This window comes from Halomonas sediminis (genome assembly GCF_044871105.1).
In the GTDB taxonomy this organism is placed as follows: Bacteria; Pseudomonadota; Gammaproteobacteria; order Pseudomonadales; family Halomonadaceae; genus Vreelandella; species Vreelandella zhuhanensis.
Window position 1 is genome coordinate 742,986 of the sequence record NZ_CP085246.1, and the last position, 226,103, is coordinate 969,088.

The following is a 226,103-nucleotide window of genomic DNA, read 5'->3' on the forward strand; positions in this document are numbered from 1 at the left end:
ACGGCATTCAAACCCTAGCGGTGACCGACTATGCCAGTTCCGCACTGGTCAAGTATTCCCAGGTATCCATTCTGGTGCCCCACGAAAGCAGCTTCATTTCCAATAGCATGGTGGCCTACTTTGCCGCCATGGAGTGTCTGATTAATGCATGCGCGACATTGGCCGGGGATGATGCAGGCAAAGCCATTTCACGGCGTGACCGCTTTATTACCGAGCTGGATATCGAAATACGCTGAGGATCACTTCGTCTGTTTAAAGCGCCGTTTTACTTCCACGTTTAGCCGGCCTTCGCCCAGCCGTAGCGAGAGCTTCTGGCCTGGCGCGGTGTCCTCTGCCCGGCGGATGACATGGCCCTTTTCATCCTGGGCAATGGCATAGCCGCGCCCCAATACCGCAAGCGGGCTGACTGCATTTAGCTCACGGGCGGCGCTACTTAAGCGTGTCTGACGTACTTCCAACGCCCGCTGCATAGCGCTGGCTAAACGGCGCTGAAGCTGGCTAACATGCTCTTGCTCTGCGCGGTGCAGGCGCGCCATGTCTTGGCTGGCTAAGCGCTTGCTTAACTGCGTGACCCGCGCTTGCTGTTGCTGAACGCTTTGCTGCATGGCGCGCTGCAGCCGTTGATAAAGGGCGGTAACGTGTTGGCGCTGGCGGTCAAGCTGCTCGCCTGGGTGGCGAAGGCGAGCGCGCAAGGTATCCAGCCGTTGGCTATCGCGTTCTAAGCGTGCCTGCATGGCACGACGTAAGCGGTTTTCTAGCTGTGACAATTGGTGCTTTAGCGCTTTTTGGTCAGGTACTAAACGCTCGGCTGCCGCTGATGGGGTAGGGGCGCGCATATCCGCGGCGAAATCTGCCAGAGTGACATCCACTTCGTGACCTACCGCCGACATCACCGGCAAACGGGAGTGAAAAATCGCCCGTGCCAGATGCTCGTTATTAAACGCCCACAAATCCTCTAAGCTACCACCGCCGCGGGTGATCAGCACCACATCCTGGTCAGGGTCCAAGCGTGTTTGACGGTTTAATAATCCCAGTGCAGAAATCATCGCAGGGGCGGCCTCGGCGCCTTGTACGGGCACCGGAATCAGCGTGACGTCCACCAGTGGCCAGCGCGCCGCCAGTACCGCCAGCACATCGCGAATCGCCGCCCCGCTGGCGGAACTCAATATCAGTAGCTTGCGTGGCGGAAAGGGCAGGGCGCGGGCGTTGGCGAACACCCCTTCGCCGTCGAGTTGAAGCTTCAAACGCTCATAGGCCGCCAGCAATTCCCCCAGGCCCGCCGCCTGCACCGCATCCACCAGCAACTGATAGTCGCCGCGTGGCTCGAACAATGACACCCGCCCGCGCAGTTTCACCTGGTCGCCGTCGCGCATGGGTGCCCCCACGAAGCGCGCCCGCTGGCGAAACAGCGCACAACGAATCTGGGCGCGGTCGTCCTTCAGGGTGAAGTAGATATGCCCGGACGCGGGGCGCGAGACATTGGAAAGCTCGCCTTCCACCCACAATTCACCGAAATCGCGTTCCAGGGTCTGGCGGGTGCGACGATTCAACTCGCTGACGGACAGGGCTTCAATAGCGGGAGACGACATAAAGGGTTTCATGATTAAAAAATGAGAGAAAAACCGCTACGCAGCTTATCACGCCCAAGACTTGCCATGCCTCACATTGCTGGGATGGGGCTCTAGCCGTTACAATGGGGGATTAACCCTTCGTATCTCCTCTTCCCATCTGCTCAACCATGGGTGTTGCCGCTATGCTACGTATGGCCCAAGAAGCGCTTACGTTCGATGATGTATTACTCGTTCCCGGCTTCTCCGATATCCTGCCCAAGGATGTCAGCCTCAAGACCCGCCTGACACGTCACCTTTCGCTGAATATCCCGCTGGTTTCCGCCGCCATGGATACGGTGACTGAAGCGCGCCTGGCGATTGCCATGGCCCAGGAAGGCGGCATCGGCATCATCCACAAGAACATGAACATCGCCCAGCAGGCCGCGGAAGTTCGCAAGGTCAAAAAGCACGAAAGCGTCATCGTCAAAGACCCCGTGACCGTCAGCCCCAAGGCTAAGCTTGAAGACCTGCTGGCCATGGCCCGTGAATACGGCTTCTCCGGTTTCCCGGTGGTCGAAGGCGAGACCCTGGTGGGCATCGTTACCGAACGCGACATGCGTTTTCAGCCCAACCACGGCGATAGCGTCGAGGCGATCATGACGCCCCGCGAGCGCCTGATCACCGTGGCCGAAGGCACCCAGCTCGAAGAAAGCAAGGCCAAGATGCGCGAGCACCGCATCGAAAAGATGCTGATCGTGGATGATGAATTTCATCTGCGTGGCCTGGTGACCTTCCAGGATATCGAAAAAGCCCGCACCTACCCCAACGCCGCCAAGGACAGCGACGGCCGCCTGCTGGTCGGCGCCGCCGTCGGCACCGGCCCGGAAACCGCCGAGCGTATTGCGGCACTGGCGGAAGCCGGCGTGGATGCGATCATCATCGACACCGCTCACGGCCATTCCCAGGGCGTGATTGACCGGGTGCGCTGGGCCAAGAAGCACTTCCCGCAGATCCAGGTGATCGGCGGCAACATCGCCACCGCCGCCGCCGCCAGAGCCTTGGCCGAAGCCGGTGCCGACGGCGTGAAAGTCGGCATCGGCCCCGGCTCGATCTGCACCACGCGTATCGTGGCGGGTGTCGGCGTGCCGCAAATCACCGCGGTTTCCAACGTTGCCGAAGCGCTCAAGCCATATGATATTCCGCTGATTGCCGATGGCGGTGTGCGTTTCTCCGGCGATCTGTCCAAGGCGATTGCCGCCGGTGCCAGCTGCGTGATGGTCGGCGGCTTGCTGGCGGGGACCGAAGAAGCCCCCGGCGAAGTCGAGCTTTACCAAGGCCGTACCTACAAGGCCTACCGCGGCATGGGCTCCATGGGCGCCATGTCCCAGAGCCAGGGCAGTGCCGACCGCTACTTCCAGGACAAAAGCGACGGCGCGGAAAAGCTGGTGCCGGAAGGCATCGAAGGCCGCGTGCCGTATAAAGGCTTGATGAGCGCCATCGTTCACCAAATGATGGGCGGCCTACGGGCCTCCATGGGCTACACCGGCTGCCGCGATATTGAAGAAATGCGCACCAAGCCGGAATTCGTCCAGATCACTGGCGCAGGCTTCAACGAGTCCCACGTGCACGATGTCCAGATCACCAAAGAAGCCCCGAACTACCGGGTAGGCTAAGAGACCGAAATGACTGATATTCATGCCCACAAGATTCTGATTCTGGATTTCGGCTCTCAGTACACCCAGCTGATCGCCCGCCGGGTACGCGAGATCGGCGTCTACTCCGAAGTGCGCGCCTTCGATATCACCGAAGACGAGATTCGCGACTATAACCCCAACGGCATCATCCTTGCCGGGGGGCCGGAGTCGGTCACGGAGCTGGACTCCCCCCGCGCGCCGCAGTGCGTGTTCGAAATGGGCCTGCCGGTGTTTGGCATCTGCTACGGCATGCAGACCATGGCCGAGCAGCTGGGCGGCGCCGTTGAAGGCTCCAAGGTGCAGGAATTCGGCTACGCCCAGATTCGCATCGACGCCGAGACCGCGCTGTTCAAGGACATCAAGGACCACCTCGACCACGAAACCGGCAAGGGCCTGTTGGATGTGTGGATGAGCCACGGCGACAAGGTCGCCAGGGTGCCCAGTGAATTCACCGTGACCGCGTCCACCCCCAGCTGCCCGATTGCCGCCATGGCCTGGGAAGAAAAGCAGTTCTATGGGGTGCAGTTCCATCCGGAAGTCACCCACACCCTGCAGGGCCAGCGGATTCTCGAGCATTTCGTACTGGGCATTTGCGGTGCCGAACGCCTCTGGACCCCGGCGCAGATCATCGAAGACCAGATCGGCCGCGTTCGCGAGCAGGTCGGCGACCGCCACGTCTTGCTGGGTCTCTCCGGCGGGGTGGATTCCTCGGTGGTCGCGGCGCTGCTGCACAAGGCCATCGGCGACCAGCTGACTTGCGTGTTCGTGGATAACGGCCTGCTGCGCAAGAACGAAGGCGACCAGGTGATGGAAACCTTCGCCAAGCACATGGGCGTGAAGGTGATTCGCGTCGATGCGGAAGACCAGTTCCTGTCGCGCCTGAAAGGCGAGAACGACCCAGAAGCCAAGCGCAAGATCATCGGCAACACCTTCATCGACATCTTCGATGAAGAGTCGAGCAAGATCGACGGCGTGGACTTTTTGGCCCAGGGCACCATCTACCCGGACGTGATCGAATCCGCCGCCGCCAAGACCGGCAAGGCGCACGTGATCAAGTCGCACCACAACGTGGGCGGCCTGCCGGAAACCATGAAGCTCAAGCTGGTCGAACCGCTGCGCGAGCTGTTCAAGGACGAAGTCCGCAAGCTGGGCGTGGAACTCGGCTTGCCTTACGACATGGTCTACCGCCACCCCTTCCCGGGGCCGGGCCTGGGCGTGCGGATTCTCGGCGAAGTGAAGAAAGACTACGCCGACATCCTGCGTGAAGCCGACGCCATCTTCATTGAAGAACTGCACAACTCGGGTTGGTATCACAAGACCAGCCAGGCGTTTGCGGTCTTCCTGCCGGTGAAATCGGTAGGCGTGGTCGGCGATGCCCGCCGCTACGAATGGGTCATCGCCCTGCGTGCAGTGGAAACCATCGACTTCATGACCGCCCGCTGGGCGCACCTGCCCTATGAGCTGCTGGAGAAAGTCTCCAACCGCATCATCAACGAGATTAACGGTGTCTCGCGGGTCACGTATGATGTGAGCAGCAAGCCACCAGCGACGATTGAGTGGGAGTAGCGATTAACGATTAACAAGTAAGCTACTGATTTTTAAGTGGATTAAAGGCACATAAATTGAACGCGCAAGGAATTCACTCGTTGATTTCCTTGCGTTTTTTTATAGTGTTGCACATGGTCTTACACGGAACTGTTAATCAGCAGTAATTTGTTTTGAGCGCCGGCGAGTGAGATACGCGCCTCTTCGCCTTGTTGCGAGAACAAAGGGCCTCGTTGCCGCTGTTGCAAGTGTTCCGCCACGGTCTCCCAGCGAATAGGCCGGTAGTGCGGCGGAGCCGGTGACTCGCTTGGCGAAAGCAGGGTGAAGCCGCTGGCCGTATCTCCACCAATGGCTTTCAGCAGCCCAAAAACAGTCGTGGTGTGATGGCGAAGTCCCAGGTGGTGGCGAAGATCACCTTCCGGCAGAAGGTTCTCAAAGTAAGCCAACACGTTATCGCCTGCGTGAACCTGCTGCGAGAGAGGCATTGAAGGGGACAAACTCACCGCTTCGGAGTACTCCAACCACTCAGGGGCATACTCGAAGCGTAGTGGCTGGGTATCGTACAATAACCCGACGTGCCTTTCGCCTCGGTACACCGCCAAGGCATCGTCATTTGCCATGGCGGTTGCAACCCTTGCGCCTCACGACCACCTCAAGCCCCATCAAGTCCCATCAAGTCCAGCACGTCCAGCACTTTCTGCAACTGTAGCGTCGGCTTGCCCCGTTCCAAATCGACGATAAAGCGATTGCCGGTACCGCCGAGACCGGCCAGATCGATCTGTAATAGGCCTTGCTCGACACGTAGCTGGCGTACCAGTTTGCCGAGATCTTCGCTTTGGCGAATGGTAGTGGTCATGGGGGAGGAGGCGTTGTTGGAAGTCATGGGAGCCTGGATGTGATTACCGATCGGTAATCAACTATGCCGCCTTGTGGCACTGGGGCAAGAGTCCGTCTGGTTGAGTCAAGCACATTGCTTCCACAACGCTGCCAGTGGCCCGCCTATCGGGGTTTTTTCCGGTATGTCCACGGCAGCCACCCGCGCCTGTGCGGCCGCAAGCTGTGCTGGGTCGCCGCGCTCTATTTCGGGGTATTGCCCCGGTGGGTAGGCACCTACCATGCAGAAATCATCGTCTGCTTCTAGGCTGGCATGCCCAACTCCCGCGGGCAGCACCAGCACATCGCCCGCGTAAAGCATCAATTCGCGACCGTCGGGGCCACCCAGCCGTGCCCGGGCCTGCCCACGGAAGATGCCCAATGCTTCGTGTGCGGTGGAGTGAAAGTGATCGAAGTCATACAGATAGTAACGCCACGCCGGCGGCCAGCCGTGGCGCTTGAACATGGTTTCGAACGTATCGGCTCGCTCCTCGGCATTACCGGTGTCGAGAACCTGACGGTAAATCAGCACCGGCAGCGGGGAGTTGGGGTAGCCGTTGGCTTCATCGCTGTCGAAATGAAGTAGTTCGGGCTGGGGGATGCTCACCATGGCCTCCTGGCACTGGGTTGAGTGGTTGGATTAAGTAACGCTATTCTTCAATAGTAGGTCGCTTCTATTTTTATTCATTCATTTTTTAGGATGATGATTCAAGGAGGCTACGTGGCCTACCTTTCGCCGCCACACTCGCGCGCGGCACCGCCGCGGGGATATCCCGCAGCAAGCCGTTCAACGCATTATCCGCTTTGCCTACAGGGGGTGATAGCCACACCCTGGATGGAGGAGAACAATGAGCGAGTTACCCGCACCCATGCAGGACCGCTTTGGCGCGGCCACGCACAGGGTAAAGAACCAGCCCGCCCCGCTTGAGGACTACAACCCTTACCTGGCCGACTTGGTACTGCAGGCGGCGGTGAAGCGCGAAGGGGCTGGCTGGGCGGAGGAGGAGATCCGCAGCTTTGCCGAGTGGGCGGGCCGCGCCGAGACCATCGAGCTGGGGTTCCAGGCCAATGCGCAAAAACCGCGGCTACGCACCCATGACCGTTACGGGCATCGTGTAGATGTCGTGGATTTTCATCCCAGCTATCACGCCTTGATGAAAGCATCCATTGAGCAAGGCTTACACAGCCGACCCTGGCGAGAGCCTGGCCCAGGCGCCCATGTGGCGCGGGCGGCGAAGTACTACCTGCAAGCCCAGGTGGAAGCAGCCCACGGCTGCCCTATTACCATGACCTTTGCCGCAGTACCGGCCTTGCAGCACGAGCCCGCGCTTGCCAGGTACTGGCAGGCGAAAGCCACGGCTGAGCATTACGAGCCTCGCAATTGCCCCGATGGCGAGAAACAGGGCGTAACGCTGGGCATGGCGATGACCGAAAAGCAGGGCGGCTCGGACGTGCGCCAGAACACCACGCGGGCTTATTTCATTGGCCACGACGGCCATGGCGAGGCGTATGAACTGGTGGGGCATAAATGGTTCGTCTCCGCGCCGATGTGCGACGCCTTTTTGGTACTGGCGCAACTCGATGCGGGCCTGACCTGCTTTCTGGTGCCGCGCTGGCGCCCGGATGCCAGCAAGAATGCACTGCAAATTCAGCAGCTCAAAGACAAGATGGGCAACGTGGCCAATGCCTCGAGCGAGGCGGAACTGCGCGGAGCGCTGGGCTGGCGGGTAGGCGAGCCGGGGCGCGGCGTGCGCACCATCATCGAAATGGTCGGCATGACCCGCTACGACTGCATGATCGGCTCGGCGGCGGGCATGCGCCAGGCCACCGCCCAGGCGGTGCATCACGCCAGCCAGCGCAAGGCGTTTGGCGCCACGCTGAGCGAGCAGCCACTGATGCAGAATCTTCTGGCGGATCTGGCACTGGAGAGCGAAGCCGCTGCCACCTACATGATGCGCATGGCAAGGGCCATGGATAACCAGCACGATGAGCACGAGCGGCTGCTTTCACGTATCGCCACGCCAGTGGGTAAATACTGGATCTGCAAGCGCACGCCCAACCACGCTTACGAAGCGATGGAGGTCATCGGTGGAACGGGCGTAATAGAGACCCACATCATGGCGCGGCTTTTCCGTGAATCGCCGGTGAACGCCATCTGGGAGGGCAGCGGCAACGTGCAGTGCCTGGATATTCTGCGCGCCATCGGCCGTGAACCAGCGGTGCTGGAAGCGTACTTTGCCGAGCTGAACCGAGCTTCCGGTAGCGAGCCTGCCTTTGACCGCTTTGTCGGCCAACTCAAGGCGCAGTTTGCCGACCGCGAAACCCTCGAGTACCGCGCCCGCCAAGTGGCCGACAGCATGGCCCTGGCACTTCAGGCTGCCCTGTTGATTCAGCACGCGCCGAGTGCGGTGGCGGACGCCTTCGTCGTCTCGCGCCTGCAGCCCCAGCCCGGCATGAACTACGGTTGCCTGCCAAGCGGGCTGGACTGCCGGGCGATTATCCAGCGAGCCCGGCCTCAGTAGCGCTGCGTTTAAACAATCTCAACCAGAACAAGGATGCAGCGAGAGTTATTGCAAAGGAAACACTGAACAATTCGTCTCGGGATCACCTACGAGGCCTCTTGCTGCCTAGCTCACCGTATTGGATGACGTAAGCGGTATGGCAGAGCCGGCAGCGCTATTTTTGCTCGGGTACGACCACGATCACGGATTCCAGCCTTTTCTTTTCCAGGGTTGCCAAAGCAATGGCGTAACAATCTTCGACATGGCTGTTTCCCATGTACTTCATGGCGGTGAAGCTGATGCCGCCTGCCACGGCGCTGCCGACGAAGGGAACGAACTTGGCGACACCTTTCGCCGCTACCTTGCCTGCCGCCTTGTTTAGCAGCAACACGATCAGCTTTTTGGTGATGTATTTCCCGGCCATCTTGCTGCCCGTGTTGGAAATGGCGGTCATCACAAATAGCTTGGATTCGGTATCGAGGCTTTCGATCTGTTCAAGCGATAAACCAAATTTTTGATTAATTTCGGGAATTAACCGCATCAATATGGCAATGTCTGACCCTATATCTACGCCAGGGATTGGAATGATCGCTGCGCCGGCAGAAAGCCTTGCGCTCTTCGCGACCAATGAATGACACGACTTTTTAACGGCGTCGAGATCTTCCAGTGACTCGATCATGATGTTGCCCTCTTTTCACGAACGACAGGGTATTTTCTGGCGGCGAGCTTATCCGAGAGAACCGTTATGATGACCCCTCAATAACTTAGCAGTTAGACAATCATCGGCAATAAAAGGATCACTCACAGCGGTTGAGGTAGCGGTCGGCGCATTGAAAAGCCGACCAAGGGCAGCAAGGCCCGCCTGGTAGTGGCGCTGGAGCAGGCGGTGAATCTGCTGAGTCGCACCTTGACCAATCAAGGCCTGGTTTCGTGGGGCTGTTCGGGAGGAATCGATGCAAGACGATGATAATGAAAAGGAAACATCTCAGACGCACAGGCTATTACACGATGAGTTGCCGAAGGAGCATGAAGATCCGCTGATCAGGCGGTTGCATATCATCATTCGCTTCGCCATCAAGCTACTGGCAATAATGATGGTGCTGGTAATCATCTGGGGCGTCCTGGATGTCATCTATGTGCTCTACACCAAGTTCATCTCACCGCCGGTAATGCTTTTTGAAGTCGCCGACATCTTCGTTATCTTCGGTGCCTTCATGGTGGTGCTGATCGCCGTGGAAATCTTCATCAACATTCGGCTTTACCTGGGCACCAATGTCTTGCCCATTCGGCTGGTCATCGCGACGGCCTTGATGGCTATCGCGCGTAAGGTGATCATCTTGGATATTGCCACCATCTCGGCCGAAGAGATGCTGGCCATCGCGGCTATCGTGCTGGCGCTCGGCGTGACCCATTGGCTGGTGGGCAAGTAGGAGTAGGGTGAGGCTCCTGAGTTGAGATCCATGCCGACACCATCCCGTCTCACCATACGTCCCGAAACGGTCCACGACGCCGAAGCCGTCACCGTGCAGCTTTCCGCGAGCCCCCAGCGTCAATGCACCGGGAGCTCGTGGTCGGGCATCAGGGTGTTGATAGCGGTCAGGAATCCTGATCGTCGAGCATCATCTGGATCATGGCCTCGAGCTCTTCGACCTTCTCCTCAAGTGCCTTGATCTTGCCTTCTTCCTCGGCAGTCTTGATGTAGTTGTCGTTGATCTTGGCCATATGCTTCTCGACGGCTTCGGAATCCATGGCCAGGGCAGAGCCGGCCATCATCAGGCTTGTGAGCAGGCCAGCGGTCAAAAGCTTCATTTTCATGTCACACCTCGTCGTGTCGGATTGTTGAGCACTTGAGACCTGCCGTCACCACCTCTCGTCAGGTCTAAGCTTTAGTGTGACGGAGCAAGAAAACCTTACATGCCAAACGCACAAGCCTGGCAACGCTTGGGTAAGGTGGGCGACAGGCACTAGATCGGCGCTACACTGTCCAGATCATCTCACGAAGCCAGATCCCGTCACCAAACCAGAGCAGCGACAGCCAAGAGGCCGATCATGAACGCAAGCAAGATTCTTCAGCAGTTGATGCAACAAGCCGGTGGCAGCAGCAATAACAAAAAAGGCAGCAGCGGCACAATGGATGTGAAAGGCATTCTGGAAGGGCTTTCCAAGCAGCTGGGCGGTAACGAGGGGCAAAAAGGGCAGTCCGGCAAGGCGTCAAGCGAGGGCGGTTTCGATATGAAAAGCCTGCTGGGCGGTAGCGCCATGGGGCTATTGGTGGGTTCCAGACGCGGCCGTAAACTGGGCGGCAAGGCATTGAAGTACGGCGCGATTGCCGGGGTGGGCATGTTGGCCTGGAAGGCTTGGCAGAATTCCCAGGCAAGTGCCGCTAATGAAGCGGCCGAGGGTAAACCGGTGGAGAGCCTGAGCGGTTCCACTCAGGAGCGGCGAAGCCTGGAATTGTTGCAAGCCATGATCATGGCGGCACGTGCCGATGGGCATATCGATGCGCGTGAGCAGGAACTGATTACTCAGCAAATCGACGCCCTGGGCGCTGACCAGGAGCTGCATGCCTGGGTAGAGCATCAACTCAAGGCACCGCTGGATGCCCAGGCGTTGGCGCGCGAGGCAGACTCCCCGCAAGCCGCCCGTGAGATCTACCTGATGAGCGTGGCCGTGATCGATGAGAAAAATCCCATGGAGCGTGCCTGGCTGGAGCAACTTGCCTCGGCATTGAAGCTGGAGCCGGGCATGGTCGATGAGCTGGAGCGCCAGGCCCTGGCCGCAGGGTAGAGAGCGATACGGTTTTTCAAAAAAACGTCTCGAAAGCGTCAGCCGCCAACGAGATCCCCACCGTTGGGATGCAGCGTCTGGCCGGTCATGAAGGAGCTATCCTCGCAGGCCAGAAATAGCATGCATGAGGCGACTTCATTGGGTTGGCCAGCCCTGCCTAACGGTGAACCCTTGCCGAATTTGGCTAACTTTTCCTCGGGGAAGGAGGCGGGAATCAATGGCGTCCAGATAGGGCCAGGGGCCACCGCATTGACCCGAATGCCGTCTTCCGCCAGCTTGCTGGACAGGGCACGTGTCAACGACAAAACGGCGCCCTTGGTGGCGGAATAATCCACCAACAGGTCCTGGCCGCGAAAGGCGGTGACCGAGGTGACATTGATAATCGAAGCCCCGGCTTTCAAATGCGGCAAGGCGGATTGCACCACAAAAAATGGGCCGAACAAATTGGTATCGAAGGTACGCCGAATCTGCTCTTCGGGAATATCGGTGACGTTGGATTGGGCGTACTGTTCACCGGCGTTGTTGACCACGATATCCAGGCCGCCGAACCGTTTGACGGTTTCCTCCACGGCCCGCTTTGCTTCCTGCTTGGTGCCGATATCGCCGTTTAGCGCGAGACCGTCACAGCCCTCGTCTCGCATGAGGGCCAGGGTGGTCTCGGCATCCTCGTGTTCATCCTTGTAATGAATAGCGACATTGGCGCCTTCGCGTGCGAACAACACAGCGGTGGCGCGTCCAATCCCGCTATCGCCCCCGGTAATCAGTGCGGTCTTGCCTTTGAGCCGATCAGAACCGGGATAACGCGGTTGGTAGTCGGGCTCCGGTGACATGAGATGTTCCATGCCGGGTTGGCGTGGTTGAGCCTGTTCTGATGTATCCATCGTTTATTTATCCTTTTCTATACATTACACATTGACGTTGAGCCTCTTCACCTGAGCTATCGCTAACGTGAAGATTGGCTTTTGTCGGCAGTATAGAAAAGAAGGTGCGGTTATTCTTGGCTATTCAGCGAGGCGGTATGTTCAATCGGCGCCGGTAAATGTCGGCCCGCCGGCTTCTTCACCCCAGACCTCCTCCAGGCGTTCGTCACGCCCACAGCGGTAACGGTAAAACTTGTAGCGCAGTGGATTGCGTTCCGCGTAGTCCTGATGGTATTCCTCGGCTTCCCAGAACGTATCGGCAGGCACGATCTGCGTGGCGATGTCACGGCCGAAATGCGCTTCCAGCTCGGTTTTTGAGGTTTCCGCCAGGAGTTTTTGCTCTTCATCATGATAGAAGATCGCCGAGCGGTATTGAGAGCCGACGTCACAGAACTGGCGGTTCTCGGCGAAGGGGTCGATGTTGCGCCAGAACACTTCCAGAAGCTGCGGGTAGCTTATCTGCTCCGGGTCATAGTGAAACTGAACTGCTTCAGCATGGCCGGTATCGCCCTGAGTAACGGCTTCATAGCTAGGGTCTTCCACGCTACCCCCGATATAGCCGGAGACAGCATCGTCAATGCCCGGCTGGCGTTCAAAGGGAGGTTCCATGCACCAGAAACAGCCACCGGCAAAGGTGGCAAGGCGGGTGTCGTCAGTCTCGGCAAGAAGACTGGAGGAAGCGCTCAGCCCTAGCGCAAGGACCAGAGGGCTGAGCAGGAAAGTGTGCATCGAGTGGCTCATAGGGGAAGCGCTCCAGTATGGGTGTACCTCTCCCATTGAGTGTCAGTCGCAGTAAGGGTTCCGTGAAGGGAGTTAAGACGCCGCATGGTTAACGCTTAATAGATTGTTTTAATGCTTTTGTATTGGCTTTTTTTTTCGGTTTAATTTGTTGATATTTATATTTTTTACATTCCGGGGTTAGTGACTGAAACGGATACTTCCGGCCGGCTTTTCCATACCTCTGCCAATATCTCCAGTGTGGCGCGAATGGCAGATTCCTCGTAACGGTCACGGCGCCAGATAACGCTGAGGGCACAGGCCAGGCGTATGTTGTCGACCACAAGCAGACCGTGCTCTTGGCGTTCGCTCATCGCCAAGGCATCCCGTGCCAGGCTAAGGCCGACCCCAGCGCGTACCAGATCCAGCATGCAGGCTTCCTGGTCGACCTGAGCCACTTGATTGGGAACGGCGCCAAGGGGTGCGAGCACTTGGTCGAGCAGGCGGTGATGCACGGAATCACTGGGAGTGACGATCCAGGGCAGCGCGGCAAGGTTTTTCCAGTCGCTCTTGGCCAGGCGGGTTTCCCAGCCGGCAGGGGCGATCACATGATAATGAAAGTGGGTCAGCTCCTGATGAGCCAGCACGGCGTCACCGGGGCCTTCAGCCGGGGGGGCGAGGTAAAACCCCACGTCGAGTTCGCCGCTATGCACCCGCGATAGGACACTGCCGCTCATGCCGTGATGAAGCTCGGTTTCCAGCTGTGGCGCACGTTCGACCAGGCGGCGCAGGAAAGCGCCCAGCCGAATGAACTCGGGGTCGATAATGGTGCCGATCTTGAGGCGTCCCCGCAGGGTGCTGTGCAAGGCAGCGGCGGCTTGTTCGAAGGTCTGGGCAGCCGCCAGAGCATTTTCGGCGGCGGGCAACAGCGCATGGCCGTCCGCGGTCAATGCCAGCCCTTGCGGACGCCGAATGAATAGCGTCAACCCCAAGATTTCTTGAAAGTGCTTCAGCTTGAGGCTGATGGCCGGTTGGGTCAGATGAAGGCGCTCGGCCGCGCGCGAAACGCTACCTTCCCGAGCGACGGTGACAAAGGCTCTCAACGCATGGAAGTCTTGCATGGGCTATCCACCTGGAGTGATATGAGTGCCTGATATTAGGAAAGCTTATAACCAGCTTTTGAATTTCTCAATTGATCCCTGGGATGAGGGCGATAAGCTGGGATCAACTGCAAGAATTCTTCTAGACCATTCTCCTAGACCAAGCTGACGGGACTTTCTGATATGTCTGACACAATAATTAATCATTATATCAATGGCCAAGTAGTAGAAACTGAACCCACCCAGCGCCAGGATGTTTTCAATCCCGCCAGCGGCAAGGTGTCCGGGCAAGTCGCCTTGGCTTCGCCGGCGGATGTCGAAAGCGCCGTGGCGGCGGCTCAAGCCGCTTTTCCAGCCTGGGCGGATACGCCGCCGCTGCGCCGGGCAAGGGTCATGTTTCGTTTTCTGGAATTGCTCAATGCCCATAAGGATGAGCTGGCCCGGGCGATCACCCTTGAACACGGCAAGGTGTTCACCGATGCCCAGGGTGAAGTCGCTCGGGGGATCGATATCGTCGAATTTGCCTGCGGCATTCCGCAATTGCTCAAGGGCGATTATACCGAGCAGGTCAGCACGGGGATCGACAACTGGACCATGCGCCAGCCGTTGGGCGTGGTGGCGGGTGTCACCCCGTTCAATTTCCCGGTCATGGTGCCGATGTGGATGTTCCCCGTGGCGATTGCCGCCGGTAATACGTTCATTCTCAAGCCCAGCCCGCTCGACCCCAGCGCTTCCTTGTTGATGGCCGATTTACTCAAGCAGGCCGGCTTGCCGGATGGGGTATTCAACGTGGTGCAGGGGGACAAGGATTCCGTTGAAGCGTTACTCGACCACCCGGACGTAAAAGCCTTGAGCTTCGTCGGCTCCACGCCGATCGCCAACCTGATCTACGAGCGTGGCGCCAGGAACGGCAAGCGCGTTCAAGCCTTGGGCGGGGCCAAGAACCATATGGTGGTGATGCCCGATGCCAATCTGGAAAAAGCCGTGGATGCACTTATCGGCGCCGCTTACGGCAGCGCCGGCGAGCGTTGCATGGCGATCAGTGTGGCGGTGTTGGTGGGCGATGTCGCCGACAAGATCATGCCGGCCCTGGCCGAACGCACCCAGGCCCTGAAAGTGAAGAACGGCTTGGAGCTGGACGCCGAGATGGGCCCCATCGTGACCGCTCAGGCGCACCAGCGCATTACCGGTTATATCGAAAAAGGCCTTCAGGAAGGCGCAGAATTGCTGGTGGACGGGCGGGATTTCGATTCCTCCGTGACCGGTGACGGCAATGCCGAAGGCTTCTGGATGGGCGGCACGCTGTTCGATAACGTGACCCCGGAAATGACCATCTATCGCGAAGAGATCTTCGGCCCGGTATTGGTCTGCGTGCGGGTGCCGGACGTGGCGACAGCGATACAGTTGATCAACGACCATGAGTTCGGCAACGGGGTGAGCTGTTTCACCGAAAGCGGCAGCGTGGCGCGTGAATTCGGCCGCCGCATTCAGGTGGGTATGGTAGGCATCAACGTGCCCATCCCGGTGCCCATGGCATGGCATGGTTTCGGTGGCTGGAAGCGTTCGCTGTTCGGTGATACGCATGCTTATGGTGAAGAAGGCGTGCGTTTCTACACCAAGCAGAAGTCGATCATGCAGCGTTGGTCGGATTCCATCGATGCCGGCGCCGAGTTCGTGATGCCGACTGCAAAATAACCACGCGCGGAGACAGTGGCCATGGCTGACACCCAACAACAAGCACATGACTACGATTACATCATCGTGGGCGCCGGTACCGCCGGCTGCCTGCTGGCCAACCGCCTGAGCGCCGACCCGAAAAACAAGGTGCTGCTGGTCGAGGCGGGGGGACGCGACAACTACCACTGGATTCATATTCCGGTGGGTTATCTGTATTGCATCGATAACCCGCGCACCGATTGGTGCTTTCGAACCGAGCCCGACAAAGGCTTGAACGGCCGCTCCTTGCTCTATCCCCGAGGCAAGACGTTGGGCGGCTGCTCGAGTATCAACGGCATGATCTACATGCGCGGTCAGGCCCGGGACTACGACGACTGGGCCGAGGCTACCGGTGATGATGCCTGGCGCTGGGAGCATTGCCTGCCGGATTTCATCAAGCACGAAAGCCATTATCGGTTGGACGACAATAGCGACAGCGATGCTGCGCATGGGGATTTTCATGGGCATGGCGGTGAGTGGCGGGTAGAAAAGCAGCGCTTGAAATGGCAGGTGCTGGACGATTTTTCCGAAGCCGCCCAACAGGCAGGGATTCCCAAGACCACCGACTTCAATCGCGGTTGCAACGAGGGGGTGGATTACTTCGAGGTCAACCAGCGTTCCGGCTGGCGCTGGAACACCGCCAAGGCCTTTCTGCGTCCAGTCTGCACCAAGCGCGCCAATTTCACCTTGTGGCATTCCTCGCAAGTGCTCAAGCTTGAATGTCAGCCTAATGCGGACGGCACTTCTCGTTGTACCGGCGTACGTCTTGAGCGGGAAGGCAAGGAAGTGGTCGCGCATGCCCGGCGTGAAGTGATTGTGTGTGCCGGGGCTATCGGCTCGCCCCAACTGTTGCAGCTTTCCGGCATCGGCCCGGTGGACCTGCTTGCTGAACATGCGATTCCTGTCGTGAAAAATCTGCCGGGGGTGGGAGAAAATCTCCAGGACCATTTGCAGATTCGCTCGGTATATAAGGTGAAGATCGGCTCCAAGACGCTCAATACCATGGCCAGCACTTGGTGGGGCAAGACGGGCATCGGCTTGGAATACATCTTGAAGCGTTCCGGCCCGATGAGCATGGCGCCTTCGCAGCTGGGGGCTTTTACACGTAGTTCCAGCGACTACCCGCATCCCAATATCGAGTATCACGTCCAGCCGTTGAGCCTGGAAGCGTTCGGTCAGCCACTGCATGCCTATCCGGCGATTACGGCCAGCGTGTGCAATCTCAACCCCACCAGCCGCGGCACGGTGCGCATCAAGAGCCGCGATCCACGAAAGGCGCCTGCGATTGCCCCCAATTACCTGAATACGGAGGAAGACCGGCGTGTGGCGGCAGATTCTTTACGGATTACCCGGCGTATCGCTGAGCAGCCAGCCTTCGCCAAGTATGAGCCGGAAGAAATCAAGCCCGGGGTGGAGTACCAGAGTGATGACGACCTGGCCCGGCTGGCCGGGGATATCGGGACCACCATCTTTCATCCGGTAGGAACGACGAAGATGGGCCGGGAGAACGATCCTATGGCGGTGGTGGACTCGCGTTTGCGTGTGCTCGGCGTGCAAGGCCTGCGCGTGGTGGATGCCGGCGTGATGCCCACCATCACCAGCGGCAACACCAACTCACCGACCCTGATGATTGCCGAAAAAGCGGCGGGATGGATCCTGCAAGAAACTAATGGGTAATGAATAATGAATGGTGAGTAAGTTTTTGGCGAACAGTAAGCCCTCGGTGAACAAATGCAAATAAGGTTTGACGGGGGCTGAAGAAAGGTGCAGAATGCACGCAGTTGGTTAGCAAGTCGCACGAAGTCAGCAGTATCGAAACGCTCTATAGCATCGAGTCTGGTGAAGGTTTCTTGTTCTACCCACTGTAATTCGGGTATTTCCCGGCTCTATATTTTAGCTATTTGAGGAATTCGATAATGGCAACTGGCACAGTTAAGTGGTTCAACGATACTAAAGGTTTTGGTTTCATTTCTCCGGACGACAATGGTGACGACCTGTTCGCTCACTTCTCCGAAATTCAAGCCGATGGCTTCAAAACTCTGCAAGACGGCCAGAAGGTTTCCTTCGACGTCACTCAGGGCAAGAAAGGCCTTCAGGCTTCCAACATCAAGGTTGTCGGTTAATTCCTTCAACATGATGTTCGCTAGTTAGGCTTTCGAGCCAGACAAGCAGAAAAGACCCGCTTCGGCGGGTCTTTTTGCGTGCCTATGATTCACGTTATTCAAGAATTAGCCCTTTTCTATATCGCTTAGCTTAACTCTTTTCTGCCTTGTTATTCTTTTATGGAATTTCAGAATTTCTAAAAATAACTTTTTAGAATATAGGATGGGCGTCACAATGCAGCATCACGTTATTAATGGATACTGTCATGTCGTTGGATGCCTGGGTTTCGGTAACGGTAGTGCTTACTATCTTTCCCCTGATGGCCTTTACCCGGCTCGGGCCCGATATTATTTTGCTCGGTGCCGTCATTTTACTGTTGACCCTCGGAGTGATCGACCCCAGCCAGGCGTTGGGTGGTTTTTCCAATAGCGGCTTGTTCACCGTTGCGTTCATGTACGTGCTGGTCGCCAGCATCCGGGAAACAGGCGGCATCGACCTGCTTATCCGTCATGTGCTGAAACGCCCCGATTCGGAACGCACAGCGCTGGGCCGCTTGCTGATCCCCGTCGCGGCCTTGAGCGGCTTTCTCAATAATACGCCGGTGGTGGCGACCTATATTCCTGCCGTGATGAGCTGGAGCCGCCGCCTGGCACTGTCTCCCCAGCGCTTTCTCATGCCATTGAGTTTTGCCTCCATCCTGGGGGGCACCATGACCCTGTTCGGCACCAGTACCAATCTGGTGGTCCACGGGCTGCTGCTTGAGCGCGACCCGGCATTAAACATGGGCTTGTTCGACTTGGCCTGGGTGGGGGTGCCGGTGGCGGTCATCGGATTGATTTATCTGATCGTACTGGGACCATGCTTGCTCCCACGCCGCCACAGTGCTTCCACTGCCTTCGAGAATCCGCGGGAATTCACCATTGAAATGGAAGTGGCGCCTGATGGGCCGCTCGTGGATCGCAGTGTCGAGGAGGCTGGATTGCGGCATTTGCAGGAGCTATTTTTGGTGGAAATCGAACGCGAGGGAAATATCGTCACGGTGGTAGGGCCGGGGGAAAGACTTAAAGCCAATGATCGACTGGTATTCGCCGGGACCTCTGATGCTGCGGTGGAATTGCAGCAGATTCGCGGCCTAGTTCCCTCGCGCCACGGAGATTTTAGTCTGGAAAAAGACTTCAAGGAGCGTCGGCTGGTGGAAGCGGTGGTCTCGGATCAGTGCCAGTTTATCGGTAAGCGTATTCGAGATGGCCATTTTCGCACCTTATACGGTGCCGCTGTATTGGCTATCTGCCGTGGAGGCGAGCGCGTGGCGGGTAACCTGGGCCAGGTACGGTTGCAGCCTTCCGATGTGTTGCTGCTGGAGGCACGGCCGCCTTTCATCGAACGCCATCGCCAGTCACGGGATTTTCTGTTGATCAGCCAGCTCAACGGAGCGGCTCGGCCGGTGCATGAAAAAGCCGGACTGGCCTGGGCAATTCTGGGCGGGGTGGTCATGCTCGCGGCTTTTGGTTTGATGAGTATGCTCAATGCCACCATGCTTGGCGCCGCCGCTGTACTGTTGACCGGCTGCTGTTCAGTGAGTGCGGCCAAGCGTGGCCTGGATACTCAGGTACTGCTGACCATTGCCGCCTCCTTTGGCGTGGGAGCAGCACTGGAAAGCAGTGGGGCTGCCGCCCAAGTGGCGCAATCGGCCTTGGCGTTGGCGGGAGGCAATCCTTTGTTGCTGCTGATAGGGGTATATTTTCTAGTGTCGCTGTTGACGGAACTTGTCACCAATAATGCTGCAGCCGTGATCGTTTTTCCTATCGTCATGGCCAGTGCCGAAAGTCTCGGCGTCAACCCCATGCCCTTTGTGGTCGCGGTGATGTTTGCCGCCTCTGCCAGCTTTTTGACACCCATCGGTTACCAGACCAACCTGATGGTCTATGGTCCCGGTGGTTATCATTTCGGTGATTTCCTGCGGCTGGGGGGTGGGCTTAACTTACTGACCGCTGCCGTAGCGCTGGTTTTAATTCCTGTGGTATGGCCGTTTTAAGAATGGCGCTCGCTGTGATTGATGCTTTACGCTAGGGTATCGCTTTTGATTGAAGTGGAAGCTACCCATGAGTAACCCCGGTGAACTGATCCTTGAACCGCGCAACGGCCAGCCTGCCAACGCCTGTGTGTTTATTCTGCACGGCCTGGGTGCCGACGGTAATGATTTCGAACCCCTGGTGCCGGCGCTGAAATTGCCGGAAGGGGCCAATGTACGCTTTATCATGCCGCATGCGCCACGCTTGCCGGTCACGATCAACGGTGGGATGGTAATGCCGGCCTGGTACGACCTGCAGTCCATGGACCTGGATCGGCGAGTGGATGAAAAGCAGTTGCAGGCTTCTGCTGAGCGGATCAAGGGCTTGGTGCAAGAGCAGATTGATCAGGGCATCGATAGCCGACGCATCATCATGGCGGGATTTTCTCAAGGAGGGGCGGTGGCTTACGAGGTGGCGCTCTCTTTTCCTCAGCCGCTGGGTGGGCTGTTGGCCTTGTCGACGTACTTTGCCACCGCCGACAGTATTCAATTGGCCGATGCCAACCGGCATATTCCCATAGAGATCCATCACGGCAACTTTGATCCGGTGGTGCAGGAAGCGTTGGGACGGGCTGCCTATGAGCGGCTCAAGGCCTGGGATTACACGGTGAACTATCACCGCTACCCCATGGCGCATGCCTTGTGCCCGCAACAGGTGCAAGATATCGGCACTTGGCTGAGTGAACGCCTTGCATGAGCCATGATGAGTGCCACTCCGCCTCTTTTTGACCTGCTTTTAGCGCTGGGGCTCACCGCCTTGGCGCTAGGCTGTCTGTTTGATCGCCACCTGGTACGTGCTTGCATTGTGTTTGTCGGTTTTGCGTTGAGCATGGCGCTTGCCTGGTGGCAGCTTGAGGCACCTTGGCTGGCGCTTGCTGAATTTTCGCTGGGCGCTGGATTGACCGGCTGCAGCCTATTTTACGCCTTGGGTATCCTCCCGCCCGGTTCTCCCTTGCCTCCACGGCGCGACTGGTTTCGCGAGCCCTTTCGACAAGCCGCCATTCGCGCGGTACTGGCGCTGGCCTGGATGGGCATGATTGGTGCGGCTCTCAGACACAGCGTACCGGTGATGGCTTACTCACCTATTCAACAACCTTTATTGCTGGCCGGGGTGGCGATGAGTGCTCTCGGGCTTGGAGCGTTCGCCTTGCACCGGCACTTGTTGCGCCGGTTGCTGGCGTTTAATGTGCTGGGTTCCGGGGTGTTCCTGTTGCTGGCGGGGTTGACGGGCACCGTGGCTCAGGCGCAGGCATTGATCATCACGGGGTTGGGAGTGGCCTGGTTAGGTACCTTGCTGGGTGCCATGCTGATACGACGCTTGTATCACTTGCAGGGAGTCAAGGCGCTTATCAGCGATAATGAAAGCCTCCGGAAAAAGCGATCAGGGCCATGATGAGCATGCGCTTCGGCCTGGTCGAAAGCTCACAGATGGTATTGCCTCTCACCTACCCGGCGCTTTGGGTGGCTCTGTGCCTGCCTTGTCTCTTGGGTGTGCTGGGTGCCTGGCTGCGCCCTCAACGTACCTGGCCTATCTTGCTGGCTGGGCTGCCTCTGGTGGCCAGCGGCATCGTGCTGTTGATGATAGTCGAGCAGTACGGCTTGCAGCGTTGGCAACTGGAATGGGGCAAGCTGACCGTACAGTTGCGCCTGAATGGCCTGAGTGTCTTGCTGTTGTTGCTCACCCAAGGGTTGGGGCTGGTAGCGGCACTCTATACACCGGGTGAATTGCGCCACGCTGACCCAGCGCAACGCAGCCTGGAGCGCTGGCTGTGGCCGCTGCTAGGGATACTGATCGGTTCGCTTTCGCTGATCTGGGTGGCAGCGGATCTGCTCACCCTCTATGTCGCTCTGGAACTGATGGGGTTGAGTGCCGTCGCCATGTTGTTGCTGCCAGGTAAGGTGGAGGCGCTGGTGGCCGGCATACGCTACTTGCTGTTGGCGTTGGTCGGCTCGCTGATGTATTTATTGGGAGTGGCGTTGATTCTAGGCCACTGGGACAGGCTGGACCTGGCCGGTCTGGTGCAAGTGGTGGAAGCGGGGCCGGTGGCCTGGACGGCTGCGGCGTTGTTGGGGGCGGGGCTGGCCCTCAAGGCGGCCTTGTTTCCGTTGCATGCCTGGCTGGCCCCGGTACATGGCAATGCCTGGGTGCCGGTCAGTGCCTTGCACGCCGCCCTGGTGATCAAGGCGTCACTGTTCATCTTGTTGCAGTTATGGAGCGTGTTGATCCCGGACAGCGTCTTTGCCGCTCAGCTAGTCGCCTGGCTCGGGGTGATTGCCATTTTCTGGGGAGGCGGGCTGGCCTGGCGTGCGGTGGAATTGAAGTCCTTGGTGGCGTATTCCACGGTCGCTCAGATGGGGTATTTGATGGTGGTGTTTCCCCTGTTGCTGGGCCCCGGCATCTCGGCATCGGTGCAGGTGTTGGCCTGGCAAGGGTTCTGGCTGTATCTGGTAGGCCATGCCCTGGCCAAGGCGGCGATGTTCCTGGCCGCCGGAAATTTGATACTCGCCACTGGGAAGACTTCACTGCAAGGCCTGGTCGGTGCCAGTCGTCAGTTACCCTTGTCATTGCTGGCCTTCGGCGTCGCCTCGGTCAGTTTGATCGGATTGCCCCCGAGCGCAGGCTTCACCGCCAAGTGGTTATTGTTGCGGGCAATGGTGATGCAGGCCCAGTGGGCCTGGGTGGCAGCGCTACTCTTGGGCACCTTGCTTTCCGCCGCCTATGTGTTTCGCGTGTTTCGCTACTCCTTTGTCGAAACTGCTCCTCATTATGCGTTTCGTGCCTTGCCCCCTTGGCTGGATGGCTTGGCGCTCGGCCTGGCGTTGGCTTCTTTGCTGCTAGGTCTGTTTGCCTATGGCCCCTTGAATCTACTGCAAGGGGACCGCTGATGAACGCGGCCTGGTTGCCGCCAATGGTGTTGTCCACTTCTCTGTTGGCAGCGGTGGTTATCTTTGCGCTGCCGGAAAACGCTTGGCGTTGGCGTACCGGCGTTAATCTGGGAGCGGCGCTGGTCAAGCTGACACTGGTGGTGCTGTTGGGGTACCGCGTAGTAGAGGGGCATCGCGATACGTTTCGTTTTCCGGTAGTGGAAGGCATCGACTTCGTCTTGCGCGCCGATGCCTTGGGCATGATGTTTGCAGGGCTTTCGTCATTGCTGTGGTTGTGCACCACTCTCTATGCCATCGGCTATTTGGAGGGCTCACCCAACCGGAAGCGTTTTTTTGGTTTTTTTAGCCTGTGTGTGGGCAGCACCTTAGGCATTGCGCTGGCGGGCAATCTCTTCACCTTCCTGATTTTTTACGAAATACTGACCTTATCTACCTACCCCTTGGTGGTGCATCGCGGTACGCCGAAGGCATTGGATGCCGGGCGCGTTTATCTGCGTTATACCTTGGCAGGAGGCACGGTATTGCTGCTTGGTGTGGTGCTGTTGTATAGCCTGGCCGGTGAGCACTCTTTCGCCTTGGAAGGCAGCGGCCTTGAAGCCTTTCTGCCCGACTACCGCGGCTTGTTGCTGCTGATCTTTGCGCTACTGGTCGGTGGGTTGGCGGTCAAGGCGGCCATGGTGCCGGTGCATGGCTGGTTGCCTCGTGCGATGGTTGCCCCGGCGCCGGTCAGTGCACTGCTGCATGCGGTGGCGGTGGTCAAGGCCGGCGCCTTTGGGATATTACGCGTTGTCTATGATGTTTTCGGCATCGAGCTCAGCGTGGAACTGGGTGTGACCACCGTATTGGCTGTGGCGGCCTCGATCACCATTGTCTACGGCTCGCTTCGGGCGCTGGCACAGGAGGAGCTCAAGTCGCGCCTGGCTTTCTCCACCATCAGCCAGGTTTCATACATTGTGCTGGGAATCAGCTTGTTCGGCCCCTTCGGCACCATTGCGGCACTGACTCATCTGCTTCACCAGGGCCTTATGAAAGTCACCTTGTTCTTCTGCGCCGGCAATTACGCCGAAGAGCTGGGGATTCATCGCATTGATGAGCTTAACGGTGCCGGGCGCCGCATGCCCTTGACCAGCCTGGCGTTTACCGTGGGTGCTCTGGGGATGATCGGCTTGCCACCGGTAGCCGGCTTTATCACTAAATGGTATCTGGGTATGGGGGCTGTGCAGGCGGGTATGCCCTGGGTAATCGTAGTGCTGGTGGCGGTTAGTATGCTCAATGCGATGTATTTTCTGCCTATTCTGTATCGTTTGTGGTTTCGCCTGGGCCCGGCTCATGGTCACGGAGCCTGGCCCGAAGAACGACGCCTGGGGCATATGGAAACCAGTGCCTGGCTGTTATGGCCGATGGTTGCCACCGCCTTGCTCAGCCTGGGTGCGGGGCTGTTTGCCGCCATGCCGTTCAGCCCCTTGGGCTGGGCTACTGCAGTCGCATTGGGAGACTAACTGCCATGATGCTGCCGGATACGCTTTCAGCCAATGCGCTCTGGTTCAACAGTCTGCTGGGCCTGGCTTTGCTCTGGCCGTTATTGCTGTCCATTAAGGTGATGTGGCGCCATGTTGCTGCAGGCGATCAGGGGGTGGTGCAGTACTTGAACGGTTGGTGGCTGAGTGCCGCCTGGCCGGCGTTGGGGTTGGTGCTAGTAGGTAACGGTCAATGGATACTGGATGGCTGGATACTCGGTGGGCAATGGGAACTTACAGCCCTGAGCCGAGCGTGGTTGATGTTCACTGCCTTGCTCTGGGCCTTGGCGGCCTTGCATGCCCGAGGCTATTTCGCCCATGAGCAGGCCGAGGCAAATGCTGGAGATACCGCCGCCAGACGGCGCCTGTTGCGCCTTGCCGTGTTATGGCCATTGACGTTGACGGGCAATATTCTTTTGATCGTCGCTCAGGATATTGCCAGTTTCTATCTTGGCTTTTCGCTGATGACTTTTGCCGCCTACGCCTTGGTGATACATGACGAGTCGCAGCGAGCGGTTTTGGGTGCCCATGTTTATTTGATCATGGCGGTGCTCGGCGAAGGCATGGTGCTCGGGGGCTTCCTATGGGTGGCGGGGGAGGCGCAGGTACTCACCCTGGAAGGGCTGCGCGAAGGGATTGCCCAAGCCCCGCATGGGGTGGCCATAGCGGCGCTGCTATGGGGTGGATTTGGCATCAAGGCCGGGGTGATCGGCCTGCACGTATGGTTGCCTTTGGCGCACCCGGTGGCACCGGCGCCTGCCAGTGCCGTCTTGAGCGGGGCCATGATCAAGGCGGGTTTGCTGGGCTGGCTCAACGTCTTGCCGTTAGGTAATTCTTTGCTCAGCGAAGGATTCTTGCGTCTTGGTCAGCTGATCATGGTCGCCGGGCTGCTGGCGGCTTTCGGGGCGGCGATATACGGCGTGATGCAGCGTCATCCTAAGGCGGTGCTGGCCTATTCGAGTATCAGTCAAATGGGCATGATGACCACTCTGGTGGCCACCGGCCTGACAGCACCCGAAAACTGGCACCTGGTTTGGCCGGCGCTGGTATTGTTCGTCGCTCATCATGCCCTCGCCAAGGGGGCGCTGTTCATGGGCACCAGCATCAGTGAGCATCTGCCGGCTTGGCCACTGACACTGATGTGGGCATTGCTGGCGCTTCCTGGGCTTTCGCTGGCAGGCACGCTGGGAGCAGGAATGGTATCCAAATGGGGGTTCAAGTCAGCATTGTACGACAATGAACAAACCACCTTGATATGGCTCTTGTCGCTGGCAGCGATAGGCACCGCCGCGCTAGTGAGCGTGGCGTTGTGGCGCCAATGGCAGCAGCGTCAGGTCGGCAAGGGAAATGGCTGGCAGCTTTATGCTTGGCTGGCAACCTTGGGACTGGCGCTGATTACGCCTGTCTGGTTACCGCTACCGGCGGAGTCCATGCCGTTTCCTTCCTTCGCTGAATGGCCGGGACTAGTCTGGCCGCTCCCCTTGGGAGTATTAGCCGCCGGGCTGATGTTGATGTTATGGACGCCAAGGCCTTTTATCGTACCGACCGGTGATCTCTGGTGGCTATACGCCGCACTCGGGCGTGCCGGCGCCAACGTCTATGGTGTCATGGTGCACCGCTTGTTCATTACCAAGGCCACCATAGTGACGCGCGCATTGGCGATGGAAACCCTGCTGATGAAGCGCCTGGAACAGCTCCTCGCCAGCGACGCCTGGATGCGCCGCCATGCCAGTGGCTTGATGATGGCGCTCGCGGTGGGATTGGTGGCACTGTTAGCATGGGAGAATATTCCGTCGTGAAAGTTGCTGTATCATCCAGACAATTTCATGGCATATTTTTCCCGACGCGAGAACTTTCATGAGCGAGCGGTTACGTGGCCGTGAGGCCGAAGTGCCCTGTGACATTCCGGTAAAAGGCTGGCTGGATATCGCCTGGCGGGTCAAGCAGCAGATGGAAGCTCATCGCATCACCATGCTGGCGGCCGGTGTGGCGTTTTACGCCTTGCTGGCGATATTTCCCGCGATTGCCGCAATGATTTCGCTATGGGGGTTGCTGTTCGATCCTTACGACATCATTCGCCAACTCAATGAGCTCAGCCGTCTGATGCCGCCGAATGCGGCCACCTTGATCGACGAACAAGCGCAGAAGCTTATCGAGGAAATCGATACAGGGCCGGGTATTACGGCAGCCTTGGGCACGGTATTAGCCATTTTTGTGGCTTCCAAGGGCGTCACCGGACTTGTCGTGGGGCTTAATGTCGTTTATGGGCAAGTAGAAAAACGCGGGTTAACCAAGCGCATCCTGGTAGTGGCCGCCCTGACATTCGGCTTGCTCGGCATTACCCTGCTCACCCTGGGGTTTATCGCTCTGTTCCCGCTGGTGGTCAATATACTGGGAATACATAGCCCCTATGATCGAATCGTGGGTTGGTTGCGCTGGCCGCCGCTGCTAGTGCTTATGAGTGTCCTGATTGCACTACTGTATCGCTTCGCTCCTTACCGGCGCGCGCCACGCTGGCAATGGCTGAGCGTGGGAACCTTGGTCGCCACGGGATTGTGGTTGCTTGGCTCCGGCGGGCTCTCCTTGTATGTGCGCTATTTTGCCAATTTCAGCGAGCTCTACGGCTCGTTAGGGGCGGTAGTGGTATTGATGTTGTGGTTCTGGCTTTCGGCCTTCGTCATATTGTTGGGCGCGGAAATCAACTGCCAGATGGAGCGCCAGACCCGGCTGGATACCACGGTCGGTGAGCCGCGTCCGATGGGGGAAAGAAAAGCCCATGCAGCGGATACGCTGGGACCCATGCATCCCTGGCAAAAGCCAACCCACCATTTACCCAGCGATGAAGATTAACCATCTGAACAGAGCGTGTCTGTTGAGTCGCGAAGGCCGGGGCGTAATGCCCCAGCGGTGGAGTGGTATGATTATCAAGTTATTGATATTAAAATTTTTATATCGACTTCTATAACAGCTCTTCAGCGGCCAGTGCCAGGCGCGAGCGTTCCACGCTGGTCAAGGTGATATGCCCGGCGTGGGGCCAGTCGCGAAAACGCTCGACCACGGCGGCCATGCCGCAGGTGTTGGCGGTGAGGTAGGGAGTGTCTATCTGCCCCACGTTGCCCAGGCAGACGATCTTGGTATTGCGACCGGCACGGGTTACCAGTGACTTAAGTTGCTTGGGAGTAAAGTTCTGTGCCTCATCGATAATCAGGAAGGTATCGTTCAGGGTGCGCCCACGCATGAAGCCCGGCGAGCGAATCTGGACGCGAGAGCCGATCAATGAACGGGTGGCGTCATTGTCCCAGCTGCTTTCTCCATCGTCATTGCGCAGCAGGTTGTCCATGTTGTCGTGAAAGGCCCCCATCCACGGCGACATCTTTTCTTCCTCGGTACCGGGCAGAAAGCCGATATCCTCGCCCATCGGCACGGGTATGCGCGTAAAGACGATTCGCTCGAATTGCTTGAAATCCAGTGTCTGCTGGAAGGCCGCCGCCAGGGTCATGAAGGTCTTTCCGGTTCCTGCATTGCCGGCGATGGTGACCAAGTCGATCTCCGGATCCATCAAGAGATTGAGGGTGAAGTTTTGGCGGCTATCGTGGGCATGCACGCCCCATACACCGGTGTGGTGACGATAATTGGTCAGCAGCTCCAGGCGTGCGCTGGAGGGACTCAGCTCGCGTACGATGGCCTCGAATTCAGCACCGTTTTCACCATCGGACACCAGCATGCCCACATGCCAGTCATGAGGCATTATTCCGCTGAGCTGATAAAACGTATGGTTTTCGAGGCGCTCGACCTTCACCTCGACATTAAGCGATCCCCATAGTCCCTTGGCATCCAGACCGACGGGTACATAGACCTTGGCTCCCTCGATCATGGTGTCGGTATCGGAAAATACCCGATCGTTTAGATAATCCTCTACCGGTACCTTGAGTGCGGCCGCCTTGACTCGCAGGTTGATGTCCTTGGTGACCAGCACCACCGAGGCATCGGGCCTTTCCTCACGTAGCCGGCAGGTCTCGGCCAGAATACGGTTGTCGGGACTGTCCTCCATATTATCCAGTGGCTTGAGATCCTGATAACAGAGGAAGCGCAGGCGGCCGGTTTCCCCGCTGAGCTTGGGGATGAGAATGCCTTGCTGAATCTCCTGGAAATCGACCTGGTTGGTCAGGTCCGAGAGGGTGCGGATGATCTGGCGTGCCGTGCGGGCAATCTCGCGAATGCCGTTCTTGTGCTTGTCGAGTTCTTCTAGAACCGTCATGGGAATGACCACGTCATGCTCATCAAAGTGATAGAGCGCGGTGGGGTCATGAATCAATACGTTGGTATCCAGCACGTAAAGCCGTGTGGCTTTCTTATCGAATCGTACCATCGGTCAAAGTTCTCCTTGGTTGACGGCAACATCGACACTGGCACTGAAACCTTACGGTCATGTGACAGGCTCTCAACTGCTTTAGCCAGTGTCGCTTCCCTGACACTTATCCGATCCGCCTCCTTTGATTTTGAGATGGGATTCAAGGCATATTTCTGACTCCATTCAAGCATGAGTGGCTTTTTCCGACTTTGCCACATGGCGTTTAAACGCAGCGTACCTTGGCTCATGGATTTAGCTGACAACTTTCAGGCTCGGGGAATCATCGCCTCCGATCAACGTTTCGTTTACGGATATGTTTCCTATACTTCCGTTATATCTTTAATGCAGCTGAGAGCCATTGAGTCGTTGGGCAAGAAATAGTGGAGACGCAAGTGGGTTATCAGACTGGAGAAAATGCTTTTCAAGGGAGCGTCATATGCAACAAATGGAACAGGAGGAAAAAAGCTTGGCCTCACGGGGTTCCATTCCGGTAGTGATGACATTGTTGATACTCAATGCCCTCAGTTTTCTGGCGCTGTTGAACGCCCCCTATCTGGGAATGCAGTATCTGGCGTTATGGCCCTTGGGGGCGGAAGTGAGCGCTCAATTACCGCCGGAGTTGGCAGCGGGTGAATTCCGTCCCTGGCAGCTGGTTACCTATGCCTTTCTGCACGGCGGCCTGTTCCACCTGTTTATCAACATGTTCGTGTTGTGGATGTTCGGTGGGCCGATAGAGCGAGTCTGGGGTTCGTTGAAATTCGCTGTCTTTTACGGTTTCTGTATTGTCGGGGCCGGGGTGGTACAGGTGCTGCTATCTTCCGTTGGTGCGATACCCCCGGCACCCTCCGTGGGGGCTTCGGGCGGGGTGTTCGCCATCTTGCTGGCGTTCGGCATGAAGTTTCCCAACCAGATAGTGGTGCTGCTTATCCCGCCGATTCCCATGAAGGCGAAATACTTCGTGGTGTTTTTGGGGATACTCGAGCTGATGGCCGGGGTGTTCGGCACTCAACAGGGGGTGGCCAATTTCGCTCACCTGGCCGGCATGCTGTTCGGGCTGATCTTTATCGTGTTGTTCGATCGCCAAAGGCGTGATTAGTTATCCAACCGACGAGGTGGCCACTTATTGATGTGCAGCCAAGTTTATTTATATTAAATACTTAGAGCAATTTATGCTTTTGCGTACGATTTTAATTTCCCTCCCCTTGATAACCCTTCGAATGTTTCCGACACTGATATAGCAGGTGCTTTACCCCATGGATATTGACAAAAAAGGAGGTGTTAAAAAATGGATACGCACAAGCTTTCCCCATGGAACTGGCTCAGGAACGAAGGAAGCGATACTGGGTCAGGTTCCACTCCTGCGAAATCCAGCGGTGGCGAGGTCTCGCCGTTGCTGGGTATTCATCAGGAGCTTGATCGCTGGATGGACAGGGTGATGGGCCAGTTCGGCATGCCATCGACCGTCGCCGGAGAAGCCCCAAGCCTGCTGCGTCCCAGCGTGGATATCGCTGAACGTGACAAGGAATACGTGATCAGCGTTGAAGTGCCGGGTGTCGAAGAAAAGGACATCAAGCTGAACCTTGAAGATGACCAGTTGATCATCGAAGGTGAAAAGCGTCAGGAGGAAAAGTCTGAGGAAAAACGGTATCAACGCATCGAGCGTTCCTACGGTAGTTTTCGCCGGATGCTGAATCTTCCCGCGGATGCCCGAAAGGAAGATATCCAGGCCTCTTTCAACAACGGTGTGCTCACCGTGACCGTTCCCCGCGATGCCGAGGCGGCACCGAAACGTCAGGAAATACCTATCAAGCACTGAACACATTTTTTAGGCACCTCGGTAGGAGGTGCCTATCTTGTTGCAGTCGACCGTTAGTGAAGAAGGAACTGAACATGAACGATGAGCGCGAAGTGCGTCAACAACTCGAAGACGAGGCGAAGGGTAAGAAGTATAAAGACGAAGTGATGCTGGGTACCCAGATGGAAGGCACTATCGATGATCACCTCGATCGGGGTGTCATCCTTACCCCGGCCCAGCACGCCGGTATGATCATACGAGATAATCTCAATTCCTCGGTTTCTGTGGATGCACAAACGAAAGCGGGAACCGCTGGCTTCGAAGCTGGGGAGGCAGGTCTGGACCCCGCCTATTTCGGTCCTTTCCTCGATGAACAGCAGCGACAACGTTTTGTCGAAAAGTACCTGGTCGGAGAAGAAAACCGTGCAGCCGATATCCAGGGAGAACGGGAAGAATAGTCGTGTCTGGGCCAGTGAGATGAGAAAGGCATTCACCAAGCGGTTAGCGAATTCTCCGATGTGGGTGAAATCAATCGCCCGATAGCGTCAGTACCTTGCGTATGTGGCTGCTCAGCAAACTGTTGAAGGTTCCAGCGCCTTGCTGACCCTCGGGCGAATCCATGTCGCGCCGCATGGGTGTCGCCAGACTGCCGGCATAGAAGATCACGGCGTCGGCATGCAGGCTCTGCTGCTCGATACTGGGTTGCCCAGCTTTCCAACCGAAGCGACCAATCACCGTCGAAAGGCGCAGCTCAAGGGCTGCGTTTTTTACGCTGCCCAGCTCAGCTATCCTGTTCCAGCCCGGCCTGGCCGGGCTGGGTCGTGAAGGCTATGATGCGCTGGGCGCAAGGCATGCCTGCGGTACACAATGTGGTAACTGCGTTCCTGAAATAAAATCCCTGATCGAAGAGGAGAGGGCCCCATGCGCACTCTGACCCAAAGTCTTAAACAGAAGTGGCTTGAAGCCTTCGCCCGTTTCAATCAGTCCCGCTTGAGCCAGGGAGCGTGGCGTTACCTGTCCTGCCTAACGTCCAACAAGGAACACCGTGCTACCCCCAGCCTTTCGTTGCGCGGCACCTGTCATCGAGGGTGCGTGTACTTGGTGGGATCAGGCAGCGGTGATGGGGAACTGTTGACGCTCAAGGCAGCGCGGTTGCTGATGCAGGCCGATGCGGTGGTCTACGACCGTTTGGTGGGGGATGATGTGCTGGCGCTGATTCCGATGGGAACCGAGCGCCATTACGTGGGCAAGACGCGCGGTCATCACAGTATGCCCCAGGCCGAAATCGGTGCGTTGCTGGTCAAATTGGCGGGGCAAGGCAAGTCGGTGGTACGCCTGAAAGGCGGTGACCCCGGCATCTTCGGTCGTATGGGTGAAGAGCTTGCTTTGCTGGGCGACGCTCAGGTGCCCATAGAAATCGTTCCCGGCATTACCGCCGCTTCGGCTGCCGCCGCCTGCATGGGTATTCCGCTTACCGACCGTGGCCATGCCCAGCAGCTGCGGTTTATCACTGCTCAACTATGTCGTGAAGACGGTACGCCAGACTGGGCGGCATTGGCCAGTCGTAATGAAACGCTGGTGTTCTATATGGGGCTTTCCAAGGTGGGGGCGATTTGCGCTGGGCTGCGTAGCGCCGGGTTGCCCGACGACTGGCCAATCATGCTGGTGGCCAACGCCAGCTTGCCGGAACAGCGCGCGCTTACCGGTACACTGGCGGATATGCCCGAAAAACTCGCCGCCGAGCCACTGCCTTCTCCTTGTCTGATCGTGGTTGGCAGTGTGGTGAAAATGGTGGAACAAAACCCGGCGATGCTATGTCATCAAGCAGCTGTAACGGTTTTAAATTAACTAAAATTAAATGTTTTGGAAATGGCAATTATTTGTATGGGGCTTTTTGTTGTTGTTTTAACTTGATTTTTAGATGTCGAATAAGTGGTCTAGATTGAAGCTTGCAACCTAATCAAGGAGGCATGCTATGAAAAGGACAGTGATTGTTATCGCACTCGGGGCACTTAGTGCCGGTATGGCCAGTGGTGTTCTGGCACAGAACGAAGAGCAGACTGACCAGCAGCAACAGACCGATCAGCAGCAAGCCGCCGAGCAAGCTGAAGGCACCACGGTGATGGTGGATGAATAAGCAGCGGATGTTCAGGTAGAGCAAGAGCCTCTCACGGTGACCGTTGAGCAGCAGAGCCCGGATGTAACCATCACCCAGCCCGAGCCGGAGGTGCAAGTAGAGCGTAGCGGAGAAGTCGACGTTGAAATGCAAAGGCAAGAACGCCAACAGCAAGACGACCAAGCGCAGCAACAGGAAGAAGATCAACTTCGGTCCGCCGCTGAAGAGTAACGTGATGAAGACTTCAGCAGATTAACTGAGTTTAAAATACATCCTTTTTATCCAAAACAATAATATTACAAGGCTAATTTAATTGAACACTCCAAGCCTCGCTACTACTCTTCTTGGTAATCGATCGGGGGAATTTCTTGGGGAAATTGATCATGTCTGATTATAAGCAGGAGCTTGGCGCGGATCATTGGGCTTCAGGGAAAGAAGGGGAGCAACACTCAAACCTCTCGCCGGCAAGCCAATTTCCACCGACCGAAAATGAGCCGAGGCAGGACGATCACCTCAAGGCGGCGCTTGCCGAAACGAAGGCAGCACTGTATGCCGAAAAGGCGTGGGCGCGAGTGGCGCTCAATTCGGTGGGTGACGCCGTATTGGCTGTCGATTTATATGGCACGGTGACCTACTTGAACCGAATGGCGGAAACCCTGACCGGTTGGGCAAGTGAGGACGCCATCGGCAAGCCGCTTGCTCAAGTCTTTCATATCATCGATGCCAAAACCCATGAAGCCGCCGCCAATTCGGCGCGACGTGCTATCGAGGAAAACCGAACCGTAGGATTGGCAATGAATTGCGTGTTGATTCGTTGTGATGGAAGTGAATATCACATCGAGGATTCAGCTGTACCGCTGCATGATGAAGAAGGAAATGTCACCGGTGCGGTAATCGTCTTCCACGATGCCTGTCAGTCTCAGACCATGTCGGAAAAGATGACTTACCTGGCACAACATGATGTGCTGACAGGCCTACCCAATCGGGTATTGCTCGTGGAGCGACTTAATCGAGCGATTGGTCTGGCACAACGCCATCACCATCAGGTGGGCTTGATTTATCTGGATCTTGACGACTTCAAGCCTGTCAACGATACGCTGGGTCATGCTTTAGGCGATATGCTGCTGCAAGCGGTAGCGGAGCGTCTAAGCAAGTGCGTACGGGATACGGATACCGTCTGTCGCCAGGGCGGTGATGAATTCGTGATTCTATTGACTGAAATTGAAAAACCCGAAGATGCAGCGAAGGTGGCTGAAAAAATACTTTCCACCATTATTGAGTCTTATTGCATCCACAAGCATGAGGTGCGCGTCAGTGCCAGTATGGGTATCAGCCTTTACCCGGTTGATGGCATCGATACGCATGAGTTGATGCACCATGCCGATCTTGCGATGTACCATTCGAAGAAGGATGGACGTAATACCTACCATTTCTTTCGTCCCAGCATGAATGCGATTACCGTCAAGCGTTTGTTTATCGAGAGCCACCTTCAGCAAGCGCTTAAAGAAAACGAAATTTTTCTCAATTTTCAACCCAAGGTCGATATAGAGACGGGTGAGGTGTGCGGTGCCGAAGCGCTGGTTCGTTGGCACGAACCCTCTCTGGGGCTGGTGCTTCCTTCAGAGTTCGTACCCGTCGCCCAGGCATGCGGTCTGATTGTCCCCATCGGCCAATGGGTGTTGCATGAAACCTGCCGGCAACTACAGGCATGGCGTAACGAAGGGATTGATATCGTGCCGGTCGCGGTGAATATCTCAACGGTGGAGCTATGCAACAAGAAGTTTCTAGAAAGCATTATCGAGATACTTGAAGATACCGGATTGGAAGCCCATTTTCTCGAGCTGGAATTTACCGAAAGCAGCTTGATGCATGATGCAAAAGCCTCTTTAACGATGCTCGAATCATTGCAACAGCTGGGCCTGGCATTAACCATTGACGACTTTGGGGTCGGTCCTTTATCGATCAGTTATTTGCAGCGCTTTCCCATTGATACCGTCAATGTCGATCAATCCTTTGTACATGGCATGCCGCATGACGCTGATGCTATCACTATTATGAAAGCGATTATCCAGTTGGCGAAAAATCTTGATCTTCGAGTTACGGCCAAAGGCATTGAAACCAGAGAGCAATATAACTTTTTGTGTAGCCAGCAATGCGAGGGTGGCCAGGGATTTCTTTTTAGCCCACCGTTAGCCGTGGAAGACTTCAGGAAGCTTCTCGTAAAGGATAAGACGCACAGAAGTATTGGTTTTATTGCGGGAAATAACCAGGAATTGATAGAAGAGGAAACGCGGCAAATAAATAGATAAAAAATAAGTGGTTGAGGGAGTGGTTGCCTCCACGAATGCCATTTTCATTTCTAATGAAATTACTTGAAGGCTGGAATTTTCAATAAAAGACAGAGTACAGCGTTTTTTTCTACACTGGCTGAAGCAAGGTTTAAATGCTGCTTTGAGTTAAGCAACACGACGATACAGTCAATCAAGGACAGGAGGTTTCATGGTTACTAAATTTGCTCTCATCTTCGGTATTATTTATGCCATCATTGGTGTACTGGGGTTCATTCCGGGTCTCGTTACTCCACCGGAAATGACGGGTGGCATGACGAATGAGATGGCAGTCGAAATGGGCCATGGCAGGTTATTCGGGCTCTTCGCCGTCAATTTCCTGCACAACCTGGTGCATCTTGGCGTGGGTGTCTGGGGGATTATGGCTTCCCGGCAAGGCTTGAGTGCCTCGGTCTTCTTTGCTCAAGTCAATGCGGTACTATTCGCCATATTGGCGTTGCTCGGCTTGATCCCTTTCACCAATACGCTGTTCGGCTTGGTCCCGCTCTACGGCCATGATGTTTGGTTGCATATCCTCACTGCCTTGGCAGCCGGCTATTTCGGCTTCGGTCCGCCTGCGCGTCCCGTGACAGAAACCAAGCGTGCTCCGCGGTAACTCACCTATCCAAGAAGGGCGCCGTGGTGCGCCCTTGTTTTTTAAGCGTTGCTCACCCTGGTGGGATGGCAAACGTCCCGCTTATGTACGGCTGAGAAGCTCGAGCACAGTCTCGGCACTGCTATCTTTCACGCCCTTGCTGTCCACGCCAATGTAATTCACTACCCCATCGTCAGCAATCAGTGCAAAGCGCTTGCACCGTGTGCCCATGCCCGCACCGGAGGCATCGAGCTCGAGCCCCAGCGCCTTGGTGAATTCGGCATTGCCGTCGGCCAGCATGGTGAAGGCCTGGGCATTCTGGTTCTTCTGCCAGGCGTCGAGCACGAAAGCATCGTTTACCGCCATGCAAGCGATGGTATCGACACCTTTCTCGAAAATCTTGTCGGCGTTGACCACGAAGCCGGGCATGTGGGTGTTGGAACACCCCGGCGTGAAAGCGCCGGGCACCGCAAACAGCACCACGCGTTTATCGGCAAACAGCTCCCCGGTGGAGATATCTTGAGGTCCTTCCGGGCCGTTGGTCTTGATGGTGATGTCGGGTATTTTTTCGCCTACGGAAATCGTCATCGGGCTTCCTTGTTAAATGATGGATAGCGCATCGAGGAATGCGCTGCCTCAGTGTGACGCCTTACCCACTCCTTCGCCAATGGATGCTGTGTCAGCTAATCGGCACTGGGGCAGGCGGCTCTAAAATAAACGCCATAACGCGGCGGTGGCGATGCCGGCGGTAATCGCAGCCAAGGGTTTGCGAGTGGCCAACATCACCCCGAGTGTGGCCACCAGCGCCATTCGTGCGGCCCAGTCGCCTTGTGCCGCCATGGGCACAATAACCGCGACCAACACCGAGCCCGCCATGGCGTTGATGAAACGCTCCACTTTAGGGCCGATGGGTACATGTGCCATCACCATCACACCGCCGATACGGGCAAGGTAGGTTACTCCCGCCATGATAATTATGGCCACCAAGGCACCTGCGGGTGTCAGGGCAAGACTCATGCTGTTTCCTTGGGCTTGGAGGTTTCCTTGGGCTTGGGAGTGTCAGGGAGGAAAAGCCCGGCGATGCCACCAGCCAGAGCGCCGACGATCACATGCGAGTTGGCAGGTAAGAAATATAGCGCCAAAAGTGCCGTCATGGCAGCGACACTCCAGGGAAACAACATCGAAAGTTTGGTCTTGCCGCCGACCAGCATGGCCAGCATGAAACAGCCCATGATCACATCCAGCCCCAAGCGCTCGGGTTCGCTGATCCCACTGCCGAATATCACCCCCAATGCCGTGCCCAACATCCAGGCCAACCACAGGGCAATACCACCGCCCACCAGAATGCCGATGTTGGTTTCGCCACGCTGGTAATCTGTCGCCGCCATAGCCCAGTTGGCATCGCTCATGACGCTGAGACTGGTATAGCGCTGCAGGGGAGGAAGGTGGCGCAGCCATGGGTAGAGAGCAGCACCCATCAACAAATGTCGGGCATTGATGGCGAAAGTGGTGGCAATCAAGGCAATCAAGGGAATCTCTGGACCCCATAGCTCCAGGGCAGCGAACTGCGCCACCCCGGCGAATACCAGCCCGCTCATCAACAGCGTTTCCAAGCCGGAAAGACCGCGCTGAATGGCGGCGACACCGAACGCCAGGCCGAACGCGACCACGAACAGCGAAAGCGGTGCCATGCGCTTGAAGCCCGAAAGAGAGCCTTTCAGCGTGAGTTCGGCGCTCACCGTGCGGCCTTAGCGACGATCTCGTAGCTACGCAAGCGGTCCTGATGACGATAGAAGTCGCTGTTGATCATCAGTTCATCCGCCCCGGTACGAGCGATAAAATCTTCGAGCCCGGTGCGCACTGTTTCTGGACCGCCGATGATCGCGGCCCCCAGGAACTGCTGAACCTGGGCGCGCTCATGCGGGTTCCAGTCGAGCGCTTCGGTGGGCGGCAAAGATTGGGTACGTTTGCCACGAATCAGGTTGAGGAATTTCTGCTGGGCGGTGGTGGCCAGGAAGTCCGCCTGTTCATCGCTGTCGGCGGCAATCACCGGCAGTCCCACCATGGCGTGGGGTTTTTCCAGGTGCTCGGAGGGCTGGAAATTGTCGCGGTACAGGCGTAACGCCTCGAATAGATAGCCGGGGGCGAACTGGGCGGCAAAGGCGAACGGTAAGCCCTGCCGGGCCGCCAGCTGGGCGCTGTAGCCGCTGGAGCCCAACAGCCAGATGGGCACATGGGTACCTTGGCCAGGCACGGCTTTGACTCGCTGACCGGGCTTTGGCTCACCCAGGTAACGCTGCAATTCGGCGAGCTGTTGGGGAAAATCATCCACACCGGAATGCGCCGAGCGCCGCATGGCGGCCATGGTAGCGGCATCGGAACCCGGGGCGCGGCCCAGACCCAGATCGATTCGTCCAGGATACAAGGTTTCCAGGGTGCCGAACTGTTCAGCCACTATCAACGGCGGATGGTTGGGTAACATGATGCCACCGCTGCCTACGCGAATACGTCTGGTCTGCCCGGCCACGTGGCCGATCAGTACCGAGGTCGCGGCGCTGGCGATACCCTCGATATTATGATGCTCGGCCAGCCAGTAACGGGTGAAGCCCAGGCGTTCGGTCGATTGCGCAAGCGAAACGGTATCGCGGAAGGTGTCGGCAGCGCTGCTCCCTTGACGAATCGGCGCGAGATCCAGAACGGAAAGCGGTGTGGTGGAAAGTTGGCTCATACAGCACCTGAAAGTGAAAACGTGTGGCGCAGTGGCTAAGCGCTTGATGCGCGGGCATCCGAAAGGTGGCATCGAATGTCAGACTCAATACTTAGCCTGCTTGCTAATAGCTGTTATGAGGGTCGCCACCGGGAATTGCAAACGATCTCGGAAAAAATAAACCAATCCTTGGCGCAGCCAGGAATTCTCGGCGTTGAGCAGCGGTCACTCTTCCGGTGGGGTAGGGCGTATCAGGATTTCGTTGACATCGACATGGCGCGGCTGCCCGAGTGCATAAATGACCGCATTGGCGATGTCGCGATCTTCCAATGCATGGGCGGGAGGTTCGTCGAAGAAGGGGGTGTCCACCATACCCGGTTCGATCAAGGTGACGCGTATTCCCGTGCCGCGCAGTTCCTCGCGCAGGTTATAGCCGATCCCGGTAACCGCCCATTTGGTGGCGCTGTACATCGAACCGGGAATGGTGGCTCGCCCGGCGGCGGAGCCGGTCAGCAATACATGGCCCTTGCTATGCCGCAGCGCCGGCAAGCAGGCCTGTAGAGTCAGGCCGACCCCGTAAATATTGGTCAGGATCATTTCCCGCCAGCTGTGATGGTCGGCCTCGCTAAAGCCGCCCGGGGAGCCGCCTCGACCCGCGTTGGCAAAGACCGCATCGAGACGTCCGAAACGCTCCATCGCCTGCTCGACCATGCTCTGAAGCTGCTCCATGTCGGTGACATCGACACTGCAGGTCATGACATTGTCCGTTCCTAGCTCCTGCCCCAGTGCCTCGAGCTTTTCATGGGAGCGGGCGGCCAGTACCAGTTTGTACCCTTCTCGTGAAGCCGCTCTAGCTGTGGCGGCACCTATGCCGCTGGAGGCACCGGTAATCAACACAACACCTTTATGCATGAGAACTCTCCATGATCGAAATAAGAGGAGACTTCAGCATGATAAATCTTGTGTCGCGGTGCAACCCGCTGCTTGAAAATCAGCTTGAAAAGAAAGGTATCATCGAGAAAGTTCGTAAGAGTATGCCGCATCATTGGGGCGTGTTTTCTTCATTTGCGACATTATGCCGTTTTGCAGCATCAGCGTTGGGCGAGGTGACCGGCAGGAGAGGAGCAGGCGAGAAACGCTGAGGTTTCCAGCCACTCCTGATCAGGGTAATAGGCAAAGACGTATTGCTCGTCTTTGAGGCTGTCGATCAAGGGATAAGTGATTTCTTCACGCACGGCAGGGCATCCCTGGCTGCGTCCCAGTCTACCGGTTTGCTGGATAAAATCATCGCTGACGTAGTCGGCGCCATGGATCACGATGGCGCGCTCGTAAGCCAGGTCATTGATATTGGGTTCCAGTCCTTCCAGGCGTAAAGAATAACCGTTACGTCCGTAGTAGCTGTTCATGGTGCGAAACAAACCGATGCTCGATTGGTAGCTTTCCGGGGTGTTGGAAAAGATTTCGGCCTTGGCGTCTCCCGAGCCGCTGCCATGCGATACCAGTTCTTCGAACAGCAGGGTCTGCTGTTGCAGGTCGAAAACCCAAAGGCGCTCTTCGGTGGAGGGCAACGAAAAATCAATCACTGCCAGACGCTGGGCACTGGGTGCGGCACATGACAAGGCTTTGGCGGCAAGTTGTAGTACATGTGGGTTGGCATGGGGAGCAAGTTGAGCCAGACGATGCTCAAGTGATCCTGAAATTGGCGGTGAACTGCCGTTAATCCGGGACATGAATGTATCGGCATGTGTGATGAGGGGTAATAGAGAAAACGGTAATGTAAACAACAATACTGTAGCGTTTGAGTGTGCCGCCATACTGAAAGATTCCGCAAGAATGGTAGATAAGGCTGATAGAATTGTAGCAGTCGTAACGCAAGGAGTGGACGATGAAAGGTATCAAGTCGAAGAGGCGATGGGTAGGGGGGCTAGCCTTATGTCTGGTCCTGTCACATGGCCTGCTTGCAGCGACCCACGACGATGTTGCGGAGCCACAAGCGCTATCAGAGGTTTTGATGCAGCGTTTGGCTGCATTGCCGGAAAACGATCTACCGGTGGATGCGTTTTACCGGTTACACGAAAATCAGCCGGTCTGGCAGGAAGAGGCCGCGGTCGAGGCCTTGGTCAAGGCATTGGAACAACTCGAAGACGATGGTCTCGAACCCGAAAATTATCAGGCGTCACAGTTACTGGCAGCTTACCGGCAGGCTCAACAAGCGAGTGCCGATACACAAGCGGCATTCGAGATTCGGGCCACGCGTCAGTTGCTGCTTGCCCTGGATCATCTGGAGCGCGGCAAGATCAATCCACGCGAAACAGTGGAAAACTGGGAAGCCGAGCTGGACTCAAGGCGCTACAACCTGGCCAAGGTGGTGCAGGGCGTCGATGCCCGGAACCTTGACGCTGTGTTTGCCCTGGCGCGCCCCGGCACTAGTGAATATCAATCTTTGCGTGATGCACTTCGCTATTACCGGGGGTTGGCCAACCAGCCTGCACAGGCCTCCTTGGGCTATTTGCCGAGCCGCGATGAAGCCCTGCGCCCTGGCATGGCCCATGAGGATGTGGCACTGCTGCGCAGGCGTCTGGTCCAGGTGGGTGAGCCTGAGGTGATGCGCGCGGACAGCAACGCTTATCCGGAAATTGCCGTAAGTTCACCTCAGCCGCTTTATTTTGACGAGACGCTCGAGGCTGCGGTCAAACGCTTTCAGCGGCGCCATTTGCTTGAGGCGGATGGGGTTATCGGCCGCCAAACCCTGGCGGCGCTCAATACCTCACTTTCTTCACGTATCGATCAGCTGCGCGTCAATCTGGAGCGCGCACGCTGGTTGACGTCGATTCCCCGGGACACACCCAGGGTCTGGGTGGACGTCGCCGGTTACCGGTTGCATTATTTCCGCCCGGATGGCGGGCTATGGCGTTCAAAGGTGGTGGTGGGCAGGACCGGGCGGGATACACCGATCATCCACTCGGCGATTACTCATCTGACCCTCAACCCATCTTGGACGTTGCCGCCGACGATTTTACGTGAAGACGTCTTGCCCGAAGTGCGGCGTGACCAGGAGTATCTTACTCGGAAGAATATTCGGGTGCTGAATGCAAACGGTGAACGTCTTTCGCCTAACTCGGTGGATTGGTCGGCACCGGGAAATATTATGCTGCGCCAGGTAGCAGGGCCAGGGAATCCCTTGGGTGACGTGGTGATCCGCTTTCCTAACGACCATATGATTTACCTGCACGATACGCCGGCGCAAGGTCTATTTAAGCATGAACAGCGTGCCCTGAGTTCCGGCTGTGTGCGTGTTGAAAATGCCGAGGAATTTGCCCAGCTGCTGCTGGAAGACAGTGGAAGCAAGCAGCGATTGAGCCGCTTGCTGAACGGCAGTAGTAGCGACCGTACGGTGCGATTGCCGCAACATATTCCTGTTGCGTTGGATTATTTGACTGCCTGGCCTGATGCTCAGGGCAATGTGGAATTTCGCCCGGATATCTATCAGCGTGATCAAAAAGTGCTCGCGGAGCTGCAGCGTCCCCTCAGGTAGTCGAGACAATCAGTCGATCAGTTTCAAGTCATGAAAGAGCGCCGCTACCTGCCTGATGAGCAGACTAGCGGCGCTTTTTCAATGTCATCGGCGTCTTACTTTCACCGAGAAGTGAAGGTTAGCCTTCGTCTTCCTCGTCGTTACCCGCCTGCGCCACGCTGATGGCGCCCGCTTCGCCGCTTTGCAACGCGACCATGATCGGCTGGGTCTGGCGCTTGAAGGCTTCCAGGCTCTCGCCGTTCAGACTACGGTTTTCCGGTAACTCGACGTTCATGGCGTTGACCGGAGAGTTGTTGACGATGACTTCATAATGCAAATGAGGGCCGGTGCTACGTCCGGTATTGCCTGACAGGGCGATACGCTCTCCCATCTCGACTCGGTCGCCACGGCCGACCAGAGGGCGCGACAGATGTAGATAGCGGGTACGGTAACCATTGTCATGACGAATGACGATATAACGCCCGGCTGCATGGTGGTTGCCGACGCGCTCTACGCGACCAGTCGCTGGTGAAGTGACGGGAGTGCCAATCGGCATGGCAAAGTCGGTGCCGTTATGGGGACTGGTGCGCCCTGTCACAGGATGCTTGCGCCGTGGGTTGAAATTTGAGCTCAGACGATAGCTGCCTTCAAAGGGGTAGCGAGAAAAAGCAGGATCAAGGCTGCTGCCGTCGGGGGTATAGAAGTTGTTGTCCGTCAGGTTGCGCACCAAGGTCAAATCCATGCGTGCGCCTTCATATTGAACGGCCAGGACACGAGAATCGAGGGTTTCACCTTCGATCATGTCGGACTCGAGCAATACCTGGAAACGGTCGCCGCGACGGCTGTCGCGGCGAAAATCAAGTTTTTGTTCGAGCAGGCGGGTCAATTCGGTAACGGCGCTGCTATTCAGGCCGGTGGCTTGGGCCGAGCGGGCAAAACTACCGCTGACACTGCCGGCGTATAGGCGTTGAACCGGTTCACCATGACGCTGTATATCGGTGACGGCGAACTGGCTTCCTTCACGCTCGATCAGTACACCTTCACGGGTATTTTTCATCATGCGCAGTGAGAGTAACTCACCCTGTGCATCGAGCTTGTAGTCGAAACTCTGCCCGGCTCGCCAATGAGTCAACAGTCGCTGGTCGGGGAGGTCGGCCAACAGTTCGAGGACTCGGCTATATCCCAGCCCCAGCTGGTTTTGCGCTAGAATGGCGAAGGTCTCTCCGGAAGCCACACTATGGGTGGCCCATTCTGGTACGAAGGTTTCTTCCGCGGCAAGCTCCAGGTCGAGAAAGGAAATGTCGTCAAAAACGTCGAGATCGGTGGCGTAGTCATCGTAGGAAGTGGCATCGCCTATTTCCGAGTCGTTTTCCATGGAAGTATCGGCAAGCGTGGCTAGAGTCGGTGAGCTGTCGAGCATACCGCTGGCCAGGGTGCCTACCACCATCGCCATGTGCAGCGAATCATCGTCAAGTGGGATGAAGGTGTCTTCGGGAGGCTGAGCGGCAATATTCGCTTCTGCGGCAACAATGACATCAAGGTCAACGATCTCGGTGGCGGTGAGCTCGTTTAAGGGAATATGTTCCCGAGTCGCATCCAGTGCGCGCGAGGCACGTCCGATGGCGTCGGCTACCGGCGTTTGTTCTTGGCGAAGAGAGGGCACCCCAGGACGGGAGTCGGCGGGAAGAGGTACCAGTACACTTTCCAGAGATGTAGTAGGAGTAGAAAAATCATTAAATGTCGTCAATAACTTTTGTGCGCCCAGCACTGTGACCATGGTCGCCACAGGTAAAAGTAACAATTTATGCGTGCGGGGCAGCGAATGAAGGATTCGCAACATGGGTAATAAGACCGCCAAAATCAGTGAAAGAGGTAACCAAACTATGAAAAAGCTGATAAACCTTACCCCATGCAAGCAGGAGTGCATAGACTGTATGCCCATACAAAAACCTGCTCTTTCAGGTAATAAAGGAAGCAATAATAGCACCCTTCCTACCTAGAACAGTGTTTGCTATTTATTGTTAATTTTTGTGTCAACCGGTTTCATTGGTGGTAGTTAAAGTCATAGAGGAGAAAAATGACTCAATCCTCTATAAAGAAGCCTCGAAGGAACCATTACGGTAATCCTGCAATGTCTGCTCGAGTTCATGTTGTTCGTTCATTACAAAAGGACCGTAGTGAGCGATAGGTTCATGATGTGGTTCGCCGCTCAGCAGTAATGCTTGAGCACCCCCGGAAGCCGTCAGGAATAGCTCATTGCCAGGCGCAAACCTTGCCAGCTCTCCGGCTCGTACACGCTTGTCGCCACATTCAAGTTGCCCTTCAAACACATAAGCCAGCAGGGTGGCGGCGGGTGTGGCGAGCGTTACATTGCCGTGAGGTGACAATGCAAGATGGGCGATACCCCCATTACCGGCCAACGCATTCAGAGGACCCTGGATCGATGTGCCTCGCTTGGTCTGCCATTTTCCGCCGAGAGCGATCAAGGTGCCGTTGTCTAACGCCAGCTGCGGCATTTCCTCACTGTGCACATCACGATAAGTGGCGGGGCTTAACTTGTCCTTGGCGGGAAGGTTGAGCCAAAGCTGAAAGGCTCTGAGGCCTTGATGATCGGTCAAAGGCATTTCCGAATGGATCATGCCTCGACCGGTATGCATCCACTGAGCATCTCCGGCACGGATGGTGCTGGTGTGGCCTAGATGATCTTCATGAGTCAGACCCCCATGAATCACATAGGTGAGTGTCTGAATGCCCCGATGAGGATGGGCGGGAAAGCCACCAATATAGTCGTTGGGTTCGTTCGAGCCTAACTCATCGAGCATTAGAAAAGGGTCGAGCGCACCGCCGAAGGCGGAAATACGTTTGATCTTGACGTCGTCACCATCCTGGCTGGGACGTGCCTGAATAAGATGATCGATAACGCGCTGAGTGGACAATGCCATCTAGGCCTCCGGTAAGTGTCTTTGAAGCAATTCGCGGTCGGTTACAGCGTTCAGCTGTGATTTAATGGCATTCTAGTGAGATTTTTTCGAATATTAAGCGGATTATTTCGCTGTTTTGCATCGAGGAAATCGAAATGTCTCGGGTAACGCTTGCGCAGTGGCAGATGTTGGCCGCTGTGGTTGACTATGGAGGCTTTGCACGTGCTGCCGAAGCCGTGCATAAAAGTCCCTCCACGCTGAATCACGCGGTTCATAAGCTTGAAGAGCAGTTGGGCGTGCAGGTATTGGAGCCCATCGGCCGTCAGGTGCGTTTGACGGAAGCTGGTGAGTTGCTTTTGCGCCGAGCACGCCAATTGATCGAAAGTGCCGCCTCGCTTGAAGATGTGGCAACGCGATTAGCGGCAGGGCTCGAAGCAGAAGTGGTCGTGGCCATTGATCAGATATTTCCCGCCGCCGCACAAGCCAAGGCGTTGGAGAGCTTTTCGGCAACTTACCCGCAGGTTCGTGTCCAGTTGCATGAAAGCGTGCTTAATGGCGGCATTGAAATGCTTTATGACGGCCGAGCCGATCTAGTGGTGACAGGCATCGAGGCGCAGGGATTTCTCGGCATACCCATGGTCACGGTTCGTTTTGTGGCCGTGGCGCATCCGGACCATCCCCTGCACCGTTTGGGACGAGCGCTGGACCTGCGTGATTTGACTCAGCATCGCCAGCTGGTGGTGCGCGATTCGGCGTTACGCCAGTCGGCCAGTGCCGGTTGGCTGAAAGCCGAGCAGCGCTGGACGGTGAGCCACCTGGATACCTCCATGGACATGCTCAAGCGTGGCCTGGGGTTTGCATGGATGCCGGAAACACGTATTGGTGAGGCCTTGGCTTCCGGCCTGTTAAAACCCTTGCCCCTGGCCGCCGGCGGTATCCGGGAAGTGCCTATGCAGTTGATCTTTCGCGATCGCGACAGAGCAGGCCCGGCAGCACATGCCATGGCCGAAGCACTGAGACGGGCGGTGGTCGAGTGCCAGCCACATGATTCGATGTGATCGAATGAATGGGCGCAAAACCTCCACTTGAGCCGGGCACACTTGGGCGTATGCTGAAAAGAGACGCAAACAAACCCTTTTCAGGAGACATTCAATGGGACGCTTGGTTAATGGGGTGTGGCACGATCAGTGGTACGACACCAAAAAGCATGGTGGCGAGTTTGTGCGTGAATCGGCGCAACTGCGCGATTGGGTCAGCGACGAAGCGCGCAGCGAAGAAGGCGAGCGCAAGGTGCTTCCGGCCGAGGCAAACCGCTATCACCTCTATGTTTCATTGGCCTGCCCTTGGGCACATCGCACCTTGATCATGCGTCGCCTCAAGGGGCTCGATTCGCTGATAGACACATCGCATGTCAGTCCTCTGATGCTGAAACATGGATGGACCTACAATACCCGGGAGGGGGCTAGTGGCGACCCGGTCAATCAGGTGGCGTATCACCACCAGCTGTATACCATGACAGACCCTCATTATACTGGGCGAGTGACCGTGCCGGTATTATGGGACAAGAAGCGCAATGCCATCGTCAATAATGAATCCGCCGACCTGCTGCGTATCTTCAACGATGCCTTTGACGATCTCAGCGGTAATGACCTGGATTTTTATCCGCTCGATCTGCGTGAGACGATCGATGAAGTGAACGCCGATGTCTACGACCATATCAACAACGGGGTCTATAAATCCGGCTTTGCCACCGAGCAAGATGTTTACGAAAAACACGTCAAGGCGTTGTTTGAAGCACTGGAGAGGATGGAAGCCCGCCTGAGCCGACAGCGTTACCTGGCCGGAGAGTGGTTTACCGAAGCGGACATCCGTCTTTTCACCACGTTAATTCGTTTCGATGCGGTATATTACGGTCATTTCAAATGTAATCTAAAGCGTATTGAAGATTTCCCGAACCTGTCGAATTACGTTCGCGAACTGTATCAGTGGCCGGGTGTGGCGGAAACCGTCAATATGAATCATATCAAGCGCCATTATTACTACAGCCATGACACTATCAATCCTACCCGTATCGTGCCGGTTGGTCCGATATTGGCCCTGGAACGCCCCCATGACCGCGAACGCTTACTCGGTCGCGGCGTGCGTAAAAAGAAGATCGGCTGAAAAGAGTGGTTGAGATGAAAATAGCGGCGAACCAAGGTTCGCCGCTATTTTCCTTTAGAAGGGATATTAACGTTTTTAACTTTAATTAGTTCGTTCAGTTATTTTCTATTGCCTCACGTGTGCGCTGCCAGGCACTTTCCACATCCTGGCGAGTGGTCTGCCAGGCTTCTCTAGTAGTCTGTTTGGCTTGTTCCCACCAGTCGCGATCATAGGTGGGGAAATTTTCCATTTCTTCGGAAGTCGCGTCGATAAGTATCCGGTGTTCGGTATCGCCGTCTCCCTCGGTGCTCGTTTCCAGCTTGAAATATTCGGGCTCGATAACGATTTCACGCCCACCGAGCCCGAGAATGTCGCCGCTTTCAATTACAAGCGCACTGATGCTCATGGCGTCATCGAACAGAATGTCTTCCACTTCACCGATTTCTTCATCAACATTGTGAGCAAAAAAGACATCGGCATCCAGAATGTCTTCTGCCGAATACAGGCCTTGGAGATTCTGAGAGCCGTGCGGCTGAGCGTCATCGGATGCATGCGTTCCCAATGCGTAACCGCTGGCAATTGCCGCAACTGCTAAAGTGAGTGTCGCCTTGCGCATTTCATGTTTCCTTATCAAGGTCTTTCGCCCATTCGTCGGCCTGCTTGTCAGCTTCCTCACGTGCTAAGCCGTATTTTTGCTGAAGCTTACCTACCAACTGTTCACGTTTACCATCAATCTGATCCAAGTCATCGTCCGTCAGCTCTCCCCAACTGGCACGGGCCTTACCTTTGAGTTCCGTCCATTTGCCTTCCACTTGATCCCAGTTCATTGTGTGCCTCCTTGGACTGATGAAACATCTTGCGACTGTTTTTGATAGATATTTTCAGACTAGTTGAAATTTCATCAGACGCAAGCGTGGTAGTTCTCATCTTTCTTCAGGAGAAACAAGGAAAAAATTGGCCAGGCGTCGATGATAATGATAGGATGCGCACTCCTCGCATGTGTTGACCCCTCCATCACGACGATACAAGCCTTTGCCTTCATGGCAAGCTTGCGCGAACATCAAGCCGTTTGCTGATGTTCATTGCTGTGAAGATGGCGCGCCTCCAGCATTTCACCACCCGGGTGAAATCGGCGCAGTAAGGTCGCCACAGTGCTCTGGTGAAATAGCCGGCTGGCTACCCAGAACAAATGCTAGGCGCGACCGGTGTCCCCGACTCAATTTGATGCCGCCCTCAAGAGGGCCTTCGTATTATGCCGATTGGAATCCAATCGTTGACAGAGTCAGGGACGCTTTAGATGTTCTTTGCCGGTAAAAAAACCGGTCTACCAAGGTGTGATTAATTAATGACCACGACTTCCGTTACCTCGCCGAGCTTCGGCGACCTGTCCTTGTTGCCTGCCGTCCTGTCCGCTGTTGAAGCACAGGGCTATGAAACGCCGTCGCCGATTCAGGCGCAAACCATCCCTGCGCTGCTCGAAGGCCGCGATATGCTGGGCCAGGCCCAGACCGGTACCGGCAAAACCGCTGCTTTTGCATTGCCGTTGCTGTCGCGTCTCGACATTCAGCGTCGTCAGCCCCAGGTGCTCGTACTGGCACCTACTCGCGAACTGGCCCAGCAAGTTGCCATGTCGTTCAGCAAGTACGGCCAGAACATGAAAGGCCTGGAAGTGGCGACACTATGTGGCGGCCAGGAATATCGCGAACAGCTGGGTGCGCTCAAGCGTGGTGCACAAGTCGTGGTCGGCACGCCGGGTCGAGTGATCGATCACCTGGATCGCGGTAGCCTCAAGCTCGACGGTCTCTCCGCTCTGGTGCTGGATGAAGCCGACGAAATGCTGCGCATGGGCTTTATCGACGACGTCAAACGTGTGGTTGCCGATACCCCCAAGGATGCCCAGCGTGTGTTCTTCTCGGCGACTCTGCCGACTGAGATCGAGCGCATTGTCAACCGTTATCTGGTCGACCCGGTCAAGGTTGCAATTGCTTCCGCCGTGGGTACCGCCGCAAGCATCGAGCAGCGTCTGGTGCGCGTCGATGGCGGCGCCAAGCTGGAAGCATTGGCCCGTATCCTCGAAGTCGAGCCCGTCGACGGTGCCATCGTCTTCGTGCGAACCCGGGCTGCCTGTACCACCCTGATGGAACAGTTGTCCGCTCGCGGTCTGAGCGTGGCCAGCCTTTCGGGTGACCTGGATCAAAGCCTGCGCGAGCGCACCATTACTCGCCTGAAGCGTGGCAAGGTCGATATTCTGATCGCCACCGACGTGGCGGCGCGTGGTCTGGATGTGTCGCGTCTTACCCACATCATCAACTATGACCTGCCCCAGGATAGCGAAGCCTATACACACCGTATCGGTCGCACCGGCCGCGCCGGTCGCACCGGGGTGGCGATTACCTTCGTCGGTTTCCGCGAAGGCCGCAAAGTGGGCTGGATCGAGCAAGCTACCGGCCAGAAACTGAGCGAAATGGCCGTCCCGGATGAAGCGGCTATCCGTGCTCACCGTGACGAGATTTTCCATCAGCGGGTTATCGCTTCCTTGACCAAAGGTGCCGATGAGCAACGTGCGTTGATTGAGCGCCTGGTGGAAGAAGGTCATGACCCGATCGAGCTGGCGTGCTCTTTCTCGGCCATGGCGCGTGCTGACGAAGCACCGATCGGTCGTCTGCAGGCGCCGCGTAAAGAGAAAGAGAAAGAGCGTGGTGCTACCACGCGTGATGCCAAGCCACGTCGTGACCGCAATGCCGGGCCTAGCGAAGGCATGACCCGCTATCGCGTGTCCGTCGGCCATCAGGACGGCGTGAAACCCGGCCAGTTGGTAGGGGCGCTGGCCAACGAAGGCGGTATTGAAGGTGCGCGTATCGGTCGTATCGATATTCGTAACGCCTTCTCCGTGGTCGAGCTGCCCAATGGCTTGCCGCCCAGTATTCTGGTCAAGATGGCACGTGCCCGTGTAGCCGGTCGTCAACTGGAAATCAGCGAAGATAGCGGTGCTCCCGAGCGTGCGCCGCGTCGTCGCCAAGAAGATGATGCGCCGATTCGTCGCCGCGAACGCGCCTGATTCAGGCCGGGCATAAGCCCGGCAATTAAACAAGCCTCCGCACCGAAAATTTCGGTTGCGGAGGCTTTTGCGTTAGGGGTGAGCTCAGCATGAATGGGTGTCGGCCTGCCTGTTCAGGGTGCTGGCGTTAACCCAATAGCGAAACAAACCGTGGGAGCAAGGCAGTGGCTTCCGGGGTGGGTCTGACGGCATCCATCAACACCTGCGGGTCTTCACCTTGTTCACGCAAGGCGCTACGTTGGCGTTCCAGGTAAGCATGCATCACCGGTACGGTGAACTCAGGATGAAATTGTACGCTCCACTGGTGCGGACCATAACGCAGCGCTTGGTAGGGGTCATGCTTGTTTCCAGCGAGTATTCGAGTATTTTCAGGCGGCCTCAATACCGATTGAGCGTGGGTCAGATGTGCGTGAAAGTGCTGGGGCAATTCACCCAACAAGGGGTCGCCTTGTGCGTATTCATTGAGCGTCACCTGGCGAGTGCCGGATTCGCGCCCGGCTGGATGATAATCACTGACCCCGCCGAATGCCGATGCCATCAGTTGATGGCCGTAACATACCCCGAGCATGGGGATATCACGTTCAAGTGCCTCGACAAGCCAAGGCTTGAGCGCTTCACTCCAGGGCTCGGCCGCACTTACCATGCTATGCGAGCCGGTAATCACGATCCCTGCGAGCGAAGAAAGTTCAGGTAGCGGGCTTTCGCGTGGGGCATCGAACACATGAAGTGTCAAGCCGGGTGGCAGGGCGGTTTTCAGCTGTCGCTGGAATAGCGCCTCGAAGTTGCCGTGAGCATCGATGATTTCGGGAAAGGCATTGCCGGTCTTGACGATGAGAAGTTGCGCCATGTAAGCGACTCCAGCAGACAGAAAGGGATTTTCGACTGGCTATTCGTGAAGCGGAAAAATAGCCTACCATGAGGATTCCCTAAACAGCAGGGCAATCAAATGAGTGTGTGTTGCGTGAAGCAGCCGAACGCGCTCAGGAGCTGGAAAATCCATGGGAATGGTGAAGCGTTGTGAAGTCGCTTCTTCAGGAGAACTGCGATGATTTCGCAACCGCTGCATGACTGGAATTTGGACCCGAAGGCGGCCATCGCCCTGCAGCGGCGCCTGGCCTCGTGCGTGGAGCTGGAGGATCGCCTGGCGCCGGTGCGCCATCTTGCCGGGGTGGATATCGGCTTCGAGGCTGGTGGCGAGGTCACCCGGGCAGCCGTGGTGGTGCTCGAGTGGCCATCTCTTGGTGTGGTGGAAGAGGTGGTGCATCGCGAGCCGACCCGCATGCCCTACATTCCGGGGCTGCTTTCCTTTCGCGAGTTGCCCGCGGCCCTTGCCGCCTTCGGCAAACTTAGTATCCGGCCGGAGCTTGTCATGGTCGACGGCCAGGGCATCGCCCATCCGCGGCGTCTGGGTGTGGCCAGCCATCTGGGCCTGTGGCTCGACCTGCCCAGCATCGGTGTGGCCAAGTCGCGGCTTTGCGGTCGCCACGGCGAGCCGGGACCCGAGCGCGGCGACTGGGTGCCGCTTCTCGACGGCCGGGGAGAGCAGCAGGAAACCATCGGCGTGGTACTGCGCTCACGCCAAGGCGTGAAACCGATCTTTGTCTCGCCGGGCCATCGCATCAGCCTTCCCACGGCGCTTGACTGGGTGATTCAGTGCCTGGGGCGCACCAAACTGCCCGAGCCCACGCGGCTTGCCGATCGCCTGGCATCGCGGCGCATCGCTTCACATCACAGCTAGTGACGTGCTAGTCGTGTTGCACCCGCCGGGCGGCCTTGACCAGGGCGCGAATCAGGCGCTGCTGGGGGCGGTTGAAAATCAGCCATTCGGGGTGCCACTGCACGCCGATCAGAAAGTCATGCTCGGTTGACTCGATTCCCTGGACCAGGCCGTTGCGGTCGCGGGCGACGATCCTGATGCCGGGACCAGTCTTCTGCACCGCCTGATGATGAAGGCTGTTGATGCGACACCAGCTGACTCGCAGAATGCGGTAAAGCTGACTGTCGCCGACGATGTCCACCGTCTTGCGCGGTAGCACGGTACGCCGTTGCTTGAGTCCTTCATGAGTGGTGTAGATATCCGGGTCCAGGGTGCCGCCCAGGTGGACGTTGATCAGCTGGGCACCGCGGCAGATGCCGAGCACCGGTGTGCCCTTGGGAATGAAGGTTTCGAGCAATTGCAGCTCGAGCTTGTCGCGCTGGGGATCGACCCGCACGTCCAATTGCACTTCGCCGCCGTAGAGGTGTGCTTCGATATCGTCGCCACCCCCGATGATCAGCCCATCCAGAGTATCCGGCAGGGCACGCGAAGGCGATAAGCGCAGAGGGCGACCGCCATGACGCCAGACGGCGAACCAGTCAAACCACCAGGCAAGGCGACTCTTGGCATCCGAGGTGGTGATGCCGATCAAGGGGCGTGACATAGGCGTATTATCCCTCTCTCAGCCAGTGACGGATTTTTTCCAGCCAGCGTGTCACTGGTGAGCGGGCATGGTCGGCCACGTATTCTTTGCAACGCGCCATGAGCACGTCGCGCCGTGCAGCGAGTTTCTCGATTTCCACCCAGCGATTCCATTCCACGACCGCACCCCAGCCAGGTTGTGAAAGTTGCGCATTGGGCAGGCGGTAATGAAAGGTGGGCCGTGGTTTGACCAATTTATTCTGCATCAACTCGTGAGGGTGCTCCGGGCGTAGGTAGGCAAACAGGGGGAACATGTCCAGTTCGCGGTTGCGTGTGGGGTTGTAGGCGATGTAATCCTCGATCAGGGTATCGAGATCCGGTGTATAAGAGCTATTCAATACTTTCAGCGCGTATTCCTTGGGAAAGGGGTTAGCGTGAGGCAGCACTTCTCGGGTGATATCGACCTTGATTTCTTCACGTAACCAGACCGCCATCAGTAAATAGGCGCGCAACTGAGCCAGAATATCATCCACCTCCAGACTGGCCACTTCCGGGTTCAAATGCAGGCCGAATCCATAGAGTAGGCTGGCATCCGTGCCCTTGGCGCCGTGTTCACGCAAGGCATCGAATAAGCTGTCGAGCTCCTCCAGTTCGTTCCAGGGAACAGGCGGGCAGACGATTTCCGTGGGTACCAGACCCGAGACCATGTCGCCGATAAGCTCACGGGTCTTTTGGTGAAACTCGATCCGCATCTGGTGACGCTGACGTTCCCACTCGCTATCTTGATGGGGGCTTTCTTCAAGCACCGCCGTGTCCGGGTGCGCGTACTGGGTATCCAGTTCGATACCGAACTTGCCCCAGCGCGTACCGTCCACGTTAAGGCGGTGAGGGCTGATGACGTTGAGCTCGCCACCAAAGAGATCGCGTATAATCAATGCGGTGTCCCGGGGCGGCAAACCGGCAAATTCAATTTCCACCCCGATATGTCGTGGCAGGCCTTCAAAATTATCCCGTTCGGGTGGTGCTTGCAACGTCATCTCGGCATCCTGTGAGGTGAACGAATATCACCTTAAGTCTATCATACCCCCGGTTGGTCTTAGCCACAGGCCGCCACCCTTGCCAGCCAGGAGAAGCAGGTGCGACAGCACAAGGTAATACAGCAGCCAAGAAAGACGATGTTATTCGAGGCGATGTTATTCAAGATCATGTTATTGAAAACAGAATTAATCAAGACGGGGCTCAAGGCAAACGTAGCCAAGATAATGCTAGGGCTGTTTATCTTCACGGCACTGATGGTGGCGCCGGTACAGGCGCAGACATTGAGCCTGCCGGGGATGAATGGAAACCAGGAAAACACACAAGCGGATAGCGAATCATTTCAACGCTCGTTGGATAACATCATCACCACCTTGGAAGATAGCGAGCGTCGCAATGAGCTGCTGGAGTCACTGCGTGACTTGCAGATGGCCCATGAAGCCGGCGAGGAACCCGGTGCGCGCCAGGGCCTACTGGGTGCGCTGGCGGACACCTTGACTGACTTGGGGGAGCAGGCGGAGGCCGACACATCACCCATTAACGAATGGTCGCGCCAGCTATCCCAAGGGGCGGAAGACCTGCGTAACCTGATGGAAAGTGCCGATGCCAGTGAAGCCATTCGTGTCAGCGCCAGCGGGGCAATTCTGGGGCTGGTCTGGGTTGGCTCGCTAGTGATGCTGATTGCTCTTGGGCGCTTGTTGGCCCGGCGTCGACAGTGGCCGCTGGATCTGCCGCGTGATCCCCCGGCCTGGCTGCTGGCGGTGCATTTTCTGCGACGCATGCTGCCTTGGGCACTCGCTTTCGTGTTGGTGCTGGGCGTATCCCAGCTGTTGGCTTATAGCCCAGGGCGCGTGCTGGTACTGGTGTTGGCCTATGTATGCCTATTCGGGCGGGCGTTGTCGGTGGTGTTTGAAACCGTCATTGCGGTGTTCAGTCGTGGGCACCGGTTTACCGCCGTGCAGCTTCTACAGCGACGCGCGCTGCGTTGGTTATTCGTCATCGGCGCCTTGATTGCGCTGGGCGATGCGGTCAATTCCAGCCGCCTTGTAGACATGCTGGGGGAAGAGCTTTCAAGCCTGGTATCGGTCTTGGCAAACATGCTGGCGGCACTGATCAGTGCGCGCTTCATCCTCAAGTTCAAGCGCCCGATTCGCCATTTGATCTGTAACCGTTCTTACCCTCAGCGGCGTGATGCGGGAACCGTGGTTGAATTGGTCCGGGTACTGGGCGCGCTCTGGCATGTGCCAGCATTGCTGGTGGTCGGCGGCTCGTTGTTGGCAATTTTCATTACCGTGGGAGGGGTAGGTACTGCACTGGCACGCTCGATCATATCGGCTGGCTTGCTGGTACTGACGCTGGTGGTCACAGGACTGCTGCGTCGCCATGCCGAGCGTATGGGCAAGCGTCGCCATCATCATCGGCGTAGCCAGTATCGTAAACGACTGGAGCGCTTCGGTTATGTATTGGGGCATATCTGCGCATGGGGGATCTTTGCCGAGCTCTCTGTCCAGGTATGGGGTGGTTCGTTGTGGGGATGGGGGCAGCAAGGCATGGCCAGTGCGCGTATCGGCCAGGCGATTGCGAGTCTCGGGCTTACGCTACTACTGGCTTGGTTGATCTGGATTTTTGCCGACACCGCGATTCAGCGTGCTCTGACCTCATCGGCGCGCTCGCGGGGGCGGCGTGTCAACCAGGCACGAGCCCAAACGATTACCCCAATGATCCGTAATGTGATCTTCGTCACCATTCTGATCATTACGGCCATTGTGGGGCTGGCGAACCTAGGGGTAAATGTGACCCCGCTGTTGGCAGGTGCCGGTGTCATCGGTCTGGCGCTGGGTTTTGGTGCCCAGACCTTGGTGCAGGATTTGATCACCGGTATTTTCATTCTGATCGAAGATTCACTGGCGGTGGATGATTTCGTGCAGATCAACAGCCACACGGGGACGGTGGAAGGACTGACTCTGCGTACCGTGCGCCTGCGTGACCTGGATGCGGTAGTGCATATCATCACCTTCAGCCGGATTGAGTCAATTCACAACATGTCGCGCCAGTTCGGCATCGCCCTGATGCGGATTCGTGTGCCGCATGCCATGCCGATCGACGATGCCATGCACTTGATGCAGGAAACCGCGATGGAACTGCGCAAGGATCCCATGATGCGTCACCACATCTGGTCACCGCTGGAACCCCAGGGGATTGATCGTTTTGATGAAGGTGGGGCTATCTTGCGGATGCGCTTTCGTACCGCGCCGGAAATGCAGTGGGACGTGGCGCGCGCCTTCAACCTGTTGCTCAAGCAACGTATGGAAGAGCAGGGGCTGGATATGGCGATGCCCCGCATGAGCATCAGTGTGGAAGGCAAAACCGGCGAACTGGAAGACAAAGCCGGCGACTCATTGGAACCCAAAACCGAGCATGATAGTCGACGGGTTCACCCCGCCGCTCCCCAGGAGGCGCCTCGGCCGACGGAGGCAGAGTACGCCAAAGGTGATGAATACAAGCAAGCAGGGTTACGGCGTTCCCAGGCTCATGCCCAGGGCGACCCCGGCAGCCAGGCCTATGCTTCCAGCGATGGCGAGCAAGGTGATAAGTAACTTAAATATTCATAGGCCTGTTTGATATGTTGAAAATGGACGAAGGCTTGGGCAGCTAGCTGTTTCTCGTCACGTTTTAATGAACATGGCGGGAAATGGTCGCTCTGGATCAGTATGACAACCTCGGTACCATATCCATATGGTATAACCTTAAGGCATCCAGTAGAGCAGGAGTTTGTTCGGGTGATCAGCGTAGAACGCAAAAACGGCTTTCAGTTGCGCCTGTCCCGTACGCTTCAGGAGGAAACTTCTCACCATCTGGACGTGTATTTGTTCGTTCCCAGCGAACTGGGGCTGAGTACGCAAGTCATCTCCGAAGACGTGCTCTACCACAGTGGCGTGCATGTCACGCGGACCTATTACAGCGATGAACATCACCTGCCGTTGGTATATAGCCGGCTGTCCAGCCGCAATCGTCTGGGCACGGAACATTACCGGCTTAACTTGAGCCTGTATGCCTATCAATACGTCGTGGCCATGGAACGCAGCACCCAGGCGATGCTGGAGAATGTTCGGATTCTGCGCAAGGCGTGGCGCGATGAAGAGCTGCAAAGGGACGACCCGACACAGCAGCGACTCGGCCCCGAACTGGAAGCTCAATTGACCGAAGTCAGCGAGCTGAGTGAAGGCATTCTCAAGCGCCTGAGACGTAACCGGCCCAAGGATGAAGCGCTGCACAAGTACTTTGCCAATGTCGACAACTACCTGTCCTGGTTTACCGAACAACAACTGCTGGCGTTGGTGGCGCATTTACCGCGAGGAAGTGAGTTTTCCGAGGTTCGTCGGCATTTCGTTGACCTGTGCCGATATGAAAGTGACTACCGCCAGCAGCGACAGTACAACGCCGAACGCGTCAACCGAGATCCGACGCGCATGTCCAACAAGATGCGCCTGTTGCGCCGTCTGATTGAATATCCGATCACCTTGAAACAGCGTACTCAGGAACTCGGGGGAGGAGAGCAAAGAGCGGTCAAGGGCTTGGCCACGGCCGTGGTGATGGTTTTTGTCTCGCTGGGTCTTTTATACCTGCGCAACTACATGGGCGACGTGACAGCCTTGCTGGTGCTGGCCATTGCGCTGCTGTATGCCATGCGGGAAGTCTTCAAGGATGATTTACGCAATACCTTGTGGCGCCTGTTGCGCAAGGGACGTCCCAAGTGGCGGCGTCACTATTTCGATGCCACCCATAATGTATTGGTCGGGCGCCAGTTGGAATGGTTCGATTACACGCGCTTTGCCTCGCTTGACGAGGATATTCGACGCGTGCGCAAACGCAAGGTGGCACAACGAGAAGAGGTCATCGTTCATTATCGCTCCAGCTCACGGATGTCGCCGACCCGTTTTCTCAGTGGTTATCAGCATACCCGTGAGATCCTGTCGCTGGATATTGGCATGCTGACGCGTTTGATGGGCAAGGAAAAGCATTACATCTATCGGCTCAAGGATGGACAGGCAATGCGCGAAAGCGTCGAACGTCGCCATCTGTTCAATCTGGTGGTGAAGGAAAGTGGCAGTGGTTCGTCACCGTTGTTAGCGCGTTGGAAGGTGGTGGTAAGCCGTTCGGGTATCGTGGTGGTGGAGAAGGTCCATGAAGAAGGCGGTGATGCTTACTGAGCTGTATCAAGTAAGTCATTGCCCCGAGGCATGGAAGATCGCGGCATGTCGCATTCCAAACTAGAATTACAAGAGAGTGTTCTCGCCACACCAGGGGTCCCAAGCCACTGCAAGTCATTGAAAGCCAATGCAAGCCAGGAACGAGGTAATATCATGCAAGCAAACGATGTCATGACCCAGAATGTGATCACGGTAGAACCGGATACTCAAGTACGCGAAATCGCCAGACTGTTGATGGAAAACCGAATCAGTGCAGTGCCGGTGGTCAATGCCGAAGGCAAGGTGCTGGGTATCGTCAGTGAAGGGGACTTGATGCGTCGGGTGGAAAACGGCACCGATCAACGCAAATCCTGGTGGCTGAAATCAATTTTTACCGGGGCCAACGACGCCGGATCCTACGTCAAGTCTCATGGGCGCAAGGCGAGTGAGATCATGACCCCGAAGCCATTGACCATCGAGGAGAGCATGCCGCTGGAAGATGTGGCCCGGTTGCTCGAAAAGCATCACATCAAGCGTGTACCGGTGGTGCGTAACGACAAACTGGTGGGAATCGTGAGTCGTGCCAATCTATTGCAGGGCCTGGCATCGACCAGTACCCAGCCTTCCGAGGCGCCGGCGGATGATCGCGCCATCCGTGACGCCATCATGAAGGAGATCGAAGACAATGCCGGGGTGCGCATCGGCGGCATCAACGTTCTGGTGGAAAACGGCAACGTGGAACTTTGGGGATTGGTCGATGCCCCGGAGCAGCGCACTGCGGCACAGGTAGCCGCTGAAAATACCAACGGAGTGAAGAAAGTAGAAAATAACCTGGGCTTGGCTCCCAGAGGAGTCGGCGGTTATTGAGCCACCACTTTTGAGCCGCCAAACCCAAGGCCGCTGGGCGAATGCCCAGCGGTGTATCCCATCGATTCGTGTCTTGTAGACCGTTTCCGGAATCAGGCCGTTGTGGCTTGAACGATGGCGGCTTCCAGAGACTTCACGCTGCGCTGGGTATGGTGAAGCTTTTCCAGGCCGAACAACCCGATACGAAAGGTCTGAAACCCCTCGCCTTCATCGCACATCAGCGGAACGCCGCCGGCCACCTGCACTCCTGCCTGCGCCAGCTTGGCTACCATGGCCGGGTCTTCGCTATAACAGACCACCACGCCAGGCGCTTCGAAGCCGGGTGCTGCGACACTCTTGAAACCGTGACGTTCGAGCATGGCGCGGGTGTCGCGGCCCAGGCGCTGTTGTTCGAGCTTGACCTTGTCAAAGCCGTAGTCGCGGGTCTCGAACATGATGTCGCGTAGCCGATTCAGGCTGTCGGTGGGCATGGTGGCGTGGTAAGCATGACCGCCGCTTTCATAGGCCTGCATGATGGTGTGCCACTTGCCCAGATCACAGGCGAAACTGCTGCTGATGGTTTCGCCCAGCCGGGCTGTGGCGCGCTCGGAAAGCATGACCATGGCGCAACAGGGCGGGCCGCTCCAGCCCTTCTGCGGTGCGCTGACCACCACATCGATACCCAATGCCTCCATGTCGACCCAAAGCGTGCCGGCGGCAATGGCATCCAGCACGAACAAGCCTCCGACCTCATGCGTCGCCTGAGTGAGCTGCTGAATGTAATCGTCCGGCAACAGCAGACCGGCCGAAGTTTCCACCTGGGGGGCAAAAACCACCGCGGGTTTTTCGGCACGAATCTGGGCCACGGCCTCTTCGATCGGTGCCGGCGCAAAAGGGGAGTGCGGGTCGTCAGCGTCCAGGCGCCGAGCCTTGAGAACTGTCTGCTGGTGCGTGATGTGTCCCATGTCGAGGATTTGCGTCCAGCGATAGCTGAACCAGCCGTTGCGAATCACCAGGGTTTTTTGGTCGGTAGCGAACTGGCGAGCCACCGCTTCCATGCCGAAGGTGCCACTGCCGGGAACGATCACTGCCGCATGGGCGTGGTAGACCTCTTTCAAGGTAGCGGATATATCCCGCATCACCCCTTGAAACCGCTGAGACATATGATTCAAGGAGCGGTCGGTGTAAACCACGGAATATTCCAGCAACCCATTCGGGTCGACATCGGGTAGCAGGCCAGTCATGCAGTTCTCCTGTGCGACAACCCTCGCCCGTCAGAGCGAGAAGTATGTTGAATACGAGTAACGAGAGCTCAGAGCATAAGTGGGTTTGGCCTGCCAAACCAGCTCTGTCGGGTTAGCTCATTCAGTGGTAGCTGCCTCTCTGTGCCGTGCCACTTCGCTATTCTGGGTGGCCTGAATGACGGTCAAGGCGATGGTATACACGATATCGTCCACCAGAGCCCCGCGTGAAAGATCGTTCACCGGCTTGTTCAAGCCTTGCAGCATGGGACCCACGCTCACCACTTGAGCGCTACGCTGTACGGCCTTGTAAGTGGTATTGCCGGTATTGAGATCGGGAAAGATGAAAACTGTGGCACGTCCGGCCACCGGCGAATCCGGCGCTTTTTGCCGGCCGACGCTTTCGATGGCGGCGGCATCGTACTGCAGCGGGCCGTCGATCAATAGGTCCGGGGCGCGCGCTCGGGCCAGTCGGGTGGCCTCGCGGACCTTCTCGACATCCACACCACTACCTGATGAGCCAGTGGAATAACTGATCATCGCCACTCTCGGCTCGATGCCGAAGGCCTGGGCGGAGCGCGCGCTTTGCAGGGCGATTTCCGCCAAGGTGTCGGCATCCGGGTCGGGAATCACCGCGCAGTCGCCATAGACCACTACCTGTTCCGGCAGCAGCATGAAAAAGATTGATGACACATTGCGGTATTCAGGGGCGGTCTTGATCAGCTGAAATGCTGGACGCACGGTATTGGCGGTGGTATGCACCGCACCGGAGACCAGACCGTCGACTTCATCGAGTTGCAGCATCATGGTGCCGAGCACCACATTGTCGTGAAGCTGGGCCTCTGCGGTAATCTCGTTGAGTTTGCCATGCCGTAATTTCACCATGGGCTTGATATAACGGGTACGGATGCTGTCAGGGTCGATGATTTCCAAATCTTCGGGAAGTGTGAGGCCGCGATTGCGCGCCACATTTTCGATCTCTTCGCGGTCGCCCAGCAGCACGCAGTCGGCGATGCCGCGACGCTGACAGAGGATCGCGGCTTCCACGGTGCGCGGTTCGTTACCTTCGGGCAGCACCACCCGTTTCTTGTTTTCCTGCGCCAGTTTGACCAACTGGTAGCGAAAGGCCGAGGGCGAGAGGCGGCGGGTATAGCCCCGGCTCAGGTTTTCCTTCAGCCATTCCAGGTCGATATGCGCGGCAACGAAACGGGCAATCTTCTCGGCACGCTCCAGGTCATCCATGGGAATTTCGTTGTTCATGCGGCTGAGGTTGGTCGCCGTGGTCAGGCTATCGGTATCCACGGTAAGCACCGGTAGGCCGGTATTGAGTGCCGGACGGCACATTTCGATCATGTTGTCGTTGGGCATGTAGCCGTTGGTCAGTAGTATCCCGGCAAGTCGCGTGCCGTTCATGGTGGCAAGTGCCGTGGCCAGTATCACGTCATCACGATCGCCGGAGGTCACCACTAAGCTTCCGGGCTTGAAGATATGCAAGGCGTTGGCGGCGCTACGCGCGCACAGACTGGTGGAGAGCACGCGTCGACTGACCGCCTCGCCTTCATTCAGCAGACGTGCTTCCAGCGCCCGGGCCACATCCAGCGTGCGGGGAGCGCTCAAAGCCTTGCTATAAGGCACCACGCCGATCAAATGAAAACGCTCGGTGGCCAAGGCCGGCGAGTAGCGTTGCAATTCATCCAGCACCGGTTTCTCCAGCCGGGCATTGGCCGTGCCTGGGGCGGGAGCCAGACTGTCCTCGTCATAAGGCAGATTCTTCATTCGCATCAGAATGCAGCCCAAGGTTCGGCTGGAACTGACGCCGCCAAAGCTTCTGGCGTGCATGTCGAGCTGTTCGGCCAGTGCCTGGGGTTCGTTCAGGTCACCGGTGCCCACCAGAATGATCCGCGCATTAAGTGCATGCGCCAGTTGGGCATTGGTCTGGGTGGCATAAGTGGTGTGCTGTGTGGGAACGACGCCTTCCACTACCACCAGATCCAGCGCACTGCCATCGCGATAGGCTTGGCGCATAACCTGGTCGTAAAGCTCGATCACGTTTTCCATTAGCTCGTCGAGATGGTTGTCGCGCAGCAGATGCTCCAGGCGAGCTTGGGAGATCGGCGGGGGAGGGCGTTGGTTCAAGGTACGTGACACCAACGCCGTGGAGTGATCCTGGCCCGAGCCGTTGAATTCATCTTGCATGAACGGCTTGAGAAAACCGGCTTTCAGACCGATGGTGTCCAGCGCCTGGATCAGCCCCAGGCAGGCCGACGTCAAGCCTGCGCCGATGCTAGTGGGTACCAATAGGATGCATTGTGGCTGATCGGATTGGGTAGGCATTATGGCATCTCCAGGAAGGGTGAAGGACAGCAGCGCATGCGGATCTAACTGCAGTGACTAGGCGGAAGACGCCTACTTTAGTTCAATATATTGCGCTGCGACAAATACGAGCTGCATAAACACCAACACAAGCAAAAAGACAAAAACAGGGTTGCGTGAATCCATGGTATGGACCACATTGAAAGAGAGGTAATAAAACGCCGTTCTTTAACGGAGGTACATAGCTATGAAACCGCTAATTCTCTCTGCAGTCTTGCTAAGCGCGGGGGCTTTCGCTGTATCGGCTCAGGCCCAGCAATGGTCGACATATCCCGAAAGTTACTTGGGTGGCGACGCTATGTGGTGGGAGCTTGACCCGGATGGTGGTGCTTCGTCCTCGGACGACTTCGGCTTGCGCCTACGGGGTGGTGCGCAATTCAATGAGCTCTTCGCTGTGGAAGGGCATTTAGGTACCGGTGGCTCCGATGGTGACGTTAGCCTTGAATACCTGGTAGGCGCCTATGCCAAGGGGATCGTGCCGATTGCCCCGGAACTGCGTGTCTACGGCTTGGTAGGCGTCACCGAGGTGGATTTCGACGTCGAGAGTGAAAGTGACTTTTCCTACGGTTTGGGCGGCGAATTCGACATGACGCCGAACCTCTCGCTGGGGGCGGATTACATGCGTTATCTGGATAAGTCCGATTACACTTTCGACGCCGCCAGCGTGGGGCTGCGCTTGCGTTTTTGATTGAGGCACATCCCCTCATGCTTGTGGCATATGGCGCTCCGTCTTGTATCTTGGCGGAGCGTTTTTGTTGGTTTCGTTATAAAAATGCTGACAAGCTTGCCGTGAATACTGGCGCCGCTATTGTCGTAATGCCTCGAACTCAAAGATCAGTTCGATTTCATCAGCGACCATCTCCTCTTCCAGTGCATAACGCATATCCCAGCGGCTACGTTCGATCGTGGTACGTGCGGAAATTCCCAGCGTGTATTCACCATGTCCGAAAGGATATTCCGTCGCCTTGTTGAGTGTGACGTCAAGTGTCACGGGATGCGTTTCGCCGAGCAGGGTGAGCTCCCCTTCAAGTAGGCCCTGATTGTCGCTTTGTGCGGTGAAACGCGTGGCTTCGAAGACAATCGCTGGGTGGCGCCTGCTATGCAGGAAATCATCGCTTCGCAGATGCTTGTCACGTTCTTCGTGATTGGTAAAAACGCTGTCGGCCGCGATTGTCACTTGCGCCGAATGAAGCGTCTGGCTTTGTTCGTCGTAAATGAATTCGCCTTCAGCCTTCAGAAACATGCCAAGTATCTTGGCGTAGCCGACATGCTCGGCCAGAAAACCGACCGAGAAGTGCTCCGGGTCGATAGCGAATGTTTCCGGTGCCGCCTGAGCTGATGGTGCGCTAAACGCAATGCTGGCAGCCAACAGGGTTGCCGGGGAGCGTTTCAGGACGCTATGGAACAATGTCATGGTCAGGTACCTGCAAGAGATGAAGACGTATGCCGATATAGCCAGCGTACATCGAGTGCAAACGAGACCGTCAAGGCTACCAATGCCGAACTTACAAGGCCCAAGGCAATACCGGATGGTATGAAAGGAAGTAGCGCCAGCAATAACGCCACTATCTGCCAGACACAGATGACCTTGCGTCGCACATTTTCGGGTAACGGGGCCTTCAGCCATGGCCATACATGGCCGCTTAACACAAAAACATAGCGCATGATGCCGATCAACAGCACCCAGGCACTGATGATATCGGCAATCATCAGCCCCAGACAGAGCATCAAGATGAAGAAGGCATCCAGTTCCATGTCGAAACGTGCGCCCAACTCGCTTTGGCAGTTCTGGCGTCTAGCCGCCCAGCCGTCCAGGCCATCTAGCAACAGCGCTAGGGTCGCCATGCCCAGCCAGGTGAGGCGGCGGGCCTCGAAGGAGTCGGGCGTGAACAGGGCGGCTGTGAGTAGCAGGATTAGGATGCCCCGCAACAACGTGATGCGATTGGCCCAGCCAAGCGCACCCTGTCGCCAATGGTGCAATAGCCAGCCTGCGAGTATGGCGTACAGCAGCGTAGCCCCGAGGGTTTGCGCCAGTGTCAGGGAAAGTGGATAAGGTAATGCCGCCAGCAACCAGAGGACAGCTACTCCCAAGACTAGCTCGCCCAACGTGCGCTCAATACGGCGGCTTGAAAATGGGCCTAATGGGTCTGCATCGGAGGAAAAAAGGGCCATGGCATTACCCGCTGGGGAAGATTACGTTCAACATAGCTCAAATAAATTGATGCATAAATATTTTTATGTACCATCCTTGTAGAAGTGTTAACGTCGACCGAACACTTGGCTAAAGCAATGCGATTGAGCCGACCATTGTGAATCAAGGCATGTTTTGTTAACTATCTTTTAAAGCATGTTTCATGAAACGAGTTTTATAAAGCGCATTTTTCTCTTTCGGTTAAGGATTGCATTATGGCTGCGGCGGCTGCTGAAGATTCCCTCATTAAGGCCAAGGCCTTCTGGATGAGCGCCAAGGAGAATGGTGAGCTACGTGAATCACGCCTGGAGTGGCCGCCTCACGCCTCGCAGCCACCTATGGCATTGGTCAAGGCGCTTTACAGTGGTATTAGCCGAGGTACTGAGTCCTTGGTATGGCACTGTCGGGTACCCCCGTCGGAATACCAGCGAATGCGTGCGCCCTTTCAGCAAGGCGAATTTCCGGCGCCGGTGAAGTACGGCTATGCAAGCGTCGGCCAGGTGGAGGAGGGCCCTGAAGAGCTTCTCGGTCAGACGGTTTTCTGTTTGTTTCCCCATCAGGAGCGTTACGTGGTGCCTGTGGATGCCTTGATGCCGCTTCCGGCAATGCTTCCCCCGGAACGTGCGGTGCTGGCCGCCAATATGGAAACCGCGATCAACGGTGTTTGGGATGCCGCTCCCAGCGTCGGCGACCGCATCGCTGTGGTCGGCGCAGGCGTGGTAGGGAGCTTGGTGGCTTGGTTGTGCCAGGCGATTCCCGGCACTCAGGTCAGCTTGATCGATATCAACCCTCAACGCGAAGCCTTGGCCCGCGAGCTGGGCGTTGCCTTTGCCATGCCTGGACAGGCTCCCAGCGAATGCGATTGCGTAATTCATGCCAGCGGCAACCCCGAGGGGTTGCGCCAGGCCCTGACACTTGCCGGGCCCGAGGCAAGCGTCATCGAAATGAGTTGGTACGGCGAACGTGAGGTCACGCTCTCCTTGGGGGAAGCCTTTCATTCACGGCGATTGACCTTGCGTTCCAGCCAGGTGGGAAGGCTACCCACCCAGTGTCAGCCCCGCTGGGGCTATCGGCGCCGCCTTGAGCTTGCCTTGTGCCTGTTGCAAGACCCCTGTCTGGACGCCCTGATCAGCGGCGAAAGCGATTTTTCCGAATTACCCCGTCGCATGGCGACAATTCTGGCGCCAGGCAGTACCGAGCTTTGCCATCGTGTGCGCTATCTCTAACCCCAAGGAGTCCGTTCCCTATGTATCGTCTCTGCGTTCGCGATCACCTCATGATCGCCCACAGCTTTACCGGCGAAGCCTTCGGCCCCGCCCAACGCCTGCATGGCGCCACCTATGTGGTGGATGTGTGCTTTCAGCGTGCTGAGCTGGATACCGATGGGCTGGTGGTGGATATCGGGCTGGCAAGCGAGCGGCTCAAACAGCTGTTGGCGCCCTACAACTACTGCAACCTGGATGAGGTGGAGTCGCTCAAGGGCCATAACACCACCACTGAATTCATGGCCAAGGTGATTTTCGATGCCTTGGCGGGCGCCATCGAGCAAGGTGAACTAGGAGAAGCAGCGCGGGGTATCCAACGTATCGAGGTGACCTTGCATGAATCGCACATCGCCTGGGCGAGCTATGAGGGCGAGCTGTGCAGCGCCTAACATTAGTCGTGGCAGGTGACCCTGGGCAACGCACCGGCGGCTACCTCTATGACGCCCGGGTAGTGAATGAACTGCGCGCCCAAGGCTGGCAGGTAAGCGTGCAGGGGCTTGAAGGCCGTTTTCCCGATGCCGATGCCATCGCCGAGCATGAGCTCGACCAGGCATTGGGTAGCCTGCCCGACCAGGCGCGGGTAGTGCTCGACGGCCTGGCCATGGGCGCCTTGCCCGAAGTGGTGGCGCGCCATGCCCGCCGCCTGGATATCACCGCCCTAGTGCACCACCCACTCTGCGATGAAAGCGGCCTGAACGAGACGCAGAGGCAGCGCTTCAAGGCGCGGGAGCTCAAGGGGCTCTCCTGGGTGAAGCGCATCATCGTTACCAGTGCCTTTACCGCCAGACGCCTGGAACAACTCGCCGCAACGCTGCCAGCCATCGAATTGGCGCGGCGGCATGTGGTGGAACCGGGGGTGGAGGGAGCGCCGCTGAATGCTTTTGATCCACAAAACCCCACTCCGAGGTTGCTGTGCGTGGCCACTCTGACCGAACGCAAAGGCCATGACATTCTGGTGGCTGCGCTGGCTTCGTTACGCGATCTCGATTGGCGATGTGACTGTATCGGTAGCCTGGATCGTGACCCGGCGCAGGTGGCGCGGGTACAGCAACTGATCCAGCAGCAGGGCCTGCAAGACCGGGTTCAGCTGCGCGGTGAGTGCAGCGCAAATGAACTGAATGCCGCCTACGCCGCCAGCGATCTGTTTGTGCTGCCTTCCTGGTATGAAGGTTACGGCATGGTGGTCACCGAGGCGCTATCCCGGGGCATCGCCGTGGTGACCACCCAGGGGGGCGCCCTGGCCGATACCCTGCCGCAGGGCGCGGGGTGGTGCCTGCCCCCCGGCGATATAGATGCATTCAGCCAAGCGCTGCGCCGTTGGTGCGAGTCGCCTGAGCTGCGTCGGACACTGCGCGATGGTGCGGTTCAGGCGCGGGAAACATTAAGCGATTGGCAGGCGGCGGGGCGGGGATTCGCTCAGGCGTTGACGGATTCCCTGCCCGAGGATGGCCGCTTCGAGGCCGACTGGCTGAGCCTGCGCGAAGCGCTAGACGGCAAATCACGCAGCCATCGGCTCACCGGCTTGGCGCATGACTGGCTCGAGCGCCGCCCGGGCACCAAGCGAATTCTGGACTTGGGCAGCGGCACGGGGAGTAATCCACGTTTTCTCGCCCCGCGCTTGCCCGGCCCCCAGCATTGGCGCCTGGTGGACCACGACCCTGGGTTGCTGCAGCAGGCAAGCGCCCCGCAAGCATCGATTCGGGATGCCGCTTCTCGACCCGTCATGCTGACGCCCCAGCGTCGCCACTTGGCCCCGGTGGATGCCGACTTGATGGATGGCGTGGATCTGGTCACCGCTTCGGCACTGTGCGATCTGGTTTCAATGCAGTGGGCGAAATCTTTGGTAGAGGCGTGCCGTCAGCGCCAACAGGCCCTGTTGCTTACCTTGAGTGTCAGCGGCGACTGGCACTTCTTGAACCATGGCGGGGAGGCTATTTCCGATGCGGAGGACGCCATGGTGCTAGGGTTATTCCAGGCGCATCAATCTCGCGACAAGGGGCTGGGAGCCGCCCTGGGAGGGCGCGCGCCCAAGCTTCTGGTTGAATGCCTGCAACAGGCCGGTTACCGCGTGGAACAGGCATCGTCACCCTGGTGCCTGGCCGCCGGAGACCGGCGCTTTCTGCCGTTGGCGCGGGCCTTGGTGAATGGCTGGCATGAGGCCGCCCTGGCTCAGGCGCCCCATCGAAAAGACATGTTGAAGGCTTGGCGTGACCAGCGCCTGGCGGCACTCGGCAACGGCGAGGTGGGCATCTACGTGGGTCATGTGGATATATTCGCCAGCCCCGAGGGTGAGCATTGAGCATGTCGGGATCATTCTGGCGGCCCGTTGCGAGCTTGATCGTGCTTGCAGGGCTTTTTCTGTGGGTATCTCCCCAGCAGGTATTTCAGGAAATACGCGGGCTGGCGCCGGCCTGGGTAATCCTGGCGTTAGTGCTCAGTGGTGGGCAAGTGGCGCTCAGTGCCTGGCGCTGGTGGCTGACCGCCCGCTGTCTGAAGGTGCCGCTGGGTTATGCCCATGCGCTAAAAGAGTATTACCTTGGCCTGTTGGTCAATCAATTGTTACCTGGCGGTGTGGTGGGCGATGCCGGCCGTGCCTGGCGCCATGCGCAACACAGCCGGGCGCGCGGCAGCGCCTGGCGAGCGGTGATCATCGAGCGCACCTCGGGGCAGATGGCGGTGGTTATCTTGACCTTGGCGGCCTTGCTAGCGTCTCCGGTATGGCATGCGGTGCTGGGGTCGGTGGGGCTTGTGCTCTTGCTCGCCCTGAGCGCTTTGCTGATAGTGGCGCTACGCTGGGGGTTACGTAAAAGCCGGCTCTCGCCGCATGGCGGGCCGCGCTGGTGGCAAGCATTGCGTCAAGATATACAGAATGGACTGTTACGTCCGGGTATATGGCCACAACAGCTGGGGGCTTCGTTGCTGGTGGTCTTCAGTTATGGCTTGGTGATGCTGTGTGCCGCCCGGGCGATCGGCGCGGATATTTCCAGCATCACTCTGTTGGCGTTGACGCCACCGCTTTTGCTGGCGATGTTGATTCCCTTTTCGATTGCCGGCTGGGGGCTGCGGGAAGGTGCCGCCGCCGGTGCCTGGGCGTTGGTGGGGCTGCCCCCGGCCCAGGGGGTGGCGATCTCGCTGGCCTATGGCGTGCTGGTATTGCTGGCCAGCTTGCCGGGTGTGTGTTTTATGCTCCGGCACCCATACCGCCCGGTGGGCTCACCCGGAGGCCAGAAGCGTCACATCGAACAAGGTGTCGTCACCGCAGGCGAAACAACGCACCGGGGGACGCAGGGCGGCGTGCAGCGTCTCGATGGGCGGCAGGGTAAGCCCCGGGCGCCCCGAGCCGATCAGCAGCGGTGCGACCAGCAAATGCAGGTGGTGAATCACGCCGGCCTGGATGAAGCGCGAAACGGTAACGCCGCCACCTTCGATCAACACGCGTTTCAGCCCGTGTGCGGCCAAGGCATCGAGCACGGCCTGCGGCTGGAAGTGGCCCTGGGAATCCAGCGCCAGACGCTGTCGGGTGACGTGCCCGGCGGCGTGGGTGTCCAGGCTGACGTTGTCACCGATCAGGTGCAGCGTAGCCGTGGGGCCGTTTTGCAATATTCCGAGTCGCTGCGGAGCGCGGCCACGGGGGTCGAGAATGACGCGAACGGGACTTTCGCCCTCGACGTGCCGCACGCTGAGTTGAGGGTTGTCGGCACTGGCGGTACCCACGCCGATGACCACGGCATCCACCAGTGCCCGCAAGCGGTGCAGGTGGACCAGGCTTTGTGGGCCGTTGATGTAGTGCGAATGGCCGCTTTGCGTGGCGATGCGCCCATCCAGACTTTGCCCCAGCTGCGCGAGTGCCAGCCGCTTTGTGGTTTCGACCAGCGGCGCCAGGCATTCAAGCAGAGAAATCGCTTCCTGGGAAAGGGGAACGGGTCCATGCCACTCGCCCGATACGGTGCGGGTCAATGCAAACGGCGGTGGCTGGCGACGATGCCGCGCGAGCAGCCAGTGCCAGGCTTGGGTCGGTGAAATTTCATCCATAGTCAATAGCGTATCTTCAGTGGGTGGCGTGTCTTGGTGAAGAACCATTGGCCGCATCATGCGGGGCAGTGGCAAGGAGCACAAGCCCCATCCATCGACGCCATCATCACCGCTTGGGAGGTGTTTATGCACCAGGTTGAACGTGCCATTTTCGATATTCGTCGAGGTTTGCCGGTGGTGTTGCAGTCCGGTGATGAACTGCTGCTGGTCCAGGCGCTGGAAGGCAATCATTCGGTACGTACATTGAGCGCCTTGGCAAAAGCATCTCCGGCGCTGGTGATGACTCGGCATCGCCTGGCCGCCTTGGACGTAACGCTAGACGCTGAGGCGGGTCGCTTGCCGCTGCACGATGAACTGAGCGAAGCGGAACTCTCGATGTTGTCGGTAGCGCCTCTCGCTGAACAGCCGCCCGCCAAGCCACGCCTGAACGGTCTGGAGGCCGCAAACGCTGCAGAACAGGCGGCGTTGACCTTGATGCGCCGCGCCTTGCTGGTACCGGCGGCCTTGTGCGCAAGAATTGACCGCCAGCAGCACGACGCTATCGTCGAACAGATACACCAAGGCAGCTTGCTAAGGGTGTCGCTGGAAGCGGCTCAGGCGTGCTTGCATGGAGCGCCGGGCATGCTCAAGCGTGTCAGTGAAGCGCGTATTCCGCTTGCCGAGGCCGCCGAGGCACGTTTCGTACTGTTTCGCGAGCCCGATGGCATGCGCGAGCATGTGGCGGTGATCATCGGTGAACTCGATATTGAACGTGCCGTTCCGCTGCGGCTGCATTCGGCGTGCCTGACCGGCGATCTGTTCGGCAGTTTGCGCTGCGACTGCGGCGAGCAGTTACGCAACGCCGTGGCGGACATTGATGCCATGGGCGGCGGCGTGCTGCTGTATCTCGCCCAGGAAGGCCGCGGGATCGGGCTGGCCAACAAGCTGCGTGCCTACACGCTTCAAGACAGCGGGCTGGATACCCTGGATGCCGACCAGGTGCTGGGGTTCGGCGAGGATGAGCGCCAGTACAGCGTGGCGGTGGACATGCTCGATGCCCTGGATATTTCCCGAGTGCAGCTTTTGACCAACAACCCCACGAAAATCTCGGCGCTGACCCAGGGCGGCATAGAGGTGGTGTCGCGTCAGGCGCTGTACGGTAGCCTGACCGACCATAACCACCGTTATCTGAGCGCCAAGGCTGAACGTGCCGGGCATTTGCTGGATGCCATCCTCGGTGACTTACCACGCTGAGAACCTTTTTGGATGCCGGCTGCTTCGATACCGGCTGTTTCGGTATCAACTACCGGCACGTGATCAACGTGCGGGTAGTCGCATGGAAGCAAGCTCCACCGCCACATCGGCAAGCCCTGCGGCGTAGTGTTCGACCAGACGGCGTCCAAGCTCGGCACTGGCCAGAGTGGCGTTGCCGGCCAAACCTTCCGGTGTCAGGTCTTCGGCCAGCCAGGCAAGCGATGCCTGACCTTCCAGGCCCAAGCGACCGTCTTGGGCTGTGCCGCTGCAAGTGAAGTTGCCCGCATGCTGCATGGTGACTTTTTCGGGCGCCAGATGCAGCATCATGGCGGTTTCCACGGCCCCGCCATGCAGGCCGTGGCGCCATTCGTTGGTGGGCAGCAGGTCCACCGGTGGCGACAGGCGCGTGTAAGTGGTCTTGGCTACCCACATGGCATGGCGCCGGCGTAAGGTGAGAGCGGCGATATCCATCACCGCCTTGTTGCCGCCATGGCTATTAAGCAGCACCAGTCGTTTGATACCGGCGCGCGCCAGGCTGTCGCCATAGGCTTCCAGAGTGGCAATGGCTAGAGGCGCGGGTAGGCTCAGGGTGCCACTGAAACTGATATGTTCGTCACTGGCGCCTACCGCCAAGGCGGGTAAACACAGAACGTCTGGGGTGGCGTGGCGAGATGCAAGGGCTTGCAACATGGCTTCCTGCAAACCCAGGCCGATATCCAGGTCCGTGGAAAGCGGTAGATGAGCGCCATGCTGTTCGATAGCACCGAGTACCAGCACCGCCACCGGGTCGCGTTCGGCGCAGGCGGCCAACTCCGGCCCGCTCAAATCATGCCAGTGAGCTTGCATGCCTTCTCCTTTTCTCATGGATTTTCCGAGTGACGTATCTATCGACTCGGAGACGCCGCCAGCCCCGCCTCGTCAGGTCACTTTCAATCACTGATTACTCTGCCCCTTCATAAAACTAACATCAACGGCTCATTCAACTGTCATTTGTAGAACTTACCGTTCCCGGTGACTAGCTTTTGTGCTAACAACCGATTCACAAGCGAGGCCACCATGAGTAAGCAGATCGAAGATCATCGCCTATTTAACCATAGCGGCAACCAGCCCTTTGCCGAGGTGCTTGCCAAGCATGTATCGCGCCGTGATGTGATGCGCGGAGGGCTGGGGTTAGCCGCCGCCTCCATGCTGGGCACGGGGGTGACCTCTAAAGCCTTGGCCTCAGTATCCGACAGGAAACCGCTGGCGCTCGCCTTCGAAGCGATTAGCGGGGCGCACAAGGACGCCGTGGTCGTGCCGGAAGGTTACACCGCTCAGGTTCTCGTGCCTTGGGGCACCCCGCTGAAGGCCGGCGGCCAGTGGCATCCTGCCCAGGCGATGACCGCCGAGCAACAGGCCGCCAGTGTCGGCATGCACCATGACGGCATGGCCGGCTTTGCACTCGACAGCCAGAGTGCGTCGCATCGCTTTGTGCTGGCGTTGAATAATGAGTACATCGATCAAGACGCTCTTTGGTCAACCCAGGGTGGCCCGACCAATGCCGAAGAAGGCAAACGCCCGGCCGAGGAGTCACGCACTGAAATCAATGCTCATGGGGTGACGCTGGTGGAAGTTCAGAAGGATGGCGAAGGCCGCTGGACGCATGTGCCTGGTTCGAGCTACAACCGCCGCCTTACCAGTGCCACGGTGATGGATCTGGGTGGCCCCGTAGCGGGCAGCGACTACGTCAAGACCCGCTTCTCGCCGAACGGTGCCCAGACACGCGGCACCAACAACAATTGCGGTAACGGTGTCACTCCGTGGGGCACCTACATTGCCTGTGAAGAGAACTGGCCGAATATTTTCGTCAACACTGGCGAACGTTTCATCGACGATGCGCGTATCGGCATACCGACCGAGCGCAGCCGCTACGGTTGGGAAACCGCCGCCGGTGATGCCAGTGAAAGTGGTGACGAATTCGCGCGTTTCGATATCACTCCGCGCGGAGAAGATGCCATCGATGACTACCGCAACGAAGCGCGTACCTTTGGCTATCAGGTCGAAGTCGACCCTTACACGAATCAGCATGCGGTCAAGCGTACGGCGCTTGGCCGCTTCCGCCACGAAGGGTGCTGGATAGGCAAGCTGGAAGCGGGTGAGCCGGTCGTTTTCTATTCCGGCCACGATGCGCGCAACGAGTATGTCTACAAATTTGTTTCCGAGGCGTCCTGGGATCCGGCGGATGGCAATCGCCCTGGCGAGCAGTATGACCGCCTGGCCATCGGTGCCAAATACATGGATGAGGGCACCCTCTACACCGCGCGCTTCAACGCCGATGGCAGTGGCGAATGGCTGCCTCTGACGCCCACCGCCACCAGCCGCGACGGGCGCCGGCTGGCTGACGCGCTCGGCCTGGCCGAGGATGACCTGGCGGGTATTATCGTGCATACCTGCGATGCGGCTGACCTGATGGGGGCCACACCGATGGATCGCCCCGAATGGGCCACCGTTGATCCGGCTTCCGGTGAGGTTTACCTGACGCTGACCAACAACAGCCAGCGCACCGAAAAAGCCAGCTCTCCCACCTATACCAACGAGGGTGAAGACATTGCCCAGCCGGGTATCGGCTTCAAGACAGCGCCGACCAACGCGGCCAACCCGCGCCCCGACAATGGAGCGGGGCATATCATCCGCTGGTGTGATGATAAGCACAGCAATGCCTTCGGCTGGGAAGTGTTTGTTTTCGGCGCCGGTGTCAACGACGCAGATAACCTGTCTGGTCTGACGGAGCAGAACCAGTTCGCCAGCCCCGATGGCTTGTGGTTCGACGAGCGCGAAGGCGGTGAGGGCATCCTCTGGATTCAGACCGACAACGGCTATGAAAGCATTACCCAATACACCAACGATCAGTTGCTTGCCGTGGTGCCCAGCGCGCTGAAGGCGGGTAAGAGTGGCGGCGACCCTGTGGTGAAGCAGAACAATCAGCACCATATCAAGCGGTTTGCCGTCGGCCCGAACGGCTGCGAGGTCACCGGTATCTTCACCACGCCTGACAAGACGGCGCTGTTCATCAACATTCAGCATCCGGGCAATTGGCCCGCGGACGACGCTTCGTTGGCACAAGATGCCACCCGTGAAGCATCGGGCAGCGTACGTCCTCGTGCAGCCACCGTGGTCATTCAGAAAAAAGATGGAGGCCCGGTGGCCGTCTGAAGCAGCATGAGCGCACTGAGCCCGGCTAATTGAACAACGAATGATCCGAACGACAGGCGTAGATATCGCCCGAGGCCATGGCGTCTGCGCCGTCTTTCAACCATTGCTCCATCCTGTGTGCCGGTTGCCAGTGTGGCCAAAGAAAATGGCGCTGCTCGCCACTCACGGCGTTATAGCGATAATCGCCCAACTGCTCCAGGCGGGAAATACAGGCATTGCCCACACTCAGGGCACCCGCCACGACTTCAAACGACAGCGCCGGTACGGCATGGCTGAGCCCTTTCAGCACCTCTGCTTCAAAGCCTTCGACGTCGATCTTGATAAAGGCCGGTTGGCCGTGCTCACCAATCAACGCATCCAGGGTGGTCACCGGCACCCTGAGTCGCTGCTCCCAACGAACCTGACGAAAATCGGGGTTGCGTTGGCCGATCTGCTCACGCCATTCGCTTGCCAGCGTCGCCAGTGTCGGGTGGGTGGTGCTGAGGGCGATGTCAGCATGGCCCGCCTGAGCGCCGGCCGCCATCTCCAGCAAGGTGATCGACCGGCTTCCCAGCAAGCGGGCAAGCCAGCGAGCCAGTTCCGGCTGTGGTTCCAGGGCGACCACTTGGGCGCCCAGGCTGCGAAAAGCGGCGCTGCGATCACCCAGGTGGGCGCCCACGTCGAAGGCGATATCGCCCGGCGCCATGAACGGTCGATACAACCGCTGCAAGCTTGTCTGACGACCGGGGCGCCAGTAGATGAATAATGACCGTCCCAGCCCGACGGCACCTTTTAGCCGCTGGGTAAGCGACGTCTCGACCCTTTCAGTCATCCAGTGAATTCCTTGGAGTGGCCCTGAGTGGCAGCTTGTCCCGGCTCGAAAAGCGGCGAAACGATTGAACCGGCATCTCTTTTGCCTGGTGTGGCGGCGGTTCTAGAAGCCGCTCGGCTACCGGCATGCCGCGATCCAGGCAGGCGGAAAAATGACCCAGGACATTGGCTTCGGCGTATTCGACAGGCACCCCGAGCAAGGGCCGGGAGAGCGACCGGCTGGACAGTTGCACGACCAGCGTGGCCAGACTCAACCCCAGCCAGACGGGCAGCAGCCAGACTGCCGCATTGAGTGTCAACAGATAAAGCGCCACTGCCCATAGCATACCTGCCAGGCTGATCCAGCGCGTATGGCGCCAAGCTTCTCTCCAGGTGACGGCGCGATCGGTACGTTGCTGAGGAAGCCAAGTGATGCTTTGACCACTCAGCATCGCCAGCAGGAAAAAACTATGGAGCACCATCATGAGCGGTGCGATCAATACCGCGAAAGCGCTTTCCAGAAGGGCATTCACTGCCAGGCGTATACGGCCGCCAAAGGCCTGCGGACGTTGTATCAATGCCAACGACACACCGAGCAGTTTGGGCATCAATAATAAACTCAGCGTGATGCCCAGCAGTGTCCAGGCGTGAGGCGGCACCTCTCGAACGCTTGCAGAACCGGACGTGGCAAAGACGATATCCACTTGATAGAACGCCACGATCAGCAGCCACAGGAAAGATGCCATATAACTGAAAGCCCCCAGCAGGAAATGCAGACGGTTCAATGGGTGCAGGCCTGAACCTCCCAGCAGGCGCAAATGTTGCAGATTGCCTTGTAACCAACGCCGGTCACGATTGGCGTAGTCGAGCAGATTGCCGGGCAGGCCTTCGAAGCTTTCGTCCCAGTGGGTGTCGAGCAACACCTTCCAACCGCCGCGCCTTAGCAGGGCGGCTTCGACGAAATCATGGCTGAGCAGGTAACCACCCCAGGGAGCCGGGCCGCTGAGGGTGGGCATGCCGCAGTGGGCCATGAAGGCATGGGTGCGAACGATGGCGTTATGGCCCCAGAAATTGGCGGCATCGCCTTGCCAGAAACTCTGCCCCACCGCCAACATCGGGCTATAAAGGGTGGCAGCGAACTGAACCATGCGGCCGAACATACTGCGCTGGCCGATGGGAATCGGTACGCTTTGAATCAGGCCCACATCCGGCTGGCGCTGCATTGCGCCAATCATGCCTAACAGAGGGCGTCCGCCCATCAGGCTATCGGCATCCAATACCACAAAATAGCTGTAACGGCGCCCCCAGCGTTCACAGAAATCCATCAGGTTACCGGCTTTTTTCCCTTTATTTTCCTCTCTGCGGCGATAGTGCACCCTAAGCTTTCCGGCCAGGCGTTGCTGCAATCCGGCGACTAGGGCTTGCTCCCGGGCAGCAATTTTCGGATCTTGGGTGTCGCTCAACACAAACGCCTCGATATGCGCATCGACCGGCCCGTTCGCCTCTTCCAGCAACGACAGACAACTCGCTTCAAGACCGGCAAGCGTCTGTTCCGGTGGCTCGTTGTAAATCGGCATGATCAGGGCGGTGCGGCTAGATAGCTGGGTGGAATCCGCCTCACCACGGCACGATGTGGGCAAAAGCGTTATCGGGTCGCGCCTGGCCAGCATCAGCACAAATCCGATGAGGGAACTCCAGAATGCCACCGTCAACCAGCTGAAGGTAAGTGTGAACAGCAACCAGGCGCCTACTTTCAGGGGTGTCAGCCCGACCTGCTGAATCAGCTGCCACATCATCAGGCTGCCGAGCGTGCTGCTGCCTAATGTGAGGATGGCGAAAACAAGGCGGCGTGTGCCTTGCCAGGCAATGGCGGTAGCTGCGCGCTCAGTCGGGGACATCGCTACCTCGCTTGACGCCGAGTGCGTCAAGCTCCTCGGGGTACCAGGTAAAGTGCCAGGTTTCACTCAATGGGCGCCCGTGCAGCGCCAGCCATAGGCGTATGTCGGCGGGCTCGTGAGAACTGTCGACACGAAAGCTGGCTCGCCAATCGCCGTTGGGCAGGCGGTGAACCTGAAGGTCGGAGATTTGGCTTTTCCCGGCCTCCAGCCTCGCTTGTACGGGTTGCCCGGCCGATAAACCGGAAAGCTGGTCACCCTGAAAATCGATGATGAAGCGGCGTTGGGTAACGGGGTTGGCTTCTTGGCTTCCGGGAATGCCTACCGAGCCTTGACGCGTACGCACGACCTTGGCCAATGCATGTCGGGCAAGGTCCGCATCGAAGGTATGTGTCATGTACCGGTAATGGCGGCTATTGCCCGCCTGCATGGCTTCGGCAGGTACCCAGTAGGCAACGATATTGTCATGGGTTTCATCCGGGGTGGGCAGTTCGACCAATTCGACGTGACCTTCCCCCCATGACTCCAATGGCTCGATCCATTGGCTGGGGCGACGATGATAATGCGCTTCTCTATCCAGATAATGACTGAAACGCCGCTTGCGCTGTACCAGCCCGAAGCCTCCGGGCGAGGCATCCTGAAAGGCGGAAATGCGTGGCCTGCGTGGATTGTGCAATGGATGCCAGATCCATTCGCCGTGCCCGGTTTGAGTCAGAAGCCCCTCGGAATCATGCACCCGAGGCCGAAAATCATCCGGCGGCGCGACACTGGTGTCACCATGGGTAAACATGCTGGTAAGCGGAGCGACACCCAGCTTGTCGATATCCCGGCGAGCGAACAGCCGGGCCTCGACGTCCACACGGCTCTGGTGGCCGGGTTGGATATCGAAACGATAGGCGCCGCTGAGCGAGGGGCTATCCAGCAGGGCCAATACCGTCATGTGGGTGTCCTCGGCCTGGGGTTTGACCAGCCAGAATTCACGAAACTCGGGAAACTCCTCGCCGCCGGGGGAGGCGGTATCGATTGCCAGGCCACGGCCGGAAAGTCCATAGGCTTGGTTGCGTCCCACCAGACGAAAGTAGCTGGCGCCCAGAAACACCATGAATTCGTCGGCGTAGTCGGCATTATTGAGGGGGAAATGCAGACGAAACCCGGCATGGCCGGCACCGCTCAAGTCTTCCTCGAGCAGCCCGGCAGCGTCATCATCGTAGCGATAGAAGTCGCTGGAGAACTCCAGCGGTGTGATTTGGCCTTCCTCGATGAGAAACAGCTTCACCGGTGTCTGAAACAGAAAGCCACTGTGAAACAGCTGTACCGAGAACAGACTCTCGTCTTTCCATATCGCCTGTGCCGGGTCGAAGCGAATCTGGCGGTAACCATCGTAATCCAGCGTTTGAAGCGCGGCAGGCAATTTGGCACTTGATGCCTGATAAGAGACTTCAGCCAAGCGTTGCGCACGTTCGGTGAGTTGGGAAAAATACGCCTTGGTTTCGGCATTCACCACACCTGACAACAGGATGTATAGCAGGGTCATGCTTGACGCATTTTTCAGCATCGGACTTTTCAGTAACGGGCTTGTCAGCAAAAGGCTTGGCAGCCGCAAGAAGGGCATGGACTCGCATCCTTGAAGATAATGAAAATAACCCGGCCGCAAGGCGTGAATAAGTGCAACAATAATTGTACGCTTGAACAGTAAAGTTCATTTTTGTCTAGCTTGCCAGAAAAAAGCCTACCTTGAGGATAGCCATGAACCAACGAACCTCATGAAAAGATTGCTGCTGAGCACGATGGCGCTCAATGCGATGCTATTAGCGCCGCTATGGTGGCGTTTCGGTGAGCTGTTTCCCCGGCTATTGGCTTGGGAAGCCTTGAGTGTGGCGGGGCTTTGCATGCTGCTGCCCCATCGTGGTGGCGGCCGTTGGTTACGTCTTGCATTGCTTGTCTGGGTAATGCTGACGGTATTGATTGGGCTGGGAGAGGCCGCCACTCAACAGGTATTCGGTCGCTCATTGAATCTGTATCTTGACGTTCCGCTGCTGCGTTCGGTGTATCACCTTCTGGAAGGCAACCTGGGTAGCTTCGCGGCAACCCTGGTGATGGTCATCGGCGCAGGTCTGATAGGCGCCGCAGCCTGGACGCTGTGGCGCGGGCTCTCTCCCACTCCTCCCTACTCGTTAAGCGCCAGGTCGGGGCAGTTGGCCCTGGTATTCGTCGCCTTGGGCGGTTTGATGAGCGTACTGGAACTGGCGGGACAGCGACCGCTTGCCGTTGGGCGAACGCCCTTGCTTGACACCACCGGCTTTCAAATCGAACAAGTGATGACGACGCATCATGCTCGGCAGGCGTTTGGTCAACGCCTGGCAAAAACGCCGATCATGGCGCAACCTTTACCCGGGCTTGAGCAACGTGATGTATTGCTGGTGTTCATCGAATCCTATGGGGTGACGGCGATACAGGACCCGCGCTATCGAGACGCGGTCTTGCCCACCTTGCACGAGATGCGTGAGCGGCTGGAAGCCGCTGGATTGCATCTGGTCTCTGGCGTGCTCGAAGCGCCGGTGCGCGGCGGCCAGTCCTGGCTCTCTCACGCCACTACGCTCAGTGGGTTATGGATCGACAATCAACTCTGGTACCGGCTGATGCTGGAAAGTGGCCAAAGCACCTTGGTGGACGATTTTCGCGCTACCGGCCAGCGGACCCTCAGTGTCATGCCGGCCATCACCATGGCTTGGCCGGAAGGCGAAGCCTACGGTTTCGATGAGATTCATGCCGCCTCCGACATCGACTACGCCGGGCCGCCGCTGAACTGGGTCACCATGCCCGATCAATTTACTTTGGATTACTTTCAACGCCATCTGCGTGAGCCTGGGCCGGTGTTTGCGCAAATTGCCCTGATCAGTAGCCATGCGCCTTGGACACCGATTCTCCCGGTACTGGACGACTGGGAAATGATCGGTGATGGCGCGGTCTTCGCCCCTTGGGAAAATGCTGGCGACCCGCCTGAAGTGTTGTGGCAGGAGATCGAGCGTATCCGCGATCATTACGCCTGGTCGGTGGATTACTCGCTCAAGGCCGCGGCACGCTGGGCCGAACGCGCAGCGAACCAGGACAGCCTGATCATTCTGATCGGCGATCATCAGGCGGCTCCCTTGATAACCGGCGAAAACTCCACCAATGATGTGCCGGTACATATCATCAGCGGGGACACCGCACTGCTTGCCCCTTTTCTGGCACACGGCTTCGTACCGGGCTCGGTGCCGGAAGCCACAGACGATGCCCCTGGCATGCATCGCCTGCGACACTGGTTACAGGAAGCGTTCGGCAAACAGGCACAACCAGCCATCTCCGCAGGAGCAGCCCCATGATTCAGCCCGTGATTCTCAGCGGCGGCAGTGGCACGCGGCTATGGCCGTTATCACGCCGTGACTACCCCAAACAATTTCTGCGCTTGACCGGTGAATCCAGCTTGTTGCAGTTAACTCTGGTGCGCCTGGACGGCCTGCATACGCTGCCTGCGATTGTCATCGGTAATCAGGCGCATCGTTTTCTGCTGGCCGAACAGTTACGCGAAACCGGGCATGCCGCACGGATCATGCTCGAACCGGAAGGGCGCAATACCGCGCCGGCAATTGGCTGTGCCGCTTGGTTTGCGTTGCAGGGCGGTGATGACCCCTTGTTGCTGGTGTTGCCCGCCGACCATCAGATTCGCGATACGGCGGCATTTCATGCCAGCCTGAAAGCCGCGCAGCCGCTGGCCGAAGCTGGTTATCTGGTGACGTTTGGCGTGGTGCCTGAGCGAGCCGAAACCGGCTACGGCTATCTCAAGTGTGGTGCGGTAATGGGGAAGGGGTACGAGCTTGAGTGTTTTGTGGAAAAACCCGATCTCAGCCGCGCCGAGGCCTATCTGGAAGAAGGGGGCTATTTGTGGAATGGTGGTATCTACATGTTTCGTGCCTCGATCTATCTCAATGCCTTACAGCGTCTTCAACCGGGCATGCATCGGGCCTGTGAACAGGCCGTGGCATTGGCCGAGGAAGACCTGGATTTTTTGCGTTTAGATAGCCAGACGTTTTGTCAAAACCCTTCTGATTCCATCGACTATGCCGTCATGGAACCGCTGGCTTCCATTGAAGGTACAGAAGGCGTAAAAGGTGCCGCGGTGGTGCCGCTTGATGCTGGTTGGAGTGATATCGGAAGTTTTACGGCGTTGTGGGAAGTCAGCGACAAGAATGACCTAGGCAATGCTACCGAAGGGAACGTCTGGACGGTCGATAGCCGCAATCTTCTGGTGCGGGCCGAACATCGCTTGGTGGCCACACTGGGGCTGGATGATCTGGTTATCATCGAAACATCGGATTGTGTTCTGGTGGCCAGGCGTGATCAAGGTCAACAAATCAAGACATTAATGACCGGGCTGGAACAAGCCGGGCGAGAAGAAGCCAGTCGTTCGGCACAGGTGCATCGCCCTTGGGGCAGTTTCACCGCAGTGGACCGTGGGCAGCGCTATCAGGTCAAGCATATCAGCGTGGCACCCGGTGGGCGGCTATCGTTGCAGCGTCATCATCATCGTGCCGAGCATTGGGTGGTCGTCAGCGGTACCGCCAAGGTCACATTAGGTGAAACGACCTTTCTGGTCAGCGAAAATCAGTCCACCTATATTCCCATCGGCGAAGTGCATCGACTGGAAAATCCGGGCAAGATTGCGCTGGAGCTGATTGAAGTACAGTCAGGCGCCTACCTGGGAGAAGACGATATTCAGCGCCTGGATGATGCCTATACCCGCCTGAACGATAAATGAAAGGCTCGTTGGTTGCTCGTTACCACAGCCAGCTATCCGGGCGGGCGGGCGGGTGCTGTTTGCGGATGGCCAGCCAGCCGAGTATGCAACGTACCGCTAGCCAGATGGCGAGTAACGGCCAAAGCAGCACGCCTATATAGATGATACTCAGCACGAAGGCGATGCTGGAGTACAGCATGCCGATCCAGAAGGTGCGGATCTGGTAGCGATAGTGCGTCTGCAACCAGGGGGCGGCATCCTTGCGATAGACGTAGGCAATGATCACGCCGATGAACAGAGTGAGGTTGGCGGTGAAAATGCCGGCCAGGTAAAGCCCATAGATAATCTGTGGTGTGCGGGTTTCATCGCGGGAAATGTACGTTTGAGACATGGTTCTCTCGTTGGTGATACCGGCTCAGTAGAGCCGGAAAGAACGGTAATCAGGATGGCCTTGCTGTTCTTCGGCCACTTTACGGTAGCGTTTGTATTCCCACTGATACTGAGCGGCATCCAAGGCAATGGCGGCTTCCACGCTGGCGTTGACGCCGGTGGCGGATTCCAGCTCATCTTCGGCGTAGACACCTGGATCGGCATCGATGAAGTGAATCTCGAAGCATTGACCCGGCACACGCTTGGCCACCCCCACGACTACTCGCGCCTGAGTGCGCGCCACAAGCTTGGGTAGTAGGGTGGCGGTGTAGGCATCGCGACCGAAAAAGGGAGCGAACACGCCACTGCCCCAGTCGGGCTCCTGGTCGGGTAGAATGCCGATCGCTTCGCAGCGTTTGAGCGCCTTGAGCAATGCGGCCACGCCACGCGGGTTGGTGGGTACCAACTTTGCCCCCATGCGCTCCCTGCCATGACGAATGACCGGATCAAGCTGATGGATCTTGGGCGGTTCGTACATGGCGGTAAACGGGAAGTGACTGGAAAGCCAGAAATTGAGCACCTCCCAATTGCCGAAATGCGGCGCCAGCACAATCACCCCGCGCCCCTCGGCACGCGCTCGATCGAGCTTGTCGCTTCCGTGAACCGCGATAATACTGGCTTCCACCCGGGCAGGGGCGGCCATCCAGGCATGGCCCAGCTCGAGCATGGTCGCGGCGGAATGCACCAGGCTTTGGCGTGCCAGTCGGCGACAGGTGCTTTTATCCAGCTGGGGATAGACCACGCTCAGGTTGCGCTGGGTGATATTGCGTTCACGCTTGCTGAAACGATAAGCCAGGGGGCCGAGAATTTTGGCCAGGCGCCAGATGCGCATGAGCGGCCAGCCGGATAACCGGCGCCATAGCCAGGCAATACCCCCCGCCCGCGTAAAAAGCGGCACGGCAGCAGTCGTTTCAGGCGTCGGGTCGTGGTCTGCCATAGGCGTTACAGCCACCAGGTGGTTACGTTAGTGGGTGCTTGCCGTCGTTGCAGCCCCTTGATTCCCTTGACGCAACGTATCACCAGCCATACCACGGCAATCATCCAGGTAACGAAGCCGATAAGGATCAAGGTCAATAAGGCAGAAACCGAAAAGTAAAGCAACGACAGCCAGAACGTTCGAATCTGGTAACGGTAGTGGTCATCGAGCCAGCTGGGGCCGTCGCCGCGGTAAACATAGGCAATCACCACACCGAGAAGCGATGTCAGCCCGCCGGTGGCAATGCCAGCAAGCTGCAGGGCGTAGCCCACAATCGCAATGGTAGTGTCGGGGGAACGCCGCTGCTCGGCAACAGCATGATCATTGGTATTGCTGAGGTTGTCCGGCGTTGCATCGTCATTCATACACAATCCTGGTCACAGACGAGTTGAGCCGCTGTAATCGAGCCCGGTGGCAAAGAATGGCTGATGGAGTGACTGAGAGTAGCGGCTGAAACAGTTTGTTGAAAAAGTGTTGTTGAAAAAGTTGTTGAAAGAGCGGCCATGATAACGTGAGTGGCCTGGCTTGGCATCAACGTGCAGGGCGGCAGATTTCCAGGAGGTTGCCGTCCGGGTCGCGCAGATAGATCGATTCGATCGGGCCTGTCGCGCCTTGGCGGGCTACCGGACCGAGCTCAATCTCGATATTCAATGCTTCCAGGTGCTGTTGAAACTCTTCCAGAGGCAGCTGGCAGCGCAGGCATAGATCAAGACTGCCGGGGGTCGGGGTGGCGGATATCGGAGCAATGTCGGTATCCGTCTGGTGCAAGCGCAGGGCGGTATCGCCGAGCAAGAGGTCGACCCGCTGGGTATCGCGATAGCGTACTTCCAGCCCCAATACGCGGGAATAGAAGTCCACCGCGCGTCCCATGTCGGTAACGGTAACGACAAGATGATCCAGACCTGAGAGCATTCCTACTTCCTTAACAGATAATCGTGAGCCAAGAGAATACGACGATGTTGTCCTGTCCGCTATGTGCCAATGACAATCCGGTGGCTTATCACCATGATAAACGCCGCGATTACCACCAGTGTGCCACGTGTGAGCTGGTATTTGTTCCCCCTTCCCAGCGCCTTGACCCCGCTCAGGAAAAAGCCGTCTACGATCAGCACGAAAATTCTCCGGATGATCCGGGCTATCGACGCTTTCTAGGCCGCTTGTTCGATCCGTTGCAAAAGCGCCTGGCACCGGGCGCTTGTGGGCTGGATTTTGGCGCAGGTCCGGGGCCAACGCTCTCGGTGATGTTCGAGGAAGTTGGCCATCCCATGGCGCTTTATGACCCCTTCTACGCGCCGGATACAAGCGTGTTCGAGCGTGACTACGATTTCATCACCGCCACCGAAGTCGTCGAACACCTGTTCGCTCCGGGCGACGAGCTTGCGCGGCTGCTAGCCTTGGTCAAGCCAGGTGGCTTTTTGGCAATAATGACCAAGCGTGTCCAGAGTCTGGAGGCCTTTGCCCATTGGCATTACATTCTCGACCCCACGCATGTGTGTTTTTTCAGTGAAGAAACCTTTCGCTGGTGGGCGAAACAGCAGGGTTTGGTAGCGGTCTTTCCGCATGCGGATGTGGTGATCATGCAAAAGCTTTCAGCATGCAAAACCGTTAATTATGCCAACACTGGATAGCCGCCGGAAAAATCATTGACTTTATAGGCGTTGAGGCAATAATTGCGCGCCGCAACATAGCTCGCGACACACCATGTCCGGTGATGAGTGGGTACATTCCGTTTCAAGATGGTGAGGTTATTCATGTCGCGGCAACTACTGGCCATGGCCCTGGCGCCCCTGCTGGGGCTGTTCATTCTGGGTATCGGCAATGGCTTTCTGGCCACCCTGATCACGTTGCGGATGGACGCGGCGGGAGAGTCAGCGACGATGATCGGTGTGGTCTCCTCGGCCTATTTCATCGGTCTTGCGCTGGGGGCCATGGTCAACGACCGCCTGCTGCTGCGCATCGGCCACATTCGTGCTTACGGCAGCTTTGCCTCGCTGGTGGCGGTGACAGTGTTGCTGCAGGGGCTCTTCTTCGAGCCCTGGGCCTGGTTCGTGTTGCGCCTGATCGGTGGCTGGGCCACGGTGGGTGTCTATCTGGTCATCGAAAGCTGGCTTCTGACTGCGGGAGAGCAGAAGGTGCGCGGTCGCCTGCTGGCGCTGTACATGATCTCGCTTTACGCCGCCGGTGTGCTCGGCCAACTGCTGCTGGGCGTGACCGATGCCATGGGCGTCACAGCACCGTTCATGGTGATCGGCTTGCTGGCATCGCTTTCGGTATTGCCGATGGCGATGATTCCGCGTGTCTCGCCATTGATCGAACATGCCGAGCCGCTGCCTCCGCATCGCCTGATTACGCTCACCCCCACCGGTGTGGTGGGCAGTTTCGGCTCGGGCATGCTGGTGGCGGCAGCCTATTCATTGCTGCCGCTTTACTTGCAGCGTATCGGCCTGGGAGTGAGCCAGGTGGGGCAAATGATGGCGGTGGTGATTCTCGGTGCCATGCTATTGCAATACCCCATCGGGCGTTGGTCGGATCGTCATGATCGCCAGATGGTACTGATTGGCATCAGTATCTTTTGCGTGCTGATTTCCGTCGCCATGCTGGTTCTGCCAATGAATACGCCCTTGTTGATAGGCTTGCTGTTCTTGCTGGGCGGCGGGGTATTTGCGTTTTATCCGGTGGCGGTCAGCCACGCCGCCGACCGGGCTCCGGCGGGGGCGCTGGTGCGCATGAGCCAAGGCTTGCTGTTGATCAACGCCCTGGGTTCTACGATAAGCCCGTTGATGATTTCCCCCTTGATGACTGCCTTGGGCGATGCTGGCTTGTTCTGGGCCTTGGGGGGCTTGAGCGCTATCTTTCTTGCCTTCTTCAGTTGGCGGCGCAGTGTACGTCCGGCCCCGATACCCGTGGCGCCCTTCACCGCGACCACACCGATGTCCGCCGCCGGGGCGGAACTGGTGGTAACCGAGGAACTGATCAAGGGCGCCACGGAGCACGAGCATATGGAAGATCTTTCCAATGCGGTGGCGGACGTGGAAGTGGCCGAACCCTTGGCCGGCCCTCCGACACGTGATGAGGAATACGTTCAGTACTTTGACGTGAACGAAACTGACGAGAACGAAACTGACGCCAACACGAACACGGATTCTGAAACGGGTCCTGAGGTGCAACCAAGACGTTAGGCTAATGGTGTGTGAAAAGTAGTGAATCTACTATCCCGGGTAGAAGAATCACTAATTTCACCATCCGAGGTCTTTTCATGAATTATTATGCCGCGCCAGTGCGTGACCTGCGCTTTGTGCTCGAAGAGCTGCTCGAGCATCGCTCACTGGCGTTGCCGGGCTTCGAAGAAACCAGCCCTGATTTGGTCGAGGCGGTACTTGAAGAAGCTGCCAAGCTTGCCGGGGATGTCTGGGGACCGCTCAATGCCAGCGGTGACCATCAGGGCTGTCAGCGTCAGGAAAACGGCGATGTCATGACGCCAAAGGGCTTCAAGGACGCTTATCAAGCGTACGTGGAAGGCGGCTGGAATGGCATCGGGGTCTCCGAGGAACTGGGCGGGCAGGGCCTGCCCGAAGTCGTGGCAAGCTCGGTTCAAGAAATGCTTCACGGCGCCAACATGGCCCTCGGCCTGTGCCCGATGCTCACCGCGGGTGCCATCGAGGCGCTTTCCCATCACGGCAGCAACGAACTCAAGTCCGTTTACCTATCCAAGTTGGTGGAAGGTCGCTGGACAGGCACCATGAATCTCACCGAATCCCAGGCGGGGTCGGATCTTTCCCAGGTGCGTACCCGCGCCATCCCTTGTGAAGAGGCCGAAGGCGATCACTATCGCGTTTTCGGTCAGAAAATCTACATTACCTGGGGTGAGCACGACTGCGCCGAAAACATCATCCATCTGGTACTGGCACGCAAGCCCGATGCGCCGCAGGGCAACAAGGGCATTTCGCTGTTTCTGGTTCCCAAATTTCTGGTCAACGTGGATGGTTCGCTGGGCGACCACAACGACGTGGTGTGTGCCTCCATCGAGCATAAATTGGGCATTCACGGCTCGCCCACCTGCACGCTGAGTTTCGGCGAGAAAGACGGCGCCATTGGCTATCTGGTAGGGCAGGAAGGTCGCGGGCTCAACCATATGTTCACCATGATGAACGAAGCGCGTCATAAGGTAGGCATTCAAGGTATCGGTGTGGCCGAACGCGCCTGCCAGCATGCCTTCGCCTACGCCCAGGATCGCGTGCAAGGCAAGACGCCCAAATCCCGAGGTGGCAAGGACTGCACCATCAGCGATCACCTGGATGTACGCCGCATGTTGCTTTCCATGCGCTCGCGCACCGACGCCCTGCGTGCCCTGGCACTGTACTGCGCCGCCGAGCTGGATACCGCGCGTCGCAGCGCCGATGAAGGCGAGCGCCAGACCGCTCAGGCGCGAGCCGATGTATTGATCCCGGTGATCAAGAGCTTCTCCACCGATCAAGCTGTGGAAATCGCCTCTCTGGGCATTCAGGTGCATGGCGGTATGGGTTATGTGGAAGAAACCGGAGCCGCTCAGCTGCTGCGCGATGCGCGTATCGCGCCCATTTACGAAGGCACCAACGGTATTCAGGCACTCGATCTGGCCGGGCGCAAGCTGCAACGTGACGATGGCGCGGCGCTTTCGGGACTGCTGGATGACGTGGAAACCACGGCCCGGGAGCTGGACGAAAATGCAGCACTTTCCGGCCTGGGTCAGAGCTTGGCGGCGGGCGCCGATGACCTGCGCGCCGCCATGGCCGTCGTGCTGGGTCAAGGCAAAGACCCGGATAACGGCCCCGATGCCGTCCAGGCGTATGCAACGCCGTTTCTCAACCTGGCCGGCCATGTGCTGTGTGCTTGGCAGATGGGCCGGGCCGCACTCAAGGCCCAGACCGCGCTGGACAACGGCAGCAATGATCCTTTCTATCGCAGCAAGACGCTCAGCGCCGACTACGCTATCAAACAGTGGCTGCCGGTGGGCCGCGCTCAGCGGGCGGTGATCGAGGCGGGCATGCAGAGTTTGAGCGCCTTCGACATAAGTGTCTGACAAATGCCATGCCGCCAGTGGCTTTTTCGGTCATCGGCGGATCACTATCTTCCGACTTATCCGCACCGTCAGACATAACACTTCACACCTGGAGCCTAGCCCTCATGTCCCAGAATATCTTCGAGCAAGGCCTGCCTAAGACGGCAGCCAATTTTGTGGCACTTTCACCGCTGACCTTCATCGAACGCACGGCTTCGATTTATCCGGATTACCCGGCGGTAGTACACGGCAACATTCGCCGTGACTGGGCCACCACCTGGGCGCGCTGCCGGCGCCTGGCGTCGGCACTAGAAAAGCGCGGCATCCAGCCGGGCCAGACCGTGGCCGCGATGCTGCCCAATATCCCTGCCATGTTTGAAGCGCACTTCGGTGTGCCGCTGGCCGGTTGCGTGCTTAATACCTTAAATATCCGCCTGGATGCCGATGCGATCAGCTACATGCTGGAGCATGGCGAAGCCAAGGCGGTTCTGGTCGACCCGGAATTCGCCGATACCATCAAGGAAGCGGTGTCAAAGCTCAAACACAAACCGCTACTGATCGATGTGGCGGATGTGGAATTTCTGGGTGAAACCCAGGGCATCGGTGAAATCGAATACGAAACGCTGCTCGATGAGGGCGACCCGGACTACGCCTATCAGCTGCCGGAAGACGAGTGGAGCGCCATCTCGCTCAACTATACTTCCGGTACCACCGGCAAGCCTAAAGGTGTGGTGTATCATCATCGCGGCGCCTATCTCAACGCGGTGAGCAATATCATGGAATGGGCCATGCCCCACCATCCGAACTACCTGTGGACGTTGCCGATGTTCCACTGCAACGGCTGGTGTTTCCCCTGGACGATTGCCGCCAATGCCGGGACCAGCATCTGCCTGCGCAAGGTCGATCCGAAAAAGATCATGCAACTGATCGCGTCGGAAAACGTCACCCATTTCAGCGGCGCCCCGATCATTCTCAACGGCATGGTCAATCTGCCGGCGGAAGACAAGCATGAATTCGATCATCAGGTAAAAGTCACCACGGCCGGCGCCGCACCGCCCGCCTCGGTGATTGCGGGTGTGGAAAAACTCGGCATCGAAGTCACCCACGTTTACGGCTTGACCGAAGTGTACGGGCCGGTGACCGTCTGTGCCTGGCGCGAGGCCTGGGATGAATTGCCGTTGGAAGAGCGTGCCAAGATCAAGGCCCGCCAGGGCGTGCGCTATCACATGCTCGAAGCGTTATGCGTCGCCGACCCCAATACGCTGGAGCCGGTACCCAAGGACGGCGAGACCATCGGCGAAATCCTGATGCGCGGCAACAACGTGATGAAAGGCTACCTGAAAAATCCCGCCGCCACCGAGCAGGCGCTGGAAGGTGGCTGGTATCACACCGGCGACCTGGCCGTATGGCACGCCGACGGCTACATCGAGATCAAGGACCGCTCCAAGGACATCATCATCTCCGGCGGGGAGAACATCTCCACCATCGAAGTGGAAAACGTCATCTATGATCACCCAGCGGTGGAAGAAGCCGCTGTGGTGGCCAAACCGGATGAAAAATGGGGCGAGACGCCTTGTGCCTTCGTCAAGCTCAAGGTGGGATATGGCGAGGTTACCGAGGACGATATCATCAAGCATTGCCGCGAGCGTCTGGCGCGTTTCAAGGTGCCGAAAAACGTCATTTTCACCGACTTGCCCAAGACCTCCACCGGCAAGATTCAGAAATTCGTGTTGCGTGAAGAAGCACGCAATCAGTAATCCAGGGAGAGCAAGATGAGTGATAAAGCGATTGGCGTCGTCGGCGCTGGCACCATGGGCCAGGGGATTGCCCAAGTCTTGATCTCGAGTGGCTTCGATACCCAGCTTTACGATGTGGCCGACGAACAGCTGGGCCGCGCCCGGGGCAACATCGAAAAAGGCTTGAGCAAGCTGGTGGCCAAGGACAAGCTCAGCGAGGCCGACAAGAATGCCGCCCTGGCGCGGCTTTCCACCTCCACCGCGCTGGATGCGCTGAGCGACTGCGAGGTGATTATCGAAGCTGCGCCCGAACAGCCCGCGCTGAAGGAAAAACTGTTCCGCGACTTGAGCCACCTGAGCAGCGATGCGATTCTCGCCTCCAACACGTCCTCGCTTTCGCTGACGCGGCTGGCGGCGGTGTGCGAGCGCCCTGAGCGCGTGGTGGGCATGCACTTCTTCAACCCGGTACCGGTACTCAAATTGGTGGAAGTGATTCGCGCCGAACAGACCAGCGACGCCACGGTGGAACGCATCGAGCGCCTGGCCGAGGCATTGGGCAAGACCGCCGTGTCGGTGGGCGACTCGCCCGGCTTTGCGGTCAACCGCCTGCTGGTGCCGATGATCAACGAAGCCGCTTTCCTGGTACAAGAGGGCGCCGCGACGCCGGCGGCGGTGGATGCTGCCATGAAGCTGGGCGCCGCTCACCCCATGGGGCCGTTGGCGTTAGCGGATTTGATTGGTCTGGATGTCTGCCTGGCGATCATGAATGTATTGCAGGATGGTTTCGGCGATCCTAAATATCGGCCTTGCCCACTGCTCAAACGCATGGTGGACGCGGGCTATCTGGGACGTAAAACCGGCCGAGGCTTCCACCGCTACGACTAAGCCGTGAAGGGACGACCAAAGAAGTGATTGCCTACCAACCAAGCGTTCGCTAGGGTTGGTGGGTACCCTTTTTAGTACAGTTCGTTTAACAGCAGCGCTTTTAACAACAGCGCTTTTAATAACAACGCAAGGAGCCCCCTCATGAGCGAAGCCGTGATCGAAAAAATCGATAACGATGGTGTCGTCCGCCTGACCATCACTCGCCCCAAGGCCCTGAATGCGCTCAACAGCGATGTGTTGAGTGCCCTGGAAGCGCATCTGGTCGAACTGGAAGCGCACCCTGATCTGCGTGCTGTGCTGATTACCGGCGCCGGAGAGAAGTCTTTCGTTGCCGGTGCCGATATCACCGAAATGCGTGAAAAGACCCCCGAACAAGCGCGAGCGTTCGCCTCTCAAGCCCTGCATACCATCAAGCGCCTGGAAGCGTTGCCGGTGCCGGTGGTCGCCTTGGTGAACGGGTTTTGCCTTGGCGGCGGCTGCGAACTGGCGTTGGCCTGCGACTGGGCGGTAGCCAGCGATAATGCGGTATTCGGCCAGCCGGAAGTCTTGCTGGGCGTGATTCCCGGTTTCGGCGGCACCCAACGCTTGCCGCGCCGTGTCGGTCCGGCCATGGCGATTGACCTGGTCACCACCGGTCGCAAGATCAACGCCGAGGAAGCCCTGCGTATCGGCCTAGTCAACCGGGTGATGCCGCAGGCGCAGCTCGATGCCTATGCCGATGAGTTGACCAAGCAGCTTTCCGGCAACGGCCCCCAGGCGGTACGTAACGCCAAGCAAGCGGTTCACGATGGCATGGACCAGGATCTCACCAGTGCCCTGGCACTCGAGACCAGCTTGTTTGCACTGTGCTTTGCTGGTGAAGAGCAACGCGAAGGCATGGGTGCCTTCGTTGAGAAGCGCAAGCCCAACTTCTGAGCTTGAGAAACAATCCGATCAACGGCAGTGGGAATCCCCATTGCCGTTTTTTATTCAACAAAGCTGAAAACGGCCCTGACGGGCCGTTTTGCATGCTATCCATCAACCTTTTCCTGCAGCTTATCTTGGGTCTTGTGCTCGAAGTCGCTGGTGGCGTGGCGCTCATGCAGCTGTTCATGGGGTTCGCCCCAGGTACGGTTGACTATGCGGCCACGTTGTACCGCCGGGCGCTGGGCAATTTCCTCGGTCCAGCGCAGCACGTTCTTGTAGGTATGGGCGTCGAGAAATTCAGCGGCTTCGTATACCTGGTTGGTCACCAGAGCGCCGTACCAGGGCCAAATCGCCATATCGGCGATCGTATAGTCCGCGCCCGCAATAAACCGCTGATCGGCTAATTGTCGATCCAGGACGTCGAGCTGACGCTTCACCTCCATGGTGTAGCGGTCGATCGGATACTGGTATTTTTCCGGCGCATAGGCGTAGAAATGACCGAAACCGCCGCCCAGCATCGGGGCGCTGCCCATTTGCCAGAACAGCCAGGAGAGGCATTCGGTGCGCTTGGCGATATCCTTGGGCAGGAAGGCGCCAAACTTTTCCGCCAGATAAAGCAGAATGGCGCCGGACTCGAATACCCGCTGGGGCGGGGTCATGCTCTGGTCCAGCAGAGCGGGAATCTTGGAGTTGGGGTTGACCTCCACGAAGCCACTACTGAACTGGTCCCCTTCGGTAATCTGGATGAGATGAGCATCGTATTCGGCTCCTTCGAAACCCAGTGCCAGCAGTTCCTCCAGCAAAATGGTGACCTTGACCCCGTTGGGCGTGGCCAGGGAATAAAGTTGAAGCGGATGTTTGCCTAGGGGAAGCGGTTTGTCATGGGTGGCTCCGGCTTCAGGGCGGTTGATGTTGGCAAACTTACCGCCGTTGCCCGGTTCCCATTTCCAGACGCGGGGTGGGCTGTAGGTATCGTCGCTCATGAAGTTTCTTCCTCAGGGATAAATATGTTTTAGTTTACTAGGCTGTAAGGGTTAAGCGAAAAACGGTACCTTGCTTGCCTTTCCATTGGCCGGAATAACGTCACAGAGAGTTATGAAATGGTTAGCTTTCCCAAGGCCTTGATCCATCCGTTAACTGATATTTTCCACTGGTGCGACTGGCCGAAATTCTGCCAGGTGGCTTTGCGGATTTTTGTGCTGATGGTTCTTTTAGCATTGGGTACTCTGATTGTTTATGCAACGGGTGGCACACGCTACGCTTACTCATATCTGATGCTATTGCCGGTGCTGCCGGTGCTTTGCAGCATGGATGTACTGTGCGCTCCTGGTGGCCTTGGCGACAGGTTGTCGATGGCAGTCATGCCGCTCGTTGTGAGCAGTAGTGTTTCTCAAAGTACTCCAGTTGGTTGGTAAGATTAACTATGTATCTCTTGAATGGAGGGTTTTCAGGATTTCTTTTCAGCACGTTGCTCGCAAAGAAATACAGGCACTGGTGCGAAGCATATGCCGAGCGTCATGAGTCGCTGTTGGTCTAAACAAGGATGGTTTCAATGGAGATATTCCTGGAATATCTGGAAGAACAGGTGAGTCATATGGCTTCCAGCACCTCGGCATTATTGGTACTGGGATTCCTGCTTTCGGTGAGTATCGTGGTGGATACGATTGCGCGACGCACCTCACTGCCGCGTATTTCGCTATTGGTATTGGTGGGGGTAGGTTACGCGGTTGTGCAACAGGTGATTTTGAGTGAAGCGTACTCATCGCCGCTGGGCGAACTTCGCGAGCCCTTGATCAATGTCGCCTTGGTAATGGTGGCGTTTCTGCTTGGGGGTGAACTGACGACTGAGCGTCTGAAATCCATCGGGCCGTTGATTCTTATCGTCTCGTTTGCGGTTGTGGTTGGCTCTTTGGCGGTAGTATTTGTCGGGCTTACGTTGCTTGGGTATTCACTTGCGGTTGCAGTGTCGCTGGCGGCGATTTCGGTAGCAACGGACCCTGCCGCCGTGACCGAAGCCATTCATGACAGCGGAGAGAAAAACCTTAAAGCCCGGGTGATCCTGGGGATTGTCGCGATTGATGATGCTTGGGGCATTATTGTATTCGGCTTGTGCATGGCGGCGCTGGGCTGGTTGCATTCCGGCAACGGAACAGCAACGCTGATGCATGCTGGTTGGGAATTGGGTGGGGCGGTGCTGCTGGGAGTGGTTCTGGGATTGCCCGCCGCCTGGCTGACGGGGCGCCTGGAGCCGGGCCGGCCTACCCAGGCAGAAGCACTGGCGCTGATTTTTCTGATGGCAGGGCTTTCCAGTTACCTGAACGTTTCGGCGTTGCTAGTGGCCATGGTGGCAGGCTTCACTATCGTCAATCTATCACCGCACCATACGCGTTCCTTCACGGAAATAGAGCAGATCGAATGGCCGTTTCTAGTGTTCTTCTTCGTGCTTGCGGGTTCCAGCATCGACTTGGAATACATGAGTACGGCGACTTGGCTGATTGCCGCATATTGTGTCTTGCGTCTGATAGGGCGTTATCTTGGGGGATACATAGGCATTCTCGGGGTGAAACAGCGAAAACAGCTTACCCCCAAGCTGGGGTTGGCGCTGATGCCCCAGGCCGGTGTGGCGATGGGTATGGCGCTATTGGCGGCGGAACGTTTTCCCGAGGAAGGCCACTTGATCGTGGCGACGGTGGTGACCTCCACGATTGTATTTGAATTGTTCGGCCCCCTGCTGGTAAAAAAAGTAGTTCGATAAGAAAGGGGGTCGCTTGCACATTAGTGAGATCAATTGTTGCCCGGTCAAGTCGCTCAAAGGCATCTCTCTGTTTCAGACGACCTTGCATACGTCAGGTAGAAGAGGACTTTCTACAAGGCGAGGGGCAGGTCGTCAATTGGGGTTGACCACTGCCTTGCGACGCAAGCGCAGCAATCGGGTGGCGATGGCGGTGCCGAGCAAGGTGATCGCCATGCCGGCGATAAGCTGCAAACTGAGCGTCTCGTCCAGTAGCAAGTAGCCCCATAACAAAGCGCTGACAGGTACCAGGAAGGTAACGGTGGACGTGGCAGTGGCCCCGGCACTGGCAATGAGGCCGAAGTAGAGCAAGAACGCCAGGGTGGTGCTGAGTACCGCGAGCGCTATGGCGTTGCTCCAACCCAAAAGGCTGATCGGTTCGCTGGGCCACAGCAGAAGGCCGGGAACAAGCAGGACCAGGGCGGACATGCTGGTGCTGCCCGCAGCCAGGACGCGAATGGGCAGGTGCGAAAGGTAGGTCTTGGAATAGTTGCCGGCAATACCGTAGCAGAAGGTGGCGCCGAGCACCGCCAGGATGAACCAGCCATCACCGCCCAAGGCGAAATCCAGACGATTGGCCGAAAGCACATAGACACCGAAAAATGCCATGGCCAAGCCCAGATATTGTTGGCGCTGAACCGGGGTAGTGAAGAACAGCGCTCCCAGCAGGGCAGTGAAGATTGGTGTGGTGGCATTGATCAAGGAGGTAAACCCGGCTTCCAGGCGTGTGGTCGCCAGAGCCAACAGCGTAAACGGCAGCACATGGTTGATCACCCCCAGCAACAATAAAGGGCCTTTGTGTTCCCACATCAGCTTGAGGTAGCGCAGGCTGAACAGTAAAGGGATCAACAGCAGGGCACCGATACCCATGCGCACCATGATCAGCGATACCGGGCCGAATTCGGGTACCGCGACCCGCATGAAAATGAACGACATGCCCCACAAGGAAGACAGCAGCAGCAGGCGCAAGGTATCGGCAGCTGACATGCTGCCTCCTTTGTCAATTGGCTAATGGATCAGGTTACGTTTGATTAGCGAGCTAGGGAAGTGGGCTGGCGCTGATTTTTTACGGACTTGCGCGCAGTGTTCTGTCAGAAGCATACAAGGAGAGTTATATCGGCTACCTTGATAAAGGCAGCGTCGGCACTTTACGGTGAACGTCGACAATACATTTCTGCTTACATTATCGAGGAGAAACGCATGGATCGTCATGCCACTGCACATTGGGAAGGTAGCCTGAAAGCGGGTAAAGGCACGGTATCCACCGAAAGCGGAGTTCTGGATGCCAATCCCTATTCGTTCGGTACACGCTTTGAAGAGGAAAAGGGCACCAATCCGGAAGAGCTGATCGGTGCCGCCCATGCGGGGTGTTTCTCCATGGCACTTTCCATGATTCTGGGCGAAGACGGCTATGAGCCGACGTCCATCGATACCCAGGCGGCTGTCATGCTGTCAAAAACCGATGAAGGCTTCGAAATTTCCAAGATTCATCTGAAGGTCAAGGCCTCCATTAGTGGAATCAGCGAAGATGATTTCAAGAAGGCAGCGGAAGCGGCCAAGGTCAACTGCCCGGTATCCAAAGCGCTGAATGCGGAAATCACCATGGAAGCGCAGTTGGTGTAATCGACGGCTGTGCTTTTTTAGCGTGCTATCCTGCAAGCGCTGTTACCAAAGAGCAAGGACATGCCGGCAAAGGAGCGCTTGTTAACGCTCGGTGAAACCCGGTGCTTGGTCCGGTAGGCAGGCCACAAGCTCTAGAGCGACTGCTTGGCGCACCAGTTGCGCCAGGTTGGCAGCCCCCATGGTTTTCATCGCCCGCAGCCGATATACCTCGACCGTTTTGCCACTTACCCCGATATGTGCGGCAATTTCCCGGCTGGTCATGCCCTGGGCCACATGCAGGATGATCAGTTGCTCCTTGGGTCGCAGCGACCGATAACGTGCCTGCAGTGCCGCAAGTTGGCTTTGCGCCAGGCGCTCGCGCTGATGCAGGTTCAGGGCTTGTTGTACGGTATCGATAAGTTGTTGAGGATTGAACGGCTTTTCAATGAAATCAAAGGCACCGCCCTTGAGGGCAGTTATCGCCATGGGTACATCACCGTGGCCGGTCATGATGATGACCGGCAGGGTAATGCCTTCGTCATGCAGTTGTTGATGCACTTGCAAGCCACTCAGGCCGGGCATGCGCACATCCAGCAAAACGGCATCGATAGTGGCTGTCCGGGTAGCCAGGAAGGTTTCCCCATCGGCATAGGCCTGGGTGGCAAGCCCGACGGATTCCAGCAGCCAAGCCAGCGATTCACGCAAGGCTTGATCATCATCCACGACGGCAATGCAGGGTAAAGGGGGCGGGGAAAGAGGGTCGCTCACAGGAATCTCCCGGATGCTAGGGCGCTATCGGATTCAGTGCGCAGTGTACCGGCAAAGGTGGCGCCACTGAACTCGCCCTGGTCCTCTAGCATGAGTTGACCCCCCATGGCTTCCATCAAGGAACGGCTGATCGCCAGGCCCATGCCTAGCCCTTCGGGGCGGGTGGAGTGAAAGGCCGTGAAAATATGCGCGACTTGATGGAAGGCAACGCCCGGGCCTTGGTCGCTGACCTGAAAGCTTGCCTGGCGCAGGCCGCTGCGCCAGGCGCTGAGCTTGACTTCACTGGCGCCGGGATGGTGTCGGCTAGCTTCCAGCGCATTCAGCAGCAGGTTGACCAGGACTTGTTCAAGCGCCACCGGATCGGCTTGCACACGAGGCAGCGACGCCGGCAGCTTGTACGTCAGACTGATCCCGGCTTGCTGGTACTGCCATTCGCACAGCCGGCAAGCGGCCTCTGCCACCGGGTTGAAATCCAACGGCCGTACCTGAGTACGTCCTTTGCTGACAAAGGTGCGGATATGGCGCAGACGTTGAGCCAGGCGATGAATCTGCTCGTCGATACGCGCAAGCGGCAATTCCAGGTCAGCGGCAGGGCGCCGGGGGTCGGCGCGCAATTGCATCAAGGCGCCGCTGGCGTAGTTGGCCATGGCCCCCAACGGCTGGTTGAGTTCATGGGCGATATTTGAGGCCAGTTCGCCCATGGTGGCCAGGCGGTTGGCGTGGGCAATCTGCGCTTGATGGTGGCGTGCCTGCGCTTCGGTGGCCTTGCGCAGGCTGATATCACGGTTGAGCAGGGAAAGGTGGCCGGGTTCTGCCCCTAGCCCGCGATGAGCAAGAACCACGCTCAAGACCGGCACCGGCTGTTTGCCATTACCCATTTCCAGCTCGCCGCTCCAGGAGCCGTAGCGCGCCACCGCAGGAAACACGATCTCGCGCAATACATGCAGCGAATAGGCGGTATAGACATCGCTGAGGTGCATCCGCGGGTTTTCCCGGGGAAGCGAAAAGCGCCGTCTGGCGGCTTCGTTGGAGCTGAAAACAGCCTCGTCGCTGCCGGTGAACAGTACGTAATCGGTGGTCGATTCGACGACCTGAGCGAGGCGTTCACGGTTGGCTTCCGCGTGAATACGACGCCCCACATCCCGAGAGACGCAGAGAATATCGATCAAGTCGCCGGTTTGAGGATCACGCCTGGTACGACTGGTGGTTTCGAACCAGACGTAATGCCCGGCCTTGGCGCGAAAGCGGTAGGTCTGCTGATAGAAACCGGCGTGGTAATACACCTGCGGTGACTTGTTGAGCAGGTCATTGAGGTCGGTGGGGTGAAACAGGCCGTAAGCGGAAACGCCAATCAGCTCTTCGGGCTCATAGCCGAGCAGCTCGAGGGCGGCTTGCGAGGCATACAGAAAGGTGCCATCGCGGGCATGGCGTGAAATCAGATCGGTGGTGCTTTCCGCCAGCCATCGATAATGGCGCTTGTCGTTTTCCAGTTCGGCATTGCGCGCTTCGAGGGCAGCGATGCGGGCGTGAAGCGCCTGAAGGTTATGCTCGGTCATTGCTTTGCGCGGGTCTCATGGGATTAACGTGCCGGGTCGATAACGCTGCCAAGGGAGGCATTGCGCCGAAACCAGCCGGCAATGCTGGCGCGCGGCAAACGGGTGGGCAGCACTTCGTGGGGAACGGTCTCGGATAGAAAGCAGGCAAAGGTACCGGCTTGCGGCCGTACTCTGGCGACTTCGCGATGGGGAGCGCCGGGGGCGTAGATGACCATTTCACCTCCACCATCTTCCGGCCAGCCCGCGTTGAGGTAACTCACGGTCGAGAGTACCCGGTTGGCGCGCCCGCGGAAACTGTCCAGGTGCGTCTGGTAGAAGGCGCCGGCGGGGTAATGGGCAAAATGCGCTTCGTATTCGAACAATCCCAGAAATAGTGTCTGGTTAAGCTCTTGCTGAAGCGTTGCCATGGCTTCCAGGTAACGTCGCTGGGCCTGGCTTTCCCGGTCCAGCCAGTGGATGGCATCGCCGCGTACGTCTCGGCGTATGTTGTGCTGCTTTCCTCGACCGATTCCCGCCGGCATGAGAACGCCATGCTCGGCCATGTTCAGGCATTCCTGATAGAGAGCCTGGCACAGGTCGGCATCGATGACGTTCGTGCCCAGGTACCAACCCCGTTCGATCAAGGCATCGACCAATGCCGGTAGCGCATCGGAGCGCAATACGGGGGCGGAGTTGCCGGTGGAAGAAAGCGTGGCGAAAGGCGAGGCCTGCATCATCGTAAGACTCCCCGGGAGGAATGGCGCCTGGTACGCGGGATAGGGCGTTCGGGATGATGACGCAAAGCCCCCGGGGGGCGCTGGTAGATATCGATCGGCATACCGAAACCCTCGGCGAGCAATTCGACCAGCATCATCGCCGAGAGCCCCCAGATCACATGCCCCTGAACGTGATAGCTGGGCACGTAATGGGCACGGCCATCCACCGTGATCACATCGGTATGGGTGCGATTGTCTTCCAGAAAATAGTGCAACGGCACCTCGAAGATGGTGTCGAGCTCGGTGGGGTCGGGGTGCAGAGGCAAATCCGGCGGAATGATCCCCACCCAGGGCGTCACGCAGATGCCATGCAGGGAGAGCACATCGGATAAGCTGCCCAGGCAGCGTACATGTTGCGGTGCCAAGGCGACCTCTTCCTCGGCTTCACGCAGGGCGGTAGTATATAAATCGGGATCGTCGGGTTCACGTTTGCCGCCGGGGAAGGCGACCTGGCCGCTGTGGGTGCTCATGTGGCGTGCTCGCCGCGTGAACAGTAACGTCGGCTCGGCTCGTTCGACGATCGGCAACAACACGGCAGCCTCGGGAAGCGCCAGATGGGTAAACCGTTGAGGGCGAAGCAGTTGCAGCCGTTCGTTGAGTTTCTCTAACATGGCGTATCCATCGAATTTGATACCTTTACTCTTGGGCTGTGATCAGCGTCAAGGATAAAAGATTGTCTTGTCTACCAGCCGCAGTAGGAATGCGCTCAACAGAGGAAACACGATGAACTTTTGCAGCCACTGTGGCCATACGCTGTGCTTCGCCATTCCAGAGGGCGATGATCGACCGCGCTATCTGTGCGAATCATGCGGCACGATCCATTACCAGAATCCGCGTATCGTGGCCGGCACCCTGCCGGTCAGCGGCTCCCGAGTATTACTCTGTCGACGCGCCATCAGCCCACGCAAGGGCTATTGGACACTACCGGCAGGTTACATGGAAAACGCCGAAACCACCCAGCAAGCCGCCGCTCGCGAAACGCGTGAAGAAGCGTGCGCCGAAGTGACGTTGCGCGGCCTCTATACCTTGATCGATCTACCGCATATCAATCAGGTGTACATGATGTTTCGTGCCGACTTGCTGGGTGGCTTCGATGCCGGCGTGGAAAGCCTGGAAGTTGCGTTATTCGAGGAACACGAGGTTCCTTGGGACGAGCTCGCCTTTCCCACCATCGAGCGCACCTTGCAGCATTTCTTTGCCGACCGTCGCCATGGCGAGTTTCCTCTGCATATCAGCGCAGTCACTCTTGAGGACCGTGAGCGTTACTTTGGTTCAGCCTAGCCAGGTTCAGCCTAACAACGGCTTCAGCATCCTCCGTGGAATTGTAGGGTCAGGTGTCATCCAGGCGCCAGACATCGAACGCCGGCTCCTCGTAAGGGTGAGCCAGTTTGAGCGCGGCCACGGCGGTGTAAATCAGCGTATCTTCACAGACTAATTCCACCTTGAGTTCTTTCACGTATTCGAGCTCCCCGATTTCACCGATATGGGGCTCGGCACCCGGCAAGGGACGAAACTGGCCGGTCCCCGGCGTCTGGAAGCAGCAGGCCTCATAATTGCCGATTCGTCCGGCGCCGGTTTCGAATACGGCTTCCTTGACGGTTTCGGCGTCTTCTTCAGGTACGAAAAACACGACTTTGTACATGATTCATTCCTCCATGGGGATGCGATGCTTGAAGAGCCGGTTCGTGAAGGCAGGCTTACCAGAAAAGATAGCATGGCATTGAAGGTGGCGTCGCGGGTGGCGGTTCAAGAGACGAAGCGCTGCTTCAGGCGTTGCCACCAAGGTAATGAATGGGCATTACCATGCGCCTGCAAGAAAGTGGCGATAGGCTTGACCTGGCCGGGACGGTCGAGCATCGGCGCATGGCCGCAGCCTGGGGCTTCCAGGGTGACGAGCGAAGGCTGTATTTCTTGCATCCGGGCGACACTTTTAGTGGTAAGTAGAGGCGAATGCGCGCCACGAATCAGCATCAAAGGGCACTGTATGCGCGCCCAGTCGGCCCAGCTATCTCGCGGGGTATCGTGGATGAATTGCTCACTGATACGTGGATCGAAATGGTAGCTCCAGGTGCCATCAGGCAGGCGTCGAGCGCTTTCCAAGGCCATCTCTCGCCACCCGGCTTCGGTATCGATACCGAAGTCACGGTAATGTTCCTTGAGTTCGGCAAGCAGTTCACTGAAATCGTTGAAGCGTTTAATCACGCTGAAGTAGGTGGCCATGCGGGTCAACGCCTGAGCATCCAGTTCGGGGCCGACATCATTGAGTACCAGGCACTGAATACGTGAGGCGGACGGTTCTTCAGAGGCCAACAGCATTCCCAGCAAGCCTCCCATGGACGTGCCTATCCAGGGAACACGCTCCAACTGGAAGTGGTCGAGCACAGCCAGAGCCACACGCATATAGTGAGAGTAGAGATAATCATGCGCTGGATGCAACGACCAGCTGGAGAGTCCGCGACCGGGGGTATCCGGGGCGAGAATGCGCCACTGCGGCCCAAGCTCCCGTGCCAAAGCGGCAAAATCACCCCCGTGGCGGGCCAGACCGTGCCAGGCGATGAGCGTATTGGGGGCGTCAGGATGCCAGATGCGCACGGCTATCTCCAGTTCGCGTACCTTGATCATTTCCAGAGCAAGCATGCGACGTCCTCTACGTGGTGTATTGCGGTGCAGCATAGTAGAGATGAAAGTGCCCTACATGAAAAAATGTGCAAAACCAGCACCACTGTCTAGCTTCGACTCTAAAACATGCGACAATGTATGTATATGTATTCCGACTGACAAGTACGAGGAGAACGCTATGTTGCGATTCATTTCATCACCGGCGAGTGTCGCCACTAACGGCCGTTTCTTGCGGCGTGGCCTCTTGCCGGCACTTATCGCCATGACATGGGTAACGCCTGTGTTTGCCGCGGATTTATTGACGATTGCCCGCGATGCATTGGGCAACAACTCTGAATTGGGGGCTGCTCGTGCCCAAAGCCAAAGTGTCGAAGCGGGGCTCGATGTTCAGCGAGGAGACCTGCTGCCTCAGGTGAATCTAGGCGGCAACGCGGCGCATACCCGGCAGTTTGAAAGCCAGACCAGCACACAGCAACAACAGTTTGGTGGTGCTTCCGATCGTTTCAATAGCGTCAGCTTGACGCTTGAAGCCTCCCAGGCGTTGTTCGATGCCATTAATCAGCGTGAGGTGGAGCGCTCCGAGCGTGAAATCGGTCAGCAGGTTTACGTCCTGGCCGCCACTGAACAACAAGTGTTGATCAACGTGGCCAGCGCCTACTTCGATATTCTAAGAGCGCATGACGTTCTTGAAGCACGGCGGGCTCAAGAGCGCGCTATCGGTCGCCAGTTGGAGCAAGCTCGAGAGCAGTTTGAAGTGGGTTTGATCGCCATCACTGAAGTGGAAGAGGCACAAGCCAGGTTTGATCAATCACGCGCGATACGCATTGCAGCGGAAAGTGACCTTCAAGTCAGTTTTGAAGTGCTCGAACGCTTGACCGGAAAGCGCTATTCCAGCATCGAGGCGCTCGATGAAGAATTCCCCGTCGCCCTACCGACCCCGGCGGGACGTGACCACTGGGTCGAGATGGCTATCACCAACAATCCCTTGGTTCTTGCCGAACAGGCAGGTGTCGAAGTATCCAAAAGTAGCGTCAATATCGCCAAGGCGTTGCGCCTGCCCAGCGTTGACGCCTTTGCCAGCTATCAATACGCCGACAACGATATCGATGGGATACAAGGGCACGACGCTACCGGCCAGTTAGGTGTCGGGCTTAACTGGCCTATTTATACCGGGGGCAGAACGCAGGCGAGTATTCGTCAGAGCACCTACCTGCTGGAAGCCAGCCAGTTCGATTTCGAGGCCCAGCGTCGCGATACGGTCCAGCAGGTACGTTCTTTATATACTCAGGTAAGTAATGACGTCTCGACCGTTGAGGCGCGCCAACAAGCCATCGTTTCCAACGAGAGTGCGTTGGATGCAACCCGTGCGGGCTATGAAGTCGGCACGCGTAATATCGTGGATGTGTTGAATGCCGAGCAAAACTTGTACAACGCCTTTTCCGATTACGCCCAAGCCCGTTACGACTATGTGATTAACCTGCTCGCGCTGCACCAGCAGTCGGGCATCCTGGATGTCGAGGTGGTTAATGAGCTCAACGATTGGCTGCAAGGCGACAGCATTACGTTCACATTGCCGGAAGATAATGCGGAGCAACGCTCGGACAGTGTCACAAACATCGGAGATAGACCTCGTCTGAACGATAGGTGATAGGTGGCGGATATTTACATTCATACATGTATGAATGTAATCTACGTCAACTTTTCACGCACGCAACGGGATATAAACGTATGAGAACGATGGTTAGCGGTGTCCGCCTTGCCTTGCTGGCGGTGGGCATGGGCACGTTGCTGGCGGCTTGTGGCCAGGAGGCTCCGGAGCAGCAGGCCTCCGCCGGGCAACAAGAGACTCCTCCCCATCCGGTGGCAGTGATGGAAGCGGCTCTCCAGGACTTACCCCTGGATAAATCATATCCCTCCTTGCTGCGTAGTGATGACGAAGTCACCCTGGTGGCGCGGGTGACGGGTTTTCTTGAACAACGTCATTTCGAGCCGGGCCAGTTGGTGGAAAAAGGCCAGCAGCTGTATTCCATCGAACCTGACTTCTACCAGGCCACAGTGAATCAGCGTGAAGCGGACTTGCAGAGCGCGCGTGCCGAACTTGCCCGTGCTCAGCGCGATGCCGAACGCTTCGAACGGTTGCTTAGCCAGAATTCGGTCAGCCGCCAGGAATACGATCAGGCGCGTGCCGAACTGGCCGTGGCCCAGGCCCGTGTGGCACAGGCACAAGCGGCATTGGAAAGTGCCGAGATCGATCTGGGGTACACCGAAGTCTCGGCGCCCGTCGCCGGCATGATCGGTCTAAGCCAGATCAATGTGGGCAATCTGGTCAATGCCGGAACTGAGCTTGCCACCATCACGCCGCTCGACCCCCTGGAAGTGCGCTTTCAGTTGCCTCAGCGCGATGCTTTTGAGCTGCGCCGTCAGCTTGATAATGGCTTATCGATTTCCGATATTCCCGCGCGCCTCAGCGTGCCCGGGTTCGATGGCAAAGAAGATAGTCAACTGGAAGGGCGTCTCGACTTTCTCGGCTCTCGGGTGAACGAAAGCACCAGCACGGTGCAGGCCAATGCCACTTTTGCCAATCCCCGGGCTACTGTGCTACCCGGCCAGTTCGTGCGTGTGAGCATTGAAGGCTTGAAGCGTTTCGACGTCTTTGCCGTTCCAGAAATTGCCGTCACGCAAGGGCTGATGGGGCCTCAGGTGTTTGTACTAGACGAGGAAAGCAAGGCGCGCGCGCGTTCGGTCACGCTGGGTGAGATTGCCGGCCCCTGGCAGATCATTCGCGAAGGCCTGGAAAGCGGTGACCGAGTGATCGTCGGAGACCCTGCCGGTCTTCAGCCTGGTACATCGATCGACCCGCAGCCCTTTGAAGAAAGCGCTGAAGAAATCGTCGAGGAAGTAGAGCAAGAGCGAACGGAAGAACAGTCCGAGCTCCGCGAAGTGATGCAGGAGCAGGCCGGACCGAGTGCCCCTGCGGATGAAGAGGAGGGGGAAAACACCCCATGAATTTCTCCAACTTCTTCATCAAGCGGCCGATCTTCGCCACGGTGCTGGCGATCATCCTGACCTTGGTCGGTGTCATGAGCATGCGGGTGTTGCCGATCGAGCAATACCCGAGCGTGGTGCCGCCTTCGGTCTCTGTGCAGGCTCGTTTCCCCGGTGCTGATGCCGAAACCGTGGCCCAGGCGGTAGCGGCCCCCCTGGCCGAGGCGATCAACGGCGTCGAAAACATGCTGTACATGACCTCGAACAGCGCGGATAACGGCAGTGTCAGCCTCAGTGTCGCCTTCGATATCGGCACCGATGGTGATATCAACACCATCAACGTCAATAACCGGGTTCAGGGTGCCTTGTCCCGGCTTCCTCAGGAAGTTCAGGATCAAGGCGTAACCGTGGAGCTGAGCTCCAGCTCGATTCTGATGCTGGTGGCGCTGACGTCGCCTCAAGACGATTATCCACGTATCTTCATGCAGAACTACGCCACCCTCAATATTCTCGACACACTACGTCAGGTGCCAGGGGTGGGTAATGCGGAAGTGCTCGGCGGTGGCGAGTTCGCCATGCGGATCTGGATGGACCCCGACAAGCTGGCGCAATACAACCTGACGCCCGCCGAAGTGGCCACGGCTATCCGCACCCAAAACACCGAAGTGCCGGCAGGCAGCCTGGCGGCTGCACCGCAGAGCGATCCTCGCGCCTATACCTACACGATCACGGCGGGAGGGCGGTTCAACGAGGTCGATGATTTCCGCAATATCTATCTGCGTACCAACCCCGATGGTTCATCGCTGCGCCTGAATGACGTGGCGCGCATTGAACTGGGCGCCTCGTTCTATGGCATTGAAGCCCGCCTGAATGGCGCCACGATGACCCCGATCATCATCAACCAGCAGCCGGGGGCCAATGCGCTGGAGACCGCCACCGCGGTGGAAGCCACCATGGCCGACATGGCCGAGCGCTTTCCACCGGGGCTGGAATATGTGGTGCCTTACGATACCACCCTGTTCATCGATGCCTCGGTGGAAACCGTGCTCACGGTTTTTGTCGAAGCCTTCTTGATCGTGGGTGTCATTCTGTTCATCTTCTTGCAGAACTGGCGCTTCACGGTGATCGCCATGTCGGTGGTGCCGGTGTCGGTATTGGCCACTTTCGCCGGCTTCTACATGTTCGGCTTCTCGGTCAACCTGCTCACCTTGTTCGCCCTGGTGCTTTCCATCGGCATTGTGGTCGATGATGCGATTCTGGTGGTGGAGAATGTCGAGCGCGTATTGAGTGAAGATGAAGACATTACCGTGCTTCAGGCCACCATCCGCGCCATGAAGGAAGTCGGGGGGCCGGTTATCGCGACCTCCCTGATCATGGCGGCAGTATTCGTCCCCGTGGCATTTCTGGGCGGCTTCACCGGGCAGATATACCAGCAGTTCGCCCTAACGGTGGCAATCTCGGTGGCCTTCTCGGCGTTGATGGCCTTGACGTTTACCCCGGCGCTGTCGGCGATTTTTATCAAGCACAAGCCTTCCGTGCAAGACGAGTCGAAATTCAGGCGGGTACTCAGTGCGCCCTTGCGGCTTTTTGACCGGCTTTTTGCGGCAATCACCGCAGGCTATATATGGCTGGTGAAAGCCCTGGTACGTTTCTGGGGCCTGGCTCTGCTGCTGGTCGCCATGGTGGTCGTGGGCTCCTGGTGGTTGTATCAAGTCACCCCTTCGACCCTGGTTCCCCAGACAGACCAGGGAATCGTGCTGGTGAGTGTATCCTTGCCCGATGCGGCCTCACTGGACCGCACCAGTGACTACATGGGCAAGCTTAGCCAAGCCATCGAAGAGATCGATGGGGTGCGTTATTCGTCGGCTGTGGCGGGTTACGATATTCTTTCGAGTTCGGTCAATACGGCGCGCGGCATCATGTTCGTCAACCTTGACCCCTGGGCGGAACGCGAGCTGACCGCCGATGGCCTGGTGGGGCGCATCATGCAACTGGGCGCCCAGGTCGAGGGTGGCTCGGCGATGGCTTTCAACGTGCCGCCGATTATCGGGCTTTCCACCACGGGCGGTTTTACCGGTTATCTGCAGTCCTTCGAAGGAGCGAGCCCCCAAGAGCTATTCCAGGCGTCGGTGCAGGTGATGCAGGCGGCCAACCAGCATCCTGCGCTGCAGGGGGTGTTCACCACCTTCAATGTCAACGTGCCGGGTTATCGAGCGGAAATCGACCAACAAAAGGCACTCAGCTACGGCGTTTCATTGAGTGAGCTGAATACCACCCTGGCGAATACCTTCGGCGCGGGATTCGTCAATTACTTCAGTTACCAGAATCGCAACTTCCAGGTGTATCTGCAGAACGAGGACGAGTTTCGCAGAACGCCGGATGATATCAGCCGGGTGCATGTACGGGGCGGCAATGGGCAGCGTATTCCCTTGTCTGAATTCGTGACCCTCGAGCGACAGGCCAAGCCTGCGGTGGTGTCACGTTTCGGCGTCTATCTGGGCGCTCAGTTCCAGGGTGGACCGGCACCCGGCTATAGCTCGGGTGAGGCGATTGCCGCCATGGAAGAGGTTGTCGAAGAAACCTTGGGAGGTAACTGGGGGATGGGCTGGACCGGCACCGCTTACCAGGAGAGCCAGATGGGCAGTGCGGCCACCTTGGCGATCGTGTTCGGTTTGATCATGGTGTTCTTGATTCTGGCCGCTCAGTACGAAAGCTGGTCATTGCCTCTCGCGGTTCTTACCGCAACGCCCTTTGCTTTTCTGGGGGGTATCGGGGGGATCGCCATGCGCGGGCTGGAGACGAGCGTTTACGTGGAGATCGGCATGCTGGTGGTGGTGGGACTGGCGGCCAAGAACGCCATCCTGATCGTCGAGTTCGCCGAGTTGCAGCGCAAGGAACAGGGCAAGTCGATTCGTGAGGCCGCGATTACCGCCGCTGAACTGCGTTTCCGGCCGATCGTGATGACCTCGCTGGCGTTTATCCTGGGGACGCTGCCATTGGCATTGGCCACCGGGGCCAGCGACGTCAGCAGCCACCATATCGGTACCACCGTGGTGGTCGGCATGGCATCGGTTGCCACTCTGGGTAGCCTGTTCATCCCCACCTTCTATGCGATGATTGCGCATATTTCGGACTGGCTGCAGCGCAAGATGGCAATAGGCGACCATCGCGAACAGCAACCGGCGGTTGAACGCAAAGCTTTAAGCGAGCGCTAAGTTTCACGCGAACGTGAAGCGTTTTCGAGGGGCGTCATTCATTTGAACAAAATCCTGCCGCATTCTGCGATTCGATTCTTTGAATGAATCGGCAGTTAAGGCAGGGCAAAGCGTCAGCCTTGCTTGTTCTTATAACTGGTTGAATATATAGTTTTCTTATGCCGATCATCCGTTCCGACTCCCTGGCGCTACACGTCACCAGTGCCGACCAACAGACCGCTCTGACGGATGCGCTGGCGCTGTATCGGCGATTGGTGCGCGATCTGATGACCGTGGCGTATACGCACTGGCCGCAGGTCGGCATCTGCGAAGGGAGCGCGGTGGTCGAGGTAATAGAACGGCTGATACATCCCACCCAAAAACGACCACAGGTACGCTACACGTCCTTTGCTAAACGCTACTACAAATTTCCATCGTACCTTCGCCGTGTCGCTATTATGGATGCGGTCGGTCAAGTCCGCTCCTTCGTGACACGGTTTGAGGCGTGGCGCAGCGGTGATCGTAAACACCTGCACGCCAAACCACCGCGCCTGACATCCAGCACCAAGACCTTTCCGAGCATTTACGGGAGCCAGTGCGCCAAGATCAATGCCGATGCCAGCCATGCCTTTATCAAGGTGCGACAGCACAATGACTGGGTCTGGATGGGATTTCGGCTCAAGGGAATATGCCGGTTCCGGGGGAAAGGCAAGGCCAAATCCCCGCTACTGACCACTAACGGTCGACAATGGCAGCTCTCGTTGCCCGAACAGTTCGATCCACCCAAGCCCGCCAAAGGCGCCCCTGACCGGGTGCTGGCGGTGGATGTTGGCATTAACACGGCGGCGACCTGGGCGGTCGTCGATGCTCAAGGCACTGTCCACGCACGCGGGTTTCTCTCGCGCACGGATAAAGACCGGGAGTATCGGCTCATGCAACGCATCCGCCGTCAGGCACGGAAGCCGGTTGCCACCGGGCTTCTGCCGTCGGGATCACCAGCGTTTAACTCACCTGGCTGATAACCAAGCCCATCAGATCAGTCGACAGCTGGTGAATCTCGCGTTCGACCACGGCTGCCAAGCCATTGCCGTCGAAGACCTGAAAGGCTGGCGTCCGAAAGCGGGTAACAAGCGCACGCCGATGAAAGCGCGGTTTCACCGCTGGTTCCATCGCCAGCTCGTGACGCGCATCGAAAGCAAAGCCGAAGAAATCGGCCTGCGCTTCGTGGCGGTCTATGCCCGTGGTACGTCCAGCCAAGCGTTCGACGGGTCAGGGCCGGTGAAACGCGATAAGGACAATTATAGTCAGTGTACGTTTAGCACCGGCAAGCACTACCACGCGGACCTTAATGCCGCTTATAACATCGCCGCCCGCGGGCATGTTGTTTACCAAGGGCGTGGCCGCAAGGCTACCGCCCGTGTGAGCTCGCAAACGCCGACTCGCACACCGCGAACTCCGGTCACGCTCTCCACGCTTTGGCAACAAAGCGCGTGAGAGTGATGGGAATCCGCGATTCTATTCTTTGAATGAATCGTCGGAGGGTTCAATGGCGCCCTTTTCTCGTGGTGTGTCCGAGCAAGGTTAACGTTAGCTGTCCGGTCTCGAAGAGTTACGCAGACGCAGAGAACGGAGGAGGACTCATCAACAGCAGCAATTGATTGATAAGTGTTTCGCCGCGTTCACGGATGGAAAAGCGTTCAGGGTTGCGCAGCCATTCATGAAACAGCCCACCCAGGGTGGCATGCAGGAGGTCGGCGGCCACCGAAGCGGAAAGGTCGGAACGTAAAGCGCCTTTCTGTGAGGCAAGCGTGAAGTGTTCCTGAAGCGAGGTGTGACACTCTTCGGCGATTTCCGTCTGCATGGCGATGGGGTCGATATCACTGAAAAATTCACAACGATGAATAAGAATCGAATGCACACGATGGTAGCGCGGCTGTTCGAGGCGGGAAAAACCTCTCAGGCAGGCAATGCGTATGGCTTCCAGCGACGAGACGTCATGTTCCAGCGTCTCGATTTCATCCACCAGGTCTTGAAACGGCATGCGAACCCGTTCGAGCATGGCGTGAAAGACATCGCTCTTGTTCTTGAAGTGCCAATAGACTGCACCTCGCGTCATTCCTGCATGCCGAGCGATCTGCTCAAGTGAGGTGCGCGCCACCCCGTGCTCCATGAACATCTCTTCTGCCGCATCGAGAAGCGCCTCACGTGTGGCGGCCGCTTCTGCCTTTGTGCGCCGAGCCATAGGGCTCCTCCTGTCGTAAGCTGCCGCTGGTGGGAATGGATTGATTTTATCCGATAGGGCATGCAAAAGCATTGATACATGCATGATTGTATGTTGAAAGTGGCAAACTGTCATGGAAAGGCTCGTCATGCCTTGCCTATGACGTTATAAAGACACTTTCGTTTCCAGGGGGAAGTATATGGTCCGTGCCGCTTTTGAATTGGCAGGAGAAAAAGTGAATCCCGGCCAACGCTTGCAAATCGATGTGCCGGTTGCTCGGCTATATACCCATACCCCGCTGCATATTCCCGTCGAGGTGGTACATGGGCGCAAGGAGGGGCCGGTCTTGTTGGTGTGCGGCGGCATTCATGGCGACGAGATCAATGGCGTGGAAATCGTGCGCCGTGTGCTGCGCTCCAAAGCCATCAATAACCTGAAGGGAACGCTGATAGCGGTTCCTGTGGTCAACGTCTTCGGTTTCTTGCAGCAGACCCGCTATCTGCCGGACAGGCGCGATCTCAATCGGTGCTTTCCCGGCAGTGAATCGGGTTCCCTGGGCGGTCGTATTGCCACCTTGTTCCGTGAGCAGATCGTCGATCAGGCCACGCATGTGATCGACCTTCACACCGGCGCGATCCACCGTACCAACTTGCCCCAGATCCGGGCGCAACTTCGCCCCGGCAGTGAAACCGAGCGTATGGCGGATGCATTCGGTGCGCCGGTGGTACTCAATGCGGAGTTGCGCGAGGGCAGCCTGCGCCACTATGCCCAGAATCGCGGAATTCCGGTGCTGACCTACGAAGCCGGGGAGGCACTGCGTTTCGATGAGTGGGCGATTTCACCCGGTGTGCGCGGGGTGCTACGCGTCATGCGTCGCCTGGGCATGCTCACCGGCGAGCAGCGTCGGCGCCCCCCGCCAGGGGCCGAACTGGCCAATGGTTCCAGCTGGGCTCGCGCGCCCATCGACGGGATATTGAGACCCCAAGTGCGTCTGGGCGCGCGCGTGGCCAAGGGGGAGGTGCTGGGCAAGATAGCCGATCCGTTCGGCAACGATGAAAGTGCCGTGCGAGCGATAGCTGATGGCATCGTGATCGGCATGAGCCGCCTGCCATTGGCCAACGAGGGTGAAGCGCTGTTTCATATCGCTCGTTTCGATGCGATCGAGGAGGCGGAAACGGCGGTGGAAAGCTTCAACTCAAGCCTGGCGCCGCCTCCCGACTCGCTTTATTGAGTCGCCAGCTCAATCTCACGTGCATCGGGCTCACGCACCAGGCTCAAGGCATCGTCGAAGATCCGCAGCCCGGCACCTTCCAGGTGTGCGTGTTCTGACAGATGGCGACGAAACCGCCGCCCGCCGGGGCAGCCTTGAAAGAGCCCCAACAAATGACGAGTGATGTGGTTGAGCTTGGCGCCTTCTTCCAAGCGCTGAGCGATATAAGGACGAAACGCCTGGGCGGCAGCCATTCGGCTAGAGGCCGGGCTGCGCTCGCCGTAAAGCGCCTGGTCGACGTCGGCCAACATCCAGGGGTTCTGATAGGCTTCGCGGCCTATCATCACGCTGTCGACATGCGCAAGATGCTCGCTGCACTCGGCCAGCGTCTTGATGCCTCCATTGATGCCGATATGCAGCTCCGGGCGGCTCTGTTTCAAGCGATGCACGCGCGGATAGTTCAACGGTGGCACATCACGGTTGGCCTTAGGGGAAAGCCCCTGGAGCCAAGCCTTGCGTGCGTGCACGATGAACACCTCGCACCCGGCATCCGCGACGGTGGCGATGAATCGCTCAAGGTCGGCATCTTCGTCCTGGTCATCGATACCGATACGGCATTTCACCGTCACCGGGATCGAAACGGCCTCCTGCATGGTACGCACGGCGGTGGCGACCTTTTCCGGGTGCGCCATTAAACAGGCACCGATCAGATTGTTCTGCACCCGGTCGCTGGGGCATCCCACGTTGAGGTTCACCTCGTCATAGCCCCACGCCTGGGCAATCGCCGCGCACTCGGCAAGCTCCCCGGCATTGCTTCCCCCCAGCTGAAGCGCCAGTGGATGTTCGACGTCCGTATGGCCCAAAAAGCGCTCTCGCGGCGTGCCATGCAAGATGGCACCGGTGGTCACCATCTCGGTATACAGCAGTGCATGGCGCGTCAGCATACGGGCAAAGGCGCGATAGTCGCGGGTTGTCCAGTCCATCATCGGCGCCACGGAGAATGTTCTATCCAGCGCAGGGCGTGCGATGTCAGGCTTCATGCGGGTTTGCGGGGTTGTGTGATCATTCATGGCTGTTCATATTTAGTAGTTGAGCGGCGTTTTACCTGGTTCGTTGTACATATTTGCTACGTGAGCCGCTTTTGATTGGGTACATCTGAGAGGCAGTGATGGCAACGATCCGCAAGCGCCGGAAAAAGGACGGCAGTTTCTCATATCTGGTGCAGGTGCGCATTTATCTACACCTCTACATAGCTTTAACCGCTTCCAGCGCTGCCGTAAATTCCGCTTCGATGTCGAAGGCTACCAGGTCGTCGAGCGACCCGGCAGCACCGATCTGCTCGCTCATTCGGTGATCGGTGGTAAAGCAGCCTTGTACATGCTGTGCGACTACAATGGGCTGGGTGTAACCATGAATAGGGTCGTCATGGGCAGCCACTTGCGAGACGATCTGTATGGGAGTGTTTTGAGTATTCCAGGATGACAAAGGAGCGAGATTCTATGACTATCTACACGAACGCAACGATCAGAATTGGCAACCATTCCATGGCAGGACAGGAAGTGGAAATTATCGGGGACGGCTCAACCACTACGGGTGCAGAGGGAGCAAGCACGCCGAGGACTGTCGTGTGGCATCGAGGCGCGCAGCACTATGGAAAGGTGTCTCTCGATAATGTCTGTATTTACGATTCAGAGGGTACCGTTGTTGCTGAAGGAGAACTGAAAAATCCTGAATGTGAAACCGTTGAAATGGGAAACGTATCATTTGAAATTTGAAGTAAATGAACTGGCTACGAGTGCTGTTTTGAACGGACTTACTCGAACTGGGTTAGTTGCTCCACAGGCTAGTGGTGTTGGTAATGCTGTTAATATTCAAGGAAATAGACTAACTCAATTGGCTAGAGATCTGTTTTAATATGTCGATCATGCTCGACGACTCACAAATTAAATGCCCGCTGTTTGGCGGGCTGGGTTGTGCTTCGACGAACTATCAGTGCTACCAAACCACCGCCTTTATCCCTTCCCGATTGCCATCGGCCAACGCCGGGTCGATGGCATCCTTACGATCCCAGCTTTGCTGGTAGACCCCCTCGATATGCGAGAGCGCAGCCATGGTGAGCGTGTCCATTTGCTGTGCCGTCAGGCTGCGATTGATGTTCGACAGGGCACGAAATTGAATCAAGGTCTCGGCATCACTGGCGGCAAGCAGACGCTGCGCTTTCGACGATAGGCCGAGCTTCTCATAACCGGCTCGATCGGGCTATCCGCCCCTCTAGTGCATTGCTGGATTGTAGGCGGTTAATGTATTGCACAAGGACCTTTAGGACTTTTTTTTGAGCGAAGCAAACCGTTAATATCGAGGTTGCGCTGCGGTGTTGCCGGTTCTCTAGAAGCTTGATGCTTTTCAACGCGGGAGCAAGCGAAAGCCACTGTGTGTCGCGGGTAGCAATGATAAGGTAGAGGCTCCGCTGAGTTTCAGGAGGATGTCATGGTCTACAGGCACGGGATGGGAGTGCTAGCGGTAGCCGTAATGCTGGTGCTGAGTGGGTGTGGGGGAAATAACGATGCAGTGGATGAAACATCAGAGATACAGCCGGAGGCCAGTGAGCAGCAAAGCGAGGTAATGGAGCCTGAACCTGAGCCGGCTGTCGAGCCTCTCGAGGTGGCGGTCTCTTTGTCGGTATCGCTGCGTAATGACCGACGTTTGATGGTAGAAGGCGAGACTAACTTACCGGATGGCGCACGCCTGCAAGTGGTGGTGGAGCATAAATACAACCGTGTGAGCTGGCAAGCACGTACAGAAGTGGAGCAGGGATATTTTGTTGCCGGGCCGTTTGGCTCGAGCACTGGGTTATCGGACGGCGAGTACCAAGTTCGTGTGCAGCTCTCCGAAGCCAGTGTTCAGCCTGACACGGTGCAGCAGCGTATCGGGGAACAGGGCCAACATCTGACTGGGGAGCTGGTAAGAACGTCACAGCACGGCTTGGGGCAAATAGCGGTTTATACCAAGGATTACATGATTGGCAGTGAACCGCGTCGGTCCCAAAGCCAGGTCGAGGTGATTGAAGATCCCATCTGATGCCTTTATGGCGCGGTAGAAGGCTGCCAACGGCCTAACAAGATAGCGCGGATGGCATCTGTCTTGGGCGGTTGTTCGAGATATTGCATATTAAAGCGCTGCTCGTTTTCCACGACCTCGTTTTCCACGACATAGTGCCCAGGCTGATGAAATTCACGGGTAGGACCCAGCAGGGCGAGTTCGCCTTCTTCCAATGGTGGAAAAGAGTTCTTGGGAGCCGGTGTGACGATAAAACACGCTTGTCGCCATTGAATCGCCAGCGGCAGATAGGGAGGCAGTTGAAATGCCGCCTGTTGCGATCGGTGCCAGGGTAAAGGGCCTTCGTGATGCAGAGGCAGCAAAGCCGTTGAGGTCGTCTCGCCTTCCAATAAGGTGGCAAGTGAGCATTCCAGAGCCTCAGCCAATGCCACCAGGCGCTCATGGCCTATCTGCTTGATGGCTCCGGATTCCCAATAAGAAACCGTCACGTCCGATACGCCTACTTTGCGGGCAAGGGCAGCCTTGTTGAGTTTGGCCCGAAGTCGTAACTGTTTGATGCGGGAGCCTAGCGATTCCATCTGATTTTCCTGTTGCTGAGCCAAGGGAGGCTGGATGTATATTCACGAGAAAAGTGAAGGGGAAAGCGTTTTTTTCTTGGTTCGCTTAATACCCGACCGCTAATCCCTACCTCGCCATATAGATGCAAGATAAGCGCAATAAGGCGACGTGCAAGGCGTCAGATTTTAAGAGACATGCCTATTATTTTGTGCTCATTCGCGCATTTTGTGCTTAAACGCGCATCCAATGCAACCCTTCCCCTGCAACCTTGATTGCATGGCTAAGACGTTAGTTTTCTCCAGTGGTTCCTACTTCGTGGCTTTTGGTTGATGGCTGGGTGCGTATAATGTGGCCCACGCAAAATATGCTCTCAACAGGACGTCACTATGACCGTACGCACCCGCATTGCGCCTTCGCCCACGGGCGATCCGCACGTTGGCACAGCCTACATTGCCTTGTTCAACCTGTGTTTCGCTCGCCAGCATGGTGGGAAGTTCATCTTGCGCATTGAGGATACCGATCGGGTTCGTTCGACACCTGAGTCTGAGCAGATGATCCTTGATTCGCTTAGTTGGCTGGGCCTTGAGTGGGACGAAGGCCCCGATGTGGGTGGACCGCACGGCCCTTATCGGCAGAGTGAGCGAGGGGATATTTATGCCCGCTATGCTCAGCAACTGCTGGATGAAGGCCATGCGTTCGCCTGCTATCGCACCAGTGATGAGCTAGATGAATTGCGTGAGGCACGCAAGGCAGCCGGTATGCAGCTGGCGCTGAAACCGGCTGATCTGGCATTACCTGACGAGGAAGTGGCGCGACGCACGCAGGAAGGCTGGCCTTATGTGGTGCGTATGCAGGTGCCTACCCAAGGGGTATGCGTGGTGCAGGATATGTTGCGCGGAGAAATAGACGTTGAGTGGGCGCAGGTAGACGCTCAGATACTGCTCAAGTCCGATGGCATGCCCACGTATCATCTGGCCAATGTGGTCGACGACCATCTGATGGGTATCACCCATGTGCTACGGGGTGAAGAGTGGATCAATTCGGCACCCAAACATCAGTTGCTGTACGCGTATTTTGGCTGGGACATGCCGCAGCTGTGCCATATGCCTCTGCTGCGTAATCCGGATAAATCCAAGCTTTCCAAGCGCAAGAACCCTACCTCTATCAATTATTATCGTCGCATGGGCTTTTTGCCGCAGGCCGTGACCAATTATCTGGGCCGGATGGGCTGGTCGATGCCGGATGAGCGTGAAAAATTCAGCCTGGATGAAATGATGGCCCATTTCGATATCCAGCGTGTCTCTCTGGGAGGGCCGGTATTCGATCTGGAAAAGTTGACCTGGCTCAATGGGGTATACCTGCGCGAAGACCTGGACGACAGCGCTTTTCTCAAGGCGCTGATGGATTGGGCCTTCAATGAAGCCTACGTGAGCAAGATTCTTCCGCAAGTACGCCCAAGGGTCGAGACCTTGGCGCAGGTGGCGCCATTGGCGGGGCATTTCTTCTCCGGGCTACCTTCGATCAGTAAGGAAAGCTTTTCCTCGGTGAAGCTGGAAGACGAAACCCTGGTCAAGCTTCTGCAGTTTCTGGTGTGGCGTTTCGAAAATGTTCCGGCATGGCACAAAGATGCTCTGCTGGAAGAGGTCAAGACATTGGCCGAATACTTCGAGCTCAAGATGAAGGCGTTTCTGGCTCCTGTGTTCATCGCGATTACCGGCTCCTCTTCGAGTACCTCGGTCATGGATGCGATGGCGATTTTAGGCTCCGATGTCACTCGGGCGCGGTTACGACATGCCATCGACGTGCTGGGTGGCGTCTCCAAGAAGCAGGTCAAGCGTTTCGAGAAGGAATATCGCGACGTGTAAAAACATAGCAAGAACTCGTTGCACGACTATTGACGAAGGCGGGCGTAATCAGTACTATACGCTCCGTCTTCAAGGCATGTGGGGCCTTAGCTCAGCTGGGAGAGCGCAACACTGGCAGTGTTGAGGTCAGCGGTTCGATCCCGCTAGGCTCCACCAATCGCTTTGTCGAAGATCCTTTCTTTATTTTGTAAAGCGTCGTACCACGTCCCATTCGTCTAGTGGTCCAGGACACCGCCCTTTCACGGCGGTAACAGGGGTTCGAACCCCCTATGGGACGCCATTAACTTGCAGTTTCCTCCTCTTGTTTCTCAAGGCTTGCCTGCCAAGTCCTGATGCCGGAACGTTATCTATAATAGCCGCGCCTCAAGATGATTCTTGAGGCGCTTATGTTGCTGTGCGGCGTTCTCTGATCAGCCTGTCCAACTCCTCGCGTTTTTAGATTTTTTGCCTGCCAAAAGCTATTTTTATGTAAATTTGGGCTTGACTTGTCCACTTTTCCTGTTTGCGCTGGATGCGTTATGCACAAGTGGTTTTTAAAATTCGGCCACCAGTGAAACTTAGTTAAATTGTTTAAAAACAACGAGTTACATTAGGTCAAAAAATGATCAATTTGAGGCTGGGCCACTGAACATGGCGATTGTGGGGCATTGTGTAATGGTTATGAACAGGGTTATCCACAGATAGTGTGGAAAACCCTGTGCGGCATGGCTGGAAGGTAAAAAGTACCCGGTTAATCCCTTGGACGTAAGCGTTTGAGTAGCGAGGAAGTATCCCAGCGACCGCCCCCCATTTGCTGCACGTCAGCATAGAATTGGTCCACCAGGGCGGTCACCGGCAAGGTCGCATCGATACGTCTGGCTTGCTCCAGACAAATCGCCAGGTCCTTGCGCATCCAATTCACCGCAAAACCGTGCTCGTAGCTATCCTCGATCATGGTCTTGTGGCGATTGTTCATCTGCCACGAGCCGGCAGCTCCCTGAGAAACCACATCGATGACTTGCTGCCTGTCGAGCCCGGCCTGCTCGGCAAAATGCAGGCCTTCCGCCAGTCCCTGGACCAGGCCGGCGATACAGATCTGATTGACCATCTTGGTCATCTGACCACTACCGGCGGAACCCATCAGTGTCACGGCTTTGGCATAATGCTCAAGAGAAGGGCGCACATGGGCAAAGGTTTCCTCTTCACCGCCGCACATGATCGTCAAGGTGCCATTTTCCGCCCCTTGCTGACCCCCTGAGACAGGGGCGTCGATAAAGTGAACGCCTTGCTTGCGACAGGTAGCATCCAGTGATTCGGCAAGATCGGCGGAAGCTGTGGTGTGATCAACGAGCACCGCGCCCTCATGCATGCCACCCAGTACGCCATCTTCCCTAATGGTAACTTGGCGAACGTCCTCATCATTTCCCACGCATACCAATACCAGGTCAGCGCCTTCAGCCGCTTCACGGGGCGTGGCGTGGGCGCTGCCGCCATATTCAGCTACCCAGCTGTCGGCTTTTGCTGCAGTGCGGTTGTAAACGCGCAGGCTAAGCCCGGTCTTGGCAAGATGGCCAGCCATGGGGTGGCCCATGACGCCCAGGCCGATAAAGGCAACGGTTGTAATGTCACGCATGCTCAAACTCCTGTTGAGTAAGCCATTATTTTTGACGTAGTGGGAAAAATATGCAAAAGGCCGCCCGAAGGCGGCCTTGTATTACATTGGCGGGCGCACGATCATTTGCTGGGATAGCTACGCTGATCATGACCGGTATACAGCTGGCGCGGACGACCGATCTTGAAGTCGTCGCTTTGCATCTCGTGCCAATGGGAAATCCAGCCAATGGTGCGCGATACGGCAAAGATGACCGTGAACATGTTGGTCGGAATGCCCATTGCCTTGAGAATGATGCCGGAATAGAAGTCGACGTTGGGGTAGAGCTTGCGCTCGATGAAGTAGTCGTCTTCCAGGGCGATCTGTTCCAGACGCTTGGCAATCTTGAGCTGAGGGTCATCGGCCATGCCCAGCTCGGCCAGGACTTCGTCACAGGTTTCCTTCATGACTTTGGCGCGCGGGTCGAAGTTGCGATAGACGCGGTGACCGAAGCCCATCAGCTTGAAGGGGTCTTCCTTGTCCTTGGCCTTGTCGACAAAGTGCTGGATATTCTCTTCGGAATCGTCACCGATTTCGTCGAGCATCTTGAGCACGGCTTCGTTGGCGCCACCATGAGCCGGACCCCAGAGAGCAGCGATGCCGGCACTGATGCAGGCGAACGGATTGGCACCGGTGGAGCCTGCCAAGCGAACGGTTGAGGTGGAGGCGTTCTGTTCATGGTCGGCATGCAGCATGAAGATGCGATCCATGGCCTTGGTGAATACCGGATTGCTCTTGTAGTCCTCGCAAGGGGTGCTGAACATCATGTAGAGGAAGTTCTCGGCATAGTTCAGGTCGTTGCGCGGATAATTGAACGGCTGACCGACGTTATACTTGTACGACATCGCCGCCAGGGTCGGCATTTTAGCAATCAGGCGGACTGCACTGATCTCACGATCTTCTTGCTTGGTAATGTCCATGTGGTCATGGTAGAACGCCGCCAGGCCGCCCACGACACCACACAGAATGGACATCGGGTGAGCGTCGCGCCGGAAGCCCTTGAAGAAGTTATTGATCTGATCGTGAACCATGGTGTGGTTGCGAACCCGCGATTCAAAATCAGTATATTGCTGGTCTGTGGGCAGGTCGCCGAACAGCAGCAGATAGCACACCTCGACGAAATCGGACTCCTTGGCAAGCTCTCCGATAGGGTAGCCGCGATAGAGAAGGACGCCTTTGCCACCATCTATATAAGTGATAGCGGACTGGCAGGAAGATGTCGACATGAAGCCAGGGTCATAGGTGAACAGGCCCTCAGCCACGAGGCTGCGTACATCAATGACATCGGGGCCAAGAGTGCCGGAATACATCGGTAGTTCGATCGTCTTGTCCAGACCATCTACCGTTAATGTTGCTTTCCTGTCAGCCATACTGGCCTCCTTTCGAATACGGGTTGGGACGTAAGGTCGGTGTTTCGCATGCCGCGCCGGCGAAAAGACTCGCCCACTATAGAAGCGTAAAAAGGATTGTCAATTAGCCTAAATGCCAGCTCGAGCTATACTGGTAGTTACATTTTGTGCAGCTTTTGTATAATATTAAGGGGCATCAGTTAAACATTTAGTGTTCGAGCAAGCGAGTGCTTCTCCGTTATTCTGTGCGTTCTTCTGAATGTGGCCACCTGCGTCTGGCTTGATGCTGTAATCTACTATAGCTATGCTGCAATGCAAAATCGACTCGATATCTGGCTATCTTCTTGAACCATGGTCGAGTTAATCGGAGTTCGGTTTGTCAGCGGAGCCTAAGGTTCTTATAATCTTGGCGCGCGACCGACAGGTAGGAGGTCGTGCCCGACTTGGCAACGGCCGAGCTGCTTCCAGAAATCACCCCGCTCGGGCCATGCCCGACCTGTCGCAGAGCGGGCCAAGAGAGTGTATAAAGCCGTGAATAGCAAACGACCCGTAAACCTAGATCTTTCGACCATACACTTCCCTCTTCCTGCGTTGACTTCGATCACACACCGCGTCACGGGTGTCATCCTGTTCGTTGGTCTGATTTTCGCTTTCTGGGCATTGGACAAGTCGCTTTCATCACCGGCAGGTTTCGATGCGGTAAGCGATGCACTGGCCCATAACTTTCTAGCCAAACTGATTGCCTGGGGTCTGCTCTCCGCCTTGGCGTTTCACTTTGTCGCTGGTATCAAACACCTGCTCATGGACGTCGATATCGGCGTGACATTGGAAGGTGGCATAAAAAAAGCACAGGCCACCGTCGTGGTCAGTGTCCTTCTGATTATTCTGGCGGGAGTCTGGGTATGGTAACCAACATTACGAGCTTTGGCCGCAGCGGCCTTTCCGACTGGCTGATGCAGCGTGTATCCGCCGTGATCATGGCGCTGTACACCGTGTTTCTTGTCGCCTATCTGCTATTCAACCCGGGGCTCGATTATTACACCTGGAGCGGCCTGTTCGACCAGGCATGGATGCGAATCTTCTCCTTGCTGACCTTCATTTCCCTGGCGGCACACGCCTGGATCGGCTTATGGACCGTAACCACCGATTACCTCAAGTCTACGCCTCAGCGCGTGGGTGCCCAGATGCTGATCATTCTGGCCATCTTCGTGTATCTGGTGTGGAGCATTCAAATTCTGTGGGGAGCTTGATTCATGTCCAACCTGCGTAGCTTGACATTTGACGCCATCATCATTGGTGGCGGTGGTTCCGGTCTGCGAGCCGCACTTGAACTGGCCAAGTCCGGCAAGAAGACAGCAGTGCTCTCCAAGGTGTTTCCGACGCGCTCACACACTGTCTCCGCCCAGGGTGGCATCACCTGTGCGATTGCTTCCGCCGATCCTGATGACGATTGGCGCTGGCACATGTACGACACCGTCAAGGGCGGTGATTATATCGCTGACCAGGACGCGGCTGAATACATGTGTTCCGAAGGTCCCAAGGCGGTGTTCGAGCTGGAACATATGGGCCTGCCGTTCTCGCGCTTTGATAACGGCCGTATCTATCAGCGTCCCTTCGGCGGCCAATCCAAGAACTTCGGGGAAGGCGGCCAAGCCGCACGCACCTGTGCCGCCGCTGACCGTACTGGCCATGCCTTGCTGCATACCCTGTATCAGAACAATATAAAGAACAACACCGTCTTTCTTAATGAATGGTATGCGGTGGATCTGGTCAAGAATGCCGAGGGCGATGTCGTGGGCTGTATCGCCATGTGCATCGAAACCGGTGAAGTGGTGCATGTGAAATCCAAGGCCACGGTGCTGGCCACCGGGGGTGCCGGACGTATCTACGCCTCCACCACCAATGCCCTGATCAATACCGGTGACGGTATCGGTATGGCGCTGCGCGCCGGCTTCCCGATGCAGGACATGGAAATGTGGCAGTTCCACCCGACCGGTATCTATGGTGCGGGTACCTTGGTGACTGAAGGTTGCCGTGGTGAAGGTGGCTACTTGATCAACAAGGATGGCGAGCGCTTCATGGAGCGTTATGCGCCCAACGCCAAGGACCTTGCCGGCCGTGACGTGGTCGCGCGCTCCATGGTCATGGAAATCCTTGAGGGTCGCGGATGCGGCGAGAAAGGCGATCACGTCTTCTTGAAGCTCGATCATCTGGGTGAAGAAGTGCTGGGCAAGCGCTTGCCGGGTATCGTCGAACTGTCCAAGACCTTTGCCCATGTGGACCCGGCCAAGGAGCCGATTCCGGTGGTGCCGACCTGCCATTACATGATGGGCGGGATTCCGACCAACGTGCATGGTCAGGCGATCATGCAGGGCGAAGATGGCAAGGACCAGATCGTCAACGGTCTGTTTGCTTGCGGCGAAGCGGCTTGTGTCTCGGTACACGGTGCCAACCGTCTGGGTGGCAACTCACTGCTCGACCTGGTGGTATTCGGGCGTGCGGCGGGCATGTTCATTGAAGGCGCTCTCAATGCCGGTGTCGAGTATCTGGATGCCACCGAATCCGATATCGAAGCGGCCATGACTCGCATGACGCGTTGGAACAAGTCTGAAGAAGGCGGTGAAACCGTCCCCGAGCTCAAGGCGGCCTTGCAAGACATCATGCAGGCTTCTTTCGGCGTCTTCCGTGAAGAAGAGAATATGCAGAAGGGTGTCAAGCAGCTTGCAGAATTGCGCGAGCGTATTGCCAATGCGCACCTGCCGGACAAGTCCAACACCTTCAACACGGCCCGTGTCGAAGCCCTAGAGCTTGATAACCTGATGGAAGTGGCCGAAGCAACGGCAATTTCTGCCCTGGAGCGCAAGGAAAGCCGTGGTGCGCACTCTCGCTACGACTACCCGGATCGTGACGACGTCAACTGGCTGAAGCACTCACTGTACTTCCCGGCGACAAAGCAGCTGAAAAAGCGCGACGTCAACTTCAAGCCTAAGACCATGGCAACGCTCGAACCGAAAATTCGCACCTACTAAACTCCGTATTGACGAGAGGGAGTCACTATGTCCAACCTTCAGGTATCCGTATACCGCTACAACCCGGAAACCGACTCCGCGCCGTACATGCAGGAGTTTCAGGTCGATACCAAAGGTCGCGACCTGATGGTGCTTGATGTTCTGCATCTGATGAAAGAGCAGGATAGCGCCTTGGCATTTCGCCGCAGCTGCCGTGAAGGCGTTTGCGGTTCCGACGGCATGAACATGAATGGCAAGAATGGACTGGCATGCATCACGCCGCTATCCGAAGTCATCAAGGATAATAAACTGGTGTTGCGCCCCTTGCCTGGGCTGCCGGTGATCCGCGACATGGTCGTGGACATGGGGTTGTTCTACAAACAGTATGAGCGTATTCAGCCCTATCTGCAGAACGACACCCCGGCGCCGGCTATTGAGCGTCTTCAGTCGCCTGAGGACCGCGAGAAACTCGATGGGCTTTACGAGTGCATTCTGTGTGCTTGCTGTTCGACAGCTTGCCCATCGTTTTGGTGGAACCCGGAAAAATTCGTCGGCCCGGCCGGTCTGCTGCAGTCCTATCGCTTCCTGGTGGATACGCGCGATACCGCTACACAGGAGCGTTTGTCCGAGCTGGAAGACCCGTTCAGTGTGTTCCGCTGCCGGGGCATCATGAATTGCGTTGCGGTATGTCCCAAGGGTTTGAACCCGACTCGGGCTATCGGCAAGATTCGTGAAATGCTATTGGCCGAAGCCACATAAGAAAAAACAAGCGAAATGCCACTTAAGTTGCCGTGTAAGCCACTTAAATCGTGACGGCTCGCTTGTTATCATAGAGGCTGAGCGTTGTGGTGCGGCATCAAGTCGCGTCACATCGTAGCCAGGTTCAAGAGCCGGTGCCGTGAGTACCGGCTCTTGAGCATGGCGCGAACGCGAAGTACTGAAAAAAGAGATACTGAAAAAAGAAGTACTGAAAAAAGAAATATCGAAAAGTAAGAGCAGAGAACGAAAGGGCTTCCGGCTATAGGCCGGCGCCGCCGGCAAACCTCCCGCCCCGCCGGCAGGGCAACAGCGATGTCGTCGCGCATGCGTGGCGATGCCGATACCACCCCATCAGTGCAGGGTGACCGAGAGATGCAACAAGGCATAATGGAGTTAATGTGGCGTTCCTCTCACGTTAGTGGTGGCAATGTCCACTACGTGGAAGCGCTTTACGAGCAGTACCTTGATGATCCTGATACTGTCCCTGACGAGTGGCGCAACTATTTCGACCAGTTGCCGCGCCCCGAGGGCAGTGCCTCCCACGATGTTCCACTAAGCCCCATCCGTGATCAGTTCTATCAACTAGGCCGAGAAACGCGCCCAGGCGCTGCGGTCGCCGCTGTTGACAGCGGAGAGAACAAGAAGCAGGTCAAAGTCCTGCAGTTGATCAACGCGTATCGCTTTCGTGGCCATCAGAAGGCCAATATCGATCCTCTGGACCTGCGTAATCCCACCCCCGTCCCCGACCTTGACCTGTCGTTCCATCAGCTTTCCAAAGCTGACCTGGACACCGAGTTTCAGACAGGCTCGTTTTTCCTGGGTATGGACAAGGCCCCCTTGCGTGAAATCGTCGACGCCCTCGAGCAGACCTACTGTCGCTCGATCGGCTGCGAGATCATGCACATTGTCGATACCGAAGAGAAGCGCTGGCTACAGCGGCGTTTCGAAGCGGTACGCAGTGCACCCAAGTTCAATGAAGATGTGCGCAAGCACGTGCTTGAGCGTCTGACTGCCGCGGAAGGGCTGGAAAACTACCTGGCATCGAAGTATCCGGGCACCAAGCGCTTCGGCCTGGAGGGCGGTGAAGCCTTTATTCCGATGATGGACGAGCTGATCCAGCGTGCCGGCGGTTACGGTACCAAGGAAGTCGTCATCGGCATGGCTCACCGTGGCCGTCTCAATCTTCTGGTCAATATTCTCGGCAAGAACCCGGCGGACCTGATTGACGAGTTCGATGGCAAGAAAGTCATCGAACGGGGTTCCGGTGATGTCAAATATCACCAGGGCTTCAGTTCCAATGTCATGTCGCCGGGCGGTGAAGTGCACCTGGCCATGTCATTCAACCCTTCACACCTGGAAATCGTGGCCCCGGTGGTCGAAGGGTCGGTGCGTGCCCGTCAGGACCGACGCAATGACAAGGACGGCACCAAGGTACTGCCGATCAATGTTCATGGCGACGCCGCCTTCGCCGGCCAGGGCGTGGTCATGGAGACATTCCAGATGTCCCAGACCCGCGCTTACAAGACCGGTGGCACGGTACATATCGTTATCAACAACCAAGTTGGCTTTACCACGTCGCACCCGGCGGATACCCGTTCCACCGAGTACTGCACCGATATCGCCAAAATGGTTCAGGCGCCGATCTTCCATGTCAACGGTGATGATGCGGATGCGGTGTTGCACGCCACTCAAGTAGCCATCGATTATCGCCAGGAATTCAAGCGCGACGTGGTGATCGATCTGGTGTGTTACCGCCGTCGCGGCCATAACGAAGCCGATGAGCCATCGGGCACCCAGCCCATGATGTACTCCAAGATCAAGGGCCATCCGTCTCCACGCTCCATTTATGCGCAGCGGCTGGTGGAGCAGGGCATACTTAGCGAAGCCGATGCCAAGGCGATGGTGGAAACCTACCGCGAGGATCTGGTAGCGGGTAACCATGTGGCCAATGCCTTGGTGCAGGAACCCAATACCTCCCTGTTCGTTGATTGGGCACCCTATCTGGGACACGAGTGGAGCGGCGATGCCGATACCACCGTGGACATGAAACACCTGCAGCAGCTGGCCGCCAGGATGTGCGAGATTCCCGACGGCGTGGAAGTGCAGCGCCAGGTGGCCAAGATCTACGAAGACCGACGCAAAATGCATGCCGGTGGCATGGGCCTCAACTGGGGCTTTGCCGAGACCCTGGCTTACGCCACCTTGCTCGACCAGGGACATCCGATTCGCCTGACCGGTCAGGATGTGGGTCGCGGTACCTTTTCCCACCGCCACGCTGTGGTCCACAACCAGAAAGATGGCAGCACTTATGTGCCGCTACAGAACATGGCGGACGCTCAGCCGACATTTACCATTCACGACTCCTTCCTTTCCGAAGAAGCCGTGCTTGCCTTCGAATACGGCTATTCCACCACTGCCCCGAACGACTTGGTGATTTGGGAAGCGCAGTTCGGTGATTTCTTCAATGGTGCCCAGGTGGTGGTGGACCAGTTCATCTCCTCCGGTGAAACCAAATGGGGGCGTCTGTGTGGTCTGACCATGCTATTGCCGCATGGCTATGAAGGCCAGGGGCCGGAGCACTCATCGGCTCGCCTGGAACGTTTCCTGCAAATGTGCGCCGAGCACAATATGCAGGTGTGTGTGCCGACCACACCAGGGCAGATCTTCCATCTGTTGCGCCGCCAGGTGATTCGTCCGCTGCGCAAGCCATTGGTGATCATGTCGCCGAAATCGCTGTTGCGGCATAAGGAAGCTGTTTCCAGCCTGGATGATCTGGCTTACGGCAAATTCCATATGGTATTGCCCGACCAGGCCGATCTCAAACCGGAGAAGGTAAAACGCGTGGTGTTGTGCGCCGGTAAAGTTTATTACGACCTGGCAAACTGGCGAGTCGATAATGAGCGTGACGATACCGCTATCGTGCGTATCGAACAGCTGTACCCGTTCCCCAAGGAAGAGCTGCTGGAAATTCTGACGCCCTACACCAATATCGAGGATGTGGTGTGGTGTCAGGAAGAGCCGCTCAACCAGGGAGCCTGGTACTCGAGCCAGCATCACATGCGGGCCGTGGCCGATATGCTGAAAGATAGCTTGGGGCGCAACCTCAAGTTTGCCGGTCGCCCGGCATCGGCAGCACCGGCAGCAGGTTATATGTCCGTTCATACTCAACAGCAGCGCCAGCTAGTGGAAGATGCCTTCAATCTGTAAGGCACCCGCTGGAACACGAGAACACATAAGGGAAACGACATGGCTACCGAGATCAAAGCGCCAACCTTTCCGGAATCCATTGCCGAAGGCACTGTAGCCGCGTGGCACAAGAAACCGGGTGACAGCGTTGAACGCGACGAGCTGATTGTTGAAATCGAAACCGACAAGGTCGTGCTCGAAGTGTTGGCACCAGAAGCAGGTACGCTGACTGATGTCATGGCTGAGGAAGGCGACACCGTTGAGTCCGAACAAATACTGGGCAAGGTCGGCGAAGGCAAGGCCTCCGGTGATGGCAGCGGCAAACCGGACGCCAAGAGCGACAAGAAAGATGAAAAGAAAGCCAAGGCCAAGTTAGACAAGAAGCCTTCCGGCGGTGGTGAACAGCATGAAGTGAAGGCGCCTTCTTTCCCCGAGTCGATTCAGGAAGGCACCGTTGCCACCTGGCACAAGAAGGTCGGAGAGGCGGTCAAGCGCGACGACGTCCTGGCTGATATCGAAACCGACAAGGTTGTGCTGGAAGTCGTCGCCCCCGCGGATGGTGCCTTGAGTGAGATCAAGGCGGAAGAAGGCAGCCAGGTAGAGTCCGAGGAAGTGCTGGCTATCTTTACCGAAGGCGCTGGTGGCGAGAGCGGTGCTGACGAAGGCGCGGGTGAAGAAAGCACTGGAGAACGTACCGAAGACAGTGCCGGCGAGAAAGCCGATGAAAAAGTCGGTGACAAGATTCTGGCCCCGGCGGCACGCAAGATGGTTGCCGAACACGACCTTGACGTTGCCAAGATAGAAGGCACTGGCAAGGGTGGGCGCATCTTGAAAGAAGATGTGCAGAAAGCGGTAAAAGACGGTTCCGCCAAGAAAGCCGCCAAACCTGCCAAGTCACCGGCCAAGGCTGCTGCCGCCCCGGCTGTCGAAGGCGAGCGTCCCGAGAAGCGCGTTCCGATGAGTCGCCTGCGCAGAACCATTGCCAAGCGCCTGGTCGAAGCTCAACAGACGGCCGCCATGCTGACCACCTACAATGAGGTGGACATGAGCGCGGTAATGAGCCTGCGTGCTCAGTACAAGGATACCTTCCTCAAGACCCACGATACCAAGCTGGGCTTCATGGGTTTTTTCGTCAAGGCAGCCAGTGAAGCGCTAAAACGCTTCCCGGATGTCAATGCCTCTATCGATGGCGACGATATGGTTTACCATGGTTATCAGGATATCGGCGTGGCGGTTTCCACGCCGCGTGGTCTGGTAGTACCGGTGTTGCGTGATACCGACCATATGAAAATCGCTGATGTCGAGAGAGGTATTGTCGACTTCGGCAAGCGGGCGCGTGACGGTAAGCTGGGTATCGATGAGATGCAGGGCGGCACCTTCACCATCACCAATGGCGGCACCTTCGGTTCATTGATGTCCACGCCGATCATCAACCCGCCGCAAACCGCCATTTTGGGAATGCACAAGATTCAGGAACGTCCCATGGCGGTCAATGGCAAGGTCGAAATTCGCCCGATGATGTATCTGGCGGTCTCCTACGACCACCGCATGATCGATGGCAAAGATGCCGTGCAATTCCTGGTGACTATCAAGGAATTGCTGGAAGATCCGGCACGCCTGTTGCTGGACGTGTAATCTCCCTATCGCATTTCACGTTCAATCGCACTCAGCCTCTGCCCTCACAAGGGGAGAGGCAACCAAGCTAAAGGAGCCGACATGGCTGACAAGTTTGATGTGATCATTATTGGTGCAGGCCCCGGTGGCTATGTCGCTGCCATCCGTGCCGCTCAGCTAGGGCTCAAGACGGCCTGTGTCGAGAAATGGATCAGCGAAGACGGTAGCAAGACGGTGCTGGGTGGAACCTGTCTCAACGTAGGCTGCATTCCTTCCAAGGCTTTGCTTGAAGCCTCGCACAAATTCGTGGAAGCCAAGCATGACTTCTCCGATATCGGTATCGAAACCGGCGACGTCAGCATGGACGTCAAGAAGATGATGGCGCGCAAGGACAAGATCGTCAGCAATCTGACCGGGGGTATCGCCGGCCTGTTCAAGGCCAACGGCGTCACGGCACTTCAGGGAACTGGCAAGGTGATTGCCGCCAAGCAGGTCGAAGTCACCGATCAGCATGGCAAGGCCACCACCTTTGAAGCCGACAATATCGTGATTGCGGCGGGTTCCGTGCCGGTCGAGATTCCCCCGACGCCGCTGGTCGAAGGCCTGGTCGTCAATTCCACCGGTGCCTTGGAATTCCAGGAAACCCCTAAGCGTCTGGGTGTAATTGGTGCGGGTATCATTGGTCTTGAGCTGGGCAGTGTGTGGAACCGTCTGGGTAGTGAGGTCACCGTGCTTGAAGCTATGGATGATTTCTTGCCCATGGTGGACGGCGCGATTGCCAAGGAAACACAGAAGCTGCTCAAGAAGCAGGGGCTGGATATCAAGCTCAGTGCGCGTGTGACAGGCTCCGAGGTCAAGGACGATGAAGTCATCGTCAAGTACACCGATGCCAGCGGTGAGCAGGAAATGACGTTCGATAAACTGGTCGTCTGCGTCGGTCGGCGTCCTTACACCAAGGGCGTGGTTGCCGATGGCCTGGGCATTGACCTGGATGAGCGTGGTTTCATCTTCGTCGATGACCAGTGCCGCACCAGCGTACCCGGTGTCTATGCAGTGGGCGACTGTGTGCGTGGTCCGATGTTAGCGCACAAGGCCTCCGAAGAAGGCATCATGGTCGCGGACATCATTGCCGGCCATAAAGCCGAAATGAACTACGACACCATTCCTAACGTCGTCTATACCTTTCCGGAAGTGGCGTGGGTCGGCTTGACCGAGCAAGAAGCCAAGGCCAAGGGCATCAAGGTCAAGACGGGTAGCTTCCCGTTTGCCGCTAGTGGTCGTGCCATGGCCAACAATGCCACCGAAGGTCAGGCCAAGATCATTGCGGATGCCGAAACCGACCGCATTCTGGGCATGCATATCGTCGGCCAGCATGCCGGTGAAATGATTGCTCAGGGTGTCATCGCCATGGAATTCGGCTCCAGTGCCGAAGATCTGGCCTTGACCTGCTATGCTCACCCGACCATGTCGGAAGCGGTGCATGAAGCGGCTCTCGCCGTTGACGGCCATGCCATCCATATGGCCAACCGCAAGAAACGCAAGTAATACCTAGATAAATAAATAAGCGCCACCGTCTCGGTGGCGTGACGCTCTCGGCTATGTATCGAAAGCGCGGGGATGATCGGCAGCCGCAAAGGCGCGGGCTTTCCGATCATCGTTCGAGTCACATGCAACCAATGGCATGAATCGATGAACCTTCACGAATATCAAGGCAAGCAACTGTTTGCCGATTATGGTCTGCCGGTATCCAAGGGCTTCGCCGTGGACACCCCCGAAGAAGCCTTCGAGGCTTGCAAGAAAATCGGCGGTGATAAATGGGTCGTCAAAGCCCAGGTTCACGCCGGTGGCCGCGGTAAGGCGGGTGGCGTCAAGCTGATCAAAAGCCCGGAAGAAGCCAAGGCTTTTGCCGAGCAATGGTTGGGCAAGAACCTGGTCACCTTCCAGACCGATGAACATGGCCAGCCGGTCGCCAAGATTCTGGTCGAAACCTGCACCGATATCGCCGATGAGTTGTATCTGGGTGCGGTAGTCGATCGCACCACACGTCGTGTGGTGTTCATGGCGTCCACCGAAGGTGGTGTGGAAATCGAAAAGGTCGCCGAAGAAACGCCTGAAAAGATTCTCAAGGCCGAGATCGACCCGCTGGTCGGTGCGCAGCCGTATCAGGCCCGTGAGCTGGCGTTCGCGCTGGGCCTCAAGGGTAACCAGGTCAAGCAGTTCACCAAGATCTTCCTGGGCCTTTCCAAGCTGTTCCACGACAAGGATCTGGCACTTCTCGAGATCAACCCTCTGGTTGTTACCGACGAAGGCAACTTGCATTGCCTGGATGCCAAGCTGGGCCTGGACAGCAACGCTCTGTATCGCCATCCGGACCTGCAGGCCATGCGCGACCCGTCTCAGGAAGACGAGCGTGAAGCCGAAGCGGCGGCATGGGAACTCAACTACGTCGCGCTGGAAGGCAATATCGGCTGCATGGTCAATGGCGCGGGTCTGGCCATGGGTACCATGGATATCGTCAACCTGAACGGCGGCAAGCCGGCCAACTTCCTTGACGTTGGCGGCGGTGCCACCAAGGAACGCGTCGCGGAAGCCTTCAAGCTGATTCTTTCCGACGATTCGGTCAAGGCCGTTCTGGTCAATATCTTCGGCGGTATCGTGCGCTGCGACATGATCGCCGAAGGCATTATCGGTGCCGTCGAGCAGGTCGGTGTCAACGTGCCGGTCGTGGTGCGTCTGGAAGGTAACAATGCCGAACTGGGTGCCGAAAAACTGGCCTCCAGTGGTCTGAACATCATCGCGGCTACCAGCCTGACTGACGCGGCACAGCAGGTCGTGAAAGCGGCGGAGGGCAAGTAATGAGCATCTTGATCGACAAGAACACCAAGGTCATCTGCCAAGGATTTACCGGTGGCCAGGGCACTTTCCACTCCGAGCAAGCGATTGCCTACGGTACGAAAATGGTCGGTGGGGTCACGCCGGGCAAAGGCGGCCAGGAGCATCTGGGCCTGCCGGTGTTCAACACCGTCAAGGAAGCGGTCGCAAAGACTGGTGCCGAGGCCAGCGTGATCTACGTGCCGGCTCCGTTCTGCAAGGACTCGATCTTGGAAGCCGCCAATGCCGGCATCAAGCTGATCGTGTGCATTACAGAAGGCATCGCCACACTCGACATGCTGGAAGCCAAGGTCAAGTGTGACGAGCTGGGCGTGCGCCTGATCGGTCCCAACTGTCCTGGCGTGATCACTCCCGGTGAATGCAAAATCGGCATCATGCCGGGGCATATCCACCAGCCGGGCCGTGTGGGCATCGTGTCGCGTTCGGGCACTCTGACCTACGAAGCGGTCAAGCAGACTACCGACCATGGCTTCGGCCAGTCCACCTGCGTGGGCATCGGTGGCGACCCGATTCCGGGCTCCAATTTCATCGATATTCTCGAGATGTTCGAGAAGGATCCGAAAACCGAAGCGATTGTCATGATCGGTGAAATCGGCGGTACCGCCGAAGAGGAAGCGGCAGCCTACATCAAGGCCAATGTTTCCAAGCCGGTGGTGTCTTACATCGCCGGTGTCACCGCACCTCCGGGTAAGCGTATGGGTCACGCCGGCGCTATCATTTCCGGTGGCAAGGGGACTGCCGATGAGAAGTTCGGCGCTCTGGAAGATGCCGGTGTGAAAACCGTGCGTTCGCTGGCGGAAATCGGTGATGCATTGAAGGAAGTGACTGGCTGGTAAAATCCTGGTCTTTACTTCAAGCATGAACAAGAAGGGGCACCTGAAAAGGTGCCCCTTCTGCTTTTTTGAATGAAAAAAATGGTACTACAAGCGGGGTGTTTGGGTCGGCCCTGTGCTTGACAGGAAATGCCGTGTCGCTTATTTTTACATTGTAATTTTAATGTCAATAATGTTACTTAACGTAATCTTTAGCCGTTTTTTATTGTCGCTTGCTTGGGTCGGCAATCCGGAATGGCTGAAATTTAATCTCTAATTCGAGAGAAAAGGAAACGGGAATCAGCTTTTTTATAGCGGTAAAAATAAATAAAGCAGCTTGAAGCTGGGCCATGGAAAGACTTGGCTAACTGATGACAATGCCGAGGTGATATTTTGAAAATCTTGATCGTGGGAAATATGGGTTACGTCGGCTCCGTCGTGGTACGTGAGTTAGCCGTACAACACCCATCCGCTATTCTTCATGGTTATGACAATGCCTATTTCGCGCATTGTTTGACGGGTACCGAGCTTCTTCCCGAGCGTTATCTTGACCAACAGTTTCTGGGAGACATTCGGGATATTTCGGCTGATTTTTTTGAAGGCTATACGGCCGTGATTCAACTGGCTGCGATTTCCAATGATCCCATGGGAGATCGTTTCGCTGCCGTCACGGCTGCGGTCAATCAGCAGGCTACGGTGGATATGGCTCAGGCAGCGGCCCAGGCGGGTGTCGAAAGCTTCGTCTTTGCCTCTAGTTGCAGCATCTATGGCGTCGCTCTGGGTGCTCCGCGTTGTGAAGCGGATCCCGTGGCTCCCGTTACCGCCTATGCCTGCTCGAAAATAGCGGCTGAAGAAGCCTTGGCGGGCATCGAGGGGGACATGGTGATTACCAGCTTGCGCTTTGCGACTGCCTGCGGGATGTCGGAACGTTTACGCCTGGATCTGGTGCTCAATGATTTCGTTGCCTGTGCCCTAAGCCAGCAACATATTACCGTGCTTAGCGATGGATCTCCCTGGCGGCCCTTGATTGATGTCTCCGACATGGCCAGAGCTATCGACTGGGCGGTACAGCGCAAGCCCGAAAACGGGGGACGCATACTCAATATCAATACCGGCTCTGACGAACGCAATCATCAAGTGCGGGACTTGGCGACTGCCGTTGCTCAGGCAATCCCCGGCACCACCCTGAGTATCAATACTCAAGCGCCGGCGGATAGCCGTTCCTATCAGGTGGATTTCAGCCTGTTCGCCAAGTTGGCACCCGGGCACCAACCGCAAATGACGCTTTTGCATTCGATCATGGGGGTAGTCAATGGGCTCAAGAGCATGAAATTCTCCGATGCCCAGTTCCGAACGTCACGCTATATGCGCCTGCATGCGCTACAGGCGCATATCAACGAAGGACGTCTATCCGAAAACTTGAGTTGGCAAATTCGTAATGCATTGACCCCCAGTGTTCTGCCTGCCTCTCCCCACGTTACCTTGGTGCCTGAAATGGAGGTTAGATCATGAAAGTCGCAATTTTTGCGGGGGGGTTTGGAACACGCTTGAGTGAAGAAACGGCGATTCGCCCCAAGCCGATGGTGGAAGTGGGAGGGCGGCCGATCCTTTGGCATATCATGAAAATGTATGCCCATCATGGCTTCAAGGAATTCGTCGTGTTGGGAGGCTATAAGGTGGAGTACATTCGCGACTATTTTCTCAACTATCGCGGCAATCGAACCGATTACACCATCGACCTGAAAACGGGCAGCATCGACTGGCTTCAGAGTGTGAACGATGACTGGAAAGTCACTGTGTTGGATACGGGTGCCGATGCCATGACCGGAGGACGGCTCAAGAAGGCCATGCCTTTCCTGGCGGACGAACCTTTCTGCTTGACCTATGGTGATGGGGTGAGTGACCTGAACATTACGGCATTGATCGATTCTCATCTGGCTTCGAAGAATTGGTGCACCCTGACGGCGGTAACGCAGCCCGGCCGCTACGGTGCGCTGCGCTTGAAGGAAGGTAACAGTCAGGTAGAAGGCTTTCGCGAAAAGGGAGAAATAGATGGAGGCTTGATCAATGGCGGCTTCTTCGTCTGCGAGCCGGAAGTGTTCGAGGCGATCAACGATAGCCAGACCGTGTGGGAAAACGAGCCCATGAACCGGATGATCGAGCTTGGCAAGTTGGGATATTTCCATCACAACGGTTACTGGCAAAGCATGGATACGCTGAGAGATAGAATGGTGCTTGAGACCGCCTGGGCGGAAGGTGCCCCCTGGAAGCTCTGGAAGGAATGAACCACCGATGATTATTGTTGATACAGCGCTTGCCGAACGAGAGGCACAAGGCAATCCTATTCGAGTGGGGATGGTCGGGGCGGGGTTTCAAGCCAGTGGTATCGGCCTGCAGATCATGACCGCGACACCTGGAATGCGGCTTTGCGCCATTGCCAACCGTCACTTGGATGCAGCGATCAAGGTCTTTCAGCAAACCGAGGTCGAGCCGGTCGCCTGTGACACCCAGCAGGAACTGGAAGCGGCGCTTGCGGCTGGGCGGCCGGCAGTCACCGAGGATGCTGTGGCACTGGCTCGTGCTGAGGGGTTGGATGCGATCATCGAGGTAACCGGTTCGTTGGAGTTCGCGGCGCATGCCATATTGGCAGCTCTGGAAAGCGGTAAAGACGTCATTCAGATGAATGCGGAACTCGACGGCACGATTGGTCCCATCCTGAAAGTAAAAGCCGATGCGGCGGGGGTCGTCTACAGCTTTGCCGATGGCGATCAGCCCGGCGTACAGATGAACCTCTATCGGTTCGTCGCCGGCCTGGGGGTGAAACCTGTGCTGTGTGGCAACATCAAGGGTCTGCATGACCCTTATCGCAACCCGGCTACCCAGGAAGGCTTTGCCAAGCGCTGGGGGCAAAAGCCGGCGATGGTAGCGTCTTTTGCCGATGGCACCAAAATTTCGTTCGAACAGGCGATCGTCGCCAACGGCACCGGCATGCAAGTGGCACAGCGTGGCATGCTCGGCCCCGATTTTTCCGGCGGGGTGCCTGGTGGTGGTCCCCTGGTACCCATCGAGCAGACAGTATCGGCCTTCGAACCCTACCTGGACCCGACGGGACCGGGGCTGGTTGACTACGTTGTCGGGGCGCGGCCGGGGCCAGGTGTGTTCGTGCTGGGCACCATCGACAATCCCCGCCAGCGCCATTATCTCGAACTCTACAAGATGGGGGAGGGGCCGTATTACTGCTTCACGACGCCCTATCATCTGTGCCATTTCGAAGTGCCCACATCCGTTGCCCGAGCGGTATTGTTCCGTGATCCGGTATTGTCTCCCCTGGATGGCCCCAAGGTGGGTGTGATCGCCATGGCCAAAAAAACCTTGCATGAGGGCGAGACAATCGAGGAGCTTGGCGGCTTCGAAGTCTATGGAGTGGCTGAAAACATCGAGGTAATCCGGCGGGAACGGCTGTTGCCTGTCGGGTTGGCGCTGGGTTGTCAAGTGGTAGGGCATGTGGAAAAGGACGCGGCGCTGACCCTTGATGATGTGCGTATACCGCCAGGGCGCTTGATCGACCGCCTGTATGCCGAGCAGGAAGCCATGTTTGCCTTGGCACCCCTGCCTGGTAACGCCGCCACTTCCATGGAGTAAGTCATGCTTTTTCATCAAACGAACCTCAAGGATGCCAGACTGATAGAGCTTGAACCGCGTGGGGATGAACGGGGTTTTTTTGCCCGCACCATGTGTCGTGCGGAGTTCGAGCGCCATGGCCTGCTAGGTGATTTTGTGCAGCAGAACACCTCCTTTTCCGCCCAGCGCGGTACCTTAAGGGGGCTGCATTACCAGCGACGCCCGCATGCCGAAGCCAAATTGATACGCTGTATCCGGGGAGCGATTGTCGATGTCATCGTGGATATTCGTGAAGACTCGGAAACCTACCTGCACCATCAGCTGTTCGAGCTGACCGAGGCTAACCGGCACCAGCTTTATGTGCCGCAAGGCTTTGCGCATTCCTTTCAGACGTTGACCGACGATGTTGAAGTCAGTTATCTGGTCTCGGCGGCCTATCATCCCGAGGCCGAAAGCGGCTTGCGCTATAACGATGAACGTCTCGCGATCGAATGGCCCCTTCCGCCCACGGTGGTGTCCGACAAGGACGCTGGTTGGCCATTGATCAGTGAGCGAAGCGACACGCTTTTCTAGCCATCAGCGAATCTAGCCATTGACCAAATCGCACCAAAAAAGGGGCAGCGTGATCGCTGCCCCTTTTGGGTGGTGCTTGCTACGTGCTTACTTAGGGATCAATCGGCGGGACGCGCCACCAGCGAGCGGGTTTCCTCACGCGCTTCGGTGAGAGCCACGCGCAGACTATCGCCTAGCTTGTAGCGTTCTTCGCCTTCGATCTGGATGCGTCCTTCCTTATCGTCGATCACCACCTTGCTGCGGTCGCTGTGCATCAGAGGCGCCGGGACGAAAGCCGTGGCGCCATTGGCCACCAGGCGCACGCGCATGCCGCCACGATTGACTGCCATGATCTCGGCATCGAAGGTTTCCTGATTTTCCGCCGACGAAGTCAGGTAACGCACATACAGCCAATCCTTGACGTCGCGCTCGGCCATGCGGTTCAAGCGACGACGTTCAGTGAGCTGATCGGTGAGCTGCTGGCTGGCTTCCGCCGGTGCCTGCTCGCCCTTGAGCACACGTTTGATCAAGCGGTGATTGACCATGTCGCCGTATTTACGAATCGGCGATGTCCAAGTGGCGTAGGCGGGCAGGCCCAGGCCGAAGTGCGGGCCAGGCAGGGCCGACATGCTGGTGAAGCCCTGGAAACGCCGTAGACGGACATCCAACCAGGCGTCTTCACGACTTTCCAGAGCGCGCTTGAGTTCACGGTAACGTGGCAGTTCGGTGAGCATTTCGCGCTCGACTTCGATCTCCTGCGTGGCGAGGAACTCCTGAGCGGCCTCGGCCTTTTCCGGCTCGAAAGCACGGTGCACGTTGAAGATACCATGGCCAACATGAGTGGCCAGCAGATCGGCGCAACAAGCGTTAGCGGCAATCATCGACTCTTCGATCATGCGATTGGCGATGCGCCGGTCTTCAGTGCGAATGCCCAATACATTGCCGGCAGCATCCAGGTCGAAGACGTAATCCGGCGTGTCCTTGAACACCAGCGCATGTTTGGCACGCCAGGCACTGCGAGCTTCGGTAAGGTCACGTAGTGCCTTGAGCTGCTCGCCAATCTCGTCAGACGGCGCCCAGTCGCCTTTTCCTTCCAGCCAGTCGGATACCTTTTCATAGGCCAGCTTGGCATGCGATTTGGCGTTGGCAGCGAAGAATCGATATTCGCCCAGGCTGCCGTCTGCACCGATCTCCAGCGCACAGGCGAGCACCGGACGCTCCTTGCCTTCCCATAGCGAACAAAGGTCGTCGGCGAGCTGCTCGGGCAGCATGGTAACGTTCTGGCCCGGCAGATAGACGGTAAAGGCGCGTGTGCGGGCTTCGAGGTCGGCCGCATGGCCTTCTTCGATGTAGGCGGTGGGGTCGGCGATCGCCACACTTAAGCGCCAGCCACCGTTCTTGTGGGTCTCGATGCGCAGGGCATCGTCCATGTCACGAGTCTTTTCGCTGTCGATAGTGAAAAAAGGCTCGGCGGTCAGGTCTTCGCGAGTCAGGCCTTCGTCCTGCAGCGGCCATTCATCCGCGGCCGGAGGGCAATCCTGTTCCAAGGCATGGCGGGCCAGAGTGACACGCCATGGCACGGCGGGATTGCTGCTTTTAGCCACTAACTCGTCGATCTGAGCGAAAAAGGCGCGGTCATCCGGCTTGAGCGGATGACGCACCAGGCGCGCCACTACCCAGTCACCTTCTTCAATGCTGGCTTCATCCAAGTCGCGTTTGATACGCGCCTTGAGCACATTCTTGATCAAAGGGTGATCCGGCACCACAGCAAGCTGACCTTCACGCTTTTGCACGCGGCCGACGAACCGGTCGAGCCCGGCCTCGAGCAGCGTTTCCGGGTCGACGGATGTCTTGTCGCCTTCTTCATGAATCACGGCTTCGACACGGTCGCCATGCAACACTTTTTTCATGGCGGGCGGCGGCACGAAATAAGACGTGCCATCCTCGGTTTCAAGGAAACCGAAGGCCTTGGCCGTGGCCTTGATCACGCCTTCGACGCGCGGCGTGGTTTTACGAATCTGCTGTTTGAGCTGAGCGAGTACGGAGTTATTCTGCAACATTGGGCACGATCAATTGGCGAGATAAGGGTGCCACTATACGGATGGTTTCGCGCGGGGCCAAACTCTGCAACCGAAAAGGCGTTTCGGGCACATGAATTCAATTGGTTACAGCCACATAAACCCAGGGCGCCGAGCAGTTTGGTGCAGTAAACCCTTTAGCTTCCGAAAAGATCGGCACGAATGTGCTTATGACGACTCTTGGGAACGCTCTTGGGAAGGCGGGGTTTCCAAGCGTTTCAGTTGATGCCAAAGGTCCCGGCGTAAATCGGCTAGTTTGGGTCGGCTCTCACTGTCGAAAGGCAAGGGGCGGCACAGCCGTTGGGCTCGAAGCCCCAGGCGGGCGCTAAGCAGCCCGGAAGCCAGCCCTTGGCCGGCACGCGAGGAAAGACGTCCGGCGAGATCGAGCGACAGCATGTCCATGCCGGCGTCGGTTACCAATTCGCTGGCACCGGCAAAGGCCATGTTGTGGAGCACGTTCTTGAACAGGCGCAAGCGGCTGGCATAGCCCAGTTCCAGGCCATACAGCCGGCACAGCTGATCCACCATGGCCAGGTTGCGCCACGCCACCAATCCCATGTCGACCAGGGTCAGAGGGCTGATGGCCACCATGACGGCGGTTTCCCCGGACATCCGTGAGATCAAACGTTGGGCTTGTCGGTCGCGTGGCGCCAGAAGGTGGTGAGCCAGTAGTATCTGGATATCGGCACCGTCATGATGCGGCTGGCACGCCTGGCTGAACGCCTGCCAGTGCGGGTCGTCGCTAGATAGCTTGAACTGACGGCGCAACTGTTCGGCCATGGCGTGGGCTTGAGCGGGGGACGTCTCGGGGAGTCGGGTCAACTGACGGCGCAAGCGTTCGTGGCGTCGCAAACGCTTCAAGCGAAACAGCTCGCGTCCAAGGGAGAGCCCGCCCAAGCCGATCAGGATGATGCCGAACGCCTGCCAGGCCAGGGTCAGCCAGTCGGCACGGCCTAGGGCATCAAGCATGCCGCTGGCAAGTTCTGCGCTGCCTAGTCCCAGTCCGCCGACCAAGGCAGTCAAAAGCCCCCAGCGACGTTTTCGCGGCGCTCCCAGGCTGGCGGCGGGAAGGGCCTGTTCCTCAGCGCCAGGGTCTTCTTGCCACTGGCGGTGAGCCACCTCCTGACCGAACTGCTGGTGGCCGCGTAACCCGGATGTCGTGTCGGTCGGTGGGGCTTTCGCCGGGTCATCATCCAGCGCGAAGTGCCTGCGCGGCTTGGGGTGGTCGGGTGAAGGCTGGGTCATGTGAGCTTGTCTCCGATCAGCCAGTCGATGGCGCTGTCCATACGAATGTGCGCCAGGACATCGGTGGTTCGCGGCATGGGGCGAAACGCCGGAAAATTGAAACCCTGCTGGTCCCAGAAGGTGGCATCGGGCAATTTTGCGGGAACGTCGCCGGGGTAGACCAATACCTCTTCGCCCTCGAGGGTGGTGCCGCGCAATGCCGCCGATTGTTGGCCCTGCTGGGTTATTTCACGGGCCTGGGTGGCGCGAATGGCCGCCAGCGAAAATGCCTTGACCGGCACATCGGCAAAGCGTAGATCCTGCAACGGTTCCGCCAGCAAGGCTTCGAGCAGATGAATGAGATTGGGATGCTGGTCAGGGGTAACATGATCGGCTTTGGTGGCGGCGATGGCCAGGCGGTCAATCTTCGGCGCAAACAGCCGCGTCAGCAGGCTGCGTTTGCCGTAATCGAAACTCTGCATCAAATGGTTCAGGGCACGCGATAAATCATCGAAACGTTCTGGCCCGGCGTTCAAGGCGCCGAGTACATCGACCAGCACGATCTGACGATCGAAGCGACGAAAATGGTCCCGGTAAAAAGGGCGAACCACATGCTGTTGATAGTAGCGAAAACGCTGGGCCAGGGTCGCGTAAAGGCTTTCCGCGGGTAGGGCGTCAAGCTCGGCACGCTGGGCATCGATCAGCCCCGGCAGCGGAAAGAACTGGAGCGCAGGCGCCCCTTCAAGCTCGCCGGGCAACAGGAAACGTCCTGGCTGCAAATCCGAAAATCCGGCTTTTTTGGCGCGGCGCAGCCCCTGGGCGTAGCGTTCGGCCAGTTCAGCTAACAGTGCTTCATCGGCCTCGGCGGCAGGGTCGAGAGCGGCGACCCCTTCTTGCCAATCGGTAAACAGGGCTTGCCGCTGTGGGCCGTGGGCTCGGGTCTGGGCCTGGCTCCAGCTAAAAAAATCGTGTTGGAGAAGCGGTAAATCAAGCAACCATTCGCCAGGGTAGTCGAACAGATCGAGCGTCAGGCTGGTGGTCTGCGGAGTCAACCAGCCACTGCGCGCCGGGCGATAACGCAGTTGCAAGCGCAACTCGCTGATACCCCGGGTGGGGTCGGGCCAGCGCGGAGGGGTGGCATTGAGTGCCGCCATGGCCTGGTCATAGGGAAAGCGGGGGACGCCGAGGTCTTGCTGATTGAGGCGTTGGGCACCCAATAGGCGACCTTCCCGGGCAGCGGGCAGCATGTCCAGGCGCGCTTCAAGCCCGGCATGGCGCAGCTGGTTGACCAGCGAGGTGAGAAACGCCGTCTTTCCCGCCCGGGAAAGCCCGGTTACCGCCAGGCGCAGCTGCCGGTCTCGGCCGCGAGCGAGAAGATCGGTCAGCTCACGGCTGATTTTTCCGCGCTCACTGGCCATAACGCATGGCGCTGATGTATTGATAGAGCATCGGTGTGGCGGCGATCAAGAAGCCGATCAATGCAATGACGTAGCCCGGCCAGCGGCGCGTCATGCGTTGCGCTAGCGTCAGACCGCCGATACATACCACCAGACCTACCAGGTTGAATGCCGGCGTGGCTGCTTCAAGCCAGTATTGTGGAAACATAACACTTCCTTAGAGGACATTGGCGCAGAAGATGCCCTTGGAGAAGGGCATCACTGGAGCAGGGTAGCCATTGGATCAGCACAATATCATACCGACTGGGCCGGTTCAGGCCTCAGCCACATTCACGTTAGCCTAGACTTAACGTTGTACCCAATAGATGCTGGGCATCAGGCACCAGCCAGACAGGATCGAGACGTGTATTGGCGGCCTCTACGCACAAGAAATGACGGCCAGCGTCTGCGGGAATATCGGCGGGCCGATTGTCCGCCGGGTGCCAGACCACCGTGGAGTCGCTGGACTGCTTGCCGATTCGCAGGCTGCGTTGACCATCGTTCAACAGCAAGGCTTGGTTGCTGTGGTAAATGCGGTCGATAGCGCCACGAATGGCCAGCGTTCCTTGTTGCTCGCTTTCCGAGAAATCCTTGAGCTTGTCCAGATAACGCGCACCGGCGAGGCCTTCCAGGCGGCATTGGTGGACGTCGCTCACCGACAGATAGCTGTGCAGGGCGCCACTCACCTTGAGCGGTTCATGCCCGATATTCTCGCTGATCAACTCAACATGCAGGCGCTGGGCATTGGCCTGGATGACCACTCGCGCTGTGAGCTGAGAATGTAGGCGTAGCGTGGGGGAAAGGTGAGCTTCGATGCCTTCTTCGTGCTCGTCGACCGCTTCCAGTCGCCAGAGAGCGTTGCGGGCCAGGCCATGAAAGGGACCGCTGCGATCGGGTGTTTCATCGGCATAGCGTTCGTCACCAAACCACGGCCAACACAGCGGAATTCCTCCTCTTATGCTGCCGGGGCAAGCGTTGGGGGTCGGGGTCAGCCATAACCAGCCGCTGTCTTCTCCACCCGAGCCGCGAGGCAGGAAATGTAATACCTGGGCACCTTGCAGGGAGATTGCCAGTTCGCCCCAGATGGTATTAAAGAGCACCACCTCGCGGCCTTCCCAGTGCGTGGAGCGTTGTCCTTGGGTGGCGTTCAGCAAGTTCTTGAGCGAGGCGGGGATCATGAAAGCTCCTTTGAGTGAGGGCGAGCGGAGCGAATGTCTCGCGCACGCTGTCGTTCTGCTAAGGTATGGTTAGGCACTAAAAGTTATTATGCACTATGGTATGGCAAGCTGAACCAAGAGGTAAAACACAAGGAGAATGCAATGGGATTGATAGCATGGTTGATCATTGGTGGGTTGGCTGGCTGGATTGCCGGAAACATCATGCGCGGCGGAGGTTTCGGTATTCTGGGCAATATCGGTGTCGGGGTCGTGGGAGGTGTGATCGGCGGTTTCCTGTTCAGCTTGCTGGGGCTACAAGCCGGTGGATTTATCGGCTCGCTGGTCACTGCAATCGTGGGGGCGGTGGTGTTGCTTTGGGTGATCAGCAAGGTCAGGCAAGCCTGACCCCCAGCTCTTTAAACCCGAAACATTTTCATATCTTGCCCGGCCTTGCGCCGGGCTGTTTGCGATAAGCGTTAAAGAGTTGGCAGAATAATCGTCTATTGCCTGCTTTCCGTTACACTATACCGTTCTGCCGGTATTCATCCGGCTTGGTTGTATTTTTTCGAGGTGATCCTTGGTTGACCCCCTGAATGCCTGGTGGGCCCAGCAGCTGGTGTTATGCGACTGGGCATTTACTCCTCCCCCTACGGTGGTGGACGCCGAGGCCGCCGAGCAACGTCTGGTCGAACTGAAGGTGGCCAGCCGGGGAACCCTGGCTGGCCAACTCCTGGATTCCTTATCGCCTCAGGCAAATGCCGAGACACTGCTCTCTGCGCTGGAATTGACCGCCCTGGCAGGAGCGGCCGGCTGGCTGAGCGAACCGCGAGCCAAGGCATGGGTCTGGCAGCTCGTGCTGCGCATTACACGTGAATATAGCGGCCTTGAGCACTGGCTCAAGGCCTTGCGCCGCGCACGAAATGCACGCGGCTGGCTCGAAGGTGACGATGGCTTCATACAAACCTGTGAAGCCCTGGAAACCTTGGAACGTGAAGGGGAGGGTGTTACCTGGGAGCGACTTATCGAATGGCTGGCGCATGCCGGCAATGCACCGACACTGTGGCCTGATACGCCTGATCAGCAGAGCTGGCGTGCATGTGCGTTGTTGCGTCCGGTAGTTGTGTACCCCGCAGGTGACAGGGACTGGCCCGAGGCTTGCGAATGGTTAAAGCAGGTATGGCAGTTACAAAGCCGTGATGAGTTAGTAACGGCTTTGTTATGGCTGGGAGCTCAAGGCGACCGTCAGCGTTGGGATATCGAGGCTGATATGTTGGTGGCGCTGGATGAGTCCCAACGTAGCGCGTGGCGGGAAAGTATGCCCTCACAGGAGCCACATTCGCCGATTCTGTATGGATTCGTCACTCAGGGTGAGCCACTGGAGTGGGCTGCCTGGGACTGGCTTCGCCTGGTCGAGTTGGCCTGGGCGGGAGCCTGCTGTGGTTGGCTTACGCAGCAAGAAGCCGATGCCTTTGCCGCCCACGCCGTCGACTTGCTAGGGCGGCGCTACCATGACTGGCATGCAGTGCTGAACGCCTTTCAGCGTGGGCAAAGCCTGTTCGAAGGCAAGGATCTGCGCCACAAGGCAGCATTACGTCATGATGTCTTGCTCAAGAACCCGCTTAGCCCTTGGCACCTTCCCCTGATCGAGCTGCTGGATACAACCACCCGAGAGGCCTCGCAAGAGGCCATGCGCGCCTGGCGACGCGACCCTGACCATTGGTTATTGGCCTTGGCAGGCGTGCGTGAGCCGGATTTGATGTTGCGCCAGGCCAATCCCCGCGCACCGGTGCCTGAGGCGCGCCGTGCTGATGCGGCTGAATACCTTCAGGAAACACTGGGGTTGCATGCCGAAGAAGGCGCGAGATCACTGGCTCGCTATTGGTTGCCGGCCCAGGCGCATCATTTGAATCAGTTGGCTGCCGATGCCGCCCATGGTGCCCTGCCTGCCTCCCATACGCTATTTGGCGATCCGATGCCCGACGACTTGCGTCAGCGCAATGCCCTGAAAGGGGTGAGTCGCCATGCGGCAACCATTCATATGGCGGAAAAGTTCGCCTTTTACCTGCACATGTCGATGGATAGCGGTCTGTTCGAGGCTGCTGAACTGGATCAGTTTTCCACGTCGCTGCGCAGCTGCTTATGCCGCTTTTATCCGGATGCTCGGCGATTGCTGGAAGCTTGGCTTGCTTGGGAAATTTGCCTGCCCGAACTCGATGAGGCGTCGTTGATTCAAGAGCTTCAATGGCACCTGCAAGACCCGGGGAGTATCTTCCATTGGCTGGACTGGCATCCCGGCGATTGGCAGGAGCCCGGCGCCCGGCCGAGTCTGTCGCATTTTACCGCCATGGCGCTGGTCGGCCCGCTCAATACAGCTGTCTGGAGCGAGCCACAGCCTGAAAGCGAACGTGAGTGCCAAGCCATTCGTGAATGGGTGGACGGACATTATGGCTTGAACGGTGCCACGGAAATGAAGGAGTTCCTGGCCTTCATGCTAGAGTCCGGGGATCGTCAAGAATACCAGATCAATTACGCGCCCTATACGCTCAATCCTGAGCGCCTGGAAGCGGAAATCGCCATTATGGAGTCGGGAGACTGTCTCGACGAGGAACGTCATCATCTGCTGCGGCTCTGCCGGATCAGAGACAACGAAGATCAGTGCAACGACGTGGATATGGCCGCCTGGGACGTTGCGCAATTGGTGGATCTAACGATCGCCGGGCGTCAGCTCGGTTGGCTGTCGGCAACCGAGTTCGCCGCTCAGCTGGAAAAGGCTTATGCCTTGGCGGCGAATCACTATGCCGGCTGGGAAGATTATGCGCGGGGCATGTATGCCGGATTTTCTTTTTTCATGGGAGAAACGCCGGAGCGTGAAAGTTTTCTGGCGGGTTTTCGCCAAGCACTCATCGCATGGCTCAGCGGCGCGCCGCCCTTGGCCGGGGCTTGGACAAGCCTGGATTTCCCCGGTGCCAAGCCACGCCATTTCGCCCCGCTGCACATTGATACGCTGCCGGGAGATTTCCGCACCTTGCATTGAGCCGCCGACAATCGACGTGGCTGAGTCTCGCCAGCGTCGATTAATCCGGCTATAGTCGTGGCGCCAGCGTCTTTTACTCAATTTTTTTCATTTTTTTAATCGGTTATCGGAGATATTGCGCATGGATGCTACGCCACACCCTGCTGTGACAGCAGTACGTGCAGTCAGCGCCTGTCTTGTAGTGGTCTTGCTGGCCGGTTGTGCCGGCTCCCCCTCCCAAGACGATATCGAACCCCCCGGAGACTATTTTGCTTTGACGCTGCCGGGTATGGCGACGCCAAGGGGCGCGCGGATGTCGCCGGTGGACAATCCCATTGCTCAGGGGCGTGGTTTGCAACAACCCTCTGTCACTCTGGTGCGCCAAGCCTTGATGGTCCAGCACCAACGCTGGTCGGGAACGCCGTATCGTATCGGCGGCACCACCGACCGAGGCATCGACTGTTCGGCACTGGTACGCAATATCTATCGTGACATGTTCAATTTGGAATTACCCCGTACGACCCGAGGACAAATTCATCAAGGAAACCAGATCGACCGCCAAGAGCTTCAGGCAGGCGATCTAGTCTTCTTCCGTCCTCCCGGCCCCTACAACCATGTGGGTATTTACGTGGGTGATGGGCACTTCCTGCATGCCTCTACCTCTCGAGGGGTTACCCTTTCGCGGCTGGACAACAGTTACTGGCAGCGTTATTACTGGCAGTCGCGTCGTGCTATCGAGCCAAACCATATTGCACAGCTGAGCGTCGCTCTAAGCCAATAATCTTTTTGACGAATCCTCCGGCCGGCCATATGCATGATTGAAGCTCACAGTCGCGCCTGGTGGCGCGCCACCCTGGCCCTTTGCCTGGGGTCTTTCCTGGTATTCATCAATCTCTATGCTCCACAGCCGCTTTTGCCCGAACTGCGTCAGATTTACGGAGTCTCGACCCTGGGCGTCAATTTGGTGATGTCGGTAGCTACCCTGTCGTTGGCTTTTTCGCTGCTGGTATTCGGTCCCCTCTCGGATGCGATCGGCCGTGAAGGCATCATGCGTCTGACCCTGCTGCTGGCGGGGTTGTGTTCACTGGCGCTGGCATTTGCGCCGAGTTTTGAAGCGTTGCTGATGTTGCGCCTGGTGCAGGGGTTTGTACTGGGCGGACTTCCGGCGGTGGCGATTGCCTGGATGGCCGATGAGTTCGAACGGCCGGCACTGCTCAGTGCGGTGGGGCTTTATATCGCCGCCAATTCGCTGGGAGGCATCAGTGGACGCGTGATAGGCGGGAGTGTGGCGGAAATCGGCGGACCCATGGCCGGGTTTCTCACCGTGGGCGGACTGACCCTGGTAGGCGGGGTGGTGTTCTGGTACCTGCTGCCCATGAGCCAAGCGTTCGTTCCGCGTCGTTTCGAACTGAATAGGGCGCTGGGTGATTTGCGCGGCCATTTACGCAATCCGGTGTTGTTGGCCGCCTATCTGCTGGGCGGGATCAATTTTCTGATTTTCATCAATCAGTACAGCTACATCACCTTTCGCTTGGCAGAGGCGCCTTATGCATTGGCTGCCAGCGGGCTGGGGCTGATCTTCCTGACATATCTGGGAGGAACGCTGGGCTCGATGCTTTCAGGGCGCTTGGCGAAGCGCTGGTCACCCTCGTTGTGCATGATGGCGGGTGTGGTGATCTTGATGCTAGGAACCGGGATCACGCTTGCCCAGCCACTGCCTTTGATTATTCTGGGCCTGACCATCAATGCGTTCGGGTTCTTTCTGGCGCATTCATTGGCTTCCGGCTGGGTGGGGCGTCATGCCCAAGGCGCACGTGGCAGTGCCTCGGCACTTTATCTGGTGTTCTATTACGTGGGGGCAAGTCTGGGCGGGTTCTGGCTGGAACCATTCTGGCGCCACGCCGGCTGGTCAGGCGTGGCAACGGCTTCCTGGTTGCTGCTGGCGGTGACGTTGGTTATCGCCGTGGGGCTATGGCGCTTCGAACGCCGGGTGCCAGCGGTCAAGCAATAAAACGCTTAACCAATAGGTATGGCTATAGAAAAGACAAAAGGGCGGCCGATAGGCCGCCCTTTCTGTGTCTGGCTGCGCAATGGCTGCGATATCAGTGCTCGACACCACCTTCGCCGTGCACATGGCCGTGCTCGGTTTCTTCTTCGCTAGCTTCACGCACCTCGGCAATTTCGACATCGAAGTTGAGATGTTGGCCCGCCAGCGGATGGTTGCCATCAACCAGGACGGTATCACCTTCCACTTTCGTCACGGTGACCATCAGTGGGCCGCCCTGAGTCTGCGCCTGAAACTGCATGCCCGGCTCAACGCTTTCCACACCCTGGAAGGCATCGCGCGGCACTTCCTGCATCAGTTGCGTCTGGACTTCACCGTAGCCTTCTTCCGGTGTTACCTTGACGGTGAGCTTCTCACCAGTTTCATGTCCTTCCAGTTCTTTTTCCAGACCCGGAATAATGTTGCCCGCACCGTGGAGATAAGTCAGCGGCTCGCGGCCTTCTGAACTGTCCAATACCTCACCTTCATCGTTGGTGAGGGTATAGTGAAACGCGACGACTGCGTTTTGTGCGATTTGCATGGGAATAGCCTTTCGCTGAGTGCATGTCCCAATATGGTAACGCGTGAAAGAGGCTGTGTCAGGGGGAAACGAGAATTTCCGGGCTTACTCGCCTTTCGGCGATGTTGCGCCGTTGCTCGGGCAGGGATACCCTATGCCACATCTTTTCCCCTCGTCCAGTGAACTGCTTGCGGAGACTTTCATATGACCATCTTATTGATTTGGGTAATTGCGTTTGCCTTGATTCTCTATTTTACCTACGCCCGTTGGGATAAAGGCATCAGCCAAGGTCTCGATAAAGTGCTTCCAGGTGTGCTTAAAAGCCATGGAGAAAATCGCTTGATGTGGTCTGTAGTATTGGCCATTCTCGGCGCCACTACCCTTGTGCGCCCAGTGGATATACTGCTGGTGGTGTTGCTTCTTGCCATTATCGGGATTATTGCGGTCAAGCTTGCGACCTGGCTTTCCGGCAAGTTCACGCATTGATGTCAGTGCCTCGACTTGGCGAGGCACTCTGATGCAAACAGAAGTAGAAATAAAAATGCCCGGGATTTTGCTCCCGGGCATTTTTTTCGGTCAATTTTAGGTGTTGGGTGTCGTGGGATCAGTAAGGGGCTACGCTGACGTTTCTGCCGCTACCGATCAAGCGGACCCGCTGGCCGGGCTGAAATTGATGGTCGGCACGTTGTACCACGACGACATCAGTACCGTCATCGCGACGGATTTCCATTTCCAGGGCATTGACCCGGTTAGTCGCATCTTCCGCGGCAGTACCCGCGACAGCGCCACCCAAGGCGCCGGCGACAGTTGCCAACTGGCGGCCACTACCGCCACCCACCTGATTGCCCAGCAAACCACCGATGATGGCACCGCCACCTGAACCCAAGAGACCGCCAGCACGGCTGTCGGCCTGGATTTGTACCGGGCGTACCGCCACGACGGTGCCGTAGCTGACACTTTGACTGGTTTTTGCCTGATCGCCACGGTAGACATCACCGGAATAAGGGGCTGTATTGGCACAACCTGCTAGTGTCAGAAGGCTCATTGCGGCAATAGGGAGAATACGTTTCATCAAAACCTCCAGGACAGTTACGTCACGACGTGTATTTACGATTATCGAATATTTTTAGGCGTGCACTCAAAGCGGGTTCGAGTAGGGCTTAGTTATAGAACGCTGTTCTTTAACAAGATACGCGACTTAAGCCATTAAGACCAGCGGATAATGCAAAAGCTCCCGAGAGAAGCGGCATTCATGTCGAATCATGTAAATTCAGCGCGAGTGTAGCAAGAAATAAAAGCGGGCAAGGTGCAAATAACACGCAAAAAAGGAGGCCTGAGGCCTCCCTTCGGGTGGTGCTTGAAGCAGTTCTTGAAACCTATGCTTAGAACTGGTTCATGGTGTTGTCTTTGCCACCTGCCTTGAGCGCCGCTTCACCGGCGAAGAATTCCTTATGGTCATCGCCGATGTTGGAGCCGGCCATATCCTGGTGCTTGACGGTCGCGATGCCCTGGCGAATTTCCTTGCGCTGCACGCCGGCAACGTAAGCCAGCATGCCTTCGTCGCCGAAGTAGCCCTTGGCCAGGTTGTCGGTGGACAGGGCCGCCGTGTGGTAGGTGGGCAGGGTGATCAGGTGATGGAAGATGCCTGCATCACGTGCGCCGTCGCGCTGGAAGTTGGCGGTCCAGTCGTCGGCCACCTTGCCAAGCTCGGTATCGTCGTACTTTTCGTTCATCAGGTCGGCTCGCTCGTAGGCGGAAACGTCCTTGCCTTTCTGCTCCCATGCATCGAACACTTGCTGGCGGAAGTTGAGTGTCCAGTTGAACGACGGCGAGTTGTTGTAGACCAGTTTGGCGTCTGGGCACACTTCGCGAATGCGGTTGACCATTGCAGCGATTTGACCGACGTGAGGCTTCTCGGTCTCGATCCACAGCAGGTCAGCGCCGTTTTGCAAGCTGGTAATGCAGTCGAGCACCACGCGGTCTTCACCGGTCCCTTCCTTGAATTGGTAGAGGCCGGAGGCCAGGCGCTTGGGCTTGACCAGCTTGCCACCTTGCTTGATCACCACGTCGCCGTTGTTGATGTCTTCCGCTTTTTCGATGACATCGCCGTCGAGGTAGCTGTTGTATTGGTCACCCAGATCACCCGGCTCGTTGGTTACGGCGATTTTCTGTGTCAGACCAGCACCCAGTGAATCGGTGCGTGCCACGATGATGCCGTCATCCACACCCAGCTCGAGGAAGGCATAACGCACGGCGTTGATCTTGGCGATGAAGTCTTCGTGCGGGACGGTAACCTTGCCAGCCTGGTGGCCGCACTGCTTCTCGTCGGATACCTGGTTTTCCAGCTGGATACAGCAGGCACCGGCTTCGATCATTTTCTTGGCCAGCAGGTAAGTCGCTTCGGCGTTACCGAAACCGGCGTCGATATCGGCAATGATCGGGACAATATGCGTTTCATGGTTGTCGATCTTGCTGATCAGTTCTTCTTGCTTGGCCTCGTCACCGGCTTTCTGGGCTTCTTCCAGGTCACGGAAGAGGTGATTGAGTTCCCAGGAATCGGCTTGACGCAGGAAGGTGTAAAGCTCTTCGATCAGTGAGGCGACCGAGGTCTTTTCATGCATGGACTGATCGGGAAGCGGGCCGAACTCGCTGCGCAGTGCTGCGACCATCCACCCGGAGAGGTAGAGATAGCTGCGCTTGGTGGTGTTGAAGTGTTTCTTGATGGAAATCATCTTCTGCTGGCCGATGAAACCATGCCAGCAACCCAGCGACTGGGTGTACTTGGAGGTGTCGGCGTCGTAGGTCGCCATGTCGTCACGCATGATCTTGGCGGTGTACTTGGCGATGTCCAGGCCGGTATGAAAACGATTTTGAGCACGCATGCGAGCCGCATGCTCAGGATTGATGTTAGCCCACTTGCCACCCTGGGCTTCGCGCAATTGTGATATTGCCTTGATGTCTTCGAGCAGTGTTGACATGAGAACCATCCTTTCGTTTTCAGTGTTAGCCGTTTGCCGTTGTCTTTTATAGCAAATGTCTCTTGCGGCAAATGAGCGTTGTCTTATGCTGCACCTGCGAAGTCGCGTCTAGATTCGACCACTTGGTGTGAATTGTCTCTAGCAAAAAGGTCTCTAGTATAAAAGTCTGGGTACCAAGGAATCCTTGGCAGTGATCAGGACGCTGTGTTGGTGATCACTATCCTGGAAGCAGGCAATTGGCACAATTGGCAGTTGGGGGCAGGCATGGTTGTAGCTTGACTACAGAAGTGGTCTGGCGACGCACTTGCTGTAGTCATTTTTCGCTGGCGGGAAACAAGGAGGTGGGATGATCAACCGGTAAGGGGGCGCACCATTTCAAAGTGGGGAATGCCGGCATCAAGGAATTCTTCGCCTTGGCTGACGAAGCCGAGGGACTCGTAGAAAGCCAGTGCATGGGTTTGGGCGCTGAGCACCACCCGGCGGTGACCGTGGCGCTGAGCGCAGGCAATGGCGGCCTCCATCAATGCTCGCCCCACCCCCTGGCCACGCGCTTCCGCGAGTACCGCGACACGGCCGATGTGACCGTCGGGAAGCAGGCGTGCGGCCCCCAGCGCCTGCATGCCGCGATATGCCAAAAAGTGACGGCAGTGCGGGTCGAGCCCATCCCATTCCTCTTCCTGGGACACCTGTTGCTCAACGATGAAGACACATCGGCGAATTGCCCCGGCGGCTTCACCGAGGCTCGCCCAGTCGCCCTCTTGAAGAGTCAGGGTAGGGCTCATTCCTCCAGTTCCTCCACCGGCCAGGAAAGGCTTCCACGATCGACCAGGTTCGCCAGGAGTTCCGGTGCGCCGGGAAGCTTGAGTAGTGTTGCATCCAGCGGTATGTCCGACGCCAAGGCTTTAGCCAGCGGCAAGGCGCAGGCAATACCGTCACCATCCACGAACAAGGTGGCCTCACGGCCGTCCTGGGCGCGCCAGGCGAAGCGTGACCCCAGGCTGCGCATCAGCTCGGCACCGTTTTGTAGCTCAGCGACAAGCGATTCGGTATCGGTGGGGGTGTCGGCAGGTATCAGTTGATCCGCATACTTGGGTTGGGTCATTACCCGGCCGAACCATTGAGCCAGCTGAGTCGGATTGTCCAATGTGTCGAGAATCAATGCGCGCATGCGCTCCACTGAGGCATCATCCACTTCGCCGGGGTCGGCAGGGGGTGCCATGCCGGCATCGGAATAGCGCAGTGAAGCCGGAAGTTGCTCGCCCAGGTAATCGGCGAAGGACGTGATGGCCTCATCCGCTGAGGGAGCGCGAAAGCCTACCGAGATCGTCATGCAGTCATCGGACTGGCTGACGCCGTGATGCGCCCAGGCCGGTGGCAGGTAGAGCATGTCACCGGGTTCGAGCACCCAGTCGGCACCGGCCTCGATCTCGAACTGCTCGAGAATACGCAGGTCGATACCGGCAATGATCGGTGCCTCATCGCCTATCTTGCCCCCCAGTTGCCAACGACGCTGGCCGCTTGCTTGGAGCAAAAAGACATCGTATTGGTCGACATGCGGACCCACGCTACCTCCCGGTGGGGCGTAGCTGATCATGATATCGTCCGCCCGCCAGCGGGGCAAAAAGGTGAAATGCTCGAGCAGAGCGGCCACTTCCGGCACGTAGTGGTCAACCGCTTGCACCAGCAGCGTCCAGTCCTGTTCGGGCAGCCGGGCGAAGGTGGCTTCATCCAAGGGGCCATGGCTGATCTGCCAGGGGCCTTCGGGCCCGTTTTTTTCAACCAGGCGGGCTTCGATACCGTCTTCGCAAGCCAGACCGGCCAGTTCATCGGGATCGATAGGGCTGATGAAATCAGGCAAGGCACCGCGAATCAGCAGCGGCTTCTGTTGCCAGTAATGGGCCAGAAAATCGGCGGGCGTAAGATCGCCCAGTAGAGACGGTGGTGGCTCGCGGTGGCGCATGGCGCTGCCCTCGGTAATGGCGATGAAAGTCATTCGGTCGAAACGACGCTTTGACAGAAAACTACAGAGACGCGATTCGGCTCGACAATGCCCGCGCCTGCTCTTCGGCGTTACCGATATAGCTGGCAGGCGTCAATGCCTTGAGGTCGGTCTTGACCGCCGAAGGCAGCTCCAGGGTGTCGATGAAGGCGGCGAAACCCGCTTGATCGATTCGCTTGCCGCGAGTCAGTTCCTTGAGTTTTTCATAGGGTTTTTCAATGCCGTAGCGGCGCATGACGGTCTGGATGGGTTCGGCGAGCACTTCCCAGCTGTTGTCCAGGTCGCTTGCCAGGCGTTCCGGGTTGGCTTCCAGCTTGCTGATGCCCTTGAGGCTGGCTTGATAGGCAATCAGGCCATACGCCAGGCCGACGCCCAGGTTGCGCAGCACGGTGGAGTCGGTCAGGTCGCGCTGCCAGCGTGAGATGGGCAGTTTCTGCGCCAGATGGCCGAGTATCGCGTTGGCCAGCCCCAGGTTGCCTTCGGAGTTCTCGAAATCGATGGGGTTGACCTTGTGCGGCATGGTCGATGAGCCGATTTCGCCTTCCACGGTCTTCTGCTTGAAATAACCCAGCGAAATATAGCCCCACACATCGCGGTCGAAATCGATCAGGATGGTGTTGAAGCGACACATCGCATCGAACAGTTCCGCCACATAATCATGCGGTTCGATCTGAGTGGTATAGGGGTTGAAGGCAAGTTCCAGGCCCTCGACGAAGGTTTGGGCGTTGGCTTGCCAATCGACCTCCGGATAGGTGGTCAAGTGGGCGTTGTAGTTGCCCACCGCGCCGTTGATCTTGCCCAGGATTTCCACGGCTTCAATCTGCTTGAGCTGACGCTTCAGGCGATAGGCGACGTTGGCCATTTCCTTGCCCAGCGTGGTGGGCGTGGCGGTTTGGCCATGGGTGCGCGAAAGCATCGGTTCGGCGGCATGGACATCGGCCAGTGCGCCGATCGCATCCGCCATCTGGTGCATGCCGGGCAGCAAGGCCTTGAGGCCGTCGCTGAGCATTACCCCATAGGAAAGATTGTTGATGTCTTCGCTGGTGCAGGCGAAGTGAATGAACTCGGTGACCGCATTGAGTTCGGCCTGGGGTTCGATGCGTTCCTTGAGAAAATACTCCACCGCCTTGACGTCGTGGTTGGTGGTGCGCTCGATATCCTTGATGCGTTCGGCGTCTTCCACGGAAAAGTCCCGCAGCAGCGCTTCCAGAAATGCCGTGGCCTGGGCGGAAAACGGGGGCACTTCGAGGATTTGCGGATGTTCGGCCAGGCGCTGTAACCAGCGCACCTCGACGATCACACGGGCACGAATCAGCCCGAATTCGCTGAAATGTTCACGCAGAGAAGCGGCTTTGGCGCCGTAGCGGCCATCGACGGGGGACAGGGCGGTAAGAGCGGAAAGTTGCATGGCATGGGTTCCAGGTCGATCGTGATCAAGTGAAGCGGCGAAGAAGTCGGCGCAGGTATGGCGGTAGGCGTGACGGGCGCTCAGCTCAAGCTATCCAGAGCGGTGCGCAGGGCCTTGCGCTGGAATATCAGCTTCCAGCGACGGCCGCCTTGCTGATGCCACAAGAGGCCGAAGCGGATGCCGGAAAGCAAGCAGGCGCGCACACGCTCGGGCATCATGCGGCTTTGCAAGAGAGAGGGATCGCCCTGCACCACAACGCGGGTCTTGAAGGTTGAAATGGTTTCCTGGTAGGCCTCGCCCAGGCTGGCAATCACATTTTCATGGGTAGCGCCGAAATGCTCGGCCTGGCCTTGAATATGGCTGAGCTTCCGGCCCAGGGTGTCGAGCATATCGGTGTTGGCGCGCAGCTTGTTGGTCAGCAATAACAGCGAAAAACCGTAGCGCAGCACCACCGGATTGGCTTGCTTGCGCCCGACCAGGGCTTCGAGTGTTTCCAGGCCGCGCCGCAGGTTGTTGGGATGCCCGCCGTAGATCGCTTCGAAATTTTCCGGGTTGGTGTCGACGGTGGCGCGAATCAGGGTATCCCAGGCACGTTGGTCAACCTGGCCGGTGTGCGCCAGTTCATCGACCAGGCTGGCTGCCTGGAAGACGCCGGCCAATGCCAGTGCCTGACGCGTTGCCGGGGAATCAGGAGCGCGATGAATCGGAGTGGGAGAATTCATGCGATTGACTCCAGGGCATTCCAGGTATCTCGAATCACACCGCCACCCAAGCATATTTCACCATCATAGATGACCAGTGATTGCCCGGGAGTGACGGCGCGTTGCGGGGTGTCGAAATGTACCTCGACACCGCCGTCGTCGCGGGTACGTAGCGTGCAGGGTACATCGTTCTGGCGATAGCGGGTCTTGGCGGTGAAACGCCCCTTGTGAACGGGAGGCTTGCCGGCAATCCAGTCCATGGCTTCGGTCGCCAATGAATCGGTATAGAGCAGGGGGTGATGCTTGCCTTGAACGGCCACCAGTACATTGCGTTCAAGATCCTTGACCGCCACGTACCAGGGGTCTTCCGAGTAATCGGCCAGACCGCCAATGCCCAGGCCCTGGCGTTGGCCCAAGGTGTAGTACATCAGCCCCATGTGCTCACCGATCACCTGGCCATCGGGCGTTTCGATCTTGCCCGGTTGTGCGGGCAGGTACTGTTGCAGAAAGTCACGAAAGCGGCGCTCGCCGATAAAGCAGATGCCGGTGGAATCCTTCTTCTTGGCCGTCACCAGGTCATGACGTTCGGCAAGCTCGCGTACCGCGGGTTTTTCCAGCTCGCCCACCGGGAACAGAGTTCTGGCGATAGCCGCTTCGGGCACGGCGTGCAGGAAATAACTCTGATCCTTGTTGGGGTCGAGTCCTTTGAGCAGGCGGGGGCGAACCTCGTCCGTGCCTTGGCTTGCCAGCCCCTGACGCACATAATGGCCGGTGGCGATCTTCTCGGCTCCCAGCATTTCGGCGTATTCGATAAATACTTTGAACTTGATTTCGCGATTGCACAGGATATCGGGATTGGGCGTGCGCCCGGCCTTGTACTCGGCGAGAAAGTGCTCGAAGACATTATCCCAGTATTCGGCAGCAAAATTGGCCGTATGCAAGGGAATGCCAAGCTTGTCGCATACCGCTTGGGCATCGGCGAGATCGTCCTTGGCCGTACAGTACTCGGTGCCGTCGTCCTCGTCCCAGTTCTTCATGAACAGGCCTTCGACGTGATAGCCCTGCTGCAACAGCAACAGGGCGGACACGGAAGAGTCGACGCCGCCGGACATGCCGACGATCACCTTGCCAGTGGTGGATGTCATTGCCATCCTCGGTTGAAGTGGTCTGCAGATGGCTGGCGATTATACACGATGCGGCCACATCGCTTCGAGTGTTGCGCGGTTACTCGTGGATAACGCTCAGCGGAAAGAGGCGCCCGGCACGCATGTCATGCAAGCGCTGCATGACCAAGGGACTGCGCAACCGCTGCGCATGCTCATGAGCAGCCAGTTCTTCGAGTGTCAACCAATGGGTGGCGTGAATGTCGCCGTCAAGGGGTGTGGCTAGGTACGTCTTGGGCTGGGCCGCGAAACCATGGCTGTAAAACGTCAAGCCCTCCGCGCTTTGAAACACATACAACCCCAGGTAGCCGGTCAACTGAATTTGCCAGGCGGTTTCCTCTTCCACCTCACGCCTGATGGCCGCCATGGGACCTTCGCCGGGCTCCACATGCCCCGCCGGTTGGTTGAAACATGTGAGCGGGCCGCCACGATGTTCCTCGACCATCAGGTAGCGTCCCTGACGTTCGATGACGCAGGCGACCGTCACGTGCGGAGAATAATGTTCCATCAGGACCTCTTAGTGCGTGAACGTGGTGTGGCAGGCTGGGGGGCATGCAAGGTCTCTCGACGCCACTCTCCCGGCGCCAGGTCATCCAGTCGCCAAGCGCCGATGGCGGCTCTGATCAAACGGAGTGTCGGAAAACCGACGTGGGCGGTCATGCGCCTTACCTGACGGTTGCGGCCTTCACTGATCGTAAGCTCCAGCCAGGCGGTGTCGGGATGCCGCCGGGAGTCGATGGGCGGGTCGCGTTCGGGGAAGGCAGGGGGTGACATCAGGCGCACTTTGGCCGGGCGAGTCGGTCCATCCTTCAAGGTAATACCTTTACGTAATGCTTGTAGTGCCGTTTCATCCGGGCAGCCCTCTACCTGGACCCAGTAGGTTTTAGGCTGTTTATGGCGAGGATGCGCGATGCGGTGAATCAGCCCGCCGTCAGCGCTGAGCAAAAGCAGTCCTTCTGAGTCGTAATCGAGGCGGCCCGCAGGGTAAATATCCTTTATATCAATAAATTCGGAAAGGGTGCGGCGTCCTTCGCGGTCACTGAACTGGGACAGAACGCGATAAGGTTTATGCAGTAAATACAGGTCGCTCATGGGGGTTGGATGACCCTTGGTTAAACTATAGTAGTGGCCGACTTTAGACCGGTTGACTGTGCTAAGGCTACTCCGCAGCGCGGGTGAGATGCTATACTTCGCGCTCCAACGAACAGACCAAACAGGGGAGTTCTCTATGGGTTTTCAGAAAATTGTCGTTCCTGACAGCGGCGAAAAGATCACCGTCAATGCCGACACCAGCTTGAATGTGCCGAATGAACCGATCATCCCGTTCATCGAAGGTGACGGCATCGGCGCCGACGTCACGCCGGCCATGAAAATTGCCATCGACGCTGCCGTACAGAAGGCTTACAACGGCGAGCGCAAGATTCACTGGATGGAAGTTTACGCCGGTGAAAAAGCCACTCAGGTATACACACCTGATACCTGGCTGCCCGAAGAAACTCTGCAAGCAGTGAAGGATTACGTGGTTTCCATCAAGGGACCGCTGACCACGCCGGTAGGTGGCGGCATTCGTTCCTTGAACGTGGCCCTGCGCCAGAAACTCGACCTGTATGTCTGCCAGCGTCCGGTACGTTGGTTCGAAGGCGTGCCCAGCCCGGTCAAGAAGCCGGCCGATGTCGACATGGTGATCTTTCGTGAAAACTCCGAAGACATCTATGCCGGTATCGAGTGGAAGGCAGGTACCCCGGAAGCCGACAAGGTCATCAAGTTCCTGCGTGAAGAAATGGGTGTTACCAACATTCGCTTCCCGCAAGACTGCGGTATCGGTGTCAAGCCGGTTTCCAAGGAAGGTACCGAGCGTCTGGTGCGTCAGGCCCTGCAGTACACTGTGGACAACGACCGTGAGTCGCTGACCCTGGTGCACAAGGGCAACATCATGAAGTTCACCGAAGGTGCCTTCAAGGATTGGGGCTATGAGCTTGCCAAGAACGAATTCGGTGCCGAGCTGCTCGACGGCGGCCCCTGGATGCAGTTCAAGAACCCCAAGACCGGCAAGAATATCGTGGTCAAGGACGTGATCGCCGACGCCATGCTGCAGCAAATCCTGCTGCGTCCGGCCGAGTATGACGTCATCGCCACCCTGAACCTGAACGGTGATTACCTCTCCGACGCTCTGGCGGCGGAAGTGGGCGGTATCGGTATCGCCCCGGGCGCCAACCTATCCGACGACGTGGCCATGTTCGAGGCGACTCACGGCACCGCGCCGAAGTATGCCGGCCAAGACAAGGTCAACCCGGGCTCGCTGATTCTCTCCGCCGAAATGATGCTGCGTCACATGGGTTGGGTCGAAGCCGCTGACCTGGTGCTCAAGGGTGTTGAAAAAGCCATTTCCAAGGGCGAAGTCACCTATGACTTCCATCGCCTGATGGATGATGCCAAGCTGCTGAAATGCTCCGAGTTTGGCCAGGCTGTCGCTGACAATATGTAATTTATTGTCGCTGGCAAAAACCCTCGCCCGCGCCTGCGGGCGGGGGTTTTTGCGTTTTACGCTATGCTGAATTGGAAATTCAATGAACCCTTGAGTCTTGGTGACGTCTTATAGCGTTGAGAGATCCGCGCCAGTCTGACTTGAGTAAATCGACAGTGCCTTTTATGTTCAATGTAATCAGAATGAGTGCAGGTAGGGAATCAATGCTGGAAGTAGCGGGAATGACGCGTCCCGGGCAACCGGAAGAAGGTGACGACGTAACGGTTCAGACGGCTGAACCGGCATTGGCGCAACCGCCTCTTTATAAAGTCATATTGCATAACGATGACTACACGCCCATGGAATTTGTAGTGGAAGTGCTGCAAAGCTTTTTTCATATGGATAATGAATCCGCCGTACAAGTGATGTTGGCGGTGCATACCCAAGGCAAGGCGACTTGCGGTGTATTTACCCGAGATATCGCCGAAACCAAAAGTTATCAGGTCAACGAGTACGCTCGTGAGTGCGAACATCCATTGATGTGCGATATCGAAGCCACTGATTGACGACATCGACCAAAAAATTGGCGACGATACTTGCAACCACGCGCTTTGTACCTGATGTTGAAGATGTCAGGCGACACAGATTCGACGCAAGCCCTAGGGGGCGACGAGTCCTAGGTAGCCAAAAGGGGACTGCCATGCTTAGTAAAGAACTTGAAATGACCCTGAACACGGCCTTTACCGTGGCACGCTCCAAGCGCCACGAGTTCATGACCGTTGAACACCTGCTGCTGGCGCTTCTGGATAACGCTTCCGCTGCGGATGTACTGAAGGCCTGCGGGGCGAATCTCGATAAATTGCGGTCCGACTTACAGGACTTCATCAATTCGACCACGCCGTTGATTCCTGATGACCAGGGAGATCGAGAAACTCAGCCAACACTGGGCTTTCAGCGTGTTTTGCAACGTGCCGTTTTTCATGTGCAATCTTCCGGTAAAAGTGAAGTGAATGGGGCCAATGTGCTGGTCGCGATCTTTTCCGAGCAGGAAAGCCAGGCGGTATACTTCCTCAAGCAACAGAACGTTGCTCGCGTGGATGCGGTAAATTATATCGCTCATGGCATTTCCAAGGTTGCCGGTCATGGCCCCTCGCCTTCACAGCCTTCCCCCGAAGCGGAAGATGCCGAAGAAGGTACGGCGGATGGGGCGGCACATCCGCTTACCGGTTATGCGACCAACCTCAACGAACAGGCCCGGCTGGGCAAGATAGATCCTTTGATCGGCCGTGACCATGAGCTTGAGCGGGTGGTCCAGATTCTCGCCCGTCGGCGCAAGAACAACCCATTATTGGTGGGTGAGGCCGGCGTGGGCAAGACGGCCATCGCCGAAGGATTGGCCAAGCGGATCGTGGAAGAAGATGTCCCCGATGTGATCGCCGATGCCGTGGTTTATGCGCTGGATATGGGCGCATTACTTGCCGGTACCAAATATCGTGGTGATTTCGAAAAACGCTTGAAGAGTCTGCTGGGCGAGCTCAAGAAGCAACCCCATGCCGTGCTGTTTATCGATGAAATTCATACGGTCATCGGGGCGGGTGCCGCTTCCGGTGGGGTGATGGATGCCTCGAATCTGCTCAAGCCGTTGCTGTCTTCCGGTGATCTACGTTGCATCGGGTCGACTACCTTTCAGGAATTCCGCGGGATTTTCGAGAAAGATCGAGCGCTTGCCCGGCGCTTCCAGAAGGTGGATGTAATGGCGCCGTCAGTGGACGACACCATTCGCATTCTCAAGGGGCTGCGTTCACGCTTTGAAGAGCATCATCAGCTGAAGTACACCGACAGTGCCCTGGAAAGTGCGGCGCGTCTGGCCGATCGTTATATCAATGACCGTCATCTGCCCGATAAGGCCATTGATGTGATTGACGAAGCTGGTGCGCATCAGCGCATGCTTCCTCCGGAAGTGCGCGTTGACACTATCGACGTGGATCAAGTCGAGGCCGTCGTGGCATCGATTGCCCGTATTCCACCGAAGAGTGTCTCCAGTTCGGATCGCAAGTTGCTGGAAAAACTCGACCGTGACTTGAAAATGCTGGTGTTCGGCCAGGATGAAGCGATCGACAGCCTGGCAGCGGCGATCAAGCTCTCGCGTGCCGGACTCAAATCTCCCGACAAGCCAGTGGGCAGCTTCCTGTTTGCCGGTCCGACCGGTGTGGGCAAGACCGAAGTGGCCAGGCAGTTGGCCCATATCATGGGTATCGAACTGGTACGTTTTGATATGTCCGAGTACATGGAGCGCCATACGGTCTCCCGCTTGATCGGCGCACCCCCAGGCTATGTGGGGTACGACCAGGGCGGTTTGCTCACCGAAGCCATCACCAAGCAGCCGCATTGCGTGTTGTTGCTGGATGAGGTCGAAAAGGCGCATCCCGAGGTCTTCAATCTGCTGCTGCAGGTCATGGATCACGGCCGTCTGACCGACAATAACGGTCGTGAAGCAGATTTCCGCCATGTCATCGTGATAATGACCTCGAATGCTGGGGCCGAACAGGCATCCCGCCGTTCGATCGGTTTCCAGCATCAGGATCATTCCACCGATGCAATGGAAGTCATTCGCAAGACGTTCTCACCCGAGTTCCGCAACCGTCTGGATAGCATCATTCAGTTCCATTCCTTGCCTACCTCGGTGGTGCGCAACGTCGTTGATAAGTTCCTGATCGAACTGCAGGCGCAGTTGGACGAGAAACGCGTCCAGCTGGACGTGGATGCTGCAGCGCGTGATTGGCTGGCGGAAAAAGGCTATGACCCGGATATGGGTGCACGGCCGATGGCTCGACTGATTCAGGAAAAACTCAAGAAGCCTCTGGCCGAAATGATTCTGTTCGGCGAACTTGCCGAGCACGGCGGGATTGTGCATATCGGCTTGGAAGATAACGAGCTGACACTCTCCACCGAATCGGAAATGGCTGACGCGCCCTAAACGGGTTAGCGGACGCTAAAAGACAGCGCCCTGTCCATGGACGGGGCGTTGTTGTGTCTGGCGGGGGAGAATCCGTCGACAGGAGGGGGCGGCTCAGCGTGAGCGGTAGACGATACGTCCCTTGGACAGGTCGTAAGGCGTCAGTTCTACCTTGACCTTGTCGCCGGTCAGAATGCGAATGTAGTTCTTGCGCATTTTGCCAGAGATATGTGCCGTGACCACGTGGCCGTTTTCCAGCTCGACACGAAACATGGTGTTGGGAAGGGTATCGACGATGACGCCTTCCATTTCAATATGATCTTCGCGTGCCATATAGGCAGTTCCTCACTTGATAAAAAACAGAGACATTCAGAGGTCTTCTGGCGAGCTGAATTATCAGCACGCCGGGAAACAGCGCTATATTGTGCCGTAAGCCCGTCGTCAAGGCAAAAAAGCCGTGCTCATTGGAGGATTAATTGTCGCCAATGACGACCGTCGAGCACTTCCAGCGGCGAAAAAGTCTGTTTGTAGCGCATCTTGCGACATTCTTCGATCCAGTAACCCAAGTATAGATGGGGTAATTGTTTTTTCTGAGCCAGCTCGATCAGCTTGAGAATGGCAAAGGTACCCAGGGAACGACGCTCATAGGCGGGTTCCGTGGCGAAAAAGGTATAAATCGCCGATAATCCGTGCTCCAGCTGGTCGAAGGCGGCGACGGCCACCAACGCATCGCCACAATGCATTTCCATCAACTGGGCATAAGATTCGTTCAGCGTTAAAAATGTACGGTATTGCTCTTCGCTGGGGGGGTACATGTCGCCATCGGCATGGCGCTGGCCGACATAGGCGGCATACAGTGCGTAATGCGCAGGCTCGAAGCGAGCGGGCTTTAGCGTGACGGTCACGTCCTGGTTGCGCTGTTGCAGTTTGCGTTGGGTGCGGTTGGGAGTGAATTTATCCACGGGAATGCGAACGGAACGACACGCATTGCAGCCATCGCAATGAGGCCGATATAGATGGCGGCCACTGCGACGAAAACCGAGCAATGAAAGCGAATCGTAAACACCCGGTACTGGCGATTCCTGGGGGTCGAGAAACAACGTAGTGGCTTCCCGGTCTTCGAGGTAGCTACAGGCATGGGGCACGGTGAGGAAGAAGCGCAAATCCCGCACCGGCTTCCGGGGAGCGTTACTGCTCACGGCTTGCCTCCTTGTGAATTAGCTGGCGCCTTCGTCATCAGTGCGGCCGATAGCATCGAGCCAAGGTGATGGAGGAACCACAGGGGGGTCATCAGGTTGATTGGTTACCTCGAAAGCGTTATCGGGCAACCAGTTTTCAAGATAGTTGATGAACGTCGGGCGAGCGATAGTCGTTGCCCCCAAACTGGCCAGATGCGGGGTGTGCATTTGACAGTCAATCAAGTTGCCTCCCTGTCTGACCATGGCGTCGGCCAAATGCGCCAGAGCCGCTTTGGAGGCATCCGGCACCTCAGAAAACATCGATTCTCCGAAAAAGACCGGCCCCATCGCCAGACCATACAAGCCACCCACCAAGCGCTGGTTGTGATGCACCTCGATGCTATGAGCGATACCCAAGCTGTGCAACCGAGCATAGGCGGCTTTCATCTCGGCGGTGATCCAAGTGCCGGGCTCACCCTGACGAGGCGCCGCGCAGGCGTCAACCACCTCATGAAAATGTTGGTCTACGCTGATGCTGAACCCACCGTTACGCAAACGCTTGGCCAAGCTGCGTCGACATTTGAAGTCCCCGGGGAACAAGACCATCCGGGGGTTGGGGCTCCACCATAAAATGGGGTCACCTTCACTATACCAAGGGAAGATACCTTGTCGGTAGGCTTGTACCAGCCACGCCGGGGTAAGCTCTCCACCTGCAGCGAGTAAACCGTTAGGCGAGTCCATCGCCAGGGCCACAGGCGGGAAAGCAGCATGAGCGGAGGGTAACCAAGGTAACATTGCCAATTCCTGTCGGTGATGGTTCGCGAGAAGCCCTGTGACGAGCTCAGGATGCTCGGTATGATGCATTCTCGCAACAGAGTATGAAGTTCGCGTATAAAGAACTTGTAGAAAGCCTGAGTATGAAAGACAGAGTATAAAGACACCCTCTGGGTGCAAAGGGAGAGGTCGCTTGAAACTCGATAAAGCTGCAAACAGGCGGACTGGACAATCAACCGGACGTGGCGGTACCCAGCGCAAGCCGCAAACTAAGGTGGCTTCGCCGCGGGTCAATGCCGCCAGGGAAAAGGCGCGCCGTATGGGGTTGAAGTTGCAAGGCTCCGTACGCGAAGGCGTGGTGGTGGTATTGCTGGCGTTATGTACCTTCCTCCTGTTGGCATTGTTCAGTTATCAATCCACGGATCCTGGTTGGTCGCATCGTGGCCCGGAAACGACGGTCGAAAACTGGATGGGTAGCATTGGCGCCTGGCTTGCCGATGTGCTGTATTCACTATTCGGCGCCAGTGCGCTTTGGTGGCCTGGCATGCTGGGATTTGCGGCCTGGTGGTTGATTCGCTCCCGGCAGGTACGTTTCGACGTGGACCCGGTGTCGATTGCGGTACATGCCGGCGGCTTGCTGTTGCTGATTCTGGGCACGACCACGCTCGGGGCCTTGCATTTCTATCACCCGGAAAGCTCTCTGCCTTATGCTTCCGGCGGGATTCTCGGCGAAGGACTGGTCAGTGCTCTATTGCCGTTGCTGGGCAGTGGCGGTGTCGGCCTGGTAGCGGTGGCATTCATCTTGAGCGGTTTTCCGCTGTTTACCGGCATGTCCTGGTTAACGGTTGCCGACAAGCTGGGTAGCCAGGCCTATCGTTTGGGTGGTTGGTTGAAAGCAAAACGCAACAATCGCCCGGCCAAACCAGCGCATCACTCAACGTTTGCTGCCGAGGGTGCCACAGCTGAAACGGCGGTTAGCAAGAATGATGCCGTACGCCAGGCTGCGCCGGAAAGCCCCGTTACGCCATACTCTCAGGACAACCCTAGTGCCAGCACTGCAAGCCGCCGTGAACCCAGCCTTGGCACTGCGGCCGGCTCGAATGAGGCTGATCGAACGGCAGAAGGGGAGCAATCGGCAAAGGAAACAACGATTCCTTGGGAGGCAGCCGAAGAAGAAACGCTCAAGCCGGCGCCGGTAGTCAAGCCTGAGCCGGTTTCGTCACGCAAGGAGCCTAGCCTATCGGCATGGACGGCCGAGCCTGACAATGAACCCGCTACCCCGCAGGAATCCGAACCCAAAAAAGAACAACAGCAAGCGGTCGAGCCGGACCCTGTGCCAGCAGAGCCAGAACTTAAGCCTGAACCGGAGCTTAAGCCAGCGCCCGCGCCCGCGCCACAGCCAGCTTCAGTATCTCCGCCTGCAGAGGCGCCACTTCCGCCAGCCGATATCCCAAAAAAACCCTTGGAACGCGAGAGGGTCCCGGAAGTGGTACCCGAACCGGTATGGGACGACGAGGAGCCTGAGCCCCTGCCCACTTTTCGGCAAATTCCGGCAGCACCGCGAGAGAAGCCGCTTGAGGAGCCACGCCAGGAAGAGCGTCATGTGTCTCCTCCCGAGGTTTCCATTCCCGAAGCGCCCGAGCGAGAGGCCACGGAAGAGGTAGCGCCAACGGCGAATAGCGGGGATGAGCCTGCGCTATGGACCGTAGAGCACCTGCAGAGTCAGCGTCCGGTATTCGAAGATATGCCCGAGCCTGAAGGTGAGCTGCCCAGCCTGCGATTGCTCACCCCACCGACGCCGCACCAGCCCAACTACACCGAGCAGCAATTGGCGGATATGGCCGAGCTGCTGGAGGTCAGGCTGCGGGAATACGGGGTCAAGGCCGAAGTGGTGGATACCTGGCCTGGGCCGGTGATTACCCGTTTTGAAATCAAGCCCGCCGCCGGGGTCAAGGTTTCCAAAATCAGCAACCTGGCCAAGGATCTGGCACGCTCCTTGATGGTAAAGAGCGTGCGCGTGGTGGAGGTGATTCCAGGGCGACCCACGGTGGGGATCGAAATTCCCAACCCGCACCGGGCGATGATCCGCCTGCGCGAAGTGATCGACTCCGAGCGCTATCAACAGGAAACCTCCCCGTTGACCATGGCGTTGGGCCAGGACATCGGCGGTGGACCGGTTGTCGCCAACCTTGGGAAGATGCCACACCTTTTGGTCGCCGGCACCACGGGCTCGGGTAAATCCGTCGGGGTCAACGCCATGTTGATTTCCATGTTGCTCAAGGCCACCCCGGATGAACTCAAGCTGATCATGGTCGACCCCAAGATGCTGGAACTGTCGGTTTATGACGGCATACCGCATTTGCTGGCGCCGGTGGTCACCGACATGAAGGAAGCGGCCAATGCCTTGCGCTGGTGTGTGGCAGAAATGGAGCGACGCTACAAGTTGATGGCGGCCATGGGCGTGCGCAACATTGCGGGTTTCAATGCGCGTCTGGACGAAGCCAAGCAAGCCGGTGCCCAGGTGGCGGATCCCTTATGGGAGCCTCAGCCCTGGGAAATGCACCAGACACCGCCGATTCTCGAGAAACTGCCGTATATCGTGGTGGTGATTGATGAGTTCGCCGATATGTTCATGATCGTGGGCAAGAAGGTCGAAGAGCTCATTGCGCGGCTGGCACAAAAAGCACGTGCCGCCGGGATACATCTGATTCTGGCCACGCAGCGCCCCTCGGTGGACGTAGTAACCGGCTTGATCAAGGCCAACATTCCATCGCGCATGGCATTTCAGGTGTCGTCGCGGATCGATTCGCGCACCATCCTGGATCAGGGCGGGGCGGAAAGCTTGCTGGGCCATGGTGACATGCTGTATTTGCCTGCGGGCTCAGGTCCCCCCAATCGTATCCACGGTGCCTTTGTCGATGATGATGAAGTCCATCGCGTGGTGGATGACTGGAAGCGGCGCGGCGAACCGGAATTCGTCGAGGAAATTCTTTCAGGAGGGGTTTCCGCCGATGCCTTGACTGGCCTGGAGGCCGAGGGTGTGGACGGCGACGACGCGGAAAAGGATGCGCTTTACGATGAAGCCGTGCAGTTTGTGACGGAAACCCGGCGTGCGTCGATTTCCGCAGTACAGAGGCGATTCAAGATCGGTTACAACCGGGCGGCCAGATTGGTGGAAGCCATGGAAAGCGCGGGTGTGGTGACTTCAATGGGAACCAATGGCGCGCGGGAAGTGTTAGCGCCACCGCCTGTGGGTCATTAAACTGGTCACTCATGGAGCAGTCTTTCATGTGACAATCGTGCATGAAACGTGAAAGCGTCGCCGGTCAGGAAACCCGGCGGCGCTTTTGTCGTCTTAGTGAGTAAGTTACTGAGCAAATTACTGAATAAGTTCTTGAGTAGGTCTTCGGATTTCAACGTGATTCGTTGAATAGCCAGTTGAATAATCAAGGCACAGAGTGCCAAGGGAGTTAGCCATGAAAGTAACCGCCCAGAAGGGATACAAGCACTACGCCACCCTGATCACGGCAGTGGCAGGGGTGATGATGGCACCGATGGCTTGGGCCGATGCCGGGCAAATGTTGACCGAGCGTCTCGACCCGCTGGAAACCTATCACGCGGATTTCGAACAGTTGATTCTGGACAGTGCCGGTGAACGCCTCCAGGAAGCGCAAGGTGAAATGTGGCTGGCTCGTCCCGGACTTCTGCGCTGGGAAGTGGAAGCGCCTTATTCTCAAGTGGTGGTCTCGACCGGCGATGAAGTGTACATGTATGACCCGGACCTGGAGCAGGTGACCGTTCAGGCAGTGGATCAGCGTGTGACCCATACCCCGGCACTGTTACTTTCCGGCAGTAGTTCTGAGCTCACGGAAAACTATGAAGTGTTCCATAACCGGGAAGAAGGCCGCGATGTGTTCACGTTGGTACCTATGGGAGCTGATACCCTGTTTGAAGAACTCACCATGTTCTTCGATGACGATATCTTGACGCGTCTGTTGATGACCGATAGCACCGGTCAGCGCACGGCCATCACTTTCAGCGATATCGACTACAACCGTTATATTGATCCTGAACGTTTCATTTTTAGCGTGCCAGATGGGGTCGATGTAATTCGCGACACCTATTGATTCAATCTCTTGTGATTCACCCTTTTTGACCCGCTTCGTCATCCTGCCTGGCTCGCCAGGCCATAATTTCGGCGAAGCGCTTTTCCTGTCCCAAATCGCTTGGCTGGTAGAACTGCTCATGAGGTAGTGCGTCCGGCCAGCAATCATGTTCACTGCCCGCCGGGTAGCCTCCGGGTTCGTTGTGAGCGTAGCGATAGCCTTGGCCATGCCCTAGGGTTTTCATCAGCGCCGTTGGGGCATTGCGTAAGTACGTAGGGACTTCCAGTTGCGGCTGTTGCCTGACAAAGGCATTGGCCGCTTTCCAGGCGCTATCGATACGGTTGCTTTTGGGGGCTACCGCCAAGTGAATCGCCGCCTGAGCCAAGGCGCGCTGGCCCTCGTAATCGCCTAAACGTAAATAGGCATCCCAGGCGGCCATGACCAAGGGTAGGGCGCGTGGGTCGGCATTGCCGACGTCTTCCGAGGCGATGGCTGCCAAGCGGCGTACCACGTCCAAAGGGTCGCCGCCGCCCTGCATGAACCGGGCCATGTAAAGCAGTGCTGCATCCGGACGTGAGGAACGCACGGACTTGTGAATCGCCGAAAGCAGGTCGTAGTAGACATCGCCCTGTTTATCGAAGGCGCCAGCCTGATGGCCCAGTACATCGGCCAGCGCCTCTTGGCTAAGTACTTCCCGGCCGTTTTGCTGTTGAGTGAAATCACAGGCGGTTTCAAGTAATCCCAAGGCACGCCTGGCATCGCCGGCACTGGCGTGCGCCAATACACGCAATATCTCTTCATCTACCTGAATTGACCTGCTTCCCAGCCCGCGGGCTGGGTCATGTAAGGCTCGATACATTACCTCGACCAGCTCAGTATCACTCAGCGGCTTCAACACATAGACCCTGGCTCGCGAAAGCAAGGCGGAGTTGACTTCAAAGGAAGGGTTCTCGGTCGTCGCGCCGATCAAGGTAACCAGCCCAGATTCTACATGGGGCAAGAGGGCATCCTGCTGGCTTTTGTTGAGCCGATGAATCTCGTCGAGAAACAGCAGGATCGGCGTGGGTGCGAGAGCCTGGGCGCGCTCCACCACGGCGCGCAGCTCCTTGACCCCCGCCATCACGGCACTTAGATGCTCCAGATGCGCACCAGACTCGGCTGCGAGTATCTCGGCCAGGGTCGTTTTGCCTACGCCTGGTGGTCCCCATAGAATCATGGAGCGGATAACACCGGTTTCCACCATGCGTCGCAGGGGTTTTCCGGCTGAGACCAAAGCTTGTTGGCCAACATAGTCGTCCATATTGCGCGGGCGCATCCGAAATGCCAGCGGCGCTTGGTCGTGAGGGGTGGCGCGACTAAAAAGATCCATGAGAAACTCCGTAGAACAACCGCCTTTTTAGGCGCTGCCTGTGGTAATAGCCTACATAGCGGGCTACCTTAGGCATTGGCACTCGCCTATCAGACCATCAGCATTATGTGTCACTGAGTGGCTGAAGCCAGTCGAGCGGCATGAGTTGAGAAAGGAGATGATTCGATGTTAAGTCAACTACGTCAAGATCATGCCAATATGGCGCGTATTCTGCACGTTTTGCAGCTTAAGTATAAAACCCTGGACAAAGGGGAGCGCCCGAATTTCCAACTGATGCGGGAAGTCGTCGACTACATCCTGTCCTACATGGAAGGGTTTACCCAGCCGATCGAACGGGTGTGCGTCGATTATCTTCAAACCAAGGCGCCCGAATATGCCGAGCTGGGCAAACAGATGGCGGAAGATTATCGAGCACTTCACGGTCGCCTCAAGCGTCTTTCCAATGATATCGACATGATCCTGATGGATGCGATAGTGCCGATGGATCGCTTCGCTGCCGACCTTAAGGCTTATGTGGAAACGCATCGTCGTTACCTGCGCCAGGAACGTGAAGAGCTGTTTCCCTTGATTCGCGAGCATTTGAATGAAGAGGAAATGCAGCAGCTCAAGAAGACACTGCCAGATGGCACGGAGCAAGCGCTCAAGCGCTTGCAAGAAGCCTACCCCGAGATTTACGCGGAATTGCGTGAGGCAGAAGTCCCATCTTTTTGAGCGAAGTTAAAGTCGTTATCACCTGATCAAGGCATGGTAGCATGGCGGTTTTTAGGGCCGAGTGGATGTTTTGATGCTTGTCGAAAGCGCCATGGCCGGGCCGGTACTGATATTTGATTCCGGTGTCGGTGGGTTGTCCGTTGTCGCTGAATTGCGCGCTCATAACCCTGAAGCGGCCCTGTGCTACGCCTGTGATAATGCGATGCTGCCTTATGGGACTCGCGAAGATAACTGGCTGACTGCGCGCATTCTTGCGGTATGCAGTGCCGCCGTGGATGCCTGTCGTCCGAGTATACTGGTTGTGGCCTGCAATACCGCCAGTACGCTGGCATTGGGCAAGCTGCGCGAACATTTGAGCATTCCCGTCGTGGGGACGGTTCCGGCGATAAAGCCTGCCGCTCAGGCAAGCCGAACGCATCACATCGGGCTTCTGGCCACCAGTGCCACCATCGCTCGGCCTTATACCCATCGCTTGATCGATGCCTTCGCTTCTGACTGCCAGGTAACGCGAGTCGCTGCCGATGAGTTGGTCGTAGAGGCGGAAACCCTGTTGGCAACGGGGAAGGCGCCGAATACCACGCGAATCAACGCCGTTTTGAGCCCGATTTGGCAAGCCACTCGCCAGACCCCGCCAATGGATACGGTGGTACTTGGCTGCACCCATTTTCCATTGTTGCTGCCCTGGTTGGTCGAACTTGCCCCATGCCCTCTGAATTGGATCGATTCCAGCCCGGCGATTGCCCGCCGCGTCGCTCAGGTAGCCCCGGATCTAGCCACTCACCCGCTTGATGGCAGCTGCTTTACCACAGCACCGATTACGCCACTTGAGCCCAGGCTTGCCGCCTACGGCTTTGTCGATTTTCATCTGCTGGACATACCCCAAATATCCTGATGCCCGTCTTGGCCGACCACAGGTACGAAGCGTTTTTATTGGCCCGTTGCGGACTAATTCACCGTATTGATTCGACTTGCATTACACCGACCTAGCATGCCGTCATTGAGAGGAGCTCCTTTGGCTATTCCCGTTGTTGACCCCGCACATTACACCGCACAATTAGCTGAAAAGCGTGAGCAAATCATCCATGACTTTGCCTGTTTCGAGCCCCCCGAGCTTGAGGTATTCACCTCGCCTCCCAGCCATTACCGTCAGCGTTGCGAATTTCGCATCTGGCATGAAGGCGACGATCTATTTTATGCCATGTTTGAGGTCGATCCGGAAAACCCCAAAGACAAACGCACCGTGCGAATGGATCAATACCCAGTGGCGAGCCGCCGAATCAATGAGTTGATGCCTCAGTTGCGTGAAGCGTTTCTGGAAAGCGATGTCTTGCGATGCAAGCTCTTTCAAGTGGAATTTCTAACCACGCTTTCCGGTGAAGCGTTGGTCACGCTGGTCTACCACCGCCCGCTGGAGGATGCCTGGGAGGCTCAGGCGCGCGCCCTGGAAGCTCGATTGGGAATCATGATTATCGGTCGTTCGCGCAAGCAACGGTTGGTACTCAGTCATGACCATGTATGGGAGCGGCTGGAAGTGGGTGGCCGAGAACTGGTTTATCAACAAGTGGAAAATAGTTTTACTCAACCTAATGCGCAGATATGCCGGGCCATGTTGAGTTGGGCGCTTGAGGTGACCCAAGGGAGCGAATCAGCGGATCTGGTGGAGCTTTATTGCGGCAATGGTAATTTTACCGTGGCGTTAGCGGGAAATTTTCGCCGCGTATTGGCAACGGAAATTTCACGCACGTCGGTCGCAAGTGCCAACGTCAACCTGCAAGCCAATCAGGTGAGTAACGCTCAAGTGGCACGTATGTCCGCGGAGGAGTTCTCGCAGGCGTTGAAAGGCGAGAAGAAAGGGCGGCGGGTATCCGAGATGGCGCTGGAAGACTATGCCTTTTCAACGGTGCTGGTGGACCCGCCACGTGCCGGGCTGGACGAGGAGAGTTGTCGGCAACTTAGCGAATATCAACGAATTGTCTATATTTCATGCAATCCCGCTACCTTGCTTGACAACTTGCAGGTACTGACGAGCACTCACCGAATAACGCGATTTGCGTTATTTGACCAGTTCCCATTCACCAAACATTGTGAATGTGGTGTGCTGCTGCAGCGAATCGATGGTACAGCATGACGGGCTTGATGCCTGATCGGTATGCGTTATGAGCAAGATGGCAGGGGTTAGGGTGTGGCGACTCACTAGAGTAAGCTAGAGTTCAAAGTGGGCCAATGGCCTGTTGTCATGTGTTTTTCGGCCAAATTACTGGCCCAGGCAGTCGAGGTGATGGATGCATTACGTTGCAATCGAAGAAAGCCGGCAAGATATACTCAAGCAGTTGCGTGAACGTCTGCAAAGCCGCCTGGATGCCCCTCGCGCTGCTGCGATTGAGGCGTTTGCCCGTCATTTCTATGCCACCGTACCGGTCGAAGACCTTATTGATCGCCGTCTGGATGACCTCTATGGCGCGACCCTTTCGGTCTGGCAGTTTTTACAACGGCATGACCCGGAAAAGCCCAAGGTTCGCGTCTTCAATCCTGATTTCGAAGAGCATGGCTGGCAATCCACGCATACCTTCGTGGCAGTATTGCATGAGGACATGCCGTTTCTAGTCGACTCGGTACGTATTGAGCTTAATCGCCATGGCTTGACGGTACATGCCATTCAGAATGCGGTATTGGCGGTGGAGCGTGATAGCCAATACCAGTTGCAAGCTTTGGCCTCGCCACGTGATGAGAATGCCCCGCCGATGCGGGAATCCCTGATTGTGATCGAAGTCGACCGCCATACCGATCCTTCCGCGCTGCATGATATCGAAGTTCAGCTACACAAGGTTCTGCGAGATGTGCGCACGGCCGTGCGCGACTACGACGCCATGTGTGAGCGTATCAGGGCGGCAATTCAGGAAACTGAAAGGGTCTGCCCTCCGCAAGTCGATCCGGATGACCATGAAGAAGCGATTGCCTTTCTTGAGTGGCTACTCAAGGATAATTTCACCCTGTTGGGGTACGACGAATATGTGCTTGAGCAAGGTGAGCTAAAGCGCGATGAGTCGAGTGTGCTGGGGGTGTTCCGATTGAACCAGCCGCGTTACCGCGAGCGCATTCGGACCTCTGAAGGAATCGATGATACTCACGGCTATGTCGTGGTGCCGCAGCTACTCTCGTTTGCCAAAAGTGCTCATCATTCCCGGATACATCGCCCGACATATCCCGATTACATCACCGTCGACCGCTATGATGAACAAGGCAACGTGCTTGGCGAGCGGCGCTTTTTCGGCTTGTTCACCGCCACGGTATATAACGAATCGCCCCGCAATATTCCGCTACTCAGGCGCAAGCTCAAGGCGGTGATGGACATTGCCGGTTTCAACCCGCAGGGGCATAACGGCAAGCAGCTTTTGCAGGTATTGGAAGTCTTTCCTCGTGACGATCTTTTCCATATCGATACCGAGTCGCTGGCCAGCACCGCCTTGGGGATTCTCAATATCCGTGAGCGACGGCAGGTGCGGTTGTTCATTCGCGCCGATCTTAGCGGTAAGTTCTATTCCTGCCTGGTGTTCGTGCCGCGTGATGTGTTTTCCACCGACTTGCGCCAACGCTTGCAAAATATGCTGTGTGAAGAACTGGATGCCAGTTTTGGCGACTTCAACACCTACCTCTCCGAATCGATATTGGCACGCATTCAGCTGGTATTGCGCTTCAATGGCGAAACGCCCAAAGATTTCGATCTCAAACGCCTGGAAGCCAAGGTGGCGCAGCTGGCGCGCAGCTGGCGAGATGAACTGCATGCCGCGATGGTCGAGGGGTTCGGCGAAGAACAAGCTAACCATTTGATGGATGATTTTCGCGATGCGTTTTCCGCAAGCTATCGCGATGATTACGGTGCGCGTACCGCAGTGTTTGATATGCAGCACCTAGTGGAGCTGGATGGCGGCGAAGACCTGTCCTTGTCGTTATATCGGCCACTGGAAGAGCAAGGCGGTGGGGTCAATCTCAAACTGTTTCATAAGCAGACCCCGATCCCGCTTTCCGATGTGTTGCCGATGATGGAAAACCTGGGCTTGAGAGTGGTGGGTGAGCGGCCCTATGAAATCGATGCAACCCATATGCGTTACTGGATTCATGATTTTGAACTCGAGCACAGCCGTAGCGTGAGCGTGAGCTTGAGTGAAATGCGTGATTCCTTCGTCGAGGCCTTCCGGCATATCTGGTCGGGAACAGCCGAAAATGACGCCTACAATCGCTTGATCATCGGCGCTAATCTGGGATGGCGAGAAGTCGCCATGCTGCGTGGTTACGCACGTTATCTGAAGCAGGTTCGTTTCGGTATGTCCCAGGACTACATTGCCGCCACGCTGGCCAATCACCCCGATATTACTCGCAACCTGGTAGAGCTGTTTCGCCTGCGTTTTGATCCATCTCAGCAAGAAGCGAATACCGAGGTTTGCCTGGCACGTCTGCATGAACAGCTTGATAGCGTAGCGAGCTTGAACGACGACCAACTGATTCGTCGCTTTATAGAATTGATAATGGCTACGCTGCGTACCAATTACTATCAATTGACCAAGAGCGGTGAACCCAAGGATTACATCGCCTACAAGCTGGAGCCCTCCAAAGTCACCGGGATGCCCAAGCCGCGCCCGATGTATGAAATCTTCATGTGTTCGCCCCGGGTCGAAGGCTTGCATCTGCGTGGCGGCAAGGTGGCACGCGGTGGGTTGCGTTGGTCGGATCGCCATGAGGATTACCGTACCGAGGTGCTGGGTCTGGTCAAGGCGCAGCAAGTCAAGAATGCGGTGATCGTGCCGGTGGGCGCCAAGGGTGGATTTATATGCAAACGCATGCCGGAAAACCCTGACCGCGATACGTTGCAACGCGAAGGGATCATCTGCTACAAGACCTTCATTCGGGCACTGCTGGACGTAACCGATAACCTGGTGGGCGGTGAAGTGGTGCCGCCGCCGAGCGTGGTGCGTCATGATGAAGCCGATGCCTACCTGGTGGTGGCCGCCGACAAGGGCACGGCGACTTTTTCCGATATTGCCAATGAAATCTCGCTGGAGTACGGCCACTGGCTGGGGGATGCCTTCGCCTCGGGGGGCGCCAATGGTTACGACCACAAGAAAATGGGGATTACCGCTCGTGGTGCCTGGGAGTCGGTCAAACGTCATTTCCGCAGCCTGAATATCGATACTCAGCAAGAGCCCTTCACGGTGGTGGGCATCGGTGACATGGGCGGTGACGTCTTCGGTAACGGCATGCTGCTCTCCGACAAGATTCACCTGGTGGGGGCGTTCAACCACCTGCATATCTTTGTCGACCCCACCCCGGATGAGCAAACCAGCTTTGCGGAACGTAAGCGCCTGTTCGACATGCCGCGCTCCAGTTGGGATGATTACAGCCGTGAACTGATTTCCGAAGGCGGCGGTATCTTCAGTCGCAGCGCCAAATCCATCGCGATTACCAAGCCGATGCAAAGTGCTTTGGGCATTACGCAAACCCACCTTTCTCCCAATGAATTGATTCGTGCCATGCTCAAATCCTCGGTGGATTTGATCTGGAACGGCGGTATCGGTACCTACGTCAAAAGTAGCGAGGAAAGCGATGCCGATGTGGGCGACAAGACCAATGACGCCTTGCGCATTAACGGCATCGATCTCAATTGTCGAGTGGTCGGCGAAGGCGGCAATCTGGGCCTAACTCAGCGTGGGCGCATGGAAGCCGCTGAGCGAGGCGTGCTGCTGTATACCGATTTCATCGATAATGCAGGTGGGGTCAACTGCTCCGACCATGAGGTCAATATCAAGATATTGATCGATGAAGTGGTCAAGCGCGGTGACATGACCGAGAAGCAGCGCAATCAGCTCCTGGCGGACATGACCGAAGAAGTCGCTGACTTGGTCATCAGGGATAATTATCGCCAGACTCAAGCGCTGGATTTATCGGCTCTGCTATCGCGTCAAAGCATCGGGCCTTTCCGGCGTTTCATCAGCGAGCTGGAAGCCACGGGTCAAATTGACCGTGAACTGGAATTTCTGCCTACCGATGAAGTGATCAAGGAGCGTGCCGGAAGCGGCCAGGGAATGACATTGCCGGAATTGTCGGTATTGATCTCCTATGCCAAGAGCACCCTGAAAGGCGACTTGATTGCCTCGGAAGTGCCGGATGATCCGATCATTACCCGCTACCTGGAACGCATTTTCCCCAAGGTGCTGGTCGAGCGCTTCAAGCCCGAGATGTACGATCACCGCCTCCGGCGTGAAATTGTGGCGACCCAGGTAGCCAATGACCTGGTTGACCACATGGGCATCGTGTTCACTCGTCGCTTGATGGATTCCACGGGGGCGGGGCGCGCCGATATCGCCCGTGCTTATATCGTGGCCCGCGACAGTTTCAATTTATCCGAGCTTTGGCAGCAGATTGAAGCCTTGGACAATCAGGTCGAAAGCCAGGTGCAGTATTCCATGATGCTGGATGTGATGCGGATGTTGCGCCGCGCGACGCGCTGGTTCCTGCGTCAACATCTGGGTCTTGCAACTCGGGAGGCCATCGAATACTTTGGCCCGCGTCTGGGGCAATTGCAGGAAGATATCGGTGAGCTACTGCGTGGCGAAGAACAGGCGCGTTGGGAGCAGCGCCGTGACCAGCTGCTCGAGGCCGGTGCCCCGGCTACCTTGGCTGCCTCGGTGGCGGCTGCGCCGAGCCTCTATGCCGGGCTGGGTATTATTCAGACGGCACGCCAGACCAACGAAAAACCTCAGCGAGTGGCGGAGGTGTTCTACGAAATCGGCAGTCGCCTGGAACTGCCGTGGATGATTCAGCAGGTCACCGAGCTGGATGTGCGTGACAGCTGGCAGGCGCAAGCGCGAGAAACGTTCCGCGACGATATCGATCGTCAACAGCTGGCGCTTACCAGTAGCGTGCTCAAGCTAGAGGCCGGAAATCGCGACACTCAGGAGAGGGTGGCGCAATGGCTGGAGCTTCATGCTCACTTGCATCAGCGTTGGTGCCGCCTGATCGAAGAGGTGCGCAGCGGTCATGAGGGTGGTTTTGCCTTGTTTGCCGTCGCGGTACGCGAGCTGGTGGACCTGGCCGAGAGCGATAGCGAAAGCTAGCACTGCCGCAATGGCCGGATGTTCCCGGCAACCTCAACCCCGTGCTCGTTACCGAGCGCGGGGTTCGTCGTTATGCGGCTTTACGCTATACTCGCCGCGCATCGTTATTTGTCGCCCGCCTGCTTTGGAGCATCTATGTACGCATTGGCCCGTTCGCTGTTGTTTCGCTTGGATCCGGAAACCGCTCATGACACGACCCTGAGTGCCTTGGATCGGTTACATCGGCTGCGGTTGGTGCAGCGCCTGGCAGGCAAGACAATCGCAGCCCCGGTCACCTTGATGGGACTTACCTTTCCCAACCGGGTAGGTCTGGCGGCGGGGCTCGACAAGAATGCCGACCATCTGGATGCACTCGGCGCCTTGGGGTTCGGTTTCGTCGAAGTAGGCACCGTGACCCCCAAGGCGCAGGCAGGCAATCCCAAGCCGCGCATGTTTCGTCTGCCCGAGCAGGGTGCCATCATCAACCGGATGGGCTTCAATAACGCCGGCGTGGCGCATCTGGTCGCCCAGGTGAAAAAGCACCGTTATACCGGCGTGGTAGGTATCAATATCGGCAAAAACCTGACCACACCGGTGGAAAGTGCCTTGGATGATTACTTGGTGTGCTTGAACCAGGTACATGAGGTGGCGGGTTACATCACCGTGAACATTTCATCCCCCAATACCCCTGGGTTGCGCACTCTGCAGTTTGGTGAGCAACTCAATGCGCTGTTGGAGCCACTGCGTGAACAAGCCACCCGGCTGGATCAGCAAAGCGGGCGGCGCGTGCCGCTGCTTATCAAGATCGCCCCGGACATGACGCCGGAAGAAGTCGAGCTGGTGTCTCAAAGTATTCGTGACAATGCCCTGGACGGCGTGATTGCCACCAATACCACGGTGTCACGCGAGGCAGTACTTGGCCTGGAACATGCCCAAGAGCAGGGCGGGCTATCCGGGCGGCCGGTGCTCGAGGCATCCAATACCGTCATTCGTGAACTGAGACGCCACCTGCCGACACTTCCGATCATCGGGGTGGGCGGGATCGATAACAAGGAAGCAGCGTTAGCCAAACGCGAGGCCGGTGCGGATCTGGTGCAACTGTATTCGGGGTTGATTTATCGTGGCCCCAAACTTGTTCAGGAGTGCGCCAAGGCATTGGCCGAGAAAGACAAGGAGGAGGCTTAATAGCATCAAAAAGCCCGCGAAAACGCGGGCTAGGTGCACAACTCAACCAGGCATGGAGCCAATTAAAAGATGAAAGGTGGCTGAGTCGGTTACATGACCATGGGGTTTTTATGGATGCCGGAAACGCCGGTCATTCCATCCCATTGGTCTCCCCGACCTTCACGCCAACCGCTCATCCAGTATTCGCGAAGATTGACCTCTTGACTGGGACAATCATCGCGGGAACGACCGGTAAGCCCTGCCTTATAACCGTGAACATAAGCACGCTGGAAGCGATCACGTTTTTGTCGTTTCATTGGCTAACCTCTTATCATGAAAGCCGTTTTTTTAAAAATAAAAGCCTGTTTCGACGTGCTGGATTTTTGAAGCACTGCCTCTACTGCTGCTTTTATTTCAAGAGCTATCTTTCAAGAGAAGGTACCTATACTAGCGGAAATGACCGGCTATGAAGTACCCATTTTGGCCAGCGGTAACCATACCGTTACCGTGACAAGGAACGCATGCGTTTTGTGTAGCTACCCTGTTATTGTTAGCTCATTATGGTCCCCTTTGTCGACCCCCAAATTGTCATAAGACGTAAACTTAATCGTTATAAATAGGAATAGGCGCCGAGCCGCCACACATACCATGACCGAGCCGACCCACGAATCCCCTCTGAATCTGCTGGCGAGCTGCCCCAAAGGCATCGAACTTCTCCTGGCCGATGAACTCACCGACCTAGGTGCCACACCTGGAAAGACCACCGTCGCCGGCGTTTATTTTACCGCTAGCCTGGAAACGGCTTACCGCATCTGCCTGTGGTCCCGGTTAGCCAATCGCATCATCCTGTGTCTGGTGCGCGAATCGATGGTGGAGTCCCCGGAACAGCTACGCATGGCAACTGCGGCCTTGAACTGGGCGCAGCATGTGGTGCCGGGCCGCACCCTTGCAGTGGATTTTCACGGACGCAGCGACCAGATTCGCCATACCCGTTTCGGCGCCCAGACCGTCAAGGACGGCGTGGTGGATGCCCTGCAGCTGGCTGGCCAGCCACGTCCCGATATCGACCTGAAAATGCCCGACCTACGTCTCTACGCCAACCTGCATCGCGCCAACCTGACCCTGGGTATAGATATTTCCGGGGAAAGCCTGCACCGGCGTGGCTATCGCCGTGAGGTGGGCCATGCGCCGCTGAAGGAGAACCTTGCCGCCGCCTTGCTGGTAAGAGCTGGCTGGCCCAAGCGGGCCGAAGCAGGCGAAGCCCTGCTTGATCCACTGTGCGGTGCCGGCACCCTGGTGATCGAGGCAGCAATGATGGCGGCGGATGTCGCCCCCAACCTGGCGCGTCAACGTTTCGGTTTCCACGGTTGGGCCGGGCATCAGGAAAATGTCTGGATAGACGTCAAGAAACAGGCCGAAGAGCGTGCCAGCCTTGGGCGCAAGCGCTGCAAGTCTCCACTGTTCGGATTCGATCAGAGCCCGACGGCACTTTCAGCCGCCAATGCCAATGCCATGCGCGCAGGCATTCCTGCCTTGATCCAGTTTGAAGGGGCAAGCCTGACGCAACTGCAGCGTCCCGCGTCCCTGGAAGACACTGACCGGGGACTGGTGATTACCAACCCGCCCTATGGTGAACGCTTGGGTGAATTGCCCGAGCTGGTCACGCTTTATGCAAAGCTGGGTGAGCGCGTCAAGGCAGAATTTCCCGGCTGGACGCTTGCCCTATTCACCGGCAACCCTGACCTGGGGCATCGCCTCGGCTTGCGTGCCCATAAGCAGTACGCGCTAAAGAACGGGCCTTTGGATGCCAAGCTGCTGCTCATGAATATTCCCGATACCTCTGAGCAGGCCGTGCAAACGTCGCCAAAAAGCATGCCGCAAAGCGTCAGTGAAAACCTGAGCGAGGGGATGAAAGAAGCGGTCCAAGAAACAGCGGAAGGCACCCAAGACGAGGCAGGGGAGAGTGCTGCAGAGCCAGGCGAAGGCGCCCAGATGTTTGCCAATCGCCTGCGCAAGAACCAGAAGCGGCTGAAGAAATGGCTCAAGCAAAGCGGTGAGACGTGCTATCGCCTGTACGACGCCGACATGCCTGAGTACGCTTTGGCGATTGACTGCTATCTCGACCGTGTTCATGTGCAGGAATACGCGCCGCCGCGTTCGATCAATCCCGCCCAAGCGCAAAAGCGCCTCTACGACGCCCTGGAAGTATTGCCTGAAGCCTTGGGGGTGGATGCCGGCAAGATTTATGTCAAGCAGCGCGAGCGTCAGACCGGGAAGGCTCAGTATCAAAAGCGCGGCGCCAGTGGCGAGCGTTTTGAAGTGCGCGAGGGCGATGCCCGGCTATGGGTGAACTTGCGCGATTATCTGGATACCGGTCTGTTTCTCGATCACCGTCCGGTGCGTCGCATGCTGAAAGAAATGGCCGACGGCAAGCGGTTTCTCAACCTTTTCTGCTACACCGCCACTGCCACGGTGCAGGCCGCACTGGGGGGTGCCAGCGACAGCGTCAGTGTGGACATGTCCAATACCTATCTGGACTGGGCACGGGACAACTTTGCCCTGAATGACCTGGACCCTGCCCAGCATCGCCTGGTGCGAGAGGACTGCTTTCACTGGCTGGAAACCGCTTCTACCCAATTCGACCTGATCTTCTTGGACCCGCCGACATTTTCCAATTCCAAGAAGATGCAGGAAACCCTGGATATCCAGCGCGATCACCCGCGCTTGCTGGACTTGGCCATGGCCCGTTTGGCTCCCGGCGGTACCTTGGTGTTTTCCAACAACCAGCGCCGTTTCAAACTGCATGGGGCGGTGGCCGAGCGTTACCAGGTGGAGGATATATCGGCGAAAAGTTTCGATCCTGATTTCCAGCGCCGCACCAACCTGCACCATGTGTTCCTGCTGCGTCATCGGGAGGGGGCGTGATTCATCTTCGCCTTTACACCACCCTGGGCTGTCATCTGTGCGAACAGCTGGAAGCCCTGGTTCATACCCTGGCCAACGACGCGGTCGTGCTGTCGCATGTCGAAATCAGCGACGACGCGGCCTTGATGGAGCGCTACGGCATGCGTATTCCTGTGGTGATGGATGAGGCGGGAAAAGAGCTGGACCGAGGGTTCGAGCTGGAACGTCTGAGCGAATGGTTGAAGGTACGCGGCTGGCTGGATGAAGTAGCGCTGGCAAAGTTTACCGGCCCGGCCCCGGCCCCTTCGCCCAAAGCGGCTTATCAGCGCCATGGGCGGCGGTTTCTGGGCTAGCTAGAGCATGTCCAGCAGCGATAGCTGGCGCATGGCCGCGACGCCCTCGGGACTCTCGTCATCCACATCCAGTACCTTGCAAAAGCCACGCGAGGCCTGGATGGTGGTTTCGTCTTCCAGCCACATCCTGGCTTGGCCGTGATGCTCGGCCAGTTGATGTTTCAGCCCGCCGTACTGGGTGCCGATCTGGCCCCAGGCACGGCTGAATATCCAGTCCCCGAACATATCCTGATGGATATGCACCAGTACATAGTCGTGGTCGGTTTCCCAGCGTACGATCACAAAATATCTCCGGGCAGGGGTAGGTGAAAAGCGCGCCTATTGTAAAGCTGACCAGGCCCAAAGCCTATTCACATCCGCCTATTTACGGCTAAGAAACTACAAGGAGTCGTCCGTGAAAATCGTTGTCGATGCCAATGTTCCGGCGGCTGAACGCTGTTTTGGATTTTTTGGGGAGATGCTGCGTTTGCCGGGGCGTGAGATAACCCCGGCGGATGTGCGCGATGCAGATGCGTTGATCGTGCGCTCGGTTACTCCGGTGAATGCCGCTCTGGTGGCGAACAGTACGCTCAGCTTCGTGGGAACCTGCACCATCGGCACCGATCATATCGATCTCGACGCTCTCAAGGCGCGGGATATCGCCTTTGCCAGTGCCCCAGGGTGCAATGCCGAGGCGGTAGTGGATTACGTGATTTCGAGCCTTTTGACCTTGGCCGAGCGGGGAGGCTGGCAGTTGGGAGAGCGCTGTGTCGGCATCGTCGGGGTGGGTAATGTGGGTAGCCGTCTACGCTCGCGCCTTCAAGCCATGGGCGTGGCGACGCTCGCCTGTGACCCGCCACGGGCGGAGAAGGAAGGCGAAGACGGTTATGACAGCTTGGCTACCTTGCTCAAGCGTTGCGATGTGATTTGCCTGCATACGCCACTGGTACCAGACGGCCGGCATGCGACCCATCATCTACTGGGCGCCCAGGAGCTCGACAGGCTGGCGCCGGGAAGCATCGTGCTCAATGCCGGGCGTGGCGATTGTATCGATGGGCTGGCGCTTCGCCAATGCCTGGTGGGCAGGGGCATGGCAGGTAGAGGTTTGGTAGGCAGGGACAGTATCAGTGCGGTGCTGGATGTATGGGAGCATGAACCCGGCATTGATGCCGGGTTGCGTGACCTGGCAGCGCTGGCCACGCCGCATATCGCCGGTTACAGCCTGGATGGCAAGCTGCGCGGCAGCTGGATGATTCACGCAGCGCTTGCCGCCAAGACCGGCCGCACACCGTTGAGCCTGGACGCTCTGCTGCCGCCACCGGCGCTCGCCGAGCTCAGCCTGGCGCAGGCATTGGACGCCGAAGACGCGCTCCGGCTGTGTGTCCGTGCGGTATATGACGTGCGCAGAGACCATGACCGCCTGTTGTGTCAGATGCATGAGGAAGGGATGACACTGGGTTTTGATCGCTGCCGGGTGGACTATCCGCTACGCCGTGAATTCTCCACCTTGAAGGTGAATCTCAAGGGTGAAGCCCTGAGTCTGGCGCCACTGCTGCGAGCAGTGGGATTTCAAGTCAACCAACAAACATAAAGCCCATAAGCAGGCTTTATCCTCAGGAAATGGCTGGCAAGCAACGTGGCTGTTACCGCTTATTGACGATAGGCGGCTTCTTTCAAGGCACGAATGCGGTCGTCCAGCGGCGGGTGGCTGGCAAAAAGGCGCTCCATGATCTTGCGGGTCTGGCCGGTGGTGATGGCGAAGGCAGTCAGGGTGTCCGGCATCTCGTCGGGCATCTGGGTTTCCGCTTTCAGGCGTGCCAGAGCGTTGACCATGGCGCCGGTGCCGGCCAGGCGTGCCCCCGCGGAATCGGCACGGTATTCGCGAAAGCGCGAGAACCAGGCGACGATGATCGAGGCAATCAGGCCAAAGACGATTTCCGCCACGATAACCACCACGAAATAGCCGATAAATCCCAAGCCTCCGCCTTCGCTGCGGCTACGCAGGAAGTTGTCTACCAGATGAGCGACCACCCGGGCGAAGAACATCACGAAGGTGTTGAGCACGCCCTGAATCAGCGCCAAGGTCACCATGTCGCCGTTGGCCACGTGGCCGATCTCGTGAGCCAGCACCGCGCGTACTTCGTCCGGGCGCATGCGGTTGAGCAGACCGGCAGACACTGCCACCAAGGCGTCATCCTTGTTCCAGCCGGTAGCAAAGGCGTTAGATTGCTGGGCCGGAAATATTCCCACTTCCGGGGTCTTGATGCCTGCCTCGCGGGCCAGTTCGGCCACGGTGTCCACCAGCCACTTTTCAGTGGAATTAGAGGGTGTCTCGATGACGACCGTGCCGGTGCTGCGTTTGGCCATCCACTTGGAGATGAACAGCGAGATCATCGAACCCGCCATGCCGAAGATAAAGCAGAAAATCAGCAGACTGGTAAAGTTGATGCCCTGCCCACGCAGATAGCTCTCCACCCCGAGCAGGCGCAGGGTAATGCTGGCGATGATGATAACCGCCAGGTTGGTTCCCAGAAAAAGCAGGATTCTCATCATGGTGCACATTCTCCGTGGGACATGTAGGAAGCCGTGTCTAAACGATGGCTTAGATGCGGCGGCCGCGCTCGAGTTTCAAGCTCGGGCATGACGTTAACTCATTGCCGATAACGTGACAGGAAGTTGGCGAAGCGATCCAGGGCGTCTCCCAGTTGCTCGGCCCAGGGTAGGGTCACGATGCGCACATGATCCGGCTCCGGCCAGTTGAAGGCGCTGCCCTGTACCAGCAGAATTTTCTCTTGCAGCAACAGATCCAATACCAGTTGTTGGTCGTCCTGAATATTGAAGACCTTGGGATCAAGCCGCGGGAAGGCATATAGCGCTCCCTGAGGTTTGACGCAGGACACCCCGGGAATTGCATTGAGCTTTTCGAAGGTAATGTCGCGTTGGGCAAGCAGGCGCCCGCCGGGCAGAATCAGGTCGTTGATCGACTGGTAACCACCGAGTGCCGTTTGGATGGCGTGCTGTGCCGGTACGTTGGCACACAGGCGCATCGAGGCCAGCATTGTCAGCCCCTGGATATAATCGGCGGCACGTTTTTTGGCAATATCGCCGGAAATGATCATCCAGCCCGAGCGAAACCCGGCGCAGCGATAGCTTTTCGACAAGCCGTTCATGGTAATGACCAGTTGGTCATCATCGGCCAGGGCGCCAGTCGAGATGTGCTCCACGCCGTCATACAGAATCTTGTCGTAGATCTCGTCGGAAAACACCACCAGATTGTGCTCGCGGGCGATGTCCAGCAGTTCACGCACCACGGCTGGAGGGTAAACCGCGCCGGTGGGGTTGTTGGGATTGATCAATACAATCGCACGGGTATGGCTGGTCACCTTGGCGCGAATATCGGCCATGTCCGGTGCCCAACCCGCCTGTTCATCGCAAAGGTAATGCACGGCATGCCCGCCGGAAAGATTCGCCGCAGCGGTCCATAAAGGGTAATCCGGGGCGGGAATCAGTACTTCATCGCCGTCGTTGAGCAGAGCCTGCATTGCCATCACGATCAGCTCGGATACGCCGTTGCCGATATAGATATCTTCCACGCCGACGCCGGGGATTTCCTTGCGCTGGCATTCCTGCATGATCGCCTTGCGTGCCGAGTAGAGTCCTTTCGAATCACAGTAACCCTGGGCGGTGGCCAGGTTGCGCATGACATCTTGCAGGATTTCTTCTGGTGCTTCGAAGCCGAACGGCGCGGGATTGCCGATGTTGAGCTTGAGAATGCGCTGACCTTCCTCTTCTAGGCGTTTGGCATGATCCAGCACCGGGCCGCGGATGTCGTAGCAGACATTGGCGAGTTTATCGGACTTCCGAAGCTTTTGTGATTCGAGGGGTTGCGGGGTATCCATGTAGCGTATCCAAAGGGGTCCAGGGGCGGCCCGACAAGGCGGGCCGACACAACGTAGCGCAACGTATTATGCGATGGGAGGCTCGGCATTGTCTTGCTCGGGAGGCGCAGGCTCCGGAATATCCTGTGGCGTTTCCAGCGTCAAGCGCCCGAGCTTGCCGTCACGCAATTCATGCAGCAAGACTTCTGCGCCTCGGTGCAAGTCGACTTCACCGCCAGGGCGCAGGCCAGCACGCCGAGCGGCAATCTCCTTGAGAATGGCGTAGCCATCGAAACCTGCCAGCGCCAGGAAATCCGGCTTTTGCGGGCCGTCTGCGTCCACGTCATGGGGTTGTTCGACGGGAGCATAGGGTGCGAGTGCCTTGAGCTTGAAGCGGGCCTTGAGCGCTTCCGGATAGCGCTTGGCTAGTTCTGCGCTGGTGACGATAGCCACATCGGTGTATTCGATTGCGGTATCGCGGATGGCGCCACTGGCGGCCAGGCGATAGGCGCTGGCTTGATCCTCGATTTTCGGCCACAACACGCCGGGAGTATCGATCAATGCCACGCGTCCATCGATACGCACCTTTTGCTGGCGCTTGGTCACCGCAGGCTCGTTGCCGGTCTTGGCGATCTTTCTGCCGGCCAGACCGTTGATCAAGGTGGATTTACCCACGTTAGGAATGCCCATCACCATGACGCGCACGTCACGGTCGGCGCGAATATGTCCGGCAAGCTCATGGCAAAGCTTGGGAATCTGCTTGAGTTCGCGCAGGTTGGTGGTGGTGACCGCCAAGGCGCGCGTGGCGTCCTGGGCATCGAAATAATCGACCCATTCCTGGGTGCGTATCGGGTCGGCCAGATCCGCCCGCGACAGTATCTTCAGCACGGGTTTATGCCGGGTCAACACCGCAAGCATGGGGTTGGCACTGGAGTAGGGAAGACGAGCATCGAGTACTTCAATCACCACGTCGATTTCCGGCAGCGCCTCCTTTATCTGGCGGCGGGCCTTGTTCATATGTCCCGGGAACCAACCGAGCATGGCATTCTCCTGCAAGCACAAAAAAGCGGGCTGCCATTCTAGCAGATGGCGCCCGCTATGCTTATGAGATATGCCTGGTCATTCGCCGGGATGAAATTCAAGCGCCACATCATTGATGCAATAGCGCAGGCCGGTGGTTTCCGGCGGCCCATCGGGAAACACATGCCCCAGATGGGCGTCACAATGCGAACAGAGCACTTCGGTGCGCTGCATGCCATGGCTGGCGTCGGTATGTTCTTCCACGCTGCGACTGCCCAAAGGACGGTCGAAACTGGGCCAGCCGCAACCGGCATCGAACTTGTGTTCGTTTTCAAACAGCGGCGCATGACAGCATACGCAATGATAGATGCCGATTTCGTCGCTGACGTGATGATTGCCGCTGAAGGGTGGTTCGGTGCCTTTTTCACGGGTGACGCGATATGCCTCCGGCGTTAATTGCTCACGCCACTGTTCAGGGGTTTTTTTGATCTTGGTCATGTATTTCTCCTTCGTGCATTAAGGCGCATGACAGCGGGGCGGTATAGGCCTGAGAATTAGCATGCGTGATCCTGGATCGCTTCGCCAGTGTGGCGTAGTGCTTGACAGTCAATCAAGCGCTGAGTACTATACGCGCCACCTCGACGAGGCAGAAAAGTGTCCCATTCGTCTAGTGGTCCAGGACACCGCCCTTTCACGGCGGTAACAGGGGTTCGAACCCCCTATGGGACGCCACTTGCATCGCCAAGGTAACCGGAATGCGGGAATAGCTCAGTGGTAGAGCATCGCCTTGCCAAGGCGAGGGTCGGGAGTTCGAATCTCCTTTCCCGCTCCAATGCGTCCCATTCGTCTAGTGGTCCAGGACACCGCCCTTTCACGGCGGTAACAGGGGTTCGAACCCCCTATGGGACGCCACTCCGGCTACGAGAAACTGCAATACCCAGTAGAAACAGCGCGGGAATAGCTCAGTGGTAGAGCATCGCCTTGCCAAGGCGAGGGTCGGGAGTTCGAATCTCCTTTCCCGCTCCAGTTTCTTCTTGATTATGTCCCATTCGTCTAGTGGCCTAGGACACCGCCCTTTCACGGCGGTAACAGGGGTTCGAACCCCCTATGGGACGCCATCTCGTCTTTGCAAGTACCCTTTGTAAGTACAAGCAGTTCGCGTTGCGGGAATAGCTCAGTGGTAGAGCATCGCCTTGCCAAGGCGAGGGTCGGGAGTTCGAATCTCCTTTCCCGCTCCAGGCGCCAGATATAACGTTTGTTCTTCTGCAGTATCCAATCATTTTCCCTGCTTTTTTCTCTTGCTGACCCCCTGGTTAGCGGGACATTTCGCGTATTTACGATTCGAGTAACATGGCGGGCATGGCTTGAAAATGGCTGTTATGCCCCGATATTCAGGATTCCGACTGATAATTTTTGCTGACAGGACATGTTCATGGCCGAACCGGCACTGTCCATCCGTGGGCTAACCAAAGTCTACGGTAATGGATTTCACGCGCTCAAAGGTATTGACCTGGATGTCGAGCAGGGCGATTTCTTTGCGCTACTGGGCCCCAATGGCGCGGGTAAATCGACCACGCTGGGAGTGGTTTGCTCACTGGTGCAGAAAACCGCCGGCCGTGTGACGATCTTCGGTATCGATATCGACAAGGACTTTGCCAAGGCCAAATACCATCTTGGCGTGGTGCCGCAGGAATTCAATTTCAACCAATTCGAGAAGGTCGAAGACATCGTGCACGCTCAGGCCGGCTACTACGGCATGTCACGTGCCGAAGCCTTGCCGCGTGCCGAGCAGTTGCTCAAGGATTTGAGCCTGTGGGACAAGCGCCACGGCAGCGCCCGGATGCTTTCCGGTGGCATGAAGCGACGTTTGATGATTGCTCGCGCCCTGATGCACCGCCCCAAGCTGTTGATTCTGGACGAGCCGACTGCCGGAGTAGATATCGAACTACGCCGCAGCATGTGGGAGTACATGCGTCGTATCAACCGCGAGGAAGGCACCACCATCATTCTCACCACGCACTATCTGGAAGAAGCCGAAAGCCTGTGTCGCAATGTGGCGATCATCAATAACGGCGATATCATCCGTAACACCGGGGTGCGCGAGCTATTGGCGGAGCTGAATACCGAAACCTTCCTGATGGATCTGGCCCACCCCATTGAGAAGCTACCTGAGGTAAAAGGCTACGAGATACACCAAGTGGAGCCCACGCAATTGGCCGTCGTGATCGATCGTGGGCAGCGCTTGAATGATGTGTTCAAGGTGCTCAGTGAAGAGGGAATACAGGTAATTTCAATGCGTAACCGCAGTAACCGCCTTGAGGAGATGTTTGTGTCGATGGTCAAAGGCGGTCAGAACACGGAGGTGCGCTCATGAATGCCCGTCAGACACTGATCGCCCTGTGGACGCTGGTGCTCAAGGAGATCAAGCGTTTTACCCGAATCTGGCCGCAAACGCTGCTTCCACCTTCCATCACCATGACCATGTACTTCATTATCTTCGGCAACCTGATCGGTTCGCGCATTGGTGAGATGGATGGCTTCAGCTACATGGATTTCATCGTTCCGGGCTTGATCATGATGGCGGTGATCACCAACAGCTATTCCAATGTGGCCTCGTCGTTCTTTTCCAACAAGTTTCAGCGCTCGATCGAAGAAATGATGGTTTCACCGATGCCTAACTGGACCATTTTGATGGGGTTCGTGTTGGGTGGTATGTCGCGAGGATTGGGGGTGGGGCTGATCGTTACCCTGGTCTCGCTGTTTTTCACCCGATTGAGTGTCGAGCATGCCTGGCTGACCGTGCTGGTAGTGGTGCTGACTTCCGCGCTATTTTCGATCGGTGGGTTCATTAATGCGTTGTTGGCTGATAAGTTCGATGATATTTCCATCGTGCCGACCTTTATCTTGACGCCACTGACGTACCTGGGCGGGGTTTTCTACTCGATCTCCATGCTGCCGGATTTCTGGCAGGGCGTGTCGATGCTCAACCCCATCCTCTACATGGTCAACGTCTTCCGTTATGGCTTCCTGGGGGTCTCGGATATCCCCGTGGGCTGGGCGCTGACTGCTATCTTTGCTTTCATTACGGTGCTGTTCGGCGTGGCCCTGTGGATGTTGGAGCGCGGCAAAGGCATCAGGAGTTGAACATGACACATGAGCGTCCCGATACACTGACGAATGCTCCTTTAGGCCGTGATACCGCCTACCCGGAGCGTTATAATCCCGCCTTGCTGTACCCCATTGCGCGCGCTGCCAATCGCGCGCCATTGGGTATCGAAGAGGGCGCCTTGCCTTTCGTGGGCGAGGATGAATGGCACGCCTTCGAGATGTCCTGGCTCAATGCTCGCGGCAAACCGCTGGTGGCGGTGGCGCGCTTCCGGTTACCGGCCGACTCGCCCAATCTGATCGAGTCCAAATCCTGGAAACTCTACCTGAACAGCTTCAACCAGACTTGTTTCGAAAACAGTAATGCGGTCATCAAGATGTTGGAGCAGGATCTTGGCGTGGCTGCTCGCGCTCCGGTGAGGGTAGAGTTAGTCGATGTGGACGACGAGACGCTGACGCCGCGCCCACTGCCGGGGGAGTGTCTGGATGGACTGGATATCGCGGTCAGCGACTACACGCCCAGCGCAGAGCACTTGCAGGTAGGCGACACCATCGTCGAAGAAACGCTTTATTCGCACCTGCTCAAGTCCAACTGCCCGGTAACCGGCCAGCCCGACTGGGGGAGTGTGTTGATCCGCTATCGCGGCCCCAAACTCGAACGCGAAGGGTTGCTGCGTTATATCATCGGTTACCGTCAGCATCAAGATTTCCATGAGCACTGTGTCGAGCATATCTTCTGTGACCTGATGGCTCGAGCGAAGCCTGAGCGGCTTCTGGTAGTGGCGCGTTACGTACGCCGTGGCGGACTGGATATCAGCCCGTGGCGGGGAACGCCCGGCGAACGGCCGCCCGAACCGCTACGCCTGGCGAGACAATAAATCAAAAGTCACACCGCGATCACCTTTTAAGCTGGAGGCAAGATGGATGCGATAACGCTGTTGCATGAGCGCAGTTCGATGGGCAAGTTGAGAGCACCGGCGCCATCGCCTGAGCAGCTGGAGGCCATCTATCGCGCCGCGTTACGCGCCCCCGACCACAAGGAACTACGGCCTTGGCGGTTCATAGAGTTCAGCGGCGAAGGGCTAGAGCGTCTGGGTGAGCTATTTGCCGAAGCCGAATTTCACGAAGACCCGCATGCCAGCGACTCTCTCTTGAACTCGGCGCGCAAAAAACCGCTACGTGCTCCCATGGTGATCGCGGTCATCGCCAAGGTGACGCCGGATATTCCCAAGGTGCCCAAGATTGAGCAGGTGATTTCCGCTGGCTGTGCCGCACACGGCATTCTGCTGGCCACGCATGCATTGGGCCTGGGCGCCATGTGGCGCAGTGGCAAGTACGCCTTCGACCCCACGGTGCGCAAGGGCCTGGGGCTGGACGAAGACGACGAGGTGGTAGGCTTTATTTATCTGGGCACGCTCGGGGGGCGGCACAAGCCAATACCCACCCATCAGATCAGTGACTTTGTCGAACGTTGGGATTAAGCATGACAGTGACTAGCCGCCAACCCGGCATTCCTCACCCACGCTTGGCGCTGCCTAGCACTCAAGCCCCGGAAGACCTGAAGGCCTTCCAGCGCTGGCTGAGTGAGGCGATTCCCATGGTCTCGCAGCTGGGTATTCAAGCTATGTATCAACAAGACAATGGGCTTGAATGGCAGCTGGCGTTGGCACCGAATCTCAACGACAAGGGCACGGGTTTCGGCGGCGCATTAACCGCCCAGGCGACCTTGCTTGGCTGGTGCTGGGTCACGCTATGGCTGCGCCAACAGGGCCTGTCTCGGGATGTGGTGGTCGCTGAAGCCTCGCAGCGCTTCCTGGCGCCGGTGACCCAGGATTATCGTCTGCGCTGCCAGCCAAGCGAGGTTGACGGGCCACAGCAGCTCCAAAAGCAGTTGCGTGAACGGGAGAAAGGACGCATTCAACTCACCCAGCAGCTCTACTGCGGCGAAACCCTTTGCCTGGAAGCGTCCGGCAATTATGCCGTCCTGCCTCAACCCCCGGCATAAGCCAGAAAAGGCTTGTCATTTCGTAGCTTAGTCGTTAGGATATGCGCCGTTCCGTTGAGAAAGCCAAGTGCTCAAAAGCGGAGCGAAAATGCGGAGGGGTGTCCGAGTGGTCGAAGGAGCACGCCTGGAAAGTGTGTAAGCCGCAAGGCTTCGAGGGTTCGAATCCCTCCCCCTCCGCCAAGAATTCTAATTAAGTCGCTGATTTCAGCGGCTTTTTTTATGTCTGTATGTTTTTGACCCACACGCTGACCCACACTTTTGCATTGGCTTTCACTGAAACGCACAGGATGCTGTTGGACAGTTTTTCCTACAGCACCGGGTTGGCCAAAGCAAATAAGCTAAACAGCTGTGCCTGGTTGGCTAGTTCCCTGTAGCGGTCCTTCGCAACAATCGAAGAGGGTTATTGTCTTTCCTGACCCGCTTCATCTCCGGTGCTTGGCCGGAAGGTGCTACCACCATGATGATGCCCTTTACAAATGAGCAGCATGCTCGGTTGATCTCCTTGACGTTAAGGGCATGCTTTTACAGTATATGGTGAAGGTGAAGCAGCGTGGCCGTACTCTCGATGGCCAAGTCGATACCGATAAAGTTACGCATGGACTGGCTCTCATAGATGGCATCTTCCAACACTTCATCGGCATGCACCTATTACTGCGAAAGGAAGTAAATCCACAACATCTGTTGCAGCCTTATGGTGGCTGCATCGAGTCGGGCAGTGAGGGCGACAGCGCCTCGGTTCGGCTTTGCCATGGCGAGAAAGTACCCAAATGTGCCAGGAGCCCTTCCTGGCGTGTAACCTTGCTCTGGAGCCCAGCCTGGGCGAACAAGACCAGCTTCATCGGAGTTCTGTCAGATGGTAATAGGAAAGCCGCATTTCAGCTCCCGCAGTATTTATGCAGCGTTACGCTGAGTAAATTAAAATAACTCGTTCATTCATGCTGTTTTCTGCGAGCAGCCGTTTTTAATGCTTGGCGATCATTGCCAAGATCTAATATGTGCATTTTTTGGTGGCAATTTGGACAAAGCGCAACAGTATTCTCTATGGTGTCTTCGCCGCCCTTCGCAAGCCATTCGACGTGATGACACTCAAGGTAGGGCCCTTTCTTTGTTTTGAAGGGCGCGGGTTGCTGGCATAGCTGGCAGATTCCCTTTGCGCGTCGCTTGGCATACTCAGCTACGAAAGGAGACCGGCTATGCTGTGTCGTCAGTGTCGGGCGAGATCCTGCAATTGCCGGGGCGTCTTTGGCCCGCTGCAGCAGCTCAGTGTCGGATAGTTTAGCAGCCTGTCTCTCCTTTTTTTCATAGGCTTCCTTGGCCGCTTTTCCATGCATTATTGGCTGATTGGAATCCTTGAGTTTCAGCGGAAACAGCCATACAAAACGTTCGTTACCTTCCTTGTCTGGCTGTGCTGCCTGGTAAGGCGGAGCAACCCGGACGACCTCGCCGACATAGGTGTATTCTTTTCGCTTGAAAACCTCGAAAAGATGTACCGAGACACCGTTAGTAGGATTCTCGTTCAGAGTTTTATTTTGGGCAGAATCGAGTGACATGTTGCCTGTTTGGCCCATGCCAGTGTAGTGGATCACGTTTTCTTCCCACCGATCCTCATAAATTGACTCGATATGATTTGTCACAATGACCAGGGTGTTAGTTCTTTTTGCTCTTCGCATTCCACCCTGCGGGCTGCAACCGAAAATCTCGCAGAGTTGATCATTATTGAGTACGTCACCTGGTGAGAGTGTGCTTATACTTTCCAGCGACATGGATCACTTCCTTAGCAATGGGTATGTGTCTGCAGATGTGAGTGCATAACTCAGCATCCCTTGGATGGGGGTTCCAGGCCACTCAGTTGTGGATTGTGAGCACTGGATCGCCTTTATTGAGGATTATCACAACGCCGACCAGCTTGATGGCGCCATCATTACACAGGTAGATGAGTTCCGCGGATATCTGTCCTGCAGCACAAAAAGTGAAGGCTTTTCATGGATCTTTCACTCAATGTATTGCTGAATGGTTTCACTGGGCTTTTGCTTGTCGCCAGGAAACTCTCATCGCCCCTTGAGACTCTGGCCCGTCCAGGGTCAACGAGAACCAGGCCAGCGGTTTGCTATGCAAATAAGCTATATCAACGTACAGTCAGCGATTCACCCCAGTGGGTAGACCTGCCCGATGTTTGACTGACGCAGCGCAGATGTTATGCGGTGCCCGAAAGCGGGGCATTCGAATATGACGCAGCCCATGGCTATTGATGGCATATCGGGCGCTACCGCACCCTTATGCCTGAATTGCTAGTCTGTCAGACGTGACAACTGCTGCCGGTTGGCCACCAACCAGGCCGATCAGAATCATTCCTCTTTCAGGCCTTCCCAAACAGATCCGTAGGCGCTGCAAGATAAAAATGCTAGTCTAACTAAATATTAGTATTTAGGTATATATTGCATAGACATAGAATCATAGATAGCGGTGCATTTCACATAAGCTACGGACAAGCATGATGTCCGCTTTCGACCAACAATGTCTTTTAGTTTGTTCCGATCCTTGGCTTTACATCGTAAGTTAATTTCAGGACACCGATTATGGCTGCCTTTAGTCGTCGGGTGGAACGCAGGAGAATCTTTTGATGAGTTGCATCAAATGCGGTGGGCAATTAGCGAACATCAATGGTAGAACGTTTAAGGAGGCGCTGGGGTTTACGAAGGCGGCTTTTTCAAAAATGAAATTTTCAAATATCCAGTGGGTGAGCGTATGCCCATCATGCGATGCTTATGCTCTTGGCGCTGAGACAGTTCATCCTTGGCCTTTTCAAGCAGCGGATGGAGTCATGCGGGTTGTCGATGATTACGACCAAGGGCGTGTGTCTGCAAAAAGCAAAAGCTTGGAATTTATTGGTTTTGAATTTTCTGAAGCCGCGGTTCGTAGCGCGAACTTACTGCTTAGAGTCGAAGCCGAAAGTAGCCAACTCCTAGAAGAAAGAGGGGCGTTACTAACAAAATTATCGAGTACAAAGGAATTCCTTCTTTTTTCCCAAGGCGTATGTGAGTGGGGGCGGGGACAACGTGTTTGGGGGAATTTGCAACGGCATTACGAACCTGAAGACCTTGGGCAAGTACTCAAATCTTGGTTGATTTATGCCATTGAATCCGCCGACGATGAAGAGGCTATTACCAGAGGCGAAGAAATAAAGGGTCTTGGTGTTTCTTTTGCCAGTAAGCACTTGCGAATGTTAAGGCCAGATCGCTATGCAGTCCTCGACGATGTGTTCAAGCAGGGTTTAGGCATTGCCTTAAATCCTAAGGGCTACCGTTTATTCATGTCTGAACTTCGAAAACTTGCCAATGAGCTTGAGCAACCATTGAGAGTCGCAAATTTAGAGGCCGCTGTGTTTTTGTTGGTTCGCCAGGCCGTCAGGGCAAAAAATTGATGCCTGAAAAACTCGGGCACAGATAAAAATTTTCGTGCAGAGGGCAATATATGAAGATGTGCTTAACGGCAGCTCTTGGCCGGATACTGAACGTCAGACTACATTGATTTCAAAGGCTAGGTACCTGATGACATAAAGCCGTTATGGAGAAGAATATTCATTGTTTATCAAATCCAAAACGTTTCTTTTGAATACAATTAGGAACTAATATGATTAATAAGATAATACTAAATTCATCATGGCGTATTTATTGTTTAGTGCCCATTTTTACAATCCTGTTAACTGGGTGCGGAAGCTCAGAACCGACTGCAGATGAAGCTTATCGGGTGGGCTATGACATCGGACTTGCAGATGAATGTAGCAGGTACGGCGAGCGAAAGGAACAGATGCCATCTGCATATGATGACTCTCTCGATAAAGATGAACTCTCATCGGCATTCCAAGACGGATATTGGGCAGCCCGAAGCGAGCCGCGGCCTTGTAAATATGACTAATATATAAGTCTTTGTTGAAGAAGCGCAATCAATGTTCCCTCTACAGCACTTTGCGCTGCCAGTTATATCAGATCACTTTTAAGGGACGCTTCTGGCCGGGTAACGACGGCCCGAAATAGGCCGTCGTTCATCCTCATCAAACTTCTGTCTGTTCTGCCATTTCCAACGCGTCATCTACCTCTATCCCTAGATACCTGACGGTGCTTTCCAGCTTCATGTGACCCAGGAGCAGTTGCACTGCCCTCAGGTTTTTCGTGCGACGGTATATCAGCGAAGCTTTTGTACGGCGCATCGTGTGCGTGCCATACATTGCGCATCTAGACCTATTTCGTTGACCCAGGCTTTCACAATACGGGCATATTGGCGCGTTGAAAGATGCTTTGCGCTATTGATTCGGCTAGGAAACAGGAAGTCTTCGCTTCGGAGCTGAGCCAGCTGTATCCAGTCGATAATAGCGATGCGAGCCTGCTCGGTAATTTCGAACTGGACAGGCCGATGCGTCTTTTGCTGCATCACAATGGCTCGTGGGGATATGCACGCACCATGGGCTATATCCCGTACTCATAAATTGACAAGGTCGCAGCCCCGTAATTTGCTATCGATGGCTAAATTGAAGGGGGTGAGGTCTCTCGTCTTTTTGGCAAGCTGTAGGCGCACACGTATGGCCCAGATATCTCGAAGGCGCAGAGGTGCCATCTGCTCAACTAACTTGCCTTTATTCCAATATTCCAAGGTATAGGTTTACAGGAAATTTCTGTCAAAACGTTCATGGCATGTTCCTCTATCAGGTGGAGGACAAAGAATGGCTCAATTCATGCTCGTCATATGCTAAGGTTAATTTACAGTCGGGCTCGACCCAAAGCGGACGCATAGGGAAATGCAGCAGGTGCGCAAATTTGGATATGCAGACTACTTAATAATTCATAGAATCAGAGGCTTGGGAGGATTTAGCAGGCTGCATTTTCAGATGAGCATGCTGGTACTGGCACGTTCACCCAATCATAGGACAGGCCGTCTAATACCTCTTGGGCGTCATAGGAGGAGAGTTTAATGCCATCGATGTATGACAGGCCCGTTCGTATTCTGATGCAGGACATGATCCCAGCACTTGGCATCTCTCCTGGCGATACGTTCACGCGGGAGCAAGCTGTTCATTGGTTCGCCGAAAACTATCCAAAGATCAAACAAGGCACCGTCGCTGCACACTTGGTTCGTCTCTCCACCAACGTGCCGACGAGATTGCAGTATAGCGTGCGATCCGATGGATCTGATGATCACTTCTACAAGATCGATAGCAGCACTTTTCGGCTATATGAACCCGGAAGAGACCCCACTCCGATCTCGCAATCCACTCCAGTTCCTGAAGAGCCATCTGAGTCACCCTCTGACGGAACTGGCGAGTTTGCCTATGAGCATGATCTCCGAGATTTCCTAGCGAGGAACCTTCAACTTCTTGAGCCGGGCCTTACCTTATACACCGATGAGGGCATCACTGGCGTAGAGTTTCCCGTCGGCGGTCGGTACATCGATTTATTGGCAGTTGATTCATTTGGAAATTACGTCGTAATCGAACTGAAGGTATCTAAGGGCTATGATCGAGTAGTCGGCCAGCTCCTTCGGTACATGAACTGGATCAAGATCAACCAAGCTGACGAAGGCCAGAGTGTTAGAGGTGTGATTGTCGCGAAAAACATTAGTGAAGATCTACGTCTGGCTTGTGCTAGGTTGCCAAATGTCGCATTAGCTGAATATAAACTGGCTGTATCGATTAGACCAATATCTGGGCTGAAGGCATGACGCCCAACAAATCGCTACAGGTGACGTTTGACCCGCAGCCCACTTTTACTACCGCAAAAGCAGACGGCGCCTCAAAAGCACCTGAGCCAAGGCGTTAGCTTTTAAGAGATAGTCATGGAAATTCAGCAGCATGCAATAAAGAAGCTCGCCAATTCGATGAGAATCTACGTTGAAACACACGTTTATTTTCAGCGACTAAAGAATATTGATCTAGAAGAGGCTGTAGACAACCTTGATCGAGCTTTTGAGGCTAAGTTAGAAGCATTCCATAGTTTATATGATGTGACTAAGTTGGATATTGATTACTTTGCACACGGAGATACCGCAGCTTTAATTCTCTTACGTAATGCAGTTCATCATAGAGACCACTTGCTTTTTAGGAGCTGGAATCAAGATATGGCACTAAATGAAGGATATAAGAAATATCTTGGCGCGGAGTTTCTTCTCGCTGGTTATAAGTTTTCAGACTCTCCAGCTATGATGCGCTACTTCTATAAGCTTGAGGATTTCTACTTCAGAATCGATGAGAGCCTCGGCTCGCCGTACCTTGAAAATCGAATGAAAGCATCAAATAGGAGAAAGCTCAAATATCAACTAGACGTTGATTTGCACTTTTCGGATATAAAACAACGAGCAAAAGCCGATAGATACCCAGACCATCAAGTTTATATAAACGTTATGCCAATATTTATTTCGGCTGTTTGTCGAGTTTTCAAAGCATTAAAGGAAAAAGGCGTCGAGTTTATTGGGTTTGATGCAAAAGCATACGAAGAGCCATTTATCAATGAGCTTGAAGTAAACTTTGCAAAGGTAGTATATGAACCTTTACGCATCATTTAAAAATAACTCAGATGGAACCACGGCGCTTATCGAAAGAAAGCGCGTGGTTCTATGCTGTCATGTAATCTTTATAACCAGCCTCGCTCCGCAAACGAGACATGCCCCTCACTTCCCACTACTACATGATCAATCACGCGGATATCCATCAGCCCGAGCGTTTCTTTGAGACGCTGAGTGATGCGGCGATCAGCATCGCTGGGCTTGGGGTCACCACTTGGGTGGTTGTGAACCAGGATCACCGCGGCAGCGTTATAGGCAAGCGAGGCCTTCAACACTTCACGCGGGTAGACGCTGGCAGCATCGATGGTGCCGCGAAACATTTCTTCGAAGCGGATCACGCGGTGCTGGCTATCCAGAAACAGCACGCTGAAGACTTCATGCTCGTAATCTTGCAATAGAAGCTGCAGGTGCTCAAATGCCTGGGCAGGCTGGGTAATCTTGCGTCCTTTGGCTAGTCGGCGGCGGGCAAAGCGCTTGGCCATGTTGATGATATCGGCCTCGGTGACCGGGGCAGTGACATGATAAGTCCCTGCCACTTCCCCGGCTTTCAGTTTGGTATGTGTCATGGTTCCCTCCAAAAATAAAAACGCCGGGGTTGGCCCCGGCGTCTATAGGCGTGAGATAGCGTGTTGAGTCGTGGTATAGGGCTCGCGTCACGCGGCCATCACCTGGGCCAGGCGGCGTTCCATTTCCTCGTGAAAGGCGTCGACCCGTTCGGCAATGCTGCGAATCAGGATATCATCACGATAGGCCCGCTTGATAAACAGCGGCATCCCGGGCCAGTAGCTCACGAAGTCGATCCATTCCCGCTCGCTGACCCAGAGCCCGCCTTGGCATTGGGCGATGTGCTCGGCAGGGATCTCGCCATTGAGCAGCACCTCGATCTGGTACTTGGGCAATTTGGTCTTGATTTCCAACAGGCCGTTTTCACCCACCAGGCTGTCGGGCGAGTAGCCCACGCCCTGGTTGAGAATGATGCCGACTTCCCGGGGCGCAGGCTCGCCGGTGGCATCGCGGTAGAGCTCTCGGGCCACGCCTTCCAGCTCATGCCCACGGCGGGTATGGACGTTGCCCTGAAACGGCTCGGCCAATTCGCCGGTAATCCGTTCGCCCATCAGTTGGTGCATATACGAAAAAGCCCCGGTGCCAAATCCCCGGGGCCTTTGCCCTTGACCAGCAAGGTCTTGAGTTCCGACATGGTGACGCGCCCTAAGCGTGCCGCCAGCCAGTCGGGGGAGCCTTGCGCCATTGTCAGCAGTTGCATGGGATCTCCTTTTTAAAGGGGGGCTAGGCAGGTTATTGAACGGCGCGCTTGGAAAGCGATGCCCGCAGCTTGTCAAAGTCAGCTTGCGGCACCTGGACCGCCGCGCCGTACTTGCCGCTGAACTACTCCTGGGTCGTGGCCGGGCATTGGCTGATCAGCCGCTGGAGTTGCCCCGCCTGGAAGGGGGTGACGCTTTTGATGCTCCCAGCTTGGTTGCCATTGTCGTCCTGGCCTCGGGTGGTGATATTGAGCAGGGCGCAGAGCACATAGCGCCTGCCATAACTGGTGGAGGAGCCGAATGCCTGGACGGCGTTCTTGTTGCCGCTCATGTCGGCGGGCAGCAGCATGCCGGTCTCTTCACGGTGACCATCTTTATGCATCAAGACCCCGGTGATTTCGATACCCCGTTCCTGGGTCTGAATGCGAAAGCTCACCGCAAAGCCGTGCTTTTGCATGATCGGCCGGACGGTATCCACGATATCCTCCAGGGTGGCGTACTTGCCGTTATTGCCCTGGCCATGTTCTTCGATGCTTGGCAGTTCGGTCTGCATGGCCGCCATGGCAGTGCTATAGGCCATCATCGCCTGGCGATCCATGACACGCTCCTGCATTTGCAGCAGCCGCTCCATTTTGTCGATATCCACGTCTGGGTTCAGCGCGGCACGCTCGATCACTTGGATGATCGCGGTGCTATCGGCCGTGGGGTGGGCATCCACCGAGGTTGGCGTATTGGCCGTGGTGGCGTCTGCTTGAATGGCAGAGGGAACTGAATGGCGGGTGGAAGAATTTACCACATGAGTACGTTGTGCCATGGGGCACCTCCTGTTCTGTTGAAGCGATAATGCGGGGCGTAGAAACGCCAATGCGGGGGTGAAGTGGCGGAAAGTAAAAGATTAGTCGGGCAGATAATCCCCCAGCGCCGAAGGATCGATGCGCTCAAGGCGCACCTCCGCCCGGTAAAACGCGCCTTTGGCACACACCAACGACGTGGCGTGATGGGTTTGTTGTTCCAGCAGTTGCTTCGTAAGTCGGGTCAGTGCGGTTTCAATCGCATGGGAAATAAACATCCTCGTGTTACCTCGCGGCATAAGCCCCACAGCAAAACGCCCAGCCTGTTAAGGGCTGGGCGTTTGTCGCAGTGGTGAAAGAGAAATACTCAGGCAGAGCAATATCCAATCATTCGGTATGCAACTCTGCTTAGAAGGTCATAGCAAACCATTAATGATGGGCCGGATTATTGCTAATGTAGATGGTCCATTCTTGAAGCTCCATCGGTTAACGATAAAGATGATGGTCAGGATTTAGACCGATCACCTCCATATTTTCGTCATAACAAACCTCTTGCATGCAGTCCGATGTATCGGCAGCTATAGGAATGTGTTGAGGGAGGTATTCCCTAGACAATTTGTAGTTAGTTCCATCGCTGTCAGTAAACGTGCAAAGGTCCCCGCGAGGATCGCACCACAGATCATAGACATTACCAGTTGCTGATACTTTAGTGGACACTATTTCCTGAGTATCATTTTGATAATAGGTGACATGATCATAAGACCTTCTATCCATAAAAACCGGCTTCTCAATTTTCCCGTCGATTGCCCGATTATAAGCACTATGATCTAGGTTTTGTACGAAAAGTTGGCTCGCAAGCAACGGTCGATGCACGCCACGCATACCATCGCCTTAAAGCTACTTGCCAACTTTTCATAGCGTGTGGCAATGCGGCGTAATTCTTTAAGCCAGCCAAAGCAGCGTTCTATCGCATTCCGTTGCCGATATTTGGGTTTATCGAACCGCCTGGGTAGCCCAGGCCGGGTTCTTCGGTGCATGTTGCGCTGAGCAATCACGGGTTTCATGCCGTGCCTGTCGCAATAATGACGCAACTCATCGCTGTCGTACCCTTTATCAGCCACCATATAGCGACTACGTTTGCGTGGTCGCCCGACGTTACCTGGCAGAGAGATTCTCTCCAACGTGGGAACGAAGTGCCGAGAATCTGCTTCTTGACCAGGAGACAGCGTGAACACCAGAGGCCAGCCATGACGATCACAAACCAAATGAATTTTGGTTGTTAAACCCCCGCGACTACGGCCAAGTGCATGGTCTAGCGGTTCTTTCGAGCCCCCTTTTTACCGCCTCCAGCGGCAGCGCGTGTGGCTCGCACTGAAGTGGAATCGATCATCCACGTGTCCAGGTCCATAAGACCATCTTCGCGTAACTTGAGCTGCAAGCGAGAAAGAACCGCTTCAAAGGTGCCATCATCACGCCACTTGCGGAATCGGTCATACACCGTCGACCAAGGACCATATCGCTCAGGTAAATCACGCCATTTGGCGCCAGAGCATAATACCCAGAAAATGCCATTGAGCATTTGTCGGTCATCTCGCCTGGGTCTACCCATGGATTGAGGGGGCGACACGATATCTTCAATCTGTGCCCAGCCGTCATCAGAGATCTCGTAACGTCCGACCATTGCTTTCCCCTATGCTGCTTTTGCATAGGTAAAATTAGCAGATAAGGCTTTTCGTACAAAACCTAGACCATAAACAAATCCATCACGATTCAGACACATAATGGCGCCGGAGGGACAAAAGCCTCCATCAGCTTGAGTAAAAGGAATGTAATGATGAAGTTCGTTTAATGCTAAACCATCTACCCTATCGCCATCGGGAAAGATGACACTGTAGTCATTGCCATTTTTGAGAACACTATAATGATCTTCAGGGAGCTTCGGTTCCTGATAAATGGCACGCTGGCTTACCGGTATATTCCAGTAGGCATCGTGATCGTTTTCAATAACGTCATGAAAATTAAAATCATTAGCCATAGGGCCTGTCATGAAACGATGAGCTTTAACATGATCACCTTCCATCTGATGAAGGTAGTAACCTTTTGTTAAATGAAAAAAAGCCCCATTAGCTGCCGTGACAGTACCTTGCTTTATATGACCTAGGAATTGGTCTGTATTCATGTCCTGACACATTCCATCAGTCGAACAAATGATACTCATATGGTTCGGATCTTTTCTAACAGTAACACGCCCTGTTTTTATATCACGTATTTTTAAATTTTCTGCTCCTGATAAATCAGGTACACTACAAGTCATTCTTTTTGAATTTGATTCGTAATATATTCTACATGGAACTTCATCAGGATATTTGGCAGTAAGTCGTAAAGGAGTATCAACATACTGCCAATCACTGGCATGGATATCAGCAACCACACCAAAGGACACGATAGCAATAATAGTTTTCAGTGAATTCTTAGCTGACAAAGGATTTCTCCATTTTTAGGTGGGGGGTGACTGATAAGGTTAACTTGTCTTATGCATATTTGTGAAACATTATCTAAACTTGGTTAATCAAATTCCCCTCATTTTGATAGAAAAATACCCACCCAGAGCGCTAATTGTGGCTTCTTAAGCTTTTTCATCCGGGCGGGAAATTCGAGTTTTAGGCTAACTTAACTGACTAGGGCCGATGCGGCATTCAGTGCTTCTTGCTTGAGCTGTGCGCCTTGACCGAACCAGGCTGAATCCATACGGGTATCGTTACTGCGTGCCCGCTTGTCGTGATCGACGTACTCGGTTACGGCATTGAGCAAGCCCCAAGCCGTATCTTTGGCCGTTACCAAGTGAGCGCCCCGGCCTTCACCGTGATAAAGCTTCTGCACTTTATTCAGTGCCCGGTAGTTGGGTAGCTTGGTCGGATCGTCTATTGGCTTCTCAGCCCCGCAAATCACCGACTGAAAATACTGCTGCGCTTCGCGGTGGTCAATTTTGCGCTCGGTCAAGGTTTTCATGCGGTACATAAAGTCGTTCCACTGGGAGACCGAAATCCCCAGCTGACGCTTCACGGCACGCGGATCAAACTCTGAGCGATGCGGTACCTTCACCGCTTGCGTGGTGCCATCCACGGCAATCTGCAGGGTGTTGTTGCACACCACCCGCACCGTGGTGGGGGTGGCCATGGTCGCCAGCGTGCCGTCGCACGAGGTGGCCAACAGCAGGTAATCGTTGACCTCATCCTGGCCCTTGAGCGAGGTGCTCAGGCCACTGCGCGCCAAGGCCCAGAACTTGCGCCCACCTTTCAATACCCCAGCAGTCTCCAGCTCATACTCGGCGTACTCGGTCAGGTCGCGGTAAAACTCCAAAATTTCCTCGGGCTGCACCACCTTGTAGCGCTGCGAGACCACCGACAGTGGCGCCTTGGAATCGGAACGATAAAGCACCTTCTGCTCGGAGAAGGAATGAATGCTGCCCAGGTGGCTTGCGCCTTCGGCAATAAAGCGCACCGGCGCTTCTTCGATGTGCCAATCCATCCCGGCTTGCTGCTGCCAGACGTCCAACGGTTGGTTGCGGGAAAGCTGCTGCCCCAGGCCATGCCAGGGGGTATCGCCAACGTAGGCCATTTGTTCAACGAGATGTGCCATGAAAATGACTCCTTTAAAACACGAAAACGCCGGCGGGTAGCCAGCGCATTAGGTTGGGCAAGAAAGAGGGTTAGCCGCCAAGCGGCGAGAGGGTCAGGAGGGGGAGGCCACCGAGGGCGTCGGCTGACGAAAGGCATAGCCGCACGCCAAGCACAGCCAGGGCGTGCCTTCACCGGGCGGCATCCATTGAGAGAAACAGCGTTGCACGGCGAGAGAGCCCGCTAACCCACCGGTACTTGCGCCCATGACCGCCATAGGTAATTGGCAAGTGGAAAACGCGAAGCAGGGTCAGGGGTGCCATCGGAACTGAACGAGCGATAGGCCCCGACGGCACCACCCATCAGTGCGCCACTGGCAATGCTGAGTTGTCGGGCTGTCTCGAGATTAAGCGTGCGTGTGGCTGTGCAGCGTAAACAAGGTGGGGGCATGGAGCGCACTCCTGTGATTGAGAAGATCCCAAGGGCTGGGGGACACAGGAGTGATATAGGTCTCAAATAATGTTGAGCACAGTTTTCACCGTCATGCATGCGCAGACTGGTTTTACACCAGGTGAATTTTTACCGTTATTCAGTGATCTGAATCACACCAGGTTTCGTGGTGGCCTTAATTCTTGAGCATGTCAAAATCTAATAACACCTACTCCGCTGAAGGCCGGCACTTGGGCGAATTTACAGGGCCGACTTCCTTATCCAGCCTATGGCTGGATCGCCAAGAATCACCATGCTCTGTCAGTCCTGCGCCATTAGGCGATAGGCGATAGGCGAGCATATTGGACAGCATCGCGTCGTCACCGTCGCCAAAAGCTACCCTAGCATGTTGATGGAGCAGCTCGAACTGTGGGCCGTGCCGGTGACACTCCTCAAGAGCCCATGCCGCTGGGCCCGGCTGATAGAGGGCATCGACCAGGGAGCTGGTGAGCATCTGACCGGTCTCCCTCTGGCGCAGGGTCCAGTCGAACGTGGGCTCCACTTGGCCGACAAACGCACACAGGGATGATCTTACCCAGCATTGGTGGACACCGATCTAAGCGATCATTCGGGCCTCGAAGGCCTCTGGGCTGATCATTCCAATGGCACTGATGGGTATCATTCAGGAGTGCAGGACATATGGTGTTGCGTGGAACAATGCTGAATTTTTCCTTGGTGACCTTAACATTGCAGCTCCGGTGCTAAATGCAGCAGGTGAGCCCGTAGCGGCTGTGCATATTACCACGCCCAGCAGTCGTTGGACTCTTCAAGATGCTCTAGGCAAGCTGGGGCCACTTTTAGTGGAGTGTGCACGAGCGATCACGAAGGCGGCCAGAACAAAATCCTGAGCGAGTGCAGGAAGACGATTTCGGGCCACCAATTACGATAAACCGGCGACAGGCTGGTTGTCGTAGATGTCTTGCCTTATGGTTCTTCGCTAGCGGTCGGGCTGCTGCAGATTCAGCTGCGCTCCAACCGGCAAAGCTGGTCGCTATGCGCCTTTCGCATCCTTGGCGCTCTTGCGCTCCGTGCGCTAATGCGGGCCGGTTCGTTCCTCACCAGCCCTTGAAGGACCAGCTACGCTCGCACAGCTCAGGCGCGGCCAGCGCTTCGCGCACGCCTTGCCAACCCCATTGCTCCAGCGCCTGTTCGTTCCTCACAAGCGCTTACGCTAACCCTAGCTGCGACTACAAAACAGGCGCAAGCGCCGCTGTTGTTTTCTCTGGCTGCCTTTTGCGCAGGGCTGGGAGGTCTCGGCGAGAGTAACTGGGTTATTTTGCATGATCGAAAGCTCTGAACGATTGGCACTGGTGATCGCCCATATGTGGCGATTTGTCTACCAAGCGACGGCCGCACCGTCCGTACGCGGCTCGGTACCGGCGCTGAGCGTACCGCTGTCCGGATCGCGCAGGATGATCTGGCCTCGGCCGAAGCTCAACGCATCGGTACGCTTGACCACATCGTGACCGCGACGCATCAGCGCTTGGGCTAAGTGGTCTGGGAAGTGAGGCTCGACTTCCACGGTGCGTCCGGCAGTCCACTTCCAGCGTGGAGCGTCGAGGGTGGCCTGCGGATTGAGGTGCTCGTCGAGCATGCCGGTAATGACCTGGACGTGTCCCTGGGGCTGCATGAAGCCGCCCATCACGCCGAACGGGCCGATAGCTTGGTCGTTGCGGGTGATGAAACCGGGGATGATAGTATGGTAGGTTCGCTTGCCCGGCTCTAGGCTGTTGGCATGCTCACCATCCAAAGAGAAGGAGCAGCCACGGTTCTGTAAGCTGATCCCGGTGCCGGGCACCACAACACCAGATCCGAAGCCCTTGAAGTTGCTCTGAATGAAGGAGACCATGTTGCCATCGGCATCAGCCGTGGCCAGGTAGACAGTACCGCCGCGAACGGGGTCGCCCGGCTTGGGATCCAGGGCCTTCTCGCCGATCTCCTCACGGCGCTGGCTTGCGTAGCGGGGTGAGAGCAGATCCTTGACGTCGACCTTCATATGCTGACGTTCGCTGATGTAGTGGAAACCGTCAACGTAGGCTAGTTTGATGGCCTCAATGCGCCGATGCAGGGTTTCCACCGCATCGAAACTGGCATCCATGCCTTCCAGCATATTCAGCGCCATCAGGGCGATCATACCTGAGCCGTTGGGCGGGATTTCCCAAATATCGTGGCCGCGATAACGCACGCTGACGGGATCGACCCACTCGGGCTCGAAGGCAGTCAGATCTTCCTTACGCAGGAAGCCGCCATGCTCGGCGGCATGCGCCACGATGCGCTCGGCCAGCTCGCCCTGATAGAAATCCTTGGCATTGCTGTCAGCGATCGCACGCAGGCTGTTGGCGTGATCGGGAGCCCGCCACAATTCGCCGATGCGTGGCGTGCGTCCGTCGATGGCGAAGGTATCGAACCAGGGCTTGAACACGGCATCGTCATAGGCGCCATAGGTGGCGTGAGCTTCTTCCCACATTTGGCTGACCACCGGCGAGATGGGAAAGCCCTGCTCGGCGATATCGATGGCCGGGGCCAGTAGTGCCTTAAATGGCAGTTTACCGAAGCGCTGGGATAGCGTGGCCCAAGCGGCCGGGGCGCCGGGCACAGTGACCGGAAGCCAGCCGTGCAGTGGCATCTTCTCGTGGCCCAGCGCACGAACCGCCTCGCGCGAGATGCTCTGCGGTGCTGGACCGCTGGCGTTTAGGCCGTGTAGCTTGCCATCGATCCAGACGATAGCGAAGGCATCACTGCCGATGCCGTTCGAGGTAGGTTCGACCACGGTCAGTGCGGCGGCGGTGGCGATCGCCGCGTCTATCGCGTTGCCGCCCTGCTTGAGGATATCCAACCCCACTTGTGCGGCCAGCGACTGCGAGGTCACCACCATGCCGCGCTGGCCATAGGTCACCATGCGACGGGAAGGAAATGGATAGTAGAGTGCATCGTTCTGCATCGGAACTCCTGTACCGGGCCGGCGTTAACCTTCGCCCAGGGGCTTCTTGAGGTTGAGAGAAATCTTGCGGTTCTGCAGTAGTGCGAACGCTACCGAGGCGATGGAAAGCGCGAAGAAGGTGGCCGACAGCGGGCGAGTGAAGAAGGTCATCCAGTCTGGATCGAGCTCGAGAGCACGGAACATCTGGTTCTCGAGGTTTTCACCCAACACTACGCCAAGAATCAGCGGTGTCAGTGGCACGTTTGCTTTCCACAGCAGGTAGCCGAGGATGCCGAAGCCGAACAGAACCCAGATATCGAACAGGTTATTGTTCAGCGCGTAGGAGCCAATGGCGCAGAGCATCAGCACAGAGGGGACCAGGATCTGCTGGGGGATTCGCGAAATTTTGGCGAACCAGCGCAGCAGGAAGAGCTGGCATGCCACCATGATGACGGCACCAATTAACAGGCTGGCATAGATGCTGCCCACGAGTACGGGGTTCTGCTCGAACATCAGCGGCCCGGGCGTGATGCCATGCAAGATCAGTACACCCATCATGATCGCCATGGGCAAGTCGCCCGGAATGCCTAGCGCCAGGGTCGGGATGAAGGCGCCCCCGGTCACCGCGCTATTGGAGGCCTCCGATGCGATGATGCCATTGGGGATGCCGGTACCGAAGCGCTCGGGGTGGCGCGAGAATTTCTTGGCTTGGTCGTAGCTGAGGAAGTTGGCCACCGTGCCACCAGTGCCAGGCAGAGCGCCTACCAGGCTTCCGATCAGCGACGAGCGTAGTATGTTGAGCTTCTGACGCGAAAGATCGCTGAGAATCTGGCGATAGGGGATGGAGACCGAAGTATTGATGCTCTGCTCGTCGCCTTTCTTGGCATTCAATTCCTCGATGTTGTTCATTAGTTGCGAGAAAGCGAAGATACCGATCATCACCGGCAGGATCTCGAAGCCGGAGTTGAGAAACTCTAGGCCGAAATCAAAGCGCAAGTTACTGTTGCGATCGAAGCCCACCGTGGTGATGAACAGGCCGATGGCCGCCGCCATCAGCCCCTTAATCAAGGCGCCGTTGGAAAGGCCGGCGACCAGAGTCAGAGTGAAGACGATCAGCGCGGTGATCTCCCAGGGCCGGAAATTCATGCTGAACTTGGCGATCAGCGGGCCGAAGAAAATCAGCATCAAGACGCTGAACAGCGTGCCGAAGAAGGACGACAGCATGCCGATGCCTAGAGCCCGGCCTGGCTCGCCGTTTTTGGCCATGGGGTAGCCATCGTAGACGGTCGTGATGGAAGAAGGCGTTCCAGGGATGCCCAGCATCACGCCGGAGATGATTCCCCCAGAATAGCCACCGACGAAAACGCCTACCATCAGAGCGATCCCACTGACCGGATCCATGGCGAAGGTGAACGGAAAGACGACCAAAATTGCCATGGTCACCGTGAAGCCGGGAATGCTCCCGCCGATGATGCCGAACAGTACCCCGGCGAAGATCAATGAAAGAGTATAAACATCGCCGACCTCTCCCAGCGCCTGTAGAAATGATTCGCCCATGAGTGCGCTCCTGTAAAGTTAAGGTAGCCAGACGTTCAGGCCGTATTTGAATATGACATAAACCAGCGGAACCAGAATGCTGGCGGTGGCCAGGTTGACTACCCACTTGCGACGCGTATCAACGCCCAGAAGTAGCGCTTGTGTCGTCACCATGAACGCCATGGTGGAAACTAGGTAACCGAGAACGGGAAGCAGCGCTGCATAGCCGCCGAAGAGCACGAAGATGCCTAGCACTTTCAGGTTGCGTTCTGGGTGCTTCGCAGACGTTTCTCTATCTTCTGCAGTGGCTTTTCTGCAGGAGTGAAATAGCAGCAAGAAGGCGAATGAGGCGATACATCCCAGCAGTATTTGGGGGTACAGTGACGATTCATAGGCCTGCCAACTCGTCTTTTCGGGAATGTTGCCCGACTCGACGAACAGAATGGCGACCATGAGCAGAACTGCAGTTGCGAGGTAGCGATCCTTGGTCATATGCATGACTGCTCCAGGTTAAGCTGATGGGTCGGCCGGTCAGGCCGCTTTATGCGGTCTGTATCGGGCCGACCCAGACAGAGCCGACTATTTTGAGAAGTCGATATTTTCGGCGACCTTCGTCAGGGCGGCTTCATTGGCGCTCAGGAACTGCTGGTACTCATCGGGCGACTTGTAATTTACCACCGAGCCGAATTCGTTCTCGATACGGCTGGCGACGGTCTCGTTTTCGAGCGCTTTCTGGTAGGCGTCGGCGATAATCTGGATATGCTCCTCGGAAGTCCCCTTGGGCGCGAACAGGCCGCGGCTGGTGGCATTGACTAGGTCGATGCCCTGCTCCTGCAGAGTCGGCGTATCGGGGAGGGCGTCGAGGCGCTTTTCGTAGGCCACACCCAGTGGATGGAACGAGCCTTCCTCGAAGAAGGAGCCGCCGGAGGGCATGTTGAGCATGGTGAAGTCGATCTCTTCGGCCAGCAGCGCCGAGACCTGCGAACCGGTGTCCGGATAGCCAACCATACGTACGTCTTCCAGAGGAATGCCGGCTTCCTCGAGAAACTGGACCCAGAAGAAGTGGTCGGTGGAGCTCGGGATCATGCCAATACGCACATCTCCCTTATTCTCTTTGACGTACTCGGCGATGTTCTCGGCGTTTTGTGCCTGGTGGCCGGCATAGGTGGTGGGAATGTTGACCGTCTGCGTCAGCAGAGCGATGGGTTCGAAGGCGCCATAGGAGTAATCGGCCATGCCGGCAAGCTTGGACAGGGCGATGGTGTCGTGGCTGCCGAGCAGGGTGTAGCCATCGGGATCGGCATTTTTGACCTCGCGAGAGCCGCGGGTAGCGCCGGCGCCCTGCATATTGACCGGGACGATGGACTGATCGAAGCTTTTCTCGGCCTCTTGGGAGACCAGGCGGAAGATGATATCGGTGGCACCACCGGGACCGAAAGGAATGACGAGCTTGATATCCTTGGCGGGGTAATCTTCAGCGGCTTGTACCGATGAGAGACCTGCCAGTCCCAGTGAGGCAATAGCGACGGTGAGAGTCAGTAAGTTGCGCTTCATATGTATACCTGTTTTTGTGAGTGTTGTTGCAAGCTTGGGCCGCTTCATGACGAACCCGGGGGTGGCCCGCCTGCAGGGAGGTAGGCCGTAAATGCGCATGCTGTGTGCTTATAGTTGTTGTTCAATTTCGGTTCGAGGCATTCGTCAACCGAGAAGTAACCCTCCATAAGCCAGTGCCGCGAGCACCACGAAAGCGGGATGAATCTTGAACCGGATCAGGGCGAGTGCGGCCACGGCCGCGATCAGCAGAGTATGGATTGGACCGGATCCTTCCAGGCCCTCTGTCAAAAAGCCCAACGTCAGCCACGCCATCATCAGGGTAATGACCGGGCGCACCCACTGGCTCATGCGCTTGACACGCGGGGAGTCCCGATGACGGTAGAGCACTCCGAGCGCACCCAGCATGAGCAACAGCGAAGGGACGACCGTCGCCAGTACGGCGATCGCTGCGCCGCCGGCACCAGCTACCTCGTAACCCACGTAACCCGCCATTTTGGTCGCGATGGGGCTGGGCAGAGAATTGCCTAGGGCCAATGTCTCTGCGAATACTTGGGAGTCCATCCAGCCATAGCGGCCGACAACCTCAGCCTCGATAAGCGGGATGATCGCCGGTCCACCGCCGTACCCGATGATGTTGGGTATAAAGAAGGCCAGGAACAGCTGCCAATAGATCACTCGGTAGCCTCCTTCTTCTTGAAGGAACCGGTGGGGAGTAGCAGTGCGGTGGCCAGCAGCACGCCGATCACCCAGCCGGGGTGAACGCCCAGCCAGTAGATCAACCAACCGGCCACAGCCATCAGAGACAGGCTCGCGATCCAGCCTAGGGCGATACGGGACTTGCTCCAGAAGTCCCATGTCAGTTGCGCCATCATGACCATCACGACCGGAACCACAGCCTGCCCCATGCCGTGAATCCATCTGACGTCGCGATAGCGACTGAACAGACCGAGCAGCAGTATCATGACCACAATCATCGGCAAGATGACGGCAATAACCGCAGTGATGCAGCCGAGACTGCCGCCGACGCGGTAGCCGATGTAGCCTGGCATCTTAGTAGCGATGGGGCCGGGCAGGGTATTAGCTATAGCCAGGGTATCGGCGAATTCCTCTTCGTCGAGCCAACCATAGCGCCTTACTACTTCCTGATGAACAAGAGGGATCATTGCTGGCCCACCGCCGAAGCCGAGGAGACCAATGCGCAGGAAAGCCATGAAAAGGGAACTTTGATTAGCCAAAATTAAACTTCTCTTTTATTCGTTATTTTTAATAAAATCGATTTTTAAAGCATAAGTCGAGTAATGTGAACGAGTCAAGTTTTACCTGCATTGCTCAATAATGGATGTGAAAGGGAGCGGATCGTGTAGAAAGAATGACGATATTACTATTAGCTGGCTATCTATATTCTGTATCTTGGTCTAGTTAACTGATGCTTTGCGAAGAGCTCAGAATTCGTCATGAATCTTCGCTGAAATGGCGGAATAGTTCCGCCAGGCATCGAACATGTCGAACACAGTAGTGGGCAGCTTGACGGTTTTCAGGGTGAGATTTATTGAAGTGGTGTTGCTGAAATTGGATTCGTGGAGTTTGCCATTTCAACTACTGGCTGCAGCGATCAGGCCGGCACGAAGTTATCGCCATTGATTCCGCAATCGGCGGGCTCGACAATTCGTCAGACATTGGAGCCATCCGTACTGTCTCTTTGCGTCAGCATTGTTATGCTATAAATCTTATTATGAAAAAAACGATTTTTTGCTATAATTTCGAGCTGAATAGCGCCAACCTGGCCAGGCCATTCATCGTTTGGTTAACGAGTAGCACACTATGACACTATCAGAATCGGCGAGCGCGACTGTCTCTACGCAGGTCTTCAATGCCTTGAAAAAGGACTTGATCCGGGGACGTTTCGCGGCTGGGGAGAAGCTGGCCATAAGCACTTTGAAAGCACATTATCAGGTGGGACTGAGCCCGTTGCGAGAAGCGCTCAACCGGTTGGCAGCCTATGGGTTGCTAGTGCAGGAGAATCAGCGTGGGTTCCGTGTGCCGACGATGTATCTAGAAGAGTTGAATGATATCGCCAAGCTGCGCTCGCAACTAGAATGCATGGCGTTAGCCCAAGCATTCCAGAATGGCGATGCAGAGTGGGAGTCGCTGTTAATCGCGGCCCAGCATCGACTTAAGCGAGCCGACGAACAGCCGCAACAGGTCGAGGAATGGGAGCAGGCGCACTTACGCTTTCACCGTGCGCTATTGGCACCCTGTGGTTCGACATGGCTATTGCGCTTTATTGAGCAGTTGCATGATCAGTTTGATCGCTATCGTCGCTTAGCACCGCCCAATCCCGAGGTGCGCCGGGTGCTAGATGTCCAGCATGGCGAATTGGTAGCTTTGGCGTTGGATCGTAATATTGGTGACGCACGGTCACTATTGGCTGACCATATTCGTCTGTCACATAAGGTTGCCATGGACTGCTGCCGGTTATCCTCAACCGGTTGACTATTTCTCAGCGTCCGTCACTGCTTAAAGTCTGCTCTCACTGTCCACCAAGTCTGGTATTCTACAGTTTTGCTTGCCCGTTACCCTACTTAGATTACTTAGAACCTATCCGTAAATAATATTTAACGTACGCGGTATCTTCCGAAAAGCAATAATGGCGGTATGTCCCGGTAGCTGGCATCGGCACATAGGTAATTGGAGCGGCGAAAAGGCGGGCTGAGGCGCTTGACCTGGATGGCAGTGAGTGCGGACTCGAGCTGGTTGACATCGCGCCGGTAACGGTAAGCGTTAACGGGACGCCACTCCCGTCGACCAGCAGGTGGCGCTTGCTCCCGTTTTTCTACCCGATCAGTCGGGCTGGGACCGACCTGCTCCTGAGGCAAGGGAGCCTTTGCTGTCGCTCCATCAATGATATTCTCCATCTCGTCATACTCGGCCGGCAAGGCCTTCCAACTGACATCCAGTGCACAATGTTTCGACGACTAGACGAGCAGGCTTGGGTTTACGTCCACCGCCAGGCTTGCGCCGTTATTTCTCGTTCGCTGGCCTTGGTTGCGCCGGTGGAATCAGTGGCTCTACGCAGCTCCGGAACTCATCCGCGACTTCCCAAGATTTTGCACCCATGGTGAAATCCTTAACATTGATGATTCATCACAGCGTGGATCAGATGCTATTTACGGACAAGTTCTTAATCCACTAGGCAGTCCAGCTCTTCTAGGTAGCTTTCTAACACCAAGTTTGGCGGCGCCCCTTTCCGAGTAATGGCGCTGTAGCGGGTCACGTACTGGCAGGTATCCGGCATCAAGGTACGCATTTTACCATCCCGGACCCAGCGGTATGCATAATGAGTCGGTAGGTACCCAATGTAACAACCAGTGAGGATTAGGAAGGCAATTCCCTCGCGATCGGTCGCGGAAGCTAATTCTCTGAGAGGTTCCAGACGTGCCTTGATCTCCGGTGTCTGAGCATACGCTGGCATTACAGCATCATATTCGGATAGCGTTTCAAGACTCACCGGCTCCAGCTCAAAGAGGGGATGGCCGATACCGCAGTAGAGATGAGAAATTTCCTCGTAAAGGGAGCGATATTGCAGCCCAGGCAGTGTCTTTAGGGTTGGTACCACGCCGGTGTGCAGGCGACCATCCAGTACTCCGAGCTCAATGTCGTTGGGTGGGGTCATGCGAATATTAATCTTTACTTCTGGGCCGCGTTTCTTTAACGCCCTGAGAACGTTGGTTATATGCATTTGGGGTATGGTCACCAAGTTATCGGTGATGCCGATATTTAGCTCGCCCTTTAGCCTGGCATGCAAGCCATTTACCCGGGTGCGGAACCCCTCAACAGAGGCTAGTAGCTGAAGCGTTGCCTCATAAACTTCAGCACCTTCGTCGGTCAATGAGAATCCGCTACGGCCACGCTGGCAGAGCCGCAGGGTAAGCCGTGTCTCAAGATCGCTCATGGCCATGCTAATTGCCGCGCGACTGATGTTCAGCTCGACTTCCGCAGCCGAGAAGCCACCACACTCAACGACTTTACGATAGATCCTGAGTAATCGCAGGTCGGTATCACTGACCTGTCCAGCTATGGCCGTATTGCGACGCTTCATGCCGTTTCCCCTGATGACTGATCTAAAATGAAGTGAAAGTTAAGCAAATGCTTTTATGAAATTAAATATATCTATATTTAATTTACCAAAGGACTGTTCCATGGTGTGTATACGTAAACACTGAACAACAATCCACATTAGGGGGCGGCATGAACAATCTGGCGACTCAATACGGTGCTGATAGCAGCAATAAAATTGCTAACTCTCAGTGTGCTGGGTTAAGTCCTGAGCAACTTGATGCTTACTGGATGCCCTATACAGGCAACCGTCAATTCAAGCAGGATCCGCGCATCATCACAAATGCAAAAGGCCATTACCTGACTGATGCCAACGGTCGCCAGGTCCTTGATGGCCTATCGGGACTTTGGACCTGCGGTGCTGGCCACTGCCGCCCTGAGATTGCAGAAGCGGTAAGCCGACAGCTCCGAGAATTGGATTATGCTCCATCCTTCCAATATGGCCATCCCAAGGCTTTTGAGCTGGCCCATCGTCTACGCGAATTGACACCGGCCGGTCTGGATCATGTCTTTTTCACAGGGTCAGGCTCCGAAAGTGCCGATACTTCCCTGAAAATTGCTCGTGCTTATTGGCGGAAAAAAGGCAAGCCAACCAAGACTAAGCTAATCGGACGCTCCAAGGGCTATCATGGTGTCAACTTCGGCGGGATTAGCGTGGGTGGTATCGGTGCCAACCGCACTCTGTTCGGCCAAGGGGTGGACGCCGATCATCTTCCGCATACCCTACTCAAAGAGAACGCCTTCACCCGAGGCATGCCGGAACATGGTGCCGAGCGTGCCGACGAGCTGCTTGAGCTAGTCGCCCTACACGATGCTTCCAATATTGCCGCAGTGATCATAGAGCCAATGTCGGGTTCGGCGGGGGTTATTCCGCCGCCTCGCGGCTATCTAAAGCGTCTTCGAGAAATCTGCGATCAACATGATATTTTGCTGATTTTCGACGAAGTTATTACTGGTTTCGGGCGCATGGGATCCATGACCGGCGCTGAAGAATTCGGGGTAGTGCCCGACATCATGAATGTAGCTAAGCAGCTAACCAACGGTGCCGTGCCCATGGGAGCGGTGATCGTACAGAGCGAGATTTATCAGACATTCATGGAGCAAGGCGGTCCAGATTATATGATGGAACTGCCTCACGGCTACACCTATTCGGGTCACCCAGTAGCCTGTGCTGCGGCCATGGCGACGCTGGATATTCTTGAGCAGGACAGCCTGATTGATCGGGTACGCTCAATAAGCCCGGTATTCGAGGATGCTTTGCACAGCCTCAAGGGTACACGTTATATCAGTGACATTCGTAACTATGGTCTGGCAGGTGCCTTGCAGATAGAGAGCTATCCTGGTGAGCCAGCTCGACGTCCATATGAGATTGCCATGAAGTGCTGGCAGAAAGGGTTCTACGTGCGCTATGGCGGCGACACGATCCAGCTTGGCTTGCCTTTCACAATAGCCGAAGACGAGATTGATCAGGTGATTAACGCTTTGGGCGATTCCATCAATGAACTCGGTTGATCCTTGCAAAAAAACTCTTGTCCTACGAGATCCTCACGATGAAAATTAACGGGACATTTGATTAATAGCGAAATCATCACGATAGACGAACGCACTCAAGACGTCGGAACAGGCCCAGTTCTGCCGGACATTTCGGCAGCACTTTGGTTACTCCGCCAGTGAGCTGCGTAGCTTACCGTCTGAGGCATCTCGTCTTAATGCTCGACGGAAATAGCCATCCTGAAGGACAACCTCCAATCACGCCATACCAACAAATAAGGGCGTTACCATGGGAAGACCACAAGCCAACAGCTATCTGCAAATTGATAACCATCAGGTCATTGTCACCCGCTGAGATTTTCCACCCGGTGCGGAAACCGGCTGGCATCGTCATGAGCATGATTACGTTATTGTCCCGATCATTGATGGCAAGATGTTGCTGGAAACGCCTGACGGTAATCGTGAAGTGATGCTGGAAGCAGGCGTTTGTTATAACCGCGTGGAAGGCACAGAGCATAATGTGATCAATAACGGCGAGACGGTTTTTTCGTTCGTGGAAGTTGAACTGAAATAAACAGGCCGCCGAGGTAACCGCGTGCAACAGGCCACACGGCACTCTTCCTTGTGGTTACTCGGGATAAGGGAGGAATGTATGACGATCACAATAAAAATGCCTGACGAGAGCAAGCACCAAGCGTGAAAATCTCTCTATCGTGGCTATGCGGCACTCTACAAGATACCGATTACAGACACGACATTGCACACCGTCTGGGGTTGGATTCAGTCCGGTACGTGTTTGCAGGGGCGCATCGTGATTGATGCCACGGTAAGGCTGTCAGGTTGGCAATATCGCCAACTGGGGTGAGGTGCCAAGCATTGATTGATGACTCGCCGCCTGGGTGGTGCACTGGTGGCTGAAAAGGGCTATGACGGCATGCGTATCCGTGAGCAGGTCAAGGCAAAGGGCATGAATGCGGTGATTCCACACAAACACAACTCGAAAAGAAAAAATGCCAATTTTGACAGAGGGTTATATCGCTATCGGTATCTCATAGAGAATGCCTTTTCTCGATTGAAACCGTATCGCGCCATAGCGACGCGTTACGATAAGCTCAACAGAAACTATGAAAGCATGGTGGCCTTGGCCTGCGGCTTTTTGGCTACCCATGTGAAACATCAACAGGCCTTAGTCAACATAGTAAGAAGTCCAGGCTCCTTACTATAGTTTGGCATCCGGCCACGGGGGTCAACTGAGCTGACAGTATCAATTTGCTCAACAAAGCGCATGGCCACGGAAAGGTTTGGGTTGTGAGGCTGGAGGCAAAAGAGCCTCCAGGGTGACGGCAATGGCTAACAACCTCGAATCGCTATTACCAATGCCATTTAATTGCAAGCCAAGTGGCAGCCCATCCGAATTTTTGCCCATGGGTAGGGTAACGGCACACCAATCGAAATAATTGGCAGGTTGGGTATTACGTGTCATACCCATCGCAGCCTGCATGGCCATGTCAGGATTCTCTAGATCCTTCAGTTTCTGTGGCGGCGCTTGGGTGGTAGGGCTAATGATCACATCGACTTTATCAAACAAAGACTTAGCTGCATCAATATGGCGGCGTCGTTCTTTCGCCAGTGTTAAGTAGTGGTGGGCCTTGATACCAATGCCCTTATCAATACGTGCACGGATAATGGGGTCTATGAGCTCTTTGTGATTCAGAAAGAACTCCTCGTCCAGCCAAGCCAGTAAGTGAGCGGGCATAGCGGCAGGGAAGTAGCGCTCGCGTCCATCAACATCTGGCACATAAATGGATATCTGCTTTGCGCTACTTGCTTCAAACACTGAAAGGGCATGCTCAAACGCGATTTTCATCTCAGAATTGACGCCATCAAGAAAGTAATTATCTGGCACGCCCAACGTCAGCTGGCCAGGTGTTATCGAAACCTGATGTGTGTGAGATAACGGGTTAATGCGGGCGTTCAACGCATCGAAGGCAATGGCGGCGTCCTGAGCAGTCCGGGTGAGCAGACCGATTGAGTCGGTATTAGGCTCTAGTGGAAAGGCGCCGTCAGTGGGCCATAGTCCTATGGTGGTCTTTAAACCGAACAAGCCGCACATAGCTGCCGGAACCCTAACGGATCCCCCTGTATCACTACCTATGGACAAGCCGCACAAACCTGATGCGAGCGCCACCCCAGCGCCTGAACTAGATCCCCCTGGTAGTCGATGCTGCTGGTCATCCCATGGATTCCAAGGTGTGCCACGAGACTCTGAATGCCCCGTTATTCCGAGCGCAAACTCTACCATTCGCGTAGTCCCCAGAATCACGCAACCTGACGATTTCAACGCACGAATAAAAGTTCCTTCTTGAGTTCCCAGCTTGCCCTGAATGGGAAGGTTGGAGCCAGCGTGTGGGGTTATTCCATTAACCACGAACAAGTCCTTAACCGACACCGGCAGCCCCATCAGTGGCCCCAAGTCGACCCCATTGGCCAACAGCGTATCCATGGCGCGTGCCGTAGCAAGAGCACGGCTAGCATCCACTGTTTCATAGGCGCAGAGCAATGGGTCCAATATATTAATGCGGGCTAAATACGCACTAACGGCTTGCTCCGAGGTGATTTTACCTAGGCGCAGTGCATCAGCAAATCCAGCGAGTCCCAGTGATGCCACGGGATCCTTGGGGATAGTCATGAATACTCCTTTTTCAATAATTAAGGGGCGACCTGGGCAAATGGCTTGAGTGAGGGCCGTACCGTTTATTTAATTGGCTTGCGAACGATTGCAACTTGATTTATACATAAATAGACATAAATAATCGAAAATTTTTAAAAAATCGACTTTAAATATTTTAACTATATTAACGGGAGATAAAACAATGAAAAAAATGATCGCTATCGCTTCAGTGGCACCTTGGCTATTGGCGGCACCTGTGGTGCTGGCCGATATCGAAGTTGGGGTCATTAACAGCCTGTCTGGCCCCTTCGCCGCCTTCGGTGAGCGCTATCACGCTGGGATGGAAGTAGCGTTGGAAGAAATCAACTCCGATGGCGGTGTTAGGGGTGAGCCTCTGGCGCTGTCCATACAGGATGATCGTTCGGAAGCTACCAGTGCGCTGGCTGCGATTGAGTCACTCAACCGTCAGGATGTTCCTCTTATCTTAGGCTCCTATGCATCCAGTATCACCGGCCCAATGGCACAGCTGATGACCCGCCAGGAGATTCCGCTCATCGTGCTTGGTAGTGCAGACAACAGTATTACCAAGCCAGGCTCACCCTGGGTGTTCCGTGCAAAACACAACTCCTCGATTGTGGCCGAGAGCTATTTCGACTATTTCGACTTCCTGCGTGAAGGTGACGATAGTCTTAATACTGTTGCCATGCTGTATGGCAATGGTGCCTGGCCTGAATCCTTGGCCGAGGAAGGCGCGCGCTTAGCAGGAGAGCGTGGCTATGAGATCGTGGGTGACCAGTCTTACGATCAAGGTACATTCGATTTCCGGCCCATACTCAACCGCTTCCGTTCCGAGGAACCCGACCTACTTTATGTGGTTGCCTACGCTGAAGATGGAGTAGCTATTGCGCGTCAGATGCGTGAGGTGAACCTCAATGCTAAGGCCGTAGCCATCGATACGGGTGCCGCCCTGCCCAGCTTCATCGATCAGGTAGGTGATCTTGCCGAGTATGTGGCCACTGTGGTGAGTTGGAGCAAGGATGTCCAATATGATGGCGTGGAAGACCTCTATGAGCGCCTCAAGGCCAAGACGGGTGAAGAGCCTACCTTTTACGAAGCTGAAGGCTACCTGGCACTCCGTGTGGCTGCCGATGCGCTTGAACGTGCCGAATCCCTTGAACGTAGTGACGTGAGGGATGCGCTAGCCAAGACCGACCTGGATACACCGGTCACTCATGTTGCCTTTGAAAGTTTTGACGGCTTCCAAGGGCAAAACCCGATTCGCAGCCTCGTATTACAGATTCAGGATGGTGAGCATGTCACCGTATTTCCGGCCGACCTAGCTGCTGAGGATGTTCGTTATCCAGCACCGGTGTGGAACGAACGCTGATCGGGACGCCTGCATGGCACAACTAGAGAGAACATGATGTTTGACTATGTATCTTTACTGCAGAACCTGTCCAATGGAGTGCTGATTGGTGGGGTTTATGCGTTGATTGGGGTAGGACTGACGCTGGTGTTTGGGGTGATGAAGATAATCAACTTCGCTCATGGAGACTTCGTTATTTTGGGCATGTATTGCGCTGTGTTGCTCAACTCTCTACTTGGCTGGGACCCTTACCTGTCTCTTCTTGTTGCCATGCCTTTTGGGTTTCTGGCCGGGGCGATGCTACAGCGGTTAGTACTCTCCCGATTGATGGAAGCACCGCCAGAAAGTTCGCTACTGGTCACACTTGGGTTAGCTCTGGTCATTGGCAATATACTGCTGCTGACCTTTGGTGCCGAACCCAAATCCGTCAACGTGTCATATGCCTCCAATACGGTAGCCCTAGGGAACATCAGCTTCTCGGTGATTCTACTTCTGGCTGGCCTAGCGACGATGGTAGTGATTGCCGGACTCTATACGGTACTCAACCATACTGAGCTGGGCCGGGCCATTCGGGCCACCGCTGACAATCGTCTAGGTGCTGAATTGGTTGGTATTAATACGCGCTGGATCGAAGCAGTAGTCTTCGGTATTGGCATGGCCTTGGCAGTTACGGCAGGCGTGGTGCTGATTCCGCTACTGTTTGCCACTCCGACTTTTACGGGCGCCATCTTCACGCTCAAGGCTTTTGTGGTCACCGTGCTAGGAGGGCTAGGGAACATTGGGGCTGCTATCGCTGGAGGATTATTGCTGGGGGTGGTGGAAGTGATGGGTGCGTCATACCTCACATCGGACTACCGAGATGCTTACGGACTGCTGGTGTTCTTATTGGTACTGCTGCTGCGACCTGAAGGCCTGTTCGGTAAAACGGTGAAACGCGTATGAAAAAGCATTACATCATTTTTGCTGGATTGGTTCTGGTGGGTATTCTCTATCCGCAGATGTTTCCCGGCTATCTATCGGTGGCTATTACTTTACTGTTATACGCTGGCTGGGCCACCGCCTGGGACATACTGGGTGGATGGGCCGGGCAGGTGAGCTTAGGGCATGCTAGCTTCGTAGGGCTCGGTGCCTATTTCGTAGCTGTTGGGACTGCACACCATGAGCTCGCCCCTTGGTGGACAATTCTAATGGCATTGGTCGCTGCCGCCATGCTGGCATACCTCTGGGGACGTCTGACCTTCAAGCTCAAGGGGCCATATTTCACGCTATCAACTATCGCCATCGCTGAGATCTTTCGACTGATTGCCATCAACGAAGGCTGGCTGACCGGCGGCGCTACCGGGGTCTTTATCATGACATTACCGGAGCCCTTCGGACTGGATCTGTTCTCCCGTCAGGCCAACTACTACCTAGCCTTGGCATTCGCGGCGCTAACGGTGCTGACAGTGATGCTCATATCGCGCAGCAAGTTCGGCTACCAGCTACGTGCCGTGCGGGAGGATGAAGATTCCGCCATGGCATCGGGCATAAACCCCACAGCCGTGAAGCTTAAAGCATTCATGCTCTCAGGCACCCTGACAGCACTTGGAGGGGGTATTTATGCGATCTTTCTCTCCTTTATCGAACCTCACATCATCTTCTACCTACTGCTATCGATACAAATAGCCTTAACGGCCATTATCGGTGGGCGCGGAACTATCTGGGGGCCTTGCGTAGGCGCGCTACTGGTCGTGGGCTCAGGTGAGATATTCCGTACTACGTTCGCAGAGGCCAATATGCTGATTTACGGGTTGTTGATTATGGTAGTGGTCATATTCATGCCCCGGGGAATTGTCGGTGAGCCGGCGCGTTATTTGATCAGGAGGGTTTATGCCAAGCGCGCTCAAGGCTGATGGTATCACCGTAACGTTCGGTGGCGTGGTGGCGGTGAATGATGTATCTCTGGAGGTTGAACAAGGCAAAATTCTTGGTTTGATCGGGCCGAACGGGGCAGGCAAGACTACGTTATTTAATGCCCTCACCGGCTTTGTTACACCTCAGGCAGGCCACATTTATTTGTATGGGAAGGAGGTCACTCATCTTCCGCCTTATAAGCGCACCCGTGCTGGCATTGGACGTACGTTTCAGACGGAAAGGCCCTTTGAGGAGCTCACATTGCTTGAGAACGTGCTGGTAGCGGCCTTCCTTAAGGAACCCAAACGCAAAAAAGCCGAACAATTGGCCATGGAAGTTCTGGAAAAAGTGGGGCTTGCTGATCGCTATGATCAACCGGCACTGGATCTGAACCTGGCTAGACGAAGACGTCTAGAATTGGCCAAAGCACTAGCTGTACAACCTAATGTCTTGTTTCTTGATGAGATGATGGCCGGTCTCAATCCACCAGCCCTGAAGGAAATGATCGGTTTTGTGCGTCGATTAGCTGATCAGAACCTGACCATCGTGATGGTGGAACACATCATGGAAGCCATCATTGAGCTATCGGATCATGTGGTCGTCATGGCAAACGGCAGTGTGATTACTGAGGGTTTACCACGTGATGTGATTGAAGATCCACGCGTCATTACCGCCTATCTGGGAGAAGATTGATGTCAGATCAAGCGGCTAATGTGCTAAATGTCCAGAACGTAGATCTTGGGTACGGTTCATTAAAGGTGGTTTTTGATGCCTCATTAACGGTCAACAGTGGTGAACTGGTGGGATTGATCGGCGGTAATGGCAGTGGTAAATCGACAATTCTTCGAGCGCTTTCAGGGATGATAAAACCCTGGAAAGGAACCATTCATTTTGATGGGCAAGAGGTCTCAGGGCGTAAGCCGTATGAGATGGCACGATTGGGGCTCGCTCATGTACCGATGGGTCGTCAGCTGTTCGGCAACATGACAGTACACGATAATCTGTTGCTAGGGGCCTCTCTACCTTCCGCGCGTGAGCGGCGGAACGTAAACCTGGAGAAAGTTCATACGCTGTTTCCTGATCTTAAAAAGTACGCGAGTGAAAAAGCTGCGCAACTTTCGGGAGGCCAGCAGCAGATGGTGGCGATTGCTCGCGCGTTGATGCTCGGCCCCAAGATGCTACTGCTGGATGAACCCAGCCTGGGTCTGTCGCCACTATTGGTCAAGGATGTGATGGCGGCGATACGCCGAGTAGCCGATACCGGCATGCCCATTTTGTTGGTTGAACAGAACGTTAAACAGGTACTACAGGTTAGTGATCGCGCTTATGTGCTGGAAAATGGTTATCAGGTTCTGGATGGCCCGTCTTACGAACTGCAGGATAACGAGATGATTAAGAAGGCCTATCTGGGTCTATGATAGTGATGAAAGGGGTTAACAGAGAGCTACGAGGGTCTCAATGATCAAGTGTAATACCTTACCCTTCAGGTACGGTATTGCCATGCCTCATTGCTATCGCCACCTTTCTGCTGAAGACTGAGCTGCCATCATGCTTTTGCGGGCTCACCACTCGATCCGTGCTATCCCGCGGCAACTGGGACGTGCACCTAGCTCAATCTCATGGGAACTGTTAGGCCATACGGTCAGGCCTGACATGGCGTATGACGCCAGTTTCGCTGGTTACCGAGCCCGACTGACCCGCTATCGGCCTCGCCAGCGCCCTAGGCTGCATCTTGATGGTGAGCGCAAAGCCGTTGCGCTTATTGCTTAAGTTCAGGAAGGAAACCGTAATCCCTATACAGGCGAAGCCGATCCCAAAGCAGGTACGCAAGCGCTTTTCCGTGGTGCAGGAACGGATTGTCTAGAAGCTACGAGGGCGACCCGCCATTCAGCTGGATGACATGAATGAGCCGAAACAACAAATCATGGTGTCGCGCTCATTCGGGCGGGTTGCCGGTAGCCCGCACGACCTGCGCGAAGCGTTGCGTCACCACGCCGCCAAGGCAGGGGAGAAGCTTCGCAAGCAGGGCAGCATTACCAGTGCCATCACGGTGTTTGTGCGAACCAACCCGTTTCGTACCGACCTTCCGCAGTACCATAACCGCGTAGTGATAACACTGGATCAGCCGACTGATGACAGTCGAAAATTCGTCGCCGCGGCAACCCAAGGACTCCGCCACCTGTGGCGCAAAGGTTACGCCTATCACAAGGCAGGTGTGATGCTGCTTGATCTCTCGCCCAGGGCAAACCGGCAGCTCACACTGACCCAGACGCCGCAGATAGAAGAGCAGGCAAGACGAAGTGATCGGTTGATGGCAACAGTGGACAAGCTCAACCGGGAATTGGGGAAAGGCACTGTACAGCTCGGCCTGTCACGCAAGCAAAATGCTTGGTTATTGCGCTGTGAGCGGAAGGCTCCGCGCTACACCACGCGGTGGGAGGAATTGCCAAGGGTGGGGCAGGAAGGAGCTGAGTGGATTATCGGCCGTTACCAGTTAAGCTGAAGTCGAAAACAACGGCTCAGGGGGCTGTATGCAACAGCGGATCGCACTGGTTAGCTGCGTAAAATCAAAGCAGAGCGTGCCGTCACGGGCACGTGATCTGTATACATCAGCCCTGTTTCGGGGATTGCGTGGGTACGCAGAGCATCAAGCCGATGAATGGTTCATTCTGTCAGCGCAATATGGCCTGGTGCATCCCGATCAAAAAATCGCGCCTTACGAAAAGACTCTGAACAAGATGAGGAAGAATGAGCGAGCTGCCTGGGCTGAAAAAGTCATGCATGAACTCACAGAAATTCTTCCCGAAAAGGCTGAGGTGATTTTTCTGGCAGGGGTTCGATATCGGGAAGGTCTTGTACCTCTGCTCAGAGATATGGGGCACACGGTCAGCGTGCCTCTTGAAGGGTTGTCGTTTGGTCGGCAACTCCAGCAGTTGAAGGAGTTGGAGGCGCGTGGCTATGGTGACCGATGATCTAGATCGTTTTTACCATCTTCTCGGACTTCTAGAGTCCATGCCGGGGCAGGGGCGTAGGCTGGCGGATTACGATGGGCGCTTTAGCTGGCCAACGCACGGTGTCTATTTTTTCCAGGAACCGGGAGAGTATCGTCGTAGACAATCCGATGTGCCACGCATTGTGCGGGTGGGAACGCACGCAGTGAGCGCGAACTCAAGGTCAACATTGTGGAGCAGGCTTCGCGCGCACCGTGGTAGCCGAAATGGTGGTGGAAACCATCGGGGTTCCATTTTTCGTCTTCACGTTGGGGCTGCGATGCTTCACCGAGAAGCAAAGGTGTTGGCTGAACTCTCCTCCTGGGGCACGGGATCGACCGCAACAAAGGCAGTCCGTGACGACGAGTCAGAGCATGAACGGCGGGTTTCAGAGTGGATTGGCAAGATGAAAGTGCTGTGGGTTGAGGTACCTGACGCCTCAGGGCCACATAGCATGCGAGCCTTCATCGAAAGGAATGCCATTGCACTGTTGTCAGATAGGTTAAGCCCCCTTGACTCTCCTAGTCAGTCTTGGTTAGGGAGACATAGCCCAAGAGACGAAATTCGCAGCAGTGGACTGTGGAATTTGAACCATGCGCAGGGTCAATATGAACCCAGATTTCTGAATGATTTTGAGCTTTTCGTCAAAAATACGTTGGCTGAGTAGCAGGTGTGTCTAGTAGCAAGGGGAAAGATAATGTCGGAGCGATGAGGAACTGGAGACGTGACTAGAGCGCTGGGAGAAGTTTTGCAGGGAAAACTCGCTGTAATCCCAGCGGATTGGGGGTTTCTGATAGCTGCCTGAGCTAGAGGTAAGTCGGCAATTACTTGCCGATACCAGCTGTTGAGATTGCTGTTTTTAAGCTAGGCGCTGCAGCGATGAGCTGAGCAGCAGGTGTTGGCTTCGGAACCTCTACTCTGCGGGTTTGTTCTTATCCTGCCAATACCCCTGTCATGAACGTCAATAACCTCTAGAGCGGTGCCTTGGGTCAATATACATCACCTGTGAATAGGAGGAGGGCGGTGCCATGCCGAGGAAAGCACGGCGTCAGCGTCAAGATACCTTTGATTTTTAGTATCTGTGGCTTACGGGGTACGACGTTCGGGTCGAGCTAGGAGTGAATCATCGTCTGAGGATGAACCCTCTATGGAGCGATCTCGATACGCGCGTGATGGAAGCCCGCAGCGAGCTGGAAGTGAGAGGAAAGGGCTTTTACCCCGAGGAGCGGAAAGGGGAGAAGCTCATACTCACGCTGATGGGAGACCCTTGCCCAGCTGATTTTGCCCATACTGTGGCTGACATTCAGCAACGCGACGCACATGGAGCACCACGATACCGTACGTACCGTGGCTACCCGGTACCAGTCTTCGAGTGCCCGAAAGGAGTGGCGAGACTGAGACGTGAGCGTCGCGCCGATGAATGGAACGCTTGGATGTACGCTCCCGAAAGTTATATCAATGATTGCTTGGTAATACTGCGCACCAAGGCAGCGCGGTACATTTATATCCACGAGCATATTGTTGAGAAGGAACGTTGGATCAACAGCTTCTCGATTCAGTCAAACGATCCCACGGAATAGCCCTCGACAAGCCAACATGCCGAGAAGTGCATTTCGGTTGCTTGCTGATGTATGCCGTATAGGGTTGAGTAGTGATGCCGAAGTTGGTAGTTCACGTAATATAATCCGCCCACTCCTGCATCATTGCCCGCCGCTTCTCGAATAGATCCCCGCGCCGGTAAGCTGCTTCCACCTTGTTCTCGATGGTGTGAGCCAGCGCCATTTCTGCCACGTCGCGGGGTAGCTGGCGATTTCACCGGTCCAGTCACGAAAGTTAGAGCGGAAGCCGTGCGGCACATATTCACCACGATTACCCCCCGACTCCATACCCCATACCACGCATCAACTGTAGCATCGCCATATTCGACAAGGGTTTACCAATCCGGGCACCTGGGAATACGTACAAATTACCCTGCACCTGTGGCAAGTTGGAAAGCAGTGACACTGCCTGAGTAGATAGTGGAATTCTATGCTCGCGGCGTGCTTTCATGCGCTCGGCTGGGATGGTTCAAGTGGCATCCTCGAGGTCGATTTCTGGCCAGTCCGTGCGCAGAACTTCCGAAGTTCGCGTTGCCGTCAGGATCAGGAACTGCAGCGCCTTGGAAGAAATGCTTGTATAGCCTTGGAGCTCGGCCATGAAGACAGCAACTTCATCGTAGGGGATAGCCGTGTGGTGGCTGACTCTCCTGCCTCTACCATGTGGTCCAAAGTGCCGCGGTTATTCTATGAATTCAGGAGCAGAGTTGCTGGCCTGGAGTGGCTTATTATCAAATCTTTTTAGCACTGGCGGCGAGTGCCAACATCCAGAATCCCGTGACGATGAAATCGACGCCTAACAGCACGCCAAGAACCCAGGGTAGCGCCTCAGTAAATAGCAGCAGAATGAGAAACCCGAGAGCCAATGACATCAAACCACTGAATAGAATCCATCCCCAGCCAATGGCCGGTCTGACTTGTAGCGCAAAAATGGTTTTGAGCCCCCCT

General features: G+C 56.7%; 209 protein-coding genes, 9 tRNA genes and 5 pseudogenes (2 of these 223 cut by a window edge). 124 read left to right on the top strand and 99 right to left on the bottom strand.

Annotated elements, in window-relative coordinates; genetic code table 11:
• On the top strand, nt 1-236 hold the 3' end of the coding sequence (locus LG290_RS03590; RefSeq protein ID WP_499836279.1) for a MurR/RpiR family transcriptional regulator. 694 nt of this gene lie to the left of the window's left edge; 236 of the gene's 930 nt are visible here — the last part of the coding sequence; the start codon falls outside the window, past its left edge; the stop codon is at nt 234-236.
• Between the two features lie 3 nt (nt 237-239).
• Here the strand turns inward: LG290_RS03590 and xseA are convergent, their stop codons facing one another.
• On the bottom strand, nt 240-1,589 hold the full coding sequence (gene xseA / locus LG290_RS03595) for an exodeoxyribonuclease VII large subunit (RefSeq protein WP_499836280.1): 1,350 nt from the start codon (nt 1,587-1,589) through the stop codon (nt 240-242).
• 164 nt (nt 1,590-1,753) lie between these two features.
• Here xseA and guaB point away from each other — a divergent pair, with 164 nt between their 5' ends.
• Together guaB and guaA are read left to right on the top strand one after the other, a co-directional pair.
• Complete coding sequence (gene guaB, locus LG290_RS03600; protein WP_499836281.1) at nt 1,754-3,223, top strand: IMP dehydrogenase; 1,470 nt, start codon at nt 1,754-1,756, stop codon at nt 3,221-3,223.
• 9 nt (nt 3,224-3,232) lie between these two features.
• The gene (gene guaA, locus LG290_RS03605) at nt 3,233-4,810 is read left to right on the top strand and encodes a glutamine-hydrolyzing GMP synthase (RefSeq protein WP_499836282.1); all 1,578 of its coding nucleotides are present in this window, start codon (nt 3,233-3,235) and stop codon (nt 4,808-4,810) included.
• Nucleotides 4,811-4,929: 119 nt separating this feature from the next.
• Here guaA and LG290_RS03610 read toward each other — a convergent pair whose 3' ends face one another.
• From LG290_RS03610 to LG290_RS03620, 3 genes are all read right to left on the bottom strand, one after another.
• The gene (locus LG290_RS03610) at nt 4,930-5,409 is read right to left on the bottom strand and encodes a HipA N-terminal domain-containing protein (protein WP_499836283.1); all 480 of its coding nucleotides are present in this window, start codon (nt 5,407-5,409) and stop codon (nt 4,930-4,932) included.
• Nucleotides 5,410-5,441: 32 nt separating this feature from the next.
• Nucleotides 5,442-5,672, bottom strand: coding sequence for a helix-turn-helix domain-containing protein (locus LG290_RS03615; RefSeq protein WP_499836284.1), 231 nt, complete (start codon nt 5,670-5,672; stop codon nt 5,442-5,444).
• Between the two features lie 78 nt (nt 5,673-5,750).
• Nucleotides 5,751-6,272 carry a cupin gene (locus tag LG290_RS03620; RefSeq protein ID WP_499836285.1) on the bottom strand — a complete coding sequence of 174 codons (522 nt, stop codon included), beginning with the start codon at nt 6,270-6,272 and terminating at the stop codon, nt 5,751-5,753.
• A 238-nt stretch (nt 6,273-6,510) separates the two neighbouring features.
• Between LG290_RS03620 and LG290_RS03625 the strand changes: the two genes are divergently transcribed.
• Nucleotides 6,511-8,184 (top strand): acyl-CoA dehydrogenase family protein, encoded by a 1,674-nt coding sequence (locus tag LG290_RS03625; protein ID WP_499836286.1) that lies wholly within the window; start codon nt 6,511-6,513, stop codon nt 8,182-8,184.
• Between the two features lie 154 nt (nt 8,185-8,338).
• Here the strand turns inward: LG290_RS03625 and LG290_RS03630 are convergent, their stop codons facing one another.
• Entirely contained in the window at nt 8,339-8,842 is a 504-nt protein-coding gene (locus LG290_RS03630; RefSeq protein ID WP_499836287.1) for a hypothetical protein, read from the bottom strand.
• Between the two features lie 274 nt (nt 8,843-9,116).
• On the opposite strand from LG290_RS03630, the gene LG290_RS03635 reads away from it, so the two are divergent.
• Nucleotides 9,117-9,593, top strand: coding sequence for a phosphate-starvation-inducible PsiE family protein (locus LG290_RS03635; RefSeq protein WP_499836288.1), 477 nt, complete (start codon nt 9,117-9,119; stop codon nt 9,591-9,593).
• Nucleotides 9,594-9,759: 166 nt separating this feature from the next.
• Here the strand turns inward: LG290_RS03635 and LG290_RS03640 are convergent, their stop codons facing one another.
• Nucleotides 9,760-9,978, bottom strand: coding sequence for a hypothetical protein (locus tag LG290_RS03640; protein WP_160417367.1), 219 nt, complete (start codon nt 9,976-9,978; stop codon nt 9,760-9,762).
• A 234-nt stretch (nt 9,979-10,212) separates the two neighbouring features.
• Between LG290_RS03640 and LG290_RS03645 the strand changes: the two genes are divergently transcribed.
• The gene (locus LG290_RS03645) at nt 10,213-10,950 is read left to right on the top strand and encodes a tellurite resistance TerB family protein (protein WP_499836289.1); all 738 of its coding nucleotides are present in this window, start codon (nt 10,213-10,215) and stop codon (nt 10,948-10,950) included.
• A 38-nt stretch (nt 10,951-10,988) separates the two neighbouring features.
• On the opposite strand, the gene LG290_RS03650 is transcribed toward LG290_RS03645, so the two are convergent.
• The 3 genes from LG290_RS03650 to LG290_RS03660 form a co-directional block, all read right to left on the bottom strand.
• Nucleotides 10,989-11,831 carry a glucose 1-dehydrogenase gene (locus tag LG290_RS03650; RefSeq protein WP_499836290.1) on the bottom strand — a complete coding sequence of 281 codons (843 nt, stop codon included), beginning with the start codon at nt 11,829-11,831 and terminating at the stop codon, nt 10,989-10,991.
• Nucleotides 11,832-11,972: 141 nt separating this feature from the next.
• The gene (gene msrA, locus LG290_RS03655) at nt 11,973-12,611 is read right to left on the bottom strand and encodes a peptide-methionine (S)-S-oxide reductase MsrA (RefSeq protein ID WP_499836291.1); all 639 of its coding nucleotides are present in this window, start codon (nt 12,609-12,611) and stop codon (nt 11,973-11,975) included.
• Nucleotides 12,612-12,775: 164 nt separating this feature from the next.
• Nucleotides 12,776-13,708, bottom strand: coding sequence for a LysR family transcriptional regulator (locus LG290_RS03660; protein WP_499836292.1), 933 nt, complete (start codon nt 13,706-13,708; stop codon nt 12,776-12,778).
• A 162-nt stretch (nt 13,709-13,870) separates the two neighbouring features.
• On the opposite strand from LG290_RS03660, the gene LG290_RS03665 reads away from it, so the two are divergent.
• The 10 genes from LG290_RS03665 to LG290_RS03710 all read left to right on the top strand — a co-directional run bounded on the left by LG290_RS03665 (nt 13,871) and on the right by LG290_RS03710 (nt 26,830).
• Nucleotides 13,871-15,382 carry a CoA-acylating methylmalonate-semialdehyde dehydrogenase gene (locus tag LG290_RS03665; RefSeq protein ID WP_499836293.1) on the top strand — a complete coding sequence of 504 codons (1,512 nt, stop codon included), beginning with the start codon at nt 13,871-13,873 and terminating at the stop codon, nt 15,380-15,382.
• A 21-nt stretch (nt 15,383-15,403) separates the two neighbouring features.
• Nucleotides 15,404-17,080 (top strand): GMC family oxidoreductase, encoded by a 1,677-nt coding sequence (locus LG290_RS03670; protein WP_499836295.1) that lies wholly within the window; start codon nt 15,404-15,406, stop codon nt 17,078-17,080.
• 239 nt (nt 17,081-17,319) lie between these two features.
• A complete protein-coding gene (locus LG290_RS03675; protein ID WP_114485639.1) occupies nt 17,320-17,526 on the top strand; it encodes a cold-shock protein in 207 nt (68 codons plus the stop codon).
• A gap of 245 nt (nt 17,527-17,771) precedes the next feature.
• A complete protein-coding gene (locus LG290_RS03680) occupies nt 17,772-19,541 on the top strand; it encodes an SLC13 family permease (RefSeq protein WP_499836296.1) in 1,770 nt (589 codons plus the stop codon).
• A 67-nt stretch (nt 19,542-19,608) separates the two neighbouring features.
• A complete protein-coding gene (locus LG290_RS03685) occupies nt 19,609-20,274 on the top strand; it encodes an alpha/beta hydrolase (protein ID WP_160417360.1) in 666 nt (221 codons plus the stop codon).
• A gap of 3 nt (nt 20,275-20,277) precedes the next feature.
• On the top strand, nt 20,278-20,970 hold the full coding sequence (locus tag LG290_RS03690) for a hydrogenase subunit MbhD domain-containing protein (RefSeq protein WP_499836297.1): 693 nt from the start codon (nt 20,278-20,280) through the stop codon (nt 20,968-20,970).
• A complete protein-coding gene (locus tag LG290_RS03695) occupies nt 20,967-22,463 on the top strand; it encodes a complex I subunit 5 family protein (protein WP_499836298.1) in 1,497 nt (498 codons plus the stop codon). Before LG290_RS03690 ends, LG290_RS03695 begins: the two co-directional genes overlap by 4 nt.
• Complete coding sequence (locus LG290_RS03700) at nt 22,463-23,962, top strand: proton-conducting transporter transmembrane domain-containing protein (RefSeq protein WP_499836299.1); 1,500 nt, start codon at nt 22,463-22,465, stop codon at nt 23,960-23,962. The genes LG290_RS03695 and LG290_RS03700 overlap by 1 nt, the downstream gene beginning before the upstream one ends.
• A gap of 5 nt (nt 23,963-23,967) precedes the next feature.
• Entirely contained in the window at nt 23,968-25,779 is a 1,812-nt protein-coding gene (locus LG290_RS03705) for a proton-conducting transporter transmembrane domain-containing protein (protein WP_499836300.1), read from the top strand.
• 58 nt (nt 25,780-25,837) lie between these two features.
• On the top strand, nt 25,838-26,830 hold the full coding sequence (locus tag LG290_RS03710) for a YihY/virulence factor BrkB family protein (RefSeq protein ID WP_160417357.1): 993 nt from the start codon (nt 25,838-25,840) through the stop codon (nt 26,828-26,830).
• A gap of 109 nt (nt 26,831-26,939) precedes the next feature.
• On the opposite strand, the gene LG290_RS03715 is transcribed toward LG290_RS03710, so the two are convergent.
• On the bottom strand, nt 26,940-28,349 hold the full coding sequence (locus LG290_RS03715; protein WP_499836301.1) for a PhoH family protein: 1,410 nt from the start codon (nt 28,347-28,349) through the stop codon (nt 26,940-26,942).
• A 418-nt stretch (nt 28,350-28,767) separates the two neighbouring features.
• Between LG290_RS03715 and LG290_RS03720 the strand changes: the two genes are divergently transcribed.
• The 3 genes from LG290_RS03720 to LG290_RS03730 all read left to right on the top strand — a co-directional run bounded on the left by LG290_RS03720 (nt 28,768) and on the right by LG290_RS03730 (nt 30,584).
• On the top strand, nt 28,768-29,427 hold the full coding sequence (locus tag LG290_RS03720; protein WP_499836302.1) for a rhomboid family intramembrane serine protease: 660 nt from the start codon (nt 28,768-28,770) through the stop codon (nt 29,425-29,427).
• A 189-nt stretch (nt 29,428-29,616) separates the two neighbouring features.
• A complete protein-coding gene (locus tag LG290_RS03725) occupies nt 29,617-30,147 on the top strand; it encodes an Hsp20/alpha crystallin family protein (protein WP_160417355.1) in 531 nt (176 codons plus the stop codon).
• Nucleotides 30,148-30,221: 74 nt separating this feature from the next.
• Complete coding sequence (locus LG290_RS03730) at nt 30,222-30,584, top strand: hypothetical protein (RefSeq protein WP_160417354.1); 363 nt, start codon at nt 30,222-30,224, stop codon at nt 30,582-30,584.
• 70 nt (nt 30,585-30,654) lie between these two features.
• Here the strand turns inward: LG290_RS03730 and LG290_RS03735 are convergent, their stop codons facing one another.
• The gene (locus tag LG290_RS03735) at nt 30,655-30,861 is read right to left on the bottom strand and encodes a hypothetical protein (RefSeq protein WP_499836303.1); all 207 of its coding nucleotides are present in this window, start codon (nt 30,859-30,861) and stop codon (nt 30,655-30,657) included.
• A gap of 97 nt (nt 30,862-30,958) precedes the next feature.
• Here LG290_RS03735 and LG290_RS03740 point away from each other — a divergent pair.
• The 6 genes and pseudogenes from LG290_RS03740 to LG290_RS03765 all read left to right on the top strand — a co-directional run.
• Nucleotides 30,959-31,060 (top strand): annotated as a pseudogene (locus tag LG290_RS03740) ((2Fe-2S)-binding protein); the annotation flags it as partial.
• On the top strand, nt 31,048-31,974 hold the full coding sequence (cobA, locus tag LG290_RS03745) for a uroporphyrinogen-III C-methyltransferase (RefSeq protein ID WP_499836304.1): 927 nt from the start codon (nt 31,048-31,050) through the stop codon (nt 31,972-31,974). The pseudogene LG290_RS03740 and the gene cobA, both read left to right, overlap by 13 nt.
• Before the next feature lie 127 nt (nt 31,975-32,101).
• Nucleotides 32,102-32,263, top strand: a complete 162-nt coding sequence (locus tag LG290_RS03750) for a hypothetical protein (RefSeq protein WP_499836305.1) — start codon at nt 32,102-32,104, stop codon at nt 32,261-32,263.
• Between the two features lie 36 nt (nt 32,264-32,299).
• A complete protein-coding gene (locus LG290_RS03755) occupies nt 32,300-32,473 on the top strand; it encodes a hypothetical protein (RefSeq protein ID WP_499836306.1) in 174 nt (57 codons plus the stop codon).
• A gap of 152 nt (nt 32,474-32,625) precedes the next feature.
• Nucleotides 32,626-34,551 carry a putative bifunctional diguanylate cyclase/phosphodiesterase gene (locus LG290_RS03760; RefSeq protein ID WP_499836307.1) on the top strand — a complete coding sequence of 642 codons (1,926 nt, stop codon included), beginning with the start codon at nt 32,626-32,628 and terminating at the stop codon, nt 34,549-34,551.
• Nucleotides 34,552-34,741: 190 nt separating this feature from the next.
• Nucleotides 34,742-35,185, top strand: coding sequence for a DUF4383 domain-containing protein (locus tag LG290_RS03765; protein ID WP_160417350.1), 444 nt, complete (start codon nt 34,742-34,744; stop codon nt 35,183-35,185).
• Between the two features lie 81 nt (nt 35,186-35,266).
• On the opposite strand, the gene LG290_RS03770 is transcribed toward LG290_RS03765, so the two are convergent.
• The 6 genes from LG290_RS03770 to LG290_RS03795 all read right to left on the bottom strand — a co-directional run bounded on the left by LG290_RS03770 (nt 35,267) and on the right by LG290_RS03795 (nt 39,685).
• Nucleotides 35,267-35,752: a peroxiredoxin gene (locus tag LG290_RS03770; RefSeq protein ID WP_160417349.1), complete on the bottom strand. Its 486-nt coding sequence runs from the start codon at nt 35,750-35,752 to the stop codon at nt 35,267-35,269.
• A gap of 120 nt (nt 35,753-35,872) precedes the next feature.
• Nucleotides 35,873-36,181 carry an AzlD family protein gene (locus LG290_RS03775; RefSeq protein ID WP_499836308.1) on the bottom strand — a complete coding sequence of 103 codons (309 nt, stop codon included), beginning with the start codon at nt 36,179-36,181 and terminating at the stop codon, nt 35,873-35,875.
• Complete coding sequence (locus LG290_RS03780; protein WP_499836309.1) at nt 36,178-36,903, bottom strand: AzlC family ABC transporter permease; 726 nt, start codon at nt 36,901-36,903, stop codon at nt 36,178-36,180. Before LG290_RS03780 ends, LG290_RS03775 begins: the two co-directional genes overlap by 4 nt.
• Nucleotides 36,900-37,892: an LLM class flavin-dependent oxidoreductase gene (locus LG290_RS03785; protein WP_499836310.1), complete on the bottom strand. Its 993-nt coding sequence runs from the start codon at nt 37,890-37,892 to the stop codon at nt 36,900-36,902. Before LG290_RS03785 ends, LG290_RS03780 begins: the two co-directional genes overlap by 4 nt.
• A gap of 204 nt (nt 37,893-38,096) precedes the next feature.
• Entirely contained in the window at nt 38,097-38,783 is a 687-nt protein-coding gene (locus LG290_RS03790) for an SDR family oxidoreductase (protein WP_160417346.1), read from the bottom strand.
• A gap of 179 nt (nt 38,784-38,962) precedes the next feature.
• Nucleotides 38,963-39,685 (bottom strand): murein L,D-transpeptidase catalytic domain family protein, encoded by a 723-nt coding sequence (locus LG290_RS03795; protein WP_160417345.1) that lies wholly within the window; start codon nt 39,683-39,685, stop codon nt 38,963-38,965.
• Nucleotides 39,686-39,756: 71 nt separating this feature from the next.
• On the opposite strand from LG290_RS03795, the gene LG290_RS03800 reads away from it, so the two are divergent.
• Nucleotides 39,757-41,406 (top strand): L,D-transpeptidase family protein, encoded by a 1,650-nt coding sequence (locus LG290_RS03800; RefSeq protein ID WP_499836311.1) that lies wholly within the window; start codon nt 39,757-39,759, stop codon nt 41,404-41,406.
• 118 nt (nt 41,407-41,524) lie between these two features.
• Here the strand turns inward: LG290_RS03800 and LG290_RS03805 are convergent, their stop codons facing one another.
• Both LG290_RS03805 and LG290_RS03810 read right to left on the bottom strand, forming a co-directional pair.
• The gene (locus LG290_RS03805) at nt 41,525-43,225 is read right to left on the bottom strand and encodes a peptidoglycan DD-metalloendopeptidase family protein (protein WP_499836312.1); all 1,701 of its coding nucleotides are present in this window, start codon (nt 43,223-43,225) and stop codon (nt 41,525-41,527) included.
• A gap of 250 nt (nt 43,226-43,475) precedes the next feature.
• Nucleotides 43,476-44,327: a pirin family protein gene (locus LG290_RS03810; RefSeq protein WP_499836313.1), complete on the bottom strand. Its 852-nt coding sequence runs from the start codon at nt 44,325-44,327 to the stop codon at nt 43,476-43,478.
• A gap of 134 nt (nt 44,328-44,461) precedes the next feature.
• Here LG290_RS03810 and LG290_RS03815 point away from each other — a divergent pair, with 134 nt between their 5' ends.
• Together LG290_RS03815 and LG290_RS03820 are read left to right on the top strand one after the other, a co-directional pair.
• Nucleotides 44,462-45,364 (top strand): LysR family transcriptional regulator, encoded by a 903-nt coding sequence (locus LG290_RS03815; protein WP_499836314.1) that lies wholly within the window; start codon nt 44,462-44,464, stop codon nt 45,362-45,364.
• Nucleotides 45,365-45,458: 94 nt separating this feature from the next.
• Nucleotides 45,459-46,469 carry a glutathione S-transferase family protein gene (locus LG290_RS03820; protein ID WP_499836315.1) on the top strand — a complete coding sequence of 337 codons (1,011 nt, stop codon included), beginning with the start codon at nt 45,459-45,461 and terminating at the stop codon, nt 46,467-46,469.
• Between the two features lie 94 nt (nt 46,470-46,563).
• Here LG290_RS03820 and LG290_RS03825 read toward each other — a convergent pair whose 3' ends face one another.
• Together LG290_RS03825 and LG290_RS03830 are read right to left on the bottom strand one after the other, a co-directional pair.
• Nucleotides 46,564-47,064 (bottom strand): PRC-barrel domain-containing protein, encoded by a 501-nt coding sequence (locus LG290_RS03825; protein ID WP_499836316.1) that lies wholly within the window; start codon nt 47,062-47,064, stop codon nt 46,564-46,566.
• Nucleotide 47,065: 1 nt separating this feature from the next.
• Nucleotides 47,066-47,275 carry a CsbD family protein gene (locus LG290_RS03830; protein WP_160417338.1) on the bottom strand — a complete coding sequence of 70 codons (210 nt, stop codon included), beginning with the start codon at nt 47,273-47,275 and terminating at the stop codon, nt 47,066-47,068.
• Nucleotides 47,276-47,793: 518 nt separating this feature from the next.
• Here LG290_RS03830 and LG290_RS03835 point away from each other — a divergent pair.
• Nucleotides 47,794-49,506, top strand: a complete 1,713-nt coding sequence (locus tag LG290_RS03835) for a DEAD/DEAH box helicase (protein WP_499836317.1) — start codon at nt 47,794-47,796, stop codon at nt 49,504-49,506.
• Nucleotides 49,507-49,633: 127 nt separating this feature from the next.
• Here the strand turns inward: LG290_RS03835 and LG290_RS03840 are convergent, their stop codons facing one another.
• Entirely contained in the window at nt 49,634-50,353 is a 720-nt protein-coding gene (locus LG290_RS03840) for a glutamine amidotransferase (RefSeq protein WP_499836318.1), read from the bottom strand.
• Nucleotides 50,354-50,554: 201 nt separating this feature from the next.
• Here LG290_RS03840 and nfi point away from each other — a divergent pair, with 201 nt between their 5' ends.
• Nucleotides 50,555-51,244, top strand: a complete 690-nt coding sequence (gene nfi / locus LG290_RS03845; RefSeq protein ID WP_160417630.1) for a deoxyribonuclease V — start codon at nt 50,555-50,557, stop codon at nt 51,242-51,244.
• 7 nt (nt 51,245-51,251) lie between these two features.
• Here nfi and LG290_RS03850 read toward each other — a convergent pair whose 3' ends face one another.
• Nucleotides 51,252-51,926, bottom strand: a complete 675-nt coding sequence (locus LG290_RS03850; RefSeq protein ID WP_160417335.1) for a gamma-glutamyl-gamma-aminobutyrate hydrolase family protein — start codon at nt 51,924-51,926, stop codon at nt 51,252-51,254.
• Between the two features lie 7 nt (nt 51,927-51,933).
• A complete protein-coding gene (locus tag LG290_RS03855; protein WP_499836319.1) occupies nt 51,934-52,941 on the bottom strand; it encodes an amidoligase family protein in 1,008 nt (335 codons plus the stop codon).
• Between the two features lie 225 nt (nt 52,942-53,166).
• On the opposite strand from LG290_RS03855, the gene LG290_RS03860 reads away from it, so the two are divergent.
• The 3 genes from LG290_RS03860 (at nt 53,167) to LG290_RS03870 (ending at nt 57,996) form a co-directional block, all read left to right on the top strand.
• A complete protein-coding gene (locus LG290_RS03860) occupies nt 53,167-55,536 on the top strand; it encodes a mechanosensitive ion channel domain-containing protein (protein WP_499837018.1) in 2,370 nt (789 codons plus the stop codon).
• Between the two features lie 183 nt (nt 55,537-55,719).
• Nucleotides 55,720-57,150 (top strand): hypothetical protein, encoded by a 1,431-nt coding sequence (locus LG290_RS03865; RefSeq protein WP_499836320.1) that lies wholly within the window; start codon nt 55,720-55,722, stop codon nt 57,148-57,150.
• Nucleotides 57,151-57,303: 153 nt separating this feature from the next.
• Complete coding sequence (locus tag LG290_RS03870) at nt 57,304-57,996, top strand: CBS domain-containing protein (protein WP_499836321.1); 693 nt, start codon at nt 57,304-57,306, stop codon at nt 57,994-57,996.
• Nucleotides 57,997-58,088: 92 nt separating this feature from the next.
• On the opposite strand, the gene LG290_RS03875 is transcribed toward LG290_RS03870, so the two are convergent.
• Nucleotides 58,089-59,219, bottom strand: coding sequence for an aminotransferase class V-fold PLP-dependent enzyme (locus LG290_RS03875; protein ID WP_499836322.1), 1,131 nt, complete (start codon nt 59,217-59,219; stop codon nt 58,089-58,091).
• Nucleotides 59,220-59,336: 117 nt separating this feature from the next.
• Entirely contained in the window at nt 59,337-61,550 is a 2,214-nt protein-coding gene (gene pta, locus LG290_RS03880; RefSeq protein WP_499836323.1) for a phosphate acetyltransferase, read from the bottom strand.
• Nucleotides 61,551-61,776: 226 nt separating this feature from the next.
• Here pta and LG290_RS03885 point away from each other — a divergent pair, with 226 nt between their 5' ends.
• Nucleotides 61,777-62,277 carry a porin family protein gene (locus tag LG290_RS03885; RefSeq protein ID WP_160417329.1) on the top strand — a complete coding sequence of 167 codons (501 nt, stop codon included), beginning with the start codon at nt 61,777-61,779 and terminating at the stop codon, nt 62,275-62,277.
• 117 nt (nt 62,278-62,394) lie between these two features.
• Here the strand turns inward: LG290_RS03885 and LG290_RS03890 are convergent, their stop codons facing one another.
• On the bottom strand, nt 62,395-63,003 hold the full coding sequence (locus LG290_RS03890) for a YceI family protein (protein ID WP_499836324.1): 609 nt from the start codon (nt 63,001-63,003) through the stop codon (nt 62,395-62,397).
• Nucleotides 63,004-63,005: 2 nt separating this feature from the next.
• Nucleotides 63,006-63,680: a CDP-alcohol phosphatidyltransferase family protein gene (locus tag LG290_RS03895; RefSeq protein ID WP_499836325.1), complete on the bottom strand. Its 675-nt coding sequence runs from the start codon at nt 63,678-63,680 to the stop codon at nt 63,006-63,008.
• A 315-nt stretch (nt 63,681-63,995) separates the two neighbouring features.
• Between LG290_RS03895 and LG290_RS03900 the strand changes: the two genes are divergently transcribed.
• From LG290_RS03900 to LG290_RS03915, 4 genes and pseudogenes are all read left to right on the top strand, one after another.
• Entirely contained in the window at nt 63,996-65,006 is a 1,011-nt protein-coding gene (locus LG290_RS03900; protein WP_499836326.1) for a zinc-dependent alcohol dehydrogenase, read from the top strand.
• A gap of 20 nt (nt 65,007-65,026) precedes the next feature.
• Nucleotides 65,027-65,434 (top strand): 6-pyruvoyl trahydropterin synthase family protein, encoded by a 408-nt coding sequence (locus LG290_RS03905; RefSeq protein ID WP_160417325.1) that lies wholly within the window; start codon nt 65,027-65,029, stop codon nt 65,432-65,434.
• Nucleotides 65,422-67,344 (top strand): glycosyltransferase, encoded by a 1,923-nt coding sequence (locus LG290_RS03910; RefSeq protein ID WP_499836327.1) that lies wholly within the window; start codon nt 65,422-65,424, stop codon nt 67,342-67,344. The genes LG290_RS03905 and LG290_RS03910 overlap by 13 nt, the downstream gene beginning before the upstream one ends.
• Before the next feature lie 2 nt (nt 67,345-67,346).
• A pseudogene (locus tag LG290_RS03915) lies at nt 67,347-68,150 on the top strand (lysylphosphatidylglycerol synthase transmembrane domain-containing protein); the annotation flags it as partial.
• A gap of 108 nt (nt 68,151-68,258) precedes the next feature.
• Here LG290_RS03915 and LG290_RS03920 read toward each other — a convergent pair.
• A complete protein-coding gene (locus LG290_RS03920; protein WP_499837019.1) occupies nt 68,259-69,308 on the bottom strand; it encodes a RibD family protein in 1,050 nt (349 codons plus the stop codon).
• On the opposite strand from LG290_RS03920, the gene LG290_RS03925 reads away from it, so the two are divergent.
• Entirely contained in the window at nt 69,204-70,310 is a 1,107-nt protein-coding gene (locus LG290_RS03925; RefSeq protein WP_499836328.1) for a GTP cyclohydrolase II, read from the top strand. The two genes, LG290_RS03920 and LG290_RS03925, sit on opposite strands and share 105 nt — an antisense overlap.
• A 63-nt stretch (nt 70,311-70,373) precedes the next feature.
• On the opposite strand, the gene LG290_RS03930 is transcribed toward LG290_RS03925, so the two are convergent.
• Nucleotides 70,374-71,156: a creatininase family protein gene (locus tag LG290_RS03930; RefSeq protein WP_499836329.1), complete on the bottom strand. Its 783-nt coding sequence runs from the start codon at nt 71,154-71,156 to the stop codon at nt 70,374-70,376.
• A 210-nt stretch (nt 71,157-71,366) separates the two neighbouring features.
• Here LG290_RS03930 and LG290_RS03935 point away from each other — a divergent pair, with 210 nt between their 5' ends.
• On the top strand, nt 71,367-73,502 hold the full coding sequence (locus tag LG290_RS03935) for a PhoX family protein (protein ID WP_499836330.1): 2,136 nt from the start codon (nt 71,367-71,369) through the stop codon (nt 73,500-73,502).
• Nucleotides 73,503-73,527: 25 nt separating this feature from the next.
• On the opposite strand, the gene LG290_RS03940 is transcribed toward LG290_RS03935, so the two are convergent.
• The 3 genes from LG290_RS03940 to LG290_RS03950 are packed head-to-tail and all read right to left on the bottom strand — an operon-like array spanning nt 73,528 to nt 77,720.
• On the bottom strand, nt 73,528-74,313 hold the full coding sequence (locus LG290_RS03940) for an FkbM family methyltransferase (RefSeq protein WP_499836331.1): 786 nt from the start codon (nt 74,311-74,313) through the stop codon (nt 73,528-73,530).
• Nucleotides 74,306-76,189 (bottom strand): glucans biosynthesis glucosyltransferase MdoH, encoded by a 1,884-nt coding sequence (gene mdoH / locus LG290_RS03945; protein ID WP_499836332.1) that lies wholly within the window; start codon nt 76,187-76,189, stop codon nt 74,306-74,308. Before mdoH ends, LG290_RS03940 begins: the two co-directional genes overlap by 8 nt.
• Nucleotides 76,176-77,720, bottom strand: coding sequence for an OpgD/OpgG family glucan biosynthesis protein (locus LG290_RS03950; protein WP_499836333.1), 1,545 nt, complete (start codon nt 77,718-77,720; stop codon nt 76,176-76,178). Before LG290_RS03950 ends, mdoH begins: the two co-directional genes overlap by 14 nt.
• A 229-nt stretch (nt 77,721-77,949) precedes the next feature.
• On the opposite strand from LG290_RS03950, the gene LG290_RS03955 reads away from it, so the two are divergent.
• Complete coding sequence (locus tag LG290_RS03955; protein ID WP_499836334.1) at nt 77,950-79,551, top strand: LTA synthase family protein; 1,602 nt, start codon at nt 77,950-77,952, stop codon at nt 79,549-79,551.
• The gene (locus tag LG290_RS03960; protein ID WP_499836335.1) at nt 79,548-80,984 is read left to right on the top strand and encodes a mannose-1-phosphate guanylyltransferase/mannose-6-phosphate isomerase; all 1,437 of its coding nucleotides are present in this window, start codon (nt 79,548-79,550) and stop codon (nt 80,982-80,984) included. Before LG290_RS03955 ends, LG290_RS03960 begins: the two co-directional genes overlap by 4 nt.
• 19 nt (nt 80,985-81,003) lie before the next feature.
• Here LG290_RS03960 and LG290_RS03965 read toward each other — a convergent pair whose 3' ends face one another.
• The 4 genes from LG290_RS03965 to LG290_RS03980 all read right to left on the bottom strand — a co-directional run bounded on the left by LG290_RS03965 (nt 81,004) and on the right by LG290_RS03980 (nt 83,280).
• Nucleotides 81,004-81,354 carry a DUF4870 family protein gene (locus LG290_RS03965; RefSeq protein ID WP_499836336.1) on the bottom strand — a complete coding sequence of 117 codons (351 nt, stop codon included), beginning with the start codon at nt 81,352-81,354 and terminating at the stop codon, nt 81,004-81,006.
• A 24-nt stretch (nt 81,355-81,378) separates the two neighbouring features.
• The gene (locus LG290_RS03970) at nt 81,379-82,329 is read right to left on the bottom strand and encodes a lysophospholipid acyltransferase family protein (RefSeq protein WP_499836337.1); all 951 of its coding nucleotides are present in this window, start codon (nt 82,327-82,329) and stop codon (nt 81,379-81,381) included.
• Nucleotides 82,330-82,334: 5 nt separating this feature from the next.
• Nucleotides 82,335-82,733 (bottom strand): DUF4870 family protein, encoded by a 399-nt coding sequence (locus LG290_RS03975; RefSeq protein WP_499836338.1) that lies wholly within the window; start codon nt 82,731-82,733, stop codon nt 82,335-82,337.
• Between the two features lie 166 nt (nt 82,734-82,899).
• On the bottom strand, nt 82,900-83,280 hold the full coding sequence (locus LG290_RS03980; protein WP_114485880.1) for a VOC family protein: 381 nt from the start codon (nt 83,278-83,280) through the stop codon (nt 82,900-82,902).
• Between the two features lie 44 nt (nt 83,281-83,324).
• On the opposite strand from LG290_RS03980, the gene LG290_RS03985 reads away from it, so the two are divergent.
• The 6 genes from LG290_RS03985 (at nt 83,325) to LG290_RS04010 (ending at nt 90,942) form a co-directional block, all read left to right on the top strand.
• The gene (locus LG290_RS03985; protein ID WP_499836339.1) at nt 83,325-83,996 is read left to right on the top strand and encodes a class I SAM-dependent methyltransferase; all 672 of its coding nucleotides are present in this window, start codon (nt 83,325-83,327) and stop codon (nt 83,994-83,996) included.
• A gap of 123 nt (nt 83,997-84,119) precedes the next feature.
• A complete protein-coding gene (locus LG290_RS03990; protein ID WP_499836340.1) occupies nt 84,120-85,547 on the top strand; it encodes an MFS transporter in 1,428 nt (475 codons plus the stop codon).
• Nucleotides 85,548-85,624: 77 nt separating this feature from the next.
• On the top strand, nt 85,625-87,427 hold the full coding sequence (locus LG290_RS03995; protein WP_499836341.1) for an acyl-CoA dehydrogenase: 1,803 nt from the start codon (nt 85,625-85,627) through the stop codon (nt 87,425-87,427).
• A 104-nt stretch (nt 87,428-87,531) separates the two neighbouring features.
• Nucleotides 87,532-89,163 (top strand): acyl-CoA synthetase, encoded by a 1,632-nt coding sequence (locus LG290_RS04000; RefSeq protein WP_499836342.1) that lies wholly within the window; start codon nt 87,532-87,534, stop codon nt 89,161-89,163.
• A gap of 15 nt (nt 89,164-89,178) precedes the next feature.
• Nucleotides 89,179-90,027: a 3-hydroxybutyryl-CoA dehydrogenase gene (locus tag LG290_RS04005; RefSeq protein ID WP_499836343.1), complete on the top strand. Its 849-nt coding sequence runs from the start codon at nt 89,179-89,181 to the stop codon at nt 90,025-90,027.
• Nucleotides 90,028-90,168: 141 nt separating this feature from the next.
• Nucleotides 90,169-90,942 (top strand): enoyl-CoA hydratase-related protein, encoded by a 774-nt coding sequence (locus LG290_RS04010; RefSeq protein ID WP_499836345.1) that lies wholly within the window; start codon nt 90,169-90,171, stop codon nt 90,940-90,942.
• A gap of 95 nt (nt 90,943-91,037) precedes the next feature.
• Here the strand turns inward: LG290_RS04010 and yghU are convergent, their stop codons facing one another.
• Nucleotides 91,038-91,916, bottom strand: coding sequence for a glutathione-dependent disulfide-bond oxidoreductase (yghU, locus tag LG290_RS04015; RefSeq protein ID WP_499836346.1), 879 nt, complete (start codon nt 91,914-91,916; stop codon nt 91,038-91,040).
• 117 nt (nt 91,917-92,033) lie between these two features.
• On the opposite strand from yghU, the gene LG290_RS04020 reads away from it, so the two are divergent.
• The gene (locus LG290_RS04020; RefSeq protein WP_499836347.1) at nt 92,034-92,348 is read left to right on the top strand and encodes a hypothetical protein; all 315 of its coding nucleotides are present in this window, start codon (nt 92,034-92,036) and stop codon (nt 92,346-92,348) included.
• Between the two features lie 137 nt (nt 92,349-92,485).
• Nucleotides 92,486-93,688 (top strand): cation:proton antiporter, encoded by a 1,203-nt coding sequence (locus tag LG290_RS04025; protein WP_499836348.1) that lies wholly within the window; start codon nt 92,486-92,488, stop codon nt 93,686-93,688.
• 132 nt (nt 93,689-93,820) lie between these two features.
• Here the strand turns inward: LG290_RS04025 and LG290_RS04030 are convergent, their stop codons facing one another.
• The gene (locus LG290_RS04030) at nt 93,821-94,711 is read right to left on the bottom strand and encodes a DMT family transporter (protein WP_499836349.1); all 891 of its coding nucleotides are present in this window, start codon (nt 94,709-94,711) and stop codon (nt 93,821-93,823) included.
• Nucleotides 94,712-94,924: 213 nt separating this feature from the next.
• On the opposite strand from LG290_RS04030, the gene LG290_RS04035 reads away from it, so the two are divergent.
• Nucleotides 94,925-95,347: an OsmC family protein gene (locus tag LG290_RS04035; RefSeq protein WP_160417304.1), complete on the top strand. Its 423-nt coding sequence runs from the start codon at nt 94,925-94,927 to the stop codon at nt 95,345-95,347.
• A gap of 81 nt (nt 95,348-95,428) precedes the next feature.
• Here LG290_RS04035 and LG290_RS04040 read toward each other — a convergent pair whose 3' ends face one another.
• From LG290_RS04040 to LG290_RS04055, 4 genes are read right to left on the bottom strand one after another with little or no spacing between them, the layout of a single operon-like run.
• Nucleotides 95,429-96,094, bottom strand: a complete 666-nt coding sequence (locus LG290_RS04040) for a response regulator transcription factor (RefSeq protein WP_499836350.1) — start codon at nt 96,092-96,094, stop codon at nt 95,429-95,431.
• Complete coding sequence (locus tag LG290_RS04045) at nt 96,091-97,650, bottom strand: PAS domain-containing sensor histidine kinase (RefSeq protein ID WP_499836351.1); 1,560 nt, start codon at nt 97,648-97,650, stop codon at nt 96,091-96,093. The genes LG290_RS04040 and LG290_RS04045 overlap by 4 nt, the downstream gene beginning before the upstream one ends.
• Before the next feature lie 23 nt (nt 97,651-97,673).
• Entirely contained in the window at nt 97,674-98,363 is a 690-nt protein-coding gene (locus LG290_RS04050) for a 2OG-Fe(II) oxygenase (RefSeq protein WP_499837020.1), read from the bottom strand.
• Nucleotides 98,363-99,016: a CoA pyrophosphatase gene (locus tag LG290_RS04055; RefSeq protein ID WP_499836352.1), complete on the bottom strand. Its 654-nt coding sequence runs from the start codon at nt 99,014-99,016 to the stop codon at nt 98,363-98,365. Before LG290_RS04055 ends, LG290_RS04050 begins: the two co-directional genes overlap by 1 nt.
• Nucleotides 99,017-99,128: 112 nt before the next feature.
• Between LG290_RS04055 and LG290_RS04060 the strand changes: the two genes are divergently transcribed.
• A complete protein-coding gene (locus LG290_RS04060) occupies nt 99,129-99,686 on the top strand; it encodes an NUDIX hydrolase (RefSeq protein ID WP_160417298.1) in 558 nt (185 codons plus the stop codon).
• Between the two features lie 49 nt (nt 99,687-99,735).
• On the opposite strand, the gene LG290_RS04065 is transcribed toward LG290_RS04060, so the two are convergent.
• On the bottom strand, nt 99,736-100,047 hold the full coding sequence (locus LG290_RS04065; RefSeq protein WP_160417297.1) for a YqfO family protein: 312 nt from the start codon (nt 100,045-100,047) through the stop codon (nt 99,736-99,738).
• Between the two features lie 104 nt (nt 100,048-100,151).
• Nucleotides 100,152-101,042: an alpha/beta fold hydrolase gene (locus LG290_RS04070; protein ID WP_499836353.1), complete on the bottom strand. Its 891-nt coding sequence runs from the start codon at nt 101,040-101,042 to the stop codon at nt 100,152-100,154.
• A gap of 160 nt (nt 101,043-101,202) precedes the next feature.
• On the opposite strand from LG290_RS04070, the gene LG290_RS04075 reads away from it, so the two are divergent.
• The 5 genes from LG290_RS04075 to LG290_RS04095 all read left to right on the top strand — a co-directional run bounded on the left by LG290_RS04075 (nt 101,203) and on the right by LG290_RS04095 (nt 108,697).
• Nucleotides 101,203-102,672 carry a TolC family outer membrane protein gene (locus LG290_RS04075; protein WP_499836354.1) on the top strand — a complete coding sequence of 490 codons (1,470 nt, stop codon included), beginning with the start codon at nt 101,203-101,205 and terminating at the stop codon, nt 102,670-102,672.
• Nucleotides 102,673-102,752: 80 nt separating this feature from the next.
• Nucleotides 102,753-104,030 carry an efflux RND transporter periplasmic adaptor subunit gene (locus tag LG290_RS04080; protein ID WP_499836355.1) on the top strand — a complete coding sequence of 426 codons (1,278 nt, stop codon included), beginning with the start codon at nt 102,753-102,755 and terminating at the stop codon, nt 104,028-104,030.
• On the top strand, nt 104,027-107,224 hold the full coding sequence (locus LG290_RS04085) for an efflux RND transporter permease subunit (RefSeq protein WP_499836356.1): 3,198 nt from the start codon (nt 104,027-104,029) through the stop codon (nt 107,222-107,224). Before LG290_RS04080 ends, LG290_RS04085 begins: the two co-directional genes overlap by 4 nt.
• Before the next feature lie 158 nt (nt 107,225-107,382).
• Nucleotides 107,383-108,222, top strand: a complete 840-nt coding sequence (locus LG290_RS04090; protein WP_499836357.1) for a nuclease/transposase family protein — start codon at nt 107,383-107,385, stop codon at nt 108,220-108,222.
• Nucleotides 108,223-108,253: 31 nt separating this feature from the next.
• The gene (locus LG290_RS04095; RefSeq protein WP_499836358.1) at nt 108,254-108,697 is read left to right on the top strand and encodes a zinc ribbon domain-containing protein; all 444 of its coding nucleotides are present in this window, start codon (nt 108,254-108,256) and stop codon (nt 108,695-108,697) included.
• Between the two features lie 115 nt (nt 108,698-108,812).
• On the opposite strand, the gene LG290_RS04100 is transcribed toward LG290_RS04095, so the two are convergent.
• Nucleotides 108,813-109,445: a TetR family transcriptional regulator gene (locus tag LG290_RS04100; protein WP_160417292.1), complete on the bottom strand. Its 633-nt coding sequence runs from the start codon at nt 109,443-109,445 to the stop codon at nt 108,813-108,815.
• Between the two features lie 178 nt (nt 109,446-109,623).
• Here LG290_RS04100 and LG290_RS04105 point away from each other — a divergent pair, with 178 nt between their 5' ends.
• The gene (locus LG290_RS04105) at nt 109,624-110,655 is read left to right on the top strand and encodes a succinylglutamate desuccinylase/aspartoacylase family protein (protein ID WP_499836359.1); all 1,032 of its coding nucleotides are present in this window, start codon (nt 109,624-109,626) and stop codon (nt 110,653-110,655) included.
• On the opposite strand, the gene dusA is transcribed toward LG290_RS04105, so the two are convergent.
• Nucleotides 110,649-111,704, bottom strand: a complete 1,056-nt coding sequence (gene dusA / locus LG290_RS04110; protein ID WP_499836360.1) for a tRNA dihydrouridine(20/20a) synthase DusA — start codon at nt 111,702-111,704, stop codon at nt 110,649-110,651. The genes LG290_RS04105 and dusA overlap by 7 nt on opposite strands.
• A 429-nt stretch (nt 111,705-112,133) precedes the next feature.
• Here dusA and LG290_RS04115 point away from each other — a divergent pair, with 429 nt between their 5' ends.
• A complete protein-coding gene (locus tag LG290_RS04115; protein WP_499836361.1) occupies nt 112,134-112,409 on the top strand; it encodes a hypothetical protein in 276 nt (91 codons plus the stop codon).
• A gap of 220 nt (nt 112,410-112,629) precedes the next feature.
• Here the strand turns inward: LG290_RS04115 and LG290_RS04120 are convergent, their stop codons facing one another.
• Nucleotides 112,630-112,815 (bottom strand): DUF4376 domain-containing protein, encoded by a 186-nt coding sequence (locus LG290_RS04120; protein ID WP_499836362.1) that lies wholly within the window; start codon nt 112,813-112,815, stop codon nt 112,630-112,632.
• A gap of 306 nt (nt 112,816-113,121) precedes the next feature.
• On the opposite strand from LG290_RS04120, the gene LG290_RS04125 reads away from it, so the two are divergent.
• On the top strand, nt 113,122-113,712 hold the full coding sequence (locus LG290_RS04125) for a hypothetical protein (protein ID WP_499836363.1): 591 nt from the start codon (nt 113,122-113,124) through the stop codon (nt 113,710-113,712).
• Nucleotides 113,713-113,717: 5 nt separating this feature from the next.
• Here LG290_RS04125 and LG290_RS04130 read toward each other — a convergent pair whose 3' ends face one another.
• Entirely contained in the window at nt 113,718-114,269 is a 552-nt protein-coding gene (locus tag LG290_RS04130; protein WP_499836364.1) for a helix-turn-helix domain-containing protein, read from the bottom strand.
• A 366-nt stretch (nt 114,270-114,635) separates the two neighbouring features.
• Between LG290_RS04130 and gltX the strand changes: the two genes are divergently transcribed.
• The 3 genes from gltX to LG290_RS04145 all read left to right on the top strand — a co-directional run bounded on the left by gltX (nt 114,636) and on the right by LG290_RS04145 (nt 116,394).
• Nucleotides 114,636-116,114, top strand: a complete 1,479-nt coding sequence (gltX, locus tag LG290_RS04135; protein WP_499836365.1) for a glutamate--tRNA ligase — start codon at nt 114,636-114,638, stop codon at nt 116,112-116,114.
• A gap of 80 nt (nt 116,115-116,194) precedes the next feature.
• Nucleotides 116,195-116,270: transfer RNA gene (locus LG290_RS04140), tRNA-Ala, on the top strand.
• A gap of 48 nt (nt 116,271-116,318) precedes the next feature.
• Nucleotides 116,319-116,394, top strand: a tRNA-Glu gene (locus LG290_RS04145).
• 450 nt (nt 116,395-116,844) lie between these two features.
• Here LG290_RS04145 and LG290_RS04150 read toward each other — a convergent pair.
• On the bottom strand, nt 116,845-117,726 hold the full coding sequence (locus tag LG290_RS04150; RefSeq protein ID WP_499836366.1) for an NAD(P)-dependent oxidoreductase: 882 nt from the start codon (nt 117,724-117,726) through the stop codon (nt 116,845-116,847).
• A 101-nt stretch (nt 117,727-117,827) separates the two neighbouring features.
• Nucleotides 117,828-119,114, bottom strand: a complete 1,287-nt coding sequence (gene gltA / locus LG290_RS04155; RefSeq protein WP_160419764.1) for a citrate synthase — start codon at nt 119,112-119,114, stop codon at nt 117,828-117,830.
• A gap of 510 nt (nt 119,115-119,624) precedes the next feature.
• Here gltA and sdhC point away from each other — a divergent pair.
• The 13 genes from sdhC (at nt 119,625) to rfbC (ending at nt 135,558) form a co-directional block, all read left to right on the top strand.
• Nucleotides 119,625-120,002 (top strand): succinate dehydrogenase, cytochrome b556 subunit, encoded by a 378-nt coding sequence (sdhC, locus tag LG290_RS04160; protein WP_319928139.1) that lies wholly within the window; start codon nt 119,625-119,627, stop codon nt 120,000-120,002.
• Nucleotides 119,996-120,343 (top strand): succinate dehydrogenase, hydrophobic membrane anchor protein, encoded by a 348-nt coding sequence (gene sdhD / locus LG290_RS04165; protein ID WP_499836367.1) that lies wholly within the window; start codon nt 119,996-119,998, stop codon nt 120,341-120,343. The genes sdhC and sdhD overlap by 7 nt, the downstream gene beginning before the upstream one ends.
• A 3-nt stretch (nt 120,344-120,346) precedes the next feature.
• Complete coding sequence (sdhA, locus tag LG290_RS04170; protein WP_499836368.1) at nt 120,347-122,122, top strand: succinate dehydrogenase flavoprotein subunit; 1,776 nt, start codon at nt 120,347-120,349, stop codon at nt 122,120-122,122.
• Nucleotides 122,123-122,149: 27 nt separating this feature from the next.
• A complete protein-coding gene (locus tag LG290_RS04175; protein ID WP_160419760.1) occupies nt 122,150-122,860 on the top strand; it encodes a succinate dehydrogenase iron-sulfur subunit in 711 nt (236 codons plus the stop codon).
• Nucleotides 122,861-123,232: 372 nt separating this feature from the next.
• Nucleotides 123,233-126,067, top strand: coding sequence for a 2-oxoglutarate dehydrogenase E1 component (locus LG290_RS04180; RefSeq protein WP_499837021.1), 2,835 nt, complete (start codon nt 123,233-123,235; stop codon nt 126,065-126,067).
• 39 nt (nt 126,068-126,106) lie between these two features.
• Entirely contained in the window at nt 126,107-127,681 is a 1,575-nt protein-coding gene (gene odhB, locus LG290_RS04185; protein WP_499836369.1) for a 2-oxoglutarate dehydrogenase complex dihydrolipoyllysine-residue succinyltransferase, read from the top strand.
• A gap of 81 nt (nt 127,682-127,762) precedes the next feature.
• Nucleotides 127,763-129,205 (top strand): dihydrolipoyl dehydrogenase, encoded by a 1,443-nt coding sequence (gene lpdA, locus LG290_RS04190; RefSeq protein WP_499836370.1) that lies wholly within the window; start codon nt 127,763-127,765, stop codon nt 129,203-129,205.
• Between the two features lie 144 nt (nt 129,206-129,349).
• Nucleotides 129,350-130,516, top strand: a complete 1,167-nt coding sequence (gene sucC / locus LG290_RS04195) for an ADP-forming succinate--CoA ligase subunit beta (protein WP_160419757.1) — start codon at nt 129,350-129,352, stop codon at nt 130,514-130,516.
• Nucleotides 130,516-131,388, top strand: a complete 873-nt coding sequence (sucD, locus tag LG290_RS04200; RefSeq protein ID WP_160419756.1) for a succinate--CoA ligase subunit alpha — start codon at nt 130,516-130,518, stop codon at nt 131,386-131,388. Before sucC ends, sucD begins: the two co-directional genes overlap by 1 nt.
• Nucleotides 131,389-131,757: 369 nt before the next feature.
• Entirely contained in the window at nt 131,758-132,876 is a 1,119-nt protein-coding gene (locus LG290_RS04205) for an NAD-dependent epimerase/dehydratase family protein (RefSeq protein ID WP_499836371.1), read from the top strand.
• Nucleotides 132,873-133,649, top strand: coding sequence for a glucose-1-phosphate cytidylyltransferase (gene rfbF, locus LG290_RS04210; protein WP_499836372.1), 777 nt, complete (start codon nt 132,873-132,875; stop codon nt 133,647-133,649). The genes LG290_RS04205 and rfbF overlap by 4 nt, the downstream gene beginning before the upstream one ends.
• A gap of 7 nt (nt 133,650-133,656) precedes the next feature.
• On the top strand, nt 133,657-135,006 hold the full coding sequence (locus LG290_RS04215; protein ID WP_499836373.1) for an NAD(P)H-dependent oxidoreductase: 1,350 nt from the start codon (nt 133,657-133,659) through the stop codon (nt 135,004-135,006).
• A 3-nt stretch (nt 135,007-135,009) separates the two neighbouring features.
• Nucleotides 135,010-135,558 (top strand): dTDP-4-dehydrorhamnose 3,5-epimerase, encoded by a 549-nt coding sequence (gene rfbC / locus LG290_RS04220; protein ID WP_499836374.1) that lies wholly within the window; start codon nt 135,010-135,012, stop codon nt 135,556-135,558.
• Nucleotides 135,559-135,656: 98 nt separating this feature from the next.
• Here rfbC and LG290_RS04225 read toward each other — a convergent pair whose 3' ends face one another.
• The 5 genes from LG290_RS04225 to LG290_RS04245 all read right to left on the bottom strand — a co-directional run bounded on the left by LG290_RS04225 (nt 135,657) and on the right by LG290_RS04245 (nt 141,453).
• Nucleotides 135,657-137,597: an exoribonuclease II gene (locus LG290_RS04225; protein ID WP_499836375.1), complete on the bottom strand. Its 1,941-nt coding sequence runs from the start codon at nt 137,595-137,597 to the stop codon at nt 135,657-135,659.
• Between the two features lie 186 nt (nt 137,598-137,783).
• Nucleotides 137,784-138,860, bottom strand: a complete 1,077-nt coding sequence (locus tag LG290_RS04230) for a YcjF family protein (RefSeq protein WP_499836376.1) — start codon at nt 138,858-138,860, stop codon at nt 137,784-137,786.
• Nucleotides 138,857-140,257, bottom strand: a complete 1,401-nt coding sequence (locus LG290_RS04235; protein WP_499836377.1) for a YcjX family GTP-binding protein — start codon at nt 140,255-140,257, stop codon at nt 138,857-138,859. The genes LG290_RS04230 and LG290_RS04235 overlap by 4 nt, the downstream gene beginning before the upstream one ends.
• Nucleotides 140,247-140,444: a hypothetical protein gene (locus LG290_RS04240; RefSeq protein ID WP_160419748.1), complete on the bottom strand. Its 198-nt coding sequence runs from the start codon at nt 140,442-140,444 to the stop codon at nt 140,247-140,249. Before LG290_RS04240 ends, LG290_RS04235 begins: the two co-directional genes overlap by 11 nt.
• A 127-nt stretch (nt 140,445-140,571) precedes the next feature.
• The gene (locus tag LG290_RS04245) at nt 140,572-141,453 is read right to left on the bottom strand and encodes a D-hexose-6-phosphate mutarotase (RefSeq protein ID WP_499836378.1); all 882 of its coding nucleotides are present in this window, start codon (nt 141,451-141,453) and stop codon (nt 140,572-140,574) included.
• A 141-nt stretch (nt 141,454-141,594) separates the two neighbouring features.
• On the opposite strand from LG290_RS04245, the gene LG290_RS04250 reads away from it, so the two are divergent.
• The 4 genes from LG290_RS04250 to LG290_RS04265 all read left to right on the top strand — a co-directional run bounded on the left by LG290_RS04250 (nt 141,595) and on the right by LG290_RS04265 (nt 146,456).
• Nucleotides 141,595-141,837: a GlsB/YeaQ/YmgE family stress response membrane protein gene (locus tag LG290_RS04250; RefSeq protein ID WP_160419746.1), complete on the top strand. Its 243-nt coding sequence runs from the start codon at nt 141,595-141,597 to the stop codon at nt 141,835-141,837.
• Nucleotides 141,838-142,009: 172 nt separating this feature from the next.
• The gene (locus tag LG290_RS04255) at nt 142,010-144,466 is read left to right on the top strand and encodes a DUF1266 domain-containing protein (protein WP_499836379.1); all 2,457 of its coding nucleotides are present in this window, start codon (nt 142,010-142,012) and stop codon (nt 144,464-144,466) included.
• Between the two features lie 121 nt (nt 144,467-144,587).
• A complete protein-coding gene (locus LG290_RS04260; RefSeq protein ID WP_499836380.1) occupies nt 144,588-145,226 on the top strand; it encodes a C40 family peptidase in 639 nt (212 codons plus the stop codon).
• Nucleotides 145,227-145,259: 33 nt separating this feature from the next.
• Nucleotides 145,260-146,456: an MFS transporter gene (locus LG290_RS04265; protein WP_499836381.1), complete on the top strand. Its 1,197-nt coding sequence runs from the start codon at nt 145,260-145,262 to the stop codon at nt 146,454-146,456.
• Between the two features lie 91 nt (nt 146,457-146,547).
• Here LG290_RS04265 and LG290_RS04270 read toward each other — a convergent pair whose 3' ends face one another.
• Nucleotides 146,548-147,030, bottom strand: a complete 483-nt coding sequence (locus LG290_RS04270) for an FKBP-type peptidyl-prolyl cis-trans isomerase (RefSeq protein ID WP_499836382.1) — start codon at nt 147,028-147,030, stop codon at nt 146,548-146,550.
• Between the two features lie 183 nt (nt 147,031-147,213).
• On the opposite strand from LG290_RS04270, the gene LG290_RS04275 reads away from it, so the two are divergent.
• Nucleotides 147,214-147,495: a hypothetical protein gene (locus LG290_RS04275; RefSeq protein ID WP_160419741.1), complete on the top strand. Its 282-nt coding sequence runs from the start codon at nt 147,214-147,216 to the stop codon at nt 147,493-147,495.
• Nucleotides 147,496-147,613: 118 nt separating this feature from the next.
• Here the strand turns inward: LG290_RS04275 and LG290_RS04280 are convergent, their stop codons facing one another.
• From LG290_RS04280 to LG290_RS04320, 9 genes are all read right to left on the bottom strand, one after another.
• The gene (locus LG290_RS04280) at nt 147,614-148,081 is read right to left on the bottom strand and encodes an outer membrane lipoprotein (protein WP_114487927.1); all 468 of its coding nucleotides are present in this window, start codon (nt 148,079-148,081) and stop codon (nt 147,614-147,616) included.
• A 310-nt stretch (nt 148,082-148,391) separates the two neighbouring features.
• Nucleotides 148,392-149,987 carry an isocitrate lyase gene (locus LG290_RS04285; RefSeq protein WP_499836383.1) on the bottom strand — a complete coding sequence of 532 codons (1,596 nt, stop codon included), beginning with the start codon at nt 149,985-149,987 and terminating at the stop codon, nt 148,392-148,394.
• 350 nt (nt 149,988-150,337) lie between these two features.
• Nucleotides 150,338-150,769 (bottom strand): GNAT family N-acetyltransferase, encoded by a 432-nt coding sequence (locus LG290_RS04290; RefSeq protein ID WP_499836384.1) that lies wholly within the window; start codon nt 150,767-150,769, stop codon nt 150,338-150,340.
• Complete coding sequence (locus tag LG290_RS04295) at nt 150,766-151,947, bottom strand: JmjC domain-containing protein (RefSeq protein WP_499837022.1); 1,182 nt, start codon at nt 151,945-151,947, stop codon at nt 150,766-150,768. Before LG290_RS04295 ends, LG290_RS04290 begins: the two co-directional genes overlap by 4 nt.
• 61 nt (nt 151,948-152,008) lie before the next feature.
• Nucleotides 152,009-153,394: an adenylosuccinate lyase gene (gene purB / locus LG290_RS04300; RefSeq protein ID WP_499836385.1), complete on the bottom strand. Its 1,386-nt coding sequence runs from the start codon at nt 153,392-153,394 to the stop codon at nt 152,009-152,011.
• 80 nt (nt 153,395-153,474) lie between these two features.
• The gene (gene hflD, locus LG290_RS04305; RefSeq protein ID WP_499836386.1) at nt 153,475-154,116 is read right to left on the bottom strand and encodes a high frequency lysogenization protein HflD; all 642 of its coding nucleotides are present in this window, start codon (nt 154,114-154,116) and stop codon (nt 153,475-153,477) included.
• Nucleotides 154,113-155,240 carry a tRNA 2-thiouridine(34) synthase MnmA gene (gene mnmA / locus LG290_RS04310; RefSeq protein WP_499836387.1) on the bottom strand — a complete coding sequence of 376 codons (1,128 nt, stop codon included), beginning with the start codon at nt 155,238-155,240 and terminating at the stop codon, nt 154,113-154,115. Before mnmA ends, hflD begins: the two co-directional genes overlap by 4 nt.
• Before the next feature lie 79 nt (nt 155,241-155,319).
• Nucleotides 155,320-155,766: an NUDIX hydrolase gene (locus tag LG290_RS04315; protein WP_499836388.1), complete on the bottom strand. Its 447-nt coding sequence runs from the start codon at nt 155,764-155,766 to the stop codon at nt 155,320-155,322.
• Nucleotides 155,766-156,350 carry a pseudouridine synthase gene (locus tag LG290_RS04320; RefSeq protein ID WP_499836389.1) on the bottom strand — a complete coding sequence of 195 codons (585 nt, stop codon included), beginning with the start codon at nt 156,348-156,350 and terminating at the stop codon, nt 155,766-155,768. Before LG290_RS04320 ends, LG290_RS04315 begins: the two co-directional genes overlap by 1 nt.
• Before the next feature lie 136 nt (nt 156,351-156,486).
• Between LG290_RS04320 and icd the strand changes: the two genes are divergently transcribed.
• From icd to clpA, 3 genes are all read left to right on the top strand, one after another.
• Nucleotides 156,487-157,743 (top strand): NADP-dependent isocitrate dehydrogenase, encoded by a 1,257-nt coding sequence (icd, locus tag LG290_RS04325; RefSeq protein WP_160419732.1) that lies wholly within the window; start codon nt 156,487-156,489, stop codon nt 157,741-157,743.
• 221 nt (nt 157,744-157,964) lie between these two features.
• On the top strand, nt 157,965-158,288 hold the full coding sequence (gene clpS / locus LG290_RS04330; protein WP_160419772.1) for an ATP-dependent Clp protease adapter ClpS: 324 nt from the start codon (nt 157,965-157,967) through the stop codon (nt 158,286-158,288).
• Between the two features lie 134 nt (nt 158,289-158,422).
• On the top strand, nt 158,423-160,699 hold the full coding sequence (gene clpA, locus LG290_RS04335) for an ATP-dependent Clp protease ATP-binding subunit ClpA (RefSeq protein ID WP_499836390.1): 2,277 nt from the start codon (nt 158,423-158,425) through the stop codon (nt 160,697-160,699).
• A gap of 93 nt (nt 160,700-160,792) precedes the next feature.
• On the opposite strand, the gene infA is transcribed toward clpA, so the two are convergent.
• From infA to aat, 3 genes are all read right to left on the bottom strand, one after another.
• Nucleotides 160,793-161,011, bottom strand: a complete 219-nt coding sequence (gene infA, locus LG290_RS04340) for a translation initiation factor IF-1 (RefSeq protein ID WP_007111068.1) — start codon at nt 161,009-161,011, stop codon at nt 160,793-160,795.
• A 128-nt stretch (nt 161,012-161,139) separates the two neighbouring features.
• Nucleotides 161,140-161,877 carry an arginyltransferase gene (locus LG290_RS04345; protein ID WP_160419730.1) on the bottom strand — a complete coding sequence of 246 codons (738 nt, stop codon included), beginning with the start codon at nt 161,875-161,877 and terminating at the stop codon, nt 161,140-161,142.
• 18 nt (nt 161,878-161,895) lie between these two features.
• Nucleotides 161,896-162,651 (bottom strand): leucyl/phenylalanyl-tRNA--protein transferase, encoded by a 756-nt coding sequence (gene aat / locus LG290_RS04350; RefSeq protein WP_499836391.1) that lies wholly within the window; start codon nt 162,649-162,651, stop codon nt 161,896-161,898.
• 172 nt (nt 162,652-162,823) lie between these two features.
• On the opposite strand from aat, the gene LG290_RS04355 reads away from it, so the two are divergent.
• Both LG290_RS04355 and lolA read left to right on the top strand, forming a co-directional pair.
• Nucleotides 162,824-165,892, top strand: coding sequence for a DNA translocase FtsK (locus LG290_RS04355; protein ID WP_499836393.1), 3,069 nt, complete (start codon nt 162,824-162,826; stop codon nt 165,890-165,892).
• Nucleotides 165,893-166,106: 214 nt separating this feature from the next.
• Nucleotides 166,107-166,757: an outer membrane lipoprotein periplasmic chaperone LolA gene (lolA, locus tag LG290_RS04360; RefSeq protein WP_499836394.1), complete on the top strand. Its 651-nt coding sequence runs from the start codon at nt 166,107-166,109 to the stop codon at nt 166,755-166,757.
• 16 nt (nt 166,758-166,773) lie between these two features.
• Here lolA and LG290_RS04365 read toward each other — a convergent pair whose 3' ends face one another.
• The gene (locus tag LG290_RS04365; RefSeq protein ID WP_499836395.1) at nt 166,774-168,105 is read right to left on the bottom strand and encodes a replication-associated recombination protein A; all 1,332 of its coding nucleotides are present in this window, start codon (nt 168,103-168,105) and stop codon (nt 166,774-166,776) included.
• Between the two features lie 165 nt (nt 168,106-168,270).
• Between LG290_RS04365 and LG290_RS04370 the strand changes: the two genes are divergently transcribed.
• The 5 genes from LG290_RS04370 to LG290_RS04390 all read left to right on the top strand — a co-directional run bounded on the left by LG290_RS04370 (nt 168,271) and on the right by LG290_RS04390 (nt 177,089).
• Nucleotides 168,271-168,816, top strand: a complete 546-nt coding sequence (locus tag LG290_RS04370) for a hemerythrin domain-containing protein (RefSeq protein WP_160419726.1) — start codon at nt 168,271-168,273, stop codon at nt 168,814-168,816.
• Between the two features lie 91 nt (nt 168,817-168,907).
• Nucleotides 168,908-169,708: a glutamate racemase gene (murI, locus tag LG290_RS04375; RefSeq protein WP_499837023.1), complete on the top strand. Its 801-nt coding sequence runs from the start codon at nt 168,908-168,910 to the stop codon at nt 169,706-169,708.
• Between the two features lie 120 nt (nt 169,709-169,828).
• A complete protein-coding gene (gene trmA, locus LG290_RS04380) occupies nt 169,829-170,944 on the top strand; it encodes a tRNA (uridine(54)-C5)-methyltransferase TrmA (protein ID WP_499836396.1) in 1,116 nt (371 codons plus the stop codon).
• 154 nt (nt 170,945-171,098) lie between these two features.
• Nucleotides 171,099-175,925, top strand: coding sequence for an NAD-glutamate dehydrogenase (locus tag LG290_RS04385; RefSeq protein ID WP_499836397.1), 4,827 nt, complete (start codon nt 171,099-171,101; stop codon nt 175,923-175,925).
• A gap of 135 nt (nt 175,926-176,060) precedes the next feature.
• Nucleotides 176,061-177,089: a quinone-dependent dihydroorotate dehydrogenase gene (locus LG290_RS04390; protein WP_499836398.1), complete on the top strand. Its 1,029-nt coding sequence runs from the start codon at nt 176,061-176,063 to the stop codon at nt 177,087-177,089.
• A gap of 89 nt (nt 177,090-177,178) precedes the next feature.
• Here LG290_RS04390 and rmf read toward each other — a convergent pair whose 3' ends face one another.
• Nucleotides 177,179-177,385, bottom strand: a complete 207-nt coding sequence (gene rmf, locus LG290_RS04395; protein ID WP_114487113.1) for a ribosome modulation factor — start codon at nt 177,383-177,385, stop codon at nt 177,179-177,181.
• Nucleotides 177,386-177,716: 331 nt separating this feature from the next.
• On the opposite strand from rmf, the gene rlmKL reads away from it, so the two are divergent.
• Entirely contained in the window at nt 177,717-179,993 is a 2,277-nt protein-coding gene (rlmKL, locus tag LG290_RS04400; protein WP_499836399.1) for a bifunctional 23S rRNA (guanine(2069)-N(7))-methyltransferase RlmK/23S rRNA (guanine(2445)-N(2))-methyltransferase RlmL, read from the top strand.
• Entirely contained in the window at nt 179,990-180,325 is a 336-nt protein-coding gene (locus LG290_RS04405) for a glutaredoxin family protein (RefSeq protein WP_499836400.1), read from the top strand. The genes rlmKL and LG290_RS04405 overlap by 4 nt, the downstream gene beginning before the upstream one ends.
• Here LG290_RS04405 and LG290_RS04410 read toward each other — a convergent pair whose 3' ends face one another.
• Nucleotides 180,326-180,607, bottom strand: a complete 282-nt coding sequence (locus tag LG290_RS04410) for a hypothetical protein (protein ID WP_160419720.1) — start codon at nt 180,605-180,607, stop codon at nt 180,326-180,328.
• A gap of 112 nt (nt 180,608-180,719) precedes the next feature.
• Here LG290_RS04410 and pdxB point away from each other — a divergent pair, with 112 nt between their 5' ends.
• Nucleotides 180,720-181,895, top strand: a complete 1,176-nt coding sequence (gene pdxB, locus LG290_RS04415; protein WP_499836401.1) for a 4-phosphoerythronate dehydrogenase PdxB — start codon at nt 180,720-180,722, stop codon at nt 181,893-181,895.
• 59 nt (nt 181,896-181,954) lie between these two features.
• Here the strand turns inward: pdxB and htpX are convergent, their stop codons facing one another.
• From htpX to msrB, 4 genes are all read right to left on the bottom strand, one after another.
• Entirely contained in the window at nt 181,955-182,857 is a 903-nt protein-coding gene (gene htpX, locus LG290_RS04420) for a protease HtpX (protein ID WP_160419718.1), read from the bottom strand.
• Between the two features lie 98 nt (nt 182,858-182,955).
• Nucleotides 182,956-184,203 (bottom strand): pyridoxal phosphate-dependent aminotransferase, encoded by a 1,248-nt coding sequence (locus LG290_RS04425; protein ID WP_499836402.1) that lies wholly within the window; start codon nt 184,201-184,203, stop codon nt 182,956-182,958.
• Nucleotides 184,204-184,269: 66 nt separating this feature from the next.
• Nucleotides 184,270-185,223 carry a ribosome biogenesis GTPase YlqF gene (ylqF, locus tag LG290_RS04430; protein WP_499836403.1) on the bottom strand — a complete coding sequence of 318 codons (954 nt, stop codon included), beginning with the start codon at nt 185,221-185,223 and terminating at the stop codon, nt 184,270-184,272.
• A 78-nt stretch (nt 185,224-185,301) separates the two neighbouring features.
• On the bottom strand, nt 185,302-185,700 hold the full coding sequence (msrB, locus tag LG290_RS04435; protein ID WP_499836404.1) for a peptide-methionine (R)-S-oxide reductase MsrB: 399 nt from the start codon (nt 185,698-185,700) through the stop codon (nt 185,302-185,304).
• 158 nt (nt 185,701-185,858) lie between these two features.
• Between msrB and LG290_RS04440 the strand changes: the two genes are divergently transcribed.
• The 12 genes from LG290_RS04440 (at nt 185,859) to LG290_RS04495 (ending at nt 190,492) form a co-directional block, all read left to right on the top strand.
• Nucleotides 185,859-185,934 (top strand) — tRNA-Glu (locus LG290_RS04440).
• Nucleotides 185,935-185,959: 25 nt separating this feature from the next.
• Nucleotides 185,960-186,034 (top strand) — tRNA-Gly (locus tag LG290_RS04445).
• Between the two features lie 4 nt (nt 186,035-186,038).
• Nucleotides 186,039-186,114: transfer RNA gene (locus LG290_RS04450), tRNA-Glu, on the top strand.
• A 39-nt stretch (nt 186,115-186,153) separates the two neighbouring features.
• Nucleotides 186,154-186,228, top strand: a tRNA-Gly gene (locus LG290_RS04455).
• Between the two features lie 16 nt (nt 186,229-186,244).
• Nucleotides 186,245-186,320, top strand: a tRNA-Glu gene (locus LG290_RS04460).
• A gap of 45 nt (nt 186,321-186,365) precedes the next feature.
• A tRNA-Gly gene (locus tag LG290_RS04465) sits at nt 186,366-186,440 on the top strand.
• Nucleotides 186,441-186,634: 194 nt separating this feature from the next.
• Nucleotides 186,635-187,576 (top strand): ABC transporter ATP-binding protein, encoded by a 942-nt coding sequence (locus tag LG290_RS04470; protein ID WP_160419840.1) that lies wholly within the window; start codon nt 186,635-186,637, stop codon nt 187,574-187,576.
• A complete protein-coding gene (locus LG290_RS04475; RefSeq protein ID WP_160419839.1) occupies nt 187,573-188,346 on the top strand; it encodes an ABC transporter permease in 774 nt (257 codons plus the stop codon). The genes LG290_RS04470 and LG290_RS04475 overlap by 4 nt, the downstream gene beginning before the upstream one ends.
• A 2-nt stretch (nt 188,347-188,348) precedes the next feature.
• A complete protein-coding gene (queF, locus tag LG290_RS04480) occupies nt 188,349-189,185 on the top strand; it encodes an NADPH-dependent 7-cyano-7-deazaguanine reductase QueF (RefSeq protein ID WP_499836405.1) in 837 nt (278 codons plus the stop codon).
• 42 nt (nt 189,186-189,227) lie between these two features.
• Nucleotides 189,228-189,788 carry a nitroreductase family protein gene (locus LG290_RS04485; protein ID WP_499836406.1) on the top strand — a complete coding sequence of 187 codons (561 nt, stop codon included), beginning with the start codon at nt 189,228-189,230 and terminating at the stop codon, nt 189,786-189,788.
• 2 nt (nt 189,789-189,790) lie between these two features.
• Complete coding sequence (locus tag LG290_RS04490) at nt 189,791-190,312, top strand: YiiD C-terminal domain-containing protein (RefSeq protein ID WP_499836407.1); 522 nt, start codon at nt 189,791-189,793, stop codon at nt 190,310-190,312.
• Between the two features lie 92 nt (nt 190,313-190,404).
• A tRNA-Ser gene (locus LG290_RS04495) sits at nt 190,405-190,492 on the top strand.
• A 342-nt stretch (nt 190,493-190,834) separates the two neighbouring features.
• Here LG290_RS04495 and LG290_RS04500 read toward each other — a convergent pair.
• Nucleotides 190,835-190,957: a hypothetical protein gene (locus LG290_RS04500; RefSeq protein ID WP_499836408.1), complete on the bottom strand. Its 123-nt coding sequence runs from the start codon at nt 190,955-190,957 to the stop codon at nt 190,835-190,837.
• Nucleotides 190,958-191,241: 284 nt separating this feature from the next.
• Nucleotides 191,242-192,075, bottom strand: a complete 834-nt coding sequence (locus LG290_RS04505) for an HNH endonuclease (protein ID WP_499836409.1) — start codon at nt 192,073-192,075, stop codon at nt 191,242-191,244.
• Nucleotides 192,076-192,932: 857 nt separating this feature from the next.
• Here LG290_RS04505 and LG290_RS04510 point away from each other — a divergent pair.
• A complete protein-coding gene (locus LG290_RS04510) occupies nt 192,933-193,733 on the top strand; it encodes a hypothetical protein (protein WP_499836411.1) in 801 nt (266 codons plus the stop codon).
• Nucleotides 193,734-194,494: 761 nt separating this feature from the next.
• On the opposite strand, the gene LG290_RS04515 is transcribed toward LG290_RS04510, so the two are convergent.
• Nucleotides 194,495-194,740, bottom strand: coding sequence for a site-specific integrase (locus LG290_RS04515; RefSeq protein WP_499836412.1), 246 nt, complete (start codon nt 194,738-194,740; stop codon nt 194,495-194,497).
• 537 nt (nt 194,741-195,277) lie between these two features.
• Between LG290_RS04515 and LG290_RS04520 the strand changes: the two genes are divergently transcribed.
• Together LG290_RS04520 and LG290_RS04525 are read left to right on the top strand one after the other, a co-directional pair.
• Nucleotides 195,278-196,024 carry an endonuclease NucS domain-containing protein gene (locus tag LG290_RS04520; RefSeq protein ID WP_499836413.1) on the top strand — a complete coding sequence of 249 codons (747 nt, stop codon included), beginning with the start codon at nt 195,278-195,280 and terminating at the stop codon, nt 196,022-196,024.
• Nucleotides 196,025-196,138: 114 nt separating this feature from the next.
• On the top strand, nt 196,139-196,864 hold the full coding sequence (locus LG290_RS04525) for a hypothetical protein (protein ID WP_499836414.1): 726 nt from the start codon (nt 196,139-196,141) through the stop codon (nt 196,862-196,864).
• A gap of 68 nt (nt 196,865-196,932) precedes the next feature.
• Here LG290_RS04525 and radC read toward each other — a convergent pair whose 3' ends face one another.
• From radC to LG290_RS04575, 10 genes are all read right to left on the bottom strand, one after another.
• Nucleotides 196,933-197,430 (bottom strand): RadC family protein, encoded by a 498-nt coding sequence (radC, locus tag LG290_RS04530; RefSeq protein ID WP_499836415.1) that lies wholly within the window; start codon nt 197,428-197,430, stop codon nt 196,933-196,935.
• A gap of 87 nt (nt 197,431-197,517) precedes the next feature.
• A complete protein-coding gene (locus LG290_RS04535) occupies nt 197,518-197,991 on the bottom strand; it encodes a YqaJ viral recombinase family protein (RefSeq protein ID WP_499836416.1) in 474 nt (157 codons plus the stop codon).
• A complete protein-coding gene (locus LG290_RS04540) occupies nt 197,979-198,128 on the bottom strand; it encodes a hypothetical protein (protein ID WP_499836417.1) in 150 nt (49 codons plus the stop codon). The genes LG290_RS04535 and LG290_RS04540 overlap by 13 nt, the downstream gene beginning before the upstream one ends.
• Nucleotides 198,129-198,250: 122 nt before the next feature.
• Complete coding sequence (locus LG290_RS04545) at nt 198,251-198,940, bottom strand: ERF family protein (RefSeq protein ID WP_499836418.1); 690 nt, start codon at nt 198,938-198,940, stop codon at nt 198,251-198,253.
• Nucleotides 198,941-199,021: 81 nt separating this feature from the next.
• On the bottom strand, nt 199,022-199,195 hold the full coding sequence (locus LG290_RS04550) for a hypothetical protein (protein WP_499836419.1): 174 nt from the start codon (nt 199,193-199,195) through the stop codon (nt 199,022-199,024).
• Between the two features lie 208 nt (nt 199,196-199,403).
• On the bottom strand, nt 199,404-199,799 hold the full coding sequence (locus LG290_RS04555) for a hypothetical protein (RefSeq protein ID WP_499837134.1): 396 nt from the start codon (nt 199,797-199,799) through the stop codon (nt 199,404-199,406).
• Nucleotides 199,745-200,598 (bottom strand): IS5 family transposase gene (locus tag LG290_RS04560; protein ID WP_499836420.1). Its coding sequence is split into 2 segments (ribosomal slippage): nt 199,745-200,256 and nt 200,256-200,598, totalling 855 coding nucleotides; the frame shifts between segments, so codons are not numbered across the junction. Before LG290_RS04560 ends, LG290_RS04555 begins: the two co-directional genes overlap by 55 nt.
• 9 nt (nt 200,599-200,607) lie before the next feature.
• Nucleotides 200,608-201,399 carry a hypothetical protein gene (locus LG290_RS04565; protein WP_499836421.1) on the bottom strand — a complete coding sequence of 264 codons (792 nt, stop codon included), beginning with the start codon at nt 201,397-201,399 and terminating at the stop codon, nt 200,608-200,610.
• Nucleotides 201,400-201,587: 188 nt separating this feature from the next.
• Nucleotides 201,588-202,556, bottom strand: coding sequence for a DUF932 domain-containing protein (locus LG290_RS04570; protein ID WP_499836422.1), 969 nt, complete (start codon nt 202,554-202,556; stop codon nt 201,588-201,590).
• 221 nt (nt 202,557-202,777) lie between these two features.
• The gene (locus tag LG290_RS04575) at nt 202,778-202,984 is read right to left on the bottom strand and encodes a hypothetical protein (RefSeq protein WP_499836423.1); all 207 of its coding nucleotides are present in this window, start codon (nt 202,982-202,984) and stop codon (nt 202,778-202,780) included.
• Nucleotides 202,985-203,634: 650 nt separating this feature from the next.
• Between LG290_RS04575 and LG290_RS04580 the strand changes: the two genes are divergently transcribed.
• Nucleotides 203,635-203,871: an IclR family transcriptional regulator domain-containing protein gene (locus LG290_RS04580; RefSeq protein ID WP_499837024.1), complete on the top strand. Its 237-nt coding sequence runs from the start codon at nt 203,635-203,637 to the stop codon at nt 203,869-203,871.
• Nucleotides 203,872-204,359: 488 nt separating this feature from the next.
• Here the strand turns inward: LG290_RS04580 and LG290_RS04585 are convergent, their stop codons facing one another.
• The 6 genes from LG290_RS04585 to LG290_RS04610 all read right to left on the bottom strand — a co-directional run bounded on the left by LG290_RS04585 (nt 204,360) and on the right by LG290_RS04610 (nt 210,244).
• The gene (locus LG290_RS04585) at nt 204,360-205,964 is read right to left on the bottom strand and encodes a gamma-glutamyltransferase family protein (protein WP_499836424.1); all 1,605 of its coding nucleotides are present in this window, start codon (nt 205,962-205,964) and stop codon (nt 204,360-204,362) included.
• Nucleotides 205,965-205,988: 24 nt separating this feature from the next.
• The gene (locus LG290_RS04590; protein ID WP_499836425.1) at nt 205,989-207,500 is read right to left on the bottom strand and encodes a tripartite tricarboxylate transporter permease; all 1,512 of its coding nucleotides are present in this window, start codon (nt 207,498-207,500) and stop codon (nt 205,989-205,991) included.
• A gap of 18 nt (nt 207,501-207,518) precedes the next feature.
• Complete coding sequence (locus LG290_RS04595) at nt 207,519-207,977, bottom strand: tripartite tricarboxylate transporter TctB family protein (protein WP_499836426.1); 459 nt, start codon at nt 207,975-207,977, stop codon at nt 207,519-207,521.
• An 81-nt stretch (nt 207,978-208,058) separates the two neighbouring features.
• Entirely contained in the window at nt 208,059-209,033 is a 975-nt protein-coding gene (locus tag LG290_RS04600; protein WP_499836427.1) for a Bug family tripartite tricarboxylate transporter substrate binding protein, read from the bottom strand.
• A 144-nt stretch (nt 209,034-209,177) separates the two neighbouring features.
• Nucleotides 209,178-209,708 (bottom strand): chromate transporter, encoded by a 531-nt coding sequence (locus LG290_RS04605; RefSeq protein ID WP_499836428.1) that lies wholly within the window; start codon nt 209,706-209,708, stop codon nt 209,178-209,180.
• Nucleotides 209,705-210,244: a chromate transporter gene (locus tag LG290_RS04610; protein WP_499837025.1), complete on the bottom strand. Its 540-nt coding sequence runs from the start codon at nt 210,242-210,244 to the stop codon at nt 209,705-209,707. The genes LG290_RS04605 and LG290_RS04610 overlap by 4 nt, the downstream gene beginning before the upstream one ends.
• Nucleotides 210,245-210,854: 610 nt before the next feature.
• Between LG290_RS04610 and LG290_RS04615 the strand changes: the two genes are divergently transcribed.
• Nucleotides 210,855-211,526: a GntR family transcriptional regulator gene (locus LG290_RS04615; protein WP_499836429.1), complete on the top strand. Its 672-nt coding sequence runs from the start codon at nt 210,855-210,857 to the stop codon at nt 211,524-211,526.
• A gap of 167 nt (nt 211,527-211,693) precedes the next feature.
• Here LG290_RS04615 and LG290_RS04620 read toward each other — a convergent pair.
• Together LG290_RS04620 and LG290_RS04625 are read right to left on the bottom strand one after the other, a co-directional pair.
• Nucleotides 211,694-212,150 (bottom strand): annotated as a pseudogene (locus LG290_RS04620) (transposase family protein); the annotation flags it as partial.
• Nucleotides 212,151-212,214: 64 nt separating this feature from the next.
• The gene (locus LG290_RS04625) at nt 212,215-213,132 is read right to left on the bottom strand and encodes a LysR family transcriptional regulator (protein WP_499836430.1); all 918 of its coding nucleotides are present in this window, start codon (nt 213,130-213,132) and stop codon (nt 212,215-212,217) included.
• 248 nt (nt 213,133-213,380) lie between these two features.
• Between LG290_RS04625 and aptA the strand changes: the two genes are divergently transcribed.
• The 3 genes and pseudogenes from aptA to LG290_RS04640 all read left to right on the top strand — a co-directional run.
• The gene (gene aptA / locus LG290_RS04630) at nt 213,381-214,661 is read left to right on the top strand and encodes an omega-aminotransferase AptA (RefSeq protein ID WP_499837026.1); all 1,281 of its coding nucleotides are present in this window, start codon (nt 213,381-213,383) and stop codon (nt 214,659-214,661) included.
• A gap of 397 nt (nt 214,662-215,058) precedes the next feature.
• A complete protein-coding gene (locus LG290_RS04635) occupies nt 215,059-215,214 on the top strand; it encodes a cupin domain-containing protein (protein WP_499837027.1) in 156 nt (51 codons plus the stop codon).
• A 333-nt stretch (nt 215,215-215,547) separates the two neighbouring features.
• Nucleotides 215,548-215,812: pseudogene (locus LG290_RS04640) on the top strand (transposase); the annotation flags it as partial.
• Nucleotides 215,813-215,913: 101 nt separating this feature from the next.
• Here the strand turns inward: LG290_RS04640 and LG290_RS04645 are convergent.
• Entirely contained in the window at nt 215,914-217,329 is a 1,416-nt protein-coding gene (locus tag LG290_RS04645; RefSeq protein ID WP_499836431.1) for an amidase, read from the bottom strand.
• A 184-nt stretch (nt 217,330-217,513) separates the two neighbouring features.
• On the opposite strand from LG290_RS04645, the gene LG290_RS04650 reads away from it, so the two are divergent.
• From LG290_RS04650 to LG290_RS04695, 10 genes and pseudogenes are all read left to right on the top strand, one after another.
• Nucleotides 217,514-218,698, top strand: coding sequence for an ABC transporter substrate-binding protein (locus LG290_RS04650; RefSeq protein ID WP_499836433.1), 1,185 nt, complete (start codon nt 217,514-217,516; stop codon nt 218,696-218,698).
• A 33-nt stretch (nt 218,699-218,731) separates the two neighbouring features.
• On the top strand, nt 218,732-219,619 hold the full coding sequence (locus LG290_RS04655; RefSeq protein WP_499836434.1) for a branched-chain amino acid ABC transporter permease: 888 nt from the start codon (nt 218,732-218,734) through the stop codon (nt 219,617-219,619).
• The gene (locus LG290_RS04660) at nt 219,616-220,569 is read left to right on the top strand and encodes a branched-chain amino acid ABC transporter permease (RefSeq protein ID WP_499836435.1); all 954 of its coding nucleotides are present in this window, start codon (nt 219,616-219,618) and stop codon (nt 220,567-220,569) included. Before LG290_RS04655 ends, LG290_RS04660 begins: the two co-directional genes overlap by 4 nt.
• On the top strand, nt 220,547-221,263 hold the full coding sequence (locus tag LG290_RS04665) for an ABC transporter ATP-binding protein (protein WP_499836436.1): 717 nt from the start codon (nt 220,547-220,549) through the stop codon (nt 221,261-221,263). The genes LG290_RS04660 and LG290_RS04665 overlap by 23 nt, the downstream gene beginning before the upstream one ends.
• Nucleotides 221,263-221,988, top strand: a complete 726-nt coding sequence (locus LG290_RS04670) for an ABC transporter ATP-binding protein (RefSeq protein ID WP_499836437.1) — start codon at nt 221,263-221,265, stop codon at nt 221,986-221,988. Before LG290_RS04665 ends, LG290_RS04670 begins: the two co-directional genes overlap by 1 nt.
• A gap of 130 nt (nt 221,989-222,118) precedes the next feature.
• Nucleotides 222,119-222,313 (top strand): annotated as a pseudogene (locus LG290_RS04675) (IS30 family transposase); the annotation flags it as partial.
• A gap of 157 nt (nt 222,314-222,470) precedes the next feature.
• A complete protein-coding gene (locus LG290_RS04680; protein ID WP_499836438.1) occupies nt 222,471-223,073 on the top strand; it encodes a DinB/UmuC family translesion DNA polymerase in 603 nt (200 codons plus the stop codon).
• Between the two features lie 28 nt (nt 223,074-223,101).
• A complete protein-coding gene (locus LG290_RS04685) occupies nt 223,102-223,542 on the top strand; it encodes a DUF6884 domain-containing protein (RefSeq protein WP_499836439.1) in 441 nt (146 codons plus the stop codon).
• A 40-nt stretch (nt 223,543-223,582) separates the two neighbouring features.
• On the top strand, nt 223,583-224,227 hold the full coding sequence (locus LG290_RS04690; RefSeq protein WP_499837028.1) for a GIY-YIG domain-containing protein: 645 nt from the start codon (nt 223,583-223,585) through the stop codon (nt 224,225-224,227).
• Nucleotides 224,228-224,678: 451 nt separating this feature from the next.
• Nucleotides 224,679-225,140, top strand: coding sequence for a hypothetical protein (locus LG290_RS04695; protein ID WP_499836440.1), 462 nt, complete (start codon nt 224,679-224,681; stop codon nt 225,138-225,140).
• A gap of 746 nt (nt 225,141-225,886) precedes the next feature.
• On the opposite strand, the gene LG290_RS04700 is transcribed toward LG290_RS04695, so the two are convergent.
• Nucleotides 225,887-226,103: the final stretch of an HdeD family acid-resistance protein gene (locus LG290_RS04700; RefSeq protein WP_499836441.1), read on the bottom strand. Its footprint extends 356 nt past the window's final position; the window shows 217 of its 573 coding nt (coding positions 357-573); its start codon lies off the right edge, out of view; the stop codon is at nt 225,887-225,889.

What these genes read in the sequence shown, in the direction of transcription:
- LG290_RS03620 (WP_499836285.1), bottom strand. Translation starts at nt 6,272, where the DNA reads ATGGTGAGCATCCCCCAGCCCGAACTACTTCATTTCGACAGCGATGAA.
- LG290_RS04570 (WP_499836422.1), bottom strand. Translation starts at nt 202,556, where the DNA reads ATGGCACATCTCGTTGAACAAATGGCCTACGTTGGCGATACCCCCTGG.
- gltA (WP_160419764.1), bottom strand. Translation starts at nt 119,114, where the DNA reads ATGGCTGACAGGAAAGCAACATTAACGGTAGATGGTCTGGACAAGACG.
- LG290_RS03775 (WP_499836308.1), bottom strand. Translation starts at nt 36,181, where the DNA reads ATGAGTCTTGCCCTGACACCCGCAGGTGCCTTGGTGGCCATAATTATC.
- LG290_RS03925 (WP_499836328.1), top strand. Translation starts at nt 69,204, where the DNA reads ATGCACCAGGTTGAACGTGCCATTTTCGATATTCGTCGAGGTTTGCCG.
- LG290_RS03950 (WP_499836333.1), bottom strand. Translation starts at nt 77,720, where the DNA reads ATGACCCTGCTATACATCCTGTTGTCAGGTGTGGTGAATGCCGAAACC.
- sdhD (WP_499836367.1), top strand. Translation starts at nt 119,996, where the DNA reads ATGGTAACCAACATTACGAGCTTTGGCCGCAGCGGCCTTTCCGACTGG.
- LG290_RS04105 (WP_499836359.1), top strand. Translation starts at nt 109,624, where the DNA reads ATGGTCCGTGCCGCTTTTGAATTGGCAGGAGAAAAAGTGAATCCCGGC.
- LG290_RS03665 (WP_499836293.1), top strand. Translation starts at nt 13,871, where the DNA reads ATGTCTGACACAATAATTAATCATTATATCAATGGCCAAGTAGTAGAA.
- LG290_RS03750 (WP_499836305.1), top strand. Translation starts at nt 32,102, where the DNA reads ATGAAAAGGACAGTGATTGTTATCGCACTCGGGGCACTTAGTGCCGGT.
- rfbC (WP_499836374.1), top strand. Translation starts at nt 135,010, where the DNA reads ATGCTTTTTCATCAAACGAACCTCAAGGATGCCAGACTGATAGAGCTT.
- LG290_RS04680 (WP_499836438.1), top strand. Translation starts at nt 222,471, where the DNA reads ATGAATGAGCCGAAACAACAAATCATGGTGTCGCGCTCATTCGGGCGG.
- LG290_RS04650 (WP_499836433.1), top strand. Translation starts at nt 217,514, where the DNA reads ATGAAAAAAATGATCGCTATCGCTTCAGTGGCACCTTGGCTATTGGCG.
- LG290_RS04265 (WP_499836381.1), top strand. Translation starts at nt 145,260, where the DNA reads ATGATTGAAGCTCACAGTCGCGCCTGGTGGCGCGCCACCCTGGCCCTT.
- LG290_RS03705 (WP_499836300.1), top strand. Translation starts at nt 23,968, where the DNA reads ATGATGCTGCCGGATACGCTTTCAGCCAATGCGCTCTGGTTCAACAGT.
- LG290_RS04290 (WP_499836384.1), bottom strand. Translation starts at nt 150,769, where the DNA reads ATGAGCCCTACCCTGACTCTTCAAGAGGGCGACTGGGCGAGCCTCGGT.
- LG290_RS04555 (WP_499837134.1), bottom strand. Translation starts at nt 199,799, where the DNA reads ATGCGTGGCGTGCATCGACCGTTGCTTGCGAGCCAACTTTTCGTACAA.
- LG290_RS04575 (WP_499836423.1), bottom strand. Translation starts at nt 202,984, where the DNA reads ATGCCCCCACCTTGTTTACGCTGCACAGCCACACGCACGCTTAATCTC.
- LG290_RS04070 (WP_499836353.1), bottom strand. Translation starts at nt 101,042, where the DNA reads ATGCTTGCTCTGGAAATGATCAAGGTACGCGAACTGGAGATAGCCGTG.
- LG290_RS03810 (WP_499836313.1), bottom strand. Translation starts at nt 44,327, where the DNA reads ATGGCATTGTCCACTCAGCGCGTTATCGATCATCTTATTCAGGCACGT.
- LG290_RS04540 (WP_499836417.1), bottom strand. Translation starts at nt 198,128, where the DNA reads ATGCAACTGCTGACAATGGCGCAAGGCTCCCCCGACTGGCTGGCGGCA.
- LG290_RS04085 (WP_499836356.1), top strand. Translation starts at nt 104,027, where the DNA reads ATGAATTTCTCCAACTTCTTCATCAAGCGGCCGATCTTCGCCACGGTG.
- LG290_RS04590 (WP_499836425.1), bottom strand. Translation starts at nt 207,500, where the DNA reads ATGGGCGAATCATTTCTACAGGCGCTGGGAGAGGTCGGCGATGTTTAT.
- LG290_RS03635 (WP_499836288.1), top strand. Translation starts at nt 9,117, where the DNA reads ATGCAAGACGATGATAATGAAAAGGAAACATCTCAGACGCACAGGCTA.
- LG290_RS03720 (WP_499836302.1), top strand. Translation starts at nt 28,768, where the DNA reads ATGCAACAAATGGAACAGGAGGAAAAAAGCTTGGCCTCACGGGGTTCC.
- LG290_RS04260 (WP_499836380.1), top strand. Translation starts at nt 144,588, where the DNA reads ATGGATGCTACGCCACACCCTGCTGTGACAGCAGTACGTGCAGTCAGC.
- LG290_RS04425 (WP_499836402.1), bottom strand. Translation starts at nt 184,203, where the DNA reads ATGGATACCCCGCAACCCCTCGAATCACAAAAGCTTCGGAAGTCCGAT.
- LG290_RS03795 (WP_160417345.1), bottom strand. Translation starts at nt 39,685, where the DNA reads ATGGCGGCACACTCAAACGCTACAGTATTGTTGTTTACATTACCGTTT.
- LG290_RS03805 (WP_499836312.1), bottom strand. Translation starts at nt 43,225, where the DNA reads ATGTTGCGAATCCTTCATTCGCTGCCCCGCACGCATAAATTGTTACTT.
- LG290_RS03800 (WP_499836311.1), top strand. Translation starts at nt 39,757, where the DNA reads ATGAAAGGTATCAAGTCGAAGAGGCGATGGGTAGGGGGGCTAGCCTTA.
- LG290_RS03625 (WP_499836286.1), top strand. Translation starts at nt 6,511, where the DNA reads ATGAGCGAGTTACCCGCACCCATGCAGGACCGCTTTGGCGCGGCCACG.
- LG290_RS03650 (WP_499836290.1), bottom strand. Translation starts at nt 11,831, where the DNA reads ATGGATACATCAGAACAGGCTCAACCACGCCAACCCGGCATGGAACAT.
- LG290_RS04315 (WP_499836388.1), bottom strand. Translation starts at nt 155,766, where the DNA reads ATGGAACATTATTCTCCGCACGTGACGGTCGCCTGCGTCATCGAACGT.
- LG290_RS04545 (WP_499836418.1), bottom strand. Translation starts at nt 198,940, where the DNA reads ATGGCACAACGTACTCATGTGGTAAATTCTTCCACCCGCCATTCAGTT.
- LG290_RS04045 (WP_499836351.1), bottom strand. Translation starts at nt 97,650, where the DNA reads ATGACCGAGCATAACCTTCAGGCGCTTCACGCCCGCATCGCTGCCCTC.
- LG290_RS03615 (WP_499836284.1), bottom strand. Translation starts at nt 5,672, where the DNA reads ATGACTTCCAACAACGCCTCCTCCCCCATGACCACTACCATTCGCCAA.
- LG290_RS03685 (WP_160417360.1), top strand. Translation starts at nt 19,609, where the DNA reads ATGAGTAACCCCGGTGAACTGATCCTTGAACCGCGCAACGGCCAGCCT.
- sucD (WP_160419756.1), top strand. Translation starts at nt 130,516, where the DNA reads ATGAGCATCTTGATCGACAAGAACACCAAGGTCATCTGCCAAGGATTT.
- LG290_RS04030 (WP_499836349.1), bottom strand. Translation starts at nt 94,711, where the DNA reads ATGTCAGCTGCCGATACCTTGCGCCTGCTGCTGCTGTCTTCCTTGTGG.
- LG290_RS04150 (WP_499836366.1), bottom strand. Translation starts at nt 117,726, where the DNA reads ATGCGTGACATTACAACCGTTGCCTTTATCGGCCTGGGCGTCATGGGC.
- LG290_RS03840 (WP_499836318.1), bottom strand. Translation starts at nt 50,353, where the DNA reads ATGGCGCAACTTCTCATCGTCAAGACCGGCAATGCCTTTCCCGAAATC.
- LG290_RS03990 (WP_499836340.1), top strand. Translation starts at nt 84,120, where the DNA reads ATGTCGCGGCAACTACTGGCCATGGCCCTGGCGCCCCTGCTGGGGCTG.
- LG290_RS04535 (WP_499836416.1), bottom strand. Translation starts at nt 197,991, where the DNA reads ATGCACCAACTGATGGGCGAACGGATTACCGGCGAATTGGCCGAGCCG.
- LG290_RS04370 (WP_160419726.1), top strand. Translation starts at nt 168,271, where the DNA reads ATGTTAAGTCAACTACGTCAAGATCATGCCAATATGGCGCGTATTCTG.
- LG290_RS03710 (WP_160417357.1), top strand. Translation starts at nt 25,838, where the DNA reads ATGAGCGAGCGGTTACGTGGCCGTGAGGCCGAAGTGCCCTGTGACATT.
- LG290_RS04215 (WP_499836373.1), top strand. Translation starts at nt 133,657, where the DNA reads ATGATTATTGTTGATACAGCGCTTGCCGAACGAGAGGCACAAGGCAAT.
- gltX (WP_499836365.1), top strand. Translation starts at nt 114,636, where the DNA reads ATGACCGTACGCACCCGCATTGCGCCTTCGCCCACGGGCGATCCGCAC.
- ylqF (WP_499836403.1), bottom strand. Translation starts at nt 185,223, where the DNA reads ATGCTCGGTTGGTTCCCGGGACATATGAACAAGGCCCGCCGCCAGATA.
- LG290_RS04475 (WP_160419839.1), top strand. Translation starts at nt 187,573, where the DNA reads ATGAATGCCCGTCAGACACTGATCGCCCTGTGGACGCTGGTGCTCAAG.
- LG290_RS04550 (WP_499836419.1), bottom strand. Translation starts at nt 199,195, where the DNA reads ATGTTTATTTCCCATGCGATTGAAACCGCACTGACCCGACTTACGAAG.
- LG290_RS04510 (WP_499836411.1), top strand. Translation starts at nt 192,933, where the DNA reads ATGAGTTGCATCAAATGCGGTGGGCAATTAGCGAACATCAATGGTAGA.
- LG290_RS04625 (WP_499836430.1), bottom strand. Translation starts at nt 213,132, where the DNA reads ATGAAGCGTCGCAATACGGCCATAGCTGGACAGGTCAGTGATACCGAC.
- LG290_RS03820 (WP_499836315.1), top strand. Translation starts at nt 45,459, where the DNA reads ATGGGACGCTTGGTTAATGGGGTGTGGCACGATCAGTGGTACGACACC.
- LG290_RS04005 (WP_499836343.1), top strand. Translation starts at nt 89,179, where the DNA reads ATGAGTGATAAAGCGATTGGCGTCGTCGGCGCTGGCACCATGGGCCAG.
- lolA (WP_499836394.1), top strand. Translation starts at nt 166,107, where the DNA reads ATGAAAGTAACCGCCCAGAAGGGATACAAGCACTACGCCACCCTGATC.
- queF (WP_499836405.1), top strand. Translation starts at nt 188,349, where the DNA reads ATGACACATGAGCGTCCCGATACACTGACGAATGCTCCTTTAGGCCGT.
- aptA (WP_499837026.1), top strand. Translation starts at nt 213,381, where the DNA reads ATGCCCTATACAGGCAACCGTCAATTCAAGCAGGATCCGCGCATCATC.
- LG290_RS04645 (WP_499836431.1), bottom strand. Translation starts at nt 217,329, where the DNA reads ATGACTATCCCCAAGGATCCCGTGGCATCACTGGGACTCGCTGGATTT.
- LG290_RS04275 (WP_160419741.1), top strand. Translation starts at nt 147,214, where the DNA reads ATGACCATCTTATTGATTTGGGTAATTGCGTTTGCCTTGATTCTCTAT.
- LG290_RS03770 (WP_160417349.1), bottom strand. Translation starts at nt 35,752, where the DNA reads ATGACGATTTCCGTAGGCGAAAAAATACCCGACATCACCATCAAGACC.
- LG290_RS04050 (WP_499837020.1), bottom strand. Translation starts at nt 98,363, where the DNA reads ATGCAGGCCTCGCCTTTCGCCACGCTTTCTTCCACCGGCAACTCCGCC.
- LG290_RS04520 (WP_499836413.1), top strand. Translation starts at nt 195,278, where the DNA reads ATGCCATCGATGTATGACAGGCCCGTTCGTATTCTGATGCAGGACATG.
- LG290_RS04365 (WP_499836395.1), bottom strand. Translation starts at nt 168,105, where the DNA reads ATGGATCTTTTTAGTCGCGCCACCCCTCACGACCAAGCGCCGCTGGCA.
- clpA (WP_499836390.1), top strand. Translation starts at nt 158,423, where the DNA reads ATGCTTAGTAAAGAACTTGAAATGACCCTGAACACGGCCTTTACCGTG.
- LG290_RS04010 (WP_499836345.1), top strand. Translation starts at nt 90,169, where the DNA reads ATGAGCGAAGCCGTGATCGAAAAAATCGATAACGATGGTGTCGTCCGC.
- LG290_RS03660 (WP_499836292.1), bottom strand. Translation starts at nt 13,708, where the DNA reads ATGCAAGACTTCCATGCGTTGAGAGCCTTTGTCACCGTCGCTCGGGAA.
- LG290_RS04470 (WP_160419840.1), top strand. Translation starts at nt 186,635, where the DNA reads ATGGCCGAACCGGCACTGTCCATCCGTGGGCTAACCAAAGTCTACGGT.
- LG290_RS04035 (WP_160417304.1), top strand. Translation starts at nt 94,925, where the DNA reads ATGGATCGTCATGCCACTGCACATTGGGAAGGTAGCCTGAAAGCGGGT.
- LG290_RS04385 (WP_499836397.1), top strand. Translation starts at nt 171,099, where the DNA reads ATGCATTACGTTGCAATCGAAGAAAGCCGGCAAGATATACTCAAGCAG.
- LG290_RS03940 (WP_499836331.1), bottom strand. Translation starts at nt 74,313, where the DNA reads ATGACTGAAAGGGTCGAGACGTCGCTTACCCAGCGGCTAAAAGGTGCC.
- LG290_RS04115 (WP_499836361.1), top strand. Translation starts at nt 112,134, where the DNA reads ATGACTATCTACACGAACGCAACGATCAGAATTGGCAACCATTCCATG.
- LG290_RS03760 (WP_499836307.1), top strand. Translation starts at nt 32,626, where the DNA reads ATGTCTGATTATAAGCAGGAGCTTGGCGCGGATCATTGGGCTTCAGGG.
- LG290_RS04280 (WP_114487927.1), bottom strand. Translation starts at nt 148,081, where the DNA reads ATGAAACGTATTCTCCCTATTGCCGCAATGAGCCTTCTGACACTAGCA.
- LG290_RS03970 (WP_499836337.1), bottom strand. Translation starts at nt 82,329, where the DNA reads ATGGCAGACCACGACCCGACGCCTGAAACGACTGCTGCCGTGCCGCTT.
- LG290_RS04600 (WP_499836427.1), bottom strand. Translation starts at nt 209,033, where the DNA reads ATGAAGCGCAACTTACTGACTCTCACCGTCGCTATTGCCTCACTGGGA.
- LG290_RS04585 (WP_499836424.1), bottom strand. Translation starts at nt 205,964, where the DNA reads ATGCAGAACGATGCACTCTACTATCCATTTCCTTCCCGTCGCATGGTG.
- cobA (WP_499836304.1), top strand. Translation starts at nt 31,048, where the DNA reads ATGCGCACTCTGACCCAAAGTCTTAAACAGAAGTGGCTTGAAGCCTTC.
- LG290_RS04505 (WP_499836409.1), bottom strand. Translation starts at nt 192,075, where the DNA reads ATGTCGCTGGAAAGTATAAGCACACTCTCACCAGGTGACGTACTCAAT.
- LG290_RS03695 (WP_499836298.1), top strand. Translation starts at nt 20,967, where the DNA reads ATGATGAGCATGCGCTTCGGCCTGGTCGAAAGCTCACAGATGGTATTG.
- clpS (WP_160419772.1), top strand. Translation starts at nt 157,965, where the DNA reads ATGACGCGTCCCGGGCAACCGGAAGAAGGTGACGACGTAACGGTTCAG.
- msrB (WP_499836404.1), bottom strand. Translation starts at nt 185,700, where the DNA reads ATGACCAAGATCAAAAAAACCCCTGAACAGTGGCGTGAGCAATTAACG.
- LG290_RS04055 (WP_499836352.1), bottom strand. Translation starts at nt 99,016, where the DNA reads ATGTTAGAGAAACTCAACGAACGGCTGCAACTGCTTCGCCCTCAACGG.
- htpX (WP_160419718.1), bottom strand. Translation starts at nt 182,857, where the DNA reads ATGATGAGAATCCTGCTTTTTCTGGGAACCAACCTGGCGGTTATCATC.
- LG290_RS03630 (WP_499836287.1), bottom strand. Translation starts at nt 8,842, where the DNA reads ATGATCGAGTCACTGGAAGATCTCGACGCCGTTAAAAAGTCGTGTCAT.
- LG290_RS04235 (WP_499836377.1), bottom strand. Translation starts at nt 140,257, where the DNA reads ATGGCCAGTGAGCGCGGAAAAATCAGCCGTGAGCTGACCGATCTTCTC.
- LG290_RS03995 (WP_499836341.1), top strand. Translation starts at nt 85,625, where the DNA reads ATGAATTATTATGCCGCGCCAGTGCGTGACCTGCGCTTTGTGCTCGAA.
- LG290_RS03980 (WP_114485880.1), bottom strand. Translation starts at nt 83,280, where the DNA reads ATGCTCTCAGGTCTGGATCATCTTGTCGTTACCGTTACCGACATGGGA.
- guaB (WP_499836281.1), top strand. Translation starts at nt 1,754, where the DNA reads ATGCTACGTATGGCCCAAGAAGCGCTTACGTTCGATGATGTATTACTC.
- LG290_RS04180 (WP_499837021.1), top strand. Translation starts at nt 123,233, where the DNA reads ATGCAACAAGGCATAATGGAGTTAATGTGGCGTTCCTCTCACGTTAGT.
- LG290_RS03985 (WP_499836339.1), top strand. Translation starts at nt 83,325, where the DNA reads ATGTTGTCCTGTCCGCTATGTGCCAATGACAATCCGGTGGCTTATCAC.
- LG290_RS04295 (WP_499837022.1), bottom strand. Translation starts at nt 151,947, where the DNA reads ATGCGCCACCGCGAGCCACCACCGTCTCTACTGGGCGATCTTACGCCC.
- LG290_RS03900 (WP_499836326.1), top strand. Translation starts at nt 63,996, where the DNA reads ATGGCTGCGGCGGCTGCTGAAGATTCCCTCATTAAGGCCAAGGCCTTC.
- LG290_RS03835 (WP_499836317.1), top strand. Translation starts at nt 47,794, where the DNA reads ATGACCACGACTTCCGTTACCTCGCCGAGCTTCGGCGACCTGTCCTTG.
- LG290_RS04065 (WP_160417297.1), bottom strand. Translation starts at nt 100,047, where the DNA reads ATGTACAAAGTCGTGTTTTTCGTACCTGAAGAAGACGCCGAAACCGTC.
- LG290_RS04615 (WP_499836429.1), top strand. Translation starts at nt 210,855, where the DNA reads ATGACACTATCAGAATCGGCGAGCGCGACTGTCTCTACGCAGGTCTTC.
- mnmA (WP_499836387.1), bottom strand. Translation starts at nt 155,240, where the DNA reads ATGACATCCACCACTGGCAAGGTGATCGTCGGCATGTCCGGCGGCGTC.
- LG290_RS03930 (WP_499836329.1), bottom strand. Translation starts at nt 71,156, where the DNA reads ATGCAAGCTCACTGGCATGATTTGAGCGGGCCGGAGTTGGCCGCCTGC.
- rfbF (WP_499836372.1), top strand. Translation starts at nt 132,873, where the DNA reads ATGAAAGTCGCAATTTTTGCGGGGGGGTTTGGAACACGCTTGAGTGAA.
- LG290_RS04485 (WP_499836406.1), top strand. Translation starts at nt 189,228, where the DNA reads ATGGATGCGATAACGCTGTTGCATGAGCGCAGTTCGATGGGCAAGTTG.
- LG290_RS03935 (WP_499836330.1), top strand. Translation starts at nt 71,367, where the DNA reads ATGAGTAAGCAGATCGAAGATCATCGCCTATTTAACCATAGCGGCAAC.
- LG290_RS03855 (WP_499836319.1), bottom strand. Translation starts at nt 52,941, where the DNA reads ATGACGTTGCAAGCACCACCCGAACGGGATAATTTTGAAGGCCTGCCA.
- LG290_RS04075 (WP_499836354.1), top strand. Translation starts at nt 101,203, where the DNA reads ATGTTGCGATTCATTTCATCACCGGCGAGTGTCGCCACTAACGGCCGT.
- lpdA (WP_499836370.1), top strand. Translation starts at nt 127,763, where the DNA reads ATGGCTGACAAGTTTGATGTGATCATTATTGGTGCAGGCCCCGGTGGC.
- LG290_RS04130 (WP_499836364.1), bottom strand. Translation starts at nt 114,269, where the DNA reads ATGGAATCGCTAGGCTCCCGCATCAAACAGTTACGACTTCGGGCCAAA.
- yghU (WP_499836346.1), bottom strand. Translation starts at nt 91,916, where the DNA reads ATGAGCGACGATACCTACAGCCCACCCCGCGTCTGGAAATGGGAACCG.
- LG290_RS03790 (WP_160417346.1), bottom strand. Translation starts at nt 38,783, where the DNA reads ATGCATAAAGGTGTTGTGTTGATTACCGGTGCCTCCAGCGGCATAGGT.
- LG290_RS04245 (WP_499836378.1), bottom strand. Translation starts at nt 141,453, where the DNA reads ATGATCCCCGCCTCGCTCAAGAACTTGCTGAACGCCACCCAAGGACAA.
- LG290_RS04270 (WP_499836382.1), bottom strand. Translation starts at nt 147,030, where the DNA reads ATGCAAATCGCACAAAACGCAGTCGTCGCGTTTCACTATACCCTCACC.
- LG290_RS04580 (WP_499837024.1), top strand. Translation starts at nt 203,635, where the DNA reads ATGGGTATCATTCAGGAGTGCAGGACATATGGTGTTGCGTGGAACAAT.
- LG290_RS03765 (WP_160417350.1), top strand. Translation starts at nt 34,742, where the DNA reads ATGGTTACTAAATTTGCTCTCATCTTCGGTATTATTTATGCCATCATT.
- LG290_RS04285 (WP_499836383.1), bottom strand. Translation starts at nt 149,987, where the DNA reads ATGTCAACACTGCTCGAAGACATCAAGGCAATATCACAATTGCGCGAA.
- LG290_RS04320 (WP_499836389.1), bottom strand. Translation starts at nt 156,350, where the DNA reads ATGAGCGACCTGTATTTACTGCATAAACCTTATCGCGTTCTGTCCCAG.
- LG290_RS03960 (WP_499836335.1), top strand. Translation starts at nt 79,548, where the DNA reads ATGATTCAGCCCGTGATTCTCAGCGGCGGCAGTGGCACGCGGCTATGG.
- LG290_RS04690 (WP_499837028.1), top strand. Translation starts at nt 223,583, where the DNA reads ATGCCGGGGCAGGGGCGTAGGCTGGCGGATTACGATGGGCGCTTTAGC.
- dusA (WP_499836360.1), bottom strand. Translation starts at nt 111,704, where the DNA reads ATGAATGATCACACAACCCCGCAAACCCGCATGAAGCCTGACATCGCA.
- LG290_RS03830 (WP_160417338.1), bottom strand. Translation starts at nt 47,275, where the DNA reads ATGAACTGGGATCAAGTGGAAGGCAAATGGACGGAACTCAAAGGTAAG.
- LG290_RS04100 (WP_160417292.1), bottom strand. Translation starts at nt 109,445, where the DNA reads ATGGCTCGGCGCACAAAGGCAGAAGCGGCCGCCACACGTGAGGCGCTT.
- pta (WP_499836323.1), bottom strand. Translation starts at nt 61,550, where the DNA reads ATGCCTACCCAATCCGATCAGCCACAATGCATCCTATTGGTACCCACT.
- LG290_RS04660 (WP_499836435.1), top strand. Translation starts at nt 219,616, where the DNA reads ATGAAAAAGCATTACATCATTTTTGCTGGATTGGTTCTGGTGGGTATT.
- LG290_RS04000 (WP_499836342.1), top strand. Translation starts at nt 87,532, where the DNA reads ATGTCCCAGAATATCTTCGAGCAAGGCCTGCCTAAGACGGCAGCCAAT.
- LG290_RS04525 (WP_499836414.1), top strand. Translation starts at nt 196,139, where the DNA reads ATGGAAATTCAGCAGCATGCAATAAAGAAGCTCGCCAATTCGATGAGA.
- LG290_RS04670 (WP_499836437.1), top strand. Translation starts at nt 221,263, where the DNA reads ATGTCAGATCAAGCGGCTAATGTGCTAAATGTCCAGAACGTAGATCTT.
- LG290_RS04655 (WP_499836434.1), top strand. Translation starts at nt 218,732, where the DNA reads ATGATGTTTGACTATGTATCTTTACTGCAGAACCTGTCCAATGGAGTG.
- mdoH (WP_499836332.1), bottom strand. Translation starts at nt 76,189, where the DNA reads ATGTCCCCGACTGAGCGCGCAGCTACCGCCATTGCCTGGCAAGGCACA.
- LG290_RS04610 (WP_499837025.1), bottom strand. Translation starts at nt 210,244, where the DNA reads ATGGCTTTCCTGCGCATTGGTCTCCTCGGCTTCGGCGGTGGGCCAGCA.
- LG290_RS03920 (WP_499837019.1), bottom strand. Translation starts at nt 69,308, where the DNA reads ATGATTGCCTTCCAGCGCCTGGACCAGCAGCAGTTCATCACCGGACTG.
- LG290_RS03905 (WP_160417325.1), top strand. Translation starts at nt 65,027, where the DNA reads ATGTATCGTCTCTGCGTTCGCGATCACCTCATGATCGCCCACAGCTTT.
- murI (WP_499837023.1), top strand. Translation starts at nt 168,908, where the DNA reads ATGGCCGGGCCGGTACTGATATTTGATTCCGGTGTCGGTGGGTTGTCC.
- rmf (WP_114487113.1), bottom strand. Translation starts at nt 177,385, where the DNA reads ATGAAACGACAAAAACGTGATCGCTTCCAGCGTGCTTATGTTCACGGT.
- LG290_RS03670 (WP_499836295.1), top strand. Translation starts at nt 15,404, where the DNA reads ATGGCTGACACCCAACAACAAGCACATGACTACGATTACATCATCGTG.
- sdhA (WP_499836368.1), top strand. Translation starts at nt 120,347, where the DNA reads ATGTCCAACCTGCGTAGCTTGACATTTGACGCCATCATCATTGGTGGC.
- LG290_RS03715 (WP_499836301.1), bottom strand. Translation starts at nt 28,349, where the DNA reads ATGGTACGATTCGATAAGAAAGCCACACGGCTTTACGTGCTGGATACC.
- odhB (WP_499836369.1), top strand. Translation starts at nt 126,107, where the DNA reads ATGGCTACCGAGATCAAAGCGCCAACCTTTCCGGAATCCATTGCCGAA.
- hflD (WP_499836386.1), bottom strand. Translation starts at nt 154,116, where the DNA reads ATGAATTCTCCCACTCCGATTCATCGCGCTCCTGATTCCCCGGCAACG.
- icd (WP_160419732.1), top strand. Translation starts at nt 156,487, where the DNA reads ATGGGTTTTCAGAAAATTGTCGTTCCTGACAGCGGCGAAAAGATCACC.
- LG290_RS04225 (WP_499836375.1), bottom strand. Translation starts at nt 137,597, where the DNA reads ATGTTGCAGAATAACTCCGTACTCGCTCAGCTCAAACAGCAGATTCGT.
- LG290_RS04490 (WP_499836407.1), top strand. Translation starts at nt 189,791, where the DNA reads ATGACAGTGACTAGCCGCCAACCCGGCATTCCTCACCCACGCTTGGCG.
- LG290_RS03875 (WP_499836322.1), bottom strand. Translation starts at nt 59,219, where the DNA reads ATGACTGGCCTGCTACCCGATGTCGACCCGAATGGGTTGCTGGAATAT.
- LG290_RS04685 (WP_499836439.1), top strand. Translation starts at nt 223,102, where the DNA reads ATGCAACAGCGGATCGCACTGGTTAGCTGCGTAAAATCAAAGCAGAGC.
- LG290_RS03640 (WP_160417367.1), bottom strand. Translation starts at nt 9,978, where the DNA reads ATGAAAATGAAGCTTTTGACCGCTGGCCTGCTCACAAGCCTGATGATG.
- msrA (WP_499836291.1), bottom strand. Translation starts at nt 12,611, where the DNA reads ATGAGCCACTCGATGCACACTTTCCTGCTCAGCCCTCTGGTCCTTGCG.
- LG290_RS03645 (WP_499836289.1), top strand. Translation starts at nt 10,213, where the DNA reads ATGAACGCAAGCAAGATTCTTCAGCAGTTGATGCAACAAGCCGGTGGC.
- LG290_RS04515 (WP_499836412.1), bottom strand. Translation starts at nt 194,740, where the DNA reads ATGCAGCAAAAGACGCATCGGCCTGTCCAGTTCGAAATTACCGAGCAG.
- sucC (WP_160419757.1), top strand. Translation starts at nt 129,350, where the DNA reads ATGAACCTTCACGAATATCAAGGCAAGCAACTGTTTGCCGATTATGGT.
- xseA (WP_499836280.1), bottom strand. Translation starts at nt 1,589, where the DNA reads ATGTCGTCTCCCGCTATTGAAGCCCTGTCCGTCAGCGAGTTGAATCGT.
- LG290_RS03825 (WP_499836316.1), bottom strand. Translation starts at nt 47,064, where the DNA reads ATGCGCAAGGCGACACTCACTTTAGCAGTTGCGGCAATTGCCAGCGGT.
- LG290_RS03955 (WP_499836334.1), top strand. Translation starts at nt 77,950, where the DNA reads ATGAAAAGATTGCTGCTGAGCACGATGGCGCTCAATGCGATGCTATTA.
- LG290_RS03610 (WP_499836283.1), bottom strand. Translation starts at nt 5,409, where the DNA reads ATGGCAAATGACGATGCCTTGGCGGTGTACCGAGGCGAAAGGCACGTC.
- LG290_RS03850 (WP_160417335.1), bottom strand. Translation starts at nt 51,926, where the DNA reads ATGTCACGCCCCTTGATCGGCATCACCACCTCGGATGCCAAGAGTCGC.
- LG290_RS03725 (WP_160417355.1), top strand. Translation starts at nt 29,617, where the DNA reads ATGGATACGCACAAGCTTTCCCCATGGAACTGGCTCAGGAACGAAGGA.
- LG290_RS04080 (WP_499836355.1), top strand. Translation starts at nt 102,753, where the DNA reads ATGAGAACGATGGTTAGCGGTGTCCGCCTTGCCTTGCTGGCGGTGGGC.
- LG290_RS03860 (WP_499837018.1), top strand. Translation starts at nt 53,167, where the DNA reads ATGCTAGGGCTGTTTATCTTCACGGCACTGATGGTGGCGCCGGTACAG.
- LG290_RS04390 (WP_499836398.1), top strand. Translation starts at nt 176,061, where the DNA reads ATGTACGCATTGGCCCGTTCGCTGTTGTTTCGCTTGGATCCGGAAACC.
- LG290_RS04060 (WP_160417298.1), top strand. Translation starts at nt 99,129, where the DNA reads ATGAACTTTTGCAGCCACTGTGGCCATACGCTGTGCTTCGCCATTCCA.
- LG290_RS04020 (WP_499836347.1), top strand. Translation starts at nt 92,034, where the DNA reads ATGGTTAGCTTTCCCAAGGCCTTGATCCATCCGTTAACTGATATTTTC.
- LG290_RS03890 (WP_499836324.1), bottom strand. Translation starts at nt 63,003, where the DNA reads ATGACATTGTTCCATAGCGTCCTGAAACGCTCCCCGGCAACCCTGTTG.
- aat (WP_499836391.1), bottom strand. Translation starts at nt 162,651, where the DNA reads ATGTTACCTTGGTTACCCTCCGCTCATGCTGCTTTCCCGCCTGTGGCC.
- LG290_RS03700 (WP_499836299.1), top strand. Translation starts at nt 22,463, where the DNA reads ATGAACGCGGCCTGGTTGCCGCCAATGGTGTTGTCCACTTCTCTGTTG.
- LG290_RS04240 (WP_160419748.1), bottom strand. Translation starts at nt 140,444, where the DNA reads ATGTTTCCACAATACTGGCTTGAAGCAGCCACGCCGGCATTCAACCTG.
- LG290_RS04665 (WP_499836436.1), top strand. Translation starts at nt 220,547, where the DNA reads ATGCCAAGCGCGCTCAAGGCTGATGGTATCACCGTAACGTTCGGTGGC.
- LG290_RS03680 (WP_499836296.1), top strand. Translation starts at nt 17,772, where the DNA reads ATGTCGTTGGATGCCTGGGTTTCGGTAACGGTAGTGCTTACTATCTTT.
- LG290_RS04250 (WP_160419746.1), top strand. Translation starts at nt 141,595, where the DNA reads ATGGGATTGATAGCATGGTTGATCATTGGTGGGTTGGCTGGCTGGATT.
- LG290_RS03870 (WP_499836321.1), top strand. Translation starts at nt 57,304, where the DNA reads ATGCAAGCAAACGATGTCATGACCCAGAATGTGATCACGGTAGAACCG.
- LG290_RS03785 (WP_499836310.1), bottom strand. Translation starts at nt 37,892, where the DNA reads ATGAGCCAACTTTCCACCACACCGCTTTCCGTTCTGGATCTCGCGCCG.
- LG290_RS03675 (WP_114485639.1), top strand. Translation starts at nt 17,320, where the DNA reads ATGGCAACTGGCACAGTTAAGTGGTTCAACGATACTAAAGGTTTTGGT.
- infA (WP_007111068.1), bottom strand. Translation starts at nt 161,011, where the DNA reads ATGGCACGCGAAGATCATATTGAAATGGAAGGCGTCATCGTCGATACC.
- radC (WP_499836415.1), bottom strand. Translation starts at nt 197,430, where the DNA reads ATGACACATACCAAACTGAAAGCCGGGGAAGTGGCAGGGACTTATCAT.
- LG290_RS04025 (WP_499836348.1), top strand. Translation starts at nt 92,486, where the DNA reads ATGGAGATATTCCTGGAATATCTGGAAGAACAGGTGAGTCATATGGCT.
- purB (WP_499836385.1), bottom strand. Translation starts at nt 153,394, where the DNA reads ATGCAACTTTCCGCTCTTACCGCCCTGTCCCCCGTCGATGGCCGCTAC.
- guaA (WP_499836282.1), top strand. Translation starts at nt 3,233, where the DNA reads ATGACTGATATTCATGCCCACAAGATTCTGATTCTGGATTTCGGCTCT.
- LG290_RS04175 (WP_160419760.1), top strand. Translation starts at nt 122,150, where the DNA reads ATGTCCAACCTTCAGGTATCCGTATACCGCTACAACCCGGAAACCGAC.
- LG290_RS03690 (WP_499836297.1), top strand. Translation starts at nt 20,278, where the DNA reads ATGATGAGTGCCACTCCGCCTCTTTTTGACCTGCTTTTAGCGCTGGGG.
- LG290_RS03965 (WP_499836336.1), bottom strand. Translation starts at nt 81,354, where the DNA reads ATGTCTCAAACGTACATTTCCCGCGATGAAACCCGCACACCACAGATT.
- rlmKL (WP_499836399.1), top strand. Translation starts at nt 177,717, where the DNA reads ATGACCGAGCCGACCCACGAATCCCCTCTGAATCTGCTGGCGAGCTGC.
- LG290_RS03815 (WP_499836314.1), top strand. Translation starts at nt 44,462, where the DNA reads ATGTCTCGGGTAACGCTTGCGCAGTGGCAGATGTTGGCCGCTGTGGTT.
- LG290_RS04230 (WP_499836376.1), bottom strand. Translation starts at nt 138,860, where the DNA reads ATGACCCAGCCTTCACCCGACCACCCCAAGCCGCGCAGGCACTTCGCG.
- LG290_RS03885 (WP_160417329.1), top strand. Translation starts at nt 61,777, where the DNA reads ATGAAACCGCTAATTCTCTCTGCAGTCTTGCTAAGCGCGGGGGCTTTC.
- LG290_RS03975 (WP_499836338.1), bottom strand. Translation starts at nt 82,733, where the DNA reads ATGAATGACGATGCAACGCCGGACAACCTCAGCAATACCAATGATCAT.
- LG290_RS04125 (WP_499836363.1), top strand. Translation starts at nt 113,122, where the DNA reads ATGGTCTACAGGCACGGGATGGGAGTGCTAGCGGTAGCCGTAATGCTG.
- LG290_RS04090 (WP_499836357.1), top strand. Translation starts at nt 107,383, where the DNA reads ATGCCGATCATCCGTTCCGACTCCCTGGCGCTACACGTCACCAGTGCC.
- LG290_RS03730 (WP_160417354.1), top strand. Translation starts at nt 30,222, where the DNA reads ATGAACGATGAGCGCGAAGTGCGTCAACAACTCGAAGACGAGGCGAAG.
- LG290_RS04595 (WP_499836426.1), bottom strand. Translation starts at nt 207,977, where the DNA reads ATGCATATGACCAAGGATCGCTACCTCGCAACTGCAGTTCTGCTCATG.